This is a genomic window from Pseudomonas sp. HR1 (assembly GCF_030175875.1).
Lineage (GTDB): Bacteria > Pseudomonadota > Gammaproteobacteria > Pseudomonadales > Pseudomonadaceae > Chryseomonas > Chryseomonas oryzihabitans.
In genome coordinates this window covers 55,104-282,950 of sequence record NZ_JASNRF010000003.1, presented here as the reverse complement: position 1 = coordinate 282,950, position 227,847 = coordinate 55,104, and the positions used below count along the sequence as shown (strand labels likewise).

Below are 227,847 nucleotides of genomic sequence, written 5' to 3'. Positions count from 1 at the left end.
CGCGCTCAACTTCGCCACCCCCAGCGGCAAGGCGCAATTCTTCGCTCGCCCGCACCTGGACCCGGCGGAGCTGCCCGATGCCGACTACCCCTTCGTGCTCAACACCGGGCGTCTGCAGCACCAGTGGCATACGCTCACCAAGACCGGCAAGATCGCCGCGCTGAATCGCCTCAATCCGGCGCCCTTCGTCGAGGTACATCCCCAGGACGCCCAGACGCTGGGGCTCAGTACGGGCGATCGCCTGGAAATCACCTCGCGGCGCGGTCGCGCGGTGCTGCCGGTGACCGTCAGCGACCGGGTCCAGCCCGGCAACTGCTTCGCCCCCTTCCACTGGGCCGACGTCCAGGGCAGCGACCTGGCCATCAATGCCGTCACCAGCGACGCCGTCGATCCGCTCTCGCTGCAACCGGAACTCAAGGTCTGCGCGGTGCGCCTGACCCGGGTCGCCACCATCCCCCACCGCCAGCTGCCGGCCGACGAGCCGGTCACCGAGAGCGTCCAGCAACCCGCCCTGGCGCGGCTGGCCGATCTCACCGGGGTCGCCACCGCGGTACGGCCCCAGCTCAGCGCGGCCGAGCGCACCTACCTGGCCGGCTTCATGGACGGCCTGCGCGACGGTGGCGCCCAGGGCGTGCCCTGCCTGCCGGCCCAGGCGCCGCTGGCCGCCGACACCCGGCTCTGGCTCGACGGCCTGCTCGCCGGGCTGTTCAGCCGCCTGCCGCAAAGCCAGAGTGCCAGCCTGCCCCAGGCCGCTACCGCGCCGGCCGATCTGGTGGTGCTCTGGGCGTCCCAGACCGGCAACGCCGAAGCCCTGGCCGAGCGCTGCGTCGCCCGCCTGTGCCAGGCCGGTCTCACCGTCGAATTGCACGACATGGCCGCCTATGCCGTGGAACGCCTGAGCGGTGCCCGCCGCGTCCTGCTGGTGAGCAGCACCTTTGGCGACGGCGAGGCCCCGGACAATGGCCAGGCCTTCTGGCAGGGCCTCGGTCGCCTCGATGCCTCCCTCGCCGAGCTGGACTACGCCGTGCTGGCCCTGGGCGATTCCACCTACGAGCAATTCTGCGGCCACGGCCAGCGCCTCGACGCCCGCCTGGCCGAACTCGGCGCCCGCCGCCTCTGCCCGCGCCTTGACTGCGACGCCGATGGCCTCGACGCCGCCGACGCCTGGCTGACCGCCCTGCAAGGGCAGATGGCGCCCCAGGCCGCCCAGGTGCCCGTCGCCCCTCCGACCACGAGCGGTCGCCCGACGGCGGTGCCCGCGCGGCTGGTCATCAACCAAAGACTCAACGGTGCCGGATCGAACAAGGAGGTGCGGCTGTTCGGTTTCGAATCCGCGCAGCCCCTGACCTACCAGGCCGGCGACGCCTTGAGCGTGAAGGCGCGCAACTGCCCGGAACTGGTCGAGGAGGTGCTCGCCCTCGCCGGCCTGGACGGCGAACAAGCAGTCGCGGTGGCCAAGGTCGGCGAGCTGTCGCTGCGCCAGGCGCTGAGCGAACACTATGAGATCGCCCGTCCCAACCCCGAGACCTTGGCGCTGATCGCCGAGCGCAGTGGCGCTGCCGAGTGCCACGCCCTGCTGGGCAACCGGGATGAACTCAAGACCTGGCTCTGGGGCCGGCAACTGGCCGATGTGCTGGCGCGCTATCCCGCCCGCCACGATGCCGGCGAATTGCTCGGCAGCCTCAAGCGCCTGCAACCGCGCCTCTACTCCATCGCCTCCAGCCCCCTGGCCCATGCCGGCCAGGTGCACCTCACGGTCTCGGCGGTGCGCTACGGTCAGCGCAAGGGCGTGGCCTCCACCTTTCTCGCCGACCGTCTGCAGGACGCCACCACCGAGGTGCATGTCCAGCCTTCACGTCACTTCCGCCTACCGGACCAGGGCGACGTCCCGCTGATCATGATCGGCCCCGGCACCGGCATCGCGCCCTTCCGCGGCTTTCTCCATGAGCGCCGCGCCCGGGGCGACCAGGGCCGCAACTGGCTGTTCTTTGGCGAACAGCACGCCGCCCATGACTTCTACTACCGCGACGAACTGGAAGGCTTCCAGCGCGATGGCCTGCTGAGCGAACTGAGCCTGGCCTTCTCCCGCGACCAGACCGAGAAAATCTATGTGCAGGATCGGCTGCGCGAACGCGGCGCCGAGGTCTGGCGCTGGCTGCAGGACGGCGCCCGCGTCTATGTCTGCGGTGATGCCAGCCGCATGGCCAGGGACGTCGACCAGGCCCTGCGCCAGGTGGTGGCGACCCATGGCCACCTCAGCGACGAGGCCGCCGCCGACTATGTGCGCGAGATGAGCGAGCAGAAGCGCTATCTGAAGGACGTCTACTAGCGCCAGTCGCTACAGCACCGCGCGCACCAGGCGGGTAAAGGCCTCGATGGCCTCGCGCTCGCCCAGCGCCCCGCGCACCACGGCCGCGGCCAGGGCCTCGCCGGCGCCGACCAGGCCGATGCAGGACACCTGCAACTCCGCGGCGGACCTCTTGCTGTGCGGCGTGAGCACCGCCGCCACCATCCGGGTGCCGTGCTCCAGCAACTCCTGATACACCGCGGTCTTTTCCTCACTCCCCGCCAGGGCCGCCGCCAGCACGCCGACCTCGCCCTGCATGTCGGTCACGCAGCGGATGTAGCCCTCGGCCAGCGCCGCGGTAGCCTCTTCGGCGCTCTGCTGCCGGGCCGTCATGGCCTGGCGAAAGGCATCCATCTGCGCCAGATCGAGCCAGCGATAGAGTTCGATGAGCAGCCCCGAGCGGGTACCGAAATGCTCGTAGACGACCGGTTTGGAAACGCCTGCCTGTACGGCCAGATAGCCCAGGGTCAGGCGATCCGCGCCCTCTTCCCGGACGATGAGCCGCGCTGTTTCCAGCAATTGCTGACGCCGCGCCGCCTTAGAAAGACGCCGCCCGGCACCATCGGAGATCGGTTTTTCAGGGGTGGATCGCTCTGCCATTGGTCACGTCTTCTTGCAAACCTACTAAAGGTAGGTTAATCCTGATTTATAACCTACTCTTGGTAGGTTAACGCGGGGAGCAGCTGCTGGCCAGCTGGCGGTGCGGTCTCCGCGATCTCAGCACTGCAGCCACGAGGACAGCATCATGCCACTGCAACCCATACTCTTTGCCGGCGGTTCGGGCACGGTAGGCCGCCAGGCCGTCCACTGGTTCCGCCAGCGCCAGCCTGACTGGCCGCTGCTGGTGGGGGGCCGCAACCTCGCCACGGCCGAGGACGTCGCCCAGGCCGCCGGCCAGGCCCGAGCGGTGGGCCTGGATCTCGACCAGCCGGGGCTGGGACTGGATCCCGCCCTCACCCCGGCAGCCATCATCATGCTGGCACCGGATCAGGCCCTGCACGGCCTGAGCCTCGCCCAGCGCCTGGGCATCCCCTATCTCAATGCCAACACCGGCGTCACCGAACTGGGGCCGGAAGTCGCCCAGTTCATGCACCACCCCGGCGCCCACGCCCTGGTGCTGTCCAGTCACTGGGCTTCGGGCGCCGCCCTGGCGCTGGCGCTCGATCTCGCCCGCCGCTTCACCCGGGTCGCGGCCATTGGAGTAGAGGTCTTGCTGGATGAGGAAGACCCGGCCGGTCCCCTGGCCTGGGAGGATATGGCGCGGGTGCACAGCGCGGCGCCCGCGGCCCTGGCGTTTCGGCATGGGCGCCGCCACTGGCTGAGCGGTGCCGACCTGCAGGGCAGCGTCACGGCGCTGGACGGTCGCACGCTGGCCGCCACGGCCTTTGGCTCCATCGATCTGTTGAGCCTCTGGGCCACCACCGCCGCGCCGGAGCTCCGCTTCGACATCGCCATGGGCGAGTCCTCCAGCCGGCGGCGGGGCGCGGAAACGGCGGCCGAGATCGCGGTCAAGGTGACCGGCGAAAGGGACGGCCAGACCACCACCGCACGGTCCGTGCTGGAATTCAGCCAGGGGCAGGCCTCGCTGACTGCCCTCGGGCTGGTGCTGTCGCTGGAGCGGGCGCTGGGCCTGGTGGGCGGTAGACCGCTGCCGGCAGGTCTCTATATGCCCGAACAGCTCTGGGCGGCCGACTGGTTTCTGCAGGAGTTGCAGCGGGAGGGCGCGGTGCTGCATCACCCGGTGGACGGGTACTGAGCTCAGGAAATGGCGGAAGGCAGTGGGAGTCGAACCCACCCGGGAACGGCTGCCGTCCCCAACCGGGTTTGAAGCCCGGCCACGCCACCGGGCGTGATTGCCTTCCTCTGTTGCGCTAGCCCTCGGCGGCGCGGGCCCAGGCGCTGTCCGGGCGGACCCGGCGCTCGTCGCCGAAGCGACGGGTGAAACCGATGCGATCCAGGCATTCGAGGATCTGGATGCTGCGCTTGCGACCGATGCCGAGGGCATCGCGAAAGGCCGCGGCGCGAATGATCCCTGCTTCGCGCTCCAGGCGCAATGCCTCACTGGCCGCGGCTTCCAGACTGGCCTGGGGATAGAAGAGATCCTTGACCACCTGGGTCAGTTCCCCCAGCCGGGCCAGTTTGCGCAGCAACAGGCGCACCTCGGCCTCGGGCTGACCCAGGCTCTTGGCGAGATCGCGGGTCCAGGGCGGATCGAAGCGCTGGGCCTCCAGCAGCGGCCAGAGCCGGGCCTTGAGCCCCTCCTCCGCTTCGGTGAGGCGTACCCGGTGATCGGGCAGGTGCAGCCAGGGACCGCTGCTCTGCAAGTGTCCCTCGGCCAGGGCCGTCTCCAGCAGCGCCAGATAGACGGGCCGCTCCAGTTCCGGCGCGGCGATGCGGCGCAGGCGATCGCGATCCGGTCCCAGTTCGTCGGGTTGCTCCTGGTGAAAGGTAGCCAGCGCCACGCCCAGGCGCTCGAGTGCCGCCTGCCACAGAGCCGCCGCGAACAGCCGCGGACCGACCCGCGTGTCCACCCTCAGGGTGTCGGCGGGCAACTGCCAGTCGCCTTCGGGGCGGTTGAATTGCCGGGCCAGCAGTCGCGGATCGAGACCGCCCGCGGCCTGGGCCAGGAGTTCGGGCAGGGCTTCCTCCAGGCCGCCCTGACGCAGCGCCTGGAGTTGCGCCAGGCGCTGCGGGGTGCGGCGATGGCGGGCCGGGGCGAAGGGATCGAGCAGCCGCGCACCGCCCAGGGTGCGCTGGGCGGACTGGTCGCGCAGCACCAGGCGATCACCGTGCACCCCGTGCAAAGGCGCATTGAGCACCAGTTGCGCCAGGGCCGTGGCACCCGGGGCGAGGCTGTCCCCTTCCAGCAGGGCGACGCGCCCGGTGAGATCCTGGGCGCCGAGGTGCACGTGCACCGGCGTCCAGTGCGCCAGGTTGCGCGCCTCGCCCGGCAACAGGCGCAGCTCCACGTCGATGCGGGTGGTGGGCGCGTGCAGCGCCTCGGCCACCAGCCAGTCGCCGCGGGCGAGGCTGTCGGTGCTCAGGCGCTCGCCCGCCAGATTGAGCGATACGCGCTGACCGGCCTGGGCGGCTTCTGCCGCGCGATTCTGCGCATGCAGCCCCCGCACCCGCAGGCGCTGGCCGCGCGGGGTAAGGATGAGCTCGTCGCCAACGGCCACCTGGCCGGCGAAGGCGGTGCCGGTGACCACCACCCCGGCCCCGGCGACGCTGAACACCCGGTCCACCGCCAGGCGAAAGCCACCGCGGACGTTGCGCTGGCGCACCTGGTCCAGGGCCGCGAGCAAGGCGGCGCGCAACGCGGGGATACCGGCGCCGCTGGGGCTGGCCAACGGATACAGCGGCGCCCCGGCGAAGGGCCCGGCAGCCAGCAGCGCACTGACCTCCTGACCCACCTGCGCCAGCCGCTCGGCGTCCACCCGATCGGCCTTGGTCAGGGCCACCAGCAGCCGGGGAATGCCAAGCAATTCGAGGATCGCCAGGTGCTCGCGGGTCTGCGGCATGACGCCGTCGTCGGCCGCCACCACCAGCAGGGCCAGATCCAGGCCGCTGGCACCGGCCAGCATGTTGTGCACGAAGCGTTCGTGGCCGGGCACGTCGATGAAGCCGGTGAGGCCGCCGTCGCCCAGATCGGCATAGACATAGCCCAGGTCGATGGTGATGCCACGCGCCTGCTCTTCACGGCGGCGGTCACCGGCGACTCCGGTGAGGGCCTGGATCAGCGCGGTCTTGCCATGGTCGATGTGGCCGGCGGTGCCGATGATCATGGGGACGGTACCAGGCGGGAGAACAGGGGCGTCATGGGGGCTCCAGGCGGCGGACTGGCGCTCAGGGTAGCGGCGCCCCGCGCGCCCGCCTAGCCGTGATGCTCGCGCAGGAAGGCCACGAAGGCGCGCAGCGGGGCTGGCAGCTGGCGGCGATCCGCGTAGTAGAGCCGCGGACCGGGAAAGGACGGGGACCAGTCCGCCAGCACTTCCACCAGGCGGCCGTCGGCCAGGGGCACGGCCAGGTAGTCGGCGAAGGAATAGATGAGGCCGACGCCGTCGAGGGCGGCCTGCAGTTCCAGGTCGAGTGCCGAAGCCAGCAGGCGACTGCCCGGCGCGATGTTGATGACCTCGCTGCCGCGCTCGAAACTCCATTGCGCCACCAGGCCGCTGGCGAAGCGATGCCCGATGCAGGAATGCCGGACCAGGTCGGCGGGATGCGCCGGTACGCCATGCTGTTCCAGGTAGGCCGGGGTTCCGGCCACGGCGAATCTCTGGGTGGCCGGGCCCAGCCGCACGCTGATCATGTCGGCTTCCAGGTGCTCGTCGTAGCGCACACCGGCATCGAAACCAGCGGCGAGCACGTCGATCAGCCGGTCCTCGGCCACCACCTCCAGGCGAATGCCCGGATGCCGAGCCAGGAAGGGGCCGATCAGCGGCGGCAGCAGCACCCGGGCGACGATGGTGGGCACATTGAGTCTCAGGCTGCCCACCGGACTTTCGCCCTCGGCATTGATGGCGTCCAGCGCGCCGCGCACCTCGCACAGGGCCGGGGTAAGGCGTTCCAGCAGGCGCTGGCCGGCCGCGGTGGGCGTCACGCTGCGGGTGGTGCGGTGCAGCAGCCGCACATCCAGTTCCCGCTCCAGCCGCCGCACCGCATCGCTCAGCGAAGAGGCGGCCACGCCACGCACATAGGCGGCGCCGCGAAAGCTGCGGGCCTCGGCCACGGCGGCGAAGGCCGCCAGGTCATCCAGATTCAAGGCGCCTCCATTGTACGGCTAGGCGAACAGGTCGTTGTGTCAGGACCGGATTATCGCACGGCACCCTGGCGACTAGAGTGAAGCCTCATCCATCTGACGAGGAATCCCTTATGCAACAGCGTCGCTTGGGCCAGCAGGGCCCTCTGGTATCCACGCTCGGTCTGGGCTGCATGGGCATGTCCGATCTCTATGGCGCCGCCGACCGTGGCGAGGCCATCGCCACCGTCCAGGCCGCCCTCGAACGCGGCGTCACCCTGTTCGACACCGGTGACTTCTATGGCATGGGCCACAACGAACTGCTCCTGGGCGAAGCCCTGCGCGGTCGGCGGGAGCAGGCGCTGATCAGCGTCAAGTTCGGCGCCTTGCGTGGTCCGGGTGGCGAGTGGCTGGGCTACGACGCCCGGCCGGTGGCGATCAAGAATTTCGTCGCCTACAGCCTCAAGCGCCTGGGCGTGGACCACATCGACATCTATCGCCCGGCGCGGCTGGATCGCCAGGTGCCCATCGAGGACACCATGGGCGCCCTCGCCGAGCTGGTCCAGGCGGGCTACATCCGCCACATCGGCCTTTCGGAGGTGGGCGCCCAGACCCTGCGGCGAGCGGCCGCGGTGCACCCGGTCTGCGACCTGCAGATCGAGTATTCGCTGGTCTCGCGCGGCATCGAGGCCGAGATCCTGCCGACCTGCCGCGACCTGGGCATCGGCATCACCGCCTATGGCGTGCTCTCCCGCGGTCTGCTCAGCGGTCACTGGCGCCAACCCTCGGGCAGCGGCGACTTCCGCGCCCTCAGTCCGCGCTTCCAGCCGGGTAACGTGGAGCGCAATCTGGCGCTGGTAGAAGGCCTGAAGCAATTCGCTGAACGCCGCGGCACCACCCCGGCCCGGCTGGCGGTGGCCTGGGTCGCCGCTCAGGGCGAGGACATCGTGCCTTTAATCGGAGCCCGCCGCCGCGCTCAGCTCGACGAATCCCTCGGTGCGCTGGAGGTGACGCTGAGCGATGCGGATCGCGCCGAACTGGAACGCCTGCTGCCGCCAGGCGCGGTGGCCGGCGATCGCTACGGCGAACACCAGCTGCGCGATCTCGACAGCGAACGCTGAGCCACGCCCGTTAGCAAAAGCCCGCCTTGCGCGGGCCTTTGCGTTTCAGCGCTCGGCCGGACGCTCCTGCATCAGCACCCAGGGCGCCACCACCACCGCCCACAGCGCCACCTCGGGCGCCTCCAGCCGGCGCCGCGCGCGCTCTTCGTCGACCTTGGCCAGCTGACCCTGCTGCAGCCACTGTCCCACTCGGGCGGCATCGTCCTGGGTCACGGCGATGGCCGCCTCGATCAGATCCAGCTCGGGCGCCACTTCCAACAGCACGCCCCGCGCAAAATGCGGTTGCAATTCTTCCCAGCCGATGGCGGCGGTCTGCCCGAGCAGGGTGGCGTAGCGCGTTGCGTGATCGGTCATGGTGCGGGCCTCGCGAAAAGGGCGGATTCTACCGTCGCCCTCCCCGCTTGCCGAGCGCCCGGACGCACGGTCGACAAGTCCGACAAGTTGTCGTCGCCAGCTTTCCAAGACGAACAGACGGTGATTAAACTGCGCGGCGCGTCATAAAGAACAAAATTGGCACATTTTCGCTTCCAACTGCCTCATTAATAAAAGCATTCCGAGTGGAGCACTCATGAAAAAGGCAACTCTGCGTTTCTCCCGCTTGGTCGCGGCCCTGGCCCTGGCCGGCATGGCCAGCCACACCCTGGCAGCCGACACCCTGAAGATCGGTCTGGCCGGCCCCAAGACCGGTCCGGTCGCCCAGTACGGTGACATGGAGTTCATTGGTGCCCAGATGGCCATCGAGCAGATCAACAAGGCCGGCGGCGTCAAGGGCAAGCAGCTCGAAGGCGTGATCTACGACGACGCCTGCGATCCCAAGCAGGCCGTGGCGGTTGCCAACAAGATCGTCAACGATGGCGTCAAGTTCGTCGTCGGCCACCTCTGCTCCAGCTCCACCCAGCCGGCCTCCGACATCTATGAGGACGAAGGCATCCTGATGGTGACCCCGGCGGCCACCAGCCCCGACATCACCAACCGTGGCTACAAGCTGATCTTCCGCACCATCGGCCTGGACAACATGCAGGGCCCGACCGCCGGCAAGTTCATCGTCGAGCACGTCAAGCCGAAGATCGTCGCGGTCATCCACGACAAGCAGCAGTACGGCGAAGGCATCGCCACCGCGGTCAAGCAGACCCTGGACAAGGCCGGCGTCAAGGTCGCCGTGTTCGAGGGCATCAACTCCGGCGACAAGGACTTCTCCTCGCTGATCGCCAAGCTCAAGCAGGCCAACGTCGACTTCGTCTACTACGGCGGCTACCACCCCGAGCTGGGCCTGATCCTGCGTCAGGCGGCCGAGAAGGGCCTGACCGCCAAGTTCATGGGTCCGGAAGGCGTGGGCAACAGCTCCATCTCCGCCATCGCCGGCAAGGCCTCCGAAGGCCTGCTGGTCACCCTGCCGCGCTCCTTCGACCAGGATCCCAAGAACCAGGCCCTGGTGCAGGCGTTCAAGGACAAGAAGCAGGATCCGAGCGGTCCCTTCGTGTTCCCCTCCTACGCCGCCGTTCAGGTCATCGCCGAAGGCATCGCCAAGGCGGGCGACGAGAAGCCCGAGGATGTGGCCAAGGCGCTGCGCAGCAACACCTTCAACACCCCCACCGGCGAGCTGGCGTTCGACGAAAAAGGCGACCTGAAGAACTTCGAGTTCGTGGTCTACGAATGGCACGCCGACGGCACCAAGACTGAAGCCAAGTAAGCCCTGCCTGTAACACCGGAGCCCACCGCCCACGGCGGTGGGCTTCGTTTATCCGCCTCCATCCGAGGCCTGGGACCTGCACCAGAAGTGCACTTGGGTCCCCTGGAGACACCCATGCCCGAGTTCTACCACTACCTGCAACAGCTGGTGAACGGCCTCACGGTCGGCAGCACCTATGCCCTGATCGCCATCGGCTACACCATGGTCTACGGCATCATCGGCATGATCAACTTCGCCCATGGCGAGGTGTACATGATCGGCTCCTACGTGGCTTTCATCGCCATCGCCGGCCTCGCCATGCTGGGCATCCACAGCCTGCCCATCGTCATGCTCGCCGCCTTCGGCGCCAGCATCATCATCGCCAGTGCCTACGGCTACAGCATCGAACGCATCGCCTATCGCCCCCTGCGCGGCGGTAACCGGCTGATCCCGCTGATCTCGGCGATCGGCATGTCGATCTTCCTGCAGAACTGGGTGCTGCTGGCCCAGGACTCCAAGGACAAGTCGATCCCCAACCTGCTGCCGGGCAACTTCATCATCGGCACCGACGCCATGAACGGCGTGGTGATCTCCTATGTGCAGGTGCTGATCTTCATCGTCACCCTGCTCACCATGTTCGGCCTGACCTGGTTCATCTCCCGCTCCCGCCTGGGCCGCGCCTGCCGCGCCTGCGCCGAGGACATCAAGATGGCCAACCTGCTGGGCATCAACACCAACGGCATCATCGCCCTGACCTTCGTCATCGGCGCCACCCTGGCCGCCGTGGCCGCGGTGCTGCTGGGCATCCAGTACGGCGTGATCAACCCGAGCCTGGGTTTCCTGGCCGGCATCAAGGCCTTTACCGCCGCCGTGCTCGGCGGCATCGGCAGCATCCCCGGCGCCATGCTCGGCGGCCTGGTGCTGGGCGTGGCCGAGGCCTTTGGCGCCGATGTCTTCGGTGACCAGTACAAGGACGTGGTGGCCTTCAGCCTGCTGGTGCTGGTGCTGCTGTTCCGCCCCACCGGCATCCTCGGTCGTCCGGAGGTGGAAAAGGTATGAGTGCCCGTCTGCGAACCGCCTTCTTCAGCGCCCTGCTGGTGCTGGCCGTCGCCTATCCCATCCTCGGCCTCAAGCTGGAGACGGTGGGCGTCAACCTCGAAGTGCACGGCGCCACGCCGCGCACCCTCTGGATCGTGGCCCTGGCCGCGGTGCTGATGTTCGTCTGGCAACTGGTGCGCGACCAGGTCACCGCCGGCTGGCGCCGCAGCGGCGGCCTGCCGTTGCCGGCCACCGGCCTGGGCACCAAGCTGACCGAACCCAAGACCCAGCGCTGGGTGATCCTCGGCCTGGTGCTGGTCGCCCTGGTGTGGCCTTTCTATGGCTCGCGCGGCGCGGTGGACATCGCCACCCTGATCCTGATCTACGTGATGCTCGGCCTCGGCCTGAACATCGTGGTGGGCCTGGCCGGTCTGCTCGACCTGGGCTACGTCGGCTTCTATGCCGTCGGCGCCTACACCTACGCCATGCTCTCCCACTACTATGGCCTGGGCTTCTGGGTGTGCCTGCCGCTGGCGGGGCTGATGGCGGCGCTGTTTGGCTTCCTGCTCGGCTTCCCGGTGCTGCGCCTGCGCGGCGACTACCTGGCCATCGTCACCCTGGGCTTCGGCGAGATCATCCGCATCCTCTTGCGCAACCTCACCGAATGGACCGGCGGTCCCAACGGCATCAGCGGCATCGACAAGCCGACCCTGTTCGGCCTGACCTTCGAACGCCGCGCACCCGAGGGCATGACGCCCTTCCACGAGTACTTCGGCATCCCCTACAACTCCGAATACAAGGTGATCTTCCTCTACCTGATCGCCCTGCTGCTGGTGCTGCTGACCCTGTTCGTGATCAATCGCCTCCTGCGCATGCCCATCGGTCGCGCCTGGGAAGCCCTGCGCGAAGACGAGATCGCCTGCCGCGCCCTGGGGCTGAATCCCACGCTGATCAAGCTCTCGGCCTTTACCCTGGGCGCCTGCTTCGCCGGTTTCGCCGGCAGCTTCTTCGCCGCCCGCCAGGGCCTGGTGTCGCCGGAATCGTTCACCTTCATCGAATCGGCCATCATCCTGGCCATCGTGGTGCTGGGCGGCATGGGTTCCCAGCTCGGCGTGATCCTCGCGGCCATCGTGATGATCCTCTTGCCGGAGCTGATGCGCGAATTCAGCGAATACCGCATGTTGATGTTCGGCCTGCTGATGGTCGTGATGATGATCTGGCGTCCGCAAGGCCTGCTCCCGATGCAACGCCCGCACCTGGAGTTGCGCAAATGAGCCAAGCCCTTCTCGATGTCTCCGGCCTGTCCATGAGGTTCGGCGGCCTGCTGGCCGTCAACGGCGTCAACATCCGTGTGGAACAGGGCCAGGTGGTCTCGCTGATCGGTCCCAACGGCGCCGGCAAGACCACGGTGTTCAACTGCCTGACCGGCTTCTACCGGCCCAGTGGCGGCGAGATCCTCCTGCGCGGCGAGGCCATCCAGGGCCTGCCCGGGCACAAGATCGCCCGCAAGGGCGTGGTGCGCACCTTCCAGAACGTCCGCCTGTTCAAGGAAATGACTGCGGTGGAGAACCTGCTGGTGGCCCAGCATCGCCACCTCAATACCGGCTTCCTGGCCGGGCTGTTCAAGACCCCGGCCTTTCGCAAGAGCGAAGCCGAGGCCATGGACTACGCGCGTTTCTGGCTGGAGCAGGTCAATCTCACCGAGTTCGCCAACCGTAACGCCGGCAATCTCGCCTACGGTCAGCAGCGCCGCCTGGAAATCGCCCGCTGCATGATGACCCGCCCGCAGATCCTCATGCTCGACGAGCCGGCCGCCGGCCTCAACCCGCGCGAGACCGAGGACCTCAAGGCGCTCATCGCCCTGCTGCGCGCCGAGCACGGCGTCACCGTGCTCTTGATCGAGCACGACATGCACCTGGTAATGAGCATTTCCGACCACATCGTGGTGATCAACCAGGGTACCCCCCTGGCCGACGGGACGCCGGAGCAGATCCGCAACAACCCCGACGTGATCAAGGCCTACCTGGGCGAATCCTGATGGAGACCTCCATGCTGCAGTTCGACAACGTCTCCACCTTCTACGGCAAGATCCAGGCGCTGCATGGCGTCAGCGTGCAGGTGAACCGGGGCGAGATCGTCACCCTGATCGGCGCCAACGGCGCCGGCAAGTCCACCCTGCTGATGACCCTCTGCGGTACCCCGCGCGCCCATGGCGGCAGCATCCGCTACGAAGGCGAGGAACTGGTCGGCCAGGAAACCGCGCAGATCATGCGCAAGGGCATCGCCGTCGTACCGGAAGGCCGCCGGGTGTTCGCCCGCCTGACCGTGGAAGAGAACCTGGCCATGGGCGGCTTCTTCACCGACAAGCACGCCTATGACCGCCAGCTGGAGAAGGTCCTCGGCCTCTTCCCGCGCCTCAAGGAGCGCTATGCCCAGCGCGCCGGCACCATGTCCGGCGGCGAGCAGCAGATGCTCGCCATCGGCCGGGCGATGATGAGCGAGCCGCGCCTGCTGCTGCTCGACGAGCCCTCCCTGGGCCTGGCGCCCATCATCATCCAGCAGATCTTCGAGATCATCGAGCAACTGCGCCAGGATGGGGTGACGGTGTTCCTGGTCGAGCAGAACGCCAACCAGGCGCTCAAGCTGGCCGACCGCGGCTATGTGCTGGAGAACGGCCGCATCGTCATGCAGGACAGCGGCGCCGAACTGCTGGCCAACCCGGACGTGCGCAAGGCCTATCTGGGCGGTTGAGCATGCCGTCGCTGCCCGACACGCTTCAACCTCGGCGCGGCGAAGCCCAACGATGCCGTAGCGTGGAAAACGGCGTAGCCTTTTCCAACGGGGGTTTCGCGGTGAAGGGTGCTCTCACCCCAGCCCTCTCCCGCAGGGGGAGAGGGCTTTCAGTGCGTAGGTTGGGTTGAGACGGCTCCATCGTCGAAGCCCAATAGCACCGTAGCGTGGAAAACGGCGCAGCCTTTTCCACTGGGGTTTCGCGGCGAAGCGCGCTCTCACCCCAGCCCTCTCCCGCAGGGAGAGGGGGCGATCCAAGCAGCGCGTAGGTTGGGTTGAGACGCCTCCACCGTCGAAGCCCAACAGCACCGTAGCGTGGAAAACGGCGCAGCCTTTTCCACTGGGGTTTCGCGGCGAAGCGCGCCCTCACCCCAGTCCTCTCCCGCAGGGAGAGGGGGCTTTCAACGCGTAGGTTGGGTTGAGACGGCTCCACCGTCGAAGCCCAACGGTGCCGTAGCGTGGAAAACGACGCAGCCTTTTCCACTGGGGGCTTCACAGCGAAGCGCGCCCTCACCCCAGTCCTCTCCCGCAGGGAGAGGGGGCTTTCAATGCGTAGGTTGGGTTGAGACGGCTCCATCGTCGAAGCCCAATAGCACCGTAGCGTGGAAAACGGCGCAGCCTTTTCCAACGGGGTTTCGCGGTGAAGGGTGCCCTCACCCCAGCCCTCTCCCGCAGGGAGAGGGGCTTTCCGCGCAGGCGTTGAGCTCCATCAACCTCGCTACCCCAACGCCTCCAACCGCTGCCGACTGCGCTCGAACCAGTCGCTCAGGGCTTCCGCTACCACTCTGGTGCGCTTCGGCAACCCACCTTGGTAGGGATGCACCAGAAACAGCGGCTGGCTGGGGGTGCGCCATTCCCGGAGCAGCCAGATCAGGGCGCCACTGGCCAATTCTTCGTGCACCATGAACGAGGGCAGCCGGGCGATGCCTTGCCCGGCCAGGGCGGCCTGCTTGAGCAGGCTGTAGTGGTTGCAGGAAAGACTGGGCTCCACCTGGACACGGCTGAGCTGATGCTCGCGGTGATAGAGCCAGACGTCGCCCTCGGCATAGTGACTGTTCACCAGGCAGCGATGGCCGAGCAGATCCTCGGGCACCCGGGGAACCTCGACTCCGGCCAGATAGGCGGGTGCCGCGCAGGTCACCTCCTGCATGGCGAACAGCGGGCGGGCGACCAGGCGTTCGTCCGGCTCCAGCCGGGCGCGGATCGCCAGGTCGAAGCCCTCGGCCACCAGGTCGCGGTAGCCGTTGTCCAGCACCAGGTCCAGCTGTATGGCGGGATGGGCGGCGCGACAGGCCAGCAGCACCTCGAAAAAGGTGTAGCCCAGGGACACGGGCACGGTCAGGCGCACCGGGCCGACGGCTTGCTCCTGCAGCCGGGCCACGCTCTGCAGGGCCCGCTCGCGCTGGCGCACCAGGGCCTGGGCCTCCGGGAGCAGGGCACGACCGGCGGGGGTGGGATCGAGGCGTCGGGTGGTACGGTGCAGCAGCTGGGTCTCCAGGCGCATCTCCAGCGCCCGGATGCGCTTGGACAGCTGGCCCTTGCTGCAGCCCAGGCGCTCGGCCGCGCGGGTGAAGCTGCCGCTGTCACAGAGGATGGCGAAGGCGGCGAAATCGGCGAAGTCATCCTGCATCGTTTCCTCCTGGAAACACTGGATTGCCATTCAGGTGATTTATCCGGGCAATGGGCCATTCTAGGCTGAGGACTCCCTTCCCTTCACGGAGCCACCCCCATGAAAATCATCCTCGTCGGTGCCAGCGGGACCCTGGGCAGCGCCATCGCCGAACGCCTGGGCAGCCGCCATGACCTGATCCGCGTCGGTCGCCGATCCGGCGACCTGCAGGTCGACATCACCCAACCCGAGTCCATCCGCGCCCTCTTCGCCCAGGTGGGTCGTTTCGACGCCCTGGTCAGCGCGGTGGGTTCGGTGACCTTCGCCCCCTTCACCGAGATGACGCCCGAGGCGTACCAGAAAGGCCTGCAGGACAAGCTCATGGGCCAGGTCAATCTGGTGCTGCTCGGCCAGCAGCAGGCCGCCGAGGGCGCCTCCTTTACCCTGACCACCGGCATCCTCAGCGAACAGCCCATCGCCCAGGGTAGCTCGGCGGCTATGGTCAACGCGGCGCTGGAAGGCTTCGTGCGCGGTGCGGCCATCGAATTGCCCCACGGTCAGCGCCTCAACGCGGTCAGCCCGACGGTGCTGCAGGAGTCCCTGGGCCACTACGGTGATTTCTTCCGCGGTTTCAAGGCGGTCAGCGGCGCCGAGGCCGCCCTGGCCTACGAACGCAGTGTGGAAGGACGAGAAACCGGCAAGACGTATCGCGTCTGGTAAGTCCTTGAGCTCGCGGCGCTGTCTGAGTAACGTGTGCCCACCTCAGTCGGAGTCCTGCGATGCCAGCGCCGCGTGCCATCTTTCCCCTAGCCCTGCTCGGCCTCCTCGGCGGCTGCAGCCTGTTCCAGAGCGACGACACCCCGCGTGCACCGGGCGGCGAGCGCCTGCAGGGCGATCTGCGCTGGAGCGGTGACCAGCTGCTGTTCCGCCCCTGCCAGGAACAGCGTTTCTTCGACGTCACCGACGCCAACAACACCGCCATCCTGCGCGATGCCCATGAACTGGCCGCCGACAGCGGCGCCGCTTCGCTGTTCGCCGACCTGCGCGGCAAGCTCAAGTCCGGCGGCCGCGATGGTGCCCAGGGCGTGTTCGCCGTCACCGATGTCTACCGCGTGCAATACAGCGGACCGGGTTGCAGCGATCCCAACTTCAAGCGCACCGCCATGAACGCCGGTGGCCATGGACCGGACTGGAGCGTCCAGGTCAGCAACCAGGGCATGCTGGTCAGCACCGCCGGCCAGCAGCGCCGCGCCCTGCCCTTCGTGCAGGAAGAATTGCCGGGCGGCATGCGCGCCCTGTCCAGCGAAGCCAATGGCGAGAAGGTCGAGCTGTGGATCAATCCGCGGCGCTGCGTGGACGGTCGCACCGGCACCGTGCAGTCACTGCAGGCCGAACTGCGCATCAATGGCCAGACCTGGCAGGGCTGCGCCTTCTATGGCGGAGCCGGCAACCCCACCTAACTCGGGCGTTCGCGCGATGCTTAGCGCGATCCCCTTGGCATCTCCCGCTTTACGTTTAGCGTCGCGCGCCCCAAGGGGCTAGTCTAGCGACGGCAAGGTTTCATCCGCTTCGCTTGGTCACTTCCGGGTTCCACCAGGCGAAGGCACAGGAACGCTCATCCAGCCAGGGTCCAGGCATGCCAACATTCCCAGCGTCTCGTAGCGCGCCTCCGCGCCGACGGGGCCATACCGTTCTCCTGCGGCTGTTCCCCGCGCTCTGCGTGCTGCTCCTGGGTCTCATCGGCCTGGGTTGCTATCTGCTGGTCGACAATGCCGTGCGCCAGGATGCCACCGTCGCCCAGCATACCGAGCGCGCCGTTGGCCGCACCTTCACGCGCCTCGACGAAGAGGTCGCCCGCAACCTGATCGACTACAGCAAATGGGACGAAGCCTATCGCCGCCTGCACCAGACACTGGACAGCGACTGGGCCTTCGAACAGGGCAATCTGGGCGAATCCCTGTTCCAGGTCTATGGCTATGAGGGAGTGCTGGTGTTCGACGGTCAGGATCGGCCCCGCTATCGCCTGCTCGACGGCCAGCTCGCCGATCCCGCCGCCCCCTGGCTGCAGGGCGACATCGCCGGCCTGCTGGCCGCGGCGCGCAGCGCCGACGCCCGCGCCGGCAGCGTGTCCGGCGTGCTGACCGTGGCCGGGATGCCGGCGCTGGTGGCCGCCGCCGCCATCACCCCGGGCGACCAGGCCGGCGTTCGCCCCCAGGACGCGCCGGCCTCGGTACTGGTCTTCGTCAATGTGCTCAGTCCGGCGCGGCTGGCGGCCCTGAGCGAAGCCAACAACCTGCCGCCGCTGAGCATCAGCGCCAACGGCGCCGGCAGCCGCGCCAGCTGGCAACTGCCGGGTTCCAGCTATCAGCTGACCTGGCGCCCACCGCGTCCGGGGCTGTGGCTGATGCAACAGACCCTGCCGCTGTTCGGCGGCGGGGTGCTGATCCTGCTGCTGGGGCTGATCTGGCTGTTTCGCCAGGCGCTGATCTCGATGCGCCAGCTGGATGCCCAGTACGATGACCTGCTGGCCAGCCGCAGCGAACTGGCCATCGGCGAGCGGCGCTTCCGCGACATCGCCGAGGCCACCTCGGACTGGCTGTGGGAGGTCGACGCCACGCTGCGCCTGGTCTATGTCTCGGATCGCTTCGCCGAGGTCACCGGGGAAGCCACCGAGCGCTGGCTCGGCCGGCCGCTCGCCGAATTGCTCACCCCCCATGCCGACACCCTGGCGCACTGGCTCGCCGGCCAGGCCCACGACCGCAAGCCACGACAGCCGCTGGTCTGCCACTACCTGGACGGCAACGGGCGCGAACGCACCTGCCGGGTGGCCGCCCGGGCCATTCCCGAAGGCGGCTATCGCGGCACCGTCACCGATCTCACCGACGAGATCGAGGCCCTGGCCCAGGTCCAGCACCTGTCCTGGCACGATCCCCTGACCGGCCTGCCCAACCGCCATCGCCTGCACCAGTTTCTCGCCACCCATCTGGAAGGCCCGGAGCCCCGCCCCCTGGCGCTGATCAGCCTGGACCTGGATAGATTCAAGACGGTCAACGACGCCCTCGGCCATGCCGCCGGCGATCAGGTCCTGCAGGAAGCGGCGCAGCGCCTGCGGCAGAACGTGACCGCCACCGACCTGGTGGCGCGCCTGGGCGGCGACGAATTCTGTGTGGTGCTCAGCGGCGATCGCGACCCCGCTGCCATCGCCGACCTCTGTCGGCGCCTGGTGGAGCAGTTGCGCCAACCCTTCCGCCTCGGCGAGCAGCGGGTCTTCATCGGCAGCAGCCTGGGCGTGGCCCTGGCGCCGCGGGATACCGGCATCCCGGCGGAATTGCTGCGCCTGGCCGACATCGCCCTGTACCAGGCCAAGTCTGCTGGCCGCGGCACCTGGCGCTTCCACGAACCGGCCATGAACGAGCAGGTGCTCCTGCGCCGGCAGCTGGAACAGGATCTGCGCCAGGCCCTGCGCGATGATCGGCTCAGTCTCTACTACCAGCCACGCCGTTGCCTGGCCGATGGCAGCCTGTGCGGCTTCGAGGCGCTGGTGCGCTGGGAGCACCCGACCCAGGGCCTGCTGGAGCCGCTGGATTTCCTGGCCCTGGCCGAAGACGCCGGCCTCGGGCAGCGCCTGGGGCGCTGGGTGCTGGAGACCGCCTGTCACGACGCCCAGGGCTGGCCGGAACGCCTCTCGGTGTCGGTCAATCTGTCGCCGCAGCAATTCCACGCCAACGAAGATCCGGTGCAGACCGTGGCCGAGGCGCTCTACCAGAGCGGCCTGGCGGCCTCGCGCCTGGAGCTGGAACTCACCGAGCGCACCCTGCTGGATCCCGCCGCCGATGTGGCCAACACCCTGGGCGCGCTCAAGGGCCTGGGCGTGCGCCTGTGCCTGGACGACTTCGGTTCCGGCCTGTGCTCCCTGGCCTACCTGCGCCGCTATCCGCTGGACGGCATCCGCCTCGACCGCAGCCTCATCGCCCGGCACCGGCAAGCGCCGGAAGACAGCGCCCTGGTGCGGGCCATGATCGATCTCGGCCGCTCGCTGGGGCTGAGGGTGACCCTCAAGGGCGTGGAAGACGCCGAGCACCTGCGCCAGCTGCAGCACCTGCCGGCGGACGAGATCCAGGGCTTCCACTGCGGCGCGCCGCTACCGGCCGATCGGCTGGGCGCCTGGCTGGACGAAGGGGTGGCGGAGCCGTTGAGCTGAAGGGGTGCGCCGGGCGCCTAGCGCTCGGCCACCATGCTGCCCTCGCCCGCCGCACCACGTCGCTGGTTGCGGTCGTCGCGAGGAGTGACGCCAAAGAAGTTGCGATAGGCGCTGGAGAAGTGCGGCCCCGACGAGAAGCCGCAGGACAGGCCGATCTGGATGATCGACTTGCTGGTCTGGGTCAGCATCTTGCGCGCCCGATTCAGCCGTAGCTCCAGGTAGTACTGGCTGGGCACCCGCGCCAGGTACTGCTTGAAGATCCGCTCCAGTTGCCGGCGGGAGACGCAGACGTGCTGGGCGATCTCGTCGGTGGTGAGAGGCTCTTCGATATTGGCCTCCATCAGCATCACCGCCTGGGTCAGCTTGGGATGACTCGAGCCCAGGCGATTCTTCAGCGGAATGCGCTGCCGCTCACTGCCTTCGCGCAGCCGCTCGACGATCAGCTCCTCGGCGATGGTGCCCGCCTGCTCGGCGTCGCGGTCACGGCCGATCATGGCCAGCAGCAGATCGAGGATGGCCAGGCCGCCACAGGCGGTCAGGCGATCGCGGTCCCACTCGTAGAGGTGGTGGGTGGCGATGACCTTGGGAAACTGCTCGCTGAATTCCTCCAGCCAGCGCCAGTGCACGGCGGCGCGATGCCCGTCGAGCAGACCGAGCTGGGCGAGGATGTGCACCCCGGCGGAAAAGCCTCCCATCACCACCCCGGCCCGGGCGGTCTGGCGCAGGGCCGCGGCCAGGGGCGGCGGCAGCGCGGGCGAGGGTTCGTCGGCCAGCACGAAGAGGCGATCCAGGCGTTCCAGCTGCCCTTCCCAGTGGCCACCCGGCAGGCGCGGCTGCAACTCGCTGCCGGCCTGCAGAAAGCGCACCTCGTAGGGCGTATCGCTTGAATGGCGAGCGGCGAGTTCCAGCGCTTCCTCGACCAGGCCCACGGTCAGCGGACGAACGTCGGGCCACAGCAGAAAGGCGATGCGGATGGTCATCTAACGTCTGGCTTCCTGTCGAGAGCGGCGGGGGCGACCGATCCGGGGCCCGCGCGCCATGAAACCCTTGTGGGGTGGCACGCATGGTACGCCGGAGCGCTGCCCCTGTCCCGGCCTTTGCCCGGGGTAGCGGACCGGTGTGCCCTCCGGTCCGCCGGTTGGCGCGATTCTAGCGCCAGCGCAACGGCCAGGGCTTTTACCCTGGCGACAACTCCTTACAGGACCGCCAAAAACAAACCGCCCGCTACCGGGACGATAGCGGGCGGTTGGCGAAGCCGTCGAATCAGGCGACGGCCTGGCTCATCTGCTGGTGGGTGCCGACCAGATGCTGCACCACCCCCGGATCGGCCAGGGTGGAGATGTCGCCAAGGGCGTCGTACTCACCCACGGCGATCTTGCGCAGGATCCGCCGCATGATCTTGCCGGAGCGGGTCTTGGGCAGCCCCGGCGCCCACTGGATGACATCGGGCGTGGCGATCGGGCCGATCTCCTTGCGCACCCACTGCTTGAGCTCCTGGCGCAGGGCTTCGTTGCCCTCCTCGCCCTGGTTGAGGGTCACGTAGACATAGATGCCCTGGCCCTTGAGGTCATGGGGCATGCCCACCACCGCGGCCTCGGCCACCTTGGGATGGGCCACCAGGGCGCTCTCGATCTCGGCGGTGCCCATGCGGTGGCCGGAGACGTTGAGCACGTCGTCGACTCGCCCGGTGATCCAGTAGTAGCCGTCTTCGTCGCGGCGGGCGCCGTCACCGGTGAAGTACATGCCCTTGAAGGTCTTGAAGTAGGTGTCGACGAAGCGGTCGTGGTCGCCATAGATGGAGCGCGACTGGCCCGGCCAGGAATCGAGGATCACCAGGTTGCCTTCCACGGCGCCGTCGAGCAGGTTGCCTTCGTTGTCCACCAGCGCCGGCTGGATGCCAAAGAACGGACGGGTCGCCGAACCGGGTTTCTGGCCGATGGCGCCGGGCAGCGGGCTGATGAGGATGCCGCCGGTCTCGGTCTGCCACCAGGTGTCGACGATGGGGCAGCGCTCCTGGCCCACGGTCTTGTAGTACCAGTGCCAGGCCTCGGGGTTGATCGGCTCGCCCACCGAACCGAGCAGGCGCAGGCTGCTGCCGTCGACGCCGCGCATGGCCGCGTCGCCCTGGGCCATCATGGCGCGGATGGCGGTGGGCGCGGTGTAGAGGACGTTGACCTGGTGCTTGTCCACCACCTGGCCCATGCGGGTGACGTCCGGGTAGTTGGGCACGCCCTCGAACAGCAGGGTGGTGGCGCCATTGGCCAGGGGGCCATAGACGATGTAGCTGTGGCCGGTGATCCAGCCGACGTCGGCGGTGCACCAGTAGACCTCGCCCGGGCGATAGTCGAAGACCCGCTCGTGGGTCAGGGCGGCATAGGTCAGGTAGCCACCGGTGGTGTGCAGGATGCCCTTGGGCTTGCCGGTGGAACCGGAGGTATAGAGGATGAACAGCGGCGCCTCGGCGGACATCTCCTTGGGCTCGCAGTGTTCCGGAGCCACCGAGGTGATGTCCTCGTACCAGACGTCGCGGTGGCGGTGCCAGGCGATGTCGGCGCCGGTGCGCTTGCAGACGATCACCTTGCGCACCGAATAGGTGGCCGGGTTGGTCAGGGCCTCGTCGACGTTGGCCTTGAGCGGGATCTTGCGCCCGCCGCGCACGCCTTCGTCGGCGGTGATCACCAGCTTGGACTGGCAGTCGCTGATGCGGCCGGCCAGGGATTCGGGAGAGAAGCCGCCGAACACCACCGAGTGCACCGCGCCGATACGGGCGCAGGCCAGCATGGCCACCACGGCCTCGGGGATCATCGGCATGTAGATGGTTACCACGTCGCCGCGGTGGATGTCCTGGCCGCGCAGGGCGTTGGCCAGCTGGCAGACCTCGCGATGCAGCTCGCGGTAGGTGATGTGGCGGCTGTCGGCCGGATCGTCGCCTTCCCAGATGATGGCGGTCTGGTCGCCGCGGGTTTCCAGGTGGCGATCCAGGCAGTTGTAGGAGGCGTTCAGGGTGCCATCGGCGAACCACTGGATGTCGACGCGATGATCGTCGAAAGAGGTCTGCTTGACCCGGCTGAAGGGCTTGATCCAGTCCAGGCGCTGGGCCTGCTCGCGCCAGAAGCCATCGGGGTTGAGGATGGACTGCTGGTACAGCCGGCGATAGGTGACTTCATCGGTCAGGGTCTGGGAAGCGACTTCCGCGCGGACCGGGTAGAAAGCGGCACTCATGGGACGATCTCCTCGGCGGGAAACTGTTGTTCTTGTTGTGTTCCGTTGTACGGCGCGCACCGGTTTCGGACCATTCGACCATGGTCGGACGGGACGCCGGGAGCTGACCGGCGGGTCTGTTACCCTGCCCTTTCGTGACTTTCTTTCCCCAAGGAGCGCCCCATGGCCGATCTCGCCCACTCCCATTGCGTCCCCTGCCGCTCCAGCGAGCCTGCCCTGAGCGAGGCCGCCAGCAACGAATTACTCAAGGCCGTCCCGGGGTGGACGCTGGTCGAGCGCGAAGGAATTCCACGGCTGGAACGCCGCTATGCCTTCGGCAACTTTCTGGAAGCGCTGGACTTCACCAACCGCGTCGGCCGCGAGGCGCAGGATGAGGATCACCACCCGGCCCTGCTCACCGAATGGGGCGCGGTGACGGTGAGCTGGTGGACCCACAACATCGGCGGCCTGCACCGCAACGACTTCATCATGGCCGCCCGTACCGATGCGGTCGCCCTGGCGGCCAACGTCTGAGCGCCGGACCGCCGGCCGCACGCTAGTCGCAGGCGGCGGCGAGTCCCTCGGCATGCACGAAGCACAGCTTGTTGCCTTCCGGATCCCGGCAGTAGGCGGCGTAGAAGTCCGCGCCATAGTCCGGCCGGATGCCGGGAGCGCCCTCGTCATTGCCGCCCAGTTGCAGGGCGCGGTGCCAGGCCGCCTCGACGGCCGCCGGCGAAGGCGCGGCGAAGCTCACCTGGACGCCATTGCCCCAGGAGGCCGGCAGGCCATTGAAGGGCAGCTGTACATAGAATTGCGGCCACGCTCGCCCCGGGCGCTGCCAGCCACACCCGGGCGGGCCACCATCGTCTTCGGCCGGCATCCGCACCAGGCCGAGCTCGTGCAACACGCCGTCGTAAAAATCGATCAGGCGCTCCAGATCACGCGCGCCTACCTGTACATGGCTGAACATGGGCTCTCTCCCGCTTGCCAGGGGCCATCAGGCCACGTTAGACCAGTCTGCTGCGGCTGCCTATCGGCTCGACAAGCCCGGTCCGGGCGGTTAGCGTGGCGGCCTTTGCCTGTGACGACATAGCCATGAATCTGCGCACCCTCCCCCGCCTGACCAAGATCGGTCTGGTCTTCTTCATCCTCGGCCTGCTGGGCGTGGCCTTCGCCCTCTATGGCCTCTACCAGGGTCCGCGTCCCTCCGAACCCGGCGCCATGCGCAGCCTGCTGTTCGCGGCAGGCTTGCAGCTGACCGGCTACGTGCTGCTCAACCGCAATCGCTTCCGCATGCTGTCCGGCCGGCGCAAGGACTGACCATGACCCTCCAGTGGAGCTGCCGCGCCGCACCGGCGCTGACCACCGCCGAGCTTTATGCCGCCCTGGTGCTGCGCGCCCGGGTCTTCGTGGTGGAGCAGCAGTGCATCTATCCCGACGCCGATGGCCTGGACCTGGCGGAAGACGTCTGGCACCTGTTCGGCTGGCGCGACGACCAGTTGCACGCCTACCTGCGCCTGCTCGGCGCGGTACGCGAGGAAGTGGTGATCGGCCGGGTGATCGTCGCCCCCGAGGGCCGCGGCAGCGGCCTGGGGCATCTGCTGCTGGCGGAAGCCCTGCGCGTCTGCGCCGAGCGCTGGTCCGGGCGCCCGCTGTTCCTCTCCGCCCAGGCCCATTTGCAGGCCTACTATGGCCGCTATGGCTTCACACCCTGCTCAGCGGTCTATGACGAAGACGGCATTGCCCATATCGACATGCGTCGCCTGGCCGACTAACGGCGGCGCAGCGGATCGAGCAGCGGCTTGAGGCCGTTGTGGTCGATCTCCTGCATCAGCGCCAGCAAGCGGCCCAGCTCGCCAGGCGGAAAGCCGCTGCGGGCGAACCAGTTGAGGTAGTGGCCCGGCAGGTCGGCCAGCAGGCGGCCGGCGTACTTGCCATAGGGCATGGTCCAGGTCACCAGGGCTTCCAGATCCGCGGGTTGCATCTCTTGTCTCCTCTACACGGCCTGGCGATTATGCCATGCCCTCAGGGGCCAACCGTCGGCCGCGGGGAGCGCCAGCCGTCCGCGACGATCCCAGCTACACCAGGTCTGCAGAGGATTTCAGCATGAGCAACGTTTCCCGGCCGCTGGCCGCCGTCACCGGTGCCTCCAGCGGCATCGGCTTCGAACTGGCCAAGCAGCTGGCCCGCCACGGCCATGATCTGCTGCTGGTCTCCCGCGGCGATGGGCTGGACGCCGCCGAGCGCGAATTGCGTGCCCTGGGGGTCAAGGTCTGGAGCCATGCGGCCGACCTGCGCACCGCCGTGGGAGTGGAAGAGACCTTTAGATTCCTGCGTCGCCAGGGCCGCCCGCTGGACGTCGTGGTGCTCAACGCCGGCGTCGGCCTGGGCGGCGCCTTCGTCGGCCAGACGCGCCTGGAAGACGAGATGGCATTGATCCAGCTCAATGTGATGGCCACCGTGCACCTGGCCAAGCTGGTGTTGCCGGAGATGGTCGCCGCCGGCCGCGGCCGGGTGCTCTTCACCTCCTCCATCTCGGCCACCGCGCCGATTCCCTTCGAGGCCGTCTACGGCGCCTCCAAGGCCTTCATCAATTCCTTCGCCTTCGCCCTGCGCAACGAGCTGAAGGACAGCGGCGTGACCCTGACGGTGCTCATGCCCGGCCAGACCGACACCAACTTCTTCCACCGCGCCGGCGAAGACGACACCAGCGTCGGCGCCGGGCCCAAGCACGATCCGGTACAGGTGGCCGCCCAGGGTTATGCCGCCCTGATGCAGGGCCTCGACCATGTCTATGGCGGCGGTCCCGAGGTCCAGCACGAGGGCGAGGTGCTCAATCGGGTGGAAAGCGAGGCTCAGAAGGCCGAACGGCACCGCGCCTGGTCGGAGCCGGGATCGGCGGAAAAAAAGGACTAGCTGCGCTTACGCCAGGCGAGGTGTCAGGCCCCTGCCTGACGTCCGCCCGACAGCCTCTAGTTGACCGGCGTGGCCCCGGGCGTGCCGCACTTGGCGAACTTGCCCTTGGCATCCTTGCATTGCACCGCCTTGGTCTTGGTCGTGTCGCATTTGACGAACTTGCCGTGGGCATCCCGGCAGGGCGCCGCCTGGACGCTGGCGGATGCGAAAAGGGTCAGGGCTAGCGCGGCGAACAGTGCTTTGAGCATGACGATCACCTCCAGGGCCGGGAGTGGCCTCTCGAAGCGTAGCTTGCATGCCAGGGCGCTGCCACGGGCGCTAGCTAGCGACACAAAAGCTCGTATCCAGGCACTGGAGGGAAGACCGTGAGGCTTGCTCGATGTGTGTCGAGGCCGCTCCCCAACGCTCGTTGACGTCATCCGCAGGCTCGTATGGACGAGAAAGTCTTGCCGCCCCCAATTAATGTACATACGATAAATCCATGGACATCACCTTCGACCCGGCCAAGAACGCCCTCAACATCGCTGCTCGCGGATTGAGCTTCGAAGGGGTTGCCAACTTCGATTTCGAAACGGCGCTGATCTGGGTCGACGACCGCAGGATCTATCCGGAAGTACGGTATTCGGCCCTGGGCCTGGTTGCGGGCCGAGTGCATGCCGTGGTGTTCACCGAAACCGCTACCGGCATTCGGGTCATCAGCTTCCGCAAGGCAAACAATCGCGAGGTAAAACGCTATGAGCAAGCCACTCAACCCTGAATTGATCGACGCGGAAAACCCTGAGTGGACCGACGAGAAGGTCGAGCAATCGGTGCGTATCGGTGCGTTGCCGGTGACCTTGCAAGCCAAGCTGCGTCGCGGCCGACCCCAAGCGAGCGTCACCAAGGAGCGCATCACCATTCGGCTTTCCCCGGACGTTGTCGACGCCTTCCGCGCGACGGGTTCAGGCTGGCAAACCCGCATGGATGCCGCGCTCAAGGACTGGCTGAAAACGCATTCGCCGTCCTGATCGTGCTCCGCCTTGCCCTGACACTGGGCGTCCATCTCCAAGCTGGATAAATCAGGAGTCGCGCTATCCAGACCTGCCGCTAGAGGCCTAGGGCAGCATCCGCCGATTCCCCTCGACGTTCTTGCGGCCGACCAGGCTGCTCACTGTACCGCCCGATCTCTGCCTCACTGATCCTCGCGCACCGCGGGAACAGGCGCCAAGATGCCCATTCGCCAATCACCATGGGAACGACCATGCGCACCCTGGGCCTGCTGGGCGGCATGAGCTGGGAGAGTTCGGCTCACTACTATCGCATCCTCAACGAAGAGGTCCGGCGGCGACTGGGTGGCAGTCATTCGGCGGCCTGCCTGCTGCTGTCGGTGGACTTCGCCGAGATCGCTGCCCTGCAGCATGCCGGCGACTGGGCGACGCTGGGTCTACGTCTGCAGGCGCATGCGCGACAACTGGCGGCCGGCGGTGCCGAGGCGCTGGTGCTCTGTACCAACACCATGCATTGCCTGGCGGCGGAGATCGAGGCGGCCACGGCCCTGCCGCTGTTGCAGATCGCCGATCCCACCGGGACGGCGATCCAGGCGAAGGGCCTGCGGACCGTCGGCCTGCTGGGCACCGCCTTCACCATGGAGCAGGCCTTCTATCGCGAGCGGCTGACGGCGCGCTTCGGCCTGGAGGTGCTGGTGCCTGAAGCGACCGCGCGCCAGACCGTGCACCGCATCATCTATGAAGAGCTGGTGCGCGGCGAGGTGCGCGCCGAATCGCGGGCCGCCTATCGCGCCATCATCGCCGAACTGGTCGCCCGGGGCGCCGAGGGCATCGTGCTCGGCTGCACCGAGATCATGCTGCTGGTGGACCAGAGCGACAGTGCGGTGCCGCTGTTCGACACCACGCGACTGCACGCCCTGGCCGCCGTGGACTGGGCCTTGGACGAGCCCCGGGACTAACCCTGCAGTCGCTGCGCCACCTCGGCCAGCAGCGGACGGGCATCGAGCGCGGGCTGCTGGCACTCCGCGGCCAGGGCCGCCAGTGCCGGATCGACCGGCTCGCTGCACCGCGCCAGCCACTCCTCCAGCAGGATGCCGAAGGCGCGACTCTCGAAGCGTTGCAGGCGCGCCGCCTGAATCTCGTCCTCGGGCAGCAGCGAGGCACCGCCAAAATCCCCCAGCAGGCAGCGGGCGCCACCGTCCCAGAGGATGTTGTGGGCATAGAAATCACCGTGGACCAGGCCGTGCCCGTGCAGGTGCGCCAGGGCACTGGCCATGCCGCCAGCCATGCTGCGCACGGCGCTGGCGGTGAAGCGGGTGTCCTCGGGATAGACGTCGCGGCTGCAGGTGGTGAAGCTGGGCGGACCGGCCAGGTTGCCGAAGGCCGGCTCCACCAGCTCCAGCACCAGGCCGCTGCGCTGCTCGGGATGCTCGGCCAGATCACCGAGAGCACCGATCAGCCAGGGATGGGTGCCGGCGCTGAGGCTGGCGGCGCTTTCGCTTTCCGGGGTGCCATCGCTGGTCATGCTGCCCTTGAACAGCTTGACGGCAACCTCGCGCGACCCGGTGGGCGATTGCCAGCGCGCCTGATGGATGATGCCGGAGGCGCCCTCCCCCAGCCGCTCGCCAAGCTGCAGATCACCCCAGGCGATGCGCTGCTGGCGGGCGGCCTGAGCTCGCACCGCGCGCTCGCGCTCGGCGCCCAGGGGATTGTCGCCATAAGCCAGCCAGGTCAGCCGTGGCAACTCCAGGATGGCCGGCGGCAGCGCGGCGAAGCGATTCGCCGACAGCCGCAGCAGTTCCAGCTGGTGCAGGTCGGCCATGGACGCCGGCAGATGCTGCAAGCGGTTACCGGCCAGCATCAGCTTTTGCAGGGCGGGACGTTCGCCCAGGGCGGCGGGCACCTCGGCGATGCGGTTGTCGGTAAGGATCAGCCAGCGCAGGCGTGGCGGCAGGGCCGCGGCGCCTACCCGCTCCAGCTGGCAGGCCTTGAAGCCGATCATCTCCAGCCTGGGCAGCGTGCCCAGCACCTCGGGCAGTTCAGTGAAGGGATTGCCCGAGCAGAAGAGAATGCGCAGCTGGTGCAACCGACCCAGGTCGGCGGGCAAGCGGGTCAGCCGATTGCCCGACAGGTCGAGGATTTCCAGGCTGTCGGCCAGGTTATAGATCTCTTCGGGAAATTCGGTCAGATCGGCGCGCAGGGTCAGGCGCGTGGCCCCGGCCAGTTCGCCGGCACGCAGCCGGGCAAGGGTATCCGTCATGGGAAAGCGACTCTCACTGTCTGGAAAAACCGGCACCCGCCGGTGATGGCGCGGACGTTAGCACGCCGGGGCAACTAGCCGCGGCCCTCGTGCGCCAGAATGCGCGCCACTGCCTCTTGCAGCGTGCCGGCGGTCACCTGGGGCGGCGCCAGGGGATTGGCCACCTGGTCGGGACGCCGCTGCAGCAGGGCACCCTTGAACCCGGCGGCCTGGGCGCCGGCGATGTCCCAGGCATGGACGGCGATCAGCCACAGGTCTTCGGCGGGTTGACCCAGGCTGCTGGCGGCCTTGCGATAGGTGGCCGTAACCGGCTTGCTGGCGTCGGCGTCCTCGGCCGAGAGGATATCGGCGAAGGCGTCGCTCAGGCCGGCGTATTCCAGCTGCGCCCGGGTCGCGGCGCGCGCATTGTTGGAAAAGGCGATGCAGCGCACGCCCTGTGCCCGGGCGAAATCGAGGCCCGCGCGGACATCGGCATGGGCGGGCAGCCGTTTGAGGGCGTCCGCGACGCGCTGCCGGTCGGCGGCGGTGAGCGTTCGCCCGAACCGTGCGCCGATCATCTCCAGCGCCGCCTGACCCTGGGTCTCGAAGGGGGCGTGCCGGCCACAGAGCTCGGCGCTCATGGCGTTCTGCAAGGTCTGGGCGAACCATAGCGTGCGGCTCTGAGGGTCACCGAACAGGTCGGTGAACAGGCCATCCAGCGCGGACAGGTCCAGCACGGTCTCGTTGATGTCGAACAGGCAGGTCAGGGTCATGGTCGCTACTCGGCAGGGGATATCCCTTCGACCAGGGCTCGCGATTGACGTGCAGCCGCGCTAAGGTTCCAGACTGGCAGGCGAGACGAAACGGCTAAAGTCTTATGATTTCTCGCCGATACTTCCGCAGACCTGCCTCTCGTTTGCTGCACTCGCCTGGCTCGGGTCGCGGCAGTTCTTCCAGGATGGGCTTGTTGCTCGAGCAAGGCTCATCGATATTCCCGAGATAGCCTGATGGCCGATTCACTGAAGTACGAAGATGACCGCCTCAACGCCCTGCACGCCCTGGAGTTGCTGGATTCGGCGCCGGCGGAGGAATTCGATCGCCTCTGCGAACTGGTCGCCAGCAGCTTCAATGTGCCGACCGCGCTGATCAGCCTGGTGGATCGCGATCGCCAGTGGTTCAAGGCCCGCGTCGGCTTCGACCTGGCGCAGATGCCCATCGAGGACGCCTTCTGCGCCCACACCATCCAGGCCGAGGATGGCCGGATGGAGATCAACGATGCCTGCTGCGATACCCGCTTCAGCCATAACCCCCTGGTGGTACGCGCCCCCCATGTGCGTTTCTATGCCGGCTCGACCCTGGTCACCGAGGGCGGCTATGCCATCGGAAGTCTGTGCATCCTCGACAGCCAGCCGCGCGAACTGACGGCCGCGGAACGCAAGCGCCTGGACGATTTCGCCGCCCAGGTGATGAGCCTCATAGGCCTGCGCCAGCACCTGCGCCGCCGTGATCCGGTCAGCGGCCTGCCCAATCGCCAGCAGTTCCACGCCGATGTCGCCCAACTGGCCGAACTCCAGCCCGACGAGGGGCGCCTGCTGGTGCTGGTGGATCCCCTGGAGACCCACTGGAAGGAGCAACTGATTCTGGCCCAGGGCATGTGGCCCTTCGAGACCTTTCTGCGCAGCCTGGCCTTGCGCCTGTGCGACGCCCTGAGCGAGCGGGCCAAGGTCTATCACGTGGACACCAAGAGATTCGCCTTCCTGCTGCCGGAGGACTGCGATTATCCGCCGCTGCTCGACGCGCTCATCGCCCAGTTGCGGATGCCGGTCCAGGCCGACCGCATTCCCATCGATCCGCCGGTCAAGGCCGGTGTGGTGCCCTTCCTGCTCGACGCGGGCGAAGTCCGCGACCTGCTGCGCAAGGCCATGGTGGCGGTCGATCAGGCGGCGCTGAGCAGTCGTCACTGGGTCGTCTACGAACGCCCCCGGGACGAGGCCTTCCAGCGGATCTTCCAGCTGGTCCGGCAGATTCCCGAAGCCCTGGAGCGCGGCGACTTCAGCCTGGCCTTCCAGCCACGCCTGGCTCTGCCCGGACGTCGACTGTGCAGCGCCGAAGCCCTGTTGCGCTGGACCCATCCGCAACTCGGTCCCATCGCGCCCGGCGACTTCATTCCGGCGATCGAGAAGACCGCGCTGATCCACAGCGTCACCCGCTGGGTGATCCGTACCGCCGTCAGCCAGCTGGCGCACTGGGACAATCGCTATCAGGGGCGACTGTCGCTCAACCTGTCGCCACGGGATTTCGACGAAGGCGATCTGGTCGACCTGCTGCGCGAGACCTGCCAGCGCCAGGGTGTCGATCCGCGGCGGCTGGAAGTGGAGATCACCGAAGGCGAATGGCTGAAACGCAATCCCGAGGCCATCGCTCAGCTGCATGCCCTGCGCGAGCTGGGCCTGGAGATTGCCATCGACGACTTCGGCAGTGGCTACAGCAACTTCGCCTATCTCTACGAATTGCCGGTCACCAGCGTCAAGCTCGACCGCTCGCTGATCCATGACCTGCCCGAGGATCCACGCAAGCAGGAGGTGGTCAGGGCGCTGCTGGCGCTGATCGGCAAGCTCGGCTATCGCAGCGTCGCCGAGGGCATAGAGACGCCCGAGGTGCTGGCCTTCCTGCAGGAAGCCGGCTGCGACGAGGTCCAGGGCTATCTGCTGGCCCGGCCCATGGCCCTGCCCGCTTTCGAGGCCTGGTACGCCGAACGGGGTTAAGCCGAATGGATGAGGTCATTTGACTGACAAATTCATTCCAGGCTCTACACTGGTTCAGGTCGTAGTTTCCCGGGAGTGAGGACATGAGGGAATCAGGTACCGAGTTGTTGGAGGTGGTTGGCCTGGATACCGGCAACCTGAGCAGCCAGGGCTGCATCGACAAGGTGCTGCACGCGCTGCGCATCCACCTGGACATGGACGTGGCCTTTCTTGCCGAATTTCGCCAGCAGGATCGGGTCTTTCGCAACGTCGATGCGGCGCCCGATGCGCCGCTCAAGGCCGGCGATGCCCTGCCGCTCAGCCAGGGCTATTGTCAGCAGGTGGTGACCGGCCACCTGCCCGAACTCATCCCCGACACCCGCGCCGTCGGCGCTACCCGGCTGATCCCGGAAACCCGCAGCGTGCCCATCGGCGCTCACGTCAGCGTGCCGGTGCGGCTCAGCGATGGCGAACTCTATGGCACCTTCTGCTGCTTCAAGTACCAGCCCGATCCGACCCTGAGTCCCCGTGACCTGGAGTTGGTGCGGACCTTTGCCGAACTGGTGGCCGATCGCCTCAGCCTGGACGTCTCCAGTCGCCGCGGCCAGGTGGAGATGCGCGAGCGCATCCAGGGCGCGGTGGCCGCCCACCAGCCGAGCATCGTCTACCAGCCGATCTATCACCTGGCGGATCTGCGCATCGCTGGCTGGGAGTCGCTGTCGCGCTTCCACTGCCCGCCGCAGCGCAGCCCGGACCTGTGGTTTTCCGAAGCCAGCGCCATCGGTCTGGGGGACGAGCTCGAAGAATGCGCCATGCGCTTCGCCCTGCAGGGGCTGCAGAGTCTGCCCGACGACAGCTACCTGACCATGAACTGTTCGCCGCAGACCATCCTGGGCGGGCGCCTGCCAGCGCTGCTGGCCGGCAATCCTCCCGGACGCCTGGTGCTGGAGATCACCGAACATGCCGAGGTCGACGACTACGACGCCCTGCATGCCCAGCTGCAACCGCTGCGGGCCCAGGGCGTGCGCCTGGCCATCGACGATGCCGGCGCCGGCTATTCGAGTCTGAGGCACATCCTTCGACTGCGGCCGGACATGATCAAGCTGGACATGAGCCTGGTGCGCGACATCGATCGCGACGCCGAACGCCGGGCGCTGGCCTCGGCGATCATCGCCTTCGCCCGCGAGACCCACAAGGAGGTGATCGCCGAGGGGGTGGAAACCCTCGCCGAGCTGGAAGCGCTCAAGGCGCTGCAGGTGGACAAGGTGCAGGGCAACCTGCTGAGTCGCCCGCTGCCGCGCGACGACGCCCTGCGCCTGCCCCGGCGGCGCCAGCTGGAAGGCCAGGCGGACCGCTGAACCGGGAAGGATCGGCGGCCATTCAAGTCGTCGATCCTTTGGCCGATACGCAGAGGCGAATGATCCCTTCCTCTGACGCCAGAACTATTCTCGGCCGATCTTTGCCCTGCAGGAGTTACCGGTGCGCTCCATCCTGGTCATCGAAGACAGCCCCATGGTCCTCAAGATTCTGGCGCACCTCTTTCGTCAGCAGCGCGACTTCGAGCCGGTATTCTGCGCCACCCTGGCCGAAGCCGAGCTGATGCTGGAAACCTCGGCCAATCTGTTCTTCGCCGCCCTGGTGGACCTCAACCTGCCCGATGCGCCCAATGGCGAAAGCGTCGATCTGGTGCTGCGCTATCGTCTGCCCTGCATCGTCCTCAGCGGTTCCTACGACGAGCGCCGGCGCGACGACCTGCTCACCAAGGGCGTGGTCGACTATGTGCTCAAGGAAAGCCAGTACTCCTACGAATTCGCCTTCCGGCTGCTGCGGCGGCTGGACAGCAATACCGCGGTCAAGATCCTCATCGCCGAGGACTCCGACGCCACCCGCAACTACATCCGCCATGTGCTGACGCCCCACCGCTACCAGCTGCTGGACGCCTGCGACGGCAACGAGGCCCTGCGCCTGCTGCAGGAGCAGCCGGACATCGACCTGCTGGTGGTGGACCACAGCATGCCCGGCCTCAGCGGCTTCGAACTGGTGCAGATGTTGCGGCAGAAGCTGCGCCGCCACGACCTCAGCATCATCGGCCTGTCGGCCGACGAAAAGGGTTCGCTCAGCGCCAAGTTCATCAAGCAGGGGGCCGACGACTTCCTGCGCAAGCCCTTCTGCCCCGAGGAGCTCAATTGCCGAGTGGTCTCGACCCTGGAACGGCGGGATCTCATGCGCGCCCTCACCCACGCCGCCCAGTACGATTCCCTCACCGGGCTGCGCAACAGGCGCGCCTTCCAGGATCAGGCCCAGGAGCTGTTCCGCCAGGCCGAACGCGAGGGCCACGCCCTGAGCGTGGCCATGCTGGACCTGGATCACTTCAAGCGCATCAACGACGAACACGGCCATGCCAGCGGTGACAGTGCCTTGGTGGTCTTCGCCCAGGCCTTGGCCCGGACCCTGCCCCAGGATCTCACCGGTCGCCTGGGTGGCGAGGAATTCGCCTTGGTCAGCCGGATGCCACCGGAGCAGCTGCTGCAGGCGCTGGACCTGCTGCGCCGCTACTGCCACGCCCAGAGCTATGCCCCCGGCGCCCCGCCGCTGTCGTTCAGCGCCGGCGTCTTCAGCGGCCTCGCCGACGACCTCGAAGGCTTCCTCCACGAAGCCGACCGGCGCCTCTATCAGGCCAAACGCCAGGGCCGCGGTCGGACCTGCCTGGTGCTCGAGGCCGACTAGGCCCGTGCCCCGGTTGGCGCCATCCATCACAAGACATATGATGTCATACAATTGACCTGCCGATACAGGTTGATCCGCATTGCCTCGTCTGAACAATAACAATCAAGGACCTGCACCATGCATGACTCCCTCCCGGGCCTCGCCCGGCCATTGTCACGTCGCCAGTTGCTCCAGAGCGGCCTGGTCTGCGGCGCCGCCCTCGCCCTGCCCGGTCTCGCCCGCGCCGGGGAACCCCTGAGCCAACGCTATCCCGATCCGCTGATCGAGATCCTCGACGACCGCTTCCTCGAGTTGCGGCTGTTCAACGCCAGTGTCGAACGCCTGGCCACCGGCCTGCGCTGGGCCGAAGGCCCGGTGTGGATCGGCGATGGCAACTACCTGCTGATGAGCGACATCCCCAACAACCGCATCGTGCGCTGGGATGAGGTCAGCGGCCGGCTGGACACCTACCGTGCCCAGTCGAATTTCGCCAACGGCCTGACCCGTGATCGCCAGGGTCGGCTGATCGCCTGTGAAGGCTCCACCACTCACGGCCTCGGGCGGCGGGTCACCCGCACCGAGCACGATGGGCGTATCACGGTGCTGGCCGATAGCTTCGACGGCAAGCCGTTCAATTCGCCCAATGACGTGGTGGTCAAGCGTGACGGCTCCATCTGGTTCAGCGACCCGCCGTTCCAGGCCAACAGCGACTACGAGGGTCATAGGGTCAAGACCGAGCAACCCGATGGGGTCTATCGCATCGACGGCGAGAGCCTGGCGGTGACCCGGGTGATCGGTGATCTCAACGGCCCCAACGGCCTGGCCTTCTCGCCGGACGAAAAGCTGCTCTATGTGGTCGAGGGCCGCGCCAAGCCCAATCGCCTGGTGTGGGCCTATACGGTCAGGGACGACGGCAGCCTGGGCGAGCGCCGCAAGCACATCGAGGCGCTGGAATACGGCGCCCTGGACGGCATCAAGTGCGACGTGGCGGGCAATCTCTGGTGCGGCTGGGGCAGCAGTGGCGCGCCGGCGGCCAAGCCCGAGGCGCTCGATGGCGTGCGGGTCTTCGATCCCAGCGGCAAGGCGCTGGGGCACATCCACCTGCCGGAACGCTGCCCCAACCTCTGCTTTGGCGGCCCGGAAGGCAACCGGCTGTTCATGGCCGGTTCCCACTCGCTGTACAGCCTCTACGTCAACATCCGTGGTGCCGGCCTCTAGCCGCTAGCGGGACTCGGGCGGCGACTGCTCGGCCAGGACGGTCAGGGAGTCGAGCACGCTGTCCAGGGCGTAGGCCGCTTCGAAGCGCGCCAGATTCTGGGTGAGGTCGGCCAGGCTGGTGGTGATCCCCAGCCAGTTGCCCAGGCCGATCTGGCGCGCCGCTTCCGGCAGCGAACAACCGCCATCGCGGCGTTCCAGCCAGGCCAGCACCAGTTCCGGCGGGGTATCGGCTTCGAGGCCCAGGGTGCGCAGCAGTCGCAGGGCCTTGGCCTGTTCGCGGGGTGGCAGCCGATGGCGGGCCGTAGGGGTGGGCTGGTCGACGATCAGCGTCAACCGGGAGCCGGGGGTATCGGTCATCTGGACCTCTAGGGACTACACCAGAACCGTACGGCGCGAGGCCGCTTCATCGCCCCATGTTAGGCGAATAGTCTGGCCAATTGCCATCCCCGGGCCCGACCCTCGTCACCTGGAAAACGCCGTTCGGCCCCCTGCTCCCCTCAGCGCGCGGCGCGGCCCCGGCAGCGCTGCCAGCGTTCCTCAACCCGCTGGGCGAACCAGGCGGTGGTGAGGGTGCGGGTGATCTTGGGACTTTCCAGGGTGATGCCCGGCAGGATGGCGCGCGGCAGGCTGCGACCGGCCTTGCGCTCGGCCAGGGCATAGACCTTGGCATAGAGATCGGTCTTGGCGAAGTCCTCGGACTCCCCCGCCTCCAGGTCGTGGCGGATGGCGATGTCGCTCATGCCCAGGGCCGGCGCCAGGCGATTGACCGCCCGCTCGGTCTCGCCCTGGGTCCGCGAACCGGGCACCACCAGATCGCCGTCCAGCGCCAGCTTCATCCCCGTGGCCCGGCTTACCGCGCTCTGGAAGGCGGCATTGCGACTGGCGTACCAGCCGGCGTTGAAATCGGCGAAGCGATACAGCGGCGTGGCATAGTCCGCCGGATAGCCCAGCAGGTGCGCGGTGCCGAAATAGAGACCGCCCCGTCGGCTGAACACCTCGTGGCGGATGGAACCCTCGCGCTCATAGGGATAGCCGCGGGCATGAGCCTCGGCGAAGTCGATGCTGACCTGCATGGGGCCGCCGGTGCGCACCGGATTGAAGCGCCCGAACAACTGGCCTCCCAGGGGCACCATGGCGATGAAGTCCTCGAAGATCAGACTCAGCTCGCGCTCGGTTCGGGCACTGTCCAGGCGCTGGGCGTAGGTCTTGCCGGTGGGCGACCTGAGGTTGAGCGCGGTGCGCACCAGCAGTTGAGGCACATAGGCCCGCGCCGCACGTCTGTCGATCTCTTCCCGGGCGATCCGCCCCAGCCCCGGCACCGGCGGATCGACCTGGTAGGTGGATTCCTGCTCCGCCACCGCCAGCACGGCGCAGAGGTTGTCCGTCGAGGGCTCGAGGCCCTGGGCGCTGAAGGCGGTCTGGATATCGCTGGCCCAGCCCTGCCGATCCGCGACGCTGGCCGGCAGCAGCCGCAGGAGCTCGGCGCGCACCTCGGCCGGCGAACGGGTTGGACCCTGGGAGCTGGGCGTCAGGCTGCAACCGGCCAGCACCAGGGCAGCGGCCAGGGCGGTCCAGCCGCGCAATCGCGGCAGGGTAGGCAAGGCGGGAACAGACGGCACGGCAGCAGCGGACACGGCGACTCCAGGGGATTCCTTTGGCCGCTTTGACCACGCCCTCGGCCAAACGGCTGTCCTGAACGCTAGATAACTTCTGGCTATATCGATGTAACCCTTTCATTCAACCAGAGCTGACGGTTGGCTGGGATTCCCGGGCAAGTCCTACTAAAATAGTCGGACTTTAGTTCGAAGCTACCGGAACCATGATGCAGCAGACCTCTACGCTTTCCTCTCCTCGCCTGCCCTGGGCGGCCCTGTGGGCGACCTGCCTGCTCGCCCTGGGCATGGTCTTTCTAGGCCAGGCCGTGGGCGGCCGTCAGGCGCTCCTGCTGCTGCTCGGCGGCGCCCTCGGCCTGACCCTCTACCACGCCGCCTTCGGCTTCACCTCGGCCTGGCGGGTGTTCATCCTCGACCGCCGCGGCGCCGGCCTGCGCGCCCAGATGGTGATGCTGGCCCTGGCGGTGCTGCTGTTCTTTCCCGCCCTGGGCGCCGGCAGCCTGTTCGGCGAGGCGGTGCGCGGCAACGTCTCGCCGCTGTCCACCTCGGTGGTGGTCGGCGCCTTCCTGTTCGGCATCGGCATGCAACTGGGCGGCGGCTGCGCCTCGGGCACCCTGTTCACCGCCGGCGGCGGCAATGCGCGGATGCTGGTGACCCTGCTGTTCTTCGTCATCGGCTCGCTGATCGCCACCCAGCACCTGGGCTGGTGGTTCGCCCTGCCCAGTCTGCCGCCGACCTCCCTGGTGACCAGCCTGGGCGTGCTGCCCGGCATCCTGGTCAGCCTGGCGGCCTTCGCCCTGATCGCCGGGGTCTCGGTGGTACTGGAGCGCCGTCGCCACGGCTCGCTGGAAGTCACGGTGCCCGGTGAACACCAGGGCGCGGCGCGCCTGCTGCGCGGCAACTGGCCACTGGTCTGGGGCGCCATCGCCCTGGCCATACTGAACTTCGTCACCCTGGCCCTGGCCGGTCGCCCCTGGGGCGTCACCTCGGCCTTCGCCCTCTGGGGCGCCAAGGGCGCCGGTCTGCTCGGGCTGGACGTCTCCGGCTGGGCCTTCTGGCAGCAACCGGCCAATGCCCGGGCGCTGGCCGAGCCCTTCTGGTTTGACGTCACCAGCGTGATGAATCTCGGCATCATGCTGGGCGCCCTGGCTGCCGCCGGTCTCGCCGGCCGCTTCGCCCCCAGCCTGCGCATTCCCGCGCGGTCGCTGGTGGCGGCGGTGCTTGGCGGCCTGCTGCTGGGCTACGGCGCGCGGCTGGCCTATGGCTGCAACATCGGCGCCTACTTCAGCGGCATCGCCTCGGGCAGCCTGCACGGCTGGCTGTGGCTGGTGGCCGCCTTCTTCGGCAACAGCCTGGGCGTGCGCCTGCGCCCCTTCTTCTTTCCCGGCGAACGCCGCGTCGAACGCCTGACCGGCTGCTAGACCGGCAGGACCTGGCGACCGGGCGGCAGCGCTCCCGGTCGCTCCGGCAGGCTGATGACCCCGTACTGGGGCGCGCCGTGGTAGGTCTTCAGCGCCTGCATGACGAAGAGCAGGGCCGCGGTGCCCTGGTATTCGAACAGTCCCTGCAGCGGCCAGATGGTCATGAAGGCGAGGAATACCGCCAGGGTGAATTCCAGGTCCCGGCTCAGCTTGCGCGCCACCAGGTAGTGGACCGCCAGGCCGATGGGAATCACCAGGATCGACAGGAAACCGAAGCGGAACACGGTGCCGAAGATGCCGACGTCGGAAAGGAAGAAGTAGTCGCCGAAGATCGGCTTGAAGCCGTCGTTCCACATCAGGCTGAGGCTGCCGCTGGGCAGGCCGTTGTACAGCTGCAGGTGGTTGATGATCTGGGAAATGGTGTTTTCCCGGACGTTGTCGGTGGGGCCTTCCTGCACCGAGCGCGCATAGAAATCCAGGTTGAAGCCGAGGGTTTCCAGGAGGTGCGGATAGAGGATCAGCGGTGCGATGATGATAGCGCCGAACAGCGCCGGGCCGACCAGACGCGCGCGCAGGGCGAGGATGGTGAACACCAGGCAGACCACGATCAGCTGGCGGGTCTGCAACACCACCACGATGGTCGCCAGAAAGAACAGCGCCAGCAGGCCGTGCCTCAGCTTGGGCCGCAACTGGCCGTCGATGAAGGAACGCCCGCGACCGGCGAAGTAGATGCAGATGAAGTAGCCGAAGAAGATGGCGCCCGCCCCCGTGGAGGCCCGTCCGGGACGGCTGAGGTCCTTCACCTCCTCGCGCAGGTCCGGCAGCATCTTGAAGTAGGACAGCCAGCACAGCAGCGCCGAGAGCAGCCCGACCAGGATGATCAGATTCTCGAACTGCACGGCATTCAGCCGCTTGGCCAGGTAGAGCACCAGGAAGGCGCTGAAGCAGTAAAGCACGCGCCGCTCCTCGATGAGGCCGTAGACCAGCGGCTGGCCCCAGAACAGCTGGGCGAACACCGCCGGCAGGCCGACGAACACCGCCGTGGAAAACAGGCAGAAGCCCATCAGCAGCCGATAGTCGCGCTGCGGCCGATGCCAGGTGCTCAGGGTGAAGAGCGCGAAGAAACCCAGGCAGATCGCCAGGTACAGCTCGCCCACGTAGCGGATGCCCACCGGATTGGTCGGGCTCTGTTCGAAGACGCCGAACTGCAGGACCATCAGGCCACCCAGGGCCAGAAAACTCAGTCGATTGATCAGCGTACCCGGCATACCCGGTTTCCTCGCAGCACGTTCATGGATGGGGCGTTCATTGCAGGCGCCAGTCACCCTCGACCTTGGCGTAGGTCAGTTGGCGACCGTCCGCCAGACTCAGGCGGGCGCGGGTGTATTCGGGCAGGTCGACGCGGAAATCCCGGCCTTCCAGATAGAGTCCGCCACAGGCCCCCGGCTCGCCGTGGTAGTCCAGCGGCTGGCGCTGCAATTCGTGGATGCTGCGGTGGAACAGCAGGTTGGCGTAGCCGCGCACCGTCATGTCGGTGGAGATGAGGGTGCAGTCCAGCGCGACCTGGCCTTTCACCAGCCCGACCAGGACCTGGTTCTGCCGGTCGATGGCGCCCCAGCCGGCATAGCCGGCGAGGTCCTGGCGATAGGTCTGGCCGTTCTGCAGGGCCGCGGCCACCAGCACCACGGCGAGCACGGCGCGCCCCGGGGTCTTCAGGGCCAGAAAGGCCAGGCCGAGCAGCAGCGCGGCGGGAAAGATGAACTTGAGGCGATCAAAGGAAAACTGGGTGGCATGCTGCAGCAGCAGCAGATTTTCCAGCAGTGGCACGCTGGCGGCGACCAGCAGCAGCGTGGTGCTGCGCGGCCAGTTCAGGCTCTTGCGCTTCCAGACCAGTACCCCCAGGGCGATGGCCACCGCGGCCAAGAACAGGCCGAAGGACAGTCCGTAGCCAGCGAAGAAGTCGGTCAGGTGGGCATTGTTCGGACTGCGGGCGAGAAAGCGCCGGGCAAAGGCCTTGAGCGTCGGCAACAGGCCCGCCGCCAGGCTGTAGTGCAGCAGCACCAGCAATCCGGCCAGCGCCGTGGCGAAGGCCAGGCGCCAGGCCATGCGCTGGCCTTCCGGCAATTGCCGGCGCTGCAGCCAGAACAGCGCGACCAGCCCGCCGCCGAAGACGTAGCCGGTCCATTCGGTCAGGGCGCCGAAGCAGACCAGGCCGGCCAGCAGCCAGCCCAGCCGCTGGCGCTGGCCGGCAGGCGCCTGCAGGTAGTGGAAGAGCGTCAGCAGACTGGCCAGCAGCAGCACCTGGTAGAAACTCTGCACCCAGTAGAGCAGGCCCTGGGACAGCAGCGCCTCGCGGCTGAACACTGCGATCAGGCAGCCCAGCACCGCGCTCGTGGCGGCCAGGCCGCGGCTGGCGCCGTGACTGCGCAGCACCAGGTAGAGCAGGCGGAACAGCAGCAGCGCCGTGAGGGCGCCGAGGGCGGCGTTGAACAGCGCGAGGCTGTGCAGCGAAGGCGTCAGCCCTGCGGCCTTGAGGCCGAGATAGGGCGCGAGGAAGCCGTAGCTGCTGAAGCTGGTGTAGACGTAGTCGCCACTGTGGGTGGGGATGGTCGCACCCCAGGACACCTGCTTGTCGTGACTGCCGCCCAGGGTCACCGTGGGCAGCCACCAGTGGCGGGTCACGCCGGATTCGTCCAGGGCATTGAGACTGAGCAGGACGTGATAGCTGGCTTCGAGATTCTGCGCCCCGGTGCCGTCGCGAAAATCCGGCAGGCGCCAGAGCAGCGCCAGCAGCAACAGCAGACCGACCACCAGACCGCCCAGCCAGAACGGCCACCGTCCCACCCGGACCCCGGGATGGGTAACGTCAGATACCACGCTCATTGTCCTGTCTCCTGACAGCCATGCAGTCGAGAACGCCGTCCAGGGCAGTGAAGAACCAGGCGCCATCTTCCGCAGGCCTGGTACAACCGGTGCAAGACCGCCCACGCAGGCCAAGAGGCGCGTGGGTGGGTAACCGGGCTTCAACCGCTGACTACATTCAAGAAGCCGTCAGGAACACGCCGTTGCCGGGAGGCAGCGGCGTTTGCATCTGATACCCGGGTGCATCCGCCAGCTTCGGCAGGGCACCAGCGGCTCCGGAAAACCCGGCGCGAGCCAGGGCTTGTCGTCCGGAGACACGACAGGTCGCGAAGAAGACTGCCTTAGCACCTTGACGCTGCCAAGCGGGCATCCGTCGCGTTCTGCACGGAGTGTCACATTTTTGGCTTTTGCTTTCGCTTAGAGTCGACGCAGCACTCCAGCCGACAAGGCGCGGATCCCCGATCCAGCGCCTGGCGTTCCCAGCTGTGCCCTGCCTGGTGTGACGATTTCGACCCCCGGTTCGCCGCGCGCTGCCCTCTCGCCAGCGTGCGGCTGCGACGGCTGTCCTTTCTCGTACCTGCCCCAAAGGCCCGCTCCTGCATGGACAAGTCGCATCAGACGCTCCCCGCCGCCACCCAGGCCGCGGACATAGGTTTCGCCCGTTACTGCGCCGCGCTCTGGCGCCATCGCCGCAGCCTGCTCGTCTGCATCGTCCTCTGCACCCTGCTGGGCGTGGCCTATGCGCAACTGGCCGCGCCGCGCTATCAGGCGGTGGCGACGGTGCAGATCGAATACCAGCGCGGCATCGTGCGGCTGGACGAAGCCGACAACGGCCGACCGCTGCCGCCGCCGGAAGCCATCACCGAGATGCAGCTGCTCACCTCGCGGCGGGTGGTCGGCGAGGTGGTGGACGCCGAGGGCCTGGACCTGAGCGTCACCCCACGGCGCCTGCCGCTGCTGGGCGACTGGCTGGCGCGCCGCCACGAACGCGCGGGCACCGGGGTGGCCCCGCCGCTGTTCGGCCTCGCGCGCTTCGCCTGGGGCGGCGAACAGCTGACCATCGCCAGGCTGAGCGTGCCCGACGCCCTCTATGGCCAGCCGCTGACCCTCACCGCCGAGGCCCCGGATCGCTTCCTGCTGAGCGATGCCCAGGGCAAGCGCCTGCTGGAAGGTCGGCTGGGCCAGCCGGCCAGCGCCGGCGAGCTGCAGCTGGACATCGCCCAGCTGCACGCCTATCCGGGCACCGAATTCATCCTCGTCAAGCAACGCCGCGGTGTGGCCATCCAGGCGCTGCAGGAGCGGCTGATGGTCAGCGAGCGCGGCAAGCGCTCGGGCATCCTCTCGATCCAGCTGCAGGACACCGATCCGCAGCGGGCGCAACGCATCCTGCGCGGCATCACCGAGGCCTATGTGCGCCAGGACGTGACCCGCAACGCCGACGAATCCACCCAGCAACTGGCCTTCCTGCGCCAGGAGTTGCCGCGGGTGAATCAGCGCCTGGCCGACGGCCGCCAGGCGCTGGACCGCTATCAGCGCCGCCAGGGCTCCATCGCCATCGGCGAAGAGGGACGCAGCCTGCTGCGCCAGGCGGTGGACCTCGATGGCCAGCTGTCGGCCCTGGAGATGGAGCGTCTCGGACTGGCCCTGCGCTTCACCACCACCCACCCGCTGTACCAGACCCTGCTGGCGCGCCGCCAGGTGCTCAACGGCGAGCGCCAGGCCGTACAGCAGCGCCTGGCCAAGCTGCCCCAGACCCAGCAGGAGGTCCTGCGCCTGCAGCGCGACGTCGAGGCGGCGGACAAGCTCTATGCGCTGATGAGCAAGCGCATCCAGGAATTGTCGGTGGTGCGCGCCGGCACGGTGAGCGATGTGCGCATCATCGACAGCGCCTATACCCAGATCGCCCCGGTCTATCCCAAGAAGCCCCTGCTGATCCTCAGCGCCCTGCTCTTCGGCTGCCTGGCCGGGATGGCCTGGGTCTATCTGCGCGCCAGCCTGGAGCGCGGCATCGAAGACGCCGAGGGCCTGGAAAATCTGGGCCTGCCGGTGCTGGCGCAATTGCCACTGGCGCCGAGCCGCCAACTCGGCGGCCCGCTGCAGACCTCACTCGACAGCGGCTACCAAGAGGCCCTGCGGATCCTGCGCACCAGCCTGGCCTTCGCCCGCACCGAGGCGCGCAATGACCTGCTGCTGATCACCAGCGCCAGCCCCGGCGCCGGCAAGTCCTCGGTGGCCATGCAACTGGCGCGGGTGCTGGCCGAAGGCGGGACGCGGGTGCTGCTGGTGGATGCCGACCTGCGGCGCGGACGCCTGCACCGGCGCCTGCAACTGGCCCGCCGCCCGGGTCTGGCCGAGGTGCTGGCGGGGCTGGCGACGCCCGAGCAGGCGATCCAGCCCTCGGCGATCCCCGGCCTGGATTGCCTGGTGGGCGGCGTCCGCCCGCCCAATCCGGCCGAATTGCTGATGAGCGCGCGCTGTACCGAGTTGCTGCGCGGCCTGCAGCAGGACTACGAACTGATCATCCTCGACACCCCGCCGGTGCTGGCGGTGACCGATGCCGTGCTGCTGGCCGCCCAGGCCGGCACCTGTCTGCTGGTGTCGCGCCATGGCTGCAACACCGCCAAGGAAATCGAGGCCACCCAGCGCCAGTTCGCCTACAGCGGTCTGGTGCTCCAGGGTGCGGTGCTCAACGCCGTGCCGCCCCCGCCGTTCACCCGCGCCGCCCTGGGGGTCCTGACCGGCTGACGCCCACCTGGCCAGGCCCGGCACTATGCTGGCGCCTGGCCAGCTCCTGTCATCAAAGCTCAACACGGAGCCCCTAGGCTGCATCGACCTCCCGAGAACGGATTCGTATCGATGTCGTCCGCTCCCCTGCCCTCCGCGCGTGCCGCCTCCCGCCCCAGCCAACGCTGCGCCCTCGACCTCTGCACCCAGTGGCCCGCCGTCGAGGCCGAGCACACCAACGCCATGGTCATGGACCTGTTCAACGAACGCCGCGAGATCACCAGTCTCGCGGTAGTCGAGCACGACCGCCCGATCGGCCTGATCAACCGCGACATCTTTCTCTCGCAGATGAGCAAGCCGTATCACCGTGAAGTCTACGATCGCAAGAGCTGCATCGCTTTCATGGACAAGGAGCCGCTGGTGGTGGATGCCGGTCTGTCCATCGAGGAGCTGACCCGGCGCACCGTCGAGGTGGGCGAAAAGGCCCTGGCCGATGGCTTCATCGTCACCCGCGAAGGGCGCTTCGCCGGGCTCGGCCTGGGCGTGCAGCTGATGCGCATCGTCTCAGACCTGCAGGCCGAGAAGAATCGCCAGATCATGCACAGCATCGAATACGCCAGCGTCATCCAGCGCGCCATGCTGCGCAGCTCGCGCGAGGCCCTGGCGGTGATGGAACAGGACGCCACCCTGGTCTGGCAGCCGCGCGACGTGGTCGGTGGCGACTTCTATCACTTCGCCCAGCACGCAGACGGCTGGTTCGGTGCCATCGCCGACTGCACCGGCCACGGTGTGCCCGGCGCCTTCATGACCCTGATCGCCTCGGCGTCCCTGACCCAGGCCCTGCAACAGCTGGGACCGCGCGATCCCTCGGCGTTGCTCGCGGCGATCAACGCCAGCGTCAAGGCCATGCTGGGGCAGTCCGGCGGCATCTCCGAATCCAACGACGGCCTGGACCTGGCCTGCTTCTGGGTGGACAGAGGCAGTCACAGCCTGACCTACGCCGGCGCCCGCATGCCGCTCCACCTGCTGGCGCCCGACGCCGCGGACGTCCTGACCCTGGCGCCGCTGCGCCTGGGGATCGGCTACGCCGACAGCCCGCTCGACCAGTGCTGGCCGGCCACCACCCTGCCGTTGCCGCCGGGCAGCCTGCTGTTCGCCACCACCGATGGCCTGATCGACCAGATCGGCGGCCCGCGGCGCACCTCCTTTGGCAAGCGCCGCGCCCTGAGCCGGCTGAGCGAATCGCGTGCGCTGCCCACCGCCGCCTTCTGTGAGCAACTCAGCGCGGACCTCGCCCACTGGCAAGGCGACGAACTGCGTCGCGACGACCTCACCTTCCTTTGCATCCGCGTGGCCTGAACGACATGACCGCCTCCTTTCCCGCGAACGGCGCTTTTCTCGACATCGCCCAGCAGCAGCACGTGATCTTCTATCACCGCGGTTATTTCTCCCATGGCATCGTCGCCGCCATGGCCGAGGTGGTGAAGCTGCAACTGGAGTTCGAAGGCATCAGCGGCGCCACCCGGCGCAAGCTGTTTTCTTCCTTCATCGAATTGTCACAGAACGTCCTGCATTATTCCGCCGATGCGCTGCCGCCGGACGCCCTGGCGGACACCAAGCTGGGCCAGGGCTCGGTCTGTATCACCCGCCAGGACGGCAACTACCAGATGCTCTGCGCCAACCCCATCGCCAGCGACAAGGTCGACGCCCTGCGCGAGCGGCTCGAGCCGCTGTGCAGCATGTCGCTGGAACAGATCAAGCAGGCCTATCGCGAATCCCTGCGCGCCGAGACCCCGGCCGACAGCAAGGGCGCCGGTCTCGGCTTCCTGACCATGGCGCGCGACGCCAGCGCGCCTCTGGAATTTGCCTTCCATCCCTCGACGCAGACGCCGGGCACCACCCTGTTCTGCCTGAAAGCCATCATCTGACAGGGACCTCCACCTCGTATGGACACCATGTTCATCGCTCCCACCGCCACCTCTCCGGAGGTGGACTTCCGTTTCGCCGAGGACGAACTCTGGCTCAAGGGCGAATCCTTTCCGGAAAACGCCGCGGCCTTCTACCTGCCGGTTATCGAGTCGCTGCGGGCCTACCTCGACCAGCGCCGGGACGCCCGCATCCGGGTGCACGTGGCCCTGGCCTACTTCAACAGCTCCAGCACCAAGATGCTGTTCACCCTGTTCGACGCCCTGGACCAGGCGGCCCAGGCCGGCAACCGGGTGGAGCTGCACTGGTACTACGATGCCGAGGACGAGACCATCCAGGAATTTGGCGAAGAACTGCGACTGGACTTCCAGGCGCTGACGTTCATCGAACATCCCGAGCTGCCGGCATGACCGCCAGCGTCAGGCGCTGCAGCCCGGCCGAGGCGGGCCCCGACCTGTTCGAGCAGGAAGCCGGGGTGCTGCAGGCGGCGCGCGCCCTCTATGGGGCCGACGACGCCGATGCCGAGCGCTACCGAGCCGCCCTGGGCGACCTGACGCTGCATTTTGAACGCCTGATGCGCGAGACCCGTCGGCTGATCGCCCGCAGCGATCGCGCCGAACGCGAGATGAACGCCCTCAACCAGCAACTGCAGACCCTCAGCCAGCAGCTGGAGTATCGCGCCACCCACGACGCCCTCACCGGGATGCTCAATCGCGGCGCGGTGATCGACCAGGCCGGCCAGGCCCTGCGGCAACGGGGTGGGGCCATGATCGTGCTGGACATCGACCACTTCAAACGCATCAACGACGAGTTCGGCCATCCCGCCGGCGATCGGGTGATCCAGGCCATCGCCCGCTGCCTGCAGGAGCTGGTCCAGGCGCCGGCCATCGTCGGTCGGGTGGGTGGCGAGGAATTCACCGTGCTGCTGCCGACCCTGGCGCGGGACGAGGCCCTGGCCATGACCGAACGCCTGCGTCTGCGCATCGCCCGGGAGGCGACCGGTACAGCGCCGGTGACGGCCAGCTTCGGCCTCAGCCTCAACCTGCCGGGCACCGACTTCGAGCTCGCCTACGGCCTGGCCGACGCGGCGCTCTACCGGGCCAAGCGCGCGGGGCGCAACCAGGTGGTGCTGGCCGACTGACCACCGCGATCAGTCAGCCCCACGCCCTTCTTCCGGGCACAAAAAAGCCGCTGCGCCGGGGAGGCACAGCGGCTTTTTGCTGACCGCTTAGGACTGTTTCCAGTCCGGATAGCGGCGCTTATCGGCGGCTGGCGGGAAGTACTGGTACAGCCAAGTTTCACTCAGGGCGCGATCCTGGGTGCGGATGAAGGCACGCATCTGCACCGGATCGGCCTTGTCGCTGGTGGGGTACCAGTCGAAGATCACCCGGTAGCCGCCGATCTCGTCGATCTTGAGCACGTGGAAATCCTGCACCTTGCCGTCGGTGACGGTGACCACCGGCTCGATGCCGGTACCCTCGGGTAGGAACGACAGGCCGCCGCCGTTGAAATCGATGGCGAAGCGCCGCGCCCAGACCTTGGGCCAGTGCTCACCGGGCGCCCAGCCCTCGGGGAAGCCGCCGATGCCGGAACGGGTGGCATAGACCCGCGCCAGCGGCGTGCTCACCGGCGGCAGCGCACTCCAGTGCAGCTTGTAGCCATAGTGTAGCGACTTGCCGGCGGTGATGGTCTCGGCCGGCGCCCAGAAGGCCACGATGTTGTCCAGGGTCTCGCCGGTGGTGGGGATCTCCAGCAACTGGATGGCACCCTCGCCCCAGGCGGAGGTGGGCTCGACCCACAGACTCGGCCGGCGGTCGTAGCGGACCATGACGTCCTGGTAGCTTTCGAATTCGTGATCGGTCTGCACCAGGCCGAAGCCCTTGGGACTGTCGTCCTTGAAGGCGTTGAACTGCAGCTTGGGCGGATTGTTCAGCGGACGGCAGATCCACTCGCCGTTGCCCTTCCACATGGCCAGGCGATCGGAGTCGTGGATCTGCGGGTGGTAGGTGTTGCAGGTCTGGCGCTCGTGGGTGCCGCAGCCGAACATGCTGGTCATGGGCGCGATGCCCAGTTGCTTGATGTCGCGGCGGGCGTTGACGTTGGCGTCCACGTCCATCACCACGCGGTCGTTCAGGCAGTCGATATCGAAGCGATAGGCGCCGGTGGCGCTGGGCGAATCCAGCAGCGCATAGACCACGAAGCGGGTGCTGTTCTTGTTCGGGGTGACGAACCAGAACTTGGTGAAGTCGGGGAATTCCTCGGGGCGATCGGCATAGGTGTCGATGGCCAGACCGCGGGCCGAGAGGCCGTACTGGCGGGTCTTGTCCACGGCGCGGAAGTAGCTGGCGCCAAGGAAGGAGACGATGTCGTACTGGGCCAGGTGCGGCGCCTTGAACAGCTTGAAGCCGGCGAAGCCCAGGTCGCCCTTGAGCTGGCTCTTGTCGACGCCGCTGTCGTTGTAGTTGAACAGCTCGGGGCGGAAGTGGACTTCCTTGGCCTCGTTGGTCTTGGGGTCCACCGAAAACATCCGCACCGGGGTCTTGAAGCCCATGCCGACGTGGAAGAACTGCACGTCCAGCTGGCCCTTGAGGTCGTGCCAGAGCGAATGCTTGGCATCGTAGCCGATGGCGTTGAACTGCTGCGGCGTCATGTTCGCCAGGGTGTCGGGCAGTTTCTGGGCGGTGGGCTGGTAGGCCTGGCCGGCCAGCTCCTTGGCGTGCTGCTTGAGCCAGTCGAAATCGAAGGCCTGGCCATCGCCGTTGGCCGGATTGGCAAAGGCCTGGAGGGCAAACAGCCCGGTGGAGGGAATGCCGGTGTAGGCCGCCAGGGCCAGGGACGCTTTGAGCAGGTGTCTACGCTGCATGGATCAACCTTGGTCACTAAGGATGAAAGATTCGGCCCAGCCGAACCGCCAGAAAGGAAAAAGAATGCACGATACCCGGATAGGTTCGCCATCGCACCGGTGAACTGCAGCCTAGCGCACGCTCTGGCCTGCCAGAGGGGTTACCAAAGCTTTCCGGATCACAGTTCCGGTTGCCGGGCCTCCCGGAAAGCGCATCATCGACCTTCCCTTGCCGCTTCCCTGGAGACCCTCATGGCCGCTGCCGCCATCGCCTTCGGGCAACCCAGCCCCATCCTGCGCATCTTCGATGACGAAAAGGCACGTGAATTCTACTGCCACTTCCTGGGTTTCCGCCTGGTCTGGGAACACCGCTTCGAACCGGGGCTGCCGCTGTACGCGGAAGTCGAGCGCGCCGGCCTGCGCCTGCACCTCTCCGGCCACCACGGCGATGCCTGCCCCGGCTCGACGGTCTTCGTCCGCCTGACCGGCATCCGCGCCTTCCAGGCCGAATTGCTGGCCAGGGACTACGGCTTCGCCCGCCCGGGGATCGAGGAATTGCCCTGGGGCCTGGTGATGGAGATCGCCGACCCCTTCGGTAACAGGCTGAGGTTTTGCGAGGAGACGCCGGAGGCCTAAGCAACGGCTGGACGGTGATCGCGGCCATGGGCCGCTCCTACGGCTCGATGATGGAGATGACCGCCTGCGCGGATGGCTCCCTCTCCCCTCGGGAGAGCGTTGGGGTGAGGGCGTCCTCGCCACGAAGTCCCCAGTGGAAAAGGCTGCGCCGTTTTCCACGCTACGGCTCTACACCTGGTGCACCCCTATAACGGCTAAGACAGTGGCTCCTACAGTCCCGATGTAATCGTAGGAGCGGCCCATGGCCGCGATAGTCTTCAAGCCGGCGCTGGTTCGCCCGTGGGCACCGCGCCCTCCTCCACCTGCCACCAGGTCGGCAGCAGCGCCTTGACCTCGGGCTGGGTGAATCTGTCGTCGATGAGATAGAGGCAGCCGCGGTCCTGCACGGTGCGGATCACCCGGCCGGCGGCCTGGATGACCTTTTGCAGGCCCGGATAGAGATAGGCATAGCGATAGCCGTCGCCGAAGCGCCGCTGCAGGCGCTGGCGCAGCTGTTCGTTGACCGGATTGAGCTGGGGCAGGCCCAGGGTGGCGACGAAGGCGCCGATCAGGCGGTCGCCGGGCAGGTCGATGCCCTCGCCAAAGCTGCCGCCGAGCACGGCGAAGCCGATGCCGCGGCCGTCGGCCTGGAAACGCTCGAGAAACGCCTGGCGGGCGGCTTCGTCCATGCCGCGGGACTGGCGCCACTGGGGCACGTCGGGCGCCAGCTCGGCCAGCGCCTCGGCCACCTGGTCGAGGTAGTCGAAGCTGCTGAAGAAGGCCAGGTAGTTGCCCGGGCGCTGGAGATAGCGACTGGCGATCAGGGCGGCGATGGGCGCGCGGGAGGCGGCGCGGTCGGCGTAGCGGGTGGACAGCCGCACCAGGCGCACCTCCAGCTGCTCGGCGGCGAAGGGCGAGGCGACGTCGACCCAGGCGCTGCCGGCCGGGACCCCGAGCAGGTCGCGGTGGAAATGCTGGGGAATCAGAGTGGCGGAGAACAGGGTGCAGCTGTGCGCCGCCGCCAGCCGCGGACCGACGAAGGGCGCCGGCACCAGGTTGCGCAGGTTGAGTTGCGACTGCGTCTTGCCGCGACCCTTGAGCAGGGTGACATCGAACAGCGAGTGATCGCCGAAGGTCTCGCCCAGGCGCATGAACTGCAACAGGTCGAAGAACAGCGTCTGCAACTCCGGCGCCGGCGGCTGCCCTGATTCGCCGAAGTGCTCGGTGAGCAGACCCACCACCCGTTGCAGGGCGGTCAGGAAGGCGGCGGGCAATTCCGGCTGTACCTGGTAGTCGACCTGCTGCTCCTTGTGCAGGCGATTCCACTCGCGATTGAGCGCCTGCAGGCCTTTGGCGATGGCCGGGGGCGCCACGGCCTTGCCGGCGGCCAGGCGACGCTGGTCGAGGCTGGCGCTGTACATGCCGCGGGCGCGGTCGAGTAGGTTGTGGGCCTCGTCCACCAGCACCCCGACCCGCCACTCCTGGGTCTGGGCCAGGGCGTGGAGCATGGCGCTGCCGTCGAAGTAGTAGTTGTAGTCGCCCACCACCACGTCGCTCCAGCGCGCCAGTTCCTGGGCCAAGTAATAGGGGCAGACCTCGTGGGCCAGGGCGGTTTCCCGCACCCGCGCCCGGGTCAGCTGGGTGGGCTCGGCCAGGGCGGCGGCGCGGGCGGCCGGCAGGCGGTCGTAGAACCCCCGCGCCAGCGGGCAGGACTCGCCGTGGCAGGCCAGTTCCGGGTGCTCGCAGGCCTTGTCCCGCGCCACCAGTTCCAGCACCCGCACCGGCGCGGCCAGGGACTCCAGGCCATGCAGGGCCAGGGCGCGGCCAGGGGTCTTGGCGGCGAGGAAGAACAGTCGGTCCAGGTTCTGCCGCGGCATGGCCTTGAGCAGCGGGAACAGGGTGCCCACCGTCTTGCCGATGCCGGTAGGCGCCTGGGCCAGCAGGCAGCAGCCGACGCTGGCGGCCTTGTAGACGGCTTCCGCCAGGGGCCGCTGGCCGTGGCGAAAGTCGGGATGGGGAAAGGCCAGGGTCGCCAGCGCCGCATCCCGCGTGGCGCGATGGGCCAGCTCCTGGCGCGCCCAGGCGAGAAAGCGCGAACACTGGAGTTCGAAATGCGCGGCCAGGTCCGCCGCCGTCCACTGCTCGGTGAAGACGGTCTCGGCACCCGTGCCGATGTCGAAATAGACCAGCGCCAGGGTCAGCTCAGGCAGCTCGCGGCTCTGGCAGAGCAGATGGCCATAGACCTTGGCCTGGGCCCAGTGCAGGTGGCGGTGGTTGCCCGGCTGGCGCTCCAGACTGCCCCTGTGGGTCTTGATCTCTTCCAGGCGCTGGGCTGCGGCGTCGAAGCCGTCGGCACGGCCGCGCACCTGCAGGTCTTCGAAGTCGCCCTGCAGACTGACCTCGCGCTCATAGCCGGGGCCGCGCCGGGCGGCTACCCGCTGGTGGCCCTCGATGCCTTCCAGGGCGGTGGGCGACGGGGTGAATCTGAGATCCAGATCGCCGGCCTTGGCGGTGAATTCGCAGAGGGCGCGAACGGCGATGCGATAGCTCATGCGGAGGTCGCGGCCACCTGCCACTGCACGTGGCAGACGCTGACCGGGATGTCATGGGCAGCGAAGAAGTCCAGCCAGCGGCGCTGGTTGTCCTGCAGACGGTCGCCCGGGCCCTTGACCTCGATCATCCGGTAGCGGCCTTCCGCCGGCCAGAACTGGATCAGATCCGGCAAGCCGGTGCGGTTGTTTTCCGGATCCTCCAGCAGCCGTTCGAAGCACAGCCGCAGGTGCCGCGCCGGCAGGCAGGCAAGGGCCTGGTCCAGCAGTTCGCTGCCGAGGATGCCCCAGGCGACGAAGGGCGATGCCAGGCCGCGCTTGCTGGCGAAGCGCTCGCGGATCACCGCGGGATAGGAGCCGTCGTCCAGGCGCGCCAGGCAGGCGGCGAAGGCCTCGGCCCGCCGCTCGCGAAAGCCCGGCAGACGCAGGTCGGCCGGTTCGCGCTGATAGGGGTGGAAGAAGGCGCCGGGGATGGCGAGGAAGATGGCGTCCCAGCACAGCAGCCCGAACAGGCTGGTGAGCAGGGTGTTTTCCACGTAGTGCACCGGCGCCTCGTCGCAACCCAGGTGCTCGCGCACCAGCCACTCGACCCGGCGCAGGCCGTCGTTGACCAGTTCGAAGTCGAGGCGCTCCACCGGGCTGGCCGGACGGCGCCTGTTGGGCGGGCCGCCCTGCTTGCGCACCAGCCGCGGCAGGATGCGCGCCACCTGCTGGCGTTCGGCGTCATGGGCCGGGGCGGCGACGATGGCTTCCGCCAGCGCCTGGGCGGCGGGCCAGTCCTCCAGCCGTTCGAGCATGCGCAGGGCGCGGATGCGCGATTCGGGGTGCGCCGAGGCGGCATAGAGCGCCTGGGCCTGGGCCAGCTCGCCGAGGCGTTCGTGGTGCTGCGCCAGTTCATGCAGCAACTTGCCACGGCGCAATTCCAGCCAGGTGTTGGCGAAGCGTTCGGCGGGCAGCAGCGGCAGCAGCTCGGCGGCCGGCAGCCCATCGCGCAGCGCCTGGCGGCAGCGCTGGATGTGGAGGTAGGCGTCCACCTCGTGGCGCTGGCCGAAGGCGCGGGATTCGGCGCTGAAGGCCACCGTCTCGTACTGGAAGATACCCAGATCGGCCAGCACGAAGTCGGTCCAGTCCTGGTGCAGGTTGCCAAAGAACAGCAGACGCAGGCGATCGCAGAGGTCCATCAGCGTCAGCCGCCAGACGCCCTCCGCCACCAGCTCGGGCACGCTGCCGGTCCAGCCGCTGAAGGCCAGGGGCGTGGCCTGCTCGGCCTCCAGCCGCGCCAGCCAGTCTTCCTTGCGCCCGGCCTTGGGTAGGCGATTGCCAAAGCAGCCGAGCAGCTCTTCCTTGCGCAGCAGGGCGAAGAGTTCGATCAGGTGCAATTCCGGATCGGCCAGCAGCCAGCCGAGCTCCACCAGCGGACTCGCCGCGGCGCGGGGGCAGCCGATCTCGCCATACACCAGCTTGCTGGCACGGAACACCTCGCCCTTGCGCATCACCAGGCGCACCAGCAGAGCCCGCGAGGGCTGCGGCAGCTCGGCGAAGGCGGTGATGAAGGCCTGCTCGCGGTCGTCGAGCAGATCGGGATAGCGCAGGGCGACCCAGTCCAGTACCCGCTGGAAGTTGTGCAGATAGTAGAGGGGATCTTCGAGCGGAGCTTTCATGCGAAAGGTGCGAATAGGGTGGCGGCTGGCTATTTATCCAGCCCCGACCGGAGCGGGCAACCCCGATGCGATATGCGGTCATCCCGCCGGGGTCATGGCACTTCTTTCGGTTGAAGATCCCGATCAGTAGTCATACGATGACTGACAAAGACCACCACAACTACAAGTCCAGGAGTCTGAGCGTGAAGATCAAACGGATCACCGTCACCCCCATCGCCTTTCGCGATGCCCCGCTGCTCAACGCCAGCGGCATCCACGAACCCTATGCGCTGAGATCCATCATCGAGGTGGAAGGCGACAACGGCCACATCGGCCTCGGCGAGAGCTATGGCGACGCCCCGGTGCTGGCGGTGTTGAAGGCCATGGAAAGCAGCCTGGTCGGCCTCTCCGCCTGGGACCTCAACGGCCTGCGCGCCCGGGTGGTGGAGACCGTCGCCGGCCTCGCCGGCGGCGTGGTGGCCGGTGCCGAACTGGCGCCCGGCTCCCATCCGAGCAAGCAGGTAGCCAACGCCTATTCCGCCTTCGAGGTGGCCTTCCTCGATCTGCAGGCGCGCTCCCTGGGCATTCCCCTGGTCGAATTGCTGGGCGGTGCGGTGCGCCGCGAGGTGCCCTTCAGCGCCTATCTGTTCTTGAAGTACGCCGAGCATATCGATGCGCCCTACCCGCCCGATCGCTGGGGCGAGGCCATCAGCCCGGAGCAGGTGGTGGCCCAGGCGGCGCGGATGATCGAGGAGAACGGCTTCCAGAGCATCAAGCTCAAGGCGGGCACCCTGCTCGGTCCGGATCACGAGGCGGCCTGCATCAAGGCCCTGCGCCAGGCCTTCCCGCAGGCGCCGCTGCGCATCGACCCCAACGGCAACTGGTCGCTGGAAACGTCGCTGCGCATCGCCGAGGTGCTGAAGGACGACCTGCAGTACTACGAGGATCCGACCCCGGGCCTGGACGGCATGGCCGAACTGCATCGGCGCACCGGCATACCCCTGGCCACCAACATGGTGGTCACCGATTTCGACGAATTCCGCCGCAGCGTGGCCCAGAACAGCGTGCAGATCGTGCTCGCCGACCACCACTACTGGGGCGGCCTCCGGGACACCCAGATCCTCGCGCGGCTGTGCGACACCTTTGGCCTGGGCGTCTCCATGCACTCCAACTCGCACCTGGGCATCAGCCTCATGGCCATGACCCACGTGGCCGCCGCGGTGCCCAACCTGGCCTATGCCTGCGACACCCACTATCCCTGGCAGGAAGAGGACGAAGAGGTCATCCGGGGCGGCAAGCTGCCGATCCGCAATGGCTGCGTGGCGATCACCGATGCGCCCGGCCTGGGCGTGGAGCTGGACCAGGATCAGCTCGCCAAGCTGCACGAGCAGTTCCTCGCCATCGACATCCGCAGCCGCGACGACGTGCGCCAGATGCGCAAGTACCAGCCGGACTGGGAAACCCGCAAGCCGCGTTTCTAGATCTTCGCCCCCCTCTCCCAGGCCCCTGACGACCGGCTCGCCCGCCGGCCGTCAACGGCTCCGCTTCCCGGCGTCGCGGTTGTACAATCCCCTCGGCACAAGGGTGCCCAAGAACAACGAGAAAGTACGCACAGGGAATTGGGGGACGATGTTGAACGCACCACGCCTCACCGCACTCATGCTCGGCCTGGGACTGGCGGTCAGCGCCACCCTCGCCCCGGCGCAGGACAGGGATCCGGCACGCGCCTACGTCGACGCCCTGCTGGCGAAGATGACCCTGGAGGAAAAGATCGGCCAGCTCAATCTGGTGAGCGTCGGGCCGGACTATCCCAAGGAAGCCATCATGGCGGACATCCGCGCCGGCAAGGTGGGCGCCATGTTCAACACCGTGACCCGCCCCGATATCCGCCAGATGCAGGACCAGGTCGCCCACAGCCGGCTGAAGATCCCGCTGTTCTATGCCTATGACGTCATCCACGGCATGCGCACCATCTTCCCCATCAACCTGGGCCTGGCCAGCACCTGGAATCTCGACGCCATCGCCACCAGCGGGCGCATCTCCGCCCTGGAAGCGGCGGCCGATGGCCTCAACCTGACCTTTTCCCCCACCGTCGACGTCACCCGCGAGCCGCGCTGGGGCCGTGCCTCGGAAACCTTTGGCGAAGACACCTGGCTGACCTCGCGCATCGGCGCCACCCTGGTGCACGCCTACCAGGGCAGGGACCTGCGCGCCCCCGACAGCCTCATGGCCAGCATCAAGCACTTCGGTGGCTACGGCGCCGTGGAAGCCGGCCGTGACTACAGCAACGTCGACATGAGTCCGCAGCGACTCATGCAGGACTACCTGCCGCCCTATCGCGCCGCCGCCGAGGCCGGTGCCGGGGCGGTGATGGTGGCGCTCAACAGCATCAACGGCGTCCCGGCCACGGCCAATCGCTGGCTGCTGCAGGACCTGCTGCGCAAAGACTGGAACTACCAGGGCCTGCTGATCAGCGACCACGGCGCCATCAACGAGCTGGTGCTGCACGGGGTGGCCAAGGACACCCGCGACGCCGCCGAACAGGCGCTCAAGGCCGGCGTCGAGCTGAACATGCACGACGACGTCTACGGCAAGCAGCTGCCCGCCCTGCTGGCCGCCGGCAAGGTGACCCAGGCCGAGATCGACCAGGCCGTGCGCGACATGCTCTTGACCAAGTACCGCATGGGCCTGTTCGACGATCCCTATCGCCGCCTGCAGGGCCAGGATCCGGCCGACACCAATGCCGAATCGCGGCTGCACCGCGCCGAGGCGCGTCAGGTGGCCCGCGAGAGCCTGGTGCTGCTGAAGAACGAAAAGGCCGTGCTGCCACTGCGCAAGGGCGCCACCCTGGCGGTGGTCGGCCCGCTGGCCGACAGTCCGCGCGACGTCATGGGCAACTGGTCCGCCGCCGGCGTGGCCGCCCAGGCCGTCTCCATCCGCCGCGGCCTGGAGAACGCCGTGGCCGGTCAGGGCAAGGTGCTCTATGCCAAGGGCGCCAACCTGCTGGACGACCGCGATGTGCTGGCCTACCTCAACTCCTACGAACCGGCGGTCGCCGTGGATCCGCGCAGCGCCAGCGAACTGATCGCCGAAGCCGTGGCCACCGCGCGCCAGGCCGAGGTGGTGGTGGCCGTGGTCGGCGAGTCCCAGGGCATGGCCCACGAGGCCTCTAGCCGCGCCCGCATCAGCGTGCCCGATACCCAGCGCGAGCTGATCAAGGCACTCAAGGCCACCGGCAAGCCGCTGGTGCTGGTGCTGATGAACGGCCGCCCGCTGGCGCTGGAATGGGAGCAGGAACAGGCCAACGCCCTGCTGGAAGCCTGGTTCCCCGGCACCGAAGGCGGCAACGCCGTGGCCGATGTGCTGTTCGGCGACCACAACCCCTCCGGCAAGCTGACCATGACCTTTCCCCGGGAAGTGGGCCAGGTGCCGCTGTACTACAACCACCTGAGCAGCGGTCGCCCCTTCGATGCGGCCAAGCCGAACAAGTACACCTCGCGCTACTTCGACATCGTCAACGGTCCGCTCTACCCCTTCGGCTACGGCCTGAGCTACACCTCCTTCGAGGTCTCGGCGCCGCAGCTGTCCAGCGCCACCCTGAAGAAGGGCGACACCCTGACCGCCAGGGTCACGGTCAAGAACACCGGCAGCCGCGCCGGCGCCACCGTGGTGCAGCTCTATCTGCACGACGTGACCGCCTCCCTGGCGCGACCGGTCAAGGAGCTCAAGGGCTTCCAGAAGGTGATGCTGCAACCGGGCGAGAGTCGCGAGCTGGACTTCCCCATTACCGAGGCGGACCTGCGCTTCTACAACAACGACCTCAAGCTGGTCTCGGAGCCGGGCGAGTTCAAGGTGATGGTCGGCCTGGATTCGGAGCGGGTGCGCGAGGGGAGTTTCACGCTGCTCTAGGGTTTCAGCCCTCACCCCAGCCCTCTCCCAAAGGGAGAGGGGGTAAAAGCGCGCAGCTCGATGACGCCTTGCCTTCCTGCGGGCCCTCACCCCAACCCTCTCCCAAGGGGAGAGGGGGTAAAAATCCTGCACCTTGATGCCGCCGCATCCCTTCATGCCCCAGCCGCCCCCTCTCCCTCCGGGAGAGGGTTGGGGTGAGGGACAGGATGCGCGCCCTGAGTCCGACCCGTTGGGCTTCGCTGGCGCTCAACCCAACCTGCAGGACCCGTAGGTTGGATTGAGGCGACTCCATCGCCGAAGCCCAACGAATCGAACCACACCTCGTAGCGGCAGGCTCGCGGCCGATCAAGCCCCGGCATTTATTACAGCCTGTTATACGCGGGCAACGACTTGCTCTAGGCTAGAGCCCTCGGGATCAACCATAAGCAACCGCGGTATAACGGTCGGTCAATGAAGCAGCTCGCCAGCCTCAACGCCATCATGTCGCGCCTGCACGCCAAGCAGCTGCGCCTGCTCATCGCCCTGGCGGAAAAGGGTTCGCTGCTCAATGCCGCGGAAGGCCTGGGGCTCACCCAGCCGGGCGCCAGCAAGGCGCTCAAGGAGCTGGAGTCCGCCCTGGGAGTCGAGTTGTTCCTGCGCACCAATCGCGGCCTGCTGCCGACCCCGGCGGGCACCTGCGCTATTCGCTTCGCCCGGCTGATTCAGGCCGACCTGGACAATCTGCGCCTCGAACTCCACGCCATCGCCAGCGGCTCCGGCGGCAAGCTGGCCATAGGCACCATCATGGGCGCCGTGCCCCTGCTCACCCATGCCATCTCGCGGCTGCTGGAGTTGCAGTCACGGCTGTCCATCGAGGTGGTGGAAGACACCAGCACGACCCTGCTCGGCCTGATCGACCAGGGGCGGCTGGACGCGGCCATCTGTCGCCTGTCGGTCAGCGAGCGGCCGGAAAGCTACGACGCCCTGGTCATCAAGGACGAGTCCCTGGCGGTCATCGCCCACGCCGCCCATCCGGCCGCCCAGCGAGAGCGGGTCGAGTTGCGGGATCTCTCGGACAGTCGCTGGGTGGTCTATCGAGCCAACATGCCCATGAGACGCACCCTGGAACACGAATTCTTCGAGGCGCAGCTGCCTTTTCCGCTGCACCTGATCGAGACCACCTCGGCGCTGACCACCCTTTCGCTGTTGAGCCGCAATCCCCGGCTGGTGGCCCTGGTGTCGGTCGAGGTGGCGGACTATGTCTGCCAGCATGGCCTGGTCAGCCGCCTGCCGCTGGAGCTGAGGTCGCACAGCGAGCCCTATGAGCTGGTCTCGCGGCGCAGCGCCCAGCAGAATCCGGCGTTCGCGCTGCTGGTGGAATCGCTCTACGCCATCCAGCGGGAAGACTGAGCCGTCCCGCAGCTCAGGACGTGCGACTCGTCTCCGCGGCCTCCGCCCGGGCCGCCTTCGCCACCGCGGCGATGGCATCGCCGGCATGCGTGGCGCAGCAGTCCTCCTGCCAGCGATGGCGCCGCGTCAGCTGCCCGATGCCCGGATTGAAGGCGTTGGTCGGATCGAGCTGGCGATAGTGCCGCTCCAGTTCCGGCGCCGCGGCGTAGAGGTGACCGACATTGTGCTCGGCGGGATAACGGGCGCCGCGGGCCTCCAGCAGGGCCAGCAGGCGACGCTTGAGCGCCGCGCAGTCCCGGCCCTTCTTCACCAGGTATTCCTGGTGCAGCACGTGGCAGAAGAAGTGCCCGCAATACATGGTCACCTCGATCTGCTCCGCCAGCTCCGGCGGCAGGGTCTCGAACCAGTCCTGGATGTTGCGCGGCAGGGCGATGTCCAGGGCGAGGATGTCCTCCACGGTGTCCCGGTGCACCGCCCGGTAGCGATTCATGGCATTGCCGACCGCGAAGCGATTGAGGAAGGCGGCGTTGCCCTCCTCCGCGTCGCACTCGATGAAGTCCGCGTCGGCGCTGGGCAGCCAGGACTGCAGATAGGCGCGGGCCTCGTCGATGCCGTCTTCGCCCATCTTCAGCAGCAGATGATGCTCGAAGCGCGAGGCAAAGGCGTTGAGGCGCGCCGGCAGGTGCTCCGGCAAGGGCGCCGCCAGACGTTGCAGCAGGCGATCGCCAAGCTGGGCACCCAGGCCCAGGCGTTCGCTCAGGGCATCGAAGCGGGTCTTCCAGGCAAAGGCCTGGGGCACCCGTTGCGCACCACAGCGCTGGATGAACAGGAACAGGTCCTTGCCGTAGGTACGACTGAGTTCGTAGGCCGTGCGGTGCATGTATTCGCCGGCGATGGGCAGCTGGGCGAAGTTGACCAGGATGTGCCGGCGAATGGCTTCCAGATCGGCGGCCCGATTGGAGCCGATGTAGAACACTCGGGTGTTGCGATCGGCGGCGAAGGTGTCCAGGCGCAGGGCGAACACGGCGATCTTGCCCGCCGAACCCGAGGCTTCGTACAGCCGCCGCGGATCGGCGTTGTAGCGCGCCGGGGTGGCCGAGGCCACGTCGCGGACATGGCGGGCGTATTCGCGATCGGAGGCCATGGCCCCGGCCGGATCCTGCACGACGCTGTCGTCGAAGCGGCCCTCGTCGAGTCGGCTGAGGATCTCCTCGGGGGTGTCGCCCAAGGCCAGGCCCAGGTGGTTGACCAGTTGCAGCTGCCCGGCTTCGTCGATGCGGGCGAACAGCGACAGCTGGGTGAAGGCCGGTCCGCGGCGGATCAGCGAGCCGCCGGAGTTGTTGCAGACGCCACCGGTGACGGAGGCGCCGATGCAGGTCGAGCCGATCACCGAGTGCGGCTCGCGCCCCAGGGGTTTCAGCGTCGTCTCCAGCTGGCTCAGGGTCACACCCGGCTGGGACAGCACCTGCTCGCCCTGGCGCAGCAGGGCCAGGCGGGTCAGGCGCAGGGTGTTGATCAGCACCACCGGCCGGTCGTAGCCCTCGGCCACCGGGGTGGAGCCGCCGGTCAGGCCGGTGTTGGCCGCCTGGCAGATGATGATGGTGCCGGCGCTGTGGCAGCGCTGCAGCACGCGCCACATCTCCAGCAGGCTGCCGGGCCGCACCACGGCGAGCACCGCCCCGCCACCATAGCGGATGCCCAGGCGGAAGCGTCGGGTCGCCGCGTCGCCCTGCAGGACATGGCGCCGCCCGACGATGGTGTGCAACTCGCTGACCAGATCCATGACGTCCTCTTCACTGACAGGGATAGCGGCAGCGAAGGATAGTCGCTTCCGCTCGAAAGGCGCGGCTGGCGCGGCGTGGCTACTCGGCCAGCAGCCCGGTAGTCGACGGCGCGGGCCGGCGGGTCACCCACAGCATCAGCGCCGCGCACCCCAGCAGGCAACCCCCGAGCAGCATCAGCCCGACCTGCGCCGAGCCGAACAGCGTGGTCAGCAACCCCAGCAGATAGGGCCCGGCGAAGCCGCCGAGATTGCCGAAGGAGTTGATGATGGCGATGCCGGCCGCGGCGGCGGCGCCCTGCAGAAAGGCCCCGGGCAGCCCCCAGAACAGGGCGATGGCGCTCAGGCTGCCACCCACGGCGAAGGCGACACCGAGGATCATCAGCAGCAGGTGCTGGGGAAAGGCCGCGCAGAGGATCAGGCCGATCCCGGCCAGCACCGACATCAGGGCGCCATAGGCGCGCTGGTTACCCGTGCGCTGGGCCTGGCGGGTGACCCAGACCATGGTCGCCGCGCCGAACACATAGGGGATGGCGGTGATGAGCCCGATGTCCAGGACCGAAGCCACCCCGGCGTTCTTGATGATGGTCGGCACCCAGAAGTTGATGCCGTAGTTGCCGAGCATCAGCAGGACGTAGATGACCGTGAGCAGCCAGATGATGGGCAGGGCATACAGCCGCTTGAGGGCGATGCGCGGCTTTTCCGCGGCCTCCAGGGCCAGACGCCGGGTGAGTTCGGCCTTTTCCTGCTGGTTCAGCCACCGGGCGTCCTGGATGCCGTTGTCCAGCAGCCAGAGCACCACCACCCCGACCACCACGGCCGGCACCGCCTCGATGACGAACATCCACTGCCAGCCCGCCAGCAGGCCGTTGCTGCCCATGTAGTACATGATGGCGCCGCTGAGCGGACCGCCAAAGATGAAGGACACCGGATTGCCGAGGATGACGATGGCCATCATGCGGCTGTGCAGCGCCGCGGGAAACCAGTAGGTCAGGTAGAGGATGACTCCGGGAAAGAAGCCCGCCTCGCAGACGCCGAGCAGGAATCTCAGGCCATAGAAGGTCAGTTCGTGGCTGATGCCCAGCAACTGGGCGATGGGCCCGGTGAAGGCCATCAGCGACGAGACCAGGCCCCAGGTGATCATGATGCGGGCGATCCACAGCTTGGCGCCGACGCGATGCAGTATCAGGTTGCTGGGGACCTCGAAGAGGAAGTAGCCGATGAAGAAGATGCCGGCGCCCAGGCCATAGGCCGCGTCGGATATGCCGAGGTCGCTGAGCATGGCGAGCTTGGCGAAGCCGACGTTGACCCGATCGAGATAGGCGATGATGTAACCAAGCAGCAGCAGCGGCAACACGCGCCAGGCCACCTTGCGATAGAGCGGATCGAATTGCACCGGGGATGCGGCGGTACTGGGATGGGCCATGATGTTTCGCGTCCTTTAATTGTTGTGATTGTCGCGAGGGTCTTGCAGAACGGCTGACGGTCATCCGCAGCCCACTACCCGCCCGGAACGAGTCGAGGCGCAGGGCAGGATGGCGGATGACGCTGCAGCGGAAGGGCTTGCCGCTAGGGAAGTCGGGGCCTCAGAACGAGGCCTGGATCAGGTCGGCATAGTCCTCCGCCGAGGCTTCCCGGGGATTGGTCCGGTGGCTGTGATCGGCCAGGGCGCCGGTGACGATGCGCGGGATGAGCCCCCTGTCGACCCCCATCTGCGCCAGCCCCGTCGGCAGCCGCAGGGCTTCGGCCTTGTGCGCCAGCGCTTGCTCCACCGACAGCTGCGGCGGCAGTTCCATGGCCTGGGCGAGGCGTTCGAGTTTCTCGTCGCGGACCACCGATTCGGCGCTCCGGTTGAAGGCCACCACGGCCGGCAGCAGGACCGCGTTGAGGGTGCCATGGTGCAGCCGCGGATCGATGCCGCCCAGTGAGTGACTCAGGCTGTGCACGCAGCCCAGCCCCTTCTGGAAGGCCAGCGCCCCCTGCAGCGAGGCGCTGAGCATCTGGGTACGGGCTTCCAGGTTGGTGGGCTCGTTGAACGCCAGTTCCAGATGGCGCCAGGCCCGGCGCAGGCCGTCCAGGGCGATGCCCTCGGCCGGCGGATTGAAGCCGGGCGCGAGAAAGGTCTCGATGCAGTGGGCCACCGCGTCCATGCCCGTGGCGGCGGTCAGGTGCGGCGGCAGGCTGAGCGTCAGCAGCGGATCGCAGATGGCCACCCGCGGGATGACATGGGGCGAGAGGATGCCGACCTTGCGGCCATCGTCGAGGATGATGATGGCGCCGCGTCCCACCTCGCTGCCGGTGCCGGCCGTGGTCGGAATGGCCACGATGGGCACCGTCGCCGCGGTGATCCGCGTCAGGCCGCCCTCGATGACGGCGAACTGCTTCAGCGGTCCGGGATGGCGCGCGGACACGGCGATGGCCTTGGCCAGGTCGATGGGCGAACCCCCGCCGACGGCGATGATGCCGTCGCAGTCCGCATCCCGGAAACAGGCGACGCCCTCGCGGGTGGCGGCCTCGGTGGGATTGGCCGGGGTGGCGTCGAACACCTGGTAGGCGGCCAGGGGATTCTGCTCCACCAGTTGCTCGATGAGACCGGCGGCCACCACGCCCCGATCGGTGACGATCAGTGGCCGCTGGAAGCCCAGCCGGGCGTTGACGTCGGCCAGTTCGGCCGCACAGCCGGCGCCGAAGCGGATCTCCGTTACATAGTTGATTATCGCCATGACCCGTCCTGTTATTCTTGAAATTGATAGACGGCCCGACTATAGCGAGGCGCCTCCCGGCCAAATACTGAGAGGTAGCGATAGCGGTATAACCAGGAGGCAACCCAGCCTGACTCCCCTGCTGGACGCGTTCCCCATAGCGATGGCCGGGCCCGCTCTCCCGGGCGCTGCCGCTTTCCCCGGAGTCCCGATGCCCACCCCTACCCTGGCCGCCGCCCAATCCGTTTCGCTCGCCGGCGACCTCGCCGCCAATCTGCGCACCCATCTCGATTTCATCGCCGCGGCTGCCGACGTCGGGGTGGAGCTCCTGCTGTTTCCGGAACTGTCCCTGACCGGCTATGAGCCGACCCTGGCGGCAGGGCTGACGCTGGAAAGCAGCGATGCCCGCCTGCTGCCGCTGCGCGAAGCCTGCCGCGCGGCCGGGCTGACGGCCGTGGTCGGAGCGCCCGTGCGGGGCGTGGCGGGATTGCAGATCGGCGCGCTGATCCTGGGCGCCGATGGCCGCTGCCATGTCCATACCAAGGAGTACCTGCATCCGGGCGAGGCGCCGCCCTTCGTGTCCGGCGATGGCGGGGACTTGCTAGAGGTGCGCGGGCTGAAGGCCGCCCTGGCCATCTGCGCCGACAGCAATCACGAGGCCCATGCCGATGCTGCCCGTGCCCGCGGCGCCGATCTCTATCTGGCTTCGGCGGTGATAGGTCCGACCGGCTATCCCGCCGACAGCGCGCGCCTCGCCGGCCATGCCCGACGCCTGGGCATGCCGGTGCTCCTGGCCAATCACGGCGCGCCCACCGGCGGCTATGCCTGCGTGGGTCGCAGTGCCTTCTGGCAGGCCGATGGCGGGTGCCTGGTCGCGGCGCCAGGCGACGGCCCTTGCCTGGTGATCGTCCGCCTGCACGCGGGCGTCTGGCAGGGCGAAATCCGCACCGTGCGACCTTGATCGCCGCACGGCGCAATCCTCTGACCGGAAAGCGGCTGCCAGGTCACGGCGCGACTGGATTCGCGTCCCGATATCCCGCGCCTCCTGCGACTAAAGGTCACACGTCAGACGCCGATAAGGCTCTGACATCCTCGTTCAGAACACCGCCAAGGATGCCTTTCGCAGCGTGAACGACGCTGTAACCGCAGGAGCGACACCATGGCCTTGAACACCATTCGGACCCGCTACACCCTGATCTTCCTCGGCTTCATCGGCGCGACCCTCGCGGCCACCGTCATCGGCATTCGCCTGTGGGTGACGCCGGACCTGGTCGCCGCCGGTGAATCCGCCGTGCTCACCCGCGTCAACGAGGTGGGCACCCGCATCTATCGCGAACTCAACCAGATCCAGGCGCAGCAGCGATCCATCACCCAGACCGTGCCGCTGCTGGACAGCGCCGCCATCGACCGGGTGCTGCCCGGCCTGGTGGACCAGTACGGCGATGCCAAGGTGTTCGGCGGCGGCATCTGGCCGCTGCCCAACCAGCGCGAGCAGGGTCGCGACAAGTTCAGCACCTTCTATCACCGCGATGCCGGCGGAAAGCTGATCGTCAACACCCACTGGAACTCCCCCGAGTCGCTCAACTACTGGGAGCAACCCTGGTTCCAGGCTGGCCTCAAGGCTCCCGCCGGCCAGTGCGTCTGGGCCGCCGCCTACAAGGACGCCGCCAGCGCCGAGCCGCGCACCAACTGCGCCATGGCCATCCAGCGCGACGGCAAGGCCTTTGGCGTCTCGACCATCGACCTCACCCTGGGCTTCTTCAACCCCCTGGTGGACAGCCTGCGCAAGGAACTCGACGACACCGACATGATGATCGTCGAGGCCGACGGCAAGATCCTCAGCAACCTCAGCGAACTCGGGGATTCGCAGATCCTGAACAACGTCTCGGCCTATGCCGCCCGCTCACCCTTCGTCGCCGCCATCCAGCAGAACCTCGGCAAGCTCAAGGGCGAGGCCGTGGTGCGCGACACCTACGTCGACGAGCACGGTACGCCGCATACCTTCTTCCTGCGGCCGCTGGCCGGCACCCCCTGGCTGCTGGCCACGGCGCTGCCCACCTCGCTCATCGCGGCGACCAACACCGGCATCCTCAAGACCCTGGCGGCGATCCAGCTGCCGCTGGTCCTGCTGCTGGTAGGCATCATGGTGCTGGCGCTCGGCAAGCTGATGGGTCGCCTGGGCCTGCTGCAACGCAACATCGAATCCCTGTCCGCCGGCGACGCCGACCTGACCCGGCGCATCCCGGTGCACGGCCAGGACGAGGTGGATGCGGTGGCCGGCGCGGTCAACGGCTTCATCGGCTATCTGCAGCGGCTGATCGGCGAGGTGGGCGATGCCACCGACCGCATCGACACCGGTCTCAAGCAACTGCACGGCCAGGCCCAGCAGAACGGTGCCATCCTGGCCCGGCATGCCAGCGAGACCGACCAGGCGGTGACCGCCATCACCGAGATGAGCGCCACCTCCGACTCCGTGGCCCGCAGTGCCAGCGACACCGCCACCCTCACCCAGGCCGCCAACGGCCAGGCCGAGCGTTCCCGCGCGGTGGTCCAGCAGGCCTCGGCCAGCGTGCTGGCCCTGGTGGATCAGGTGGAAGACGCCACCCTCAAGGTGCAGGCCATGCAGAGCGATGCCCAGCGCATCAACGACGTGCTCGGGGTGATCGGCGGGATTGCCGGTCAGACCAACCTGCTGGCGCTCAACGCGGCCATCGAGGCGGCCCGGGCCGGCGAACAGGGTCGCGGCTTCGCGGTGGTGGCCGACGAGGTCCGCGCCCTGGCCGGCCGTACCCAGCAGAGCACCGCCGAGATCAACGAGATGCTCAACCGGTTGCAGCAGGGGGTGAGTTCCGCGGTCGCGGCCATGGAAATGACCAAGGCCAGTTGCCAGAGCACTGCCGAGCGCACCCGCGAGGTCACCGAAGGCCTGGACGAGATGAGCGGTTCGGTGGTGCGCATCAGCGATCTCTCGACTCAGATCGCCGCAGCGGCCGAAGAGCAGAGCGTGGTGGCCGGCGAGATCAACCAGAACATGGTTGCCGTGCGCCATATCGTCGACGACCTGGTCACCAGCGGTCAGCGCACCGCCGAGAGTACCGCGGCGGTGCAATCGTCCAACGAGCAGCTGATCGCGGTGGTCCGGCGCTTCCGGGTGAGGTGACCCGAGCGCCGCGACATGAAAAAGCCGGGCACTGCGCCCGGCTCTTTCGTTTCAGAACCTGTTCACGATCTCGCGAGCTAGAGACAAACAAGGCAAAAACGCCTGAGGAAGCGGAGTTTACAAGTGGTAAATGAGCATTCCGAAGGCGTTTTTAACGCAGTTTGGCCGACGCGCAGCAGATCGTGGATAGGTTCTCAGCCCACCAGATGCAGAAAATGCATATGGCGCTCGTACTGGTCGAGGATGTCGCCGATGACGTCTTCGCGGGACCAGCCCATGACGTCATGGTCCTGACCACCTTCACGCAGATAGACCTGGGCGCGGAAGTACTTGCGCTCCTCCCCCGGCTCGCTGCCCATGACGAAACTGGGCATGGCGTAGGCGTGGGGTCTGACCTGGTAGACGAACTCGGGCTGCTCGGCCGGACCGACATACAGCCGCACCCCGCCATCCTCGCGGTCTTCCACGCCACAGACATAGCCCTGCTTGCGCCATTCCTCGGCCACCGCCAGGCAAGCCGGCTTGGCCACCTCGCCGATGAAGCGCACCACGTGGCTGCGCCGCGGAAACATCGCCAGACCGCGCAGGCGGCGCTGCCAGCCGCCCGGCGTACGGCTGGTGGGCGGGGTGAGACTCAGCGACTGATGGCGCAGGCCGCGCTTAGTGGCGTCCAGCTTCAGGGCCTTGAGCAGGCCATGCATGCTGAACAGCAGGGCGAGGGTGAACGGCAGGGCACTGGCGATGGTGGCGGTCTGCAAGGCCTTGAGACCATCGGCCAGCAGCAGCGCGATGGCCACCAGCCCCATGCTGGCGCCCCAGAAGACGCGCTGCCAGACCGGCGTCTGGTCCTGACCGCCGGAGGCCAGCATGTCCACCACCATGGCGCCGGAATCGGCGGAGGTGACAAAGAACACCACCACCATGACGATGGCGATCAGCGAGATCACGCTGGCGAAGGGGAAGTGCTCGAGGAAGGCGAACAGCGCCAGGGAGCTGTCCTGGGATACCGCGGCGGCCAGATCGGTGATGCCCTCGGTGAGGATCATGTGGATCGCCGTGTTGCCGAACACCGTCATCCACAGCAGGGTGAAACCGGCCGGCACCAGCAGCACGCCGGAGACGAATTCGCGGATGGTCCGCCCGCGCGAGATGCGCGCGATGAACAGCCCGACGAAGGGCGACCAGGCCAGCCACCAGCCCCAGTAGAACAGCGTCCAGCCGCCGATCCAGTCGGTGGGTCGATAGGCGTTGAGGTTGAGGGTGCGGCTGACGATCTCGCTGAGATAGCCCCCGGTGTTCTCGACGAAGGTCTGCAGGATCAGCACCGTGGGGCCGAGGATGACCACGGTCAGCATCAGCAGCACCGCCAGGCCCAGATTGAGCTCCGACAGCCGCCGGACGCCCTTGTCCAGCCCCGAGACCACCGAGAGGGTGGCCAGCGCCGTGGTGACGACGATCAGGCCGATCTGCACCGGGGTGGACACCGGCACGCCGAACAGCACGTTGAGCCCGGTGTTGATCTGCGAGACGCCGAAGCCCAGGGAGGTGGCGACGCCCAGCACCGTACCGATGATGGCGAAGATGTCCACGGCATGGCCGATGGGCCCATGGATGCGCTCGCCGATCAGCGGATAGAGCGCCGATCTCAGGGTCAGCGGCAGGCCGTGGCGATAGCTGAAGTAGGCCAGGATCAGGGCGACGATGGCATAGATCGACCAGGCGTGCAGGCCCCAGTGGAAGAAGGTGATGCGCATGGCCTGGCGCGCGGCGTCCACCGTCTGGCCATCGGCATAGGGCGGGTTGAGAAAGTGCATCACCGGCTCGGCGACGCCAAAGAACATAAGACCGATGCCCATGCCGGCGGAAAACAGCATGGCGAACCAGGTGGTGTTGGCGTAGTCCGGCTCGCTGTGGTCCGGGCCGAGCTTGATGTCGCCATAGCGACTCATGCCGAGAAACACCACGGTGCCGAGGATGATGGCCACGGCGAGGATGTAGAACCAGCTGAGGTTGGTGATGATCCAGCCCTGGATGGCGGCGAACAGCCACTGGGCGTTGGCCTGGAACAGGCTGGCATAGAGCACCAGCACGAGTAGCAGCAGGGTCGAGGTCCAGAAGACCGGAGGACTGAAGGTGGGACGAGCGGCGGATTCTCCCTGGCCGGTCATAAAAGGGCTCCTGTTCATGAAGTGCGCACAGGTTGACTGCCCTCGCCCGTGATCGTTTCGCTGGCGACGCTGCGGGAAGGGCGCATGCCGCTGTGTGCTACCGCACCAATCGCTGGGGCGCTAAGGGTCGGATACGCCAGCCAGCACAGTGGCGCCGGGTGCTCCCGCCAGCCCGCGAAACCAGCGCGCCGGCGCCACGCCGAAGGTCTGGCGGAAATGTTTCGTCATATGACTCTGGTCATAGAAGCCGGCAGCAACGGCCGCCTCGGCCAGCCCCCGACCGAGGCGCACCTGCAGCCGTACCTGGTCGAGACGGCGCAAGGTCAGGTAGCGATGGGGACTGGTGCCGAAGTAGGCACGGAAATCCCGGGTCAGACTCCAGCGATCCCGACCGGCGCAACGGGCCAGGTCGTCGAGGGTGACCGCCTGGTCCAGATGATCCTCCAGGTATTCCCGCGCACGCAGCGCGGCGGCGAAGTCCACCCGTCCGCGACTGGGCCAGGCCTGGCAGACCTCGGCCAGGGTCGCGACCAGGCCATAGAGGGCGTCGTCGCGAGCTAGGACATCGGATTGCGCGTCGAGGGCGGCGAACACCGCCTCGGTGGCCTGTGCCAGGCGCGGGTCAAGGGAAACGCCCTCCCGGTGGAAGGGCAAGGGCCGTCCACCCAGGATGTCCTGCACCAGGGTCGGCGGCAGATAGACCATGCGATAGCGAAAGCCATCGGCAGCGCCGGCACGCCCGTCATGGACCTCGTCCGGATGCAGGATCATGGTCTCGCCGGGCAGGCTGTTGGTCCGGGCGCCGCGATAGGAAAAGCTCTGCACACCGGCCAGGGTACGGCCGATGGCATAGGTGGCATGGCGATGGGGGTCGAAGGCATGGCCACTGAAGAAGGCCTCGATGGACTCCAGCTCGGCATGGGCTGGGGCGTGCCTCACCCAATCCGTGGCACCGGGCAATTCGATCTGGCTGCTCATGGCGACTCCTCCGGCGCTCAGCCTAGCAGACCGCGCCAGGCGTCGTGGAACAACAGCAGGGCGCAGCCAACCAGACTCAGGCCCAGCAGCCGATTCACCGCGCGAAAGCCGCGTCCCCGCACCAGGTAGCGCCCGAGCAGCGCCCCGAGCAAGGCGTAGCTCGCCGGGGCGCCGCAGGCCGACAGCGCCAGGGGCAGCGACCAGAGGGCGATCTTGCCCCCGGTCACCTGGGCCGCCGGAAACATCACCGTGGCGATGGGCAGCACCGCCAGCCACGCCTTGGGATTGAGGCCCTGGATCAGCAGGCCGCTGGCAAAGGTCAGCCGCGTGGCGGCGCCTTCCCCCTCGGCCGTCGGCGGCGCGGCCCGGGCGATGCGATAGCCGAGGTACAGGCAATAGCCACCGCCGAGGAGCGCCAGCCATGGCAGCAGCGCCCCCGAGACCACGACCGCCCCGGCATAGCCCAGCGCCAGAAAGAGCACCAGCATGGCGCAGCCCACCCCGGCATAGAAGCCCAGCGCCCGGCGGGCCTGGCCGCGCAGACCGGCATTGAGGCCCAGGGCGTTTACCGGGCCAGGGCTGTAGATGACGCTGAAGGCATAGAGGACGATTTCCAAGGGGCACCTGCCAGGCTGCGAGAAGGAAGCCCAGGCTAGCCAGCGCGCCCGGGGTCTGGCTTGTACGTCTGTGGCTGAGATGAGCCACCCGCCCTGGCACTCGAACTCCACACGGGTGTGGCACTCTATCCAGGCCAAGGCCTGGAAGAGAAAGCCCATGTTCGGATCGCTGCGCAGTCGTCTGATTGCCCTGCTGCTGATGCTCGGCGGCATGGCCGTCGGGGTCGGCTGGCTGATGATCCTGCTCTTGCGCCAGTCGGAAAGCGCCCAGCTCGGCCAGGCCACGGTGGAAGCCGAGCAGGCCTGCCAGGCCATCGCCAGCAGCTATCGCTTCTACAGCAATGGCTGGTCCGGCCCTACCGCGGGCCTCGCCGACCCGGCGCTGCAGCGCAGTCTCGGCGGCGTGGCCAGTGTCGCCCTGCTGCGTTATCGCGGCATGGCCGGCGGCCTCTGGCAGGAACAGGCGGGACTGCTGGCCGATGCCAGTCCCTTCCCCCTGACCGCTGCCGAACGCCAGCACCTGGCCGATCTCTCCGCCGCAACCCTGGCCGAGGCACGCAGCCTGAGCGACAGCTTCAGCGCGGACGGCGCCACGGTGCTGGTGGCCGCCTGCCCGCTGTCCGGGCCCATTGCCGATCTCGCCGCCTGGACCCTGACTCGCCTGACCTTCGCCGAGGGCAGCGGGCAGCGCCAGCTGAAACTGGGCCTGGGCCTGCTGCTGCTGGCCATGCTCGCCGCCACCCTGCTGCTCGGCCGACTCACCTGGCAGTGGTCGCGCCATGTCGCGCGGGTCGAGCGCGATCTGGGCGCCAATGCCAGCCATGACCTGCCCACCCTCGCCCTGACTGGCGAACGCGAGCTGGACCGGGTGCTGGCGGCGCTCAACCAGGCCGGGCAGCGCCTGACCCAGGCCCGGGACGAGGCCCAGCGACTGACCACCCAGGTCCACGCCAGTGAACGGCTGGCCGCCCTCGGTCGGGTGGCCGCCGGGGTCGCCCACGAGATCCGCAACCCCCTGGCCGCCATGCGCCTCAAGGCCGAGAACGCCCTGGCCGGCGACAGCGGCCGGCAGCAGAAGGCGCTGGACGCCATCCTCACCCAGGTCACCCGGCTGGACCGCCTGTTGCGCCGCCTGCTCGACCTCACCCAGCCGCTGCACCTGCAACCCACTGTCATCGCGCTGCCGGCCTTTTGCCGCGAGGTGCTGGCCGGACACGAAGACCAGGCCGCCCAGCGCGGCATCCGCCTGACCGCCCGGGTGGCCGTCGATGAGGGCTGGTTCGATCGCGACGCCCTGGCCCGCGCCCTGGACAACCTGCTGCTCAACGCCCTCCAGGCCGCCCCGGCAGACAGCGAGATCCGTCTCGATGCCAGCCGGCGCGGCGACTGGCTGGTGCTGGCGGTGGAAGACGAAGGCCAGGGGCCGCCTGCCGAGTTGCGCGCCCAGCTCTTCGAGCCCTTCGTCACCGGTCGCCCGGAGGGCACCGGCCTGGGCCTGGCCCTGGTCCGCGAGACCGCCCGCGCCCACGGCGGCGAGGCGCGACTGATCGATCCCTCCCTTCCCACGCGCTTCGAGATCCTCCTGCCATGCCAACCCTGCTGATCATCGATGACGACGCCGGTCTGCGCGACGCCCTGGCGGAAACCGCCGCGGACCAGGGCTACCGGGTGCTGCAGGCCGACGGGGGTGAAGCGGGCTTGCAGCTCCTGACGCAGGAGGCGGTGGACGCCGTGCTGCTCGACCTGCGCATGCCCGGGCTGGATGGCCTGGAGGTGCTGGCGCGCATCCGCGCCCTCCCCGAGCCGCCCGCGGTCACTGTGCTGACCGCCTTCGCCAGTGCCGGCAACACCATCGAGGCCATGCGCCTGGGCGCCTTCGATCATCTCACCAAGCCCATCGGCCGTGACGAGCTGATCCGGGTACTGGCCGGCATGACCGCCCAGCGCGGTCCGGCCAGCGCGCCACCGGCGGCGGTCGAGGGCCATACCCTGGTGGGCGGCAGCGACGCCCTGCGCCAGGTGCAGAAGACCATCGGCCGCCTGGTGGACAGCGAGGCCACGGTGCTGGTCACCGGCGAGACCGGCACCGGCAAGGAACTGGTGGCCCGGGCCATCCACGAGCATGGCAAAAGACGCGGGGCGCCCTTCGTCGCGGTCAACTGTGCGGCCATCCCGCCGGATCTGCTGGAAAGCGAACTCTTCGGCCATGTGCGCGGCGCCTTCAGCGGGGCCACCGCCAATCGCCTCGGCGCCTTTCGCGAAGCCCAGGGCGGCACCCTCTTTCTCGACGAGATCGGCGACATGCCGCTGCCGATGCAGGCCAAGATCCTGCGCGCCCTGCAGGAACGCGAGGTGACGCCGGTGGGTGGCGCGCCGGTGCGCCTGGACGTGCGTCTGGTAGCGGCCACCCACCGCGACCTGGCCCAGCGGGTCGCCAGCGGCGACTTCCGCGAGGACCTCTTCTATCGCCTGCACGTGGTACCCATCCACCTGCCGGCGCTGCGCGAGCGGCGGGCCGATATCCTGCCGCTGGCCGAACACTTCCTCGCCCCCAGCGGCCGCGTCCTGGCGGACGATGCTGCCGCCCTGCTCTTGCGCCACCCCTGGCCGGGCAACGTTCGCGAATTGCGCAACGCCATCCAGCGCGCCGCGACCCTGGCCCAGGGCGAGCGCATCGTCGCCACCGACCTGGCCTTCCTGCAGAGCGAGACCCCGGATGAGGTGGCCATCGACGCCAGCTGGCCCGAGGAGACCCTGGCCGAAGCCACCGCACGCCTGGAACGCCTGCTGATCGAGCGCGCCCTGCAGCGCAGCGGCGGCAATCGCGCCGAAGCGGCCCGCCGCCTGGGCATCCATCGCCAGCTGCTCTACACCAAGCTGAGTCGGCTGGGCCTGGGTGTCGGCGCAGACGACAGTCCCGCTTAGAGCCTATTCAAAGTCTCGCGAGCTAGAGACAAACAAGGCGAAAATGACTGAGGAAGCGGAGTTTACGAGTGGTAAATGAGCATTCCGAAGCCATTTTCAACGCCGTTTGGCCGACGCGCAGCAGACTTTGGACAGGCTCTTAGGCTGTCCGCTTTGCCGACAGGCCTGTCCGCCAACCGGACGCAATGCCTGGCTCGGACGGTCCCAATAAATCGCAAAGTATTGATTTATATAGAAAATAAAAGTTGGCACAGGCCCTGCAATATCCTGATCGTCAACCACCGCAGGAGTCATCCATGCCTACCAAGACCCAAACCCTCGTGATCGGGACCTTCGCCCTGCTGTCCGTCAGCGGCCTCGTCCTGGCACAAACCGCACCCGCCGGCAGCGCCGCCTCCACCACCGCGGCCAGCGCCCAGATCCCTACCCAGCAGGGCCAGCTCAAGCAGTTCCTGCTCAATCCCCGTGGCGATATCGACGGCCTGATCCTGGCCGACGGCACCGAGGTCAACACCCCGCCGCACCTGTCCGAGCAACTGGCCGCCACCTTCAAGCCGGGTGACAGCATCAACGTCGCCGGCCTGCGCGCCGCCAGCCTGCCGCTGGTCCAGGCGGTGTCCCTGACCAACGTCCAGACCGGCAAGACGGTCACCGACGAAGGCCCCGATCGCGTGGCTGGTCGCCGTCCGCCGGCCCCCCCGGCACCGGGCACCGAGCGCGATGGCGACAGCCTCCAGGGCCAGATCGTCCAGTTGCTGCACGGTCCCCGTGGCGACGTGAACGGCGCCCTGCTGCAGGACGGTACCGCCCTGCGCCTGCCGCCCCATGAAGCCCTGCGCCTGCAAGCGCTGCTCAAGCCCGGTCAGACCGTAGCCGTCCGCGGCGAGCTGATGGCCAATGCCCAGGGCCGTGCCTTCCGGGTCAGCGCCCTCGGCGCCGATGCCAACTCGCTGCAGACCCTGGATACCCCGCCGGCACCCCGCGGTCCCGGTCGTCTGCCGCCGCCCCCGCCCCCCGGCGTCCAGCCGGTCGCCCCGGGCGCCCAACCGCCGGCACCCCCGGCACCGCCGGCCGGCTGATCAGGCCAGCAGCCGCCGGGTCGCTTCGGCGATCCGGCGGCAGGCTTCCTCCAGCACCTCGTGCGAGGTGGCGTAGGAAACCCGGAAGTAAGGCGCCAGGCCAAAGGCCGAGCCTGGCACCACCGCCACCCCGCCCTCGTCCATGAGGTAGCGGGCAAAGGCCGTATCGCTGTCGATCAGCTCCCCGCCCGGCGTCCGCCGACCCAAAACCCCCGCGCAACTGGCATAGACATAGAAGGCCCCCTCGGGCCGCCGCGCCGACAGGCCCGGCACCGCGTTCAGCGCGTCCACCACCAGATCCCGCCGCTGGCGAAACAGCTCGCAGCGCTCGCGCACGATGTCCTGCGGCCCATCCAGGGCGGCGATGGCCGCGGCCTGGCTGACCGAGCAGGGGCAGGAGGTCACCTGGCTCTGCACACTGGCCATGGCCTGGATCAGCGCCTTGGGTCCGCCGGCATAGCCCAGGCGCCAACCGGTCATGGCATAGGCCTTGGAGACGCCGTTGATGGTTAGGGTCCGCTCGCGCAGCCGTGGCTCCAGCGCGGCCGGAGTGACGAAGAGAAAGCCGTCGTAGAGGATGTGCTCGTACATGTCGTCGACCATCAGCCAGACCTGCGGATGGCGCAGCAGCACCTCCAGCAGCGGGCGATAGTGTTCCTCGCCATAGGCCGCCCCGGAGGGGTTGGAGGGCGAGTTGAGCATCACCCAGCGGGTGCGCGGGGTGATGGCCGCTTCCAGGGCCTCGGCGGTCAGGCGGAAGCCATCCTCCTCACGGCACGGCAGCACCACCGGCGTGCCGCCGAGGATGGTGACGATGTCGGCATAGGTCACCCAGAAGGGCGCGGGGATGATCACCTCGTCGCCCGGGTCCAGGGTCGCCATCATGGCGTTGAAGATCACCTGCTTGGCCCCGGCCGAGGCGGTCACCTCGTCCTGGGCGAACACCAGGTCGTTCTCCCGGGCGAACTTGCGGCGAATGGCCTCCTTGAGAGCCGGGCTGCCGTCGAGCACCGTGTATTTGGTCTGGCCGGCGCGGATGGCCTGGATCGCCGCCTCCTTGATGTGCTCCGGGGTATCGAAGTCCGGCTCGCCCGCCCCCAGCACCAGCAGATCGGCGCCCTGGCGGCGCAGGGCATTGGCGCGCTCGGTGATCTTGAGGATCTCGGAGACGCCCACGGAGGCGAGGCAGTGGGCGAGGTGCAGGGTCGAATCGGCGGCCATGACAGGGCTCCAGGCAGGACGAAAAGAGGTGCCGGAAGCGTCCGGCAGGGATCGTCTCGCACTATCGAACCGCGGCCGCTTGCCTTCAAACGCTATAAAGGACTCACGTCATTCCGCCGGGGCATGGTCTGGCGTCAACACGGAGGCTAGAGTGGCGACCATGACCACCGCACCCTCCCCCCTCGCCGCCTACCACCACGCCCTGGCCCAAGGCGATCGCCTGCCCGATGCCGCCCAGGAGGCCGCCGCCCTGCGCCTGGAGGCCTGCCACGCGGCGCTGCTGGCGGACCAACCGGCGCGCGGTCTCTATCTCTGGGGGCCGGTCGGCCGTGGCAAGACCTGGCTGCTGGATCTGTTCCACGCCAGCCTGCCGGTGCCCGCCCGCCGGCAGCACTTCCACCACTTCATGCGTTGGGTGCACCAGCGTCAGTTCCAGCTTGCCGGCACCCGCGATCCCCTGCAGCTGCTGGCCCGGGAGCTGGCCGCCGAGGTGCGGGTGCTGTGCTTCGACGAACTCTTCGTCAGCGACATCGGCGACGCCATCCTGGTGGGCGGCCTGCTGCGCGCCCTGCTGGACCAGGGTCTGGTGCTGGTGGTCACCTCCAACCAGCCGCCGGAGCAGCTCTATGCCGGCGGCTTCAATCGCGAGCGCCTGCTGCCCGCCATCGCCGCGCTGCAGGCACACCTGGACGTGCTGGAGGTGGACGGCGGCCAGGACCACCGCCTGCACCAAGGCCAAGCCGAACCGCGCTTCTGGGTGGACGATCCCACCGCCCTCGCCACGACCTTTGCCCGCCTCACCGCGGGGGAAGCCGTGACGACCGCGCCCCTGATCCTCGGCGAGCGCCCGCTGCCCGTGGTGCAGCGGGCCTCCAGCGCGATCTGGCTGGATTTCGCCGTGCTCTGCCAGGGCGCCTGGGCCACCACCGACTACATGGATCTCTGCACCCGCTTCCCCGCCCTGTTGCTGAGCGGCGTGCCCTGCCTGTCCGGCGATCCCCGTGCGGGCCGCATCGCCCGCGGCACCGAAGACGGCGCGACGCGGGTCCTGGCCGGCGACCGCGAACTGCCCCGCCTGGCGCCCCAGGACGACGCCGTGCGCCGCTTCATCGCCCTGGTCGACGAAGCCTACGATCGCCGCCGCCCGCTCTACCTGGACGCCGCCGTGCCCCTGGATCAGCTGTACACCCGCGGCTTTCTGGAATTCCCCTTCCGCCGCACCCTGAGTCGCTTGAAGGAGATGCAACAGGCCCGGTACTAGGCATCGCGCTTTGCCCCGCGCTTGAGCACATAACGCGGTCGCCGCTTGGTCTCGATATAGATGCGACCGATGTATTCACCCAGTACACCGATGCCGATCAGTTGGACGCCACCAAAGAACAGGATGGCGGTCATCAACGAGGGATAGCCGGGTACCCGGTTGCCAAAGGCCAGTTTCTCGAAGATCAGATAGCCGGCGTAGGCCAGGGACACCAGGGCGACGAAACCACCCAAGTAGGTCCAGAGTCGCAGCGGCACGGTGCTGAAGGATGTGAAGCCCTCCAGCGCCAGGTTCCACAGTTTCCAGCCGTTGAACTTGCTCGAGCCGGCACTGCGCGGCGCGCGCTCATATTCCACCACCCGGGTGTCGAAACCCACCCAGGAGAGAATGCCCTTCATGAACAGGTTGCGTTCGGGCAGTTCGCGAATGGCGTCCACCACCTCGCGACTCATCAGCCGGAAATCGCCGACGTTCTCTTCGATGGGCGTCTGCGCGATGCGATTGTGCAGGCGATAGAAGCCCTCGGCGGTCAGCCGCTTGAGCGGGCTGTCGCTGCTGCGATTGACGCGCTTGGCCAGCACCACGTCGGCGCCCTGCTGCCACTGTTCGAGCAACCGCGGGATGACGTCCAGAGGGTCCTGCAGATCCACGTCCAGCGGTATCACCACGTCACCCGTGGCGTGCTCGATGCCGGCGAACAGCGCCGCCTCCTTGCCGAAATTGCGCGACAGCTGCAGCAGCACCACGCGCGGATCTTCTCGTTGCAGGCGCTCCAGCACTCGGGCGCTGCCGTCGCGGCTGCCATCGTCGACGAACAACAGCTCCAGATCGTGCCGCGACAGCTCGGGATGGATGCAGACCGCCTGGTAAAAGAGCGCGATAGCCAGCTCTTCGTTGAAGACCGGCACCACCAGGGAAAGCTTCACGGCATCGCTCATCGGAACACCCACAGGGACGACAGCAGATAGCTGAACACCGGCACCAGGGCGGTGGCGGCAAGGAGCGCATAGAGGGCCGGCACACCGCAGGCGAGCAAGCCGGTCAGCAGCAGGTTGTTGAGGCCGAAGCCGGCCAGCGCCAGCAGCAGGAAGCGCCACGGCGAGCCGGCACGGGCGAAGGTCAGATAGCGATGACCCAGATAGGAAACGCCGAAAGCGACCAGAAAGGCGCCCAGGTTGGCGAGATAGGCTGGCCAACTCCACCTCCCCAACAGCAGGGCAGCGACGGCCATGTGTACTCCAGTGGCCGCAGCACCGACGAGGGCGAATCGCAGGGGCCGCGCCGCCGACTTGGCCAGGGATCCGGATGTAGACACGCTTGACCTCGATGCAGCGGCGATTGACCGGCGAACGTTACCTCGGAGGTATCGAAACATCCTGTTGCATCCGTTGCAATTCCGTCGCCGGGCGACGAACGGTCTGCGGTACTCCTTAGGGACTGCGGCGACGAGGCACGCCGCGGAGCGGCGGAGCCCCGTGGTAAGGTGGGACATCCCACAGCTTGACGAGGCCCGGTCATGACTCCGCGCATCGAACCCTTCTTCGACGCCACCACGTCCACCTTCACCTATGTGATCTACGAAGCCCCCGGCAGTCGCTGCGCCATCGTCGATTCGGTGCTGGACTACGATCCGCATTCGGGCCGCACTGCCACCCTGTCGGCGGATCGCGTCGCCCGCTTCGTGCGCGATCAGGGGCTGACGGTGGAGTGGCTGCTGGAGACCCATGCCCACGCCGACCACCTCTCCGCCGCGCCCTATCTGCGGCGGCAACTGGGCGGGCGCATCGCCATCGGCGAGGGCATCCGCCGGGTCCAGGGCGCCTTCAAGGACGTCTTCAACTTGGAGCCGGAATTCCGCCTCGACGGCTCCCAGTTCGATCACCTGTTCCAGCCCGACGAGGTCTTCCACATCGGCGCCCTGACCGCCCGCGCCTTGCACGTGCCCGGCCACACTCCGGCCGACATGGCCTACCAGGTGGAAGAGGAGCATGTCTTCGTCGGCGACACCCTGTTCATGCCCGATGTCGGCTCGGCGCGCTGCGACTTCCCCGGCGGCAGCGCTCGCGACCTCTATCGTTCGATCCGCCGGCTGCTGACCCTGCCCGAGGCCACGCGCCTCTATCTGTGCCACGACTATCCGCCCGCCGGCCGCGAAGCGCGCCACGAGACCACCGTGGGTGAAGAGCGCGCCCTCAACGTCCATGTCCGCGATGGCGTGGACGAGGATGCCTTCGTCGCCCTGCGCACCCGCCGTGATGCCACCCTGTCCATGCCAACGCTGATCCTGCCGGCGATCCAGGTAAACATCCGCGCCGGCACCCTGCCGCCGGCCGAGGCGAATGGCCGTCGTTACCTGAAAATTCCCATCGACGGCTTCTAGACCCGCCGCCACCCGTCGTACAAGGTAAGAGCCACAGGTATTGGACGCAGCGGCGCCGCTGCGTCCAGGCTTTTCCAGTTCGCACAGCGTCTCTGCTCCGTCCAACCCAGCGGCAAGGTTGGACAGCGCCTCGGCCGAATTTAGATACAGACCTGGTAGTGGCCCATGGCCTGCGACCACCCATCCCCTGGCCGGGAAACCTCGCCGCGTCCGCTCCTCAATACCAGGGCAGGCAATGTGTTCTGCACTACATTCCCACCAGAGGTAGAGCGACCATGACCACCAAGAATTCGAACTCCAATCCCGGCAACTTCGCCAATGATCGCGAGAAGGCTGCCGAGGCCGGGCGCAAGGGCGGCCAGAACAGCGGGGGCAACTTTGCCAACGATCGCGAGAAAGCCTCCGAAGCCGGACGCAAGGGTGGTAGCCGCTAGGCGCTTCCCTCCTTGTAGCGGAGCCACGTCCGGGTGGACCCGGCTCCTTCGTCCCACGATCAAGAGGAATTCACGATGAGCACCAACAACTCCAATCCCGGCAACTTCGCCAACGATCGCGAAAAGGCCGCCGAAGCCGGCAGCAAAGGTGGGCAGAACAGCGGGGGCAACTTCGCCAACGATCCCGAGCGCGCCGCCGAGGCGGGCAGCAAGGGCGGACAGAACAGTGGTGGCAACTTCGCCAATGACCCCGAGCGCGCCGCCGAAGCCGGCCGCAAGGGCGGCGAGAACAGTGGCGGCAACTTCGCCAATGACCGCGAGAAGGCGTCCGAGGCCGGCCGCAAGGGCGGTCAGAACAGCGGCGGTGGCGGCCAGCAGTAATCCGGCCTGATCCAGGCCATGACGAAGGGCAGGCTCATCCTGCCCTTCCTGCTTTCACGTCCGTTCACTTTTCTCCCGGCTCGGGTATCACCGAGATCTGGCCATTCTTTTCCAGCACCGCGAAGCGGATCTGCTCCAGCCGTTCCAGCCCCTGACTCTGCCGCGCCGCCTCGAGGATGTCTTCCTCGGTGAGGCGGGCCTTGCGCAGTCGCTCCGTCAGCGGCTTGCCGTACTCCACCACGATCAGCGGCACCCCGTCGAGAAAGCGCCCGACCCGGGGCGAACTTTCCTTGAACAGCGACAGCAGGATGTCGATCAGCACCAGGGTGGCGATCACCACGAAGGCATTGATCACCGAAAAATCATCCCCCAGCAGCGCCTGCTGGGTCGCCTCGCCGATCACCAGCAACAGGACGAAATCGAAGGTGGTGATCTCCGACAGCGCCCGCCGTCCGGTGATGCGAAACAGCACCAGCAGAAAGGCGTAGAGGGCGGCGGCGCGCAGGACGGATTCCATGGCAATTCCCTAGAAATAGATGAAGGCGGAGAGTGCCAGCGGTGGCTGGCCGGGTCGCAGAATGCGCCAGTCGACGGTGCCCAGGCGGTCCGGGCGCAAGGCGAGGTGCAGTCGACTCGACCCCGTTCCCGGCGCCAGATCGAGCCAGAGTACCCCGTCGCTGCTGGTCATGCGCAGCGGCTGGGGATAGAGGGCTTCCACCGTCCAGTCGGCCACCAGGCGCTCATCCAGGCCGATGCGGTCGAGCCCGGGTGCCAGTTCCAGGGTCAGGGTCGTAGGCGCACCGCGGCGCTGGAAGCGCTCGTATTCGACACTGAGCTGGCCATCCGCGCTGACCCGGGTCGCCGTGGCCCAGGGCCCGCCGCTGGCGAACAGGCCGGCCAGGGCCAGGGCGACAAACAGGCCCAGCAGCACCCAGCCCAGCCGCTCGCAGCGCCAGATCCAGCGTTGCAGGCCCGGCTCCTCGCGGATCGGCAGAGGCTTTTCCACCCGTGGCGTCATTACGGTCGCTCCGGAATTCGATAGAGCTTGGAGCCCGACCGGAGGTCGCCGGTTCGACCGCTTCGCCCACCCACTGGGGCATACTGCGCGCCCCTTTTTTCCTGGAGTCCTGTCGATGCCCGTCTGGTGGCTGCTCGTCCTGCCCTTCATCGCCGGTGCCGGCCTGCCGCTGCAGGCCGGCATCAACGGTCAACTCGCCCGGCACCTCGGCAGCGTCTTCGCCGCGGCGTCCATTTCCTTCATGGTCGGTCTCGTCGCCCTGCTGGGCCTGACCCTCTGGCAGCGTGGCGTCCCTACCCTGGGTGTCCTGCGCGACCTACACTGGTGGCACTGGTGCGGCGGCCTGCTGGGCATGTTCTTTATCGCCATGGCCGCCTTCGCCGGTCCGCGCATCGGCGCCACCCTGTTCATGGCGCTGGTGATCGCCGGACAGCTGGCCATGTCGCTGAGCCTGGATCACTTCGGCTGGGCCGGCTTTCGCCAGGATCCGGTCACCCTCGGCAAGCTGGCCGGCGTGGTGCTGATCGGCGCTGGCGTCTGGTGCATCGCCCGGGCCTAGGCCTAGTAGAGGTCGCGACGGTAGCGTTGTTCGTCGATCAGCCGCTGGACCTCGGCCTCGCCGAGCAGCGCCGCCAGGGTGGCCTGGATGCTGCGCCCCAGGCCCGGCAGGCTGCCGCAGACCATGATCACGGCATCCGCCGCCAGCCAGTCCAGCAGCAGTTCCTGTTGCGCTCGCAGGCGGTCCTGCACATAGCCATCGCCGTCCCGCGAGAACACCCGGTCCAGCCGTTCCAGTTCACCCCGCGCCTGCCAGGCATCCAGCTCCGCCCCATAGAAATCGTCGTGGGCCGCCGTGCGTTCGCCGAACAGTAGCCAGTTGCGCCGGTACCCGGCGGCGATACGGGCAGCCAACAGCGGGCGCACCCCGGCCAGTCCGGTCCCGGCAGCGATCAGGATCAGCGGGCGCTGGTCCAGCGGCGGTCTGAAGCCCGGATGGGCGCGGAGTCGCGCCTGCACCTGAGCGCCCGGCCGCAGCCCTGAGGTCAGCCAGCCGGAAGCGATGCCCAGGCGACCGTCCGCCTTACGGTGCTGGCGCACCAGCAATCGCAGCGCACCTTCGTCGGGCAGCGAGGCGATGGAGTACTGGCGCACGGCGAGCGGTAGCAGAGCGTCGAGTAGCGCCTGGGGGTCCAGGCCCGCCAGCGCGGCCTGGTCTTCCGGCAGCAGGCGGGTGTCCAGGGCCGCGGCGAGGGTCTGGCTGACGCCGTCGCCCACCACCACGCTATCCGCGGCCAGCCCCAGGGGCGACAACCAGGCCGCCACGCGCTCGGCGCCCTGGCGCGGCGCAATTTCGAGGATATCGCCGGGTGCCCAACTGCTCTCGGGCGGCGGCAACAGCTGCAGCTCGAAGACGGCTCCACCGGGGCTGCCGGCATTGAGCGGCTGCACCGCTAGCAGCGGCCAGGCCTGCAGTGGCCGCTCGACCGCTGGCTCGATGGCCACGGCGCCCAGGGCCTGGAGTCGACCCTGCCAGAGCGCGAGCGCCCGAGCGTCGCCATTGTCCACCTCCACCGGAGCGAACAGCGACCGAGCGCCCTGCCCGGTGAGCCAGGCATCCAGCCGCCCGGCGAAGGCGCAATAGGCCGGGTAGCGGCGGTCGCCCAGGGCCAGCACCCCAAAGTTCAGATTCGGCAGCGCGGTCTGGGTCAGCATCCGTCGTTCGAAGCCACGGGCGGCGTCCGGTGCCTCGCCGTCGCCGTGGGTGGCGACGACGAACAGCGCCTGGGTAGCCTGCTGCAGGCGCTCGACCGAAAGCCGTCCGAGTGCGACCACTTCGGCGCTGAGTCCCGCCGCCTGCAACTGGCCGGCGGCCTGCCAGGCCAGCGCCTCGCCCTGGCCGCTCTGGCTGGCATAGCCGATCAGCCAGTCGGCGGCGCCCGGCGTGGCCGGCAGCAGGCCGCGCCGGGCCTGGTGCGCCTGGCGACGCTTGCGGCGGCGGTCCAGATAGAGCCAGAGGCCAGTCACCATGAACAGCGGCATGGCCAGGCTGGCGAGCGCCAGGGCTACCCGTCCCGCCAGGCCGAAATACTCGCCCGAATGCAGCGCATAGACGCTGAGCAGCAGCCGAGCGCCGAGCGGCTGTTCGCTGTAGCGGCGGTGATCGAGCACCCGTCCCGCGCCATCGAAGACGATCCGATTGAGGGCACGGACATGCTCGGCCTCGTCGGGCAGGTACCAGAGGGTCGGCTGACTGACCTTGCGCGCCGGATTGGGCAGCAGCAGGCCATAGCCCTCGACCTGTCCGCCGGTTTCCTGCCGAAAGCTCTGCCAGAGCGCATCCAGGTCCACGTCCTGGCGCGCCACCACGCCGCTGATCCGGGGCTCCGGCGCCGCCCCCAGCAATCGCTCGCTGGCCTGGCGATACCAGTCATAGGACCAGTACAGACCGGTCATGGCCGCCAGCAGATAGAGCAGCAGGCACCAGGTGCCCGCCACGGCGTGCAGATCCCAGTAGAAACTCCGCCCCCGACGCGCCCAGTCGAGGGTCAGCCAGGTGCGCCAGCGCCTTATCTGGCGCGGCCAGCGCAGATAGAGGCCGGACAGGCAGAGCACCAGCAGGATCAGGGTGGCGGCGCCGGTCAGGGCCTTGCCTACCGGTCCCAGGGCCAGGGAGCGGTGCAGGTCCAGGACCAGGCGAAAGAATCCCTGGCCGCGCGGCGCCTTCAGCACCTCGCCGGTGTAGCGATCGAACAGCAGCACCTCGCCACGGCCCTGGCCGCTCGCCGGCGCCAGGCCGAGCAGGCCGTAGCCCTCCCCCGCCATGCTGGAGACGAAGCTCAGCTCCCGGTCCGGCGGCACGAGGCGCTGCCGCACTTCCGGCAGTGTCAGCGGACGCTGGTCCGGCGTCGCGGCGGTCGGCGGCGGATTGAGCAGTTCCAGCAACTCCAGCTGAAAGCTGTAGAGCGCCCCCGTCACCCCCAGCACCACCAGCACCAGCCCCGCCGCCAGCCCGAGCAGGCTGTGCAGCTGGAACAGACTCGCGCGGATCAGGGCTGGGCCCACAGCCGCAGGAGGTTGTGATAGACACCGGTCAGCTGCAGGCAGGCCTCGTGGCCCTGCCCCAGCTCGGCCGCCGCCCGCTGGATACCCTGGTCGAGTTCGAACAGCTGGCCGCGCTGGCCGGCATCGCGCACCAGGCTCTGGATCCAGAAAAAGGAACACAGCCGGGTACCGCGGGTGACCGGCAGCACCCGGTGCAGGCTGCTGGCCGGATAGAGGATCAGATCGCCCGCCGCCAGCTTGACGCTGTGGGCGCCATAGGTGTCTTCCACCACCAGCTCGCCACCGTCGTATTCGTCCGGCTCGGAGAAGAACAGCGTGGCCGACAGATCGGTGCGCAGGTAGCCGCTGCCATCCGGTAGCGGCCGCAGGGCATTGTCCACGTGCAGGCCAAAGGACTGGCCGCCCTGGTAGCGATTGAACAGCGGCGGAAACACCCGTGCCGGCAGCGCCGCGGCGACGAACAGCGGATGCCGTGCCAGCGCCTGCTGGATCAGCTCGCCCACCGCGCGCGCCGCCGGCTCGTCCGCCGGCAGCTGCAGATTGTCCTTGGCCATGGCCGACTGAAAACCGGCCGTGTGCCGGCCATCGGCCCAGGCGGCCGCCTCCAGCCGCTCCCGGCATTCCCTTACCTGCTCGGGCGTCAGCACGCCCGGAACGCTGATCATCATGGTGATTCCCCTCTAACGCCGAAAGCCCTGCGCAGGCAGGGCTTCGGTTGCTGCAGGCGACCTCAGAAGCTGTAGGTCGCGGTCAGGATGGCGGAACGGGCATCGCCGTATTCGATGGCCGACGACCGGGTGCTCACCCCCAGTTGCGAGCGCACCCGCTCCACATAGTCCTTGTCGAAGACGTTGTTGACGTTGAGTTGCAGGTCGACGTTGCGATTGACGCGATAGCCGACCATGGCGTTGTGCAGCCAGTAGTCGTCGAGCTTGGCGCCGTCGTTGCTGGAGGTGACGTTGCGCTCGCTGACGTAGCGGGCGCCATAGCCCATCCGCCAGCCGGCCGGCAGTTCATAGGTGGTCCAGAGATTGAGCGAACGCGGCGGGGTGTTGGCCAGCGCCTGGCCTTCACGATTGCGGCCGTCCAGGGTGTCGGCGGCCTTGAGCGTCTCGCTGTCGAGGAAGGTGAAGTTGGCGTAGACGTTCCACTGCGGGGTGATCCGTCCGGTGGCGCCCAGCTCGATGCCCTGCACGCGCTGCTTGCCGGCCAGGGCGGTGCTGCCGTCGGCCAGGGTTTCCCGCGCATTGCTCTTCTCGACGCGGAACAGCGCGCCGTCCAGCTCCAGGCGCTTGTCGAGGAATTCCCACTTGGTGCCCAGCTCCCAGGTCTTGTTCTTTTCCGGACCCAGATCCTGGTTGGCCGCGCTCAGCCCGGCGCCGGTGGAGGTCAGGCTTTCCGCCGAGGGATTGAAGGAGGTGCCATAGGCCACGTAGACCCGGCCGTTCGGAGCCGGCTTGAACACCAGGCCGGCGCGCCCGCTCAACTTGGCGTCATCGGAACTCAGCTTGGTCTTGGCGCCGCGCACGCCGTTGGCGACCGGGGTGGTGTCGCTGTCGCCGTCGAACCAGTCGTAGCGCAGGCCCAGGTTCAGATCCCAGTAGTCGTTGAGGGCAATGGTGTCGAAGGCATAGAGCGCCTTGTCGGTCAGCACGTTGTTGGCGATGGCCGAGGTCTGCTTGTCGGTCGCGCCGTCGTAGCGCTCCGGCGGCGCGGCCAGGGAATAGCCGGCGGCCGGGAAGGTCAGGCCATAGCTGTAGGTGTCGCGGTCGTAGTCCTCGCGGGAGAACTCGGCGCCCAGCACGAAGGAATGACCCAGGCCGAAGGTATCGACATTGCCGGTCAGGTTGGTCTGGTTGATCCACATCTCCGAGGTCACGTCGCGGCCATAGCCCTGGGGACCGGCCGGGCGATAGCGACCCGCGGCCACGCCACCCAGGTTGACGTGGGACGCCGAGATCACCACGTCGCGCTCGATGCGGCTGTAGCGGGTCAGGTTCTGCAGACTCAGGTTGTCGTTGAAGCGGTGCTCCAGCTCCACGGTGAAGACATTGTTGTTGATGTCTTCCTTGTCGATGTTCTTGAAGCCGAAATAGGCATCGCGATCCACCCCGCCCAGGCGCTTGCCGTTGAGCGCCGGCACCCCGTAGTCGGGCTGGTTGTTGTCGGTCTGATGGAAGTAGCTAAGGGTCAGGCGGGTGTCGTCCGACAGGCCCAGGGCCAGCGACGGCGCGATGCCCCAGCGCTCGCGATCGATCTGGTCGCGGCCGGGCACGTCGTTCTCGTGAGCCATCAGATTCAGGCGGAAGGCGCTGTCGGTACCCACGCCCTGCAACGGCTGGTTGGTGTCCAGGGTCAGGCGGCGATAGCTGTCGGTGCCCAGGCCCGCGCCGATGCGGGTGAACTGGCGCTCCTGGGGCTTCTTGCTGATCAGGTTGATGGAGCCACCGGTGGTGCCGGCGCCGCCGAACACCGAGTTGGGGCCCTTGATGACCTCGACCGACTCCAGGTTGAAGGTGTCGGTGCGGTTGGTCTGGGTGCTGTCGCGCAGGCCATCGATCTGGATGTTCGAGTTGGCGCTGAAGCCGCGGATATTGATGCTGTCGCCGGAGCCACCACCGCCCTCGCCGGCGTTGAAGGTGATGCCGGACACGTTGGACAGCACCGATCTCAGACTCAGGGCCTGCTGGTCCTGGATGACCTGCGCCGGCACCACGGTGACGGTCTGGGGGGTGTCCAGCAGGGGCGCGGTGTACTTGCGCGAGGCGGACTGCTCGGCCTTGAAGCCTTCCTGCTGCGCCTGACCTTCGATGGTCAGACTTTCCAATCGGGTCACCGGCTCCTTGGCGTCCTGGGCCTGAGTCCCGAGGGACAGCGAAGCGACGGCGACACTGAAGGTAGAAACCAGCAAACGGCGCTGGGACAGCGAGGACATTTCCTTGGACATGATGGCGGGCCGCCTCCTTATGTGAATGCGGCGCGATTCTATTTGCAAACGATTATCAAATCCATAGCGAATGTAAATTATTCTTAACAATCCGGAAAACCGCCTGACACAGGGCTTTTCCACAGGCATGAAAAAGCCCGCGTCCCTGATGGGACGCGGGCTCGACTACCGCGGGAAGACCTTAGAGGTAGAAGGCCTTCAGCGGCGGGAAGCCGTTGAATTCCACCGCGCTGTAGCTGGTGGTGTAGGCACCGGTGGACAGCCAGTACAGGCGGTCACCGCTGGCCAGGTTCAGCGGCAGGCCGTACTTGTAGTGTTCGTACATGATGTCGGCGCTGTCGCAGGTCGGCCCGGCGATGACGACTTCTTCCATCTCGCCCTTCTTCTCGGTCCAGATCGGGAACTTGATGGATTCGTCCATGGTTTCGATCAGGCCGGAGAACTTGCCCACGTCGGTGTAGACCCAGCGCTCGACGGCGGTACGCGACTTGCGCGCCACCAGCACCACTTCGCTGACCAGGATGCCGGCGTTGGAGATCAGCGAACGACCCGGCTCCAGGATGATTTCCGGCAGTTCGTCGCCGAAGTCTTCCTTGAGGAAGCGGATGATCTCCTCGGCATAGGTCTCCAGGCTGTTGGTGCGCTGGATGTAGTTGGCCGGGAAGCCACCGCCCATGTTGATCATCTTCAGGGTGATGCCGTCTTCTTCCTTGAGGCGCTCGAAGATCACCTTGACCTTGGCGATGGCGGCGTCCCAGACGTCGATGTCGCGCTGCTGGCTGCCGACGTGGAAGGAGATGCCGTAGGGCTCCAGGCCCAGCTGGCGGGCCAGGATCAGCAGGTCCAGGGCCATGTCGGGCTGGCAGCCGAACTTGCGCGACAGCGGCCAGTCGGCGGAGTTGGAGCCTTCGGTGAGGATCCGCACATAGATGCGCGAGCCCGGGGCGGCCTTGGCGATGTTGCGCAGGTCGGCCTCGGAGTCGGTGGCGAACATGCGCACGCCCTTCTCGTAGAAGTAGCGGATGTCCTTGGATTTCTTGATGGTGTTGCCGTAGCTGATGCGCTCCGGCTCGACCCCGGTGGACAACACCTTGTCCAGCTCGTAGATGGAGGCGATGTCGAAATTCGAGCCCTTGTCGCGCAGCAACTCGGTGATCTCGATGGCCGGGTTGGCCTTGACCGCATAATAGATCTTGGCGAACGGGAAGTTGCCAACGAGATCGTCATAGGCCCGGCCGATGGTGGCGGTGTCGATGACGACGAAGGGGGTTTCATGCTGGTCGGCGAAGGCCTTCATCTTCTGGAAGGTTTCGCGAGAATAGTAATCTTCGACCTTGATGGACATGCGTCGGACTCCCGATGGGCAGAACAAATTGAAGGAGGGGGTGTTCTGAACGCCTAATCCGTTTCCCCACTTTGGTTCGCCTACTTCCCAAGGCACATCGCCGAAAGCAAAAAGGTCAACGCGTACTGGCGTTGACCTCGCTGTCTCGTCGTCGGTACTTGAGCCGGATGGATCGTTTCCAGCATGGACGTTCGGGCGCGAACTTTAGGGCCAGACGCCTCAGAGATCAATGTTAAATCCATGATCTTTACCGAACGGTGACGCGCACGGACTCACCCCTCTCCTGCAACCGACCGGAGCGGGCGCCGAGATGTTCCTGGGGGGCGATGACAGGAGGTTTCCCCGCGGGTAATCAGGAGGCCGGATAGCGCCATCGTCGGGCTTTGACGGTGGAGCTGGGCGATCGCGGCCATGGCACCGTAGCGCGGAAAACGGCGCAGCCTTTTCCACTGAGACTTTCCGTGCCGAAGCGTGCCCTCACCCCAGCTCTCTCCCAGGGGGAGAAGGGGTCGTCCGAACGACTCTCTGGCCTGGTCAGCACCGTAGCGTGGAAAACGGCGCAGCCTTTTCCACCGAGACTTTCGGTGCCGAGGCGTGCCCTCACCCCAGCCCTCTCCCAGAGGGAGAGGGGGCCATCCGCGCGACTCTGGACCAATCGAGCTGGGTCTTATCGCCTTCGTAGGTTGGGTTGAGCGCAGCGAAGCCCAACAGGCCCAACCCCAACCCTTACCGGAACGGCGGCTCGTCGAAGCTGCGCAGCTTACGCGAGTGCAGGGAGTCGAGCTGAGTGCGCAGCTGGTCCAGGGCAGCGATGCCGATCGCCAGGTGCTGGCTCACCGCGCGGGCATAGAAGGCGTTGGCCGAGCCCGGCAGCTTGATCTCGCTGTGCAGGGGCTTGTCGGAGACGCACAGCAGGGTGCCGTAGGGCACCCGCAGGCGATAGCCCTGGGCGGCGATGGTGCCGCTCTCCATGTCCACCGCCACGGCGCGCGCCAGGTTGATCAGCGGGCGTTCCTGGGCCCAGCGCAGCTCCCAGTTGCGGTCGTCGTAGGTCAGCACGGTGCCGGTGCGCAGGCGGCGCTTGAGCGCCTCGCCGCGTTCGCCGGTGACGCTGGCGGCGGCTTCCTGCAGCGCCACCTGCACCTCGGCCAGCGCCGGGATGGGGATGTGCGGCGGCACCACGCGGTCGAGGATGCCGTCGCGTCTCATGTAGGCGTGGGCCAGCACATAGTCGCCGATGGTCTGCGACTGCCGCAGGCCGCCACAGTGGCCGATCATCAGCCAGCAGTGCGGACGCAGCACCGCCAGGTGGTCGGTGATGTTCTTGGCGTTGGACGGGCCGACGCCGATGTTGACCAGGGTGACGCCATGGCCGTCGCTGGCTATCAGGTGGTAGGCCGGCATCTGGAAGCGATGCCAGGCGATGGCGGCGATGACCGCCTGGGCCTCGGTCGGGTCCATGTCGCGTTCGATGATGACGTTGCCCGGCAGCACCAGGCGCTCGAAGCGCGGATCGCTGCGCAGCTGTTCGAGGCCGTGCTGGATGAACTGGTCGACGTAGCGATGGTAGTTGGTCAGCAGGATCCAGGGCTGCACGTGGCGCCAGTCGCTGCCGGTGTAGTGGACGATGCGACGCAGCGAGAAGTCGGTACGGGCGGCGTCGAACAGCGCCAATGGCAGCGGATCGATGCGCTCCCAGTCGTAGTGGCCGTCGGCGATGTCGTCGTGGGCGGCGGAGAGATCGGTGCTGGGAAAGACCCGCGCCAGCTCGGCGGCGGTCACGCCACTGCCGGCCAGTTCGTCGCCCTGCTCCACCACATAGGGATAGGGGATGTCCTGGCGACTGCGACCGATCTCGACCTGGACGTCATAGTCGCGCATCAGCGGTTCGAGCTGTTCCAGCAGATAGCCGCGAAAGGCGGCCGGATGGGTCACGGTGGCCACATAGGTGCCGGGCAGCTGGATCTTGGCGTAGGCGCGGGTGGTGGCCGGCGGCACGCCGGGGGCGCGATAGCGGATGCGGATCTCGGGATAGCGGAACAACTCGCGTTCGGCAGCGCTGGGCTCGACGCGATCCTTGAGATAGCGCTTGAGGGCGGCATCCAGGGCCTGGGTGGCCTCCTGATGCAGCGCCGCGAGACGGTCCACCGCCTCGCTGGCGGTGGCAACGACGGTGAAATCCTCGGGTACGGAGGTCATGCAAGTTTCCTTGTTGGGGCACTGCTATAGCTGACACCCTAACACCCCTGCATGACAACGGCTTCCCCCGCTAAAGCGTCTTTTCCCCCTGGGCGTGCTGCTCCCACAGGCGCCGATAGTGGCCGTCAGGCCGCTGCAGCAAGGCCTCGTGACTGCCCTCCTCCACCTTGCGCCCATCGCGCAGCACCAGGATGCGATCGGCATGGCGGATGGTGGAGAGCCGGTGCGCCACCACGATCAGGGTGACCTGACCGCGCAACTCGTCCAGCGCCCCCTGCAGCCGTGCCTCGGTGGCGCTGTCGATGCTGGCGGTGGCCTCGTCGAGCAAGAGCACCTTGGGTTCGCGCAAGAGCGCCCGCGCCAGCGCCAGCAGCTGCCGCTCGCCGGTGGACAGGGTGAAGCCACGCTCGCCCAGCAGGGTATCCAGGCCCTCCGGCAGACGCGCCACCAGGTCGTCCAAGTGGGCGGCGGCCAGGGCTTCGCGCAGTCGCGCGTCCGGCACCTGGCTGCCGAGCAAGAGGTTGTCCCTCAGGCTGCTGGAGCGGATGAAGGGTTCCTGGGGCACGCTGGCCAGGGCCGCGCCCAGCACCTCCGGGGTCAGGCTGCCTAGCTCGCGGCCGTCAAGGCAGAGGTGGCCGCCGGTGACCGGCTGCAGCCCGGCGAGCAGGTCGAGCAGGGTCGACTTGCCGCTGCCGGTGGGCCCGACGATACCGAGAAAGGTGCCCGGAGGGATGTCCAGATCGATGCCGTGCAGGGTGTCGTGCCCGGCGCCGGCATGGCGGAAGCGCACCCCGTCGAGGTGGAAGTGCGCGGTCGCGATGGGCCGGTCGTCTTCGCCGCTCAGCGCCGGCTTCTCTTCCAGCAGGTGCAGCAGGCGGGTACCGGCCACCGTGGCCTGCTGGAACAGGTTGAATCTCTGGGTGATGTCCATCAGCGGCTCGGTCACCCGCCCCAGGTAGGTGACGAAGGCATAGAGCACGCCAATCTCGGCGCCGCCCTGCAGATGGCCCATCCCGTAGACCAGCAGCAGCACCGCCAGCACCGCCACGCTGACCAGGTCCAGGGCCGAACGCAGCAGGAGCCCGGAGACGCGGATGGTGCGCATGCGGGCGCCGTACTGCGCCTGATTGAGCCGCTGGAAATCCTGGCGGAAGCGCTCGGTCTGGTTGAAGGCCTGCAACAGGCCCATACCGCCGATGGCCTCGCCCAGGCGGGCGCTCTGCTCGGCGCGCAGCATCCTGACCTCCATGGCCGCCGCCCCGCTGTATCGCTGATAGGCCCAGACGATCAGCATGGCCGCCGGGATCAGCAGCACGGCGATGGCCATCAGCCGTACGTCGAGCAGGGCCATGGCTACCAGGATGCCGATCAGCAGCACGATGTTGCCGACCATGTTGCCGAGAAAGGCCACATAGAGTTCACGCAGGGCGTCGGTGTCGTTGGTGACCCGCGCCACCAGTTCGCCGGTGGCGGTGCGGTCGTGGAAGCTCTGCGGCAGGCTCAGCACGTGGCGGAACAGCCGGCGCCGCTGCAGGAGCACCACGTCCATGGCGATCTCGGCGAATCTGAGCGATTGCAGGTAGCGACCGTAGGCGGCCAGGCCCTGGGAGACCACATAGGCCGCCACCAGGCCCACCAGCGGCCAGAGCCGCAGGTCGTGGGGCACCAGGTAGTTGTCCAGGTAGTGCTTGGTCAGCCAGGGTCCCAGGACATCGAACAGGGTCGCCATGACCAGGATCGCCAGGGTGCCGGCCAGCTTGCGCGGATTGGCCAGTACCGGCTTGAGCAGCAGCGAGAGCACGCGCGTCTTGGTCATTGGCTGGCCTCCTCCGCCTGCTGCAGCGTCCAGAGTCGGGCATAGAGCCCGCCCGCGGCGAGCAACTCGGCGTGCCGGCCCCGCTCCACCAGGCTGCCCTGGTCGAGCACTATGATCTCGTCGGCCTGCTGCACGGCGGAGAGCCGGTGGCTGACGATCAGGGTGGTACGCCCCTGCAGCCCGGCCAGCGTCTTCAGCAGGCGGGCTTCGGTGGCGGTATCCACCGCCGAAAGGGTGTCGTCCAGCAGCAGGATGGGCGCCGGCGAGAGCAGCGCCCGGGCCAGGGCCACCCGCTGGCGCTGGCCACCGGAAAGGGTCAGGCCGCGCTCGCCCACCGGGGTGTCCAGGCCTTGCGGCAAGGCCGCCAGGTCGGTGCCGAAGGCAGCGGCGTCCAGGGCTTCGCGGATCTCCCCGGCGGTGGCGTCGGGACGACTGAGGGCGACGTTCTCGCCCAGGGTGCGGGCGAACAGGAAGGGATCCTGGGGCACATAGGCGAACTGGGCGCGCAGATCGCCCAGGCGATACTCCTCCAGCGGCACCCCGCCCAGGCGGATGCAGCCCTGCTCCAGCGGGAATTGGCGCAAGAGCAGGCGCAGCAGGGTGCTCTTGCCGCTGCCGGTGGCGCCGACGATGCCCAGGGTATCGCCAGCGGGCAGGTCGATGACCACGTCCTGCAAGGCCGGCTGGCGCGCCTGGGGATAGGTGAAGGCCGGGATGTAGACCGACAGATCGGCCTGGTCCGGTGGCGTCTGGGTGCCCTCGTCGCGGATGCGCTCGGTGACGGCGAACACCTCTTCCAGCCTACGCGCTCCAGCCTCACCACGCTGCAAGAGGTTGAAGCACCAGCCAATGGCGAACATCGGCCAGATCAGCTGCACCAGATAGAGGCTGAAGCTGGTTAGCTGGCCGAGGGTGATATGGCCGTCGAGATAGCGCCAGCTGCCCATGACCAGGGTCAGCAGGGTGGCGAGACTCAGGGCGACGAAGATGATCGGCTCGTAGCGCGCCTCGGTGCGCTGCACCTGGTAGTCGGCCTTGGCCACGCTGCGGGCGCGGGCGTCGAAGTCGTCCAGCTCGGCTTCGATCAGGGCGTGCTGGCGCAGCATGCGCAGACCGCTCAAGGCTTCCTGGGTACGGTCGTTGAGGGCGGAAAAGCCGGCCAGCGCCAGGCCGAAGCGCTGCTGCACCCGCCGCGCCACGCGATAGAAGCCCCAGGCCATGAAGGGAAAGGGCAACAGCGCCAGGGCGGCCAGGGGCGCGTCGATGCCGATGAACATGGCCAGCAGCACCAGCAGCAGGGTCAGCATGCCGTCGAAACTGGCCAGCACCCCTTCGCCGGCGGCCGTCTCCACGGCGTCGATGTCCTGGGTGGCGCGGGCCAGCAGATCACCGGTGCGACTGGACTGGAAGAACCCGGGATCCAGCCGCGCCAGCTTGGCGAAGAAGGCGTCGCGCAATTCCACCCCGACCTGGTAGGAGGTGCCGAACAGCCGCACCCGCCACTGATAGCGGAGCACATAGAGGCCACAGCCGACCGCCACGATCAGGGCGACGCGCCAGAGCAGCCCGGTCTGATCCAGCTCGCCGGCGCGCAGGGCGTCGATGGCCTTGCCGATCCACCAGGGCAGGGTCAGGTTGAGCAGGCCGACACCCAGCAGGCAGAGGATGGCAGTCCCGTAGGCACGCCGTTGGCGCAGGAAGAAATCACGCAACAACCGCCACAACGCCATAGAACCGCCTTACCCGAGCAAAGGTGCAGTATATCGGCTACCCAACCGGCAGCGGAGTTCCTTCGTCCCGATGCGGGTCCCATGTCAACGGGTGGCGCGGGGCGCGAGGTCGTTGTAGGGTGCCACTCCCTGCGGCGCCCGGCCGCTGCGCCCCTTTTTCCTTTGCTAGGCTGACGTCCATGACCCTCGAACCCCAACGTCCCGTCGTCCTCTGCCTGTCCGGCCACGATCCGAGTGGCGGCGCCGGCCTGCAGGCCGACATCGAAGCCCTGCTCGCCCAGGGTTGCCATGCCGCCCCGGCGGTCACTGCCCTGACCGTGCAGGACACCGTCGACGTGCGCGACTTCCGGGTGCTGGATCGCGAGTGGGTGCTGGCCCAGGCCCGGGCGATCATCGCCGACCTGCCGGTGGCGGCGGTCAAGCTGGGCATGCTCGGTTCGGTGGAGATGGTCGAGACGGTGCTGGAGATCATGGAAGCCCTGCCCGGCGTACCCCTGGTCTGCGATCCGGTGCTGCGCGCCGGTGGCGGCGGCGCCCTGGGCAAGGACGAGGTCGGCTATGCCATCCGCGAACGGCTGCTGCCGCGCGCCACCATCGCCACCCCCAACCTGCCCGAGGCACGCATCCTCGCCGAGTTGCCCGAAGGCACCCCGGAGCAGTGCGCCGAGCGCCTGCTGCCCTTCTGCGCCCACCTGCTGATCACCGGCGGCCATGGCGAGGAACACGAGGTGCACAACCGCCTTTATGACCGTGCCGGTGGCTGCGAGACCCACGTCTGCCAGCGCCTGCCCGGCAGCTACCACGGCTCCGGCTGCACCCTGGCCAGTACCCTGGCCGGGCGCCTGGCTCTGGGCGAAGCCTTGCCCAGCGCGGTGCGCAGCGCCCTGGACTACACCTGGCGCACCCTGAGGGACGCCGAGCGCCCCGGTCGCGGCCAGTACGTGCCGCGCCGCCTGCCACTGGACTTCTGCTCATGAGCCCCTTGCGCGGCCTCTATGCCATCACCGACAGCGCCCTGCTCGCCGAAGGTCGCCTGCTGCCCTATGTGGAGGCAGCCTTGCAAGGCGGGGCCCGGCTGGTGCAGTACCGCGACAAGTCCGGGGACGCCAGTCGCCGCCAGGACGAAGCCGCCGCCCTGGCCGACCTCTGCCGCCAGCACGGTGCCCAGCTGATCATCAATGACGACCTCGCCCTGGCCCGCCGGCTGGGCGTCGGCCTGCACCTGGGCCAGGAAGACGGCTCCCTGGCCGCGGCCCGCGCCGACCTGGGGGCGGACGCTGTTCTTGGCGGTACCTGCCACGCCAGCCTGGAACTGGCCGAGGCCGCGGCCCAAGCCGGCGTCAGCTACCTGGCCTTTGGCCGCTTCTTCGCCTCCAGTACCAAGCCGGATGCCCCGCCGGCGCCCCTGGATTTGCTCGACCAGGCCCGCAGCCGCTTCGCCTTGCCGGTCTGCGCCATCGGCGGTGTCACCCTGGACAATGCCCCGCTTCTGCTCGACCACGGCGTCGATCTGCTCGCCGTCGTCCACAGCCTGTTTTCCGCCGCCAGCGCGGGCGAGGTGGAGCGCCGCGCGCGCGCCTTCGCCCAGCTGTTCGCGGCCTGATCTCATTCAAGGAGACCCCTATGTCCCGCTCCGCGCAACTCTTCGACCAGGCCCAGCGCCACATCCCCGGCGGCGTCAACTCGCCGGTCCGCGCCTTCAAGAGCGTCGGCGGCACGCCGCTGTTCTTCAAGCACGCCCAGGGCGCCTACATCGTCGACGAGGATGACAAGCGCTATGTCGACTACGTCGGTTCCTGGGGTCCGATGATTCTCGGCCACAGCCATCCGGACGTGCTCGACGCGGTGCGCCGCCAGCTGGAACACGGCCTCTCCTATGGCGCCCCGACCGCCCTGGAAACCACCATGGCCGACCTCATCTGCGAGCTCGTGCCGTCCATGGAAATGGTGCGCATGGTCAGCTCCGGCACCGAAGCCACCATGAGCGCCATCCGCCTGGCGCGCGGCTACACCGGGCGCGACACCATCATCAAGTTCGAGGGCTGCTACCACGGCCACTCCGACAGCCTGCTGGTCAAGGCCGGCTCCGGCGCCCTGACCCTGGGCGTGCCCAGCTCCCCCGGCGTGCCGGCGGCCTTCGCCCAGCACACCCTGACCCTGGCCTACAACGACCTGGGCGAAGTGGAAGAAACCCTGGCCAAGGTCGGCGACCAGATCGCCTGCATCATCGTCGAGCCGGTGGCCGGCAACATGAATTGCGTGCCGCCGGCGCCGGGCTTCCTGGAAGGACTGCGTAGCCTCTGCGACCAGTACGGCGTGGTGCTGATCTTCGATGAGGTCATGACCGGCTTCCGCGTCGCCCTGGGCGGCGCCCAGGCGCACTACGGCATCCGCCCCGACCTCACCACCTTCGGCAAGATCGTCGGCGGCGGCATGCCGGTGGGCTGCTTTGGCGGCAAGCGCGAGATCATGGAAAAGATCGCCCCGCTCGGCCCGGTCTACCAGGCCGGCACCCTCTCGGGCAATCCGCTGGCCATGGCCGCCGGCCTCACCACCCTGCAGCTGATCCGCCGCCCCGGCTTCCATGCCGAGCTGACCGACTACACCACGCGCATGCTGCAGGGCCTGCAGGACCGCGCCGATGCCGCCGGCGTGCCCTTCGTCACCACTCAGGCGGGCGGCATGTTCGGTCTCTACTTCAGCGGCGCCGAAGACATCGTCACCTTCAGCGATGTCATGGCCAGCGACAGCGAGAGATTCAAGCGCTTCTTCCACCTGATGCTGGACGGTGGCGTCTACCTGGCACCCAGCGCCTTCGAGGCCGGCTTCACCTCCATCGCCCATGGCGACGAGGAATTGCGCATCACCCTGGACGCCGCCGAGCGCGCCTTCGCCACCTTCAAGGACTAGGTGTCATTCGTCTCGCTTGCGGAACCTCTCTGCCCTGCCGGCCTCACACCTAGTTGAGTGGCCGGCGTCACAGGTAAAAAAGTTCCGCCGTTGCGCGTAAAGGTTTTGAAAGCGTGCGTCGGCTTGACCCATAATGAGACGTCGGCGCGTTTCGCCGACCGGGTTCTCCGAACCTGCCTCGCTTGTGGAGGCGCTTCATGCACCGCGCTGGTCGTACCCTGTGCGCAGCCCTAATCCTGATGCCCCTGGTCGCCCTGGCCGGAGGCAATTCGCTGCTCGTCCCCAGCACCAGCCGTTGCAACCTGAATCTGGCCAACGAAGCCCTGGCGCAGGCGATCGCCCGTTGTCAGCAGATCGCCCACGACGGCGATTCCCAGGCGCAGTACGAACTCGGTGACTTCTACTACGAAGGCAAGCAGACGCCCAAGGACCTGAACCAGGCGCGTCAGTGGTTCGAGCAGGCCTCGCTCAAGGGCAATGCCGATGCGCAGAATCGCCTCGGCAACATGTTCTTTCGCGGCGAGGGCGTACCGCCAAACAACATCCAGGCCTACATCGTGCTGAAGATGGCCGCCATCAATGGCAACGACGAAGCCATGGACACCGCCGACCTGGTCAGCGCCCAAATGCGCCGGGACGAGCTGGAGATGGCCACCCAGGTGCTGGGCCAGATCTTCCGCGACTATCTGCAGGACATGCAGACCGCGGGCAACCTCAATCCCTTCCAGCCGCCGCAGAACTGACCGCGAGCCCGGTCAGGGCTTGTCGGGCATGGGCATGGGGAACGGCATGACATTGGTGCCGCCCTTGGCTTCGCTGATCTTGGGCTGGCCCAGGCGCTCCACCTCGTCGATGCGGATGATCGAGTGCATGGGCACGAAGCTGCGCACCACGCCTTCGAATTGCGCCTTGAGCTTTTCCTCGCTCGGATCCACCACCACCTGGGTGCGCTCGCCGAACACCAGTTCCTCGATCTCCAGGAAGCCCCAGAGATCGCTCTGGAAGATCTGCTTGGCGTAGATCTCGAAGACCTGACCCTGGTTGACGAAGATGACCTTGTAGATGGCCGGCTTGCTGGGGGATGAGCTCATGGTGGACGCGGGGTTCGCCGAGAAAAAAGGGGGCAGCGAGCATAGCATGTCGCCCCCGGCTGCCGTCAGGGCTCGCCCGGGGTTTCCAGCCAGGCCCGCTCGGCCACCAGGGCCGTCACCCAGTCGATGAAGACCCGCAACTTGGCGCTGACGTGACGGTTGGGCGCGAAGGCCAGATACAGCGGCATGGGGGCCACCCGCCAGTCCGCGAACAGCCTGACCAGTTCGCCGCGGGCGACAGACTCCGCCGCCAGATAGTGCGGCAGGCAGACCACGCCGAGCCCGGCCTGCCCCGCGGCCAGGCAGGCATTGCCGTCGTCCACTTCCAGACGGTGCCGGCTCTGCAATTCCAGGCGCTCGTCCCCGCGCCGCAGGGCATAGGGAAAGCCCTTGCCCGCCCCCCAGAGGAACCGCACCACCCGGTGCGGCGCCTCGGCCAGTTCGGCGGGATGAAGCGGCACACCCTGGGCGGCGAGATAGGCCGGCGCGGCATAGCACCCCAGTTGCAGCGCCCCGAGCGGTCGGGCCACCAGATACTGCTCGCGGATGCGCCCGCCGCGGATCACGCAATCGACGTTGTCGCCGATCAGATCCACCTGGCGATCGCTGACGCCCAGTTCGAGCTGGATGTCCGGATAGCGCTGGAAGAAGTCCGGCAGGGCCGGGATCAGGATCAGCCGCGCCAACGGACTGGGCACGTCTACCCGCAGGCGGCCACGGGGCGTGCGGGTGGCCACCGAAAGCCCCGTCTCGGCATCGTCCACCGCCGCCAGCACGCCCAGGCAGCGGTCGTAGTAGGCGGCGCCGTCGGCGGTGACCTGCACCTGCCGGGTGGTGCGATTGAGCAGGCGCACCTGCAGGTGCGCTTCCAGCTGCTGCACCTGCTGGGTGACGCGGGTGCGGCTGCTGCCGAGGGTCTCGGCCGCGCGGGTGAAGCTGCCGGCTTCCACCACCCGCACGAAGGTCTGCATCGCGGCGAACAGATCCATGCCGATTCCTCACCAGGAGATTGTTTGGATTGTACAAACAATGCTGACCGCCGGGCCGGGTTTATCCCCTGGCGGACGACGCCTAAGGTGGCCCCACCCATCCCCACCGGAGCCCCACCATGACCCGCGACGTCGTCTTTCCCGCCCAGCGCCACGCCCTCTACGAACAGCACCGCTATTCGCCGGCCATCCGTTCCAACGGCTTTCTCTTCGTGTCCGGGCAGGTCGGCAGCCGCGCCGATGGCTCGCCCGAGCCGGAGCTGGAAGATCAGGTCCGCCTGGCCTTCGCCAATCTCGACGCCGTCCTCGCCGCGGCCGGCGCTTCCTTTGCCGACGTGGTGGACGTCACCCTGTTCATGGTCGATGCCGAAGCCAGCTTCGCACGCATCTGGCCGGTACTGCTGGAGCACTGGGGCACGGCGCCCTACCCCACGGTGACCGCGGTCGGCGCCACCTGGCTGGCCGGCTTTCGCTTCGAGATCAAGGTCATCGCCCGGTTGCCGGAGGGCGCTGCCCAGGCCTAGACCGACCGCCTTCCGGGCGGCTCTTCCCCGTCCGGAAGGCCATCATTATAATGCGCGGTCCACTCGCCACCGACTCCCTGCCGCGCATGTCCAAGAAGCTCTATATCGAAACCCATGGCTGCCAGATGAACGAATACGATTCGTCGCGCATGGTCGACCTGCTCGGCGAACGGGAGCCGCTGGAAGTCACCCAGAATCCGGCCGAGGCCGACGTCATCCTGCTCAACACCTGCTCGATCCGCGAGAAGGCGCAGGAAAAGGTGTTTTCCCAGCTCGGTCGCTGGCGCGAACTCAAGCTGGAGAATCCCGACCTGGTGATCGGCGTCGGCGGTTGCGTGGCCAGCCAGGAAGGCGCCGCCATCCGTGATCGCGCGCCCTATGTCGACGTGGTCTTCGGGCCGCAGACCCTGCATCGCCTGCCGGAAATGATCGACGCCGCACGCACCACCCGGGCGCCCCAGGTGGACATCTCCTTCCCCGAGATCGAGAAGTTCGACCGCCTGCCCGAGCCGCGCATCGACGGCCCCAGCGCCTTCGTCTCCATCATGGAAGGCTGCAGCAAGTACTGCACCTTCTGCGTGGTCCCCTATACCCGCGGTGAAGAGGTCAGCCGGCCGCTGGACGACGTCCTTGCCGAGATCATCCACCTCGCCGAACACGGCGTGCGCGAGGTGACCCTGCTGGGCCAGAACGTCAACGGCTATCGCGGCGCTACCGGCGACGGCCGCATCGCCGACTTCGCCGAGCTGCTCTATGTGGTGGCGGCGGTGGACGGCATCGACCGCATCCGCTACACCACCTCGCACCCGCTGGAATTCTCCGACGCCCTGATCCAGGCCCACGCCGAGATCCCGGAACTGGTGAAATTCGTCCACCTGCCGGTGCAGGCCGGTTCCGATCGCATCCTGGCGGCCATGAAGCGCAACCACACGGCGCTGGAGTACAAGTCGCGCATCCGCAAGCTCAAGGCGGCGGTGCCCGACATCTGCATCAGCTCGGACTTCATCGTCGGCTTCCCCGGCGAGACCGAGAAGGACTTCGAGCAGACCATGAAACTGATCGAGGACGTCGGTTTCGACTTCTCCTTCTCCTTCATCTACAGCGCCCGCCCCGGCACCCCGGCGGCGGACCTGGTCGACGACACCCCCGACGAACTCAAGAAGCAGCGCCTGCAGATCCTGCAGACGCGCATCCACCAGCAGGGCTTCGAGATCAGCCGGCGCATGGCTGGCAGCGTCCAGACCATCCTGGTGAGCGACTTCTCCAAGCGCGATCCCGGCATGCTGCAGGGCCGCACCGAGAACAACCGCATCGTCAACTTCCGCTGCAGCGACGCCAGCCTGATCGGCCAGTTCGTCCAGGTGCACATCGACGAGGCCCTGCCGCACTCCCTGCGCGGCACCCTGCTGGCCCCCGTCGCCAGCGGTGCGCGCCCGCCCGTCGCCGTCGCGCTGGCCTGATGGATGGTCGCACGCGCCCTTTGCCAAGGGCGCGACGCAGGTTACTCTCAAGCTACGTCAAGTTTTCGTAAAGCCAATCCAAAGGGTTTCCCAGCACACCTTGAATACCCCCCAGACGCTCCAGCATTTCACCCTCGAACCCTTCGATGCCGACCGTTTCGCCAACCTGTGCGGCCAGCTCGATGAAAATCTGCGCCAGATCGAAGGCCGTCTCGGCATCGAGATCCGCAATCGCGGCAACCAGTTCGAACTGGTCGGCGATCCCGAGCGCACCCGCGCGGCCCAGAACCTCCTGCAGCGCCTCTACCGCGAGACCGCCAGCGGCACCGCGGTGGCCCCGGAACTGGTGCACCTCTATCTGCAGGAATCCGGTCTGGAAGCTCTGCAGCAAGAGCACCGCGGCGGCGACACCAGCGTGGCCCTGCGCACCAAGAAGGGCATGATCCGCCCGCGCGGCGCCAACCAGCAGCGCTACGTCAAGTCGATCCTCGATCACGACATCAACTTCGGCATAGGCCCGGCCGGTACCGGCAAGACCTATCTGGCCGTGGCCTGCGCCGTGGACGCCCTGGAGCGCGAGCAGATCCGCCGCATCCTGCTGGTGCGCCCGGCGGTGGAAGCCGGCGAGAAGCTCGGCTTCCTGCCCGGCGACCTGGCGCAGAAGATCGACCCCTATCTGCGCCCGCTGTACGACGCCCTCTACGAGATGCTCGGCTTCGAGCAGGTGGCCAAGCTCATCGAGCGCCAGGTCATCGAGGTCGCGCCGCTGGCCTACATGCGTGGCCGCACCCTCAACAATAGCTTCATCATTCTCGACGAAAGTCAGAACACCACCCTCGAGCAGATGAAGATGTTCCTGACCCGGATCGGTTTCGGCTCCACCGCGGTGATCACCGGTGACGTCACCCAGGTCGACCTGCCTCGCGGCACCAAGTCGGGTCTCAAGCACGTCATCGAGGTCCTGCGCGACGTGCCCGGCATCGGCTTCACCCACTTCGAGTCCAAGGACGTGGTGCGCCACCCGCTGGTGCAGCGCATCGTCGAGGCCTACGATCGCTTCGAGGCGCTGCAGGACAAGCCGCGCGCTCATGGAGAGGATCGCCATGGCGATTGAGCTGGACGTCCAGGTCGCCAGCGAGGCGGCCGACCTCCCCGAGGAGCCGGACTTACGTCGCTGGTGTGAACTGGCCCTGCGCGCCCGCCAGGGCGATTCGGAACTCACCATCCGCCTGGTGGACGAAGACGAAGGCCGCGAGCTCAACCGCACCTGGCGGCACAAGGACTACGCCACCAACGTGCTGTCCTTTCCGGCCGACGTGCCGGACGAATTCCTCGATATCCCCCTGCTCGGCGATCTGGTGATCTGCGCCCCCGTGGTGGCGCGCGAAGCCGCCGAGCAAGGCAAGCCCGCCAAGGCGCACTGGGCGCATCTGGTCATCCATGGCTGCCTGCACCTGCTCGGCTACGATCATCTGGAAGATGACGAAGCCGAGGAGATGGAAGAACTGGAACGCCAATTGCTCGCTGAACTGGGCTACCCCGATCCCTACGGTGAATGACACACACATGAACGAAGATCGATCAGGCACTGGGCATCGTTCCTGGCTGGAACGCATCGTCCAGGCCTTTGCCCATGAACCCAAGAGTCGCCAGGAACTGCTGGAACTGCTGCGCGAGGCGCATGAGAACAAGGTGCTCGACAGCGAAGCCCTGTCCATCGTCGAGGGCGCCATCTCGGTGGCCGACCTGCAGGTACGCGACATCATGGTGCCGCGCTCGCAGATCATCAGCATCCGCGCCCACCAGACCCCGGCGGAATTCCTGCCGGCGGTGATCGAGGCCGCCCACTCCCGCTATCCGGTGATCGGCGACGGCCCCGACGACGTCCTCGGCCTGCTGCTGGCCAAGGACCTGCTGCCGCTGCTGCTCGACCACGAGCGCACCTTCGACCTCAAGGCGGTGCTGCGCCCGGCCACCTTCGTGCCCGAGTCCAAGCGGCTCAACGTGCTGCTGCGGGAATTCCGTTCGACCCACAGCCACATGGCCATCGTGGTGGACGAATACGGCGGCGTCGCCGGCCTGGTCACCATCGAGGACGTGCTCGAGCAGATCGTCGGCGAGATCGAGGACGAGCACGACGTGGAGGAAGAGAGCTTCATCAAGTCGCTGCCCAATGGCGACTTCGTGGTCAAGGCGCTCACCCCCATCGAGACCCTCAACGAAACCCTGGAAACCCGTTTCGCCGATGCCGAGGCCGACACCGCCGGTGGCCTGGTGATGAATCGCCTGGGTCACCTGCCCAAGCGCAACGAGGAAACGGTGATCGACGACTTCCGCTTCCGCGTGCTCAACGCCGACGGCCGCCGCATCCACCTGCTGCGCGTCACCCCGGTCAACCGGTAGCGCCTTTACCCCCTCTCCCTCTGGGAGAGGGCTGGGGTGAGGGCCAAGCGCTCTATCCATTCAATCGCGGCCATGGCGGTCCGCCGATGCGGACGCTCCTACCATCCCGTAGGAGCGGCCCATGGCCGCGATAGCCCAAGTCAGGGCGGCCGTAGCAATGGACTGCCATGGCCGCGATAGCTTCTCCCCTCTCCCGACTGCGACCTGCCTCGCTCTCCCCCGCACACGCCTTTGGCACTCCCCCGCGGCGGCGAGTAAGCTTGCGCAGCCTCGATCGGACCAAGGATTTTCGATGCGCTGGATCTCTCAACCCGGCTGGAAGGGCAACCTTCTGGCGCTCTTCGCTGGTGCCCTCACGCCCCTGGCGCTGGCCCCCTTCAACATCTGGCCGCTGGCGCTGCTGTCCGCCGCCCTCTTCTACCTGGGCCTCAAGGGTCTCGGTGTCTGGCGCGCCCTGCTGCGTGGCTGGTGCTACGGCTTCGGCGCCTTTCTCGCCGGCACCAGCTGGATCTACGTCAGCATCCACACCTATGGCGCCGCGCCGGTACCCCTGGCGCTGTTTCTCACCGTGGGCTTCTGCGCCGGTATCGCGCTGTTCTTCGCCCTGCCGGCCGCGCTCTGGGCGCTGTGCCTGAGACGCAACCAGGCGCCCCTGGGCGACGCCCTCACCTTTGCCGGCCTCTGGTTCGCCCTGGAACTGTTCCGCAGCTGGGCGCTGACCGGCTTTCCCTGGCTGCTGCTCGGCTACAGCCAGCTCAACGGCCCCCTGCAGGGCCTGGCGCCGCTGGGTGGCGTCTGGCTGATCTCCGCCGCGCTGGCCTTTACCGCGGCGCTGCTGGTCAACGCCCCGCGCCTGATCATGCGGCCGCTCGCCCTGGTCGCGGGCCTGGTGCTGGTGGCCCTGCCCTGGGCGGCCGGCGACGTCTTCAAGGGCCAGGTCTGGACGCAACCCGCCGGCGCGCCGCTCAAGGTCGCCGGGGTCCAGGGCAACATCGCCCAGGAACTCAAGTGGAATCCCGACCACGCCCGCGCCACCCTGGCGCTCTATCGTGACCGCACCGCCGAGCAGACCGATGCCGACCTCGTGGTCTGGCCAGAAAACGCCATTCCCGTGCTGCGCGAATACGTCAGTGACTTCCTCGCCGCCGAAGGCGCCCAGGTGGCGGCCCATGGCGGCGCCCTGGTGACCGGCCTGCCGGCGCGGGAACGCGACGCCGACGGCGATTCGCGCTATTTCAACAGCATCACCGCGGTCGGCAACGGCTCGGGCACCTACTACAAGCAGAAGCTGGTGCCCTTTGGCGAATACGTGCCGCTGCAGGACTACCTGCGCGGCCTGATCGGCTTCTTCGACCTGCCCATGTCCGACTTCGTCCGTGGTCCCGAGCAGCAGGAACCGCTGCTGGTGAAGGGCTATCGCGTGGCGCCCTACATCTGCTACGAGGTGGTCTATCCGGAATTCGTCGCCAGCATGGCGGCCCAGAGTCAGCTGCTGCTCACCATCAGCAACGACACCTGGTTCGGCAAGTCCATCGGACCGCAACAGCACCTGCAGATGGCGCAGATGCGCGCCCTGGAAAGCGGGCGCTGGCTGGTACGGGTCACCAACGACGGCATTACCGCCCTGGTCGATCCCTTCGGTCGCATCAGCCGGCAGATCCCGGCCTTCGAGGTCGGCGTGCTGCAGGGCACCGTGGTGCCCATGGACGGCCTGACGCCCTATCTGCACTACCGCCTCTGGCCGCTGGGGATCTTTTCCGCCCTGGTGCTGCTCTGGGGTCTGCTAATGCGTCGGCAGGATCGCCCAGAAGAGACGCCGCTGGTGGTCACCCAGAGCTAGGCGCGCGTCAGCGATAGGCGAGCGGATAGAGAAGTAGTCCGGCAGCCTCGTTGAGCAACTGGGCGGTCTGCTCGACCGCCTTGGCTTCTGGCAGCCAGCCACCGAAGGGCCGGGCATTGGCGACACCGATGAAGCCCATGGGCGCGGCCACCACGGCGAAGCCCTGCCGTTCGAAACACCAGCGCGAACGGGCCATGTGATAGGCCTGGGTCACCAGCACCACCCGCTTGACCCCGGCCTCGCGCAGCAGCGGCGCACTCAGGGTGGCGTTTTCCCAGGTGGTGCGACTGCCCCCTTCCTGCCAGCGCACCGGCACCCCCAGGTCGCGTTCCATCACCTCGGTCATCAGCGCCGCCTCGCTCAGTGGACGGTCATGGGGCGAGCCCCCGGTGATCAGCACCGGCAGGCCGCTGGCCTTGGCCAGCCGCGCCGCATAGCGCAGCCGCTCCACCGCCAGGTGGCTGGCGGCATCGCCCGCCCAGCCCGGATCCTCCACTTCGCGACCGGCGCCCAGCACCACGATGGCATCGGCCTGCTGCGCAAGCGTCGCCCAGCGCGCCTCGGGCAGGGCGGCATCGCGCTCCAGCAGGCGCCCGCCGGTCTCCACCACGACCGGCAGGGTACTGGCCCAGAGGCCCAGCAGACCGCCCAGGAAGCAGACCAGCCCCAGGCGCGGATAGCGACGACGCAACCACCAGCCCAGCAACAGGAGCAGCAGCAGGCCGCCCGGTGGCAGCAGCAGTTGCTTGAAGAAATAGCGCAGACCCATGGTCCCTCCGGTCGGGGGCGACCTCCGGGTCGCGGCGGCGCCTAGTGTAGGGGAGCGCCGACCGGGGCAGAAGGACTCTCGACCAGCAGTCGTCGACCCTGACACCGCGGGCAGAAGGCACCCGCCGGCTGGACCCGGCCACAGCCCAGGCAGCAGGCCATGGCGGCGTCGGCCGCCTGATGGCGCGCCAGCCAGCGCTTGACCAGGGCGTATTCGGCCGGACTCAGGCCCTGCACCTCGACTTCCTCATCGGCTTTGTCATAGAGGCGCTCCTGGGTAGCCGCCTCATCCAGCGCCAGCGCCAGGCGCCGTTGCAGGCGCACGTCGACGGGCAGCTTTTCGGACTCGCGTCGAAACTTTCCCATGATGGCGATCATCCTCCCGAATAATTGAACGGACGTTTGAACAGCCTAGTACGGCCCTTCCAACCCTGCCTCCTCCGGAGTGCGAAACAAGCGGCGGACCGGGACATTTCCCCGCGCTCGGGGGGTCATGTATGCTTGGCGGCTCGATCAAACGCCTCTGCAGCCCTCGACACGCCCATGCACGAACACTATCAGCCCCGCGAAATAGAAGCCGCCGCCCAGTCCTTCTGGGACCAGAATCTGTCCTTCAAGGCCACCATGCGCCCGGGCCAGGAGAAGTTCTACTGCCTGTCGATGTTCCCCTACCCCAGCGGCAAGCTGCACATGGGGCACGTGCGCAACTACACCATCGGCGACGTCATCGCCCGCTACCAGCGGATGCTGGGCAAGAACGTCCTGCAGCCCATGGGCTGGGACGCCTTCGGCATGCCCGCGGAAAACGCCGCCATGAAGAACGGCGTGGCCCCCGCCAAGTGGACCTACGAGAACATCGCCTACATGAAGTCCCAGCTGCAGAGCCTGGGCCTGGCGATCGACTGGTCCCGCGAGGTCACTACCTGCAAGCCCGACTACTATCGCTGGGAGCAGTGGCTGTTCACCCAGTTGTTCGAGAAGGGCATCATCTACCGCAAGAACGGCACGGTGAACTGGGACCCGGTGGACCAGACCGTCCTGGCCAACGAGCAGGTCATCGACGGCCGCGGCTGGCGCAGCGGTGCGCTGATCGAGAAGCGCGAGATCCCCATGTACTACTTCCGCATCACCGACTATGCGGAAGAGCTGCTGACCTCCCTCGACGGCCTGCCCGGCTGGCCCGAGCAGGTCAAGACCATGCAGCGCAACTGGATCGGCAAGTCCCGCGGCATGGAGGTGCAATTCCCCTATGACCAGGACAGCATCGGCGCCGAAGGCACCCTGAAGGTCTTCACCACCCGCCCCGACACCCTGCTCGGTGCCACCTATGTCGCCGTGGCCGCCGAACACCCGCTGGCCACCCAGGCCGCCCAGGGCAATGCCGAGCTGCAGGCCTTCATCGACGAGTGCAAGCGCGGCGGCGTCGCCGAAGCCGACATCGCCACCCAGGAGAAGAAGGGCCTGGACACCGGCCTGTTCGTCCGTCATCCGCTGACCGACGCCCGCCTGCCGGTATGGGTCGCCAACTATGTGCTGATGCACTACGGCGACGGCGCGGTCATGGCCGTGCCCGGTCACGACGAGCGTGACTTCGAATTCGCCAACAAGTACCAGTTGCCCATCGTCCAGGTGGTGGATACCGCCGAGGCCACCCAGGTGCTGGCCAATCCGGACGACTACAGCCCCGAGGAATACGAGCGCTACCAGTTCGACCCGGTGCAGTGGAAGGACTGGTACGGCAGCAAGGAAGGCTTCCTGATCAATTCCGGTGCCTACAACAACCTCGCCTACGACGCCGCCTTCGACGCCATCGGCGCCGATCTGCAGGCCAAGGGCCTGGGCCAGCCGCGCACCCAGTTCCGCCTGCGCGACTGGGGCATCAGCCGCCAGCGCTACTGGGGCTGCCCGATCCCCATCATCCACGGCGACGATGGCGTCGATATTCCGGTGCCGGCCGACCTGCTGCCGGTGGTGCTGCCCGAGGACGTGGTGCCGGACGGCGCCGGCTCGCCCCTGGCGCGCATGCCGGAATTCTACGAGACCGTCGATCCGCGCAACGGCCAGCCGGCCCGTCGCGAAACCGACACCATGGACACCTTCGTCGAAAGCTCCTGGTACTTCGCCCGCTATGCCTCGCCGAATTTCACCGGCGGCATGCTGGACAAGGAAGAAGCCAACTACTGGCTGCCCGTCGACCAGTACATCGGCGGCATCGAGCACGCCATCCTGCACCTGCTCTACTCGCGCTTCTTCCACAAGCTGATGCGCGACCAGGGCCTGATCGATTCCGACGAGCCCTTCGAGAATCTGCTGACCCAGGGCATGGTGGTGGCCGAGACCTACTACCGCACCAATCCCAACGGCAGCAAGGACTGGTTCAACCCGGCCGATGTCGAGGTGGAACGCGACGCCAAGGCCAAGGTGATCGGGGCGCGCCTGAAGAGCGACGGCCAGCCGGTGGAAATCGGTGGCGTCGAGAAGATGTCCAAGTCGAAGAACAACGGCGTCGATCCCCAGGCGATGATCGACCAGTACGGCGCCGACACCTGCCGCCTGTTCATGATGTTCGCCTCGCCGCCGGACATGAGCCTGGAGTGGTCCGATTCCGGCGTCGAGGGTGCGAGCCGCTTCCTGCGCCGCGTCTGGCGTCTGGCCCAGGCCCACGTGAGCCAGGGCCTGCCGACTGCCGGCGCCCTCGGCGAGCTGTCGCCCGCCCAGAAGGACGTCCGCCGTGCCATCCACCTGGCCATCCGCCAGGCCAGCCAGGATATCGGTCAGCATCACAAGTTCAACACCGCCATCGCCGCGGTCATGACCCTGATGAACGTGCTGGAAAAGGCCGCCCAGGACAGCGACACCGATCGCCGTCTGCTGCAGGAAGGCCTGGAGGCCGTCACCCTGCTGCTGGCGCCCATCACCCCGCACATCGCCCACGGTCTCTGGCAGCAACTGGGCCACAGCGACGCGGTCATCGACGCCCGCTGGCCGCAGGTGGACGAGAGCGCCCTGGTGCAGGACAGCCTGCAGATCGTCATCCAGGTGAACGGCAAGCTGCGCGGCCAGATCGAAGTACCGGCCGATGCCAGCCGCGAGGCCATCGAGGCCGCCGCCCGCGCCAACGAGAACGTGGCACGCTTCACCGAGGGTCTGACCATCCGCAAGGTCGTCGTGGTCCCGGGTAAACTGGTCAACATCGTCGCCAACTAAGACACGCGAACGGAGCAGACAACAGATGAAGAAACGGATTCTCCCCGGCCTTGCGGTAGTCGGCCTGGCGACCCTGCTGACCGCCTGCGGCTTCCAGCTGCGTGGCACCGGCGAAACCCGCCTGAGCCTCACCGAGCTGAACCTGACGGCGCGCGACGCCTATGGTCAGACCGTCAAGGACGTCCGCGACATGCTGGACGACGCCCATGTGCGGGTCACCTCGGGCGCGCCCTACACCCTGGATCTGGGCGGCGAAGCCCAGAGCGAGCGCACCGCCAGCTATACCAGCGGCGCCCGCAGTGCCGAGGTGGAGCTGACCACCCGTCAGCCCTACAGCATCATTGGCAAGAACCAGGCGGTGCTGGTCAGCGACTACCTGGAAACCCAGCGCTACTACGTGACCGACCAGAACAACATCGTCGGCTCCGAACAGCAGAAGGACCAGTTGCGCCGCGAGATGCGTCGCGAACTGGTGCAACAGCTGGCCGCCCGCCTGCAGGCCGTGACGCCGGAGCGCCTGGAGAAGCTGCAGCGCGACGCCGATGCCCGTGCCGCCGCCAAGGCCGAAGCCGACCGCCGCGCCCGCGAGTCCGCCCCGCCGCAGCAGTCGCCGATCGACATCCCCACCCCCGCGCGCTAAGCGCCGCATCCGGAGCCGCAAGGCTCCGGTTTGCCCTTCCGGTTCAGCATGAAACTCAACGCCAACCAGCTCGGCAAGCAGCTCCAGGGCTCGCTGGCCGCCGTCTATGCCGTCAGCGGCGACGAGCCCCTGCTCTGTCAGGAAGCCAGCGACGCCATTCGCGGCGCGGCCCGCGCCCAGGGCTTCGACGAGCGCGAGGTCTTCGACGTCGATGCCGGTTTCGACTGGGGTCGTCTCTATGAGGCCGGCGCCAGCCTCTCGCTGTTCGCCCAGAAGCGCATCCTCGAATTGCGCCTGCCCACCGGCAAGCCGGGCGACAAGGGCTCCGCCGCCCTGCTCGACTACCTGGCCCGCCCCGCCGAAGACACCCTGCTGCTGATCAGCCTGCCGCGCCTGGATGCCGCCGCCCAGAAGACCAAGTGGGCCAAGGCCCTGCTGGAGCACCCGCAGGCGCAATTCGTGCAGATCTGGCCGGTGGAGCTGGCGCAACTGCCGCAGTGGATCAACCAGCGCCTGTCGCGCCTCGGGCTGGCCGCCACCCCCGAGGCGGTCGACCTGATCGCCGAACGGGTGGAAGGCAATCTGCTGGCCGCGGCCCAGGAGATCGAAAAGCTCCGCCTGCTCATCGAAGGCTCCCAGGTGGATGCCGAGACCGTGCGCGCCTCGGTGGCCGACAGTGCCCGCTACGACGTCTTCGGCCTGCTGGACGCCGCCCTGGCCGGCGATGCGGAACATGCCCTGCGCATCCTCGAAGGCCTGCGCGGCGAAGGCGTGGAAGCCGCCGTGGTGCTCTGGGCCCTGGCCCGGGAACTGCGCCTGCTGGCCAACCTCGCCCATCTGCAGGAAAGCGGCACGCCGCTGGAGCGCGCCTTCACCCAGGTCAAACCGCCGGTGTGGGACAAGCGGCGTCCGCTGGTCAGTCGGGCCCTGCAGCGCCAGGGTGCGCGCCGCCTGGAAGCCCTGCTGCGCGAAGCCCAGGTCGCCGACGAACAGATCAAGGGCCAGGCACCCGGCGAGGTCTGGCTGACCCTGGCCAGCCTGGCGCTGACGCTCGCCGGCAAGCGGCTGGCCCTGCCCAGGTCCTGACGCTGGCCGCGCCTTGCAATCCACGGCCCTTGCAATAGACTGGCGCGCCCCCATCAAGGGGGAGTCCCCAACCCCCGGAGCACGCACCATGGCCAAGAAATACAGCCGCGGCCCCAACAAGGCCAAGGTCCTCGTCAGCGATCCCCGATATCGCGCCCGCCAGGAAAAGCCTGCCAAGGGCAAAGGCAGCTACCGCCGCGAAGCCTTCTCGTTGCAAGACGAGAAGGCTTCGGTCTTTCTGGCCGCCTGAAAGCCGCGTCCAGACGCCAGCACCCGGGCCGTGCTAAGGTGAGTCTTCCTGCCTAGACGTCCGGTGGAGACAGATGCAATTCGGGAAAACCCGCGGATTCAAGACCGGCGGCCTCCTCGCCGGAACCCTGGTCACCCTGCTGACCGCCGCCCTGGCCGCCTGCGCCCAGACTCAGACGACGCCCTCCGCGGCGCCCTCTTCACCCTCCTCGTCCAAACCCGCGCCCGCGGCCAATGCCCCCGCCTCGGCGGCCGAGGCCATGCCGCAGCCGGATGAAAGCTTCGAGCAATGGCGCAGTCGCTTTCGTACCCTGGCCCTGGGCCGGGGCATCTCGGCCGCCACCTTCGACCAGGCCTTTGCCGGCGTGCAACCCGATCCGGCAGTGATCGCCGCCGACCGCAGCCAGCCGGAATTCACCAAGCCGGTCTGGGAATACCTGGAATCCGCCGTGTCGCCGCTGCGGGTGCGCAACGGCAAGAGCCTGCTGATCCAGCAGGCCGGGCTGCTGGCCTCGCTGGAGGCCCGCTATGGCATCGAGCCGGCGCGCCTGGTGGCCTTCTGGGGCATGGAGAGCAACTACGGCAACAACATGGGCAACAAGGGCGTCATCCGCTCCCTGGCCACCCTCGCCTACGAAGGTCGCCGCCCGGACTTCGCCCAGGACCAGCTCATCGCCGCCCTCGGCATCCTGCAGCACGGCGACGTCACCGCCGACCGCATGATCGGCTCCTGGGCCGGCGCCATGGGCCAGACCCAGTTCATCCCCACCACCTACGACCAGTACGCGGTGGACTTCGACGGCGACGGTCGCCGCGACATCTGGGGCTCCACCGCCGATGCCCTGGCCTCCACCGCCAACTATCTCAAGGCCTCCGGCTGGCAGGACGGCAAGCCCTGGGGCTACGAGGTGCGGGTACCGGCTAATTTCGACTACAGCCTGGCCGACATGGGCGTGCGCAAGAGCCTGGCCGAGTGGAACGCCCTGGGCATCCAGGGCCTCGGCCTGCCGCAACCGGCCGCCCAGCCGAGCGACAGCGCCTCGCTGCTGCTGCCCGCCGGGCATCGCGGTCCGGCCTTCCTGGTGTTCAACAACTTCCGCACCATCCTCAAGTACAACAACTCCAGCTCCTATGCCCTGGGCGTGGCGTTGCTCTCGGAGCGCTATCGCGACGCCGGCCAGATCGCCGGCAGCTGGCCCACCGACGACCTGCCGCTGAGCCGCAGCGAGCGTGTGGAGCTGCAACAGCGCCTGGCCGCCCTGGGGCTCGACCCGGGCAGCGCCGACGGCATCATCGGCGCCAACACCCGCAAGGCCATCCGCGCCTACCAGCAGTCCCAGGGCTGGCCTGCCGACGGCTATCCCAACCATCAGCTGCTGGACAAGCTGCGCGGTTGATATCCCGTTCCGATCGGCGGTCTCAGCGTGCACGGATCGGCATTCTGAGGATCGCCCCTCGGGCGAACTGAGCAAACTGCGATCGCCAAGGTCGAACGCGAGTCGCGTCGCCCGGGGTACTCGAAACGCCCGGGCTCCATTCAAGCCAAGGAACCCGAGATGAGTATTGCCGCCAATGCAGGACGCCTTCCCGACGAGAACACCCTGACCCACCTGCCGCGCCTGGTGGCGCGCTACTACAGCGATCGCCCCGACCCCAGCGATCCAGGTCAGCAGGTCGCCTTTGGCACCTCCGGGCACCGCGGTTCCTCGCTCAAGGGCAGCTTCAACGAGTGGCACATCCTCGCCATCACCCAGGCCATCTGCGAATACCGCAAGGCCCAGGGCGTCGACGGCCCGCTGTTCATGGGCATGGACACCCACGCGCTGTCCGAACCGGCCTTCATCTCCGCCCTGGAAGTGCTCGCCGCCAACGGCGTGGAGGTCCGTATCGACGCCGGCTGCGCCGAGACCCACGGCGAACCGGGCTATACCCCTACCCCGGCACTGTCCAACGCCATCCTCGAATACAACGCCGGCCGCAGCTCGGGCCTGGCCGACGGCATCGTCATCACCCCGTCGCACAATCCGCCGGCCGATGGCGGCTTCAAGTACAACCCCACCAATGGCGGCCCGGCCGACACCAACGTCACCAAGAGTATCCAGGACCGCGCCAATGCCCTGTTGGTGGCCGGTCTCGACGGCGTCAAGCGGATGGACTACCGCCAGGCGCTCAAGGCCGCCACCACCCACAAATTCGATTTCCTCGACAGCTACGTGAGCGGCCTGGGCCAGGTCATCGACCTGGACGCCATCCGCGGCTCCGGCCTGACCTTTGGCGTCGATCCCCTGGGCGGCGCCGGGGTGCACTACTGGCCGCGCATCGCCGAGCGCTATGGCCTGCCGCTGGAGGTGCTGTCGACCCGCGTCGACCAGACCTTCCGCTTCATGCGTCTGGACTGGGACGGCAAGATCCGCATGGACTGCAGCTCGCCCCACGCCATGGCCGGCCTGATCGAGAACAAGGACAGATTCGACGTCTCCTTCGCCTGCGACACCGACCATGACCGCCACGGCATCGTCGCCCGCTCGGTGGGGCTGCTCAATCCCAACCACTACCTGGCGGTGGCCATCGAATACCTCTTCACCCATCGTCCGCAGTGGAGCCAGCAGGCCGGCATCGGCAAGACCCTGGTGTCCTCCTCGATGATCGACCGCGTGGCCCAGGGCATCGGCCGCCAGGTGGTGGAAGTGCCGGTAGGCTTCAAGTGGTTCGTCGACGGCCTGCTGGACGGCAGCCTGGGCTTCGGCGGCGAGGAGTCCGCCGGGGCCTCCTTCCTGCGCAAGGCCGGTGGCGCCTGGTCCACCGACAAGGACGGCATCATCCTCGGCCTGCTGGCCGCGGAAATCACCGCCGTGACCGGCAAGGATCCGGGCGAGCGCTACCAGGCCCTGACCGAGCGCTTCGGCGCTCCGGTCTACCAGCGCATCGACGCCGCCGCCGACCGCGAGCAGAAGGCCCGGCTGAGCAAGCTCTCCGCCGCCCAGGTCACCGCCAAGGAGCTGGCCGGCCAGCCGATCACCGCCATCCTCACCGAGGCCCCCGGCAACGGCGCCGCCATCGGTGGCCTCAAGGTAGTCACCGAGAACGGCTGGTTCGCCGCCCGTCCTTCCGGTACCGAGGACGTCTACAAGATCTACGCCGAGAGCTTCGAGGGCGAAGCCCACCTGGGGCGTATCCAGGAAGAAGCCAAGGCGCTGGTGGACGGCGTGCTGCGCGGGTAACGGGACTCTCCCCTCACCCCAACCCTCTCCCGAAGGGAGAGGGGCTAGACGCGGATCGGAGTGGGGCTAGAGATTCCGCCTCCAACATGAAAAAGGGCAGCCACTGGGCTGCCCTTTTTCATGACGACGCCAGGATCAGTTGATCTTGGTGCCGTGCGCCTGCTGGTCGGCGTGGTAGGACGAACGTACCAGGGGACCGGAGGCGACGTTCTTGAAGCCCATCTTGGCGCCTTCCTCGGCGTACCAGGCGAAGGTATCCGGGTGGACGAAGCGCTGCACCGGCAGGTGGTTGCGCGAGGGCTGCAGGTACTGGCCGAGGGTCAGCATGTCGATCTCGTGCTCGCGCATGCGCTGCATGACCTCGATGACTTCCTCGTCGGTCTCGCCCAGGCCCAGCATCAGACCGGACTTGGTCGGCACATGGGGCACGCGCTTCTTGAAGTTCTGCAGCAGGTCCAGCGACCACTCGAAGTCCGAACCCGGGCGCGCGGCCTTGTACAGGCGCGGGACGGTCTCCAGGTTGTGGTTGAAGACATCCGGCGGCTCCTGCTCGGTGATGGCCAGGGCGACGTCCATGCGACCGCGATAGTCCGGCACCAGGGTCTCCAGCTGGATGCCGGGGGTCAGCTTGCGGATCTCGCGCAGGCAGTCGACGAAGTGCTGGGCACCGCCGTCACGCAGGTCGTCGCGGTCCACCGAGGTGATCACCACGTACTTCAGACCCAGGTCGGCGATGGCCACCGCCAGGTTCTTCGGCTCGTCCACGTCCAGCGGCTTCGGCCGGCCATGGCCGACGTCGCAGAAGGGGCAGCGACGGGTGCAGATGTCACCCATGATCATGAAGGTGGCGGTGCCACCGGAGAAGCACTCGCCCAGATTGGGGCAGGACGCCTCTTCGCAGACACTGTGCAGCTTGTGCTTGCGCAGCAGCTGCTTGATGCGCTCGACCTCGGGGGTGACCGGGATGCGCACGCGGATCCAGTCCGGCTTGCGCGGCAGCTCTTCGGTGGGAATGATCTTTACCGGGATGCGCGCGACCTTTTCGGCGCCGCGCAACTTGACGCCGGCTTCCACCTTGTTGGGGCGGGCGGGCGGGGTAAGGGTCTGGACGCTGTCTTGTACTGTAGTGGTCATGTCAATCCGATTCCAGGGTGATCGGTTCGGGGTAGCCCAGGCGCAGACTCAGGTGACGCACCAGAGACTCGCGGACCTCGTCGAAAGCTAGTGGCCCGGTCACCAGATCGCGGAGCTGGGTCATGGCCAGGCCGGCATAACCGCAGGGGTTGATCCGGCGGAAGGGTGCCAGATCCATGTCAACGTTGAGCGCCAGGCCGTGGAAGGACCGGCCATTGCGGATGCGCAGCCCGAGGGAGGCGATCTTGGCGCCGTCCACGTAGACACCCGGCGCATCGGCTCGGGCCGCGGCCTGCACGCCCCAGTCGGCGAGCAGCGCGATCAGGCTGTCTTCCATGGCGCTGACCAATTCTCGCACGCCCAGGCCCTTGCGGCGAACATCCAGCAGCACATAGGCGATGAGCTGACCGGGACCATGGTACGTGACCTGGCCGCCGCGATCGACCTGCACCACCGGAATGTCGCCCACGGCGAGCAGGTGCTCGGGCTTGCCGGCCTGGCCCTGGGTGAAGACCGCGGGGTGCTGCAGCAGCCAGAGTTCGTCGGGGGTGGCCGGGCCGCGCTCATCGGTGAAGCGGCGCATGGCCTCCAGGGTCGCCTCGTAGGGCCTCAGGCCCCAGCGGCGCACGCCCAGGCTGGCCGGGGCGGGAGTGGTCATCAGATCACCATGTGCACGCGGCCGGTGGCGCGCAGGTCCTGGTGGATGGCCTGCAGCTGGTCCACGCCGGTGGCGGTGATGAGCACCTGCACGGAGAGGAAGCGGCCGTTGCGACTGTCGCGGGTCACCAGGGTGCCGCGATCCAGATCCGGGGCGTGGCGCTGGACGGTGTCGAGCACCAGCTCGGCGAAATCGGCACCGGCATCGCCGATCACCTTGATCGGATAGCGCGGGCAGGGAAATTCGATCTTGGGGGGTTTAACGTCTTCGGTCATGCGGACTTCCAGGCCGATCTCTGTCGGCAGGGGGTGAAAGGCCCGCAGATGCGGGCCTTTCCAGGGTGACGGATCAGTTGAACAATCCGTAGAAGAACAGGCGAATGCTATCCCACAGGCGACGGAAGAGGCCACCCTCCTCGACCGGCTGCAGCGCGACCAGGTCGGCGGTGTGCACCACCTTGTCATCCAGCTTCACCTCGACCTTGCCGATCACCTGGCCCTGGGCGATGGGCGCGATCAGCTGCGGGTTGAGCACCATCTCGGCGTGCAGCTTCTTGGCCTGACCGCGCGGCAGGGTCATGGTCAGGTCGTTGGCCAGACCGGCCTGGACTTCGCGGCTGTCACCCTTCCATACCGGCGCCTTGGCCAGCTCGGTGCCCTTCTTGTAGAAGGACTGGGTCTCGAAGAAGCGGAAACCGTAGGTCAGCAGCTTCTGGGTCTCGGCGGCGCGGGCCTGCTCGCTGTTGGTGCCGAACACCACGGCGACCAGACGCATGCCGTCGCGCACGGCCGAGGCCACCAGGCAGTAGCCGGCTTCGTCGGTGTGACCGGTCTTCAGGCCGTCGACGGTCTTGTCGCGCCACAGCAAGAGGTTGCGGTTGGGCTGCTTGATGTTGTTCCAGAAGAATTCCTTCTGGGAGTAGATGGCGTAGTGCTGGGCATCGGCGTTGATGATGGCGCGCGCCAGGATCGCCATGTCGTGGGCCGAGGAATAGTGATTCGGATCCGGCAGGCCGGTGGCGTCCATGAAGTGGGTGTTCTGCATGCCCAGCTTCTGCGCGGTGGTGTTCATCATGTCGGCGAAGGCGTCTTCGCTGCCGGCAATGTGCTCGGCCAGGGCGACGCTGGCGTCGTTGCCGGACTGGATGATGATGCCGTGCAGCAGGTCACCGACCGACACCTGGGTGCCGACCTTGATGAACATCCGCGAACCGCCGGTACGCCAGGCGTGCTCGCTAACGGTGACCATGTCCGATTCCTTGATGCGACCCCGGTTGATTTCCAGGGTGGCGATGTAGGCGGTCATCAGCTTGGTCAGGCTGGCCGGCGGCAGGCGCTGGTCGGAGTTGGATTCGGTGAGCACGGCGCCGCTGTTGGCATCCATGAGAATCCAGGCCTTGGCGGCCAGCTGGGGCGCCGCCGGAACCATTGTCTCGGCCGCCCAGACGGCCGGGACACAGGCGATCGTTACTAGGAGGAGCAGGCGTCGAGCGAGTTTTGCGATTGTCATCCGAATCTCTGAAAGGTTGGGGTATGGCAGGAGCAGCGGACCCAGACCGCACGGTCCACGGCGATCCGCGCGAGGCGGATCACGACGGCTGGGGCCGGCGACTGGGCGTCATGAAGCATCCCTGCTTCAATCCGGTTGCACGAGAGACGCCTGACCCAGGCGGGCCACGCGTACGCTGTTCTGGAGCTGGGAGACCTCAGCCGGCTGGACCGGTCCGAGGCGGACCCGATGCAAGGTCTGCTGGTTGCGCACCGTCGAACTGATGAACACCGGGGCACCGGTCAGGTCGCTGAGCTTGTCCTTGAGCAATTCCGCAGCGTCCGGATTGGCGAAGGCCGCCACCTGCAGATAGAGCCCAGCGGCTGGGACAGAAACGTTTTTTTTTGCGTCGACGGCCGCGGGCGTCACCGGCTCGGCGTGCTGGTTGACCGGTGGCGTATAGGTCTCGATGGCGCCGAAGGTCTGGGTCTCGGTGGTCTTCTGGGCCACCGGCGCCTGGCGCGGCTGGGCCAGCACCATGGGCACCGCCTGGCCGCGCTGGGCCCAGTACTGCTGCGGATCTATGCCTTCGACGCTGACCCGGGCGGTGCCGATCTCGGCGTAGCCGAGCTTCTTGGCCGCGGCAAAGGACAGGTCGATGACCCGATCGGAATAGAAGGGCCCGCGGTCGTTGACGCGCAGGATCACGCTGCGGCCGTTGTCCAGGTTGGTGACCCGCACGTAGCTGGGCAGCGGCAGGGTCTTGTGCGCCGCGGTCATGCCATAGAGGTCGTAGGTCTCGCCGTTGGCGGTGGCCTGACCATGGAACTTGGTGCCGTACCAGGACGCGGTGCCGGTCACGCGGTAGTTGCGCGAATCGGTCAGCGGAAAATAGGTCTTGCCCAGCACGGTGTAGGGATTGTTCTTCAGCGGCCCGTTGTAGGGCATGGGCACGGCGTCGGGAATGCGGCTGACATCCACGTCCCACCAGGGCGCGCCGTCACGGTGCGGACGCAGGTAGCCGCCTGGTCCGGCCACGCCCTTGCTGGTCGGCTTGGGCGCCTGGCTGGAACAGCTCACCAGCAGCAGGCCGAGGCCCAGGCAACCGGCCAGGCGCGCCAGGGCAGTCAGGCGCATCACGGCTTGGCACCCTCGGCGGCATGGCGCTCGGCGATGGCATTGGCCAGATCGGTCACCGCCATGGCGTACATGACGCTGCGGTTGTATCGGGTAATGGCGTAGAAATTGGGCAGGCCCATCCAGTACTCCGGTCCCTTGTCTCCGTCGAGGCGGAACGAGGTTACACGCAAATCGTCACGCAGGGCAGGGTCTTGGGCGTTCCAGCCCAGGGCGCGCAACTCGGCGACGCTCTTGACCGGCTCGATGCCGGCCACCACGCCCTCCTCCACCCGCTCGCCGCTGACCTGGGCGCGAATGGCGGTGGGACCGCGCCCGGACCAGCCGTGGCGCTTGAAGTAGTTGGCCACGCTGCCGATGGCGTCGGTGGGATCGGACCAGATGTTGATGTGGCCGTCGCCGTCGAAGTCCACCGCATAGGCGCGGAAGCTGCCCGGCATGAATTGCGGCAGGCCCATGGCGCCGGCATAGGAACCGGTCAGGCTGAGCGGATCGACCTGCTGCTCGCGGGCCAGCAGCAGGAATTCGCGCAGCTGGCTACGGAAGAAGGGCGCGCGCGGCGGATAGTCGAAGGCCAGGGTCGATAGCGCATCCAGCACCCGGTAGTTGCCGGTGTTGCGGCCGTAGAAGGTTTCCACGCCGATGATGGCGACGATGAACTGGGCCGGCACGTCGTATTCACGCTCGGCGCGGGCCAGCGCCTCTTCGTGGGCCTTCCAGAAGTCGACGCCCTGGGCGATGCGCCGATCGGTGATGAAGATGGGGCGGTATTCGCTCCAGGGCTTGACCCGCTCGGCCGGTCGCGAGATGGCGTCGAGGATGGCCTGCTTGCGCTCGACCTCGCCGAACAGCGCCTGCAGCTGTTCCGGGGCGAAGCCATAGCTCTGACTCATCTCGGCGATGAAGTCGCGCGTCAGCGGTGCCGCGTCGTAGTCACCCGCGACGACGCCGGTCGTCACGCCCATCGCACCCGCGAGCCCCAGGCTCAGCAGGCAGCGACGCATCCATCCCATTGTCGGCATCTAACCCTTCTTTGTTGCGTGTTAAACCTGGGCGATCCACTTGCGGTGCGTGTGGATCGACATCAAAACTCCGAACCCGGTGAACAAGGTGACCACCGAGGTGCCGCCATAGCTGATGAATGGCAGCGGTACGCCCACCACGGGGAGCAGGCCGCTGACCATGCCGATGTTGACGAAGACATAGACGAAGAAGGTCATGGTCACGCCGCCGGCGAGCAACTTGCCGAACAACGTCTGGGCCTGCACCGTGATGGTCAGGCCGCGACCGATGAGCAGCAGATAGAGCACCAGCAGCAGGCAGACGCCGACCATGCCGAACTCTTCGCCGAGGACGGCAATGATAAAGTCCGTGTGACTTTCCGGCAAAAAATCCAGATGAGACTGGGTACCCAGCAGCCAGCCCTTGCCGAACACCCCGCCCGAGCCGATGGCGGCCTTGGACTGGATGATGTTCCAGCCGGCGCCCAGGGGGTCCATCTCCGGGTCGAGGAAGGTCAGGATCCGGCGCTTCTGGTAGTCGTGCAGGACAAAGAACCACATGGCCACCGCCAGGGGCACCGCGGCGCTCACCGCGCCGATCAGCCAGCGCCACTGCAGGCCGCCGACGAACAGCACGAAGCCGCCCGAGGCCAGTACCAGCATGGCGGTGCCGAGATCGGGCTGGTCGAGGATCAGCACGAAGGGCACCACCACCAGCGACAGGCTGATGACGCTGTGCTTGAAGTTGGGCGGCAGGCTGCGCTTGGACAGGTACCAGGCCATCATCATGGGCATCAGGAGCTTCATGAATTCCGACGGCTGGAAGCGGATGACCCCGGGAATGTTGATCCAGCGGGTGGCGCCCATGGCGTTGTGGCCCATGACGTCCACCACCACCAGCAGGGCCACGCCGATCACGTAGCCCAGGGGCACCCAGCGCGCCATGAAGCGCGGTTCGAGCTGGGCGACGACGGCCATGGCCACCAGGCCGAGGCCGAAGGAGCTGGCCTGCTTGAACAGCAGGTCGAGATTGCGGCCACCCGCGGAATAGAGGACGAACAGGCCGGTCGCCCCCAGCATCAGCAGCAGGATCAGCAAGGGTCCGTCGATGTGCAGGCGCTGCAGCAGGGTGGCGCGCCGCTTCATCACGTCCCCTTCGGGGATGGTGCGATCGAAGTTGGGAGCAAGACTCATGGCTGCACCTTGGTCGCGGCGGCGGTCGCCCCGGCGGTAGTCGGCTTGGCGTACTCGGCCTTGAGATGGCCCTGGTCATCGAGCAGCCAGGCGTCGAGCACCTGACGCGCGACCGGTCCGGCCACGGCGCCACCCGACTCACCGTTCTCGACCATCACCGCCACGGCGATCTGCGGATTGTCCACTGGGGCGAAGGCGACGAACAGGGCGTGGTCGCGGTGGCGCTCCTTGAGCGCGGCCGAGTTGTACTTCTCGTTCTGGCGAATGGCGACCACCTGGGCGGTACCGCTCTTGCCGGCGATGCGGTATTGGGCACCGACGTTGAGCTTGTGGGCGGTGCCGCGCGGATTCTGCACCACCATTTCCATGCCGTGGATGGCCCTGTCCCAGTAGCTCGGATCCTTGAGGTCGATGTCGGGCATGGGGTTGGGATCCGCCGGCGGCTGGCCGTCGAGGGTCTTGGCCAGGTGCGGCCGGATCCACTGGCCATGGCTGGCGATCAGCGAGGTGACCTGAGCCAGTTGCAGCGGAGTCACCTGCATGTAGCCCTGGCCGATCCCGAGGATCAGCGTCTCGCCGGGGAACCAGGCCTGGCGGCGGGTGGCGCGCTTCCACTGGCGCGACGGCATCAGCCCCGGCGCTTCCTCGAACATGTCCAGGGCAACCTTCTGGCCGAGGCCGAACTTGCCCATGTACTCGGAGAGGCGATCGATGCCGATCTTGTGGGCGAGGTCATAGAAGTAGGTGTCGTTGGACCTCATCAGCGCCGTATCCATGTCCACGTAGCCGTCGCCGCCGTGGTTCCAGTTGCGGTACTTGTGATCGTAGTTGGGCAACTCGTAGTAGCCTGGATCGAAGACCCTGGCCTGGGGCGTGGTGGCGCCGGTGTCGAGACCGGCGATGGCCACCGCCGGCTTGATGGTCGAACCGGGCGGATAGAGGCCGCGCAGCACCCGGTTGTAGAGCGGGCGATCGATGGAATCGCGCAGCTCGGAATATTCCTTGAAGCTGATCCCGGTGACGAAGGGATTGGGGTCGTAGCTCGGCTGGCTGACCATGGCCAGCACCTCGCCGGTCTTGGGCTGGATGGCGACGATGGCCCCGCGACGTCCGCCCAGGGCGGCTTCGGCGGCGGCCTGCAGCCGCGAGTCGATGGTCAGGACGATGTCCTTGCCCGGCTTGGGGTCGGTGCGATTGAGCACCCGCAGGACCCGGCCCCGGGCGTTGGTCTCGACCTCTTCGTAGCCCACCTCGCCGTGCAGTTCGGGCTCGTAGAAGCGCTCCACGCCGGTCTTGCCGATGTGGTGGGTGCCGCTGTAGTTGACCGGATCCAGGCGCTTGAGCTCCTGTTCGTTGATCCGCCCGACATAGCCCACCGAATGGGCGAAGTGCTCGCCCATGGGATAGTGCCGCACCAGCTGCGCCGTCACCTCGACCCCGGGCAGGCGGAACTGGTTGACGGCGATCTTGGCGATCTGCTCCTCGGTCAGCTCGAACAGCACCGGCACCGGCTCGAACGGCCGCCGCCCCTGCTTCATGCGCTTCTCGAAGAGTTCGCGGTCTTCCTCGGTCAGCCCCAGCACCTGCACCAGGGTATCGAGGGTCTGCCGCCAGTTGTCGGCCCGCTCCCGGGTGATGGTCAGGCTGAAGCTGGGGCGGTTGTCGGCGACGATGATGCCGTTGCGGTCGTAGATCAGGCCGCGGGTGGGCGGGATCGGCTGGACATGGACCCGGTTGTTTTCCGACAGGGTCGAGTGGTAGTCGTGCTGGATGACCTGCAGGTAGTACATGCGCGCCACCAGTACGCAGGCGAGCACGAGAAAGAGCACCGCCCCGACGGTCACGCGGGCGCGGACGAGCTGGGCGTCTTTCTCGTGGTCCTTGAGGCGTATGGGTTGCGACATCGCAGGTACGGACTACTTGTGATACGGATGGCCGGCCAGTACGGTCCAGGCGCGATAGAGCTGCTCACCGACGAGGATGCGCACCAGCGGATGCGGCAGGGTCAGCGGCGAGAGCGACCAGCGCTGTTCGCTGCGCGCCTGCACCTCGGGAGCGAGACCCTCGGGACCGCCGACCATGAGGTTGACGGTCCGGGCTTCCAGGCGCCACTGCTGGAGTGTTTCAGCCAGTTGCTCGGTGCTCCAGGGCTTGCCGGTGACCTCCAGGGTCACCACGCGCTCGCCCGGCTGCACCTTGGCCAGCATGGCCTCACCCTCCTGGCGGATCAGCCGGGCGACATCGGCGTTCTTGCCCCGGGTCTGCAGCGGGATCTCGACGAGTTCCAGCGGCAGTTCCGGCGGCAGACGCTTGACGTACTCGTGCCAGCCCTCTTCGACCCAGCGCGGCATGCGCGAGCCGACGGCGATGAGACGCAGGCGCACCGGGCTTATTCGCCGTGGGCGGCGCGGCTCTGCTCGGCACCGCGCCAGAGGCGCTCGAGGTCATAGAACTCGCGGGTGGTCGGCAGCATCACGTGGACGACCACGTCGCCCAGGTCCAGCAACGCCCATTCGCCGCCTTCCAGGCCTTCGCTGCCCAGCGGGCGCACGCCCTGCTGCTTGACCTTTTCCAGCACGTTGTCGGCCAGCGACTTGACGTGGCGGCTGGAGGTGCCGCTGGCGATGACCATGATGTCGGTCACGCTGGTCTTTTCCCGCACGTCCAGGGAGATGATGTCCTGGGCCTTCATGTCTTCCAGGGCGGCGATGGCCACCTGGACGAGTTGTTCGCTTTGCATGGTGTAGCTCTTACCTCGGTTCGGAGGACGCCGGATAGAGGCCGTGCGTCCGGATGTAGTCAAGCACGGCATCGGGCACCAGGAAGCGGATGGACTTCCCGGTGGCCAAGAGGCCGCGGATCTGGGTGGCGGACACCGCGAGCGGGTTCTGCCAGATAAAGGTGATCTGCCCGCCCGGCCCCTTGAGGGCCTGGGGATCGGGCTGACTGCGCGCCGCCAGGAAATCGCGCAATTCCTGGCAGGGCTCGCTGTCGGCGTCGGGTCGTTGCAGGACCAGGATGTGGCACAGTTCCAGCAACTCGCGCCAGCGGTGCCAACTCGGCAGGCCGCAGAAGGCGTCCCAGCCCAGCATGAGCAACAGCTGCACCTCATCGCCGAGTTCGGCGCGCAGGCTTTCCAGGGTCTCTATGGTATAGGAGTGGCGCGTCCGGCGCAGTTCCCGGTCATCGACCACCAGGGTCGCGACGTCGGCCACCGCCAGGCGCACCATCGCCAGGCGATCCTCGGCGGAGACGCTGGGCGCCTCGCGATGGGGCGGCCGGGCGCTGGGGATCAGCCGCAATTCGTCCAGCGCCAGGGCCTCGGCCACCTCCAGCGCCGCGCGCAGGTGACCGATGTGCACGGGATCGAAGGTACCGCCGAACAAGCCGATGCGGGTGGGCAGGCTGCTCATCAGCTGCGGACGTGACCGTCGCCGAAGACCACGTATTTCTCGCTGGTCAATCCTTCCAGGCCCACCGGCCCGCGGGCGTGCAGCTTGTCAGTGGAGATGCCGATCTCGGCGCCCAGGCCGTATTCGAAGCCGTCGGCGAAGCAGGTCGGGGCGTTGACCATGACCGAACTGGAATCCACTTCGGCCAGGAAGCGGCGCGAGCGACCGAGGCTCTCCGTCACGATCGCATCGGTGTGATGGGAACCGTAGTGGTTGATGTGCTCGATGGCCTGGTCCAGACCCTCGACGATGCGAATCGACAGAATGGGCGCGAGATACTCGGTAGACCAGTCGGCCGCGGTGGCGGGCACGGCCTGGATCAGATCGCGCGTACGCTCGCAGCCCCTAAGTTCCACGCCCTTTTCCTCGAAGCGGCGCGCCATAGCCGGCAGGAAGGCCTCGGCCACCTGGGCATCGACCAGCAGCGTTTCCATGGCACCACAGATGCCATAGCGGTAGCACTTGGCGTTGAAGGCGATGGACTCAGCCTTGGCGAGATCCGCAGCCGCGTCGACATAGACATGGCAGATACCGTCGAGGTGCTTGATCACCGGGACGCGGGCATCGCTGCTGATGCGTTCGATCAGATTCTTGCCACCGCGCGGCACGATGACGTCGACGAACTCGGGCATGGTGATCAGGGCGCCGACGGCAGCCCGGTCGGTGGTTTCCACCACCTGGACCGCAGCGGCGGGCAAGCCGACCTTGGCCAAGCCTTGCTGAATGCAGGCGGCGATGGCGCGATTGGAGCGAATGGCTTCTGAACCACCGCGCAGAATGGTGGCATTGCCCGACTTCAGGCAGAGACTGGCCGCGTCGATCGTCACGTTGGGCCGGGATTCATAGATGATGCCGATGACCCCGAGCGGCACGCGCATCTTGCCGATCTGGATCCCGGACGGCCGGGCACTCAGGTCTCGAACGGCACCCACCGGATCGGGCAAGGCGGCGACCTGCTTGAGGCCGTTGATCATCGCGTCAATACGCGCCGGCGTCAGCGTCAGTCGATCCAGCAACGCCGATTCGAGCCCCGCAGCCGTGGCGGCCGCGACATCCTCGGCGTTGGCCGCGATCAACCCTTCACGATCGGCGCCCAAGGCGTCGGCAATGGCGGTCAGCGCCAGGTTCTTCTGGCCAGTGGACGTACGCGCGAGGACCCGCGACGCGGCACGGGCAGCCTGGCCAAGACGGGTCATGTAGGCGGAGACGGACTCGGTCATGGTCGGCGGCCTGCGAAAGACGGTGGGAAAGCCGCAGAGTATAGCGTCGCCGGGCCCTGCGCGGCCAGCGCCGAGGGGCCTGGCGATGGCATTCGCCTGCTCGATTTGGTTGACTCGCCACGGCCTGTCGGGAATCATCCGCGGCTGTATTTGCCGTTCAGCTTGCGTTCAGCTATTCCCTTATAGCCGAAATCGTCCCCAGCTCTGCGCCAGGTGCTGCAGCGACGCCTACCAGTCTTCACGGAAAGAACCATGCCCAAGCACCTCACCTTGTCCCTTGGTCTGCTCGCCCTGCTGATTCATGCCGACGCGACCTGGGCCGCCGCTGCCGACGCCGCGCCGAGCGCCGCCGCCGTCCAGGCCCTGGAAGCCCAGCTGAAGAAGACGCCCCAGGATCCGGATGCTCTGGGCAAGCTGGGCAGTGCCCGCCTGGCGCAGCAGCGCTGGACCGATGCCGAGCAGTTGCTGACCCAGGCCGTGCAGAAAGGCGGCAAGACCTGGCAGCCGGCGCTGGACGAGGCGCGCTACCACCACCTGCTGGAACGCGCCCATGCCGCGGAGAACAAGCGCGAGCTGGACCAGGCGCGGGATCTCAGCGTGGAAGCCATCCGCCTGAAGCCCGAAGCGGTCGAGGCGCAGCTGTTCCTCGCCGGCATCCAGAGCCAGAAGCGCCAATGGGAATTGGCCGAGGCCACCTACCGCCAGGTGCTGATGCGCGAGCCGGCCAACGTCGATGCCTACTACGGACGCATCGCCGCGCTCAACGAGCTGGGCCGCACCGAGGAAGCCCTGCAACTCACCAAGAATCTGCAGCCGAGCGCCAAGAATCAGGTCAAGGGCCTGGATCGCCTGCGCGCCGGCCAGGCCATGCAGGAAGCCGAAGCCGCCGAGGCGCGGGGCGATCTGCAGGGTGCCTCGCGCCTGCTGGAACAGGCACGCCAGGAGTCCCCGGAGGATCCCTGGCTGCGCCTGGCCCAGGCTCGCCTGGAGGTCCGCCAGGGCCGGCCGCGCGCCGCCCGCGACCTGGTGGACAGCCTGGTCAAGGATGGCGCCCAGCGCCCCGAGGTGCTCTATGCCAGCGCCCTGCTGTCCAACGAGCTGGGCGAATACCCGCGCGCCATGCAGACCCTGATGCGCATTCCCCAGGCGCAGCGTTCGCCGGATATGAACGCCCTCGCCGCGCGCATCACCTTCAACGAACAACTGGCCGAGACCGTGGCCCTGGCCAAGCAGGGTCGCCGCGAGGAAGCGCGCAGCCTGATGCAGCGCCTGGAAGCCCGCGCCGGTCGCAATCCGGATCTGATCGGCGACCTGGCCGAGGCCTTCGCCACCGCCGGCGACCCCGAGCACGGCCTGGCCCTGCTCAAGCCGATGATCACCGGCGATACCCGCCCGGCGCCCGCCATGCAGCTGCACTACGCCAGCATCCAGCTGCAGCTGAACCAGGACCAGACCGTGGGCAACGTCCTGCGCGACCTGCAGGGCGTGGTGCTCGACAGCGGCGAGAAGCAGCAGTACGACGACCTCCTCGCCCGCTATCGCATCCGTCAGGCCGATCGCCTCACCGACCAGGGCAAGCTCGCCGCCGCCTACGACACCCTGGCCCCGGCGCTCAAGGCCCGTCCCGACGACAAGGCCGCCCAGGCCGCCCTGGCGCGCATGTACCTGGCCAGCGGCGACACCCAGAAGGCGCGCCAGCTCTATCGCGACGTGCTCAGCGACCAGCCGAAGGACGCCGAACTCTATCTGGGCGCCGCCGAGATCGCCGCCAAGTCCCAGGACAGCGTCACCGCCCGCCAGTACCTGGACCAGGCGGTCAAGCTGGGCCAGAGCGATCCCCTGGTGCTGCGCCGCGCCGCCCTGCTCTACCGCGATATCGGCATGGCCGGTACCGCCACCGGCCTGCTGGAGCAGGTGGTCCAGGTGGAGCGCAAGGATCGCGAATCCGCGGCCCGCGCCGCCGGCGCCAGCGACAACCCCTTCGCCGCCCTGCCCGGCCAGACCCGCAGCGCTGACGCCCTGGCCGCCGTTCCGGCCGCCGCGGATGGCAACGCCGGCAGCGCCGACTACGCCTGGAGCGATCCGCTGCAGGCGCAGAAGGCTGCCAACAACCCCTTCAGCGACCTGTCCGTGGTGCCCACCAGCAGCCTGTCGAGCAGCCTGGCCACCGAGCAGATCCTCGGCCAGCTGCAGCGCGAGCGCAGCATCCGCATCACCCAGGGCCTCAGCGTACGCAGCTACGACCCCAGCGGCAGTTCGCGCCAGACCACCGTCAGCGCGCCGCTGGAGATCTCCTTCCCCGCCGGCGACCAGCGCCTGGCCGTGCGCGTCACCCCGACGCGCATCAACGACAGCAGCAGCGACGGCAGCCAGAAGGAAAACGGCGTGGCGGCGTCCATCGCCGTGGAAGACGCGGGCCGCGGCCTCAAGGGCGACATCGGCGTCTCGCCGGTGGGCCTGAGATACAGCACCGTGGTTGGCGGCGCGACCCTGGAGCGCCCGCTGAGCAGCCTCAGCGAGAACCTGCTCTATGCCCTGAGCGTATCGCGCCGTTCGGTGACCGACTCCCTGGCGTCCTATGGCGGCATCCGCGATCCGCGCACCGGTCAGGAGTGGGGCGGCGTCACCGCCAACGGCGGCCTGGCGCGGCTGAGATACGACGACGGCCGTTACGGCTCCTACATCTATGGCGCGGCCCATCGCCTGACCGGCCACGACGTCAAGGACAACGACCGCTTCGAGATCGGCACCGGCGTCTACTACTACCTGCGCAATGGCCCGGACAGCCTGTTCACCGTGGGCCTCTCGGCCACCGCGATCGGCTACGACAACAACCAGAACCACCTGACCTACGGCCATGGCGGCTACTTCAGCCCGCAGCGCTACTTCGCCATCGGCGTACCCCTGGTGTGGGCGCAGCGCGGCGATCTCTGGGCCTACCAGGTGCAGGGCGTGCTGGGCGTGCAGACCATTCGCCAGGACGCCGCGGATCGCTATCCGGACGACGCCGCCCTGCAGGCCGCTGCGGAAGCCGCAGGCCAAGGCCAGTACGGCAGCAAGAGCAAGACCGGCGTGGCCTACAGCCTCTCCGCCAATGGCGAATACCGCCTCAGCGGGCAATTCGCCCTGGGCGGTCGCCTGGGCCTGGACAATGCCCAGGACGAGCGCGACGTCAACGGCAACCTCTATCTGCGCTACTTCTTCGAAGAGCAGGAAGGCCGACCGCAACTCTCGCGGCCGCAGCCCTACCGCTCGCGCAACGAGGAATAAGCAAAAGGCCCGCACCCGCGGGCTTTTTTCTAGCCGCCGCAACCCGCCCAGCGCCGCCGAAACGACCGCTCGTCCCCGCGTTCGTCGCCACCGCGACCGCCCCGTCCCCGCGTCATGCCTTTCGTCCGCACGGCGCCAGGCGTGACGTTGACGGGTGCCCGAGGTGATCTAAACATTGAAGCGAGCCGGCGCTGAAAAGCGAGACGATCCGTTCGCTCCGCTTCGATGCCCGCATACGCATTTTCAATTGGTGCGTCACGAACTCCGCGTGACAGTATCCACAAAAAATGACACCTGATGGCTTTTAGCCATAATTTTGACGTCAAGCATTCACGCAGACCCTTCACCTTTTCGGAAGTCGCCATGGTCCGTTCGCTGGATATTGCCAATCTGTTCCGCTCCTTCGGCGGTGATCCCCAGCGCTACCATGAGTTCGAAGCCCCCGAGCCGGTGCCCCACGAAGCCCTCTTGCCAGCCGCAGCTCAGCCGCAGCCTGCGCCGAGCGCCCAGGTCGAAGCGGTCGTCGCGGTGGCCGAGGCGGCCGCTCAGGCTGAACCGGACGCCCTGCCCCCGCTGTCGCGGCAGCTGGCGCAGCTGCACAGCAGCCGCCAGGCCAACCAGGCGGTCGCCGCCCTGGACCAGGCGCTGAGTCGCACGCTGCCGCGGTTGGCCGGTCCGGTGCTGGCACTGATGTCGGCCCGGGGCGGCACCGGCAAGACGGTCATCGCCGCGGGCCTGGCCCAGGCGTTGAGCCGCAGCGGCCAGCCGGTGCTGCTGGTGGAGCTGGACAGTCAGAACGTGCTGTCTTCGCTGTTACTGCAGGAAGCGTCGTCCACCACCGGCTCGGTCAGGGCGCCGCTTTCCGTCTGCCTGGCGGTAGACGAGCGCTTGCGCCTGGTGCCCTTTGGCGCCCCCGACGAGCTGGATCTGCAGGCTCTGGAGCAGGCCCTGGCCACCGACACCCAGTGGCTGACCCGCCGCCTGCAGGCGCTGGACGTCCCGGCCGATACCCTGGTGATCCTCGACTGCCCCACGGGCTCGACGCCACTGAGTCGTCAGGCCCTGGCCCTGGCCACCCGGATTCTGGGGGTGACAACCGCGGATGCGACCGGTTACGCCAGTCTGCCGCGCCTCGAACGCCAGTGGCAGCGCTGCAGCGGCCAGGTCACTCCGCTGCACCTGCTCAACCGGGTCGATCCCGCCCGCCCCCTGAGCCAGGACATCGCCGCCATCGTGGCGCAATCCTGGGGCGAACGCCTGCTGGGCGTACTGCCGGAAAGCCCCGATCTGGAGCAGGCCCTAGCCCTGGGCCAGGGTCTGGCCAGCGTCCAGGACGCCTGGGCGCGTGGCCTGGCCGAGCTGGGCGAGGCCTTGCTCGGCGATCTTCGCTCGCCCGTGCAGCACGCCGCGCGCGCCTAGCCATGAGCTTTCTCGACCGCCTGGAACAGGTTCGCCAGCGCCGCGCGGCGCGCGCTGCCGACGCCCCGCCGGTGCCGCCCGCGGCGCCGCTGTGGCTGCAGCTGTTCGCCTGGACGGCCGCCGCGTTGCTGGGCGCCCTGCTGGTGAGCGTGCCCCTGGCGCTGGAAGAACAGGCGGCGTTCGCCGTCGGCTGCTTCGGCGCGGCCCTGCTGCTACGTCGGCTGCCCGGACGGCTGCCGGTGATCGCGCTGATCCTGCTGTCGCTGCTGGCGTCGCTGCGCTATCTCTACTGGCGCCTGACCAGCACCCTGGGCTTCGAGACGCCGCTGGAAATGGTGCTCGGCTACGGGCTGGTGGCCGCCGAACTCTATGCCCTGGCGGTGCTGGTGTTCGGCTACCTGCAGACCATCTGGCCGCTACGCCGCACGCCGGTCCCGCTGCCCGCCGACCCGGCCGCCTGGCCCACCGTGGACGTCTTCATCCCCACCTACAACGAAGCCCTGAGCATCGTGAAGCTGTCGATCCTGGCGGCCCAGGCCATCGACTGGCCACGCGACAAGCTGCGGGTGCACGTACTCGATGACGGTCGTCGCGAGGACTTCCGCCACTTCTGCGCGACCGCCGGCGTCTCCTACCTGGTGCGCGAGAACAACGAGCACGCCAAGGCCGGCAATCTCAATGCGGCGCTCAAGGTGACCGACGGCGAGTACATCGCCATCTTCGATGCCGACCACGTGCCGACCCGCTCCTTCCTGCAGGTCTGCCTGGGCTGGTTCCTCAAGGACCCGCAGCTGGCCATGCTGCAGACCCCTCACTTCTTCTTTTCCCCGGATCCCTTCGAGAAGAACCTCAAGACCTTTCGCACCGTGCCCAACGAGGGCGAGCTGTTCTACGGCCTGGTGCAGGATGGCAACGACCTGTGGAACGCCACCTTCTTCTGCGGCTCCTGCGCGGTGATCCGGCGCACCATGCTGGAAGAGGTCGGCGGCGTGGCCACCGAGACGGTGACCGAGGACGCCCACACCGCGCTCAAGCTCAACCGGCTCGGCTACAACACCGCCTACCTGGGCATTCCCCAGGCCGCCGGCCTGGCCACCGAGAGCCTGTCGCGCCATATCGCCCAGCGCATCCGCTGGGCCCGCGGCATGGCGCAGATCTTTCGCATGGACAATCCGCTGCTGGGCAAGGGCCTCGCCCTCGGCCAGCGGCTCTGCTACCTCAACGCCATGCTGCACTTCTTCTATGGCCTGCCGCGGCTGGTGTTCCTTACCGCACCGCTGGCCTATCTGCTGTTCAGCGCGCAGATCTTCCATGCCTCGGCGCTGCTGATCACCTGCTATGTGCTGCCCCATGTGCTGCACTCGAACCTGACCAACTCGCGCATCCAGGGCGAATTCCGCCACTCCTTCTGGAACGAGGTCTACGAGACGGTACTGGCCTGGTACATCCTCAGGCCCACGCTGCTGGCGCTGATCAACCCGCGGCTGGGCAAGTTCAACGTCACCGACAAGGGCGGCATCATCGCCAGCGACTACTTCGACTGGGAGCTGGCGCGTCCCTACATCGTGCTGCTGGCGCTCAATCTGCTCGGCCTGGGCGTGGGTATCGGTCGGCTGTTCCTAGGCGATCCCGAGGCGGTGACCACGGTCGCCATCAACCTGGTCTGGACCCTCTACAACCTGGTGATCGCCAGTGCCGCGGTGGCCGTGGCCAGCGAGACGCGCCAGGTGCGCGCCGAACCCCGGGTGGCCGCCACGCTGCCGGCCGGACTCGTGCTCGCCGATGGCAGCCGCCTGGAATGCAGCACCCTGGACTTTTCCCAGAGCGGCATCGGCCTGAAGTTGCCCGCGGGCCTGCATCTGCCCGAGGGCAGCGCGGTAGAGGTCGAACTCAGCCGCAACGGTCGCAGCCGTCGCTTTCCGGCCACCGTGGCCTTCAGCCGCGCCGGCGCCGTGGGCACCCGCTTCGCCGAACTCAGCGTGACCGAACAGCGCGAGCTGGTGCGCATGACCTTTTCCCGCGCCGATCTCTGGGCCGAGGCCTGGGGCAATCACCGTCCGGATTCCCTGCTGGGCTCGCTGCGCGAGGTCAGTCAGATCGGCCTGCGCGGCATCGCCGATCTCAATCGCAACGTCTGGCGCCTGAGCCGACCTTCCCGGCGCACGGCGCCCTCCTCCTCCGCCTCCCTGGACCGCCCATGACCGTGTCGCTACGTCTCGCCCCCCTGCTGCTCGCCACCCTGGGTGCCGCGCCCGCCTTCGCCCTGGCCCAGAATGCGCCGCCGGTGGCGGTGGCCGGCAGCGGCTACGACAACAGCTTCAAGCAGCTCGGCGCGGTCTATCCCTTCAATCTGCGCGGCATCGACAGCCGGGACGGAGTCGGCTTCGACATTCGCGCCGACGAGATCGTCAGCGCCGCCAAGGTGACGCTGAACTACACCTATTCCCCGGCGCTGCTGCCGGAGTTGTCCCAGCTCAATGTGCTGGTCAACGACGAGGTCGCCGCCAGCATTCCGCTGCCCAAGGAAGGCGCCGGCACGCCCCAGACCCGGGTGGTGGACATCCCGCCGCGGCTGATCACCGAATTCAACCGGCTGAGCATCCAGCTGATCGGCCACTACACCATGCAGTGCGAAGACCCGCTGCACTCCAGCCTCTGGGCCAAGGTGAGCAATGGCAGCCGCCTGGACGTCCAGGTCAGTCGCCTGGACCTGGCCCCGGACCTGGCGCGCCTGCCGCAGCCGTTCTTCGATCGCCGCGATGCCCGGCAGCTGGAGCTGCCCTTCGTCATCGCCGGTGCGGCCGACAACGGCACCCTGGAGGCCGCCGGCACCCTGTCGTCCTGGTTCAGCGCCCTGGCCAGCTATCGCGGCGCCCGCTTTCCCAGCAGCCAGAACGCCCTGCCGGCCAAGGGCAATGCGGTGGTGCTGGTCACCAGCGAAGAGCGCGCCAAGACCCTTGGCCTGAGTCTGCCGGCACCGGCGACGGCGCGGGTCGACATCCTGGCCAACCCCTTCGATCCCCAGGGTCAGCTGCTGGTGATCTCCGGCCGCGATGCCAACGAACTCAAGCGCGCCGCGAGCGCCGTGGCCCTGGGTCACCAGACCCTCTCCGGCCAGAGCATGACCTTCGACACCCTGCAGGCGCTGCAACCGCGCAAGCCCTACGATGCGCCCAACTGGCTGCCCAGCGACCGACCGGTACGCCTGGGCGAACTGGCCACGCCCAAGCAACTGGCGGTCTCCGGCTATGACTCGGGTACCATGAGCGTGCCGCTACGGCTGCCGCCGGATCTGTTCCTCTGGCGCAACCAGGGGCTGCCGCTGCACCTCAGGTACCGCTACACCCCACAGCCGGTGGCGACCAATTCCTCGCTGCTGGTGAGTTTCAACGACCGCTTCGTGCAGTCCATCGCCCTGCCGTCCCAGGAACACCTGGACCAGGGCCTGCTGGGGCTGATCAAGGACGAGGAACTGCCGCGCGAAGCCGAGGTGCGGCTGCCGCTGGAGGGCGAGGCGCTGCAGGCCCGCCTGCAATTCCGCTTCATGTACGACTACCTCAAGCAGGGCGAATGCCGCGACGTCATCATCGACAACATGCGCGGCACCCTGGAACCGGATTCGACCCTGGATCTCTCCGGCTATCGGCACTTCATCGCCCTGCCCAACCTGGGCGTGTTCAAGGACAGCGGCTTTCCCTTCACTCGCCTGGCGGACCTGAGCGAAACCGCGGTGATCCTGCCCGATGCGCCCAGCGCGGCGGAGATCGACACCTACCTCAACGTGCTCGGCCGCTTCGGCAGCTCCACCGGCTATCCCGCCACCGCGGTCACCGTGGCCCGTGCCGGCGAGGTCGACGGCCTGGCCGACAAGGATCTACTGCTGATCGCCAGCGGCGCCGACCAGCCGCTGTTGCAACGCTGGGCCGCCCAGTTGCCCGCCGGCTTCACCGGCAACGGCCAGCGCTTCGAGGTATCCGACCTGGCGTTCAAGGTGCGCCAGTGGTTCGGCAGCGACAACGCGGCCAGCCTGGAGCGCAGTCGCGCGGCCCTGAGTGCCAGTGGCGGTGCCGGTACGGCCTTCGTCACCGGCTTCGAATCGCCGCTCAGGAGCGGTCGCAGCGTGGTGGCCCTGGTCGCCGCCCGCCCGGAGGGCCTGGCCGACATCAGCCGCGCCCTGACCACCCGGGAAGACTATGCCCAGGCATTGCAGGGCAGCCTGGCGACGGTGCGTGGCCAGCAGGTGGAAAGCCTGGTGGCCGACGAGACCTATCACGTCGGCAGCCTCGGGCCGCTGCTCTATGTTCGCTGGCAACTGGCTCGCCATCCGCTGCTGATGCTGGGCCTGAGCGCCCTGGGCGTGGCCCTGCTGGCCGGCCTGCTCCATGCGGCGCTGCGCGCCCGCGCCCGTCAGCGGCTGGAGCGCTAGACCATGACCCGTGCACCGCTGCTGGCTACCCTGCTGACCGGTCTGCTGCTGCCGCCGCTGGCCCAGGCGGCCGGTACCCCCGAAGCGCTGCTCCTCGAGCAGGGTCACTTCTGGCAGGCGCGCAAGAATGCGCCCCGCGCCCAGGAGACCTGGAACAAGTTGCTCGAACTGGATGCGCAGCAGCCCGAGGCGCTGTACGGCCTGGGACTGATCGAGGTGCAGGCCAACCGGCTGCCGGCCGCCCAGGCCTATCTGCGCCGCCTGCAGGCGCTCAAGCCCGTGCCCCAGCAGGCCCTGCAGCTGGAGCAGGACATCGCCCTGGCCAGTGGCGACAATCCGCAGCGCCTGGTGGATGCCCGCCAGCTGGTCAGCGAAGAAAAGCCGGTGCAGGCACTGGCGCTCTATCGTCAGCTGTTTGGTGGCCGCCTGCCCCAGGGTGATCTGGCGCGGGAGTACTACGACATCCTCGCCTACACCCCCAATGGCTGGCAGGAAGCCGGTCCGGGCATCGAGCGTCTGCGCAAGCTGCAGCCCAGCGACCCGGCGCTGATGCTGATCCAGGCCAAGCACCTGGCGCGCTTTCCGGCCAGTCGCAGCCGCGGTATCCAGGCCCTGGCGGAGCTGAGCACGCGCAAGGACATCGGTGGCGAAGCCGCCGAATATTGGCGCCAGGCCCTGGTCTGGAGCGGTCCGCCCGGTCCGGCCGAGGCACCGCTGTTCGAGGCCTATCTGCGCCAGCACCCGGATGACGCCGAGTTGCGCGCCCAGCTGGAAAAGGGCCGTACCCTGAGTCGCAGCGGCGGTCTGGATCCGCAATTGGCCCGCGGTATCGAAGCCTTGCGCCGCAATGAGCTGGGCGCTGCCGAAAGCGCCTTCCAGGCGCGCCTCAAGGTGGCGCCGGAGGATGCCAACGCCCTGGGCGGCCTGGGCATCGTCCGTCAGCGCCAGGAACGCTTCGACGAAGCCGAAGCGCTGCTGAACCGCGCCACCCGTCAGCCGGGCGGGGCGCGCTGGCAGGCGCCGCTGGCCGAGGTACGCTACTGGGCGCTGCTCGCCCAGGCCCGCAAGGCCCAGCAGGCCAACGACTTCAGCACCGCCCGTGCCCGCGTGGAACAGGCGTTGCGGCTGGACGCCAAGCGCCCGGAAGCACCGCTGGCCCTGGCCGGACTGCAGGCCCAGACCGGTCAGCTGGACGCCGCCGAGGCTGCTTATCGACGGATCCTGCAGCAGGATCCGCGCAATCTCGAAGCCCGTCGGGGCCTGATCGATCTGCTCGCCGAGAGCGAGCGTCCGGCCGAGGCCCTGCGCCTGCTCGACACCCTGACCCCGGCCGAACGTGCCAGGCTCGGCAACCTGGATCGGCTCAAGGCCACCCAGGCCTTGCAGGAAGCCAAGCTGGCCGAGGGCCGTGGCGATCTCCAGGGGGCCCGTCGCGCCCTGGAAGACGCCCGACGCGCCGATCCGGACGATGTCTGGACACTGCTGGCCCTGGCCCGCCTGCAGCTGCGCCAGGGTCAGGAGGCGGCCGCCCGCCAGACCCTGGACAGCGGTCTGGCCAAGGACTCCCAGCGCCCGGAAGCGCTCTATGTCCGCGCCCTGTTCGCCCTGGAGCAGCGGGATCCCGCCGCGGCGCGCGCGCTGCTCTGGCGCATCCCGCCGGCCCAGCGCACCCCGGCCATGACGGGGCTGGCCGCTGATCTCGACTTCGATGCCCGGGTAAGCGCCGCCCGTGACCTGGCCCGCCGCGGCCAGCAGCAGGCCGCGCGGCGCCAGCTGGCGGCCCTGGAGCCGCAAGCCGGCGAGCGCCCCGCCGCCCTGGGTGGCCTGGCGGCGGCCTATGCCGAGGCCGGTGACCCGGAACGCGGGCTGCGCCTGCTGCGCGATGTCCTGGCCCGCGAACGCACGCCCGATCCCGCCCTGCGCCTGCAATACGGCGAGGTGCTGCTGCGCAGTGGCGCCGACGACGAGGTCAATGCCCTGCTGCACGATCTGCAGGGACAGCGCCTGACCGCCGCGCAGCGCCAGGGTTATGACGACCTGCTCTATCGCTACCGGGTGCGTCAGGCCGACCAGTTGCGCGAGCGCGGCGATCTGGTCACCGCCTACGACACCCTGTCGCCGGCCCTGGCCCAGCGTCCGGACGATGACCTGGCCAACGCCGCCCTGGCGCGGCTGTACCTGGCCAATGGCGAGGCCGACAAGGCGCTGCGCCTCTATGAACCCCTGCTACGCCGCGCCCCCGACAACCCCCGGCTGCAACTGGGTGCGGCCGATGCCGCCGTGCGTGCCCGGGACAACGCCTATGCCGAGCGCGCCCTCGAACGCGCCGTAACCCTGGGCGCCGACGACGTCGGGGTGTTGACCGAGGCCGCGCGCCTCTATCGCGCCCTGGGTCGCGACGGTCGGGCTACCGAGCTGCTGCGCCAGGTGGTGGCGGTGGAGCGCCGCGACGCCGAGACCGCGCGGCCCCTGGCCAGCGCCCCGGCCAATCCCTTCGGCCCGCGCCGCGGCAGCGCCACCCTGGCCAGCCAGGCCATTCCGCCGACCGCCGACCAGTTGCTGGCGGCGGCCAAGGCCGCCCCGCTGGCGGATGCGCCAGTCGCTCCGCAGGACAGCGCCGCCGAGCGCGCCCTCGACGACCTGCTGCAGACCCGCAGCGCGCGGATCACCCAGGGCCTGACGGTGCGCAGCAACGACAACGAACGCGGCCTCGGCAAGCTCACCGACGTGGAAGCGCCGCTGGAGATCGACTTCCCGCTGGGCGATGTGCGCCTGGCCGTGCGGGTCACCCCGGTCAGCCTGACTGCCGGCAGTGTCGGCAGCGACGCCCGCAGTCGCTTCGGTGGCGGCCCGGCCGCTACCCAGGCCGCGCCGGACGCCGCGCCGGGCAGCCAGAGCGACAGCGGCGTGGGCCTGGCGGTGGCCTACAGCGATCCCCAGCTCGGCCTCAAGGCCGACGCCGGCACCACGCCCCTGGGCTTTCTCTATGCCACTCCGGTGGGCGGGGTGAGCCTGGAGCGACCGCTGACCGACCACAGCCGCTACAGCCTCTCGGCCTCGCGCCGGGCGGTGATCGACAGCCTGACCTCCTTTGCCGGCAGCGAAGACGCCCGCACCGGCCAGCAATGGGGTGGCGTGACCGCCAATGGCGTGCGCGGCCAGCTCGGCTACGACGACAGCCAGTTCGGTGCCTATGCCTATGCCTCCTGGTACCGACTGCTGGGCAACCATGTCGCCGACAACAGCCGTACCGAGCTGGGCACCGGGCTGTACCGCTACCTGATCAACAGCGAAGACAGTCGCCTGACCCTGGGCCTGTCGTTCACCGGCATCGCCTACGACAACAACCAGGCCTTCTTCACCTATGGCCATGGCGGCTACTTCAGTCCGCAGCGCTTCTATGCCCTGGGCGTCCCCCTGACCTGGTCGCAGCGCACCGATCGCTGGACCTGGCAGCTGCGCGGCGCGGTGGGCCTGCAACGCATCGAGCAGGACGGCGCCGACTTCTACCCGACCGACGCCCGCCTGCAGGCCGCGGCGAGCCAGGCGCTCGGCGCCCCGGCGGTCTATGGCGGCCAGAGCAAGACCAGTCTCGGCTACAGCCTCTACGGCGCCACCGAATACCAGCTCGGTCGCCAGCTGTTCGTCGGCGGCAACCTCGGCGTCGACAACGGTCGCGATTTCCAACAGCTCAATGGCGGCGTCTATCTGCGCTATGCGCTGGAACCCCAGGACCGTGCACTCGCCCTGCCGGTCAGTCCCTATCGTTCCCCCTACGACAACTGATTCACGGAGCTCCCATGGCAGCCAGCCTCCTCACCGGCCTCACCATTCTCATGATCGGCGACAGCCATCTGGCCACCCCCGACTACCTGATCGGCACCCTGCAGGACAGCCTGGTGCAACAGGGCGCCAAGGTGCACACCCTGGGTATCTGCGGGACCAACGCCGGCGACTGGCTCAAGGTCACCCCCGGCACCTGCGGTGGCGCCGAGCGGCGCAACGGCGACAAGGCCGTGGTGCTCGGCGGCAAGGCGGCGACCCAGCCGATCAACGAGCTCATCGCCGCCGACAAGCCCGATCTGGTGCTGATCGTCATGGGCGACACCATGGCCAGCTACACCAACCCCAGCTTTCCCAAGACCTGGGTCTGGCAGCAGACCACCAGCCTGACCAAGGCCATCGCCGCCACCAAGACCCACTGCGCCTGGGTCGGTCCGACCTGGGGCACCGAGGGCGGCAAGTACGGCAAGACCTTCGAGCGGGTCAAGCTGATGTCCGGCTTCCTCGCCAGCAACGTCGCGCCCTGCAGCTACATCGACTCCCTGAGCTTCGCCAAGCCCGGCCAGTGGGCCACCATCGACGGCCAGCACCTGACCGGTCCGGGCTACAAGTCCTGGAGTTCGGCCATCGTCGACGCCCTGAACAAGCTGCCTGCCGACAAGCTCAAGGGAGCCGCCCAGTGAAGGCCCTGCTGCTGCTCGGTCTGCTGGTGGGCGGGGTCGCCCAGGCCGAGGTGTCGCTCTATCCCACCGGCCCCAGCGAAGACTCGGCCTTCCTCCGCTTCGTCAACGCCGGCAGTCAGCCCCTGGCGCTGCAGGCCTCCGGCTCCGCCGCGCGGTTGCAACTGGAGGCCGCCAAGCCGGTCTCCGACTACCTGACCGTGCCGGCGACCAAGGCGATCAAGGGCGAACTGGTCCAGGGCGCGGCCAAGGCTCCGCTGGAACTGACCGTGGCCGCCGGTGAATTCGCCACCCTGGTCGTCCTGCCCGGCACCCCGCTGGTCCAGCGCCTGGTACGCGAGCAACCCGACGACTTCAATGCGCTCAAGGCCTCGCTGGCCTTCTACAGCCTGGATCCGCACTGCGCGACCCCGGGCCTGCAGGCGGCCGGGCGCAATGCCGAGATCTTCAAGGACGTGGCCGACGGCACCCTGCAGCGCCGCAGTCTCAACGCCGTGGCGCTCAAGGTGCAGCTGACCTGCGCCGGCCAGGCCACGGGCGCAGCGCTGGACCTGGGCGAACTCAAGGCCGGCGAGCGCTACAGCGTGCTGCTGCTGCCTGGCGCCAGCGGTCCGCGGCTGCTCGCCACCCAGGACGCTATCGCCCACTAAGGACAGCCGCTCGATGGTCTTCGCCTCGCTGGAATTCCTCACCCTCTTCCTGCCGCTGTTCCTGCTGGTCTACGCCCTGGCGCGGCCCGGCGGGCGCAACGGGGTGCTGCTGGTGGGCAGCTGGCTGTTCTATGGCTGGCTGAGTCCGCTGTTCCTGCTGCTGCACATGGCCCTGGCGCTGCTGGCCTGGGTCGGAGGGTTGCTGGTGGATCGCGCGCGCGAAGGCTCGAGGACCCGGCTGCAACTGCTCGCCGGGCTGATCGTGATCAACCTGGCGGTGCTCTGCTGGTACAAGTACGCCAACATCGTCGCCGCCACCTGGAGCCAGGTGCTGGTGACCGCCGGCGCCCTGCCGCTGGACTGGCAGAAGGTGGCCTTGCCGGCCGGGCTGTCCTTCATCGTGCTGCAGGCCATCTCCTACCTGGTGGACGTCCATCGCCACGTGGTGCCGGTGGAGCGCAGCTTCGTCAACTACGCCACCTACATCTCCATGTTCGGCCATTCCATCGCCGGCCCGATCATCCGCTACGACTGGGTGCGCCGCGAACTCAACCAGCGCTGGTTCAATCGCGAGAACTTCGCCCTCGGCGCGCGCCGCTTCATGATCGGCCTGTGCATGAAGGTGCTGGTAGCCGACACCCTGTCGCCGCTGGTGGACGTGGCCTTCCACCTCGACCAGCCCTCCTTCGTCGACGCCTGGATCGGTTGCCTGGCCTATTCGCTGCAACTGTTCTTCGACTTCGCCGGCTACAGCGCCATGGCCATCGGCCTGGGCCTGATGCTGGGCTTCCACTTTCCGGAAAACTTCAACCGGCCCTATCTCGCCCGCAGCATCCAGGATTTCTGGCGGCGCTGGCACCTGTCGCTGTCCAGCTGGCTGCGCGACTACCTCTACATCTCCCTGGGCGGCAATCGCGGCGGTCGCTGGCGCACCTATCGCAACCTCTTCCTGACCATGGCCATCGCCGGTCTCTGGCACGGTGGCGACAGCTGGAACTACCTGCTCTGGGGCATGCTGCACGGCCTGGCGCTGTGCCTGGACCGGCTCTGGGACGAACTCGGCGGCCGGCCGCTGCCGCGGCCCCTGGCCCATGGCCTGACGCTGCTGTTCGTGGCCCTGGCCTGGACGCTGTTCCGCGCGCCGGACTTCGCCACGGCGCTGTCGCTGTACGCCGGCCAGTTCGGTCTGCACGGCTTCGCCCTCGGCGATGCCCTGGCCGTGACCCTGAGACCCGTGCACGGCCTGGCCGCCGCCCTGGGCGTGGCCTGCATCCTGGCCCCGTTGTGGCAGGCGCGCATCGAGGCGCGCCTGCCCGACAGCGCCCTGCTGCGCATCCTCGGCGCCGCCTGGCCGGTGGCCGGCTTCCTGCTCTGCTTCGCGCTGATCGCCAGTCGCGAAGCCGTGCCCTTCCTCTACTTCCAGTTCTGAGGCCGCCGTCATGAGCGCTCCCGCCCTGCCGCCCTCACCCGCACCGCAACCGCCCAGCGCCAGCAGCGTGCGGCTGGCCCCGCTCGCCGGAGTGGTCTTCGCCCTGTTCCTGGCGATCGGCCTGCTGTCCTGCGCCTGGGCGCTGCTCACCGATCGCCTCTCGCTCTGGCCGGAAAGGGTGGATCGCCATGCCCTGCTCGAAGGCGAGATCACCCACCACATCGCCAAGGAACTGGCCAAGGCGCCATTGCCGGAAGCGGCCGCCCGCCTGGAACGCGGCGCCAGCTGGCTGCTGCTGGGCGACAGCGGACCCCGGGTGCGCCAGGGCTGCCCCGGCTGGCTGTTTCTCGCCGAAGAACTCGAGGTCTCGCGCCAGGCCGCCGCCAATGCCCGGGCCCGCGCCCAGACGGTGATCGAACTGCGCCAGCAACTGGCCGCCCGGCACATCCAGTTGCTAGTCGCCGTGGTGCCGGACAAGAGTCGCATCGCCGCCAACCAGCTGTGCGGACTGCGACGCCCGGCCGCCTTCGCCAATCGGGTCGCCGACTGGACGCGGATGCTGAGTGCCGCGCGGGTACCGGTGCTCGACCTGACCACGGCGCTCACGCCCCTGGGCAGCGCCGCCTTCCTGCGCACCGATACCCACTGGAACGAGGCCGGTGCCGAGGCCGCGGCCCGCGCCCTGGCGCTGCGCATCCAGGCGCTGCCCTTCCAGGCCAGCCCGGCACGGGCCTTCACTCGCACGCTGCTGGCGCCGGCACCGCGACCCGGTGACCTGGTGCGCCTGGCCGGCCTGGACTGGCTGCCGCCGCGCTTGCAGCCGACCCCCGAGGTGCTGCGCCTGACCCAGGTCGACAGCCGCGCCGCGGCCGGCGCCAGCGATGACCTGTTCGGCGATGGGGACCTGCCCAATGTGGCGCTCATCGGCACCTCCTTCTCGCGCAATTCCAATTTCCTGCCCTTCCTGGAACAGGCCCTGGGCGCCAGCGTCGGGCGTTTCGCCAAGGACGGCGGGCATTTCGCCGGTGCGGCACGGGACTATTTCGCCAGTCCTGCCTTCCGACAAACCCCGCCACAGTTATTGGTCTGGGAAATTCCCGAGCGCGATTTACAATCCCCCAGCCCCGAGGCGTTGCGTCTCGATCCGCGTCCTTGAGGCAACCAAGGCTTTCCCCATGGGTCTGAGGACGCAACCCCCAGCCCCCAGGAAGCCTTTCGATGACGGAACTGCTAGACGGCCTGACCCAGTGGATCAACCAGCACCACCAGTGGCTGGGCGTGGCCATCTTCATCATCTCCTTTCTCGAGTGCCTGGCCCTGGCCGGGCTGGTGGTACCGGGCACGGTGATCCTGTTCGCCGTGGCCGTCGCCGCCGGCAATGGCGCGCTCAATCTCTTCGATACCCTGCTGCTGGGCTTTCTGGGCGGCATCCTTGGCGATGCGGTGTCCTACTTCATCGGCCGCCGCTTCCACGAGGGCATCCGGCGCCTGCCCGGCCTGCGTACCCATCCGGAATGGATCGGCTCGGCCGAGGGCTTCATCCACAGATACGGCGTGGCCAGTCTGCTGGTGGGTCGCTTCATCGGTCCGCTGCGCCCGCTGCTGCCGCTGATCGCCGGCATGCTGGACATGTCCCTGGTCAAATTCGTCAGCGTCAGCCTGGTGGCCGCCGCCGGCTGGTCCATCGCCTACCTCGGCCCGGGCTGGGTGACTGGCGCGGCCTTCCGCCTACCCTTGCCGGAAGGCTTCTGGCAGCAGGCCGGCATCATCCTCGGCGGCATCGCGGCGCTGGTGGCGGTCATCGCCCATGGTGCCTGGCGCGAGCGCGCCGGCACCACGCTGATCAGCGGCGCCCTCTGCCTGGCCGGGCTGCTGGCCCTGCTGTTCGGCTGGCACCACCTGCGCGCCTTCGACGAAGGCCTGATGGCGCTGGTGCAGGAGCATCGCGAGGGCTGGCTCAACCTGGTTGCCGTGGTCATCACCCGCATGGGCGATTTTCGTACCCAGCTGATCCTGGCCGCCGTGCTGATCTTGGTGCTGGCCGCCTTCCGCCAGTGGCGCCCGCTGCTGTTCGCCCTGGGCACCACCCTGGGGACCGCTCTGGCCAACGGCCAGTTGAAGAATCTGCTGGCCCGCGCGCGCCCCGATGTGCTCGCCGAACCCTTGACCACCTACAGCCTGCCCAGCGGCCACAGCTCGGCCTCCTTCGCCTTCTTCCTGACCCTGGGCATCCTCGTCGGCCGCCGCTATGGTCCGCGCGGGCGCCTCGCCTGGCTGGTGATCGCTGCCCTGCCGGCGGTGCTCATCGCCCTCAGCCGCGTCTACCTGGGCGTGCACTGGCCCACCGACATCCTGGCCGGCGCCCTGCTCGCCGGCGGTTTCTGCGGCCTGAGCCTGGCGCTGTTGCAGAAGACCGGCGGCAATCGCCTGGAGCCGATCCCGCCGCGGACCTGGTGGGTGCTGCTGCCCCTGGTCGTACTGGTGCTGGCCTTCGCCGCCGGCTGGGCCCTGCCCGAAGCCATCGAGCGCTATGCGCCCCGGCTGTAAGGCCGCGGCCGAAAAAATCCGCGCCTGGTCCTGCAGTTCCGGTTCGATTGTGGTCTGAACGGCTGGAACTACGGCGGTGGGTGGGGAGACACGATAGATGGCAGCGCAGCTTGCCGACTGGAACGAACTGGACTTTCTCGCCGGCGGTGGCGAGATGGGCGCCCGGCTGCGCAGTCACGACTGGTCGGAATCCCCTCTGGGCCCGCCTTCTCAGTGGCCGCAATCTCTCAGGTCCGCACTGAGCATCTGCCTGAATTCCAGCTTTCCCACCGCCATCTACTGGGGCCCCGACCTGCTGCTGCTCTACAACGATGCCTGGGCGCCGATTCCCGCAGAGCGGCATCCCTGGGCCCTGGGTCGCCCGGCGCAGGAGGTCTGGCAGGACATCTGGCCGGTGGTGGGGCCGCAGTTCGGACAGGTCCTGAGCAGCGGCCAGGGCTTTTCGGTGTTCGACCAGCTGCTGCCGATGCTGCGCCAGGGGGTGGTCACCGAGACCTACTGGAACTACAGCTTCACCCCGATCCGTGGCGAAGGCGGCGAGATCGCCGGGATCTTCAACCAGGGCCACGAGACCACCCAGCGCATCCTCGACGAGCGCCGTCGCGCTGCCGATGCCGCCCGCCAGCGGCGGATGTTCGAGCAGGCGCCCGGCTTCGTCGCCATCGTGCGCGGCCCGGATCACGTCTTCGACTTCGTCAACGTCGCCTACAGCCGCCTGTTCGATGGCCGGCCCCGCGAAGGCCTGACGGTGCGCGAGGTCTTTCCCGAATTGCACAATCAGGGCTATTTCGAGTGGCTCGAACAGGTCTATCGCAGCGGTCGCCGCTTCGTCGCCGAGCACCAGCCCCTGCGCCTGGAAACCGCGGGCGAACCGGTCCGCACCCTGTACCTGGATTTCATCTACGAACCCCTGACCGACGAAACCGGCCAGGTGATCGGCATCTTCTGCCAGGGGCAGGACGTCACCGAAGCCCATCTGGCGCGCGCCGCGCTGGAGGCCAGCGAACGACGCTTCCGCACCGCCCTGGAAATCGAGACGGTGGGCGCCCTCTGCTTCGATGCCGAGGGGCGGCTGATCGATGCCAATGACGCCTTCCTGCGCATGAGCGGCCACGACCGCGAGGACCTGGCCGCCGGGCGAATCGCCTGGCCCGCACCGCTACTGCCCCACCCCGACGCTCAGGTGCCGCCCGAGGAGCGCAGCTATCGGCGCCGCGACGGCTCGACCGGCTGGGCCCTGGTGGCCGCCAAGCGCCTGCCCGATGGCAGCGCCTTCGAATTCCTGGTCGACATCAGCGACCGCAAGCAGGCCGAGGCCGAGTTGCGCGAGGAAACCCGCACCCTCGAAGCCCTCAAGCGCATCGACACGGAGTTGGCCAGCCAGCTGGATCTCGCGCACCTGGTGCAGACCGTGACCGATGCCGGGGTGGAGTTGACGGGCGCGGAATTCGGCGCCTACTTTCATCAACGCCATGAAGAAGGTGGCGGACGTCTGCAGCGCTTCACCCTGTCCGGCGTCGAGCGGGACCTTTTCGAGCAGATCGGAGAATCCGCTGCCACCACCCTGTTCGTCACCACCCTGGGCAGCGCGGGCGTGGTCCGCAGTGACGACCTGGCGAGCGACCCACAGCTCGGCCACGTCCTGGCGCCGCAAGGCCGCGCGAGTCGGCTGCCGGTGCGCAGCTATCTGGCCGTCGCGGTGGTGGCCCGCAGTGGCGCGGTGCTGGGCGGGCTGGGCTTCGGCCATCCGGAGCCGGGGCGCTTCAACGCCCGCCACGAACGCCTGATGGTCGCCCTGGCCGCTCGCGCGGCCATCGCCATCGAGCAGGCCCAGCTGTTCCAGGCGGTGCGGACCGCCAACGAGACCCTCGAACAGCGTGTCATCGAGCGCACCGCCGAACTGACCCAGGCGCAGCAGGCGCTGCACCAGGCGCAGAAGATGGAGGCCATCGGCCAGTTGACCGGCGGCATCGCCCACGACTTCAACAACCTGCTGGCCGGTATCATCGGCAGCCTGGAGCTGATCGAGCGCCGCCTGCAGCAGCACCGGACCGACCAGCTCGACCGGCTGCTCGGTGGCGCCCAGGCCTACGCCGCACGCGCGGCCTCCCTGACCCAGCGGCTGCTGGCCTTTTCCCGGCGGCAGACCCTGGAACCCAAGCCCACCGACGTCAACGAGCTGATGCTGGCCATGGAAGAGCTGATCCGCCGCAGCGTCGGCCCGGCGATCGAGGTGCAGGCCGAGCCGGCGGAGCCGCTCTGGTCGACGGTGATCGATGCCGTGCAACTGGAAAGCGCCCTGCTCAACCTGGCGATCAACGCCCGGGACGCCATGCCCCAGGGCGGCCAGCTGCGGCTGTCCACGGCCAATCTGCCGGAGGATGCGCCGGAGCGGCCGGAGGACCTGCCAGCAGGCGATTACGTGAGAGTCAAGGTGAGCGACACCGGGACCGGCATCGCGCCGGAGATCCTGGAGCGGATCTTCGATCCCTTCTTTACCACCAAGCCGCCGGGTCAGGGCACCGGACTGGGCCTGTCGATGGTGCACGGCTTCGTGCACCAGTCGGGTGGCCAGATCCAGATCGACACCACGCCGGGCGTGGGGACCTGCATCTCACTTTATCTGCCACGGGCGCCGGAGGACGACGCCCGCACGTCCTGAGCGACGCCCAGCGGCGCCGCTCGGCCGACCTCAGAGGCCGGCGCCATGGGGCGTGGTGCCGCCCTTCATCTGCGATTGCAGGTAGTTCTGCAGACCGATCTTGTCGATCAGGCCCAGCTGCTGCTCCAGCCAGTAGGCGTGGTCTTCCTCGGTGTCTTCCAGCTGCACCACCAGGATCTCGCGGGTCACGAAGTCCTTGTGCTGGTTGCACAGGGCCACGCCCTGGGCCAGGGCTTCGCGTACCTCGTACTCCAGCGCCAGGTCCGCGCGCAGCATCTCCGGTACGGTCTGGCCGACGGTGATGGCGTTGGGACGCATGTCCGGCGTGCCCTCGAGGAAGAGGATGCGGCGCAGCAGGGCATCGGCGTGCTGGGTTTCCTCTTCCATCTCGTGGCCGATCCGCTCGTACAGGCGCATCAGGCCCCAGTCCTCGTACATCCGCGAGTGGATGAAGTACTGGTCGCGCGCCGCCAGCTCGCCGCGCAGCAGCTGGTTGAGGTAGTTGATGACGTCCGGATGGCCTTGCATGAAAAGAGTCCTGTGCTGTTCAGTGCCCAGTTTAGCGCGCTGGCGCCCGGAGGACGCCGTTCATCGCCCGACCACTGGGGCCGTTCGTCTCATCGCAGCGCTAATCGTTCTACTTAACGATCAGCTTAGCCAGGGCGGCGGCGGTTCTTCGCGCACGCTGGGCTCGTCCTGCTCGCGCCGTGCGGCCTGGCGACGCTCCTCGTCGCGCCGGGCGGCCTCGATCTCGCGCATCACCGCATGGACGTCGGCCTGGCCTTCGCGTTCGACGAATTCGCCGGTCAGGCGGGTATTGGCGAACAGCTCGCCCTTCTCGAACAGCGCCCACATCTCCGGCGCATAGCGGGTCTTGCGCAATTCCGGGGCGAAGCGACCGAAATACAGCGCCATGTTCTCCACGTCCCGCGCCAGCAGGCGGAAGGCGTGGTTGTTGCCGGCGGCGTCCACCGCCTGGGGCAGGTCGATGATCACCGGGCCGTCCTCGGCCAGCAGCACGTTGAATTCGGAGAGGTCGCCGTGGACCAGGCCAGCGCAGAGCATGCGCACGATCTGGCCGATCATCAGCTCGTGGTAGCGCAGCGCTTCCTCGGCGGTGAGGGTCACGTCGTTGAGCCGCGGCGCGGCCTCGCCATTGCCGTCGGTGACCAGGTCCATCAGCAGCACGCCATCGAGGAAGTCGTGGGGCTTGGGCACCCGCACCCCGGCATCGGCCAGGCGATAGAGCGCCGTCACCTCGGCGTTCTGCCAGTTGTCCTCGCGCTCGCGGCGACCGAACTTGGAGCCCTTGGCCATGGCGCGGTTTTCCCGACTGCCACGCACCTTGCGCCCCTCCTGATACTCGGCGGCCTGGCGGAAGCTGCGCTTGTCGGCCTCCTTGTAGACCTTGGCGCAACGTACCTGGCTGCCGCAGCGCACCACGTAGACCGCCGCTTCCTTGCCACTCATCAGGGGCCGTATCACCTCATCGACCAAGCCGTCCTCGATCAGCGGCTCGATGCGTTTGGGAGTTTTCATCGCCGGTTCCAGCTCCTTCTTGTCGGTCGTCTCAGGGGGACGTGTGAGGCAAGTTTCAAGCCAGACGCCGAGAAAGGGAAGTCGGCGTCGCCCCTGAGCGTGCGACTCATCGAAGCGGACAAGATTCCTCAGCCGTGACCGGTTGCATCGTCAGCCGCCGAAGAAGGCCAGGAACCGCCGCCACTCGGCCTGGGCCTCGGCCAGTTCCACCGGGGCGAAGCGCACCTCGTGATGGGCCGGGCACTGGGCCAGGCGCGCCAGGTCCAGCGGGTGGATGAAGCCCAGCAGCGGATAGCCGCCCATGGTCTGGCGATCGGCCATGAGCACGATGGGCTGGCCATCGGGCGGCACCTGGATGGCACCGGTCACCACGCCCAGCGACCACTGGCGACGCGGGGGCGCCAGGGGCACCTCGCCGGCCAGGCGGATGCCCATGCGATCGGACTGCGGGCTGATGCGCCAGGACTGCGTGCAGAGCGCCTGCTGCTGCGCCGGGCCGAAGGCCTCGGCGTCGCCACCGAGGATCACCCGCAGGGTCGGCACCTCGCGATAGTCCGGCACGAAACGCGCGGCCGGGCCGCAGCCGTGGGCATGCAGCGCGCTCACCGCCGCGCAGCCCAGCCGCTGTCCGGCCGCCAGCGGCGCGCCCTGGCCTTCCAGTCCGCCCAGGCCTTCGCGCCGGTTGCTGGCCACGCTCCCCAGGGTCGCCGGCGCCTGGAAGCCGCCACCGGCGGCGGCCAGGTAGGCGCGCTGCCCGGACTGGGCGAAGCCCAGGCGCAAGCGCGCGCCAGCCCTTGCCGGAAAACACGACCAGGCCGGCAGGGGCTCGCCATCCAGGCGGGCATCCAGCGGCGCACCGGTCAGCGCCAGCCAGGTATTGGTCTCGATCTCGAATTCGGCGCCGCCCAGGGCGATCTCCAGCAGCGGCGCCGCGACCGGATTGCCCACCAGGCGATTGGCCCAGCGCGCGGCATGGCCGTCCATGGGCCCCGAGGGCGCTACCCCCAGGTGTTGCCAGCCCTGGCGCCCCAGATCCTGCAGCAGGGTCAGGGGACCGGGTTTGATGACCTGCAGTCCGCTCATGGCAGACCTCCCTGGGCGCGAAAGACCGCTTCGTCGACGGGTACGAAGCGCACCCGATCACCGGGTGCCAGCAGGCACGGCGGCTCGGCCCGGGCATCGAAGACCGTCCACAGGCAGCGACCGATGAGATTCCAGCCGCCCGGCGAAGCCTGGGGATAGACGGCGGTCTGGCGCTCGGCGATGGCCAGGCTGCCGGCGGGTACGTGGGTCCGCGGCGTGCTGCGCCGGGGCAGCGCCAGGCGTTCGTCCAGTTCGCCAAGAAAGGCGAAGCCCGGCATGAAGCCGATGGCGCCCACCTGATAGTCACGACCGCTGTGCAGAGTGATGACCTCGCCCTCGCTCAGGCCACAGCGCTCGGCCACCTCGGCCAGATCGGGGCCGGCATAGAGCGTCGGCACCTGGTGCAGGCGCCCGCCCTCGCCCGCCGGCGCGGCGCCCGGCCAGTCGGCCAGTAGGGGGTCGAGGCCGGCCTGCAGCTCGGCCAGGGTCAGTTGCAGGGGATCGTAGTGCACCAGCAGGCTGGTCCAGCCCGCCACCAGATCGGTCACCGCCGGGCCGAAGCGCTGGCGAATCCGCTCGCCCAGGCGGGCGATGCGCGGCGGCAGCTCGGCATCGGGATGCTCGGCCAGTTCGAGCAGCAGCGCCGCGACGCCAAAGGGCTTGCAGACGATCATAGGGCGTCCAGGGCGGCGCGCAGCCGCCGCAGTACGGCCAGGGATTCGGCGTTGTCGCCATGCACGCAGAGGCTGTCGGCCTGCAGCCGCATGGGCTGGCCATCGAAACCGGGAAAGTCTTCGCCGCGGGCGATGGCGACGGCCTGGGCGAGGATGCGTTCGGGGTCGTGATGGACAGCCCCGACCTGGCCACGCGGAGCCAGGGAGCCGTCGGCCAGATAGGCGCGATCGGCGAAGGCTTCCAGCAGCAGCGGCACCCCGGCGGCTTCGGCCAGCCGGCGCTCGCGATCATTGTCGGCCTTGGCCAGCACCATCAGCGGCAGTCCCTGGCGATAGCGGGCGCAGGCGGAGAGCGCGGCGCTCAACAGGGCATCGTCCTTGACCAGAGCGTTGTAGAGGGCGCCATGGGGCTTCACGTACTCGACGCGCACGCCTGCGGCGCGGCAGAAGGCGTCTAGGGCGCCGATCTGGTAGAGGATCATGGCTTCCACCTCAGGCGGGGTGCAGGCCATGGGTCGCCGACCGAAGCCCACCAGATCGGGATAGGCCGGATGGGCGCCGATCTGCACGCCGTTGGCCACCGCCAGGGTCACGGCTTGCTGCATGGTCAGGGGATCGGCGGCATGGAAGCCGCAGGCCAGGTTGGCCTGATCGACCAGGGGAATGGCATGGGCGTCGTCACCCATGGACCAGGCACCGTAGCTTTCACCGGAATCGCAATTGAGCAGCAGGCGAGCGGGCATGACAGGATCCTCTGAGAAGGTAGCTCGAGTGTCGGAAAGCCGGAGCGCCGCTGTCCAACAAAAGATTCCGGGCGCTGGCGATAAGAAGCTGTTGAAACATCGGGGCTAGACCAGCACCGGCAAGGCGCGCTCCGGGCCCAGGCGCGTGCACCAGTCGGCCACCACCGTCTGGCTCAGGGCCACCACCGCCTCGCTCAGCGCCAGGCCGGCGCCACCGTGCCAGCTGGCCTGGACATCGAAGGGCGGCGGGCCGGCCAGCGGCAGGGGCATGAGACTGCCACGGGCCAATTCCTCAATCACCAGGGCCGGCGGCAGGGCGCCGATGCCGAAGCCCTCGCCCATCAGCTTGATGATGGCCGCCACCGAGTTGATGCAGCAGACCCGCGGTTCGGCGATGCCCTCGCGCTGGAGCAGGCCGAGGATGTCCTGGTGCGGGCGGGAATGGCGGGAAAAGGTGATCAGCCGTTCGCCCGCCAGTTCGGCGAGATTGGCGTAGGGCCGCGCCAGGTGGCTGTCGCTGGCCACCAGCCAGCGCACCGGGTAGCTGGCCAGGTGCAGATTGCGGATGCCCTCGGCGCGCAGGAGATCGGTCTGGAAGATCAGGTCGAGCTGCCCCCGCGCCAGCTGCTCGGCCAGATTCAGCGCCGTGTCCGCGGTCAATTCCAGCTCGATGGCCGGATAGGTCTGGGTGACCGCGGCGATCAGTTGGTCCAGCCAGCTGTGGATCACCGTATCCATCACCCCGATGCGCAGGCGGCCCTCCAGGGTCTGGCCATGGCCCAGGGCCTCGTGCAGCTCGCGCTGGGTGGCCAGCATCCGTTCGGCGTAGCCCAGTACCCGATGCCCCTCGGCGGTCAGGCTCACGCCGCGGGAGTCGCGCAGGAACAGTTGCACGCCCAGTTCGCTCTCCAGCACGGCGATGCGACTGGAAATGGCCGCCTGGGTGGTGGACAGCTTTTCCGCCGTCAGGCGGAAACTGCCCAGGCGGGCGACCCAGACGAAGGTATCGAGAAAGCGCAGATTCATGGGGACCTCGACAAGGCTACCCCGCCACTTTACCCCCACCGGCGAGCTTGTCTGCCCCGCTTTTCCCTATCGGCGGCGAACAGTTTTATTTGCTGGACGCCAGCTCCGCCGGCGGCGAAAGATGCCAGCCGGCGTTATGCCAAGTGACGTCTGACAACAATAACGAGCGGTGCCGCGGGCACTGCCTGGATCAGCCGAAGCCGCCCGCGGCTTCCTACCGTCCGCCGCACCGTCTGCCCGGAGCGCGGTGGACCCGCTGGAGACATCCACCTATGCAAACCACCGTCAACCTCTGGCCGCTGCTGGGCGTGCTGGTCATCGTGGTCGGCTTCGTGCTGAGGTTCAATCCGCTGCTGGTCGTCGCCCTGGCCGCCGTGGCCACCGGGATCGCCGCCCAGTTCAGCCCCGAGGCGCTGCTCGCCGCCATCGGCACCGGCTTCATCAAGGCGCGCGCCCTGCCGCTGATCATCCTGCTGCCACTGGCGGTGATCGGCCTGCTCGAACGCCACGGCCTGCGCCTGCACGCGCAGAACTGGATCGCCCGCTTTCGCAACGCCACCGTCGGCCGCCTGCTGATCTTCTACCTCTTCGTCCGCGAGACCACCGCGGCCCTGGGGCTGACCAGCCTCGGCGGCCATCCGCAGATGGTCCGCCCGCTGCTGGCGCCCATGGCCGAAGGCACCGCCGAAAAACGCCATGGCCGTCTGCCCGAGGCCCTGCGCCAGCGGCTGCTGGCCTTTTGCGCCGCCACCGACAATGTCGGCCTGTTCTTTGGCGAGGACATCTTCGTCGCCTTTGGTGCCATCGCCCTGATGCACACCTTCCTGCTCGGCGCCGGACTCGATGTCGAACCCCTGCACATCGCCCTCTGGGGCATTCCCACGGCGCTCTGCGCCTTCTTCATCCACGCCCTGCGCCTGCACCGCTTCGATCGCCAGCTCTATCGCGAGCTGACCGCCAACCGGGAGGTGCGGCCATGATCCTGTCGATCCAGTACCTGTTCTGGCTGGCCGGCGCCATCCTGGCGCTGACCGCGGTCATGACCCTGGCCGATCGTCAGCACCCCAAGCGCTGGACCAGTGGTCTGTTCTGGGGCCTGTTCAGCCTGGTCTTCCTGATCGGCGATCGCCTGCCACCCGCCTGGGTGGGCGCCGGGGTGCTGCTGATGGCGGTGCTGGCCGGCTGCGGTGCGGTGGGCAGCGGTCATCACGCCAGTCGTCCCGAACGCGAGACCCGTGCCAGCGCCGGCCGCCTGGGCAATCGCCTGTTCATTCCGGCGCTGGCCATTCCCGTGGTGACGGTGATCGGCAGCGTCTTGCTCAAGGATGTGCAGATCGCCGGTCTGCCGCTGCTCGACCCGAAGAACGTCACCTTCGTCTCCCTCGGCCTGGGCGCCCTGGTGGCCCTGGCGCTGGCCTGCTGGCTGACCCGCGACACCCCGATCCAGGCGATGCGCGAATCGCGGCGCCTGACCGATGCCCTGGGCTGGTCGCTGGTCCTGCCCCAGGCCCTGGCCATGCTCGGCCTGGTCTTTACCGACGCCGGCGTCGGCAAGGCGGTGGCGCACCTGGCCACCGCCTACGTGGCCCTCGACCTGCGCCTGGTGGCGGTGGTGGTCTATGTGGTGGGCATGGCCGCCTTCACCGTCATCATGGGCAACGGCTTCGCCGCCTTCCCGGTGATGACCGGCGGCATCGGCGTGCCGGTGCTGGTGGGCGTCTACCACGCCGATCCGGCGGTGATGGCCGCCATCGGCATGTTCTCCGGCTACTGCGGCACCCTGATGACGCCCATGGCGGCCAACTTCAACATCGTCCCGGCGGCCCTGCTGGAGCTGGACGACAAGAATGCCGTGATCAAGGCCCAGGTCCCCACCGCCCTGGCGGTGCTGGCCTGCAACGTGGTGCTGCTCTATCTGCTGATGTGAGGTATCCCATGACCCTGTTGCTCACCGGTTTCGCGCCCTTTGGCGGCGAGACCCTCAACCCCTCCTGGGAAGCCGTGCGCCGGCTGGATGGCGAGTGCCTCGGCGATCTGCCGGTGGTCGCGGCGCAGCTGCCGACCGAATTCGGCACCGCGCTCCGGGTGCTGGATGAGCTGCTCGAGCGCCATCGCCCGACCCTGGTGGTGGCGGTCGGCCAGGCCGGCGGGCGGGCCGAGCTGTCGCTGGAGCGCATCGCCATCAACGTCGACGACGCCCGCATCCCCGACAACGCCGGACGCCAGCCCATCGACGAGCCGGTGGTGGCTGGTGGCCCGGCGGCCTATTTCAGCACCCTGCCGATCAAGGCCATGACCCGGGTCCTGCGCGACGCCGGCATTCCCGCGGCGGTGTCCCAGACCGCCGGTACCTTCGTCTGCAACCACGTCTTCTACGGCCTGCAGCATCGCCTGCAAGGCAGCGGGGTACGCGGCGGCTTCATCCATATCCCCTACCTGCCGGCCCAGGCCGCCGCTCAGCCCGGCGCGCCGTCCATGGCCCTGGAGACCCTGATCGCCGGTCTGCGCCTGGCGCTGACCTGCGCGGCGACCACCCGGGCGGACCTGCGCGAAGGCGGCGGCCAACTGGACTGATCCCCGCAGGCGCTGCGGCGGAGGACCACCCGGGCCGGCTGGCCTACAATGCCCCCTCCGCCGCCGCTGCGATTAGCCCATGTCCACCCTGCTTGCCGACTGGCGTCACCCCCTGCTGCACCGCCGCGTCTGGGCCCTGGCCGCGCCGATGATCCTGTCCAATCTCAGCGTGCCGCTGGTGACCCTGGTCGACAGCGCCATCGCCGGTCATCTGCCCGAAGCCCGTCAACTCGCCGCGGTGGCCATGGGCGGCGCCTTCTACACCGCCCTGCTGGGCATCCTCGGCTTCCTGCGCATGGGCACCACCGGCTTCGCCGCCCAGGCCAGCGGCCGCCGCGACGGCGCCGCTCTGCGCCAGATCCTCCTGCAGGCCGGCCTGCTCGGGCTGGGTCTGTCGCTGCTCCTGCTGCTGGCCGCCAGCCTGGCGCTGGAACCGCTGCTCGCCTGGCTCGGCCTGGATCCCGCCTTCGCAGACCTGGCCGCGCGCTTTCTGCACCTGCGCCTGCTCGGCCTGCCCGCGGCGCTGCTCAGCTACGCGGTGATCGGCTGGCTGCTCGGTACCCAGGATGCGCGCACGCCGCTGGTGCTGCTGCTCACCACCAATGCCCTGAACCTGCTGCTGGTGACCGGCTTCGTGCTCGGCCTCGGCGCCGGGGTACAGGGCATCGCCCTGGCCTCGGTGCTGGCGGAATGGAGCGGCATGCTGCTCGGCCTCTGGCTGGTGCTGCGCCGTCTGCGGCTGTGGCCTGGCCGGATCGACCGCCCGGCGCTGCGCCGCCTCGCCAGCTGGCGGCCGCTGCTGGCGGTCAATCGCGACATCTTCATCCGCTCCCTGGCACTGCAGGCGGTGTTCCTGCTGTTCGCCGCCCAGGGCGCCCAGCTGGGCGAGACCACGGTGGCGGTCAACGCCCTGCTGCTCAATGGCCTGCTGGTCACCGCCTTCGCCCTCGACGGCCTCGCCCATGCGGTGGAGGCCCTGGCCGGCCATGCCCTGGGCGCCCGCGAGGGCGCTACCCTGCGCCGGGTGCTGGTGATCGCCGGTGGCTGGTCACTGCTGGCCAGCCTCGGCTTCGCCCTGGCCTTCGCCCTGGGCGGCGATCTGTTCGTCGCCCTGCAGAGCGACATCGCCGCGGTACGCGAGGCGGCTCACGCCTACCTGCCCTATCTGGCCGTGCTGCCGCTGATCGCCATGGTCAGCTACCTGCTGGATGGCCTCTTCATCGGCGCCACCCGCGCCCGGGAGATGCGCAACTCGATGCTGCTGGCCCTGTTGCTGGCGCTGCCGCTCGGCTGGCTGCTGCGCGGCCTCGGCAACCACGGCCTGTGGCTGGCCTTTCTCGCCTTCATGGCGCTGCGCGGCCTGATCTCCGCCCTGCTCGCCTGGCGCCTGGCCCACCGCGAAGGCTGGCTCAGCGACGACGGCCGCCCCTGACGCTGCGGAACCGCCGGGTCGGCGCTCCCCTCAAAGTCGGACATCCCCTGCCGAGAGCGCTGCCATGAGCGAAGACACCCGCGATCAGGAACCCCTGGACACCCCCGCCGACGGCGACGACGTCCCCGAGCACCAGAAGCCGGAAAATCTAGAAAAGCTCAAGGATTACGGCAAGGACCAGATTCCGCCCGGCATCGCCTGACGCCAACCCTGAACCTCTCGACAAAAGCCGTCGACAGCGGTGGCAAAGCCCCGGCGGAGCTCTTAGCATCCGTCGGGTTGAGTGGGCCCAAGGGCCTTCGTGAAGGGAATCCGGATCACCATGACCGTCAGGTCCTACCTGTCGCCTCTGCGCGCGCCCCTGTTGGCGCTACTAGCGCTTGTCCCGGCGCTGGCTCAGGCCGTCGACGGCTACGCCGGCATTGCCTTCGGCACCGAGCAGAAAGCCTTTCTGGCGAAAAAGCTCTGCACCTTCCAGCCGCGCAAGATCGACGTCGTCGGCGTCGAGTATTTCGAGTGCACCGACCTGACCTTCGCCGGTGAAAAGGTCGAGGCCGGCGCCTTCTTCATCGATGGTCGCTTCCTGCGCCTGTCCATCGTCACGCCCCTGGCGCAGTCCTTCCTGATCGCCGAAGGCCTCACCCAGAAGTACGGCAAGCCCTCTTCCCAGTCGTCGGCCGCCGCCTTCGAGCGCCTGACCCAGGACGACGACGCCCAGGCCTATCTGGCCTTCGACCACGACACCGTCGTCTACAAGTTCAGCGCCCAGGCGGCACGCAAGAAGCAGGTCCTGCTGATCTATACCTCGCCGCGCTACGAGCCCCTGCTCAAGGAGAAGCAGCTGCAGTTCGTCAAAGATTCTCTCTAAACATCCAGTTACAGCTCGTCGGACAATTGGGCCTTTGGCCATCAAAGTGTTGCCCCGTTCACGTATGGCCGGAAACAAGCCATGAACAATGGCAGATAGCCACGGTCAGAACGCGGGCAAGGAGCCCCTTCCTGTAACCGGCTACTTACGGACGTCGTTCCTTCGGGAGTCCTACCATGACCGAACCTGTCGCAACGCGCGCCCTGGCGCCGCAGCGTTCCCGCTTTCGTTTGCCCCAGTGCTTTGGCTTCAGCTGCACAGGTTCTCTTTTGAAAAGGATCATTCAATGAACACTCGCAATCTCTGGGTCGACTATGCCAAGGCCATAGGCATCGTGCTGGTCGTCTACGGCCATGTCGTCCGCGGCCTGCTCAACGCCGGCATCCTGCAGGACGCCGAATTCCACGGCCTGGTGGACAGCGTCATCTACAGCTTCCACATGCCGCTGTTCTTCTTCCTCTCCGGCCTGTTCTTCTACAGCTCCTTCATCAAGCGCGGCACCGGCGGCCTGTTGGTGAACAAGATCGACACCATCGTCTATCCCTTCCTGGTCTGGTCGCTGCTGCAGGGTTCGGTGGAGGCGCTGATGTCGCGCTACACCAATGGCGGCGTCAGCTTCAGCGAAGTCCTGACGGTCTGGGAGCCACGCCAGCAGTTCTGGTTCCTCTATGCGCTGTTCCTGGTGTTCTGCCTGGCCATGCTCGCCTATCGTTGGGCCAAGCCGCTGGCCTTCTTCGCCGTGTTCGCCTTTGGCGCCCTGGTCTATCTGTTCCAGAACGCCGGCCCGGAAGACTTCTTCTTCACCTTTACCGCGCAGAACTTCGTGTTCTTCGCCTTCGGCGTCTGGTTCAACAACTTCAAGCAGGCCATCGAGGAACAGGCCGGTCGCGTGATGCTGGGTTCGGGTCTGCTGTTCGTGGTGCTCGAATACTGGTTCCACGGCCTGCTGGGCCTGGTCTACACCGATCGTGGTCTGGCCACCCTGGTGCTGGCGCTGAACGGCATCGTCTTCGTCAGCAGCCTCTGCATGGTGCTGGCGCAGCGGCCGCTGCAATGGGTGCTCACCCTGGGCGCGCTGTCCATGCCCATCTACGTGATGCACGTGCTCAGCGGTAGTGGCGCTCGCATCGTCCTGAGCAAGGGCCTGCACATCAACGACGGCCTGCTGCACATCGTCGCCGGTTGCGCCTTCGGCATCCTGGTGCCGGTGGCCATCGCCAAGCTGCTGGAAGCCCGCGGCATCAACGGTCTGTTCGAGGCGCCGGCGTGGATCTCCGCCCGGCGGTGGCTTCGGCCCAAAGCAGAAACCCCCCGCCCCGCCGTCTAAATGACGACACCGGCCAGGGCGCCCTGCGCGCCCTGGCCGGCGCGGCAGAGCTTTCGGATCACCGCGCAAGAGCCAATAAAAAACCCGCTGCCAGTCACCTGGCAGCGGGTTTTTTGTTGGCTGCAGCTCTGGGGCTTCAGCCGGTCACGCGAATCACTGGCTGGCCAGTACCTGGCCGTTCTTGACTTCCAGTTGCTTGCCCGGCTCGTGGTCCATGCGGACCTGGCCGATCTTGCCATCCAGCAGGTACTTGACGTCATAGCCGACCACCTTGTCGCTGCTGTCGTTGACCGTGCTGCAGCGCGTCTGGGTGGTGGTGTAGGTGTCGCGGTTCTGCATGTATTCCTGACCCTTGTTGCCGGCGTAACCACCGCCCACGGCACCGGCGATGGTCGCCAGGGTCTTGCCGCTGCCGTTGCCGACCTGGTTGCCCAGCAGACCGCCGACGACCGCGCCTACGGCGGTCCCGGCGATCTGGTGTTGGTCCTGAACAGGCCGCCGATGCGTCACCGCGACCTCCTTGCAGACCTCGCGCGGGGTCTTGACCGTTTCCTTGACCGGCTGGACGGCGACGACCTCGGCGTACTGAGGCCCGCGGTCGACGAAACTGTACGCCACGGCGCCACCAGCGGTGGCGACGATGGCTCCCAGAACCGTACCTACGAGCATCGACTTGTTCACTACAACCTCCTGACTACTCTGTCATAGCGGGCACCTGGCCCTTTGCCATGCCTGGGACATCAGGGACGGTCGTCGAGTTCCTTGGCTTGCGGGGGAATCAGGTCCTCGCTCTTCAGGTCCAGCCAGATCAGCACCACGTTGGCGATATAGATCGACGAGTAGGTACCGGCCAGCACGCCGATGAACAGCGCCAGGGAGAAGCCGAACAGGTTGTCGCCGCCAAAGAACAGCAGCGCCGCCACGGCCAGCAGGGTCGAGATCGAGGTGGCCAGGGTGCGCAGCAGGGTCTGGGTGGTCGAGACGTTGATGTTCTCGATCAGACTGGCCTTGCGCAGTACCCGGAAGTTCTCCCGCACCCGGTCGAACACCACGATGGTGTCGTTGAGCGAGTAGCCGATGATGGCCAGGACCGCCGCCAGCACCGTCAGGTCGAAGGTGATCTGGAAGAACGACAGCAGGCCCAGGGTCACCACCACGTCGTGCACCAGCGAAATGATCGCGCCCACGGCGAACTTCCACTGGAAGCGGAAGGCCACGTAGACCAGCACGCTACCCAGGGCCAGCAGCATGCCCAGGCCGCCCTGGTCACGCAGCTCCTCGCCCACCTGCGGACCGACGAACTCGGTACGGGTCAGGGAGAAGCGCTCGGTGCTCGCCTTCTGCAACGCGCTGGTCACCTGCTGGCCCAGCTGCGGGTTGTCACCCGGCATCCGGACCAGGACATCGGTGGTGGCGCCGAAGCTCTGCACCACCGCCTCCTCGAAGCCGGCGCCCTGCAGCTCCTGACGGATCTTGCCGAGGTCGGCGGGTTGCTCGTAGCGCAGCTCGATCAGGGTACCGCCGGTGAAGTCCAGGCCGAAGTTCAGCCCCTTGTAGAACCAGCTGAACAGCGCCAGAACGGTCAGGAGCGCGGTGATGGCGAACGCGATGTTGCGTACGCCCATGAAGTTGATGGTCTTTTTCATCGCCGCGTCCTCAAATCCACAGCTTCTTGACGTTCCGGCCGCCATAAATCAGGTTGACCATGGCACGGGTCACGAAGATGGCGGTGAACAGGGAGGTGAAGATACCCAGCGACATGGTCACGGCGAAGCCCTTGACCGGCCCGGTGCCCATGGCGAATAGGATGGCGCCCACCAGCAGGGTCGTCAGGTTGGAGTCCAGGATCGCCGTGAAGGCGCGACTGAAGCCCTCATGGATGGCGCGCTGGATCGGCATGCCGTTGGCGATCTCTTCGCGGATCCGCGAGAAGATCAGCACGTTGGCGTCCACCGCCTGACCCATGGTCAGGACGATACCGGCGATGCCCGGCAGGGTCAGGGTGGCATGCAGGATGGACATCAAGGCCATCAGCAGCACCATGTTGAAGCCCAAGGCGATGGTCGCCAGCAGGCCGAAGAAGCGGTAGATGGCGATCAGGAACAGCGAGACGAAGACCATGCCCCACAGCGAGGCATCGATACCCTTCTCGATGTTGTCGGCACCCAGGCTCGGGCCGAGGGTACGCTCCTCGGCGAAGTACATGGGTGCGGCCAGGCCACCGGCACGCAGCAGCAGCGCCAGTTCCGAGGCCTCGCCCGAGCCGTTCAGGCCGGTGATGCGGAAGCTGTTGCCCAGGGCCGACTGAATGGTCGCCAGGCTGATGATGCGCCGCTCTTCCTCGAAGCCGGGCACCGCCACTTCCTTCTGCACGCCGTCCACGGTCTGGGTGGTGTAGCGGGTGACCGGACGCTGCTCGATGAACACCACGGCCATGCTGCGGCCGACGTTGCTGCGGGTAGCGCGATTGATCAGGTCGCCGCCATGGCCATCTAGGCGGATGTTGACCTGGGGCCGGCCGTTCTCGTCGAAGCTGGCCGAGGCGTCGGTGACCTGGTCACCGGTGATGATGACGTTACGCTCCAGCGGTACCGCCGGACGACCGGGCTCGCGGAATTCGAAGCTCTCGGTGGAGGCGCGCGGGGTGTCCGCGGTGGCGGCCAGGCGGAATTCCAGGTTGGCGGTCTTGCCGAGGATGCGTTTGGCTTCGGCGGTGTCCTGCACGCCCGGCAGCTCGACCACGATGCGGTCGGCGCCCTGGCGCTGCACCAGCGGCTCGGCCACGCCCAGTTCGTTGACCCGGTTGCGCACCGTGGTCAGGTTCTGGGTGACGGCATAGTTGCGGATCTCGCGCAGCTTGGCCTCGGTCAGCTGCAGACGCAGCACCTGCAGGTCACCACGGGTGTCGGTGGTCAGCTCGAAATCGGTGTAGTTCTTGCGGATCAGGCTCTGCGCCTGCTGCAGATCGGCGGCATCGGTGAAGCCCAGCTGCAGGGCGCCGTTCTGGTCGGGCATGCTGCGATAGCGCACCTTCTCGCGACGCAGCAGGGTCTTGACCTCGTTGTCATAGACCTTCAGGCGCGCGTCCACGGCCTTGTCCATGTCCACCGCCAGCAGGAAGTGCACACCACCGGACAGGTCCAGACCCAGCTTCATGGGGCTGGCACCGAGCTTGCGCAGCCACTGCGGGGTGGTGGGCGCCAGGTTCAGGGCGACCACGAAGTCGTCGCCGAGGGTGCGGCGGACCACTTCCTGGGCCGGCAGCTGATCGTCGGCGCGCATCAGGCGGATCAGCACCCGGCTGCCGCTCTCGTTGACGTCGCTGGATTTCACGGCGAGTTGCGCCTGCGCCAGAGCCGCGTTCACCCGCTGCACATCGGCAGGGGTCACCGTGCGTTCGGTGCTGGAAGCGCTGATCTGCAGGGCCGGATCGTCGGGGTACAGATTAGGAACCGAATAGATGACGCCCACGACCAGTACGGCCAGGATCAGCAGGTACTTCCAGAGGGGATATTTGTTGAGCATGACACCGCCCGAGATAAAGGCGGGGCGCCTTGCGCGCCCCGATATTAGCTAGATTGAGGAAGACTCAGAGGGCCTTCAGGGTGCCCTTCGGCAGGGTCGCGGCAATGGCGCCCTTCTGGAACTTGAGCTCGACGTTGTCGGACACTTCCAGCACCACGAACTCGTCGGTGACCTTGTTGATGCGACCGGCGATGCCACCGGTGGTCACCACTTCGTCACCCTTCTGCAGGCCGCCGATCAGGTTCTTGTGATCCTTGGTGCGCTTGGCCTGGGGACGCCAGATCAGGAAATAGAAGATCACCACGAAGCCGATCAGGAAGATGAACTGAATGTATTCACCCCCCGGTGCAGCGTTGGCGGCCGGCGCGGCAGCTTCCTGGGCCTGGGCCGTGGAAATCAGAAAACTCATTGCACTACTCCTTGCAGAGTTGGATAACGGAAAAAGAAGAGATGCTGGGGGTCGCTCGCCGCCGTTCCGACCGCCTCGAGACCCTGCTCACGCCCCTGACGAAGGACGCGCGAGCGCCGTTTCGCCAGGGCGATCGGACAGGGGCTTTCAGCTGTCGAGCGGCGGCGTAGGCAGGCCGCGCCGAGCATAGAAGGCGTCCACAAAGTCGGCCAATTTACCCTCTTGGATAGCCTGGCGCAAACCGGCCATCACGCGCTGGTAATACCGCAGGTTGTGGATCGTATTCAGCATACTCCCCAGCATTTCCCCGCATTTATCCAGATGGTGCAGATAGGCCCGGGAGAAATGTTTGCAGGTGTAACAGTCACAGGTAGGATCCAGCGGCGTCTCGTCGTGACGGTGCACGGCATTGCGCAGCTTGAGGACACCGGTGTCGATGAACAGATGGCCGTTGCGCGCGTTGCGGGTGGGCATCACGCAGTCGAACATGTCGACGCCACGGCGCACGCCCTCCACCAGGTCTTCCGGCTTGCCTACGCCCATCAGGTAGCGCGGCTTGTCGGCCGGCAGGTGCGGCGGCAGGAAGTCCAGCACCCTGATCATCTCTTCCTTGGGCTCGCCCACCGACAGGCCGCCGATGGCGTAGCCGTCGAAGCCGATGCCTTCCAGGCCCTCCAGGGACCTCAGGCGCAGCTCTTCGTGCATGCCGCCCTGGACGATGCCGAACAGCGCCGAGGGGTTGTCGCCATGGGCTTCGCGGGAGCGCTTGGCCCAGCGCAGCGACAGCTCCATGGAGCGGCGCGCGGTGTCGAAGTCCGCTGGATAAGGGGTGCACTCGTCGAAGATCATCACGATGTCCGAGCCCAGGGCGCGTTGCACCGCCATGGATTCCTCGGGCCCCATGAAGACCTTGGCGCCGTCCACCGGCGAGGCGAAGTAGACGCCCTCCTCCTTGATCTTGCGCAGCGCGCCCAGGCTGAACACCTGGAAGCCGCCGGAATCGGTGAGGATCGGCCCCTGCCACTGCATGAAGTCGTGCAGGTCGCCGTGGCGCTGGATCACCTCGGTCCCCGGGCGCAGCCAGAGGTGGAAGGTGTTGCCGAGGATGATCTGGGCGCCGATGTCGGCGACGCTGTCGGGCAGCATGCCCTTGACCGTGCCGTAGGTACCGACCGGCATGAAGGCCGGGGTCTCGACCACGCCGCGGGGAAAGGTCAGGCGACCGCGACGGGCCTTGCCCTCGGTGGCCAGCAATTCGAAATTCATGAAACTCATATCAGCTCTCCGGGCCCTGGGCCCCGGGATTGCGGGTGATGAACATGGCGTCGCCATAACTGAAGAAGCGATAGCCCTCGGCCACGGCCGTGGCATAGGCGGCCATGGTCTCGCGGTAACCGGCAAAGGCCGACACCAGCATCAGCAGGGTCGACTCGGGCAGGTGGAAGTTGGTCACCAGCGCATCGACCACGTGGAAGGGCCGACCGGGATAGAGAAAGATGTCCGTCTCGCCGGCGAAGGCCTTGAGCTCGCCGTCACGGGCGGCGCTTTCCAGCGAACGCACGCTGGTGGTGCCGACGGCGATCACCCGTCCACCCTGGGCGCGGCAGGCGGCCACGGCGTCCACCACGGCCTGGTCGACCTGCAGCCACTCGCGGTGCATGTGGTGGTCTTCGATCCTATCCACCCGCACCGGCTGGAAGGTACCGGCACCGACGTGCAGGGTGACGAAGGCGGTCGCCACGCCCTTGGCGCGGATGGCCTCCAGCAGCGGCTCGTCGAAGTGCAGCCCGGCGGTGGGCGCGGCCACGGCGCCGGCATTGCGCGCATAGACGGTCTGGTAGCGCTCGCGATCCTCGGCTTCGTCAGGCCGGTCGATATAGGGCGGCAGCGGCATGTGGCCGACCCGCTCCAGCAGCGGCAGCACCGGCTCGGCGAATTTCAGCTCGAACAGCGCCTCGTGGCGCGCCACCATCTCGGCTTCGGCGCCGCCGTCGATGAGGATGCGGCTGCCCGGCTTGGGCGACTTGCTGGACCGCACATGGGCCAGCACCCGCTCCTCGTCCAGCACCCGCTCCACCAGGATCTCCAGCTTGCCGCCACTGGCCTTCTGGCCGAACAGCCGCGCGGGTATCACCCGGGTGTCGTTGAACACCATCAGGTCGCCGGGCCGCAGATAGCCCAGCAGATCGGCGAAATGGCGATGACTGAGCTCACCGCTGGGGCCGTCGAGCACCAGCAATCGACTGCCGCGGCGCTCGGCCAGCGGATGACGGGCGATGAGGGATTCGGGGAGGTCGAAATGGAAGTCGGCGACGTGCATGGCAGGTAGATCTCGAAAGGCCGCACAGCTTACCGGAAGCGGCCTTTTTCACCAACGCACTTTGGATTGACCGGGCCTGCCCGCGTCCCTATACTCCGCCGCCATTGCCCCGGTGGCGGAACCGGTAGACGCGGCGGATTCAAAATCCGTTTCCGAAAGGAGTGGGAGTTCGAGTCTCCCCCGGGGCACCAAGCTGTACCTTCCAGGCCTTCTCCGTGTTGGCTGGAGGCCGAAGAAACCGCCCCTTGAGGCGGTTTTTTTGTGCCTGGGGCGCCCGGGTTGCGGCCTCGAGACGAGCCTTAGTCCACGATGAATAATCTGGCGCCAATCGCGGTAGAGGATCTGTGGGCCTCGGCATTGTCGGCCACCTGGTAGCTCATGCCAGCGGTCAAGGTGAAGACGCGACCATCGACCAGCTCGGTATCCAATCGACCGTCCAGGCACAGCAGGATGTGCCCCTTGCTGCACCAGTGATCGGCAAGGTAACTCTCACTGTACTCGACCATGCGGACTCGTATTGCCCCAAACTGGCAGGTACGCCAAACAGCCGAGCCGGTCGTTCCCGCATGGACTACAGGTTCGATTGTCGACCAATCAGTGATTCCGAATGGAATGTCGCTCAGTTGCATGACGGCCTCTATCAGGACAGGAGGGGTATGGTACCCGGGCAGCAAGACGGTCAATTCATACAGATTGGCCGAATTTGCGAGATACGCAGCCTTGGAGGGTCTCCACTCGCTGCGCCTTCTGTACCTTTACGAATGCGCCGCCCCGTTGATCAGGTACGCTCTTGATCACCCCACTCCCGCTTTCATCATGAGGAAGGATGCCTGTTGAAATGGATATTGCTTGGCCTCGCACTGCTACTGTCCGGCTGCAGTCACTACAGCGATGCCGGCCCGATCTGCGAGCCGAGTCCGCTGAGCGGTGAGGACTGCCAGAAGCGGCAGCCGGTCGGGAATTACCTGATGGACAAGTATCACGAATGGGAACGCTACCAGTAGGCTCGCATTCTCGATCTGTTTAGCGAGGGCTAGGTATGAGGCGAACCGCACCACTGCTGATCGTCCTGTTGCTTGGACTGCAAGGCTGCGCCGTACAGCAACCGGCCCAGCCAGCCGGTGCAGCTGTCGACCTGGATCGCTCGCCTAGTTGGACCCTGCAGGCCCGGTTGCACAGTGCGCTCTATGGATGCGAATTGCTGGTGCTGCACGGCAACAACGCCCGCCTGGCGGGCGAGCAGGGGCGCTTGGCGGACTTTCGCCAGCGGCTGAACAGCTGCCAGACCCAGGCCGCTGCCGAAGAAAAGCAGGCTACGGGCCAGTTACCCACCGGCCAAGATCGCCTGCTGCGCAATGCGCAGAAGGCCTACCTGATCGCCTGGCAGCGCTATCTGGCCGGACTCACCATCGATCATCCGGCCGATCTGCAGCAGAAGCAGTCTTATCTTGAGGCGCGATCAGCGCTGCTCGAGGTGGCGTCAAAACGCCCGGACATCCGCGCCGAGCCCGGCAAACGACCGGATAGCCAGCTGACAACCGGCAGCTGAAACCCGAGGGCAAAGCATGCAATAGTAAGACATCGATACGGACGCGAGATCTTGCGCATGGAAACGCTCTCCCCTCTCTCCCAGGTGGCGGTCAAGGACCTGGAAACGGCCCAGACCCCCGCTCGCTTCTCCACCGCCTTCATCGAGCGCCTGCTCTCGCGTTGCGAGACGCGCATGGACGAGATGGAAGCCTGCCCCGACATGAGCGCGGATCTGCGCCTGATCCACATGCAGAACGTCGATCTGTTGGTGCGTACCGTGGTGGGCGAATGCCGCCATCGGGATCAGATCCGCCGCGTGCAGCGAATCCTGAGCTTCTGCGAAGCCCACGCCGGCTGGCTGCAGCCGCAACCGGTCGTGAGCAAGGGCGCCGCCTAGCGGACGGCGCCGCCGGGCCCTAGCCGGCCCGGCGCAGCAACAGCACCCCGGCCACGGCGCAGAGCAGCGCCGGTGCCAGCACGGCCAGTAGCGGCGAGAAGCCGAACACCAGGCTGGACGGCCCCAGCAGATCCTGGAAGATTCGCAGGGCGAAGCCGATGATCACCCCGGTGAAGATCCGCTGTCCCAGGGTCACCGAGCGCAGCGGGCCGAAGATGAAGGAGATCGCCATCAGCACCAGGGCGGCGGTCACCAGCGGCTGGAAGATCTTCGACCAGAACGCCAGCCAGTAGCTTTTGTTGCTCAGCCCCTGATCGGCCAGGTAGTGGATGTACCACCACAGCCCGGAGATCGACAGCGCATCCGGCTCCATGATCACGGTGTCGAGCACCTGCGGGGTCAGCTCGACGTTCCAGGTGACCTTGGGCTCCTGGCGCACGCTGGTCTGGCGATTGCCGAAGTCGGTGATGCTGACGTTTTCCAGCTCCCAGTGATCGCCGCGATAGATGCCGCGCTGGGCGAAGCTGGATTGCAGCAGGTGGCGATTGTCGTCGAATTCGTAGCGCGTCACGCCCAGGAGCAGGCCATTGGGCTGCACCGCGTTGACGTGAGTGTATTCGTGTCCCTGACGATGCCAGAGACCGTGGCGCGAACTCTGTGCCTTGCCGGCGCTCTGGGCCAGGGCCCGCCCGCTCTGCGCCAGGTTTTCCGACCAGGGCGCCACGTACTCGCCGATCAGGATGCCGGCGATGAGCAGCACGAACATCGGCTTCATCACCGCCCAGACGATGCGCCCCAGGGAGACGCCAGCGGCACGCATCACGATCAGTTCGCTGCTGCTGGCCAGGGTGCCCAGGCCGATCAGGCAGCCGATCAGCGCGGCCATGGGCAGCATCTCGTAGGCCCGGCGCGGCGTGGTGAGCAGGACGAACTTGAGCGCCTCGGCGACGCCGTAGTTGTCGTCGAAGTCGCCGAGCTGGTCGATGAAGGCGAACAGCAGGGCCAGACCGACGATCACCCCCAGTACCGCGAGGATGCTGACGAAGACGGTGCGACCTATGTACCAGTCGAGCTTGTTCATGCCGCCACCTCCGGCTTGTGACCGCGCAGACGCGCCTTGAGCGGTTCCCAGAAGGCCAGCAGCAGGCCGAGTACCAGGAACAGCAAGTGCACGCCCCACAGCCCGATGGCCGGCGGCAAGCGGCCCTTGTCCAGGGCGCCACGGGCGGCGATCAGCAGCGACAGATAGGCCATGTACAGCAGGATCGCTGGAAGCAGCTTGAGGAAGCGGCCCTGGCGCGGATTGACCTTGGCCAGGGGCACGGCGATGAGGGTGACGATGAAGACCAGGATCGGCAGCGACAGCCGCCACTGCAGCTCGCCGCGGTACTGCAGGTCGTTGCTGCGCATCAGCTCGCCGGTGGTCACGGCATCACGCTCGCTGATGTCCTCGCTGACCGCGGGCTTGGGCAGGAGCACACCGTAGGTGTCGTACTGCACCGCGCGGTAGTCGGCCTGGCCCGGCACGCCGTCGTAGCGGAAGCCGTTCTGCAGGATCAGGTAGCGACTGCCGTCCGGGTGGATTTCCTGCCGGCCGGTGTCGGCCACCAGCACGCCCACGCCACGGTCCTTGCCGCCGGCGGAGGAGGTGTTGCGCTCGGAGATGAAGACCCCGCCCAGCTGGCTGCGATCCGCCGACAGGCGCTCGGTGTAGGTGACGCGAGAGTTGTCCCTCAGGGACTGGAAGCGACCCGGTTCGAGGGTGTCGAACTCGGTCATGGCATCCTGCTGGTTGAGGATGGTGGTGACCTTCTGCACGCCCAGCGGCGCCAGCGACAGACTCAGCCAGGCGACGATCAGGGCGACCACCGCGGCCGGGGCCATGCTGTAGGCCAGCAGGCGGCGCGGACTCATGCCGGTGGCGGTGAGCACGGTCATCTCGCTGTCCAGGTACAGCCGGCCATAGGCCAGCAGGAAGCCGAGAAACAGGCCCAGGGGCAGGATCAGCTGCAGGAAGCCGGGGATGCGATAGGCCATGATGAGCAGGAGCACGCCCGGATCCAGCAGGCCCTGGGCCGCCTGGGCCAGGTACTTGATGAAGCGGCCGCTCATGATGATCACCAGCAGCACGGCACTGACCGCACCGAGGGTGGTGAGAACTTCTCGAGACAGATAGCGGAAGACGATCAAACAGGATTCTCCAGGGTTGTCAGGCTCTGGCGCGAACGCTCACACTAGCTCGGCTGCATGGCTTGCGTTGCAAGGCCCACCCGTTGAAGGCCGATCGCCGGGAAAGGCCCTGGCGAAAGCCCCGCATTATATCCTGCGAACTCATGTGTTTGTCTTGGGGAGCTTCTCCTAATGGAATTCGTCGTCAAAAACGCTCGTCCGGAAACCCTGAAAACCGCCACGCTGGTCGTGGCCGTCGGTGAAGGCGGTGCGCTCGACGCAGCGGCCAGCGCCGTGGACGCCGCCACCTCCGGCGCCCTGAGCGCGGCGGTCAAGCGCGGCGACATCGCCGGCAAGGCCGGCCAGACCCTGCTGCTGACCAATCTGCCCGGCATCAAGGCCGAGCGCGTGCTGCTGGTGGGTAGCGGCGCCAGTGAAGGACTTTCCGACCGCCAGTACCGCAAGCTGGCCAGCGGCGCCCTGGGCGTGCTCAAGAGCCTGGGCGGCAGCGACGCCGCCATCGCCCTGGGCGATGTGCCGGTCAAGAATCGCGACGGCTATGCCCGTCTGCGCCTGCTGGCCGAGACCCTGGCCGATGGCGACTACGTCTTCGATCGCTTCAAGAGCAAGAAGGCCGAGCCGCGGCCGCTGAAGAAGCTGACCCTGGTCACCACCAAGGCCTCCCAGCCGGAAGCCGAGCGCGCCCTGGCCCATGCCCTGGCGATCACCCACGGCACCGCCTACGCCAAGGACTTCGGCAACCTGCCGCCGAACGTCTGCAACCCGGTATATGTGGCCGATCAGGCCAAGGCCCTGGGCAAGCAGTTCAAGGACGCCGGGCTCTCCGTCGAGGTGCTCGACGAGAAGAAGATGCGCGAACTGGGCATGGGCTCCTTCCTCGCCGTGGCCCAGGGCAGCGCCCAGCCGCCGCGCCTGGTAGTGCTGCAGTACAAGGGCGGCGCCAAGAATGCCCAGCCCTACACCCTGGTCGGCAAGGGCATCACCTTCGACACCGGCGGCATCAGCATCAAGCCCAGCGCCGGCATGGACGAGATGAAGTACGACATGTGCGGCGCCGCCAGCGTCCTGGGCACCTTCCGCGCCCTCATGGAACTCAAGCCGGCGATCAACGTGGTCGGCCTCCTGGCCCTGGCCGAGAACATGCCCAGCGGCACCGCCACCCGTCCGGGTGACATCGTCACCAGCATGAGCGGCCAGACCATCGAGATCCTCAACACCGACGCCGAAGGCCGGCTGGTGCTGTGCGACACCCTCACATACGCCGAGCGCTTCCAGCCCAAGGCGGTGATCGACATCGCCACCCTGACCGGCGCCTGCATCACCGCCCTGGGTTCGCTGGTCTCGGGCCTGATGGGCAATAACGACGCCCTGATCGACCAGGTCAAGCAGGCCGGCGATCGCGCCGACGACCGCGTCTGGCAACTGCCGCTGCACGACGAGTACCAGGAGCAGCTGGACAGCCCCTTCGCCGACATGGCCAACATCGGCGGCCCCAAGGCCGGCACCATCACCGCCGGCTGCTTCCTGGCGCGCTATGCCAAGGCCTATCCCTGGGTCCACCTGGACGTGGCCGGCACCGCCTGGATCAGCGGCGGCAAGGACAAGGCCGCCACCGGTCGCCCGGTCCCGCTGCTGGTGCAGTATCTGCTCGACCGCACCGCCGAGGCCTAAGCACCTGTTCAAAGTCTGCTGCGCGTCGGCCAAACGGCGTTGAAAAGACCTTCGGAATGCTCATTTACGTTTTGTAAACTCCGCTTCCTCAGGTCTTTTCGCCTTGTTTGGCTCTAGCTCGCGAGACTTTGAACACGTGCTAACGCCTATAGAGGCCGCGACGCCCCTGCGTCGCGGCCTTGCCGCTTCCCTCCCCTTCTTCGTGATCCGCCATGACCCGTGTCGACTTCTATGTTCTGCCTTCCACCGATCCCGCGGCGCGGCTGGCCTTTGCCTGCCGGCTGGTGGACAAGGCCTGGAAACAGGGCATGCCGGTCTATGTGCACTGCGCCGACGTCGAGCAGCGCCAGCGCCTGGACGAGCAGCTGTGGGCGTTCCGTCCCGACAGCTTCGTTCCCCACGATCTGGCGGAGAACGCCAGCGACAGCCCCGTGGTGCTGGGTCTGACCACGCCCACCGAGCAGCAAGGCGAGCTGCTGATCAACCTCAGCCTCGCCCCGCCGCCCTGCCATGCGGGTTTCGCCCGCATCGCCGAGGTGGTCGTCGAAGCCCCCGAAGTGCGCCAGGCGATGCGCGAAGGTTTTCGCTTCTACCGCAAGCTTGGCTATGCTCTACAGGACCATCAGCTGTCACGTGTCTGATTTCATGACCAGCACCAAGCCTCCCGCGCACGTCCTGCAAGACCTCGAAGCCATCCGCCAGGTGCTCGACAAGAGCCGCAGCGCGGTCCATCCGAGCAGCGTCGATGGCATCCCCATCCTCTCCGACGTCATCGCCCCCAGCGCCGAGCGGCTCAAGGCCATCCCACCGCTGCTCGACCAGATCGTGCCGGACGTCATCGAGGACGCGACGCCCAGCGCGCCCCACGAAGACCTGGCCCAGGTGCGTCTGCGCCAGGAGGCGCCGGCCATCCTCCAGGAGCTGCTCGACGAACAGTTGCCGCGCCTGGAAGCCGAACTGCAGCGCCGCCTGCAGCAGCGCCTGGAAGAATTGCTGCAGCGTCCCTGAGCCCGGGGCGCCAAGGCGCCCTGCCGTCGGCGGGCCGGAGTCGCTATACTCGGAGGCTTTCCTCTTCCAGCGACAAAAGCCCCCTCCATGGACAAGACCTACCAGCCGCACGCCATCGAAACCTCCTGGTACCAGACCTGGGAACGCCAGGGCTATTTCGCGCCCCAGGGGTCGGGCGAGCCCTACACCATCATGATCCCGCCGCCGAACGTGACCGGCAGCCTGCACATGGGCCATGGCTTCAACAACGCCATCATGGACGCCCTGATCCGCTTCCGCCGCATGCAGGGTCGCAACACCCTCTGGCAGCCGGGCACCGACCACGCCGGCATCGCCACCCAGATGCTGGTGGAGCGCCGCATCGGCGCCGAGGGCCTGTCGCGCCACGACCTGGGCCGGGAGAAATTCCTGGAGAAGGTCTGGGAATGGAAGAACGAATCCGGCGGCAACATCAGCCGGCAGATCCGCCGCCTGGGTTCCTCGGTGGACTGGTCGCGCGAGCGCTTCACCATGGACGACGGCCTCTCCGAGGCGGTCAAGGAAGCCTTCGTACGCCTGCACGAGGACGGCCTGATCTACCGCGGCAAACGCCTGGTCAACTGGGACACCAAGCTGCACACCGCCATTTCCGACCTGGAAGTGGAAAGCCATGACGAGAAGGGTCACCTCTGGCACCTGCGCTATCCGCTGGCCGATGGCGCCCGTACCGCCGAGGGCATGGACCATCTGGTGGTCGCCACCACCCGTCCCGAGACCCTGCTGGGTGACGCCGCCGTGGCCGTGCACCCGGAAGACCCACGCTACAAGGACCTGATCGGCCAGTATGTCGAGCTGCCCCTGGTCGGCCGGCGCATCCCCATCGTCGGCGACGACTACTGCGACCCCGAATTCGGCACCGGCTGCGTCAAGATCACCCCGGCCCACGACTTCAACGACTATGAAGTCGGCAAGCGACACAACCTACCACTGATCAACGTCTTCGACGCCGACGCCGCGGTGCTGCCCGGCGCCCAGGTGTTCAATCTGGACGGCAGCGTCAACGGCATGTTCGATGCCACCCTCCCCGCCGCCTACGCCGGTCTGGACCGCTTCGAGGCGCGCAAGCGCATCGTCGCCGACCTGGACGCCGCCGGTCGCCTGGAAAAGATCGAGGACCACGCGCTCAAGGTGCCCAAGGGCGACCGTTCCGGCACCGTGATCGAGCCCTGGCTGACCGACCAGTGGTACGTCTCCACCAAGCCCCTGGCCGACAAGGCCATCGCCGTGGTCGAGAGCGGCGAGGTGCAATTCGTGCCCAAGCAGTACGAGAACATGTACTTCAGCTGGATGCGCGACATCCAGGACTGGTGCATCAGCCGCCAGCTCTGGTGGGGCCACCGCATTCCCGCCTGGTACGACCAGGCCGGCAACGTCTACGTCGGTCGCGACGAGGCCGAGGTGCGTGCCAAGCACGACCTGGGTGACATCGCCCTGCGCCAGGACGACGACGTCCTGGACACCTGGTTCAGTTCCGGCCTGTGGACCTTCTCCACCCTCGGCTGGCCCGAGCACACCGAGGCGCTCAAGACCTTCCACCCCACCGACGTGCTGGTCACCGGCTTCGACATCATCTTCTTCTGGGTCGCCCGGATGATCATGCTGTCCACCCACCTGACCGGGCAGATCCCGTTCAAGACCGTCTACGTCCACGGCCTGGTGCGCGACGGCCAGGGCCAGAAGATGTCCAAGTCCAAGGGCAACGTGCTCGATCCGCTGGACATCGTCGACGGCATCGACCTGGACACTCTGCTGCAGAAGCGCACCAGCGGCCTGATGCAGCCCAAGCTGGCCGAAAAGATCGCCAAGCAGACCCGCGCCGAATTCCCGGACGGCATCGCCAGCTACGGCACCGACGCCCTGAGATTCACCTTCTGCTCCCTGGCCACCACCGGCCGCGACATCAAGTTCGACATGGGTCGCGTCGAGGGCTATCGCAACTTCTGCAACAAGCTGTGGAACGCGGCGAACTTCGTCATGGAGAACGTCGAGGGCCAGGACACCGGCGTCAACGACGAACCCGTCGAGCTGTCCTCGGTGGACCGCTGGATCATCTCCCAGCTGCAGCGCACCGAGGCCGAGGTGACCCGTCAGCTCGACGCCTTCCGCTTCGACCTGGCCACCCAGGCGCTCTACGAATTCGTCTGGGACGAGTACTGCGCCTGGTACCTGGAGCTGGTCAAGCCGGTGCTGTGGGACGAGAACGCCTCCCTCGAACGCCAGCGCGGCACCCGCCGCACCCTGGCGCGGGTGCTGGAAGTGGTGCTGCGCCTGGCGCACCCCTTCATGCCCTTCATCACCGAGGAAATCTGGCGGCGCCTCAAGGCGCCGGCCGGCGTCCAGGGCGAGACCCTGATGCTGCAACCCTGGCCGGTGGCCAACGAGGCGCGCATCGATGCCGCCGCCGAAGGCGACATCGAGTGGGTCAAGGCGCTGATGCTGGGCGTGCGGCAGATCCGCGGCGAGATGAAGATCTCCATGGCCAAGCGCATCGACATCATCGTCGCCAACGCCAGTGCCGAGGACCAGCGCCGCCTGGCCGATTTCGAGCCGCTGCTGAACAAGCTGGCCAAGCTGGAATCGGTCCGCGTGCTGGCCGCCGGTGAGGAAGCGCCGATGTCCGCCACCACCCTGGTCGGCGAGATGGAAGTGCTGGTGCCCATGGCCGGCCTGATCGACAAGGACGCGGAACTGACGCGCCTGGACAAGGAGATCGGCCGCCTGGAAGGCGAGGTCAAGCGCGTCGGCGGCAAGCTGGGCAACGAAGGCTTCGTCGCCAAGGCGCCCGCCGAGGTCCTGGAAAAGGAACGCGCCAAACTGGCCGAGGCCGAACAGGCCTTGGCCAAGCTGGTGGACCAGCGGCAGCGCATCGCCACCCTCTGATGCCCCTGAAGCCCACCCTCGCGGTGGGCTTTTTATTGCCAGGACGATTCTCATGGACGTGAGCAAGACCAAGACCAGCTTCTATCGCCGGCTCTATGTGGCCTGGCTGGTGGCCAGTGGCACCGCCACCAGCGTACCAGCCCTGATGGCCGCCACCGGCATGCCGCGGCGCACGGCCCAGGACACCCTGCTGGCCCTGGCCGATCTGGATATCGACTGCCAGTTCGTGCAGGGCGAAGGCGCCCGCAACAACGCAGGTGGCTACGAGATTCGCGACTGGGGCGCGGTGGATCCGCGCTGGATCGAGCGTGAGCTGGCGCGGATCAAGACGGTCCTGGGCTATCCCTGAGCCCTAGAAATCCAGCACCAGCACCACGTCATAGGCCGGCGTCTCATAGGGATGCGCCGCCTTGAGCGCCGCCACGGCCTGGCGGGCGAGCTGCTCGTCGGCCAGCACCAGCTCCACCCGCCATTCCTCCAGCTGTTCGAGACTGCCCTGCTCGCCCAGATGCGGCTGGCTGCCCGCTAGCGGACGGAATTGGCCGAGGCCCTGGACCTGCCAGCAGCAGCTGTCATAGCGGCCGATGCGACCGCCGCCCACGGCGAAGATCGCCTGCTTGACGGTTTCCAGGTGGCAGTCGGGGACGTAGAAGCAGAGTTTGAGCATGGAAGTCGCTCTCGGGCTGGGCGGCCCTCACCCCAGCCCTCTCCCTGAGGGAGAGGGGGTAAGAGCGCAGCGGCGGACGCCTGGTGGCTCGCCGTCGGTTTGGAAGAAGAGCGTATGAGCCAGGCTCACCCGACCGCAGGTCGAGCAAGCCTGGCCAGGCGCCGAACCCTCAATCCACCCAGACCCGCGCGTTGCGGAACAGGCGCATCCAGCCACCGTCCTCGCCCTGCCAGTCGGCCGGGATCCAGGAGTTCTGCACGGCGCGGAAGCAGCGCTCGGGGTGCGGCATCATCAGCAGCACGCGACCGTCCTGGCTGGACAGACCGGTGATGCCCAGCGGCGAGCCGTTGGGGTTGGCCGGATAGGTCTCGGTGACCTTGCTGTGACCATCGACATAGCGCAGCGCCACGGTACCGGAGACGTCGGCGGCGACCAGCGCCTGCTGATTGGGGTACTCGGCGAAGCCTTCGCCGTGGGCAATGGCGATGGGCAGCCGCGACCCGGCCATGCCGGCGAGGAACAGCGACGGCGAATCCTGCACCTGGACCATGGCCACCCGCGCCTCGAACTGCTCGGAGCGGTTGCGCACGAAGCGCGGCCAGAATTCGCTGCCGGGCACCAGCTCGCGCAGGTTGGCGACCATCTGGCAGCCGTTGCACACGCCCAGGGTGAAGGTATCGGTGCGCTCGAAGAACTGCTGGAAGCCGTCGCGGGCACGGGCGTTGAACAGGATGGACTTGGCCCAGCCGCCGCCGGCGCCGAGGACGTCGCCATAGGAGAAGCCGCCACAGGCCACCACACCCTTGAAGTCCGCCAGGTCGATGCGCCCGGAGAGGATGTCGCTCATGTGCACGTCGATGGCGGCGAAACCGGCGCGATCGAAGGCCGCACCCATCTCCACCTGACCGTTGACGCCCTGCTCGCGCAGGATGGCGACCTGCGGCCGCACGCCCTTCTTGATGTAGGGGGCGCAGATGTCTTCGTTGGGGTCATAGGCCAGCTTGGCCGACAGCCCCGGATGATCCTCTTCCAGCAGGGCATCGAATTCCTGCTGGGCGCACTCGGCGTTGTCGCGCAGGCGCTGGATCTGGAAGCTGGTCTCGCTCCAGACGCGCTGCAGCATGCGCCGCTCGGCCCGGTAGAGGTGCTCGTCGTGGTAGTGGATGTTGATCTCGTAGCCGTTGACCGGGTTGCCGATCACCGCCACGCAGTCTTCCAGACCGGCCGCGCTGAACTGGGCCAGCACTTCATGGGTGAAGTCCTGGGGCACCTGGATGACGGCGCCCAGTTCTTCGGCGAACAGCGCCCGGGTCAGCTCGTCACGGTCGGCGGCCAGGGCATCCAGGCGCAGGGCCAGGCCGCAGTGACCGGCGAAGGCCATTTCCACCAGGGTGGTGATGAGGCCGCCGTCGGAACGGTCGTGGTAGGCCAGCAGCAGGCCGTCCTGGTTGAGGCCCTGGATCACGGCGAAGAAGGCCTTGAGGTCTTCGGCTTCGTCGACGTCGGGAGCCTGCTGGCCGAGCTTGCCGTGGGTCTGGGCGAGGATGGAGCCGCCCAGGCGATTCTGGCCGCGACCCAGGTCGATGAGGATCAGATCGGTCTGGCCCTTGTCCAGGCGCAGCTGGGGGGTCAGGGTGCGGCGGATGTCCTGCACCGGGGCGAAGCCGGTGATCACCAGCGACAGCGGCGCGGTGACGCTCTTGTCTTCGCCGCCGTCCTGCCAGCGGGTCTTCATGGACATGGAGTCCTTGCCGACCGGGATGGTGATGCCCAGCTGCGGGCACAGCTCCATGCCCACCGCCTTGACGGTTTCATATAGGCGCGCGTCTTCGCCCGGGTGGCCGGCAGCGGCCATCCAGTTGGCGGAGAGCTTGATGTCGCCGAGCTTCTCGATCCGCGCGGCGGCCAGGTTGGTGATGGTCTCGCCGATGGCCATGCGGCCGGAAGCGGGCGCGTCGAGCAGCGCCAGCGGGGTGCGCTCGCCCATGGCCATGGCTTCGCCGGTGTGGACGTCGAAGCTGGTGGCGGTCACGGCGCAGTCGGCCACCGGCACCTGCCAGGGGCCGACCATCTGGTCGCGGGCGACCAGGCCGGTGATGGTGCGATCGCCGATGGTGATCAGGAAGCTCTTGCTGGCCACGGCCGGGTGACGCAGGACGCGCTCCACCGACTCGGTCAGGTCCAGGCCGGCGCCATCGAAGGCGTCGCCCAGTTCGGCTTCACGGGTCGCGCTGCGGTGCATGCGCGGCGGCTTGCCGAGCAGGACGTCCAGCGGCATGTCCACGGCGTTGTTGCCGAAGTGGCTGTCGGCCACGGTCAGCTGGCGCTCCTCGGTGGCCTCGCCGACCACGGCGAAGGGGCAGCGCTCGCGTTCGCAGATGGCCTTGAAGGTCTCGAAGTTCTCGGCGTCCACGGAGAGCACGTAGCGCTCCTGGGACTCGTTGCACCAGATCTCCAGCGGACTCATGCCCGGCTCGTCGTTGGGCACGTTGCGCAATTCGAAACGACCGCCGCGACCGGCATCGTTGACCAGCTCGGGGAAGGCGTTGGACAGACCGCCCGCACCCACGTCGTGGATAAAGGTGATGGGGTTGTTTTCACCCAGCTGCCAGCAGCGGTCGATGACCTCCTGGCAGCGGCGCTCCATTTCCGGGTTCTCGCGCTGCACCGAGGCGAAATCCAGATCGGCGGAGCTGGCGCCGGTGGACATGGACGAGGCCGCGCCACCGCCCAGGCCGATCAGCATGGCCGGGCCGCCCAGCACGATGAGCTTGCCGCCCACCGAGATGTCGCCCTTCTGCACGTGGTCGGCGCGGATGTTGCCCAGGCCGCCGGCGAGCATGATCGGCTTGTGATAGCCACGCACCTCGGGACCGCGGGGGGTCTCGACCTGCTGTTCGAAGGTACGGAAGTAGCCGGCCAGGGCCGGACGCCCGAATTCGTTGTTGAAGGCGGCGCCGCCGAGCGGGCCTTCGATCATGATGTCCAGCGGGGTGACGATGCGCTCGGGCTTGCCGTAGGGCTGTTCCCAGGGCTGCTCGAAACCGGGGATGTTCAGGTTGGAGACGGTGAAGCCGGTCAGGCCCGCCTTGGGCTTGGAGCCGCGACCGGTGGCGCCTTCGTCGCGGATCTCGCCGCCGGAGCCGGTCGAGGCGCCGGGGAAGGGAGCGATGGCGGTCGGGTGGTTGTGGGTCTCCACCTTCATCAGGATGTGTACGGGCTGGCTGTGCGCGCCGTATTCGCGGGACTCGGCGTCGGGGTAGAAGCGCCCGGCGGTGAAGCCTTCCATGACCGCGGCGTTGTCCTTGTAGGCGGACAGCACGCCGGTGCGGTTCATCTCGTAGGTGTTCTTGATCATGCCGAACAGGGACTTCTCCTGGCTCTCGCCGTCGATGTCCCAGCTGGCGTTGAAGATCTTGTGCCGGCAGTGCTCGGAGTTGGCCTGGGCGAACATCATGAGTTCGACGTCGTGGGGGTTGCGCCCCAGGGTGGTGAAGCTCTTCACCAGGTAGTCGATCTCGTCTTCGGCCAGGGCCAGGCCCAGCTCCAGGTTGGCCTGTTCCAGGGCCGCGCGACCGCCGCCGAGCACGTCCACCGCGGTGAGCGGCTTGGGCGTGGCATGGCTGAAGATGTCGGCGGCGGCGTCCAGGGTCGGCAGCACGCGCTGGGTCATGCGGTCATGCAGGGCCGCGGCCAGTTGCGCATGGGCGGCGGCGTCCAGCTCGCCGGCAACGTAGTAGGCCACGCCGCGCTCCAGGCGCTCGATCTGCGCCAGGCCACAGTTGTGGGCGATGTCGGTGGCCTTGCTTGACCAGGGCGAGATGGTGCCCAGGCGGGGCACGATGAGGAACAGCGCGCCGCTGGGTTCCTGCTGGGGGACGCTGGGGCCGTATTGCAGCAGTCGGCCGAGGATGCCCTCTTCCTCCGCGCTCAGGGTGCCGGCGACTTCGGCGAAATGAACGAACTCGGCATAGAGCCCGGAGACACCGGGAACCAGGCGAGTCAGCTGGTCGAGAAGTTTGCCGTGACGGAAGGAAGAAAGAGCGGGAGCGCCGCGCAGGATCAGCATCGGGGACAGCCTCGGGGCCAAGTCACTTTGGGGCCGTGCATTCTAGCCTAAAGGCGCGCCGGGGACACCTTCCGGCGACGAGGGTTCATCCAGCCTTACCACCACCCTTGTATGTATAAAATGGGCGCTTTGCCACTTCTCGCGTATACTGCCCGCCGATACGGCCTGCCGCGCCCCATGGACGCGGCTCCACATTGGGCTCAGGATAGAGCCTTTGGCCGGACCGGTGGCGCGGAGCGTCCCGACTATAACGAGTGCCCGGAGGGGCCGACCGATGAGGCGCGTCAGCAAGGCGCCAGTGCCGTTTTGATGCCGTATGGCCGAGCTAGCCCATTTGAATAAAGCCTTCAAGCGATTCGCCTGGCTTACCCTGCCCTTTCTCGCCTTGCTCATGAGCTGCGGGGAAGCGGACGTGCCTGCGCCGCCCAAGCCGACCGCCCTGGAGCAGGTGCAGCAGGCCGGCGTCCTGCGCGTGGTGACGCGCAACAGTCCGGCGACCTATTTCCAGGACCGTAACGGCGAGACCGGCTTCGAATACGAACTGGTCAAGGGCTTTGCCGAATCGCTCAAGGTGCGCCTGGAAATCAGCACCGCCGACAACCTCGACGACCTCTTCAATCGCCTGACCGCGCCGGACGGCCCGGTGATCGCCGCCGCCGGCCTCACGCCCTCGGTCAATCGCCAGAATCTGAAATTCTCCCGCAGCTATCTGGATGTGGTGCCCCAGGTCATCTACCGCAACGGCACCGTCCGCCCCAGCACCCCCAAGGACATGGTCGGCAAGCGCATCCTGGTGCTCAAGGGCAGCAGCCAGGCCCAACAACTCAGGGCGCTGCAGGCCCAGGTGCCGGAGCTCACCTTCGACGAGTCCGATCAGGTGGAGGTCAGCGACCTCTTGCGCATGGTCGACGAAGGCCAGATCGACCTGACCCTGGTGGATTCCAACGAACTGGCCATGAACCAGGTCTATTTCCCCAACGTGCGGGTGGCCTTCGACCTCGGCGACAACCAGGGCCAGGCCTGGGCGCTACAACCCGGCGAGGACAATAGCCTGCTCGACGCGGTCAACGCCTACCTCGACAAGGTCCGCCGCGACGGCACCCTGCAGCAGCTCAAGGAGCGCTACTACGGCCACGTCGACGTGCTCGGCTACGTGGGCGCCTACACCTTCGCCCAGCACCTGCAGGAACGCCTGCCCAAGTACGAGAAGCACTTTCGCAAGGTGGCGCAGAAGCATCAGCTGGACTGGCGCCTGCTCGCTGCCATGGGCTACCAGGAATCGCTATGGACGCCGGACGCCACCTCCAAGACCGGAGTGCGCGGCCTGATGATGCTGACCAACAACACCGCCCAGGCCATGGGCGTGTCCAATCGCCTGGATCCCGAGCAGAGCATCACCGGCGGTGCCAAGTACTTCGACCAGATCCGCGACGAGTTGCCCGACAGCATCAACGAACCGGATCGCACCTGGTTCGCCCTGGCCACCTACAACATCGGCATCGCCCACATCCTCGACGCCCGCCGCCTGGCCGAATCCCAGGGCCTGGATCCGGATCGCTGGCTGGACGTGAAGAAGATGCTGCCGCGCCTGGCGCAGAAGCAGTGGTATAGCAAGACCCGCTACGGCTACGCCCGCGGCGGCGAAACGGTGGAATTCGTGCAGAACGTGCGCCGTTACTACGACATCCTCACCTGGACCACCCAGCCGCAGATGGAAGGCCAGCAACTGGCCAAGACCGGCCTCCACGTCCCCGCCATCGCCGACGACCGCCCCGCCCGGGAAACGCCGCAGGATATGTAAAGAGAGACGTACCGTCGTCCGTCCGATGCGCCATTACCGCCCCCTCTCCCTCGGGGAGAGGGCTGGGGTGAGGGCTGACTCGCTCGAAACCTCGTAGCGTGGAAAACCGCTCAGCGTTTTCCACTGGCACCCCGGCACCTCCCGCGTGGACAAGGCTGCGCCGTTGTCCACCCTACGCACCCGCGGGCGCCTTCACGCCCAACATGGCCGGATCGATCGGGGCACCGTTGGGCTTCGCTGCGCTCAACCCAACCGACGAAAAGCGCTATTTCTTCGGCTTCTGGATCAGCTTGTCCACGGCGCGGGCGGCGGCGACCATGCCGAAGGTGGCGGTCACCATCATCACCGCGCCGAAGCCGCCGGCGCAGTCCAGGCGGACGCCTTCGCCGACGAAACTCTTCTGCTGGCAGACGCTGCCGTCCGGCTTGGGATAGCGCAGTTGCTCGGTGGAAAAGACGCAGGGCACGCTGTAGTGGCGACTGGGATTGCGCGAGAAGCCGTAGTCGCGGCGCAGCAGCGAGCGGACCCGCGAGGCCAGGGGGTCGTTGTAGGTGCGATTGAGGTCGACCACCTGGATCTGGGTGGGGTCGATCTGGCCGCCGGCGCCGCCGGTGGTGACGATGGCGATCTTGCGCCTCTTGCACCAGGCGATCAGCGCCGCCTTGGAGGCCACGCTGTCGATGCAGTCCAGCACCAGGTCGAGCTCTTCAGTGATGTAGTCGGCCATGGTCTCGCGGGTGACGAAGTCCGCCACCGCCTTGACCTGGCAGGCCGGATTGATGGCCTGGATGCGTTCGGCCATCACCGTGACCTTGGGCCGCCCCACCTGGCCTTCCAGCGCATGCACCTGGCGATTGGTGTTGCTGACGCAGACGTCGTCCAGATCGAACAGGCTTATGCGGCCGACGCCGCTGCGGGCCAGGGCCTCGGCGGCCCAGGAGCCCACCCCGCCGATGCCGACCACGGCGACATGACTGGCGGCCAGGCGCTCGACGGCCTCCTGCCCATAGAGCCGGGCGATCCCGCCGAAGCGTTGTTCATCGAACGTCATGAAGGCTTTCCACAAAAGCCACAGTATAGGTTTTCCTTTACCATACCGCTCCCCCTGAACCCTAGCCGCCTCCCGGGACCCGCCATGACCACCGCCCTCACCCCCACCCTGGAACTCGCCTGCGACCTCATCGGCCGGGCCTCGGTCACGCCGCTGGACGAAGGCTGCCAGGCCCTGATGATGCAGCGCCTGGAGCGCCTGGGCTTCGCCCTCGAACCCCTGCGCATCGAAGAGGTGGACAACTTCTGGGCGCGGCGTGGCGGCGCGGGTCCGGTGCTGTGCTTCGCCGGGCACACCGACGTGGTGCCCACCGGCCCCCTGGAGGCCTGGCAGCAGGCGCCATTCAATGCCCACGTGGATGCCGACGGCATGCTGCGCGGCCGCGGCGCCGCCGACATGAAGGGCAGCCTGGCGAGCATGATCATCGCCGTGGAGCGCTTCGTCGCCGACCACCCGGACCATCGCGGCGCCATCGCCTTCCTCATCACCAGTGACGAGGAAGGCCCCGCCCTGCACGGCACCCGTGCCGTAGTCGAGCGCCTGCGCGAGCGCGGCGAACGACTGGACTGGTGCATCGTCGGCGAACCCTCCAGCACCCGGCTGCTGGGCGACGTGGTCAAGAACGGGCGTCGCGGCTCGCTCAACGGTCGCCTGACGGTGCGCGGCAAGCAGGGCCATGTGGCCTATCCGCACCTGGCGCGCAACCCCATTCATCTGGCGGCCCAGGCGCTGGCGGATCTGGCCGCCGAACAGTGGGACGCCGGCAACGCCTTCTTCCCGCCCACCAGCTTCCAGATCTCCAACGTCAATTCCGGCACCGGCGCCGGCAACGTGGTGCCGGGCGAGTTGCAGGCGCTGTTCAACTTCCGCTTCTCCACCGAATCCACCGTGGAGGGCCTGCAGGCCCGGGTCGAGGCCATCCTCGATCGCCACGGCCTGGACTGGCACATCGACTGGTCGCTGTCCGGCCTGCCCTTCCTCACCGAGCCGGGCGACCTGCTCGACGCCGTCTCGGCCAGCGTGGAAGCCGTCACCGGCTACCGCCCCGAAGCCTCCACCAGCGGCGGCACCTCGGACGGTCGCTTCATCGCCACCCTGGGCGCCCAGGTGGTGGAACTGGGTCCGGTCAACGCCACCATCCACCAGGTGGACGAGCACGTGCTGGCCAGCGACCTGGATCTACTGACCGAGGTGTACTACGGCACCCTGGTGCGGTTGCTGGCATGAAGCTGATCTGTCCGCTCTGCCAAGCCCCGCTGGCCGAACTCGAGGGTGGCGTCGGGTGCGCCGCCGGTCATAGATTCGACCGTGCCCGCCAGGGCTATCTGAACCTCCTGCCGGTGCAGCACAAGAAGAGTCTGGACCCGGGCGACAACGCCGCCATGGTCGAGGCCCGCCGACGCTTTCTCGATGCCGGTCACTATGTGCCCCTGGCCGAGCGCCTGGCGCACCTGGCCACCGAACGCGCACCCCAGCGCTGGATCGACGTGGGCTGCGGCGAAGGCTTCTATACCGCGCGCCTGGCCCAGGCGCTGCCCGCGGCCGACGGCTATGCCCTGGACATCTCCCGCGAGGCGGTGCGCCGCGCCTGCCGGCGTACCCCGGCGCTGACCTGGCTGGTGGCGAGCATGGCGCGCCTGCCGCTGCCGGACGCCAGTTGCCAGCTGCTGGCCAGTGTCTTCAGCCCCATCGACTGGGCTGAAGCCCAGCGCGTGCTGGCACCCGGCGGCGGCATCCTGCGCCTGGGTCCGGCCAGCGCCCACCTGCTGGAGCTGCGCCAGCGGCTCTATGACGAGGTGCGCGACTATGCCGAAGACAAGCACCTGCAGGATCTGCCGAAGGGCCTGGAACTGGCCCACAGCGAGGGGCTCGAATTCGTGCTGCCGCTGGCCGAACGCCAGACCCGTGAAGACCTGCTGGCCATGACCCCCCACGGTTGGCGCGTCAACGCCGAACGCCGGGAGCGGGTCCTCGCCGAGCCCTTCGAGGTGCGGGTGGCAGTACGTTACGATTGGATCGTCAAATCCGGAGCCTAAGCCCCATGCGCCAGCCCGATATCGAAATCTATCTCAAGGACGTCGACCAGGACGCCGTCTCGGCCTGGCTCGAACAGGTGTTCGCCATGCCCTGCGCCTGGCAGGCGCGCGGGCAGACCTTCAAGTGCACCCTGCGCTATGGCGGCGAGTCCATTCCGGTCACCTGGCTGCCGAAGGCGGTGGGCAAATGGCACAGCCTGCTGCTGGAAAGCGATGTATCGCCCTGGGTGGATGACCTGGCCTGTGCCCGCGATGCCCAGGCGGCCCTGCAGGTGCAGGTGCGCTGCGCGCCAAGTGGCTGGAGCGAGGAAGAAGAGGAAGAAGCCGCCGATCGCTGGCTGAAGGTGACGGAGGCGGGCGTCGAAGAGATCGTCTGGCGCACCGAGTGAACTGAAGGTGCGAGGAGCCTTGCGCTCCTCGCACAGCGGGCCTAGACCCGGGCCACGTCTTCGGCTTGCAGGCCCTTCTGGCCCTCGATCACCGAGAACTCCACCTGCTGGCCTTCGGTCAGGGAGCGGTGGCCCTCACCACGGATGGCGCGGTAGTGAACGAACACGTCGGCACCGCCCTCGCGTTGAATGAATCCATATCCCTTGGCGTCATTGAACCACTTGACGGTCCCGGTTTCGCGTTGCTCACCCATCACATCTCTCCGAAGCTTTCTGGATTTCCTATCCCCGCTCGCCACAGCCTGGGCGACCGGGTTGCCTTTTGGTATCGGTACGGATCGCGCATCGGATCGGTCGCCAGGCTGACAGCCCGGGTCCGACCACTGGCAACAACTTGCCGACACCTTATAAAGCATGGCTTTCCCGGCAAAAGCAACGTTCTTTACGCAAAGTGCCATCACGGCTGAAAGCCGCGTCAGCGCCGGGTTTTCGACGATTTAAGCGGCATTTTTTCGACAGCGGGGACAAGGCGCCGACTGCCGGGTCGAAGTCAGAACAACACGGGCGGTTTTACGCCCGCCAGGCCATCCGGCACACTGCCGCCCCGTCATTCCGGTAGCCCTCCATGACCCGTTCGCCGCTGCGCCTTCTGGCCTTCTCGCTGCTCAAGCGCCTGCTCTATCTCTGGGTTCGCTCCGAGACCACCCAGGCGGCCAGTCTGCTCAGCCGCATCGATCCCGCCAAGCCGGTGCTCTATGTCCTCCCCGAAGCCTCGCTGAGCGATCTGGCGGTGCTCGACCGGGAGTGCCGTAAGGCCGGGCTGCCGCGACCACTGCGCCCGCTGGTGCTGGGCAGCAAGACCGAGCCACTGGCCTACTTCAACGCCACCGGCAAGGCCAACTGGCGCGGGCGCCCGGCGCGGCGCTCTGTGCCCCCCACCCTGCGCCGGGTGGTCACCGCGGTAACCGAGCAGCAGCTGGAAGACGTCCAGCTGGTGCCGGTCAGCGTCTTCTGGGGTCAGTCGCCGGATCGCGAGACCAGTCCCTGGAAACTGCTCTGGGCGGACAACTGGGTGGTGACCGGCCGGCTGCGCAAGCTGGCGCGCATCCTGGTGCTGGGCCGGCTGACCCGAGTGCAATTCTCCAAGCCGCTGTCCCTGGGCGAACTGGCCAGCCAGCGCCCCGATCCGCAACGCCTGGAGCGTCTGGTGATGCGCCGGCTGCGCATCCACTTCCGCAACGTGCGCCAGGCGGTGATCGGTCCGGACCTGTCGCACCGGCGCACCCTGCTGCGCGGCCTGCTGCGGGCACCCCAGGTGCGGGCGACCATCGCCCACGAGATCGCCCAGCGCAAGGCCACTCCCGGGCGCATCGAAGACGAGGCGGCGCACTATGCCCGGGAGATCGCCTCGGACTTCTCCTATCCGGTGGTGCGCTGCCTGGACGTCGGTCTGCGCTGGTTCTGGAACAGCATCTACGATGGCGTCACGGTCAGCCATATCGAGCGGATCCAGGAGATGGCGCCCGGTCATACCGTGGTCTATGTCCCCTGCCACCGCAGCCACATCGACTACCTGCTGCTCTCCTACCTGCTGTTCCAGAACGGCCTGACCCCGCCGCACATCGCCGCCGGCATCAACCTGGACATGCCGGTGGTAGGCAACATCCTGAGACGCGGCGGCGCCTTCTTCATGAGGCGCAGTTTCAAGGGCAACGCCCTCTATGCCGCGGTGTTCAACGAATACCTGCACAGCCTGTTCAGCCGCGGCTTCTCCACCGAGTACTTCGTCGAGGGCGGGCGCTCGCGGACCGGCCGTACCCTGCAGCCACGCACCGGCATGCTGGCCATGACCCTGCGCAGCTTCCTGCGCGATTCCCGGCGGCCCATCGTCTTCGTACCGGTGTACATCGGCTACGAAAAGGTGTTCGAGGGTCGCACCTACCTCGGTGAATTGCGCGGCGCGGCCAAGAAGAAGGAATCCATCTTCGACCTGGTCAAGGTCTTCGGCGCCCTGCGCCAGCGCTTCGGTCGGGTCTGGGTCAACTTCGGCGAGCCCATCCCGCTGCAGAGCTTTCTCGATGCCCGCCGTCCAGGCTGGCGCGACGAACCCCTGGGCGAAGACCTGAAGCCCGCCTGGTTCAATTCGGTCACCCACGAACTGGGCGAGCGGGTGGTGCGCCGCATCAATGCCGCGGCGGCCGTCACCCCGGTCAACCTGGTGGCCCTGGCACTGCTCTCGACCCATCGCCAGGCCCTCGACGAAGGCGCCCTGGTGCGCGCCATCGACCTCTATCTGGATCTGCTGAAACGGGTCCCCTACTCCACCAGCGTCACCCTGCCCGAGGGCGACGGCCAGGCGATCATCGAAGAGGTGCGCGCCCTCGGCTTCCTCTCCGAGCAGCAGGACGCCCTGGGGCGCATCCTCTACCTGGACGAGCAGAACGCGGTGCTGATGACCTACTACCGCAACAACGTCCTGCACCTCTTCGCCATCCCGGCGCTGATCGCCAGCTTCTTCCAGAACACCGGGCGCATGACCCGCGAGCTGATCCATAGATTCGCCCTGGCGCTCTATCCCTATCTGCAGGCCGAACTGTTCATCCACTGGGAGCGCGAGGAGCTGCCGCTGGTGCTGGACGGCTGGCTGGAAGCCATGGTGGAGCGCGGCCTGCTGCGTATCGAGGACGACGTCTTCGTGCGCGCGGCGCCCAGCTCGCGGCAATTCGTCCGCCTCACCCTGCTGGCGCGGGCCATCCTGCAGACCCTGCAGCGCTACTACATGACCACTGCGCTGATCCTCAACCACGGGCAGAACAGCCTGACCGCGCCGCAACTGGAGGAACTCTGCACGGTGATGGCCCAGCGGCTGTCGGTGCTGCATGGCCTCAATGCGCCGGAATTCTTCGACAAGTCGCTGTTCCGCCACTTCATCCAGACGCTGCTGGCCGAAGGGGTGCTGCGCAAGGCCGACGACGGCACCCTGGGTCACCATGAACTGCTCGGAGAACTGGCCGAGGGTGCGGGCAAGCGGGTGCTGCCGGCGGAGATTCGCCTGTCGATCCGCCAGGTTGCCCTGGATCGGCCCGAGGCCCCGGACCTGCCGGAAGCCGAATCCCCTGTGCCCGCCGGCAACTAAGCCGGCATCCATGGGTCACAGCAGTCGATTTCAGTCCAGGATCTACCCATGAAAAGAATCGCCACCCTGCTCGCCACCTCGCTGCTGCTCAGCGCCTGTAGCGGGCTGCGCCCCGGTCCCGCGACGCCACCGCCGCCGGCCGGCCAGCCGCTGCCGCCCACCGAGCAGCCGCAGACCACCACCCCTGGCGTGCCGGCCCAGCCGAGCATGACCAGCCTCAGCGGCCAGGCCACCTTTACCGCCAACGAGCCGGTACCGCCCACCGCCAAGCTCACCGTCAGCCTCTACAGCGCCAGCGCCGGCGATACCCCTGCCGGTCGTCTGGCCCAGCGCACCCTGTTCGTCAAGCAACCCGGCCAGGTGCCCTTCCGCCTCGACTACGCCCCGGCCAAGGTCAAGAGCGGCGAGCGCTATCTGCTCAGCGGCCGCATCCTGCTCGGCGGTCGTCCGCTGTACCTGACCCAGGAGCCGGTGACCGTGGATCTGAACAGCGGTGGCGAGGTGGAATTGCCGCTGCAGCCGGTGCGCTGAACTCCAAGAGACTCGGCGGGGCATGCTAGGATCAAGGCTCTCGACCTCCCGCTTCTCCACCGAGGTGCGCCTTGACTCCTCGCCTCGCCATCAAGCGCTATCAGGGCGACCACCAGCCCCATGCCCATGCCTTCGCGCAGCTGGTGCTGCCCATCCAGGGCGGCATGGAGCTGGAACTCGCCGGGCGTAGCGGGACGCGGCTGCATACCGGGCTCGCGGCCCTGGTGGCGCCCGACTGCGGTCATGCCCAGCAATCGGAGCCAGGCAGCCGCTTTCTGGTGATCGATTGCGCCGCCGACTGGTTGCCTGCCCCCATTCTGGATCGCGCGCTGCGGCAGCCGGGGCTGGCGATCCAGCCCGCGACGCGGCAGCTGATCACCTTCGCCGAGCTGACTTCGCCTGATACCCTCGATCAACACGCGCCCGAACTCACCCGCCTGCTGCTCGCCTCGCTCGACGCCACTGCCGCCGGCTCGGCCTTCGACCGTTTGCTGGCCGAGGTGGAGGCCCAGCCCGCGGGTGACTGGAACAATGCGGCCATGGCCCGCCTGGCGGGTCTGGGGCTGACGCGGTTGCACCTGCTGTTCCACCAGCGTTTCGGCCAGACGCCCCAGGCCTGGCTGACCGATCTACGCCTGCGCCAGGCGCAGCGCTGGCTGGGCGACAGCCGCCTACCGATTGCCGACATCGCCCTGCGCGTCGGCTTTTCCGATCAGGCCGCCCTGACCCGCGCCATGACCCGCCGCCAGGGCATCAGCCCGGCCGCCTGGCGGCGCGGCCAGCGACTGCCCGGGTAATGCAGTCCAGCTAAGCAGTCCAGGTAAAAAGCCGCGCAGTCTCGCGCAAGACCGGCTTCCCTCGCCGTCGCCACACTGGTGGCGAATGGGTGGAGACGGTGCTATGCAGGAACGAGAACTATCGGCAGTGGGTATCGGCTATGGGCTGGCGGCAGGCCTGTGCTGGGGCGTGATCTTTCTGGCGCCGGCGCTGGTCCCCGACCTGAGCGGCGCCCAGTTCGCCGTGCTGCGCTTTCTCTGCTACGGCCTGGTGTCTCTCGGGCTGCTGCTGCCCTGCTGGCGCCGACTGCGCTCGCAACTGAGCTGGGCCGACGGCAGACGCCTGTTCTGGCTCAGCCTGATCGGCAACCTGGGCTACTACACCCTGGTCGGCGTGGGCGTGAAGCAGGCCGGCATCGCGGCGACCACCCTGATCGTCGGCCTGATCCCGCTGCTGGTGGCCCTGGCCGGGCAGCGCGACGCGGGCGCCGTGAGTTTCGGGCGCCTCTGGCCGTCGCTCTGCTGCGCGCTGCTCGGCGTGGCCCTGATCAGCTACGAGACGCTGACCACCACCGCCGTCGGCGAGCAGCCCGCCCTGGGCCTGCTGTGCGCCTGTGGCGCCCTGCTGGCCTGGAGCTGGTTCGCGGTGGTCAACACGCGCTTCCTGGCCAGGACGCCGATCGGCGCCCACGATTGGGGCCTGCTGCTGGGCGGGATGACCGGCGCCCAGGCCCTGCTGGCCGCGCCCTGGTTGCTCGGCGAGGCGCTGGCGTGGCGAGCACCGGCGGACTGGCTGCAGCCGCTGCTGGTGGCTGCCGGCGTGGCATTGCTCGCCTCGGTGATCGGTGGCGCCTGCTGGAACCAGGCCAGCCGCCGGCTACCCCTGACCCTGAGTGGCCAGGCCATCGTCATCGAGACCCTGGCCTCGCTGACCTATGGCTTTCTCTGGAACGGGCGCTGGCCGACTCGCCTGGAAGCCCTGGCGATCCTCCTGCTCCTGCTCGGGACGAGCTGGTGCCTGCAGTGCCACCGGCGCCCGGCCCGGACGGTAGCGGCGGCGACATGACCCTGAGAATCCGGCTGCGCCCCTCCTACGCCAGCGGCGGCAAGGCCCAGTCGATGGGGGTGAGCCCGGCGTTGCGCAGGAATTCGTTGGTGCGACCGAAGTGGCCGTTGCCGATGAAGCCGCGATGGGCCGACAGTGGCGAGGGATGCGCCGACTTGAGGATCAGGTGCTTCTGGGGATCGATGAGCGCCTGCTTGCTCTGGGCATGGCTGCCCCAGAGCAGGAACACCAGATTCTCGCGCTCGGCGCTGACCACCTCGATGACGCGATCGGTGAATCGCTGCCAGCCGGCCTTCGCATGGGAGCCGGCGTTGGCCTGCTCCACGGTCAGCGAGGTGTTGAGCAGCAGTACGCCCTGCTCCGCCCAGTGCTGCAGATAGCCGTGGTTGGGAATGGGCAGGTTCAGGTCGCGCTTGAGTTCCTTGAAGATGTTCTGCAGCGACGGCGGCGCCGGCACCCCGGGTTGCACCGAGAAGCTGAGGCCATGGGCCTGGCCCGGACCGTGGTAGGGATCCTGACCGAGAATGACCACCCTGACCTGATCCAGAGGGGTGGTATTGAGAGCATTGAAGATCAGCGGACCGGGCGGATAGATGACCTTGCCCGCCGCCTTCTCGCGCCTCAAGAACTCGCTCAGCTGACGCATGTAGGGCTGCTCGAATTCGTCGCGCAGCGCGGCTTTCCATTGGGGGTCGAGCTTGATGCGATCGTCGTCCACGATTCGAGGCTTCCTGGTCAAGACAAGGGCAGCACCCTAGAAAAGCCGGCTGCCCCTGTCAAACCCGCTACCAGCGCGGACCGTAGCGCGGGCCCCAGCCGGGCGGACCATAACCCGGACGCGGCCCCCAGCCCGGCGGTCCCCAACCGGGACCCGGCCCCCAGTGGGGCGGTGGTGGCGGGGCCGGTCGATAGTAGTAGCCGTAGCCATAGGGCCGCACGATGACCGCGGGCGGCGGATAGGCTGGCGTGCCGTAAAAGACCGCCGCGGGGGGTGCCGGACGGCTGTAATAGCGCGGGGACGTGTCGTAGACGGTGCAGCCGGTGAAGGTCAGGGCACAGAGCGACGCCAAGAGGAAATGGCGCATGGGGGAGATCTCCAGAACGGCCCGGATGGGCCTGGAGAAAGCTTAAGCTGCGCCCGCCGCTCGCGCTCGATTATCGCGCGTTCATTCAGCCGGGATTAAGAGACGCCGGTCCGCTTTCCTTCCGCTCGCCCAGGTAGTCCCGCAGCCGCGCCTGCAGATGGGGCACGCCCTGGGGATGGGCGAGAAAGTCGACGATACTCATCAACTGCCAGTGCTGGCCTTCGTCACCGAAGCGGATGGCGGCGATCTCGGCGGGATGCAACTGCCCGGCGAACAGCCAGCTGGGCAGATAGCCCGGCTGACGCGGTGGATAGCAACGTCCCCAGGTCAGCCGCGCCTCATCCAGCACCAGGCCGAATTCCTCTTCCAGCTCGCGCAGGGCGCAGCGCTCGGGCGTTTCGTCGTCTTCGCGCCCGCCGCCCGGCAGGTCCCAGAGAGCCGGCCAGGGGATGTCGGGCTTGTCATCGCGCTGATAGACCAGGATCTGCTCGGCGCAGAGCAGCGCCAGCTTGGCGCCGTTGAAGGCATGGCGGGACATGCGGAGGCCTCCGGTGGCGATGGGGGAGACCGCCAGGCCTCCCCGTCTGGACTCAGTAACCCAGCTGCTTGAGCAGGGCCGCGGGTGCCTGCTTGGCCGGACGCTCATAGAACTTCAGCAATTCGGCGGCGCGATTGCTGAAGAAGCCATCCACCCCACGCGGCGCGAGACGGGCGTAGTCCACCGCCGAGTCCACCGTATAGGCATGCACCAGCAGACCCCGCTCGTGGGCGACGTCGTTCATCCAGGGCTTCACCAGGTCCGCATAGCTCTGGTCGCCGCCCTCCTCAAGGGCCGCCGAGGGGCCGATGCCGATGGCGCCATGGGCCTTGGCCCACTCGATCCAGGCGGTGAAATCGCCCTCGGAGCGCACCTGCTGCTTGGCATAGTAGGCCGCCTTGCTGGCCTCGCCCGATTCGGCGTAGGTGGGCCCGGGCTTGGCCGGGATGTAGTCGTCACCCAGCCACAGCAGCAGGATCTTCGGCGTGTCGGGCATCTCCTTCTGCAGGAGCTCCAGGCTGCCTTTCTCGAAGGTCTGCAGGATCACCCGCCCGGGCATGGCGGCGACGCCGGTGGCGCCGGCCTTGGGCTTGCCGAGCCAACCGCGCTGGGTCAGCTTGGCCTTGAGGTCGCGCTCGATGCCGGGAAACAGCTTGGGCTGCTTGGTCTCGATGTACAGCCCGGGCTTGTTGCGACCGCCTTCGGCGATGTCGATGACCTCGTCGAGGGTGAGGATCCTGAGTCCGGCGAACTTTGGCCGGGCACGGTCGGGATGGGCCTGATTGAACCAGCTGCCGGCGTCCAGCGACTTGAGTTCGGCCAGGGTGAACTGGCTGACCGGCGCCTTGGCGCGCTCGGGGAAACGCTTGGCGACGTCGGTGGTGCGCTCCAGGGTGTCGTCGTGCAGGGCGATGAGCTGGCCGTCCTTGGTGCGCTGCAGGTCGAGTTCCAGGTAGTCGGCGCCCAGCTCCCGCGCCACCAGGTAGGCCGGGGCGGTGGATTCGGGGGCGTCGAAGGAGGCGCCGCGATGGGCGATCACCGCCGGCCAGGGAATGCCGGCCTGCCGGGCCAGGGTCTGGCCGACATCGGCTTCGGTGGCCAGCGCCAGCTGGCTGACCAGCAGGGTGCCGGGAATGAGGGTACGGATCAGGGTGCGCAGAGCAGTTATTGTCATGGGTTCCTCGGGTGGTCCGACGATCGGAGCTAGGATGCAGCTTGCACCCCGGATGCGACAGTACGCAGACCCCCAGCGTAGCGGACGTTATCCAGGTCGCAATTTCCGGTACTCTGCCGCCCGCTTCGCCCGACGAGATCACCATGGCCGCATCGCCCACGCCCTTCGATCCCACCCGCTGCCCGCTGTGCGGCCAGGCCAACAGCTGCGTCCTGGCGGCCGGTGGCGAGCTCCGCGACTGCTGGTGCCTGCAGACACCGATGGATCGCGCCGCCCTGGAACGCCTGCCCGCGGAAGAGCGCGATCGACGCTGCCTCTGCCCAGCCTGCGCGGCCGGCGTCGCCGGCGAGTCTCGCTGATGCGCCTGGACCGCTGGCTGGGCAACCGACCCGAGCTGGGACGGCAGCTCGCCCGGCGCCTGCTCGCGGAAGGCCGGGTAAGGGTCAACGGCGCCACCACCCTGCAGGCCGCGCAGGAGGTGTTCGCCTTCGATCGCATCGAGGCCGACGAGCGCCTGCTGCAGGACGGTCCCGGCGGCCGCTACCTGATGCTGCACAAGCCGCGCGGCTGCGTGAGCGCTACCGTCGACGCCCGCCATGCCACGGTGCTGGACTGTCTCGCCCCGGACCAGCGTGCCGATCTGCACCTGGCCGGACGGCTGGACTTCAACACCACCGGCCTGCTGCTGCTCACCAACGACGGCCAGTGGTCGCGCGGCCTGAGTCATCCGCGCCACAAGCAGACCAAGCGCTACCAGGTCACCACCGCCGAGGTCATCCCCCAGCACCTGGTCGCGGCCTTTGCCGAGGGCCTCTACTTCGCCTACGAAGACCTCACCACCCAACCGGCGCGGCTGGAGCTGCTGGACGAGCACACCGCCTACCTGACCCTGGTCGAAGGTCGCTATCACCAGGTCAAGCGCATGTTCGGCCGCTTCGGCATCGAGGTCATCGCCCTGCACCGCGATCGCATCGGCAGCCTGGAACTGGATCCGGCGCTGGCCGAGGGCGCCTGTCGTCCACTCACGCCCGCAGAGGTGGCGCTGCTACGTCCGGCGGATTAGGGGAACAGGAGCGGCGGGGCACCGGTCGGGATGCAGACACGTACCCCTGGAGACCTCTCATGCGTATCGATATCCCCTCCCTCGGATTCGGCGGTGCCCCGCTGGGCAACATGTTCCGCGAGGTAGGCGACGCCGAGGCCCGGGCGACCCTCGAAGCCGCCTGGGACGCGGGCATCCGCCTCTATGACACCTCGCCCCACTATGGCGCCGGGCTGTCGGAGCGACGTTTCGCCGAGGTGCTGGCCGACAAGCCGCGCGACGATTTCGTCCTCTGCAGCAAGGTCGGCCGCCTGCTGGAACCGGCCGATCAGCCGGAAAACGCGCCGCCGTTCGTCAATGAATTGCCCTTCAAGCGGGTGCTCGACTATTCCGCCGACGGCGCCCGCCGCTCCATCGAGGCCAGCCTGGAACGCCTAAAGACCGACCGCCTCGACCTGGTCTGGATCCACGACCTGTCCGAGGACCAGCACGGCCCGGCCTGGCGCGACTACTTCGCCCAGGCCATGCAAGGTGCGGCCAAGGCCCTTACCGAGATGCGCGAAGAGGGCCTGATCATGGGCTGGGGCCTGGGCGTCAACCTGGTGGAGCCCTGCCGCCTGGCACTGGAGCAGAGCGATCCCGACGCCTTCCTGCTGGCCGGTCGCTATTCCCTGCTGGACCACCGCGAAGCCCTGGACACCCTCTTTCCCGAATGCGAACGCCGCGGCGTGGGCATCGTGGTGGGTGGGCCCTACAACTCCGGTCTGCTGGCGGGCGGCAAGCACTACAACTATGCCGAAGCCGAGCCGGCACTGCTCCGCAAGGTCGAGTTGATCGAGGGCGTCTGCCAGGATCACGGGGTGGACATCCGCGCCGCGGCCCTGCAGTTCTGCCTGGCCCATCCCACGGTGGCCGCCACCATTCCCGGCAGCAGCACCCCGGAGCGGGCCCGACAGAACGCCGAGCTGCTGCGGGCGCCCATCCCCGCCGCCTTCTGGCGCAACCTGCGCGAGATCGGCGTGCTGCCGGAGGACGCCCCGACACCCGCGTGAGTGAAAAGGGCGGCTGTGCTAGGCTCGCCGCCCCTTTTCCACCCTGCCTGCCCTCATGACCTCGCCCCGCCGCCCCTTGCCTGGCCGCCCCGCGCCCCTGCATCCCCGCAATCGCCACCAGGGCAGCTACGACTTTCCCGCCCTGATGCGCGCGAACCCAGCGCTCAGGCCCTTCGTGGCGCCGACGCCGCGGGGCAACCTGTCCATCGATTTCACCGATCCCCAGGCGGTCCGGGCGCTCAACCGGGCCCTGCTGGCGCTGCATCACGACGTGCGCGACTGGGACATTCCCGCCGATTTTCTCTGCCCACCGATTCCCGGCCGGGCGGATTACCTGCACCACCTGGCCGACCTGCTGGCCGAGGGCAATGGCGGCCGGACTCCCCGGGGCGCGACGACCCGCTTGCTGGACGTGGGTACGGGCGCCAATGGCGTCTATCCGCTGATCGGCTTCAAGGAGTATGGCTGGCACTTCGTTGGTAGCGACATCGCCCCGGCGGCGCTGGATGCCTTCGGACGCACCCTGGCGGCCAATCCGGATTGCGCCGCCGCCATCGAGTTGCGTCTGCAGCCGGAGCCTCAGGCGATCTTTGCCGGCATCCTGCAACCCGGCGAGCGCTATGCCGCCACCCTGTGCAATCCGCCCTTCCACGCCAGCCCCGACGATGCCGTCCGCGGCAGCCAGCGCAAGTGGAAGAATCTGGGCAAGACCACCGGCAAGCAGGTACCCCTGCTTAATTTCGGCGGCCAGGCGGCCGAACTCTGGTGTCCCGGCGGCGAGGCGGCCTTCATCGACCGGATGATCCGCGAGAGCCGTGCCTGCGCACGCCAAGTCGGCTGGTTCACCTGCCTGGTATCCAAGGCCAGCAACCTGCCGCCGTTGCAGGTGGCGTTGCGCCGCGAGCAGGCTGGCGAGGTCCGCGTCGTCGCCATGGCCCAGGGCCAGAAGCAGAGCCGCTTTCTTGCCTGGCGCTTCGCCTGACCGACCGCCCCGCACTTGAACAACGACCCTTCGGCGGCTTTCTGACCGGTTTCGTCGGTGCTGCCGGCTGCCTGCGCGGCCGCGCCTGGAGCCGCTCCGGTGCGCTCGACGACCCATCTGGCGGGACTTTGACCGGGGTCACACGAGATTAGACCAAAGGCTAATAGGCAAAGCCAATGAATTGAAGGCTAGGCAGCCCTACCCCTTCCCATTAAAATGTCCGGCAACAAAAACGCCACGCGCATGCAGCCGCGCCCGAGACCTCGTCTCCGGCCAGCCGCTGCCAAGGCCGTGCATCGCGTTTTTGCTCCGACTCCTCCGGTGACTCATGAGAGAGGGGCGGTGGAGGGACAAGAACCTGCCCTTGCGTGTTTCCGGCTGCATTCTGCCTCGCCCACTGCACATCCACCCATGTGCCATGGTGCCGCACCGCACCGAAACTCGATAAGCAGACCCAGCTTCTATCGAACGAGAGACCACATGCTGAAGAAAATGACTGGCGCGCTGCTCGGCGTCGCCATCGCCTCCGCCCTGGGCACCGCACAGGCCGAAGACACCAAGAAGGTCGACGTCCTGCTGATCGGCGGCGGCATCATGAGCTCCACCCTGGGCATCTGGCTGAACGAGCTGGAGCCGAACTGGACCATGGAAATGGTCGAGCGCCTGGACAAGGTCGCCGACGAGAGCTCCAACGGCTGGAACAACGCCGGTACCGGCCACTCCGCCCTGGCCGAGCTGAACTACACCCCGGAAGACAAGGACGGCAAGGTCACCATTTCCAAGGCCATCGAGATCAACGAAGCCTTCCAGATCTCCCGTCAATTCTGGTCCTGGCAGGTCAAGAACGGCGTCCTCAAGGATCCGAAGAGCTTCATCAACAGCACCCCGCACATGAGCTTCGTCTGGGGTGACGAGAACATCGCCTTCCTGAAGAAGCGCTACGAGGCGCTCAAGGCCAGCCCGCTGTTCTCCGGCATGCAGTACTCCGAGGATCCCGTGCAGATCAAGCAGTGGGTTCCGCTGATGATGGAAGGCCGCGATCCCAAGCAGAAGATCGCCGCCACCTGGAGTCCGCTGGGCACCGACGTCAACTTCGGCGAGATCACCCGCCAGTTCGCCGCCAACCTGCAGTCCAAGCCGAACTTCAAGCTGAATCTGTCCAGCGAAGTCGAGAACATCACCCGCAATGCCGATGGCAGCTGGCGCGTGGAGTACAAGAATCTCAAGGACGGCAAGAAGACCGAGACCGACGCCAAGTTCGTCTTCATCGGTGCCGGCGGCGGTGCCCTGCACCTGCTGCAGAAGTCGGGCATCCCCGAAGCCAACGACTACGCCGGCTTCCCGGTGGGCGGCTCCTTCCTGGTCACCGACAATCCCGAGATCGCCCAGCAGCACCTGGCCAAGGCCTACGGCAAGGCTTCGGTGGGCGCACCGCCGATGTCGGTTCCGCACCTGGACACCCGCATGCTCGATGGCAAGCGCGTGATCCTGTTCGGGCCCTTCGCCACCTTCTCCACCAAGTTCCTCAAGCAGGGTTCCTACCTGGACCTGCTGACCAGCACCAACACCCACAACGCCTGGCCGATGGTCCGCGTGGGCGTGGCCGAGTACCCGCTGGTGGAATACCTCGCCGGTCAGCTGATGCTGTCGGATGACGACCGCATGGCCGCCCTGCGCGAGTACTTCCCCAACGCCAAGAAGGAAGACTGGCGCCTGTGGCAGGCCGGTCAGCGCGTGCAGATCATCAAGCGCGACGCCGACAAGGGTGGCGTGCTGAAGCTGGGCACCGAGATCGTCGCCGCCAAGGACGGCAGCATCGCCGGCCTGCTGGGCGCCTCCCCGGGTGCCTCGACCGCCGCCCCCATCATGCTGAGCGTGCTGGAGAAGGTGTTCAAGGACAAGGTCGCGACCCCGGAGTGGCAAGCCAAGCTGCACCAGATCGTGCCCAGCTACGGCACCAAGCTGAACAGCGACCCCGCGCGCGTGCAGCAGGAGTGGAACTACACCGCCGAAGTCCTGCAACTGGCCACCCCGCCGGTCGCTACCGGCACCGAGAACGCCAAGGCCACCGCCAGCGCTCCGCGTGTCGAAAAGGCCGCCAACGACATGGCACTGTAAGTCGCTGCCAGGCCCGCTGCGTACGCAGCGGGCTTACCGCGAAGACCAAAGGCCCCACCCGGATCCGGCGTGGGGCTTTTTTTCGCCCGCGTCCGGCCCGGGCTAGAGCCCCTGCCGCGGCCGGAGCCCTGTGACGAAAACCGCAACGGCGTGAATTTTTTCCCGCCAGACAGGCACTAAAACTGCAGCGATACGCCGAGGCCGCTCTTTGCACGCCACAATGGTGATCTATCCTCGAGCCTTAACCGTTACCTGAATCTGGAGACACGATGACGGCACATCCCGCCCCGGGCATCCTGCATACCCGAGAAGGCCAGCGCCTGGCTGATACCGACGCCGCCGCCTGGCGACAGTGGGGACCCTACCTGAGCGAGCGCCAGTGGGCCACGGTCCGTGAAGACTACAGCGCCGACGGCGACGCCTGGCGCTACTTTCCCCACGACCATGCGCGCAGCCGCGCCTATCGCTGGGGCGAAGATGGCCTGGCCGGTTTCTGCGACAAGGCCCAGCAATGGTGCCTGGGCATCGCCCTCTGGAACGAGCGCGACCCCTTCCTCAAGGAACGGCTGTTCGGCCTGACCAACGCCGAGGGCAACCATGGCGAGGACGTCAAGGAGCTGTACTTCTACCTGGACGGGGTGCCGAGCCACGCCTACCAGAAGATGCTCTACAAGTACCCCCACGCCGCCTTTCCCTATGCCCAGCTCACCGAGGAAAACGCCCGGCGCGGGCTGAACGATCGCGAATTCGAGATCCTCGACACCGGCGTCTTCGCCGAGGACCGCTATTTCGACGTCACCGTCGAATATGCCAAGCACACCCCCGACGACATCCTCATGCGGGTCACCGTGGAAAATCGCGGGACCGAGCGCGCCAGCCTGCGGGTGCTGCCGCAGATCTGGTCACGCAACACCTGGGCCTGGACCGGTACCCCGCCGCGCTCCATGCTCAGCCTGGAAGGCGACCAGGTCCGCGCCAGCTATTTCGACCGGCCCGACCTGGTGGTCAGCGCCTGGGGCCCGCGCGAGGCCGAGTGGCTGTTCTGCAACAACGAAACCAACCTGCCCCGCCTGACCGGTGAAGCTGCCGAGGGCCCCTTCAAGGACGGCATCAACGACTACGTGGTGCGCGGCGCCCGCGAGGCGATCCGCCGCGACTTCGGCAGCAAGGCGGCCGCCCATTTCGCCGTGGAGCTGGAGGGTGGCGCCAAGACCGTGGTCTACCTGCGCCTGGCGCCCACCAATGCGCTGTCGGTGGATGCCGATGCGATCTTTGCCGAGCGCATCGCCGAAGCCGACGCCTTCTATGCCGCCCTGCAGGAAAAGATCGCCGATCCCGATGCCCGCCTGGTACAGCGCCAGGCCCTGGCCGGCCTGCTCTGGTCCAAGCAGCTCTACTATTTCGAGGTCAATCGCTGGCTCGATGGCGATCCGGCCCAGCCGACGCCGCCGGCGCAGCGCCAGCGCATCCGCAACGGCCACTGGCGGCACCTGCTCAATTTCGACATCGTCTCCATGCCGGACAAATGGGAGTACCCCTGGTATGCCTCCTGGGACCTGGCCTTCCAGGCGGTGGCCTATGCCCTGATCGATCCCGGCTTCGCCAAGCAGCAGTTGCTGCTGCTGGTGAAGGACAGATTCATGCACCCCAATGGCCAGCTGCCGGCCTACGAGTGGAATTTCGAGGACGCCAATCCGCCGGTGCATGCCTGGGCCACCTGGCACGTCTACCTGCAGGAAAAGTCCCTGACCGGGGTGGGCGACCGGGTCTTTCTCGAGCGCGTCTTCCACAAGCTCCTGCTGAATTTCTCCTGGTGGATCAACCGCAAGGACACCGAGGGTCGCAACATCTTCCAGGGCGGCTTCCTCGGCCTGGACAACATCGCCCTCTTCGATCGCTCGGCACCCCTGCCGGAGGGCTATCACCTGGACCAGGCCGACGGCACCGCCTGGATGGCCGCCTATGCCCTGGACCTGATGCGCATCGCCCTGGAGCTGGCCAAGGAAAATCCGGTGTACGTCGATCTGGGGGTCAAGTTCTTCGAGCACTTCCTGCACATCGCCGGCGCCATCAACCACAGCGACGACCGCGAAGACGGCCTCTGGGACGAACAGGACGAATTCTTCTATGACGTCCTGCACAAGGCGGATGGCAGCGCCGAGCCGCTGCGCCTGAGGTCCATCGTCGGCCTCATCCCGCTGTTCGCGGTGCAGGTGCTGGAACAGCGCGAGCACGAGGGCCTTCCCGGCCTCGGCGGACGGCTGCGCGGCTTCCTGCGCCAGCGTCCGGATCTCGCCCGGCTGGTCTCGCGCTGGACCGAGCCCGGCCAGGGCAACAGATTCCTGCTCTCGCTGCTGCGCGGCCATCGCACCAAGCTGCTGCTCAAGCGCATGCTGGATGACAACGAATTCCTTTCCGAATACGGCATCCGCTCGCTGTCCAAGGCCCACGAACAGCAACCCTTCGAGATGCGCCAGGCCGACGGCAATCTGCTCAGCGCCCGCTACCAGCCGGCGGAATCGGATTCGCGCCTGTACGGCGGCAATTCCAACTGGCGCGGACCGCTGTGGATGCCGATCAACTACATGCTCATCGAGTCGCTGCACGAATTCCACCGCTACTACGCCGACAGCTTCTCGGTGGAATATCCCAGCGGTTCGGGCTACCTGGCCAATCTGGAAGAGGTCGCCGACGGCCTCAGCCAGCGCCTGACCCGGCTGTTCCTCAAGGACGCCGATGGCAAGCGCCCGAGCATGGTCGACTATCCGCAATTGCAGAACGATCCGCGCAGTCGCGACCTGGTGCTGTTCCACGAGTATTTCCACGGTGAAAACGGCCGCGGACTCGGGGCTTCCCACCAGACCGGCTGGAGCGCCCTGGTGGCACTGCTGCTGCAACCCCGGCGCTAGCCGAGCACGCCGGGGTGCCGGTCCCGACCGGCACCACGGCGGACTGTGGCAAGGCTGCAGTTTTCCTCGGCCACCCCGGGTACTATGCTCTAGCCAGACATCCCGCCTTCGCGAGCCCGCATGACTGCCCCCGATGACGCCCAGCGTCTCCACGCCCTGAGCGAGTTGCAGATTCTCGATAGCGGCGTCGAAGCCGCCTACCAGGACATCGTCGTCCTGGCCTGCCAGCTGACCCGGGCGCCGGTGGCCTTCATCACCCTCGCCGATCGACACCGTCTCTGGTTCAAGGCCTGTCAGGGCCTGACGCTAGCCGAGGTGCCGGTCGACGCCTCCCTCTGCCACCTGGCGATCCGTACCCCGCGTGAGCCCTTCCTGGTGGAAGACCTGCAAGGCGACCCACGCGTCGCCCATCTCCGGTCCGCTCCCGGGCTGGAAGGGATGCGCGCCTACCTGGGCATCCCCCTGCTCGACCGGCACGGGGTCGCCCTGGGCACCCTCTGCGTGATGGACGACCGGGTTCGGCGTTTCGAGACGGCTCAGGTCGACAACCTGCAACGGCTGGCCCGACAGGTCATCATCCTGCTGCAACAGCGCGATACCCTGCGCCAGCTGGAAGAGCTGGACATCAACTTTTCCGCCTTCATGAACAACGGGCCCTTCATCGCCTACATCAAGGACCGCGACTGGCGCTACCGCTATGTCAACGAGCCGTTCCTGCAGCAGCTTGAATTGACCCGCGACGAGGTCATCGGCCAGGACGACTTCACCATCTGGCCAGAGGCGGCGCCCCGTTTTCGCCAGGTCGACGAGCAGGTGATGAACGAACTCAAGCCGAGCCGCCTCGTCGAGCGCATGACCGCCCTCGATGGCCGCCGCCTCTTCTGGCAGTCCTACAAGTTTCCCCTGGTCACCCGCCAGGGCATCGCCCTGGCGGGCCTGTCGGTGGACGTCACCGAGCACATCGAGCAACAGCACATGCTGGAGGCCTCGCAGCGCCAGTTGCTGGGCATGATGCAGGCCGCCGAGCAGCGCAGCGTCACCGATGCCCTGACCGGCCTGTTCAATCGACGCGCCTTCGACCTGCGCCTGGCGGAGCACCTGCTGCGCGCCGAGGAGCAGCGCACGCCGCTGTCCATGCTGTTGATCGACGTGGATCACTTCAAGGCCTACAACGACGCCTATGGTCACCAGGCGGGTGATAGCGCCTTGCAGGCCGTCGGCCAGCTGCTGCTGCAGAGCTGTCGCGACAACGACGCCTGCTTCCGCTACGGCGGCGAGGAATTCGCCATCCTGCTGCCGGGTGCCGATCTCACCGCGGCCCACCTGGTGGCCGAGCGCTGCCGCGCCGCCGTCGCCAACCACGCCTGGTCACGACGTCCCATCACCCTGAGCGTCGGCCTGGCCACCCACAGGGCCGGGATGGATGCCTACACCCTCACCGAAGGCGCCGACCGGGCGCTCTATGCAGCCAAGGGCGCCGGCCGCAACCGCATCGCCGCGGAACCCGGACCCGAAGCCCCTGCCAATCCGGAATGACGCCCAAAACAAAAAACCCGCCGAAGCGGGTTCTTTGTTGCGACCATCCCAACATCCTGTCAGGCGCCATCCTGGCCTGGTCTTCGTCCGTGACCTCAGGGCTGCGCATCCTGCGCGGCTGATGGGTGTAGATTACGCAGCCCCCGCAGGTGGCAACATGGCCAGGTGACACCACTGCGTGTAAGCCTTTTGCCATACCCCGCCCGGTCCGCCCGCCAACCCTGAATCGCGCCCAACAAAAAACCCGCCGAAGCGGGTTCTTTGTTGCGACCATCCCAACATCCTGTCAGGCGCCATCCTGGCCTGGTCTTCGTCCGTGACCTCAGAGCTGCGCATCCTGCGCGGCTGATGGGTGTAGATTACGCAGCCCCCGCAGGTGGCAACATGGCCAGGTGACACCAGTCGGTGTAAGCCTTTTGCCATAGCCTGGGGAACATGGCGACCGCCGCCTCGACTAATGCTGACCCCCGCCGAAGATCCGCCATGGCCCTCTCGACCTCCTTCGCTATCGTGCAACAGCAGATGCGCCGCGCTGCCGGCCTGGTCTGGAGTACCTCTCCCGCGCTGATGATCGGCCTGATCCTGGCGACCCTCGTCGCCGGCCTGCTGCCGGCGCTGGCCGCCTGGCTGGGGCAGCGCATCGTCGATGCCGTGGTGGCGGCCATGCGGCTGCATGCCGACCAGGGCCAGGCACCGCTGTGGCCGGTACTGAAGTTCGTGCTGGCCGAAGCCGGGGTACTGGCGGCCCTGGCGGGCGCCCAGCGGCTGCTGTCGGTGCAGCAATCGCTGCTGCGGGTACGTCTGGGGCAGACGGTGAATCTGCTGATCCTGGAAAAGGCCCAGACCCTGTCGCTGGCGCAATTCGAGGACGCCGACTTCTACGACAAGCTGGTGCGGGCCCGGCGCGAGGCCTCCATCCGGCCCCTGGCGCTGGTGACCAAGTCCCTGACCCTGTTGCAGAACCTCATTTCCCTGATCAGCTTCGCCGTGTTGCTGGTGCATTTCTCGCCTTGGGCGCTGCTGTTGCTGGTGGTGGGCGCCCTACCGGTGTTCCTGGCCGAGGCGCGCTTTTCCGGCGATGCCTTTCGCCTGTTCAGCCGGCGTGCGCCCGAGACCCGCCGCCAGACCTATCTGGAGACGCTGCTTTCCCACGAGGCCTACATCAAGGAGGTCAAGCTGTTCGGCCTGGCGCCGCTGCTGCTGGAGCGCTATCGCACCACCTTCGCCAAGCTCTACGCCGAGGACCGCCGCCTGACGCTGAGACGTGACGGCTGGGGTTTCGTCTTTGGCCTGCTGGGCACCCTCGCCTTCTATGCCGCCTATGCCTGGGTGGTGCTCGATACCGTGCGCGGCCGCCTGAGCCTGGGCCAGATGACCCTCTACCTCACCCTGTTCCGCCAGGGCCAGGGCGCGGTCAGCGCCAGCCTGACCGCCCTGGGCGGCCTCTACGAGGACAGCCTCTACCTGAGCAATCTCTATGACTACCTGGGCCAGCCGACCAGCGCCGAAGGCGGCAGCCTCACGGCGGGCAGCCAGCCTGGCGACGGCCTGAGATTCGAAGGGGTTGGCTTCACCTATCCGGGCGCGCCCGCGCCAACGCTCAAGGACATCGGCTTTCACCTGGCGCCGGGCCAGAGCCTGGCGCTGGTGGGGGCCAACGGTTCGGGCAAGACCACCCTGATCAAGTTGCTGACCCGCCTGCACAACCCGACCCAGGGCCGTATCCTGCTCGATGGCAGCGATCTGCAGGAGTGGCAGCCGGCGGCCCTGCACAGGCGCATCGGCGTCATCTTCCAGGACTTCATCCGCTACCAGCTCACCGCCGGTGAAAACCTGGGCGTCGGCGACACCCAGGCCTTCAATGACGAGGCGCGCTGGCGCAAGGCGGCCGAGCAGGGGCTGGCCGACGAGGTCATCGCCGGTCTGCGCGAGGGCTACGAGACCCAGCTCGGACGCTGGTTCATGGGCGGCCAGGAACTGTCTGGCGGGCAGTGGCAGAAGATCGCCCTGTCGCGCGCCTACATGCGCGAGGACGCCGACATCCTGGTGCTGGACGAACCCACCGCCGCGCTGGACGCCGCGGCCGAGGCGGTGATCTTCGAGCGCTTTCGCGCCCAGGCGCAGCAACGCATGACCCTGCTGATCTCCCATCGCTTCTCCAGCGTGCGCAACGCCGACCAGATCCTGGTGCTGGAAGATGGGGAGATCCGCGAGCGGGGCGATCACGAGGGGTTGCTGGCCAGCGGTGGTCGCTATGCCCAGCTGTTCGATCTGCAGGCCAGAGGCTATCGCTGATCGCCGGTGGCGAACTTCGCGCCAGGGGGTCTGCCCAACGTTTGACAACCACTCGCGGAGGCCGCATGAACGATCAGATCAAGGAAAACCCCGACGACCTGGACATCGATCCGGACATCGCGCCCGATCCCGAGGAGCCCGTGGGCGAAGATCCGGATGACAAGCCGGTCGAGGAGCGCCTGCCGCAGAAGAATCCGCGCAATCCGGAGTACAGCTGATGAACGCCATCCTGCCGCTGCCCGAGGATGAAGACCCGGAAGGGCTGCATCCGGCGGAGTTGCCGGCCGACGAGGACGATGCGCCGCCGGTGGATCCGCTGTGAAATCTGGCGTCAGTATTCGGATGGATCTGGCGTAGGGTTTGCCCTCACCCCGGCCCTCTCCCGGAGGGAGAGGGGAAAGAGCCGACCGTAGGTTGGGTTGAGCGCAGCGAAGCCCAACGGGTGAGTCATCACGTCCAGATTGTTGGGCTTCGACGATGGAGTTGTCTCAGCCCAATCTACGGATTTCACGCCATGAAAAAGGTCCGCCGTAGCGGACCTTTTCTTTTGCCCTATTTCGCGCCGGGTTGCGGTTTGTAGAGTTCGAGCAGCTTGAGCGTGACGCCATTGGTCCAGCCGAAGCCGTCCTGCAACTCGTATTCACCGCCGCCACCGCCCTGGCCGCCGGTGAGATCGTATTTCTCCACCAGCTTCTGCTCCCGGGCGTAGAGGTTCTGCACCTGGGTCAGGAAGCGGGTGCCAATGTCGGCAGCCAGCTTGTCCTGCTGGTAGCGGCGCAGGCCGTCCACGGCCACCCACTGCAGCGGTGCCCAGCCATTGGGTTCGTCCCACTGCTGGCCGGTCTTGACCGTGGTGGTGGCGATGCCGCCCGGACGCAGCAGCTGGTTGGCCACGGTCGCCGCGGTCTGGTCGGCACTGCTCTGGCTGGCGGCGCCCACGAACAGCGGGAACAGGGTGGCGGCGGAGAGCTTGTCGGTGCGGCGCTTGGCCTGCCAGTCGAAGTCGGTGTAGTAACCGGCGGGATTCCACAGGTAGCGGTCGATGGCCTGCTGACGGGTCTTGGCCTTCTGGCTGTAGGCCTGGACGCAACTGGCCTCGCCGGTCTTCTCGCAGGCCTTGGCGATGGTCTGCTCCAGGTGATAGAGCAGGCTGTTGAGGTCAACCGGCGCGATGGCGGTGGTGCGGATGGTCGCCAGGGTCTTGCCGTCGCCCAGCCAGCGCGAGGAGAAGTCCCAACCGCTCTCGGCGCCGGCGCGCAGGTCGCGATAGACCTCGCCGGCCGGTCGGCCCTTGGCCTGGGCGGCGGTGGCCAGGTCTTCCATGTAGGACTCCTGACGCGGGGTGTCGCGGGCATCCCAGTAGCGATTGAGCAGGGTGCCATCGGCCAGTCTGACCACATGGGCATTGGCCTGGCCCGGTTGCAGGCCTTCGGCGCCGGCCATCCAGTAGGCGTATTCCTTCTGCAGCTGCGGTAGGTAGCGACGATAGGCGGAGTCGCCTTCCAGGCTGGCCTGCAGGTCGACCATGTAGGCGAAGAACGGCGGTTGCGAGCGACTCAGGTAGTAGCTGCGGTTGCCGTTGGGGATGTGACCGTAGACGTCGATCTCATGGGCGAAGTTGTCCACCATGTCGCGGACCAGGTCGGTGCGCCCGTCCTTGGCCAGCCCCAGCATGGTGAAGTAGGAATCCCAGTAGTAGACCTCACGGAAGCGGCCACCCGGCACCACATAGGGCTTGGGCAGCGGCAGCAGGCTGCTGTAGGCCGGCACCTCTTCGTAATGGCGGGTCAGCACCGGCCAGAGGTCCTTGACGTGGGTGGGCAGGTCGGCCCCCGCCTTGGGCGGGGCGGCCTTGATCGGATCGGATTCTTCGAAGTTGGCGCTGACGAAGGCCTTGAGGTCGAAGCCCGGCTTGTCGCGCTGGGCCAGGTAGTCCTGGCGGATGTCGGCTGGATTGCGCTTGGGCAGGGCATCGACGAATTGCTTCTGGTCGCTGAACAGCTTGCCCTGCTGCACCGCGGCGAACAGCTCGGGATAGGCCTGGTCCGGCGGCACGGCGCGGGCGTTGCTGGCGTCGCGCCAACTCCAGGTCGGGGTTTCCGGCTTGCTGCCCTCATGGGCGCAGGCGGCGAGAAAGGCGATGGACAGGGACAGGACGAGCATCCGCGCGGGTGGCGCAGGTGGCAGGCGTTTCATGAAGCGCTCCTTTTCTTGTCGACACGACAGCAGCCGCAACGGAGGTTGCGACTCGAAAGGATCGACCCTGGCGCGCCGCGACAGTTCGCCGCGACCGGCTCAGCCGCCCGGACGCAGACGCCTCACGCAGCGCGCCAGCTCTTCCAGGCCGAAGGGTTTGCCGATAAGTTCGACGCCCTCTTCCGCCAGCTCCGGCAGGGACGCCGGATCCGCCTGGCCGGACAGATAGAGCACCGGCAGTCCGGGCGTGGTGGCTCGCGCCTGCTCGGCCAGTTGCCGGCCGTCCAGCCCGGCGAGACCGAGACTGGTCACCAGCAGGTCGATGCGCAGGGTGCCGGAGGCGATGAGCGCGACAGCGGTGGCGCTGTCGGCCACCGCCAACGGCGTGTAGCCCAGTTCCGCCAACACCTCGCCGATGATGACGCGGACTTCGCGCTCTTCTTCGACGATCAGCGCGCAGTCGCCGGAGACTTCCGGCAGCACCGGGCCCTCGGCGTCGTTGGGCGCGCTTTCCGGCGCCGGCCGGGCCAGCAGCCGCGGCAGATAGAGGCTGATGCAGGTGCCCTCGCCCACCACCGAGTGGATCTCCACCTGGCCACCGGACTGGCGGACGAAACCGTAGATCATCGACAGCCCGAGTCCGGTGCCGCGCCCGCTGGGTTTGGTGGTGAAGAAGGGTTCGCAGGCGCGCTTGAGGGTATCGGCGTCCATGCCGGTGCCGGTATCGCAGACCTGGATGCGGACGAAATCGCCGTCCACCGTCTCGATCGGCAGACCGATGCTCAGGGGTCCGCTGACATTGTCCACCCGGATGCTCAGGTTGCCGCCCTCGGGCATGGCGTCGCGGGCGTTGATGGCCAGGTTGAGGATGGCGTTTTCCAGCTGGTGCGGATCGCAGTGCAGCAGCCAGAGGTCGGTGTCGAGCTGGACGTCCTTGCGGATCTTCTTGCCCAGGCTGTGGCGCAGCAATTCGTGCATGCCCTGCACCAGCTGGCCGGCATCCACCGGGCGGGGTTCGAGCACCTGGCGGCGGGCGAAGGCCAGCAGCCGCTGGGTCAGGGCCGCGGCGTTCTCCGCCGAGCGGGTGGCGGTGTCCAGGTAGCGTTCCAGCTCCTGGATACGGCCCTGTTGCACCCGGCGGCGCATCAGGTCGAGGGAGCCGACGATGCCGGTCAGCAGGTTGTTGAAGTCGTGGGCGATGCCGCCGGTGAGTTGGCCGATGGCTTCCATCTTCTGCGCCTGGCGCAACTCTTCTTCCAGGGCCACCAGTTCCTGGCTGCGCACCTCGATGCGCTCTTCGAGGTTGCGATTGAGTTCGTCCAGCGCCTCGCGGGTGTGGACGGCTTCGCTGACGTCGCGGGAAATGGAGAGGAATTTCAGCGGGCTGCCGTCATCGCCGAGGATCGGCGTGACCACCACGTCCCACCAGCGCCGGGTGCCCTTGGCGGTGGGCGCGAGTCCGGTGAAGCGGCCGATGCCACCCTGCCGCGCCGCCTCGATGGCGGCGGTCACCTCATGGCGCTGCTCCTCGGGCCAGAGTTCGGCCCAGAGGCGGCCCTGGAAGGGAATGAAGTCGTCGATCTCCATGACCATGAGACCGCCCGGATTCATGTACTCCAGGCGCCCTTCCAGATCGATCAGCTTGATGCAGTCGACGCTGCAGACCATCACGCTGCGCTTGAAGGCCTCGCCCTGCCAGAGTTCGGCTTCATGGCGACGCTGCGCGGTGACGTCCAGCAGTACGCCGCCGGCCTCGCGCCGCTGGAACTGCAGGCAGCGCAGCTGGCCATCGGCGCCCTGGCGCCAGGCCTCCCAGACCTGCCCCGGGGCGGGCAGCAGGCCCTCGGGTGGCGCGCTGCGGCTCTGCAGATCGCTCAGCAACTCGGCGGGCGCGAGCCCCCGGGCCAGTACCTCGGCGTCCCGTTCCAGCATGGCCGCGCAGGCAGCATCCGCGCGCCATCTGGCGCGGCTGGGATCGTATTCGAACAGGCCGACGGCAAGGAACTGGGACATGGTGGTTAGTGGCCGGTAGGAGAAGGAGATGTCATAACGCCAGCAGACGAGGCGAACCCGTCTACGTTAACAGTTTCGACGTTTCGCTTCGCGCTGGGCTTCGACCACTGCACCGGAAAAATTACTCACTCGGTAGCGTTTTTCTCCACCGCATAGCGCCGCTCCAGGCCGCTATGGCCAAGGCCGACGCCCTTGCGCACCTTGAGCTGCACCGGGATGCGCTCCTTGAGGGCCTCCACGTGGCTGATGATGCCGATGGTCTTGCCACTTGCATTGAGCTGGTCGAGGGCATCCAGGGCGACCTCCAGGGTCTCGCCATCCAGGGTGCCGAAGCCTTCGTCGAGAAACAGCGAATCGATGCCGGTGCGCTGGCTGACCAGATCCGACAGGGCCAGCGCCAGGGCCAGGCTCACCAGGAAGCTCTCGCCGCCGGAAAGGGTGCGGATGTCGCGCAGGGCATCGGCCTGCCAGGTGTCGAGGATCTGCAACTCCAGTTCGGCGGCCTGGCGCCGGAAGAGTCGATAGCGACCGTGCAGGCGCATCAGCTGACCATTGGCCAGGTGCACCAGGTGATCCAGAGTCAAGCCCTGGGCGAACTTGCGGAACTTGGCGCCATCCGCCGAGCCGATCAGGCCGTTGAGATGCTGCCAGAGATCATGATCGCGCTCCTGGGCGGCGATCTCGCCGAGCAGCGCCTGCAGGCCGTCCCGCCGCCGTTCGTCTTCGCGCAGGGCGGCATTGACCTCGCCCTGGCGCTGACCCAGGGCGCGCAATTCGGCGCCGGCGGCGGCCAGTTCGGCATCCAGCTCGGCGGCGCTGCGCTCGGTGAGCGGCTCGGCAGCCAGGGCGGCGTGCCGCTCCCGCGCGGCCCCTGCCAGGGCGCGGGCTTCGGTCAGGGCGGTCTCGAGGCGGGTGCGCTCCGCGGTCAGGGCGCTGTGCTGGTGGTCGTCCAGTTGCGCGGCGCGCCAGGCTTCGGCGTCGGCGAAGGCACTGGCGGCCAGGGCGGCCTGCCAGCGCTCGCCGGCTTCGCGGGCCAGTTGCACCTCACCCGCCAGCCGCTCGTGCAGCGCCTGGTGCGTGCCCTGCAGCGCCGCACCCTGCTCGCGGCAGTCTTCCCAGGTCGCGGTCGCCTCGGCGAGCACGGCCGTAGCGGCCTCCGGCGCTACCGGGGCGGGGGTGACCTCGCCGGCGCGCTGGCGCCAGGTCGCGACCAGCGGGGCCAGGATGGCCAGGCGCTGGGCGAGCTCCTTGTGCAGCTGCTGCAAGGCCTGAGCGCGCTGGCTGTCGGCCTGCCAGAGCCGCCACTCCTGGTCGCGCTGGGCCAGCCATTCGCCGGCACGACCGGGGACCTCATGGCCCCAGCCAGCCAGTTCCTCGCCCAGCTGCCGCTCGGCCCTGGCCTGTTGTACCTGGGCCTGACGCAGCTCTTCGGCACCTTCGGCCAGCGCCTGGCGCGCCCGCTCCCAGGCGGCCTCGGCCAGCGCCAGGCGCTGTTCGGCATCGGCCTGCTGACGCGCCAGGCGCTGGGCTTCGTTGCGCCCCTCCTCGCCCTGCTGACGCAGGCCATCGAGGGTGGCGAGCACCTGCTGGATGCGCGCCAGTTCCTGATCCTGCCGGCGGCGCAATTCGGCGATGGCACCGGGCGCCTCGGGATCGGCGCCCAGGGCCGTGCAACGCTGGCGCCAGAGTTCGCCCAACTGGTCCAGCTGCTGACTGGCCTCGGCCTGCTGCTCGTAGGCCTGATCGAGTTGCGCCTTGAGCGCCGCCAGGGCTTCGCTGAGGTCCTTGCCTTCCTGGGTCAGGCGCTCCAGCTCGGCCTTGGCGTCCTGAAGGGCGGTCTGGGTGGCGGAGACGTCCAGGGCGGCATAGTCGGCCACCGCGGGGTGTTCGCGGGAGCCGCACAGCGGACAGGGTTCGTCGGGCTGCAACTCGGCGCGCTGGGCTTCCAGGCTGCGGATGACCCTTTCCTGTTCGAGCAGCTTTTCGCGCTCGCGCACCTGCTGGGCGACTTCACGATAGCGTCCACGCAGGGCCTCCAGGCGCACCTGATGCTCGCCATGCTGGCGCTGGCGTTCACCCTGGCTGCGCGCCAGGCGCTCCAGCTGGGCCTGCAGCTGACGCCGACGCTCGACCAGTTGGTCCAGCTGGTCCACCTCGTTGACCCGTCCCAGCGCCGCCTGCCAGAGGGCGCGCCAGGCCTTTTCGTCGCGGCCGTCCAGTGCGGCCTGCCAGCGTTCGTTCTGGGCCTGCTCCGCCGTCTGGGCCTGGGCGGCCTGCGCCTGCGCACGGGTCAGCGCCCCCTGCTGGGCCTCGCGTTCCTCGGCCAGCAGCTGCAGCTGACGGGTCTGTTCTTCCTGGCGGCGCGTCAGGCGCGCCAGGGCCTCGGCTCTTTCGTCGCGCAGGGCCAGCTGGCTGCGCCAGTCGCCCAGGCGCTCGCCGAGTTCGGCATGGCGGGTCCGCTCGGCCAGACTCTGCTCCAGGCGCTGTTGTTCATCCAGCGCCTGCGCCTGCTCCGCCTCGGCCTGGCGCAGCTGTTCGCCACTGGCGCCCAGGGCCTGGGCCAGGGCGGCGTCGCGGCGGCTGGCCAGGGTCTGGATCCGCTGGTCGAGCTGGGCCAGTTCGTCCCGGCTGCGCTGTTCACGCGCCGCGGCCTCACGCCAGGCCTGTTCGATGGGCAGCAGCCGCGCCGCCGGCTCGGCCGCGGCCAGCCGTTGGCGCTGCGGCTCGGCGGCGTCCCAGGCCTGCTGCGCCGCAGCCAGCCGGGTGGCGGCCTGCTGCTCGCCCGCCGTCGCCTGCTCCAGGGCGCTCAGCCACTGGCGCTGGACCTGCAAGGTCTTGAGGTCCGCGCCCAGGCGTTCTTCGCGCTGCGCCAGGCCGGTGCCTTCGGCGGCCAGTGCCTGGCGGCTTTCGTCATCCAGCACCTCGACCCCGGCGACGCGTTGGCGCAGGCCCTCCAGCACGCCCTTGGCCTCGCGCGCGCGTTCGAACACCCGTTGGGAGATCTGCCCGTACACCGCGGTCCCGGTCAGCTCTTCCAGCAATTCGGCGCGCTGGCTGGCGCTGGCTTCCAGGAAGGCGGCGAAGCCCCCCTGGGCCAAGAGCATGGAACGGGTGAAGCGCTCGAAGTCGAGGCCGGTGAGTTCTTCGGTGAGTCTGAGCTTGTCGCCGGTCTTTTCGGCGAGGATGCTGCCGTCGAGCCTGGCCAGTTCCACCTTGGGCGGCTGCAGGGCGCCATCGGCGCGGTCGCGGGCGCGTCTCTGGCTCCAGAAGGCCCGATAGCGCTCGCCACGCACGGCGAATTCCACCTCGGCGAGGCAGTCGCCGGTGTGACGGGTCATGAGTTCGTTGCTCTCTCCGCCCACCTTGCTCATGCGCGGCGTGCGGTGATAGAGCGCCAGGCAGATGGCGTCCAGCAAGGTGGTCTTGCCCGCCCCGGTCGGCCCGGTGATGGCGAACAGGCCGCTACTGGCGAAGGGTTCGGCGGTGAAGTCGATCTTCCACTCACCCTTGAGGGAATTGAGGTTCTTCAGGCGCAGGGTGAGGATCTTCATCGGGCTTTTCCAGGACGACTCGGCGAACCGCCGATTCTGGCATTGTTGGGCGCGCTCGCCCATGCCAACCGACCACTCGACCTGTGGTCGTGCCCACCGCTGAACTTGCTCCGGCCTCTGCTCTCAACTGCAAGGTATCGCTCTGCAACCACGTATCCCAGGAGGATTCGTCGTGCGCTCGCCCCTGTCTCCCTTAGATTTTCTCGGCATGCCCCTGCTGGTCGGCCTGGGCACCCTGGCGCTGGTCAGCTGCAGTGGCGGCCACAAGGTCGCGGCGCTGTGGCAGCCGCTGGCGACCTGGCTGGTCTAGGTGCTGAAAGCCCGGTGAGCCCTTAGATCACCGGGCGACCCCTCACGGCATGAATACCGCCCTCATGCAGTTCTTGTCCTTGGACTTGAACAGCTCGTAGCCATAGGGCGACTCTTCCAGGCTCATCGGATGGGTGAGCAGATAGGACGGATCCAGTTCACCCTTCTGGATGTGTTCGAACAGCCGCTCCACATAGCGCTGGCCCGGTTGCTGGCCCGATCTCAGGGTCAGGGCCTTGTTGACGATGGCGCCCATGGGGAATTTGTCGATCACCCCGCCATAGACCCCGATCACCGAGACCGTGCCACCCTTGCGACAGGCGCGGATGGCCTGGCGCAACGCCGAGCCGCGCTCGGTGTGCAGGCGCAGCAGCTGCTTGGTCTTGTCGTAGGCGTAGTCGACCTGGGTGCCATGGGCCTCCATGCCGACGCAGTCGATGCAGCGATCCGGACCGCGGCCACCGGTCAGCTCCAGCAGCGCCTCATGGATGTTGGTGGTCTCGTAGTCGAGGACGATGGCGCCGGCTTTCTCGGCCGCCAGTTGCAGGCGATCGCTGAAGCGGTCGATGGCGATGACCCGTTCGGCGCCCAGCAGGTAGGCGCTGCGAATGGCCATCTGCCCAACCCCGCCGCAGCCCCAGACCGCCACGGTGTCGCCGGGCTGGATGTCGGCGATGTCGGCGGCGTAGTAGCCGGTGGGCACGGCGTCGGAGACGAACACCGCCTGGGCGTCGCTGACCCCGTCGGGCACCTTGAACAGATTGACGTCGGCATAGGGCACCCGCACATAGGTGGCATGGCTGCCGGCATAGCCACCGAAGGCGTGGCTGTAGCCGAAGATGCCGGTGCAGGGCTGCCCATAGGCCAGTTCGGTCAACTCGGGCTTGGGATTGCTGTTGTCGCAGCAGTTGTAGTCTTCGCGCTGGCAGTGCTCGCAGTCACCGCAGCCGAGGATGGAGACCGTCACCACCCGGTCGCCGATGGCCAGGCCCTGATTGCGCAGGCCGCTGCCCAGTTCGACGATCTCGGCGAGGAATTCGTGGCCGATGATGTCGCCCGGCTTCATCGCCGGGACGTAGCCGCCCAGCAGATGCAGGTCCGAGCCGCATACCGAGGACATGATGACGCGCACGATGGCGTCACGCGGGTTGAGGATCTCCGGATCCGGGACGGTTTCCACCTGCAGACGGTTGGGGGCTTGCCAGGTCAGGGCGCGCATCATTCGGTCCTCGCTTGGGTGCCCAGGCCGGCGTCGAGGTCGGCCTGGGGTTCGTCGGCCGGACGGCTCACCGGCGGATGGGGGGGTGCCAGGGGTCGACCGCTGCGGGTGACCTCGGGGGTGGCGATCTCGCCGGTCTCCAGTTGCTGCTTGAGGCGCCGCAGACCCAGGTTGACCGCCTTGCCGGTGAAGCGGCTGATGCCTTCGGTGACCGCATGGCCGAGCAGGCCGGCCGGGGCTTCGCAGGCCAGTACCGCCTGGACCAGGGTGCCGCGGCCCTGGGGCGCGTCGCTGAAGGTCAGGCTGGCCTTGTGCGCCATGACCGTGCCGGGCACGGTGCTCCACAGCAGGAATTCGTTTTCGCGACGCTCGCTCTGCTCCAGGGTCCAGCTCAGGGTGCGCCCCAGGGGACCGGAGGCATGCCAGTGGCTGTCGCCATCGGCGCCTAGTTCGATGCGGTCGACAAAGGGCAGCAGCTCGCGCAGGTGCTGCAGGTCAGAGCAGTAGGCGAACACCTCTTCACGCGGCTTGGCGATGGTGACGCTGCGCTGGATGGCGGTGGGATTGCGCCAGCCCCAGCGCTCGGCCAAGGCCTGCTCGAAGGGCGAAGGCTGCAAGGCGGCCTTGAGTTCGCACCGCTGTCGGACCCCGCGGCTGAGCGCCATGGCCCCCAGGGCCAGCTTCACGCAGCCGGTCAGACCACCGCGGCGCAGACCGCCAAGGATCAGCAGGCCGCCGCCCAGCAGGGACACCAGGCGTTCGGTGCCCTGGACATTGGGTACCTGGTTGTCGGTGCGCTCATGGCGCGTGGCAGCGAGGGGTTGCGATAGGTCGTGCATGGGGTCTCCTCCGGTATGGGCTACATAGAGAGGGTGACCCCGGGCAAACGGGCCTTGTTCCGGACGAAAAAGCTGGTCCGATGGAAGCGTTTCGCTGCGATCAGGCCGGCAACTCGCCGAGAACCTCGCGGTAAAGGCCTTCCAGACGACTGCGCAGCTCGTCATCCAGGGTCTCGGCGGCCAGGCGCTGGCTGAAGACGTCCAGCGGACTGAGCTCCTCCAAGGTCTCGCGCGGATTGCCCTGCAAGGTAGGCGCTACCAGGCTGCGCGCACGCCTTACCCGCAGCACCTCCAGCGGCAGGTCGGCCACCAGTGCCGAGATACGCGGCTGCAGATCGGCCAGGTAGTCGTCACCGACCACCACCACCTCGGCCCACACCGGGCACGCGGGACTGCCATCGGCCGCTGCCTCGATCAGAGCCGCGCCCAGGGTGTCGAGGCTGCCCTGCACCACGGCCAGGGGCTGGAAACAGGGCACCGCCAGGGGCGTGACCCGCTCCAGGGCACTGCCGAACTCCACCAGCAGGACTTCCTTGTCCCGCTGCTCGTCGAAACTCAGGCACAGCGGCGAGCCGCTGTAGCGCACCTGCTCCAGGCCGCCAACCCGCTGGGGTCGGTGGATATGGCCGAGGGCGATGTAGTCCGCCGGCGGAAAGGCGCTGGTGGGAAAGGCGTCGAGACTGCCGACATAGATCTCCCGCACCGACTCGCTGGCGCTGGCACCCACGGTGGTCAGGTGGCCGGTGGCGATGATCGGCAGCGTCGCGCCCAGTTCCGCGCGGCGCGCCTCGGCCAGGGCGTAGAGCTCGGCGTAGTGGCCCTGGATGGCCTGCTGCAGCGCCTGGCGCTTGTCATCGGCGCTCTGCCCGGCCTGGCTCTGCAGCACGTCACGCGGCCGCACGAAGGGAATGCCGCAGAGCAGCGCGCCGAGCTCGCCGTCGCGACGACGCAATTCCAGCAGCTGATCGGCCGGCGTCGCGCTGACGCAGGGGATCACCCGGGTGTCCAGGCAGGCGAGCAATTCGCGGGACTCGGCCAGCACCGCGGCGGAATCATGGTTGCCGCCGAGCACCACCAGGCTGGCGCCGGTAGCACGCAGGGCGACGATGAAGCCGTTGTACAGCTCGCGGGCGTAGCTCGGCGGCGTGGCGGTGTCGAAGATGTCTCCCGCCACCAGCACCACGTCCACCTCCTGCTCCGCCACCTGGTCGACCAGCCAGGCGAGAAAGGCGCGATGCTCGGCCTCGCGGGTGCGCCCGAGGAAATGCTGCCCCAGGTGCCAGTCGGAGGTGTGCAGCAGGCGCAGGCCGCTGGCGGGCGAAGCCTTGCGGGCGCGCCTGGGCTTGGGTTTTTCCTCGGGGGCGGCGGGCAGATCGAACAGCGGGAGGTTTTCCATGGGTATCGGCGGTCAGCGCGGCAAAGGGCGCAGTATCCTCTCCGGGGCGCCGGAGGGAAACCGTCCCGCGCCCCGACCGGACCGGCGTGCCCAGTGCCTGAAGCCTAGTACCGCGGCTCTAGACGCTGACCGGAGGCGGCATCGAACAGGTGCAGGTGCTCCTGCGGCACGCGCAGCTGCAGGACGTGGCCCGGCGCCGGCCGCTGCTGATGCGGCAGGCGCACCACCAGCCCCTGCTCGCCCCAGCGCCCATGGGCCAGGTTGTCGGCGCCGAGGATCTCCAGGGTGCGGACCACCAGCGGCAGCCCCTGCTCGGGGTCGCTGCAGGGTTGCAGGTGCTCGGGCCGGATGCCGAGGCAGACCGGGCGTCCGGCCAGGTGGCGATAGCCCGGCCCGAGGGGCAGCCGCAGACCGCCCGGCATGTCGCAGTGACTGCCCGCGGCGTCGACCTGGCCGTCCAGCAGATTCATTGCCGGACTGCCGATGAAGCTGGCGACGAAGCGCGTCGCCGGGCGTTCGTAGACCTCCACCGGAGTGCCGAGCTGTTCGACCACCCCTGCCTGCATCACCACCACCCGCTGGGCCAGGGTCATGGCCTCCACCTGGTCGTGGGTGACATAGAGGCTGGTGGTCGCGAGTCGCTGGTGCAGCTGCTGCAACTCCAGGCGCATCTGCACCCGCAGCTTGGCGTCCAGGTTGGACAGCGGCTCGTCGAACAAAAACACCGCCGGATCGCGCACCAGGGCGCGGCCCATGGCCACCCGTTGGCGCTGGCCGCCGGACAGCTCTCGCGGCCGCCGTTCGAGCAGGCCATCCAGTTCCAGGATGCGCGCCGCCTCCTTGACCCGGGTGGCGATCTCGGCGCGGCCGAGACCGGCGATCTTGAGGCCCCAGGCCAGATTCTCGGCCACGCTCATGTGCGGATAGAGCGCATAGTTCTGGAACACCATGGCGATGCCGCGCGCCTTGGGTTCCAGCGCGGTGACGTCCCGCCCGCCGATGTGGATGCTGCCGGCGCTGACCCGCTCCAGCCCGGCCACCAGCCGCAGCAGGGTGGACTTGCCACAGCCCGAAGGGCCCACCAGCACGATGAATTCGCCATCCGCCACCTGAAGATCAAGCGGCTGGATGACCTGGGTCTTGCCGTTCCAGCGCTTGGAGACGGCTCTGAGTTCGAGGTTTGCCATGATTACTTTTCGCTATCCACCAGACCGCGCACGAAGGCACGTTGCATGACCAGCACCACCGCCACCGGCGGGATCAGGGTGAGCAGCATGGCCGCCATCACCTGGTTCCACTGCGGCGCCCGCTCGCCGAGCGAGAGCATGCCGCGAATGCCGGCCACGGCGGTGCCGAGATCGGGGTTGCTGACGATCAGCAGCGGCCAGAGGTACTGATTCCAGCCGTAGATGAAGGTGATGACGAACAGCGCCGCCAGGTTGGTCCGCGACAGCGGCAGGACGATGTCGCGAAAGAAGCGCAACGGCGAGGCGCCATCGATGCGCGCCGCTTCCAGCAACTCGTCGGGCAGCGTCAGGAAGAACTGGCGGAACAGGAAGGTGGCGGTCGCCGAGGCCATCAGCGGCAGGGTCAGGCCGGCGTAGCTGTCCATCATTCCCAAATGGCCGATGGTGTCCACGGTGGGAAAGATGCGCACCTCCACCGGCAGCATCAGGGTGATGAAGATCAGCCAGAAGGCCAGGGTGCGCAGTGGAAAGCGAAACCAGACGATGGCGAAGGCCGAGAGGATGGACACCGACAGCTTGCCCAGGGTGATGCCCAGCGCCATCAGGAAGCTGTTGAGCAGCAACCGCCAGAACGGCGCGGTGCTGTTGCCCACGCCCTGGGTCCAGATCAGGCTGAGGTTGTCCCAGAGATGGCGCCCCGGGATCAGGCTGATGGGCGTGGCGAACACCGCCCGGTCATCGAGGGTGGCGGCCACGAAGGCCACATAGAGCGGAAAGAGGATGACGCCGATGCCCAGCACCAGCATCAGGTGGCACAGCAGCGTCAGTCCGCGGCGATTCTCGATCATTGATAGCGTACCCGGCGTTCGACGTAGCGGAACTGCACCACGGTGAGCACGATGACCAGCAGCATCAGCACCACCGACTGGGCGGCGGAGGCGGAGAGGTCGAGCCCGGTGTAGCCCTCGCGGTAGATCTTGTAGATCAGGGTGGTGGTGGCCTGCACCGGGCCGCCGCCGGTGGCGGCGTCGATCACCGGAAAGGTGTCGAAGAAGGCGTAGACCAGGTTGACCACCAGCAGGAAGAAGCTGACCGGCGCGATCAGCGGCAGCGACAGCTGCAGGAAGCGGCGCAGCGGCCCGGCGCCGTCGATGGCGGCAGCCTCCAGCAGCGAGCGCGGGATGGCTTGCAGCGCGGCGAAGAAGAACAGGAAGTTGTAGCTGATCTGCTTCCACACCGAGGCGAGCACCACCAGGAACATCGCCTGGCCGGCGTTCTGGGCGTGGTTCCAGTGATAGCCGTAGCGCTCCAGCAGCAGGGTGAGCAGACCGAGACCGGGGTTGAACAGAAAGATCCACAGCACCGCGGCGATGGCCGGCGCCACCGCATAGGGCAGCAGCAGCAGGGTCTGGTAGACCCGGCTGCCGCGCACCACCAGGTCGACCAGCGCCGCCAGCACCAGGGACACCAGCAGGCCGCAGCCGGTCACCAGGGCGCTGAAGGTCAGGGTGGTCCAGAAGGAGGCCAGATACAGCGGGTCCTGGAATAGCTGACGGAAGTTGTCGAGGCCGACGAACTGGCTGGACAGGCCGAAGGGATCGACGCTCTGCAGCGAATACCAGAGCGTCTTGCCGGCGGGCCAGAGAAAGAACACGGCGGTGATCGCCAGTTGGGGCGCCAGCAGCGCATAGGGCAGCCAGCCGGTGGGAAAGACCTGACGGGATGTGGACATGGGCGCACGCATCGTCGCGAAAAGAGGAGCGGCGCCGACAGTCGTCGGCCGGCGCCGCCAGGGCGGATCCCAGGCTTACTGGGTGGATTTCTCGAAGCGGCGCAACAGCACGTTGCCGCGCTGCACGGCGGCATCCAGCGCCTGCTGCGGAGCCTGCTTGCCGGTCCAGACGCTTTCCAGCTCTTCGTCGATCACCGCGCGGATCTGCGGCATGTTGCCCAGGCGCAGGCCCTTGGTGAAGGCCAGCGGCGGCTTGTTCAGCATCTGCCGGGTGGCGATGTCGGCCCCCGGATTCTTGGTATAGAAGCCCTGCTCGCGGGTCAGGTCGTAGGCCGCCTTGGTGATCGGCAGGTAGCCGGTCAGCTGATGCCATTCGGCGGCGATCGCCGGCTGCGCCAGGAAGGCGAGGAATTCGGCCACGCCGCGCTTCACCGCCGCATCCTGGCCCTTGAACACCCAGAGGCTGGCGCCGCCGATGATGGCGTTCTGGGGAGCGCTCTTGAGGTCGCCGTCATAGGGCATCATGGCCACACCGAAGTCGAATTTGGCGTAGTGGCGGATGTTGGCCAGCGAGCCGGACGAGGTGGTCAGCATGGCGCAGTCGCCGTTGTAGAACTTCTCCGTGGGTTCGTCCTTGCGGCCGACGTAGGTGAAATCGCCGCGCTTGCCCATCGCCTGCAACAGGGCGATGTGCCTGACCTGCGGCGCCTGGTTGAACTCCAGCACCGCGTCGCTGCCCAGGTAGCCGTTGTCCTGGCTGGCGAAGGGCAGGCCGTTCCAGGCGCTGAAGTTTTCCAGCTGGACCCAGCTCTGCCAGCCGCTGGTATAGCCACACTTCAGGCCGGCGGCGCGCAGCTTGGCGCTGTCGTCGGCGAGCTCCTGCCAGGTCTTGGGCGGCGCTTCCGGATCGAGGCCGGCCTGCTTGAAGGCCGCCTTGTTGTAGTAGAGCACCGGGGTGGAACTGTTGAACGGCATGGACAGCAGCTGACCGGTCTTGGCGTCGCTGTAGTAGCTGGCGACGGTGGGTACGAAGCCCGCTTCATCCAGCTTCACGCCCGCGTCCTTGAACACCTGGTAGACCGGCTCGATGGCGTTGGACGCCATCATGGTCGCGGTGCCCACTTCGTAGACCTGCAGGATGGCCGGCGGCTTGCCGGTCCGGAAGGCGGCGATGCCAGCCGCGAGATTCTGCTCGTAGTTGCCCTTGTACACCGGCTGCACCTGGAATTCCGGGTGCGCCTGGTTGAAGCGCTGGGCCAGGGAGTCGACCTCCTTGCCAAGCTCCGCATCCATCGAATGCCAGAAGGGAATGGGCGTGGCCGCCCAAACCGGGCCGCCGCTCAGCAGCCCGAGCACCACACCCAACGTCATACCGCGAAGCGAAGCCTGCATGTCCGTACCGCCCTTGTCGAAGGTCCAGGAATCGAAAGCGCGAAAACGCGCCTCCCGTGTTCGGAAGGCAACATGCCAGGGAAAGATGACAGTCAGGCTACAGTGAAGGCGGCACACGCAATCCCTCTGAAAGGTGCGCCGTAGAGCCATTCAGCGACGAAACCCGGGCGCGCGCGGCGGCAGCCCGACGCGACCAGGTCGCCCCAGCTGCCAGGTACTAGCAACGACCCGCTGGCGATGACGCCAGCGCCAGTCGCTGCACCAGGCTGGGCACCAGGCTCAGCACGCCCAGCAGCGCCATGCCCAGACCGACCCACAGGGGTGCGCGCAGGCCCTGGCCGGCATCGATGGCCGCGCCGCCGGCCCAGGCGCCCACCGCCAGGCCCGCGGTGATCACCGAGGTGTGCAGGGTGTTGACCAGCGGGCCCGGCGTGGCCGCGGCCATGACCCGGGCGACCATGGCCGGGTTGAGGGCCACCCCGGTCAGGCCGATCAGCACCAGGGCCAGCAGGCTGGCCGCGGCGCTGTCGGCGCAGCTGACGAAGAGGGCGAAGCCCAGCGCCAGCACCGCCAGACCGACACCCTGCACCTTGAGGGTGTAGCGATCGGCCAGGCGCCCCACCAGCAGATTGCCCAGCACGTTGGCGAGGCCATACCCCATCAGCAACCAGGGAATGGTGGTGGCCGCGAAACCCGTCACCTGGATGAGGATGGGCGAGAAGTAGCTGAAGCCGGCAAAGGTCGCGCCGATGATCAGGCCGCTGGTGAGGTAGGCCGCCCAGAGTCTGCCACTGACCAGGGTCCGCAGCTCCCCGCCCAACTGCCCGGCCGCGCGCGCTGGCGCCCGCGGCACGCAGAGGCCGACCAGCAGGGTGCAGCAGGCCGCCAGCAGGGCGACCGCCCAGAAGCTGGCGCGCCAGCCGGCCAGTTGCTCGATCAGTACCGTACCCGGCACCCCGAACACCGGCGCCAGCATGAGTCCGGACAGGATCAGCGAGGCCGCCCGGCCGCGGCGATCCGGCGTGACCAGGTTGGCGCCCAGGGTCAGACAGAGGCCGATGCTGGCGGAGCTGGCGATGCCCATGAGCACCCTCCCCGCCGCCATCACCGGATAGCTGACCGCCAGCGCGGCCACCACGGCGCCGACCAGATAGAGCGCCAGCAGCCACAGCAGCGCCGACTTTTCCGCCAGGCGCAGGGCCAGCAGCAACAGGGTCAGCGGCGGGCCGCCCAGGGCCATGCCCAGGGCATACCAGGAGATCAGATAGCCGATCTGGCCGAGGGAGACACCGAGATCGGCGGCCAGCGCCGGCATCATGCCGGCCACCATGAATTCGGCGGTGGTCAGCGCGAAGATGGTCAGGGCCAGCAGATAGATGAGACGGGGGATGGCGGGTGAGGCAGTCATGACAGGCGAAACATTCCAGAACAGCGGACAGGAGCGGCGGTAGCGGACCGGACGTGCGGACAGGGGGCGCGCATGCCGGAGGTGGGAGCGCAGGCCCAGGGGTCGAGCGGCAAGGCGGCCACCTTAGTGGCTGGGCCAGGGCCCGGTCAAACGCCGGGCCGCCGGGCTAGATGCGGAAATCCTCGGCGATCAGCCCGGCCAGAGAGGCGCAGGCGGGGCTGCGCTCGCCCGGTGGCGAGGCCAGTCGCAACTCGTGCACCGGCAACGCGGGAAAGCCTTCTTCCGGCGTCAGTTCGCGCATCGGCGGGGTCATGCGTGCCCGGTCGGTGATGGCCACCGCCTGCCCCAGTTCGACCGCCGCTTCCAGCGCCGAAGAGGCGGCGCTGGTCACCACCGCATGCCAGCGCCGGCCCTGGCGGATCAGCAGGTCGATGCCCAGTTCGCGATAGCTGCAGCCCTCGCCGTGCAGCGCCAGGGGCACGCTGGCCTCCGCGCTCAGTTGCAGCCCGGGACCGGCGACCCACACCGGCTGGGTATGGCCGAATCTCTGGCCGTCCGCCCGGTCGGTGCGGGGCGGTCCCACCAGCAGCGCCAGGTCCAGCAGGCCCTGGCCAAGCCAGCGCCGCAATTGGCTGCTGTTGCCGGTGAGCACCTCCAGGACGATTCCGGGATGCTCGCCCTGCAAGCGCGGCAAGACGGCCTTGAGCAGGCGCGCGGCATAGTCCTCGGCCACGCCCAGGCGCACCTCCCCCACCACCGGCTGGCCGGTGAGACCGGCGAGGATACGGTCATGGGTCTGCAACAGGTCGGCGGTCTCGAGCAGCACGCGACGCCCGAGCGGGGTCAGGGTCACGGCCTGGTTGTCGCGCTCGAACAGCCGGCCGCCGGTCTGCTCTTCCAGCCGGCGGATCTGGCTGCTCACCGCCGAGGGGCTGCGATTGAGCTGCAGCGAGGCGGCGCGAAACTGTCCCAGCCGCACGATGGTGTGGAAGGTACGCAGGACGTCGATATCGAAGGGCGCTGACATGATGCGTTTTTATCGAACCATAGATACCGATAATGTCGTTTGAGTGTATTACCACCCTGGGCCAGGCTCAAGGCATCCCGTCAGCTGGAGTCCGCTCATGCCTGCCATCCTGTCTTCCCCCCTGCTGCGCCAACTCGCCCTGGTGCTCTGCTGGAGCGCCGGTTTCGTCGGCTATCGCTATGCCGCGGACCAGGCCCCTACCCTGCTGGTGACCTGCTGGCGCCTGCTGCTGGCCGCCCTCCTGCTGCTGCCCTTCGCCTGGGCCGAGGTGCGGCGCTTGCCGCTGAAGATCATCGGTCAGCAGGCGGGCATCGGCGTGCTGGCCTTTGCCGGCGCGGTAGGACCGGCGGCCAAGGCCATCGAACTGGGCGTCTCACCCGGGCTGGCGGCGCTGCTGTCGGATCTGTCGCCGCTGCTGGTGGCGCTGGGCTGCTGCCTGCTGCCGGGCCAGCGCACCAACGGCCGCCAGTGGCTCGGCCTGGGCCTGGGCCTGACGGGCGTCCTGCTGGCCACCGGCGCGGGACTGGGACTGGGCGTGGCCCCCGCCTGGGCCTATGCCCTGCCCCTGGGCAGTGCCCTGGCCCTGGCGCTGGCGACCCTGGTGCAGAGTCGCCTGCCGCCGAGTCGACTGGCGCTGCGGACGCAGCTCTTCATCCAGCTCGCGGCCAGCAGTCTGGTGATGCTGGGGGTGGCCGGGGTGGAAGGCCCGCTGACGCCACCGCTGACCCTCGGCTTCGCCCTGGCGGTGCTCTGGCTGCTGATCCCGACCCTGCTCGGCTTCGGCCTCTACTGGCTGTGCCTGCGTCAGGGCAGCCCGCAGGCGGTGAGTGGCGCGCTCTACCTGAGTCCGCCGGTGGCACTGCTCTGGGCCTGGGCCTGCTTCGACGAACCCCTGGCGCCGGGCATGCTGCTCGGCCTGCTGTTCGCCCTGGCGGGATTGCTGTGCCTGAATGCGGCGGAGCGGACCCGGCAACCGGAGCCGGCGCTGGGCGGGTGACTCTCTGGGGTGCGATGCCGACGGCCGTCAGCATCGGCGAAGGCCTCGCGTGGCGAGGCCGGCGGGCGGTCAGGCCTTGTCGTCGGCCTGCTCGTCGTGGTCCTTGAGCGCGGGTTTCTTGCCCGGTTGCGGCGCGTGCTCGGCATCGGGTGCGATGTCCTCGCCCTGATGCTTCTTTTCCTGCTGCACTTTCTTGTCGTGGGCGACGTTACGTGGATCGGTCATGGCATTTCCTCGCTCGTTAGGACAGTCAGCCCCCTTCGCCGCAGCACGCAGGCCGAGATGCCCGGGGTGAAGTTTCGAGCGAGACGGCGCGGAGCCGTTCCGGTACGCCGACGAAACGCTCTGAGGCGGGCCCTTCCGGCCGCTCCGCGCGCGTGATGCGGGCCTGCTGCAGCCTAGTATTTGAGCCGCCGCTCCTTGGACGGCGGATAGCCGAAGTAGGCCGAATACCTCTTGCTGAAGTGGGTGACCGAGGTGAAGCCGCAGGCCACCGCTACCTCCAGCACCGACAGGGTGGAATGCTGCAGCAGCCGGCGCCCCTCGGTGATGCGCAGCTCCAGGTAGTAGCGCATGGGCGCGGTATCGAGCTGCTCGCGAAACAGTCGCTCGACCTGGCGCCGCGAGCGGCCGGCATAGTCGCACAGCTGCTCGATGGTGAGGGGCTCCTCGATGTTGGCCTCCATCAGGGTCACCACCTCGCGCAGCGGCGGGGTCATCTGCACCTTGAGCGTCGGATTGACCTGGCGAAAGCGCGATTCCTCGAAGGCCAGGATGTTGACCAGGCCATCGGCCAGGGCGCTCCCGCACTGGGCGCCGATCCATTCGAGAAAGAGGTGGAAGGCACCGCTGGGACTGGCCGCGGTGAGCCGATCGCGATCCAGCACATGGCTTTCCGCAGAGGTCTTGCACCCGCGCACCCGTTCGCTGAAGGCGCTGCGCTGTTCGGGATGGATGGCGCAGCGATAGCCGTCCAGCAGCCCGGCCTGGCCCAGTTGCCAGGCGCCGTTCCACAGGCCGCAGAGGGTTACCTGCTGCCGGGCCACGCGCAGCAGCAGCGCCTTGAGCCGTGGATCCAGTTCCAGCGGCGTCCGCAGGCCGCCGCAGACCACCAGCAGGTCGAAGCGGGCGCCCTCCGCCGCACGGTAGTCGCCGTCCGGGCGGATGACGATGCCGAGGTCACTGAGTACCTCGGCGCCGGTCGGGCTGTAGGTGCGGGTGGCGAAGGTGCCGGCGGCCAGCAGGTTGGCGGTGACCAGGGTATCCAGCGCCTGGGTAAAGGACGGCAGGGAAAAGTGATCGAGCAGGATGAAGCCGACCAGCCGGGAAAATTCCGGCCGCGGTCGCATCGACTGCAACTGCAGGTAGTTCTTGCCCTGGATACCGCTGCCAAAGGTTCTGGAATCGATCACGCTGCGCTGCCTGCTGGGACCCTGGGTCATGCTAGCCGAAGCGCGGCCCGGCGATGATCGGACTGCGACAGCGGCGCACCGACGACCGCCATCCCACCTGACGCCCTTAGCCTGCTAAGCTTCGCCGCTTTTTTGCCACCTGCCCGTGCAGGTCGCCGCAGCCGGTGGGTGCACCGCCCTGCGCCCCATGACCGTGAATGGCCGCCAGAGCCAACGTCCGGCCCCTTCAACTGCCAGCTGGAAACCCCATGTCCACCGCCTCTCCGAGTCTGCAGCGCCGGCTCAAGCCCCGTCACCTCAACATGATCGCCATCGGCGGCTCCATCGGCACCGGCCTGTTCGTCGCCTCCGGCGCCACCGTGGCCACCGCCGGTCCGGGCGGCGCCCTGGCGGCCTATGCGCTGATCGGCCTGATGGTCTATTTCCTCATGACCAGTCTCGGCGAGATGGCCGCCTACCAGCCGGTGTCGGGTTCCTTCTCCATCTATGGCAGTCGTTTCGTCGAAGACGGCTTCGGCTTCGCCCTTGGCTGGAACTACTGGTACAACTGGGCGGTGACCATCGCCGCCGAGCTGGTGGCGGCGCAGCTGGTGATGGGCTTCTGGTTTCCCGAGGTGCCGGGGCTGCTCTGGAGCGCGCTGTTTCTCGGCCTGATGTTCCTGCTCAATGCGGTATCGGTGCGCGGCTTCGGCGAGAGCGAATTCTGGTTCGCGCTGATCAAGGTGACCACCGTGGTGGTCTTCATCGGCCTGGGCCTGGCCGCCATCCTCGGCATCTTCAGCGGCATCGAGCCGCCGGGGCTGACCATCTTCACCCAAGGCGAGGCGCCCTTCGTCGGCGGTCTGCAGGCCATGGTCGGGGTAGCCATGATCGCCGGCTTCTCCTTCCAGGGCACCGAGCTGATCGGCATCGCCGCCGGTGAATCGGAAAATCCGCGCAAGAACGTGCCCATCGCCATTCGCCAGGTGTTCTGGCGCATCCTGATGTTCTATGTGCTGGCGATCTTCGTCATCGGCATGCTGATCCCCTACACCGATCCGCGACTCCTGCAGAACGACGCCACCGACGTCTCCGTCTCGCCGTTCACCCTGCTGTTCGAGCGCGCCGGCCTGGCCTTCGCCGCCAGCCTGATGAACGCGGTGATCCTTTCGGCGGTGCTCTCCGCCGGCACCTCGGGCATGTATGCCTCGACGCGGATGCTGCACAGCCTGGCCGAGCAGGGCAAGGCGCCGCGCCTGTTCGCCCGCGTCGCGCGCAATGGCGTGCCGCGCAACGCTCTGCTCGCCACCACCGCGGTGGGCGCCCTGTGCTTCTTCACCTCCCTGGTGGGCGACAAGGCGCTCTATGGCTGGCTGCTCAACACCTCGGGCATGTGCGGCTTCATCGCCTGGCTGGGCATCGCCGTGTCCCACTATCGCTTCCGCCAGGGCTACCTGGCCCAGGGTCGCCGCCTGGAAGACCTGCCCTATCGCGCCAAGCTGTTTCCCTTCGGACCGCTGCTGGCCTTCGCCCTCTGCCTGGTGATCACCCTGGGGCAGAACTATGCCGCCCTGTTCGGACCGAACGGCGTGGACTGGCTGGGTCTGGCCGCCACCTATATCAGCCTGCCGCTGTTTCTCGCCGTCTGGCTCGGCTATCGCCTCAAGCACCGCAGCCGCCTGGTGAAGCTCAGGGACATGGACGTCAGCCCGAGCGGCGACTGAACGACCCTCCGCGAAACCCGCCGCGCCGGCTGCGCCCGGCGGGTCCCGTGCTAGCATCCTGGCCTTTACGGTCGATTCGCCAGCGCTGCCATGGGCACCCTCGCCTCCCAACTGATTCCCGACATCCTCACCTACATCGCCTCGCACCAGCTGGCGGTGGGCACCCGGCTGCCCGAGCGCGCCCTGGCCGAACGCCTGCGGGTGTCGCGCTCGCCGGTGCGCAGCGCCCTGCAGCAGATGGCCGACCGGAGCCTGCTGGCGCGGCATCCCGAGGGCGGCTTCGCCGTGGCCGCCGCGGCCCTGGACACCACGCCCCAGGCGCGCGAGGAGGTCTCCGCCAGCGAGCGGCTGTACCTGACCATCGCCCGCGATCGCATCGAGGGCGAGTTGCCGCTCAAGGTCACGGAAAACGAGCTGATCCGCCGCTACCAGGTCACCCGCGGGCAACTGGCCGACATCCTGAGGCGCATCGTCCAGGAAGGCTGGGCCGAGCGCCTGCCGGGCTACGGCTGGAGTTTCGTCGAAGGCCTCACCTCGCCCGATGCCTATGCCCAGAGCTACCGCTTTCGCCTGCTGCTGGAACCGGCCGGCATCCGTGAAGCCGACTTCACTCTGGATGCCGAGGCCTTGCGGCGCTGCCGCGACGAGCAGCAGCTGCTGGCCGCGGGCCGGGTGTTCGAGGCTTCGCCGGCGGAGATCTTCGACGCCAACACCCGCCTGCACGAGACCATCGCCCGCTGCTCGGGCAATGCCTTCATCCTCGATGCGCTGCGCCGGCTCAATCGCCTGCGCCGGCTGATCGAATACCAGAAGTCGGTGGATCGCGAGCAGGCCCAGCGCCGCTGCCAGGAGCACTTGCAGCTGATCGATCTGCTGCTGGTGGACCGCCGTGAAGAGGCCGCGGTCTTCATGACCCGACACCTGAGCAATGCGCTGCAGGAAAAGCAGACGGCGCCGGCGCGCTGAGCCTGCGGCGCCAGGGGCCTGCCCGCGAGGGCGCGGGAGCGTTAGACTGGCCGACTTTCCCAGAGCCTATCCAACGTCTACTGCGCGTCGGCCAAACGGCGTTGAAAATGGCTTCGGAATGCTCATTTACTACCTGTAAACTCCGCTTCCTCAGCCATTTTCGCCTTGTTTGTCTCTAGCTCGTGAGACGTTGAACAGGCTCTCAGCTAACCGAGTCCGCCATGCCGATCCGTCACGCCATCGTCCATCTGATCGAC

195 protein-coding genes, 2 tRNA genes and 2 pseudogenes (2 of these 199 running past the window's edge) are annotated in these 227,847 nt (G+C 67.7%); 108 read left to right on the top strand and 91 right to left on the bottom strand.

The genetic code is table 11. The features are described 5' to 3' along the window. Positions 1-2,329 carry the 3' portion of a bifunctional nitrate reductase/sulfite reductase flavoprotein subunit alpha gene (locus tag QKY98_RS12715; RefSeq protein ID WP_284671013.1) on the top strand. 1,703 nt of this gene lie to the left of the window's left edge, so only the last 2,329 of its 4,032 coding nucleotides appear in the window; the start codon falls outside the window, past its left edge; the stop codon is at positions 2,327-2,329. Between the two features lie 9 nt (positions 2,330-2,338). Here the strand turns inward: QKY98_RS12715 and QKY98_RS12710 are convergent, their stop codons facing one another. Beyond that, a complete protein-coding gene (locus tag QKY98_RS12710) occupies positions 2,339-2,947 on the bottom strand; it encodes a TetR/AcrR family transcriptional regulator (RefSeq protein ID WP_258196386.1) in 609 nt (202 codons plus the stop codon). Between the two features lie 145 nt (positions 2,948-3,092). Between QKY98_RS12710 and QKY98_RS12705 the strand changes: the two genes are divergently transcribed. Then, entirely contained in the window at positions 3,093-4,103 is a 1,011-nt protein-coding gene (locus QKY98_RS12705) for a hypothetical protein (RefSeq protein ID WP_284671012.1), read from the top strand. 10 nt (positions 4,104-4,113) lie between these two features. Here QKY98_RS12705 and QKY98_RS12700 read toward each other — a convergent pair. The 3 genes from QKY98_RS12700 to QKY98_RS12690 form a co-directional block, all read right to left on the bottom strand. Beyond that, a tRNA-Sec gene (locus tag QKY98_RS12700) sits at positions 4,114-4,209 on the bottom strand. Positions 4,210-4,218: 9 nt separating this feature from the next. After that, positions 4,219-6,132, bottom strand: a complete 1,914-nt coding sequence (gene selB, locus QKY98_RS12695; RefSeq protein WP_284671011.1) for a selenocysteine-specific translation elongation factor — start codon at positions 6,130-6,132, stop codon at positions 4,219-4,221. An 89-nt stretch (positions 6,133-6,221) separates the two neighbouring features. After that, on the bottom strand, positions 6,222-7,109 hold the full coding sequence (locus QKY98_RS12690; protein ID WP_027602541.1) for a LysR family transcriptional regulator: 888 nt from the start codon (positions 7,107-7,109) through the stop codon (positions 6,222-6,224). Between the two features lie 110 nt (positions 7,110-7,219). Here QKY98_RS12690 and QKY98_RS12685 point away from each other — a divergent pair, with 110 nt between their 5' ends. Continuing rightward, positions 7,220-8,206 carry an aldo/keto reductase gene (locus tag QKY98_RS12685; RefSeq protein ID WP_181109996.1) on the top strand — a complete coding sequence of 329 codons (987 nt, stop codon included), beginning with the start codon at positions 7,220-7,222 and terminating at the stop codon, positions 8,204-8,206. Positions 8,207-8,251: 45 nt separating this feature from the next. On the opposite strand, the gene QKY98_RS12680 is transcribed toward QKY98_RS12685, so the two are convergent. Further along, positions 8,252-8,560 carry a DUF2288 domain-containing protein gene (locus tag QKY98_RS12680; RefSeq protein WP_284671010.1) on the bottom strand — a complete coding sequence of 103 codons (309 nt, stop codon included), beginning with the start codon at positions 8,558-8,560 and terminating at the stop codon, positions 8,252-8,254. Between the two features lie 214 nt (positions 8,561-8,774). On the opposite strand from QKY98_RS12680, the gene QKY98_RS12675 reads away from it, so the two are divergent. From QKY98_RS12675 to QKY98_RS12655, 5 genes are all read left to right on the top strand, one after another. Next, a complete protein-coding gene (locus QKY98_RS12675; protein WP_007159570.1) occupies positions 8,775-9,896 on the top strand; it encodes a branched-chain amino acid ABC transporter substrate-binding protein in 1,122 nt (373 codons plus the stop codon). Positions 9,897-10,010: 114 nt separating this feature from the next. Next, positions 10,011-10,934: a high-affinity branched-chain amino acid ABC transporter permease LivH gene (livH, locus tag QKY98_RS12670; RefSeq protein ID WP_007159571.1), complete on the top strand. Its 924-nt coding sequence runs from the start codon at positions 10,011-10,013 to the stop codon at positions 10,932-10,934. Continuing rightward, the gene (locus tag QKY98_RS12665; RefSeq protein ID WP_007159572.1) at positions 10,931-12,187 is read left to right on the top strand and encodes a high-affinity branched-chain amino acid ABC transporter permease LivM; all 1,257 of its coding nucleotides are present in this window, start codon (positions 10,931-10,933) and stop codon (positions 12,185-12,187) included. The genes livH and QKY98_RS12665 overlap by 4 nt, the downstream gene beginning before the upstream one ends. Further along, entirely contained in the window at positions 12,184-12,951 is a 768-nt protein-coding gene (gene livG, locus QKY98_RS12660) for a high-affinity branched-chain amino acid ABC transporter ATP-binding protein LivG (protein ID WP_007159573.1), read from the top strand. Before QKY98_RS12665 ends, livG begins: the two co-directional genes overlap by 4 nt. A gap of 11 nt (positions 12,952-12,962) precedes the next feature. Continuing rightward, positions 12,963-13,664, top strand: coding sequence for an ABC transporter ATP-binding protein (locus QKY98_RS12655; protein WP_007159574.1), 702 nt, complete (start codon positions 12,963-12,965; stop codon positions 13,662-13,664). Between the two features lie 757 nt (positions 13,665-14,421). Here the strand turns inward: QKY98_RS12655 and QKY98_RS12650 are convergent. Beyond that, positions 14,422-15,333, bottom strand: coding sequence for a LysR family transcriptional regulator (locus QKY98_RS12650; protein ID WP_284671009.1), 912 nt, complete (start codon positions 15,331-15,333; stop codon positions 14,422-14,424). A 99-nt stretch (positions 15,334-15,432) separates the two neighbouring features. Between QKY98_RS12650 and QKY98_RS12645 the strand changes: the two genes are divergently transcribed. The 3 genes from QKY98_RS12645 to QKY98_RS12635 all read left to right on the top strand — a co-directional run bounded on the left by QKY98_RS12645 (position 15,433) and on the right by QKY98_RS12635 (position 19,513). Then, positions 15,433-16,032 (top strand): short chain dehydrogenase, encoded by a 600-nt coding sequence (locus QKY98_RS12645; RefSeq protein WP_027597128.1) that lies wholly within the window; start codon positions 15,433-15,435, stop codon positions 16,030-16,032. 59 nt (positions 16,033-16,091) lie between these two features. Then, a complete protein-coding gene (locus QKY98_RS12640) occupies positions 16,092-16,772 on the top strand; it encodes a membrane protein (RefSeq protein WP_027602537.1) in 681 nt (226 codons plus the stop codon). A 260-nt stretch (positions 16,773-17,032) separates the two neighbouring features. Further along, positions 17,033-19,513: a bifunctional diguanylate cyclase/phosphodiesterase gene (locus QKY98_RS12635; protein WP_081398816.1), complete on the top strand. Its 2,481-nt coding sequence runs from the start codon at positions 17,033-17,035 to the stop codon at positions 19,511-19,513. A gap of 17 nt (positions 19,514-19,530) precedes the next feature. On the opposite strand, the gene QKY98_RS12630 is transcribed toward QKY98_RS12635, so the two are convergent. Then, positions 19,531-20,493, bottom strand: a complete 963-nt coding sequence (locus QKY98_RS12630; protein ID WP_007159579.1) for a GlxA family transcriptional regulator — start codon at positions 20,491-20,493, stop codon at positions 19,531-19,533. A 283-nt stretch (positions 20,494-20,776) separates the two neighbouring features. Beyond that, complete coding sequence (acs, locus tag QKY98_RS12625; RefSeq protein WP_027602536.1) at positions 20,777-22,735, bottom strand: acetate--CoA ligase; 1,959 nt, start codon at positions 22,733-22,735, stop codon at positions 20,777-20,779. Between the two features lie 162 nt (positions 22,736-22,897). Between acs and QKY98_RS12620 the strand changes: the two genes are divergently transcribed. After that, a complete protein-coding gene (locus tag QKY98_RS12620) occupies positions 22,898-23,248 on the top strand; it encodes a 4a-hydroxytetrahydrobiopterin dehydratase (protein WP_007159581.1) in 351 nt (116 codons plus the stop codon). Between the two features lie 22 nt (positions 23,249-23,270). On the opposite strand, the gene QKY98_RS12615 is transcribed toward QKY98_RS12620, so the two are convergent. Beyond that, positions 23,271-23,684 (bottom strand): VOC family protein, encoded by a 414-nt coding sequence (locus QKY98_RS12615; RefSeq protein ID WP_027597131.1) that lies wholly within the window; start codon positions 23,682-23,684, stop codon positions 23,271-23,273. Positions 23,685-23,809: 125 nt separating this feature from the next. Here QKY98_RS12615 and QKY98_RS12610 point away from each other — a divergent pair, with 125 nt between their 5' ends. Together QKY98_RS12610 and QKY98_RS12605 are read left to right on the top strand one after the other, a co-directional pair. Beyond that, on the top strand, positions 23,810-24,034 hold the full coding sequence (locus tag QKY98_RS12610) for a hypothetical protein (RefSeq protein ID WP_007159583.1): 225 nt from the start codon (positions 23,810-23,812) through the stop codon (positions 24,032-24,034). A 2-nt stretch (positions 24,035-24,036) separates the two neighbouring features. Next, a complete protein-coding gene (locus QKY98_RS12605; RefSeq protein ID WP_267398189.1) occupies positions 24,037-24,489 on the top strand; it encodes a GNAT family N-acetyltransferase in 453 nt (150 codons plus the stop codon). Here QKY98_RS12605 and QKY98_RS12600 read toward each other — a convergent pair. Beyond that, positions 24,486-24,698 carry a DUF3820 family protein gene (locus tag QKY98_RS12600; RefSeq protein WP_042136137.1) on the bottom strand — a complete coding sequence of 71 codons (213 nt, stop codon included), beginning with the start codon at positions 24,696-24,698 and terminating at the stop codon, positions 24,486-24,488. The two genes, QKY98_RS12605 and QKY98_RS12600, sit on opposite strands and share 4 nt — an antisense overlap. A 122-nt stretch (positions 24,699-24,820) precedes the next feature. Between QKY98_RS12600 and QKY98_RS12595 the strand changes: the two genes are divergently transcribed. Next, positions 24,821-25,630: an SDR family NAD(P)-dependent oxidoreductase gene (locus QKY98_RS12595; protein ID WP_007159586.1), complete on the top strand. Its 810-nt coding sequence runs from the start codon at positions 24,821-24,823 to the stop codon at positions 25,628-25,630. 56 nt (positions 25,631-25,686) lie between these two features. Here the strand turns inward: QKY98_RS12595 and QKY98_RS12590 are convergent, their stop codons facing one another. Continuing rightward, entirely contained in the window at positions 25,687-25,878 is a 192-nt protein-coding gene (locus QKY98_RS12590; protein ID WP_007159587.1) for a hypothetical protein, read from the bottom strand. A gap of 233 nt (positions 25,879-26,111) precedes the next feature. Between QKY98_RS12590 and QKY98_RS12585 the strand changes: the two genes are divergently transcribed. The 3 genes from QKY98_RS12585 to QKY98_RS12575 all read left to right on the top strand — a co-directional run bounded on the left by QKY98_RS12585 (position 26,112) and on the right by QKY98_RS12575 (position 27,575). After that, entirely contained in the window at positions 26,112-26,387 is a 276-nt protein-coding gene (locus QKY98_RS12585; protein WP_074583818.1) for a BrnT family toxin, read from the top strand. Then, a complete protein-coding gene (locus QKY98_RS12580) occupies positions 26,365-26,637 on the top strand; it encodes a BrnA antitoxin family protein (protein ID WP_027597134.1) in 273 nt (90 codons plus the stop codon). Before QKY98_RS12585 ends, QKY98_RS12580 begins: the two co-directional genes overlap by 23 nt. A 233-nt stretch (positions 26,638-26,870) precedes the next feature. Continuing rightward, positions 26,871-27,575, top strand: a complete 705-nt coding sequence (locus QKY98_RS12575) for an aspartate/glutamate racemase family protein (RefSeq protein ID WP_284671008.1) — start codon at positions 26,871-26,873, stop codon at positions 27,573-27,575. On the opposite strand, the gene QKY98_RS12570 is transcribed toward QKY98_RS12575, so the two are convergent. Next, a complete protein-coding gene (locus tag QKY98_RS12570) occupies positions 27,572-28,876 on the bottom strand; it encodes a leucine-rich repeat-containing protein kinase family protein (RefSeq protein ID WP_284671007.1) in 1,305 nt (434 codons plus the stop codon). The genes QKY98_RS12575 and QKY98_RS12570 overlap by 4 nt on opposite strands. Positions 28,877-28,950: 74 nt before the next feature. Further along, on the bottom strand, positions 28,951-29,628 hold the full coding sequence (locus QKY98_RS12565) for a haloacid dehalogenase type II (protein WP_144960047.1): 678 nt from the start codon (positions 29,626-29,628) through the stop codon (positions 28,951-28,953). Positions 29,629-29,862: 234 nt separating this feature from the next. Here QKY98_RS12565 and QKY98_RS12560 point away from each other — a divergent pair, with 234 nt between their 5' ends. From QKY98_RS12560 to QKY98_RS12545, 4 genes are all read left to right on the top strand, one after another. Beyond that, positions 29,863-31,620, top strand: a complete 1,758-nt coding sequence (locus QKY98_RS12560; RefSeq protein WP_260982892.1) for a putative bifunctional diguanylate cyclase/phosphodiesterase — start codon at positions 29,863-29,865, stop codon at positions 31,618-31,620. Positions 31,621-31,703: 83 nt separating this feature from the next. Next, positions 31,704-32,957, top strand: coding sequence for a sensor domain-containing phosphodiesterase (locus tag QKY98_RS12555; protein WP_044341448.1), 1,254 nt, complete (start codon positions 31,704-31,706; stop codon positions 32,955-32,957). A 121-nt stretch (positions 32,958-33,078) separates the two neighbouring features. Continuing rightward, complete coding sequence (locus QKY98_RS12550; RefSeq protein ID WP_027602525.1) at positions 33,079-34,326, top strand: GGDEF domain-containing response regulator; 1,248 nt, start codon at positions 33,079-33,081, stop codon at positions 34,324-34,326. 117 nt (positions 34,327-34,443) lie between these two features. After that, positions 34,444-35,523, top strand: coding sequence for an SMP-30/gluconolactonase/LRE family protein (locus QKY98_RS12545; protein WP_169854025.1), 1,080 nt, complete (start codon positions 34,444-34,446; stop codon positions 35,521-35,523). 3 nt (positions 35,524-35,526) lie between these two features. Here the strand turns inward: QKY98_RS12545 and QKY98_RS12540 are convergent, their stop codons facing one another. Together QKY98_RS12540 and QKY98_RS12535 are read right to left on the bottom strand one after the other, a co-directional pair. Next, the gene (locus tag QKY98_RS12540; RefSeq protein WP_007159597.1) at positions 35,527-35,880 is read right to left on the bottom strand and encodes a hypothetical protein; all 354 of its coding nucleotides are present in this window, start codon (positions 35,878-35,880) and stop codon (positions 35,527-35,529) included. 140 nt (positions 35,881-36,020) lie between these two features. Next, positions 36,021-37,142: a DUF1615 domain-containing protein gene (locus tag QKY98_RS12535; RefSeq protein ID WP_502694695.1), complete on the bottom strand. Its 1,122-nt coding sequence runs from the start codon at positions 37,140-37,142 to the stop codon at positions 36,021-36,023. A 203-nt stretch (positions 37,143-37,345) separates the two neighbouring features. On the opposite strand from QKY98_RS12535, the gene QKY98_RS12530 reads away from it, so the two are divergent. Continuing rightward, entirely contained in the window at positions 37,346-38,557 is a 1,212-nt protein-coding gene (locus QKY98_RS12530; RefSeq protein ID WP_502945087.1) for a YeeE/YedE family protein, read from the top strand. Here QKY98_RS12530 and QKY98_RS12525 read toward each other — a convergent pair. After that, positions 38,554-39,825: a hypothetical protein gene (locus tag QKY98_RS12525; protein ID WP_027597144.1), complete on the bottom strand. Its 1,272-nt coding sequence runs from the start codon at positions 39,823-39,825 to the stop codon at positions 38,554-38,556. The two genes, QKY98_RS12530 and QKY98_RS12525, sit on opposite strands and share 4 nt — an antisense overlap. 37 nt (positions 39,826-39,862) lie before the next feature. Continuing rightward, on the bottom strand, positions 39,863-41,440 hold the full coding sequence (locus QKY98_RS12520; protein ID WP_044341445.1) for a hypothetical protein: 1,578 nt from the start codon (positions 41,438-41,440) through the stop codon (positions 39,863-39,865). Between the two features lie 579 nt (positions 41,441-42,019). Between QKY98_RS12520 and QKY98_RS12515 the strand changes: the two genes are divergently transcribed. From QKY98_RS12515 to QKY98_RS12495, 5 genes are all read left to right on the top strand, one after another. Continuing rightward, the gene (locus QKY98_RS12515) at positions 42,020-44,164 is read left to right on the top strand and encodes a polysaccharide biosynthesis tyrosine autokinase (RefSeq protein ID WP_284671006.1); all 2,145 of its coding nucleotides are present in this window, start codon (positions 42,020-42,022) and stop codon (positions 44,162-44,164) included. Between the two features lie 111 nt (positions 44,165-44,275). Beyond that, positions 44,276-45,502 (top strand): SpoIIE family protein phosphatase, encoded by a 1,227-nt coding sequence (locus QKY98_RS12510; protein WP_284671005.1) that lies wholly within the window; start codon positions 44,276-44,278, stop codon positions 45,500-45,502. A gap of 5 nt (positions 45,503-45,507) precedes the next feature. Next, positions 45,508-46,071, top strand: coding sequence for a SiaB family protein kinase (locus QKY98_RS12505; protein WP_007159604.1), 564 nt, complete (start codon positions 45,508-45,510; stop codon positions 46,069-46,071). A gap of 18 nt (positions 46,072-46,089) precedes the next feature. Beyond that, a complete protein-coding gene (locus QKY98_RS12500) occupies positions 46,090-46,479 on the top strand; it encodes a DUF1987 domain-containing protein (protein ID WP_007159605.1) in 390 nt (129 codons plus the stop codon). After that, complete coding sequence (locus QKY98_RS12495; protein WP_027597149.1) at positions 46,476-47,210, top strand: GGDEF domain-containing protein; 735 nt, start codon at positions 46,476-46,478, stop codon at positions 47,208-47,210. Before QKY98_RS12500 ends, QKY98_RS12495 begins: the two co-directional genes overlap by 4 nt. 87 nt (positions 47,211-47,297) lie before the next feature. On the opposite strand, the gene QKY98_RS12490 is transcribed toward QKY98_RS12495, so the two are convergent. Further along, positions 47,298-48,932: a glucan biosynthesis protein D gene (locus QKY98_RS12490; protein ID WP_027602518.1), complete on the bottom strand. Its 1,635-nt coding sequence runs from the start codon at positions 48,930-48,932 to the stop codon at positions 47,298-47,300. Positions 48,933-49,163: 231 nt separating this feature from the next. On the opposite strand from QKY98_RS12490, the gene QKY98_RS12485 reads away from it, so the two are divergent. Continuing rightward, complete coding sequence (locus QKY98_RS12485; RefSeq protein WP_145249604.1) at positions 49,164-49,547, top strand: glyoxalase superfamily protein; 384 nt, start codon at positions 49,164-49,166, stop codon at positions 49,545-49,547. 257 nt (positions 49,548-49,804) lie between these two features. Here QKY98_RS12485 and QKY98_RS12480 read toward each other — a convergent pair whose 3' ends face one another. Together QKY98_RS12480 and QKY98_RS12475 are read right to left on the bottom strand one after the other, a co-directional pair. Continuing rightward, positions 49,805-52,078, bottom strand: coding sequence for an ATP-dependent DNA helicase (locus tag QKY98_RS12480; protein WP_284671004.1), 2,274 nt, complete (start codon positions 52,076-52,078; stop codon positions 49,805-49,807). After that, on the bottom strand, positions 52,075-53,736 hold the full coding sequence (locus QKY98_RS12475; protein ID WP_169854018.1) for a VRR-NUC domain-containing protein: 1,662 nt from the start codon (positions 53,734-53,736) through the stop codon (positions 52,075-52,077). Before QKY98_RS12475 ends, QKY98_RS12480 begins: the two co-directional genes overlap by 4 nt. A 182-nt stretch (positions 53,737-53,918) precedes the next feature. On the opposite strand from QKY98_RS12475, the gene QKY98_RS12470 reads away from it, so the two are divergent. The 3 genes from QKY98_RS12470 to QKY98_RS12460 all read left to right on the top strand — a co-directional run bounded on the left by QKY98_RS12470 (position 53,919) and on the right by QKY98_RS12460 (position 59,013). Further along, positions 53,919-55,196, top strand: a complete 1,278-nt coding sequence (locus QKY98_RS12470; protein ID WP_027597154.1) for a glucarate dehydratase family protein — start codon at positions 53,919-53,921, stop codon at positions 55,194-55,196. Positions 55,197-55,344: 148 nt separating this feature from the next. Beyond that, positions 55,345-57,624, top strand: coding sequence for a beta-glucosidase BglX (bglX, locus tag QKY98_RS12465; RefSeq protein WP_027602513.1), 2,280 nt, complete (start codon positions 55,345-55,347; stop codon positions 57,622-57,624). A 450-nt stretch (positions 57,625-58,074) separates the two neighbouring features. Next, positions 58,075-59,013 carry a LysR family transcriptional regulator gene (locus tag QKY98_RS12460; protein WP_284671003.1) on the top strand — a complete coding sequence of 313 codons (939 nt, stop codon included), beginning with the start codon at positions 58,075-58,077 and terminating at the stop codon, positions 59,011-59,013. A 13-nt stretch (positions 59,014-59,026) separates the two neighbouring features. Here QKY98_RS12460 and dld read toward each other — a convergent pair whose 3' ends face one another. The 3 genes from dld to gbd form a co-directional block, all read right to left on the bottom strand. After that, entirely contained in the window at positions 59,027-60,796 is a 1,770-nt protein-coding gene (gene dld / locus QKY98_RS12455) for a D-lactate dehydrogenase (RefSeq protein ID WP_284671002.1), read from the bottom strand. 79 nt (positions 60,797-60,875) lie between these two features. Continuing rightward, on the bottom strand, positions 60,876-62,219 hold the full coding sequence (locus QKY98_RS12450; RefSeq protein ID WP_284671001.1) for an MFS transporter: 1,344 nt from the start codon (positions 62,217-62,219) through the stop codon (positions 60,876-60,878). 160 nt (positions 62,220-62,379) lie between these two features. Next, positions 62,380-63,516 carry a 4-hydroxybutyrate dehydrogenase gene (gbd, locus tag QKY98_RS12445; RefSeq protein ID WP_284671000.1) on the bottom strand — a complete coding sequence of 379 codons (1,137 nt, stop codon included), beginning with the start codon at positions 63,514-63,516 and terminating at the stop codon, positions 62,380-62,382. A gap of 190 nt (positions 63,517-63,706) precedes the next feature. On the opposite strand from gbd, the gene QKY98_RS12440 reads away from it, so the two are divergent. The 3 genes and pseudogenes from QKY98_RS12440 (at position 63,707) to QKY98_RS23985 (ending at position 66,655) form a co-directional block, all read left to right on the top strand. Further along, the gene (locus QKY98_RS12440; RefSeq protein WP_284670999.1) at positions 63,707-64,456 is read left to right on the top strand and encodes a carbon-nitrogen hydrolase family protein; all 750 of its coding nucleotides are present in this window, start codon (positions 63,707-63,709) and stop codon (positions 64,454-64,456) included. Between the two features lie 198 nt (positions 64,457-64,654). Next, positions 64,655-65,794, top strand: a pseudogene (locus QKY98_RS23990) (cache domain-containing protein); the annotation flags it as partial. Positions 65,795-65,947: 153 nt separating this feature from the next. Next, positions 65,948-66,655 (top strand): methyl-accepting chemotaxis protein, encoded by a 708-nt coding sequence (locus QKY98_RS23985; RefSeq protein ID WP_371099745.1) that lies wholly within the window; start codon positions 65,948-65,950, stop codon positions 66,653-66,655. Between the two features lie 194 nt (positions 66,656-66,849). On the opposite strand, the gene QKY98_RS12430 is transcribed toward QKY98_RS23985, so the two are convergent. From QKY98_RS12430 to QKY98_RS12420, 3 genes are all read right to left on the bottom strand, one after another. After that, positions 66,850-68,823: a BCCT family transporter gene (locus tag QKY98_RS12430; protein WP_027602507.1), complete on the bottom strand. Its 1,974-nt coding sequence runs from the start codon at positions 68,821-68,823 to the stop codon at positions 66,850-66,852. A gap of 120 nt (positions 68,824-68,943) precedes the next feature. Continuing rightward, a complete protein-coding gene (locus tag QKY98_RS12425) occupies positions 68,944-69,801 on the bottom strand; it encodes an AraC family transcriptional regulator (RefSeq protein WP_150338242.1) in 858 nt (285 codons plus the stop codon). A gap of 17 nt (positions 69,802-69,818) precedes the next feature. Next, complete coding sequence (locus QKY98_RS12420; protein ID WP_044341430.1) at positions 69,819-70,418, bottom strand: LysE family translocator; 600 nt, start codon at positions 70,416-70,418, stop codon at positions 69,819-69,821. A 157-nt stretch (positions 70,419-70,575) separates the two neighbouring features. On the opposite strand from QKY98_RS12420, the gene QKY98_RS12415 reads away from it, so the two are divergent. The 3 genes from QKY98_RS12415 (at position 70,576) to QKY98_RS12405 (ending at position 74,422) form a co-directional block, all read left to right on the top strand. Beyond that, entirely contained in the window at positions 70,576-72,021 is a 1,446-nt protein-coding gene (locus QKY98_RS12415) for a sensor histidine kinase (RefSeq protein ID WP_144947031.1), read from the top strand. Next, on the top strand, positions 72,006-73,343 hold the full coding sequence (locus tag QKY98_RS12410; protein ID WP_284670998.1) for a sigma-54-dependent transcriptional regulator: 1,338 nt from the start codon (positions 72,006-72,008) through the stop codon (positions 73,341-73,343). The genes QKY98_RS12415 and QKY98_RS12410 overlap by 16 nt, the downstream gene beginning before the upstream one ends. A gap of 296 nt (positions 73,344-73,639) precedes the next feature. Further along, entirely contained in the window at positions 73,640-74,422 is a 783-nt protein-coding gene (locus QKY98_RS12405; protein WP_284670997.1) for a hypothetical protein, read from the top strand. Here the strand turns inward: QKY98_RS12405 and QKY98_RS12400 are convergent, their stop codons facing one another. Beyond that, complete coding sequence (locus QKY98_RS12400) at positions 74,423-75,643, bottom strand: pyridoxal phosphate-dependent aminotransferase (RefSeq protein ID WP_284670996.1); 1,221 nt, start codon at positions 75,641-75,643, stop codon at positions 74,423-74,425. It lies immediately after the preceding gene. A gap of 160 nt (positions 75,644-75,803) precedes the next feature. Here QKY98_RS12400 and zapE point away from each other — a divergent pair, with 160 nt between their 5' ends. After that, entirely contained in the window at positions 75,804-76,904 is a 1,101-nt protein-coding gene (gene zapE / locus QKY98_RS12395) for a cell division protein ZapE (protein ID WP_284670995.1), read from the top strand. Here zapE and QKY98_RS12390 read toward each other — a convergent pair. Both QKY98_RS12390 and QKY98_RS12385 read right to left on the bottom strand, forming a co-directional pair. Then, positions 76,901-77,830, bottom strand: coding sequence for a glycosyltransferase family 2 protein (locus QKY98_RS12390; protein WP_284671182.1), 930 nt, complete (start codon positions 77,828-77,830; stop codon positions 76,901-76,903). The two genes, zapE and QKY98_RS12390, sit on opposite strands and share 4 nt — an antisense overlap. Positions 77,831-77,838: 8 nt before the next feature. Next, the gene (locus QKY98_RS12385) at positions 77,839-78,279 is read right to left on the bottom strand and encodes a GtrA family protein (RefSeq protein ID WP_284670994.1); all 441 of its coding nucleotides are present in this window, start codon (positions 78,277-78,279) and stop codon (positions 77,839-77,841) included. Positions 78,280-78,420: 141 nt separating this feature from the next. Here QKY98_RS12385 and QKY98_RS12380 point away from each other — a divergent pair, with 141 nt between their 5' ends. The 3 genes and pseudogenes from QKY98_RS12380 to QKY98_RS12370 all read left to right on the top strand — a co-directional run bounded on the left by QKY98_RS12380 (position 78,421) and on the right by QKY98_RS12370 (position 80,099). Next, positions 78,421-79,284, top strand: a complete 864-nt coding sequence (locus QKY98_RS12380; protein ID WP_027602500.1) for an MBL fold metallo-hydrolase — start codon at positions 78,421-78,423, stop codon at positions 79,282-79,284. 302 nt (positions 79,285-79,586) lie between these two features. Then, positions 79,587-79,718, top strand: a pseudogene (locus QKY98_RS12375) (con-10 family general stress protein); the annotation flags it as partial. A gap of 75 nt (positions 79,719-79,793) precedes the next feature. Next, positions 79,794-80,099: a con-10 family general stress protein gene (locus tag QKY98_RS12370; protein WP_007159629.1), complete on the top strand. Its 306-nt coding sequence runs from the start codon at positions 79,794-79,796 to the stop codon at positions 80,097-80,099. A gap of 64 nt (positions 80,100-80,163) precedes the next feature. Here QKY98_RS12370 and QKY98_RS12365 read toward each other — a convergent pair whose 3' ends face one another. Both QKY98_RS12365 and QKY98_RS12360 read right to left on the bottom strand, forming a co-directional pair. Then, positions 80,164-80,616 (bottom strand): DUF421 domain-containing protein, encoded by a 453-nt coding sequence (locus QKY98_RS12365; RefSeq protein WP_284670993.1) that lies wholly within the window; start codon positions 80,614-80,616, stop codon positions 80,164-80,166. A gap of 9 nt (positions 80,617-80,625) precedes the next feature. Beyond that, entirely contained in the window at positions 80,626-81,117 is a 492-nt protein-coding gene (locus QKY98_RS12360; RefSeq protein WP_284671191.1) for a hypothetical protein, read from the bottom strand. Between the two features lie 109 nt (positions 81,118-81,226). On the opposite strand from QKY98_RS12360, the gene QKY98_RS12355 reads away from it, so the two are divergent. Next, the gene (locus tag QKY98_RS12355) at positions 81,227-81,676 is read left to right on the top strand and encodes a DMT family transporter (RefSeq protein ID WP_284671181.1); all 450 of its coding nucleotides are present in this window, start codon (positions 81,227-81,229) and stop codon (positions 81,674-81,676) included. Between the two features lie 2 nt (positions 81,677-81,678). Here QKY98_RS12355 and QKY98_RS12350 read toward each other — a convergent pair whose 3' ends face one another. The 7 genes from QKY98_RS12350 to QKY98_RS12320 form a co-directional block, all read right to left on the bottom strand. Further along, positions 81,679-84,165: a PepSY domain-containing protein gene (locus QKY98_RS12350; protein ID WP_284671180.1), complete on the bottom strand. Its 2,487-nt coding sequence runs from the start codon at positions 84,163-84,165 to the stop codon at positions 81,679-81,681. Further along, positions 84,165-84,848 (bottom strand): Fe2+-dependent dioxygenase, encoded by a 684-nt coding sequence (locus QKY98_RS12345; RefSeq protein WP_044343107.1) that lies wholly within the window; start codon positions 84,846-84,848, stop codon positions 84,165-84,167. Before QKY98_RS12345 ends, QKY98_RS12350 begins: the two co-directional genes overlap by 1 nt. A gap of 62 nt (positions 84,849-84,910) precedes the next feature. Continuing rightward, the gene (locus tag QKY98_RS12340) at positions 84,911-87,127 is read right to left on the bottom strand and encodes a TonB-dependent receptor (RefSeq protein WP_150338232.1); all 2,217 of its coding nucleotides are present in this window, start codon (positions 87,125-87,127) and stop codon (positions 84,911-84,913) included. 181 nt (positions 87,128-87,308) lie between these two features. Further along, positions 87,309-88,472, bottom strand: coding sequence for a type III PLP-dependent enzyme (locus QKY98_RS12335; RefSeq protein ID WP_027597179.1), 1,164 nt, complete (start codon positions 88,470-88,472; stop codon positions 87,309-87,311). 726 nt (positions 88,473-89,198) lie between these two features. Next, positions 89,199-90,671: an AMP nucleosidase gene (gene amn, locus QKY98_RS12330; protein WP_042136257.1), complete on the bottom strand. Its 1,473-nt coding sequence runs from the start codon at positions 90,669-90,671 to the stop codon at positions 89,199-89,201. A gap of 70 nt (positions 90,672-90,741) precedes the next feature. Next, a complete protein-coding gene (locus QKY98_RS12325) occupies positions 90,742-92,487 on the bottom strand; it encodes an ABC transporter ATP-binding protein (RefSeq protein ID WP_181084203.1) in 1,746 nt (581 codons plus the stop codon). Next, positions 92,484-94,217 (bottom strand): ABC transporter ATP-binding protein, encoded by a 1,734-nt coding sequence (locus QKY98_RS12320; protein ID WP_027597182.1) that lies wholly within the window; start codon positions 94,215-94,217, stop codon positions 92,484-92,486. The genes QKY98_RS12325 and QKY98_RS12320 overlap by 4 nt, the downstream gene beginning before the upstream one ends. Before the next feature lie 179 nt (positions 94,218-94,396). Between QKY98_RS12320 and QKY98_RS12315 the strand changes: the two genes are divergently transcribed. From QKY98_RS12315 to QKY98_RS12300, 4 genes are all read left to right on the top strand, one after another. Continuing rightward, positions 94,397-95,194: a hydroxymethylpyrimidine/phosphomethylpyrimidine kinase gene (locus tag QKY98_RS12315; protein WP_042136259.1), complete on the top strand. Its 798-nt coding sequence runs from the start codon at positions 94,397-94,399 to the stop codon at positions 95,192-95,194. Then, positions 95,191-95,820, top strand: a complete 630-nt coding sequence (gene thiE, locus QKY98_RS12310; RefSeq protein ID WP_115945859.1) for a thiamine phosphate synthase — start codon at positions 95,191-95,193, stop codon at positions 95,818-95,820. The genes QKY98_RS12315 and thiE overlap by 4 nt, the downstream gene beginning before the upstream one ends. A gap of 20 nt (positions 95,821-95,840) precedes the next feature. Further along, positions 95,841-97,127 (top strand): glutamate-1-semialdehyde 2,1-aminomutase, encoded by a 1,287-nt coding sequence (hemL, locus tag QKY98_RS12305; protein WP_027597184.1) that lies wholly within the window; start codon positions 95,841-95,843, stop codon positions 97,125-97,127. A gap of 197 nt (positions 97,128-97,324) precedes the next feature. Next, the gene (locus tag QKY98_RS12300; RefSeq protein ID WP_027597185.1) at positions 97,325-97,870 is read left to right on the top strand and encodes a tetratricopeptide repeat protein; all 546 of its coding nucleotides are present in this window, start codon (positions 97,325-97,327) and stop codon (positions 97,868-97,870) included. 12 nt (positions 97,871-97,882) lie between these two features. Here the strand turns inward: QKY98_RS12300 and QKY98_RS12295 are convergent, their stop codons facing one another. Both QKY98_RS12295 and QKY98_RS12290 read right to left on the bottom strand, forming a co-directional pair. Next, entirely contained in the window at positions 97,883-98,218 is a 336-nt protein-coding gene (locus tag QKY98_RS12295) for a DUF1820 family protein (protein ID WP_007159644.1), read from the bottom strand. A 65-nt stretch (positions 98,219-98,283) separates the two neighbouring features. Continuing rightward, a complete protein-coding gene (locus QKY98_RS12290; RefSeq protein ID WP_267401499.1) occupies positions 98,284-99,207 on the bottom strand; it encodes a LysR family transcriptional regulator in 924 nt (307 codons plus the stop codon). Positions 99,208-99,326: 119 nt separating this feature from the next. Between QKY98_RS12290 and QKY98_RS12285 the strand changes: the two genes are divergently transcribed. From QKY98_RS12285 to lnt, 6 genes are all read left to right on the top strand, one after another. Continuing rightward, a complete protein-coding gene (locus QKY98_RS12285) occupies positions 99,327-99,731 on the top strand; it encodes a RidA family protein (RefSeq protein WP_267401498.1) in 405 nt (134 codons plus the stop codon). Positions 99,732-99,817: 86 nt separating this feature from the next. After that, positions 99,818-101,191, top strand: a complete 1,374-nt coding sequence (miaB, locus tag QKY98_RS12280; RefSeq protein WP_144955955.1) for a tRNA (N6-isopentenyl adenosine(37)-C2)-methylthiotransferase MiaB — start codon at positions 99,818-99,820, stop codon at positions 101,189-101,191. A gap of 100 nt (positions 101,192-101,291) precedes the next feature. After that, positions 101,292-102,305 (top strand): PhoH family protein, encoded by a 1,014-nt coding sequence (locus tag QKY98_RS12275; RefSeq protein WP_284670992.1) that lies wholly within the window; start codon positions 101,292-101,294, stop codon positions 102,303-102,305. After that, positions 102,295-102,750 (top strand): rRNA maturation RNase YbeY, encoded by a 456-nt coding sequence (gene ybeY, locus QKY98_RS12270; RefSeq protein ID WP_027602488.1) that lies wholly within the window; start codon positions 102,295-102,297, stop codon positions 102,748-102,750. The genes QKY98_RS12275 and ybeY overlap by 11 nt, the downstream gene beginning before the upstream one ends. Before the next feature lie 7 nt (positions 102,751-102,757). After that, on the top strand, positions 102,758-103,594 hold the full coding sequence (locus QKY98_RS12265) for a CorC family transporter (protein WP_007159650.1): 837 nt from the start codon (positions 102,758-102,760) through the stop codon (positions 103,592-103,594). 292 nt (positions 103,595-103,886) lie between these two features. After that, positions 103,887-105,434 carry an apolipoprotein N-acyltransferase gene (lnt, locus tag QKY98_RS12260; RefSeq protein ID WP_284670991.1) on the top strand — a complete coding sequence of 516 codons (1,548 nt, stop codon included), beginning with the start codon at positions 103,887-103,889 and terminating at the stop codon, positions 105,432-105,434. Between the two features lie 7 nt (positions 105,435-105,441). Here the strand turns inward: lnt and QKY98_RS12255 are convergent, their stop codons facing one another. Together QKY98_RS12255 and QKY98_RS12250 are read right to left on the bottom strand one after the other, a co-directional pair. Next, on the bottom strand, positions 105,442-106,203 hold the full coding sequence (locus tag QKY98_RS12255; protein WP_115945854.1) for a YdcF family protein: 762 nt from the start codon (positions 106,201-106,203) through the stop codon (positions 105,442-105,444). Positions 106,204-106,244: 41 nt separating this feature from the next. Further along, positions 106,245-106,568 (bottom strand): hypothetical protein, encoded by a 324-nt coding sequence (locus QKY98_RS12250; protein ID WP_231501056.1) that lies wholly within the window; start codon positions 106,566-106,568, stop codon positions 106,245-106,247. A 177-nt stretch (positions 106,569-106,745) separates the two neighbouring features. Between QKY98_RS12250 and leuS the strand changes: the two genes are divergently transcribed. From leuS to pgm, 6 genes are all read left to right on the top strand, one after another. Then, on the top strand, positions 106,746-109,409 hold the full coding sequence (gene leuS, locus QKY98_RS12245; protein ID WP_284670990.1) for a leucine--tRNA ligase: 2,664 nt from the start codon (positions 106,746-106,748) through the stop codon (positions 109,407-109,409). Between the two features lie 25 nt (positions 109,410-109,434). Then, positions 109,435-110,049 (top strand): LPS-assembly lipoprotein LptE, encoded by a 615-nt coding sequence (locus tag QKY98_RS12240; protein ID WP_027597194.1) that lies wholly within the window; start codon positions 109,435-109,437, stop codon positions 110,047-110,049. 48 nt (positions 110,050-110,097) lie between these two features. Then, entirely contained in the window at positions 110,098-111,135 is a 1,038-nt protein-coding gene (gene holA, locus QKY98_RS12235; protein WP_115945853.1) for a DNA polymerase III subunit delta, read from the top strand. Positions 111,136-111,223: 88 nt separating this feature from the next. Further along, complete coding sequence (arfA, locus tag QKY98_RS12230; RefSeq protein ID WP_007159657.1) at positions 111,224-111,385, top strand: alternative ribosome rescue factor ArfA; 162 nt, start codon at positions 111,224-111,226, stop codon at positions 111,383-111,385. A 73-nt stretch (positions 111,386-111,458) separates the two neighbouring features. Then, positions 111,459-112,781 (top strand): lytic murein transglycosylase, encoded by a 1,323-nt coding sequence (locus QKY98_RS12225; RefSeq protein WP_042136280.1) that lies wholly within the window; start codon positions 111,459-111,461, stop codon positions 112,779-112,781. Between the two features lie 159 nt (positions 112,782-112,940). Then, positions 112,941-114,605: a phosphoglucomutase (alpha-D-glucose-1,6-bisphosphate-dependent) gene (pgm, locus tag QKY98_RS12220; protein WP_027597197.1), complete on the top strand. Its 1,665-nt coding sequence runs from the start codon at positions 112,941-112,943 to the stop codon at positions 114,603-114,605. A gap of 135 nt (positions 114,606-114,740) precedes the next feature. Here the strand turns inward: pgm and lipA are convergent, their stop codons facing one another. From lipA to QKY98_RS12160, 12 genes are all read right to left on the bottom strand, one after another. Continuing rightward, positions 114,741-115,739 carry a lipoyl synthase gene (gene lipA / locus QKY98_RS12215; protein ID WP_017642509.1) on the bottom strand — a complete coding sequence of 333 codons (999 nt, stop codon included), beginning with the start codon at positions 115,737-115,739 and terminating at the stop codon, positions 114,741-114,743. A 1-nt stretch (position 115,740) separates the two neighbouring features. Further along, positions 115,741-116,397 (bottom strand): lipoyl(octanoyl) transferase LipB, encoded by a 657-nt coding sequence (gene lipB, locus QKY98_RS12210; RefSeq protein WP_007159661.1) that lies wholly within the window; start codon positions 116,395-116,397, stop codon positions 115,741-115,743. Next, the gene (locus QKY98_RS12205; protein ID WP_007159662.1) at positions 116,397-116,672 is read right to left on the bottom strand and encodes a DUF493 domain-containing protein; all 276 of its coding nucleotides are present in this window, start codon (positions 116,670-116,672) and stop codon (positions 116,397-116,399) included. The genes lipB and QKY98_RS12205 overlap by 1 nt, the downstream gene beginning before the upstream one ends. 73 nt (positions 116,673-116,745) lie before the next feature. Then, a complete protein-coding gene (locus tag QKY98_RS12200; RefSeq protein WP_007159663.1) occupies positions 116,746-117,906 on the bottom strand; it encodes a D-alanyl-D-alanine carboxypeptidase family protein in 1,161 nt (386 codons plus the stop codon). A 126-nt stretch (positions 117,907-118,032) separates the two neighbouring features. Beyond that, complete coding sequence (locus QKY98_RS12195; RefSeq protein WP_037007194.1) at positions 118,033-119,022, bottom strand: septal ring lytic transglycosylase RlpA family protein; 990 nt, start codon at positions 119,020-119,022, stop codon at positions 118,033-118,035. Further along, positions 119,022-120,026, bottom strand: coding sequence for a lytic murein transglycosylase B (gene mltB / locus QKY98_RS12190; protein WP_371099744.1), 1,005 nt, complete (start codon positions 120,024-120,026; stop codon positions 119,022-119,024). Before mltB ends, QKY98_RS12195 begins: the two co-directional genes overlap by 1 nt. A 39-nt stretch (positions 120,027-120,065) precedes the next feature. Beyond that, positions 120,066-121,169 (bottom strand): rod shape-determining protein RodA, encoded by a 1,104-nt coding sequence (gene rodA, locus QKY98_RS12185; RefSeq protein WP_085982634.1) that lies wholly within the window; start codon positions 121,167-121,169, stop codon positions 120,066-120,068. Positions 121,170-121,213: 44 nt separating this feature from the next. Continuing rightward, the gene (gene mrdA, locus QKY98_RS12180; protein WP_027602475.1) at positions 121,214-123,121 is read right to left on the bottom strand and encodes a penicillin-binding protein 2; all 1,908 of its coding nucleotides are present in this window, start codon (positions 123,119-123,121) and stop codon (positions 121,214-121,216) included. A 12-nt stretch (positions 123,122-123,133) separates the two neighbouring features. Next, positions 123,134-123,601 carry a 23S rRNA (pseudouridine(1915)-N(3))-methyltransferase RlmH gene (gene rlmH / locus QKY98_RS12175; protein ID WP_007159668.1) on the bottom strand — a complete coding sequence of 156 codons (468 nt, stop codon included), beginning with the start codon at positions 123,599-123,601 and terminating at the stop codon, positions 123,134-123,136. A gap of 5 nt (positions 123,602-123,606) precedes the next feature. After that, positions 123,607-123,957 carry a ribosome silencing factor gene (gene rsfS / locus QKY98_RS12170; RefSeq protein ID WP_007159669.1) on the bottom strand — a complete coding sequence of 117 codons (351 nt, stop codon included), beginning with the start codon at positions 123,955-123,957 and terminating at the stop codon, positions 123,607-123,609. Between the two features lie 10 nt (positions 123,958-123,967). After that, positions 123,968-124,630, bottom strand: a complete 663-nt coding sequence (gene nadD / locus QKY98_RS12165) for a nicotinate-nucleotide adenylyltransferase (protein WP_027597202.1) — start codon at positions 124,628-124,630, stop codon at positions 123,968-123,970. Next, on the bottom strand, positions 124,630-125,889 hold the full coding sequence (locus QKY98_RS12160) for a glutamate-5-semialdehyde dehydrogenase (RefSeq protein ID WP_284670989.1): 1,260 nt from the start codon (positions 125,887-125,889) through the stop codon (positions 124,630-124,632). The genes nadD and QKY98_RS12160 overlap by 1 nt, the downstream gene beginning before the upstream one ends. 252 nt (positions 125,890-126,141) lie before the next feature. Between QKY98_RS12160 and QKY98_RS12155 the strand changes: the two genes are divergently transcribed. The 11 genes from QKY98_RS12155 to QKY98_RS12105 all read left to right on the top strand — a co-directional run bounded on the left by QKY98_RS12155 (position 126,142) and on the right by QKY98_RS12105 (position 146,755). Beyond that, positions 126,142-129,159 (top strand): cellulose biosynthesis protein BcsC, encoded by a 3,018-nt coding sequence (locus QKY98_RS12155; protein WP_284670988.1) that lies wholly within the window; start codon positions 126,142-126,144, stop codon positions 129,157-129,159. A gap of 363 nt (positions 129,160-129,522) precedes the next feature. Further along, a complete protein-coding gene (locus QKY98_RS12150; protein ID WP_158541741.1) occupies positions 129,523-130,578 on the top strand; it encodes a cellulose synthase operon protein YhjQ/BcsQ in 1,056 nt (351 codons plus the stop codon). A gap of 2 nt (positions 130,579-130,580) precedes the next feature. Then, positions 130,581-132,779 (top strand): UDP-forming cellulose synthase catalytic subunit, encoded by a 2,199-nt coding sequence (bcsA, locus tag QKY98_RS12145; RefSeq protein WP_044342768.1) that lies wholly within the window; start codon positions 130,581-130,583, stop codon positions 132,777-132,779. After that, positions 132,776-135,004, top strand: a complete 2,229-nt coding sequence (gene bcsB / locus QKY98_RS12140; protein WP_077171793.1) for a cellulose biosynthesis cyclic di-GMP-binding regulatory protein BcsB — start codon at positions 132,776-132,778, stop codon at positions 135,002-135,004. The genes bcsA and bcsB overlap by 4 nt, the downstream gene beginning before the upstream one ends. A 3-nt stretch (positions 135,005-135,007) precedes the next feature. Beyond that, positions 135,008-138,790, top strand: coding sequence for a cellulose biosynthesis protein BcsC (locus QKY98_RS12135; RefSeq protein WP_284670987.1), 3,783 nt, complete (start codon positions 135,008-135,010; stop codon positions 138,788-138,790). A gap of 14 nt (positions 138,791-138,804) precedes the next feature. Then, positions 138,805-139,470: an SGNH/GDSL hydrolase family protein gene (locus QKY98_RS12130; protein ID WP_027597207.1), complete on the top strand. Its 666-nt coding sequence runs from the start codon at positions 138,805-138,807 to the stop codon at positions 139,468-139,470. Then, positions 139,467-140,117 (top strand): alginate O-acetyltransferase AlgF, encoded by a 651-nt coding sequence (locus QKY98_RS12125; RefSeq protein WP_284670986.1) that lies wholly within the window; start codon positions 139,467-139,469, stop codon positions 140,115-140,117. Before QKY98_RS12130 ends, QKY98_RS12125 begins: the two co-directional genes overlap by 4 nt. A 13-nt stretch (positions 140,118-140,130) precedes the next feature. Beyond that, positions 140,131-141,546, top strand: a complete 1,416-nt coding sequence (locus QKY98_RS12120) for an MBOAT family O-acyltransferase (RefSeq protein ID WP_284670985.1) — start codon at positions 140,131-140,133, stop codon at positions 141,544-141,546. Between the two features lie 10 nt (positions 141,547-141,556). Then, positions 141,557-142,702 carry an alginate O-acetyltransferase AlgX-related protein gene (locus QKY98_RS12115; protein WP_144955792.1) on the top strand — a complete coding sequence of 382 codons (1,146 nt, stop codon included), beginning with the start codon at positions 141,557-141,559 and terminating at the stop codon, positions 142,700-142,702. Positions 142,703-142,764: 62 nt separating this feature from the next. After that, a complete protein-coding gene (locus QKY98_RS12110; RefSeq protein ID WP_284670984.1) occupies positions 142,765-144,093 on the top strand; it encodes a bifunctional DedA family/phosphatase PAP2 family protein in 1,329 nt (442 codons plus the stop codon). 97 nt (positions 144,094-144,190) lie between these two features. Then, positions 144,191-146,755 (top strand): ATP-binding protein, encoded by a 2,565-nt coding sequence (locus QKY98_RS12105; protein ID WP_284670983.1) that lies wholly within the window; start codon positions 144,191-144,193, stop codon positions 146,753-146,755. A 30-nt stretch (positions 146,756-146,785) separates the two neighbouring features. On the opposite strand, the gene bfr is transcribed toward QKY98_RS12105, so the two are convergent. The 6 genes from bfr to QKY98_RS12075 form a co-directional block, all read right to left on the bottom strand. Next, positions 146,786-147,283, bottom strand: coding sequence for a bacterioferritin (gene bfr / locus QKY98_RS12100; RefSeq protein ID WP_007159675.1), 498 nt, complete (start codon positions 147,281-147,283; stop codon positions 146,786-146,788). 120 nt (positions 147,284-147,403) lie between these two features. Next, complete coding sequence (locus QKY98_RS12095) at positions 147,404-148,294, bottom strand: PA4780 family RIO1-like protein kinase (RefSeq protein WP_027597213.1); 891 nt, start codon at positions 148,292-148,294, stop codon at positions 147,404-147,406. A 150-nt stretch (positions 148,295-148,444) separates the two neighbouring features. Beyond that, complete coding sequence (locus QKY98_RS12090) at positions 148,445-149,377, bottom strand: 5-oxoprolinase subunit C family protein (RefSeq protein WP_284670982.1); 933 nt, start codon at positions 149,375-149,377, stop codon at positions 148,445-148,447. Further along, positions 149,374-150,051: a 5-oxoprolinase subunit PxpB gene (gene pxpB / locus QKY98_RS12085; RefSeq protein ID WP_284670981.1), complete on the bottom strand. Its 678-nt coding sequence runs from the start codon at positions 150,049-150,051 to the stop codon at positions 149,374-149,376. Before pxpB ends, QKY98_RS12090 begins: the two co-directional genes overlap by 4 nt. Then, a complete protein-coding gene (locus QKY98_RS12080) occupies positions 150,048-150,794 on the bottom strand; it encodes a 5-oxoprolinase subunit PxpA (protein ID WP_042136311.1) in 747 nt (248 codons plus the stop codon). Before QKY98_RS12080 ends, pxpB begins: the two co-directional genes overlap by 4 nt. A gap of 105 nt (positions 150,795-150,899) precedes the next feature. After that, the gene (locus QKY98_RS12075) at positions 150,900-151,820 is read right to left on the bottom strand and encodes a LysR family transcriptional regulator (protein WP_027597217.1); all 921 of its coding nucleotides are present in this window, start codon (positions 151,818-151,820) and stop codon (positions 150,900-150,902) included. 272 nt (positions 151,821-152,092) lie between these two features. Between QKY98_RS12075 and QKY98_RS12070 the strand changes: the two genes are divergently transcribed. The 7 genes from QKY98_RS12070 to QKY98_RS12040 all read left to right on the top strand — a co-directional run bounded on the left by QKY98_RS12070 (position 152,093) and on the right by QKY98_RS12040 (position 158,021). Beyond that, positions 152,093-152,800, top strand: coding sequence for a DUF969 domain-containing protein (locus QKY98_RS12070; RefSeq protein ID WP_183631311.1), 708 nt, complete (start codon positions 152,093-152,095; stop codon positions 152,798-152,800). Next, positions 152,797-153,747 (top strand): DUF979 domain-containing protein, encoded by a 951-nt coding sequence (locus tag QKY98_RS12065; RefSeq protein WP_027597219.1) that lies wholly within the window; start codon positions 152,797-152,799, stop codon positions 153,745-153,747. Before QKY98_RS12070 ends, QKY98_RS12065 begins: the two co-directional genes overlap by 4 nt. Before the next feature lie 8 nt (positions 153,748-153,755). Further along, complete coding sequence (gene pcp, locus QKY98_RS12060) at positions 153,756-154,394, top strand: pyroglutamyl-peptidase I (protein ID WP_027602465.1); 639 nt, start codon at positions 153,756-153,758, stop codon at positions 154,392-154,394. A gap of 79 nt (positions 154,395-154,473) precedes the next feature. Beyond that, a complete protein-coding gene (locus QKY98_RS12055) occupies positions 154,474-155,826 on the top strand; it encodes an MATE family efflux transporter (RefSeq protein WP_284670980.1) in 1,353 nt (450 codons plus the stop codon). 64 nt (positions 155,827-155,890) lie between these two features. After that, entirely contained in the window at positions 155,891-156,028 is a 138-nt protein-coding gene (locus QKY98_RS12050) for a hypothetical protein (RefSeq protein WP_007159685.1), read from the top strand. Between the two features lie 120 nt (positions 156,029-156,148). Then, complete coding sequence (locus tag QKY98_RS12045; protein WP_044342753.1) at positions 156,149-156,694, top strand: HI_1492 family protein; 546 nt, start codon at positions 156,149-156,151, stop codon at positions 156,692-156,694. 286 nt (positions 156,695-156,980) lie between these two features. Then, positions 156,981-158,021, top strand: a complete 1,041-nt coding sequence (locus tag QKY98_RS12040) for an acyltransferase family protein (protein ID WP_027597223.1) — start codon at positions 156,981-156,983, stop codon at positions 158,019-158,021. Positions 158,022-158,174: 153 nt separating this feature from the next. On the opposite strand, the gene QKY98_RS12035 is transcribed toward QKY98_RS12040, so the two are convergent. From QKY98_RS12035 to queA, 6 genes are all read right to left on the bottom strand, one after another. Then, positions 158,175-158,702 carry a glycine zipper 2TM domain-containing protein gene (locus QKY98_RS12035; protein WP_007162948.1) on the bottom strand — a complete coding sequence of 176 codons (528 nt, stop codon included), beginning with the start codon at positions 158,700-158,702 and terminating at the stop codon, positions 158,175-158,177. Positions 158,703-158,761: 59 nt separating this feature from the next. Next, on the bottom strand, positions 158,762-159,667 hold the full coding sequence (gene secF, locus QKY98_RS12030) for a protein translocase subunit SecF (protein WP_027597224.1): 906 nt from the start codon (positions 159,665-159,667) through the stop codon (positions 158,762-158,764). Positions 159,668-159,677: 10 nt separating this feature from the next. Further along, positions 159,678-161,546, bottom strand: coding sequence for a protein translocase subunit SecD (gene secD / locus QKY98_RS12025; RefSeq protein ID WP_027597225.1), 1,869 nt, complete (start codon positions 161,544-161,546; stop codon positions 159,678-159,680). A gap of 64 nt (positions 161,547-161,610) precedes the next feature. Further along, positions 161,611-161,955 carry a preprotein translocase subunit YajC gene (gene yajC / locus QKY98_RS12020; protein ID WP_007162951.1) on the bottom strand — a complete coding sequence of 115 codons (345 nt, stop codon included), beginning with the start codon at positions 161,953-161,955 and terminating at the stop codon, positions 161,611-161,613. A gap of 147 nt (positions 161,956-162,102) precedes the next feature. Beyond that, positions 162,103-163,221 (bottom strand): tRNA guanosine(34) transglycosylase Tgt, encoded by a 1,119-nt coding sequence (gene tgt / locus QKY98_RS12015; RefSeq protein ID WP_007162952.1) that lies wholly within the window; start codon positions 163,219-163,221, stop codon positions 162,103-162,105. A 10-nt stretch (positions 163,222-163,231) separates the two neighbouring features. Then, on the bottom strand, positions 163,232-164,275 hold the full coding sequence (gene queA, locus QKY98_RS12010) for a tRNA preQ1(34) S-adenosylmethionine ribosyltransferase-isomerase QueA (RefSeq protein ID WP_284670979.1): 1,044 nt from the start codon (positions 164,273-164,275) through the stop codon (positions 163,232-163,234). A gap of 106 nt (positions 164,276-164,381) precedes the next feature. On the opposite strand from queA, the gene QKY98_RS12005 reads away from it, so the two are divergent. Then, a tRNA-Leu gene (locus QKY98_RS12005) sits at positions 164,382-164,466 on the top strand. A gap of 108 nt (positions 164,467-164,574) precedes the next feature. Here QKY98_RS12005 and QKY98_RS12000 read toward each other — a convergent pair. Then, the gene (locus QKY98_RS12000) at positions 164,575-164,904 is read right to left on the bottom strand and encodes a DHCW motif cupin fold protein (RefSeq protein ID WP_027602459.1); all 330 of its coding nucleotides are present in this window, start codon (positions 164,902-164,904) and stop codon (positions 164,575-164,577) included. 204 nt (positions 164,905-165,108) lie between these two features. Between QKY98_RS12000 and QKY98_RS11995 the strand changes: the two genes are divergently transcribed. The 3 genes from QKY98_RS11995 to QKY98_RS11985 are packed head-to-tail and all read left to right on the top strand — an operon-like array spanning position 165,109 to position 166,202. Then, on the top strand, positions 165,109-165,279 hold the full coding sequence (locus QKY98_RS11995; protein WP_156930116.1) for a hypothetical protein: 171 nt from the start codon (positions 165,109-165,111) through the stop codon (positions 165,277-165,279). A gap of 35 nt (positions 165,280-165,314) precedes the next feature. Continuing rightward, the gene (locus QKY98_RS11990; protein ID WP_267401482.1) at positions 165,315-165,824 is read left to right on the top strand and encodes a hypothetical protein; all 510 of its coding nucleotides are present in this window, start codon (positions 165,315-165,317) and stop codon (positions 165,822-165,824) included. A gap of 57 nt (positions 165,825-165,881) precedes the next feature. Next, positions 165,882-166,202 (top strand): hypothetical protein, encoded by a 321-nt coding sequence (locus tag QKY98_RS11985; RefSeq protein WP_007162970.1) that lies wholly within the window; start codon positions 165,882-165,884, stop codon positions 166,200-166,202. Positions 166,203-166,221: 19 nt separating this feature from the next. Here QKY98_RS11985 and lptG read toward each other — a convergent pair whose 3' ends face one another. Both lptG and lptF read right to left on the bottom strand, forming a co-directional pair. Continuing rightward, a complete protein-coding gene (lptG, locus tag QKY98_RS11980) occupies positions 166,222-167,283 on the bottom strand; it encodes an LPS export ABC transporter permease LptG (RefSeq protein WP_007162971.1) in 1,062 nt (353 codons plus the stop codon). Beyond that, positions 167,280-168,392 carry an LPS export ABC transporter permease LptF gene (gene lptF, locus QKY98_RS11975; RefSeq protein WP_284670978.1) on the bottom strand — a complete coding sequence of 371 codons (1,113 nt, stop codon included), beginning with the start codon at positions 168,390-168,392 and terminating at the stop codon, positions 167,280-167,282. Before lptF ends, lptG begins: the two co-directional genes overlap by 4 nt. A gap of 171 nt (positions 168,393-168,563) precedes the next feature. Here lptF and QKY98_RS11970 point away from each other — a divergent pair, with 171 nt between their 5' ends. From QKY98_RS11970 to QKY98_RS11950, 5 genes are all read left to right on the top strand, one after another. Beyond that, complete coding sequence (locus QKY98_RS11970; protein WP_077171780.1) at positions 168,564-170,063, top strand: leucyl aminopeptidase; 1,500 nt, start codon at positions 168,564-168,566, stop codon at positions 170,061-170,063. Between the two features lie 212 nt (positions 170,064-170,275). Then, entirely contained in the window at positions 170,276-170,704 is a 429-nt protein-coding gene (locus tag QKY98_RS11965) for a DNA polymerase III subunit chi (RefSeq protein WP_284670977.1), read from the top strand. 4 nt (positions 170,705-170,708) lie between these two features. Further along, complete coding sequence (locus QKY98_RS11960) at positions 170,709-171,071, top strand: hypothetical protein (RefSeq protein ID WP_042136331.1); 363 nt, start codon at positions 170,709-170,711, stop codon at positions 171,069-171,071. Between the two features lie 87 nt (positions 171,072-171,158). Continuing rightward, a complete protein-coding gene (locus QKY98_RS11955) occupies positions 171,159-173,990 on the top strand; it encodes a valine--tRNA ligase (protein WP_284670976.1) in 2,832 nt (943 codons plus the stop codon). Positions 173,991-174,042: 52 nt separating this feature from the next. Beyond that, entirely contained in the window at positions 174,043-174,339 is a 297-nt protein-coding gene (locus QKY98_RS11950; protein ID WP_027602453.1) for a winged helix-turn-helix domain-containing protein, read from the top strand. Positions 174,340-174,342: 3 nt separating this feature from the next. Here the strand turns inward: QKY98_RS11950 and QKY98_RS11945 are convergent, their stop codons facing one another. Next, positions 174,343-174,657, bottom strand: coding sequence for a YqfO family protein (locus QKY98_RS11945; RefSeq protein WP_284670975.1), 315 nt, complete (start codon positions 174,655-174,657; stop codon positions 174,343-174,345). A 169-nt stretch (positions 174,658-174,826) separates the two neighbouring features. Next, positions 174,827-178,726 carry a phosphoribosylformylglycinamidine synthase gene (gene purL / locus QKY98_RS11940; protein WP_284670974.1) on the bottom strand — a complete coding sequence of 1,300 codons (3,900 nt, stop codon included), beginning with the start codon at positions 178,724-178,726 and terminating at the stop codon, positions 174,827-174,829. A 316-nt stretch (positions 178,727-179,042) separates the two neighbouring features. Between purL and mltF the strand changes: the two genes are divergently transcribed. Continuing rightward, on the top strand, positions 179,043-180,527 hold the full coding sequence (mltF, locus tag QKY98_RS11935) for a membrane-bound lytic murein transglycosylase MltF (RefSeq protein ID WP_027597238.1): 1,485 nt from the start codon (positions 179,043-179,045) through the stop codon (positions 180,525-180,527). Between the two features lie 265 nt (positions 180,528-180,792). Here the strand turns inward: mltF and tcdA are convergent, their stop codons facing one another. Next, complete coding sequence (gene tcdA, locus QKY98_RS11930; RefSeq protein WP_007163033.1) at positions 180,793-181,578, bottom strand: tRNA cyclic N6-threonylcarbamoyladenosine(37) synthase TcdA; 786 nt, start codon at positions 181,576-181,578, stop codon at positions 180,793-180,795. A gap of 84 nt (positions 181,579-181,662) precedes the next feature. On the opposite strand from tcdA, the gene dapE reads away from it, so the two are divergent. From dapE to QKY98_RS11915, 3 genes are read left to right on the top strand one after another with little or no spacing between them, the layout of a single operon-like run. Further along, positions 181,663-182,805: a succinyl-diaminopimelate desuccinylase gene (gene dapE, locus QKY98_RS11925; protein ID WP_007163034.1), complete on the top strand. Its 1,143-nt coding sequence runs from the start codon at positions 181,663-181,665 to the stop codon at positions 182,803-182,805. Continuing rightward, complete coding sequence (locus QKY98_RS11920; protein WP_044342928.1) at positions 182,802-183,614, top strand: putative RNA methyltransferase; 813 nt, start codon at positions 182,802-182,804, stop codon at positions 183,612-183,614. Before dapE ends, QKY98_RS11920 begins: the two co-directional genes overlap by 4 nt. Before the next feature lie 5 nt (positions 183,615-183,619). Beyond that, on the top strand, positions 183,620-184,003 hold the full coding sequence (locus tag QKY98_RS11915) for a hypothetical protein (protein WP_027602447.1): 384 nt from the start codon (positions 183,620-183,622) through the stop codon (positions 184,001-184,003). Positions 184,004-184,044: 41 nt separating this feature from the next. Here the strand turns inward: QKY98_RS11915 and QKY98_RS11910 are convergent, their stop codons facing one another. Next, positions 184,045-184,257, bottom strand: a complete 213-nt coding sequence (locus QKY98_RS11910; RefSeq protein WP_007163037.1) for a cold-shock protein — start codon at positions 184,255-184,257, stop codon at positions 184,045-184,047. 371 nt (positions 184,258-184,628) lie between these two features. Here QKY98_RS11910 and plsB point away from each other — a divergent pair, with 371 nt between their 5' ends. The 4 genes from plsB (at position 184,629) to QKY98_RS11890 (ending at position 189,512) form a co-directional block, all read left to right on the top strand. Then, complete coding sequence (plsB, locus tag QKY98_RS11905) at positions 184,629-187,139, top strand: glycerol-3-phosphate 1-O-acyltransferase PlsB (RefSeq protein WP_027597242.1); 2,511 nt, start codon at positions 184,629-184,631, stop codon at positions 187,137-187,139. 48 nt (positions 187,140-187,187) lie between these two features. Continuing rightward, positions 187,188-187,670 (top strand): YbaY family lipoprotein, encoded by a 483-nt coding sequence (locus QKY98_RS11900; protein WP_027602445.1) that lies wholly within the window; start codon positions 187,188-187,190, stop codon positions 187,668-187,670. Positions 187,671-187,741: 71 nt separating this feature from the next. Next, positions 187,742-188,467: an AraC family transcriptional regulator gene (locus QKY98_RS11895; protein WP_052382694.1), complete on the top strand. Its 726-nt coding sequence runs from the start codon at positions 187,742-187,744 to the stop codon at positions 188,465-188,467. A 103-nt stretch (positions 188,468-188,570) separates the two neighbouring features. Continuing rightward, positions 188,571-189,512 (top strand): DMT family transporter, encoded by a 942-nt coding sequence (locus QKY98_RS11890; protein ID WP_042138522.1) that lies wholly within the window; start codon positions 188,571-188,573, stop codon positions 189,510-189,512. Positions 189,513-189,537: 25 nt separating this feature from the next. Here the strand turns inward: QKY98_RS11890 and ung are convergent, their stop codons facing one another. The 4 genes from ung to QKY98_RS11870 all read right to left on the bottom strand — a co-directional run bounded on the left by ung (position 189,538) and on the right by QKY98_RS11870 (position 192,309). After that, positions 189,538-190,233: a uracil-DNA glycosylase gene (ung, locus tag QKY98_RS11885; protein WP_085982659.1), complete on the bottom strand. Its 696-nt coding sequence runs from the start codon at positions 190,231-190,233 to the stop codon at positions 189,538-189,540. A gap of 64 nt (positions 190,234-190,297) precedes the next feature. Continuing rightward, entirely contained in the window at positions 190,298-190,597 is a 300-nt protein-coding gene (locus QKY98_RS11880) for a hypothetical protein (protein ID WP_007163043.1), read from the bottom strand. An 85-nt stretch (positions 190,598-190,682) separates the two neighbouring features. Continuing rightward, positions 190,683-191,135 (bottom strand): NUDIX hydrolase, encoded by a 453-nt coding sequence (locus tag QKY98_RS11875; protein ID WP_007163044.1) that lies wholly within the window; start codon positions 191,133-191,135, stop codon positions 190,683-190,685. 52 nt (positions 191,136-191,187) lie between these two features. Further along, the gene (locus QKY98_RS11870) at positions 191,188-192,309 is read right to left on the bottom strand and encodes a glycerophosphodiester phosphodiesterase (protein WP_007163045.1); all 1,122 of its coding nucleotides are present in this window, start codon (positions 192,307-192,309) and stop codon (positions 191,188-191,190) included. A 143-nt stretch (positions 192,310-192,452) separates the two neighbouring features. On the opposite strand from QKY98_RS11870, the gene QKY98_RS11865 reads away from it, so the two are divergent. The 9 genes from QKY98_RS11865 (at position 192,453) to QKY98_RS11825 (ending at position 204,461) form a co-directional block, all read left to right on the top strand. Continuing rightward, the gene (locus tag QKY98_RS11865) at positions 192,453-192,668 is read left to right on the top strand and encodes a cysteine-rich CWC family protein (protein ID WP_144947158.1); all 216 of its coding nucleotides are present in this window, start codon (positions 192,453-192,455) and stop codon (positions 192,666-192,668) included. Continuing rightward, positions 192,668-193,372, top strand: coding sequence for a pseudouridine synthase (locus tag QKY98_RS11860; RefSeq protein ID WP_267401458.1), 705 nt, complete (start codon positions 192,668-192,670; stop codon positions 193,370-193,372). The genes QKY98_RS11865 and QKY98_RS11860 overlap by 1 nt, the downstream gene beginning before the upstream one ends. 59 nt (positions 193,373-193,431) lie before the next feature. Beyond that, positions 193,432-194,403 (top strand): aldo/keto reductase, encoded by a 972-nt coding sequence (locus QKY98_RS11855; RefSeq protein ID WP_144947165.1) that lies wholly within the window; start codon positions 193,432-193,434, stop codon positions 194,401-194,403. A 55-nt stretch (positions 194,404-194,458) separates the two neighbouring features. Next, entirely contained in the window at positions 194,459-195,385 is a 927-nt protein-coding gene (gene rlmF / locus QKY98_RS11850) for a 23S rRNA (adenine(1618)-N(6))-methyltransferase RlmF (protein WP_284670973.1), read from the top strand. Positions 195,386-195,865: 480 nt separating this feature from the next. Beyond that, positions 195,866-197,503: a malate dehydrogenase (quinone) gene (gene mqo / locus QKY98_RS11845; protein WP_284670972.1), complete on the top strand. Its 1,638-nt coding sequence runs from the start codon at positions 195,866-195,868 to the stop codon at positions 197,501-197,503. A gap of 269 nt (positions 197,504-197,772) precedes the next feature. Then, the gene (locus QKY98_RS11840; RefSeq protein ID WP_074584969.1) at positions 197,773-200,412 is read left to right on the top strand and encodes an MGH1-like glycoside hydrolase domain-containing protein; all 2,640 of its coding nucleotides are present in this window, start codon (positions 197,773-197,775) and stop codon (positions 200,410-200,412) included. A gap of 120 nt (positions 200,413-200,532) precedes the next feature. After that, positions 200,533-201,948 carry a GGDEF domain-containing protein gene (locus tag QKY98_RS11835; protein WP_284670971.1) on the top strand — a complete coding sequence of 472 codons (1,416 nt, stop codon included), beginning with the start codon at positions 200,533-200,535 and terminating at the stop codon, positions 201,946-201,948. Between the two features lie 483 nt (positions 201,949-202,431). Further along, positions 202,432-204,243 carry an ABC transporter ATP-binding protein gene (locus QKY98_RS11830; RefSeq protein WP_284670970.1) on the top strand — a complete coding sequence of 604 codons (1,812 nt, stop codon included), beginning with the start codon at positions 202,432-202,434 and terminating at the stop codon, positions 204,241-204,243. A gap of 65 nt (positions 204,244-204,308) precedes the next feature. Continuing rightward, positions 204,309-204,461, top strand: a complete 153-nt coding sequence (locus QKY98_RS11825; protein WP_007162537.1) for a hypothetical protein — start codon at positions 204,309-204,311, stop codon at positions 204,459-204,461. 334 nt (positions 204,462-204,795) lie between these two features. Here the strand turns inward: QKY98_RS11825 and treA are convergent, their stop codons facing one another. The 3 genes from treA to QKY98_RS11810 form a co-directional block, all read right to left on the bottom strand. Then, positions 204,796-206,439 carry an alpha,alpha-trehalase TreA gene (gene treA, locus QKY98_RS11820; RefSeq protein WP_284670969.1) on the bottom strand — a complete coding sequence of 548 codons (1,644 nt, stop codon included), beginning with the start codon at positions 206,437-206,439 and terminating at the stop codon, positions 204,796-204,798. A gap of 99 nt (positions 206,440-206,538) precedes the next feature. Further along, complete coding sequence (locus tag QKY98_RS11815) at positions 206,539-208,452, bottom strand: hybrid sensor histidine kinase/response regulator (RefSeq protein WP_027601314.1); 1,914 nt, start codon at positions 208,450-208,452, stop codon at positions 206,539-206,541. A 125-nt stretch (positions 208,453-208,577) separates the two neighbouring features. Continuing rightward, a complete protein-coding gene (locus QKY98_RS11810) occupies positions 208,578-212,003 on the bottom strand; it encodes an AAA family ATPase (RefSeq protein WP_144947175.1) in 3,426 nt (1,141 codons plus the stop codon). Positions 212,004-212,175: 172 nt separating this feature from the next. Between QKY98_RS11810 and QKY98_RS11805 the strand changes: the two genes are divergently transcribed. Next, entirely contained in the window at positions 212,176-212,313 is a 138-nt protein-coding gene (locus QKY98_RS11805; RefSeq protein WP_155951402.1) for a hypothetical protein, read from the top strand. A gap of 42 nt (positions 212,314-212,355) precedes the next feature. Here QKY98_RS11805 and QKY98_RS11800 read toward each other — a convergent pair whose 3' ends face one another. From QKY98_RS11800 to QKY98_RS11760, 9 genes are all read right to left on the bottom strand, one after another. Continuing rightward, a complete protein-coding gene (locus QKY98_RS11800; RefSeq protein WP_027599041.1) occupies positions 212,356-213,531 on the bottom strand; it encodes a zinc-dependent alcohol dehydrogenase in 1,176 nt (391 codons plus the stop codon). Continuing rightward, positions 213,531-214,370 carry an SRPBCC family protein gene (locus QKY98_RS11795; protein WP_284670968.1) on the bottom strand — a complete coding sequence of 280 codons (840 nt, stop codon included), beginning with the start codon at positions 214,368-214,370 and terminating at the stop codon, positions 213,531-213,533. The genes QKY98_RS11800 and QKY98_RS11795 overlap by 1 nt, the downstream gene beginning before the upstream one ends. A gap of 100 nt (positions 214,371-214,470) precedes the next feature. Next, positions 214,471-215,676 (bottom strand): exonuclease subunit SbcD, encoded by a 1,206-nt coding sequence (gene sbcD / locus QKY98_RS11790; protein ID WP_144947265.1) that lies wholly within the window; start codon positions 215,674-215,676, stop codon positions 214,471-214,473. Between the two features lie 194 nt (positions 215,677-215,870). Further along, positions 215,871-216,953 (bottom strand): sn-glycerol-3-phosphate import ATP-binding protein UgpC, encoded by a 1,083-nt coding sequence (locus QKY98_RS11785; protein ID WP_144947183.1) that lies wholly within the window; start codon positions 216,951-216,953, stop codon positions 215,871-215,873. A gap of 2 nt (positions 216,954-216,955) precedes the next feature. After that, on the bottom strand, positions 216,956-217,801 hold the full coding sequence (gene ugpE, locus QKY98_RS11780; RefSeq protein WP_144947186.1) for a sn-glycerol-3-phosphate ABC transporter permease UgpE: 846 nt from the start codon (positions 217,799-217,801) through the stop codon (positions 216,956-216,958). After that, a complete protein-coding gene (ugpA, locus tag QKY98_RS11775; protein WP_007162548.1) occupies positions 217,798-218,685 on the bottom strand; it encodes a sn-glycerol-3-phosphate ABC transporter permease UgpA in 888 nt (295 codons plus the stop codon). Before ugpA ends, ugpE begins: the two co-directional genes overlap by 4 nt. Before the next feature lie 75 nt (positions 218,686-218,760). Then, a complete protein-coding gene (gene ugpB, locus QKY98_RS11770) occupies positions 218,761-220,077 on the bottom strand; it encodes a sn-glycerol-3-phosphate ABC transporter substrate-binding protein UgpB (protein ID WP_144947189.1) in 1,317 nt (438 codons plus the stop codon). Between the two features lie 217 nt (positions 220,078-220,294). Next, on the bottom strand, positions 220,295-221,485 hold the full coding sequence (locus QKY98_RS11765; RefSeq protein WP_144947192.1) for an MFS transporter: 1,191 nt from the start codon (positions 221,483-221,485) through the stop codon (positions 220,295-220,297). A 166-nt stretch (positions 221,486-221,651) separates the two neighbouring features. Continuing rightward, complete coding sequence (locus tag QKY98_RS11760) at positions 221,652-222,512, bottom strand: LysR family transcriptional regulator (RefSeq protein WP_284670967.1); 861 nt, start codon at positions 222,510-222,512, stop codon at positions 221,652-221,654. 97 nt (positions 222,513-222,609) lie between these two features. On the opposite strand from QKY98_RS11760, the gene QKY98_RS11755 reads away from it, so the two are divergent. Then, positions 222,610-223,509: a DMT family transporter gene (locus tag QKY98_RS11755; protein ID WP_007162552.1), complete on the top strand. Its 900-nt coding sequence runs from the start codon at positions 222,610-222,612 to the stop codon at positions 223,507-223,509. A 69-nt stretch (positions 223,510-223,578) separates the two neighbouring features. Here the strand turns inward: QKY98_RS11755 and QKY98_RS11750 are convergent, their stop codons facing one another. Both QKY98_RS11750 and QKY98_RS11745 read right to left on the bottom strand, forming a co-directional pair. Beyond that, positions 223,579-223,734, bottom strand: a complete 156-nt coding sequence (locus tag QKY98_RS11750; protein WP_007162553.1) for a hypothetical protein — start codon at positions 223,732-223,734, stop codon at positions 223,579-223,581. Positions 223,735-223,907: 173 nt separating this feature from the next. Next, entirely contained in the window at positions 223,908-224,951 is a 1,044-nt protein-coding gene (locus QKY98_RS11745; RefSeq protein ID WP_007162554.1) for a GlxA family transcriptional regulator, read from the bottom strand. A gap of 218 nt (positions 224,952-225,169) precedes the next feature. On the opposite strand from QKY98_RS11745, the gene QKY98_RS11740 reads away from it, so the two are divergent. The 3 genes from QKY98_RS11740 to yejK form a co-directional block, all read left to right on the top strand. After that, on the top strand, positions 225,170-226,624 hold the full coding sequence (locus QKY98_RS11740; RefSeq protein WP_284670966.1) for an amino acid permease: 1,455 nt from the start codon (positions 225,170-225,172) through the stop codon (positions 226,622-226,624). Positions 226,625-226,714: 90 nt separating this feature from the next. Next, positions 226,715-227,590 (top strand): GntR family transcriptional regulator, encoded by an 876-nt coding sequence (locus tag QKY98_RS11735; RefSeq protein WP_284670965.1) that lies wholly within the window; start codon positions 226,715-226,717, stop codon positions 227,588-227,590. A gap of 221 nt (positions 227,591-227,811) precedes the next feature. Then, a protein-coding gene (yejK, locus tag QKY98_RS11730) for a nucleoid-associated protein YejK (RefSeq protein ID WP_007162557.1) crosses the window boundary here: on the top strand, positions 227,812-227,847 show its 5' portion. Its footprint extends 972 nt past the window's final position; only the first 36 of its 1,008 coding nucleotides appear in the window; its start codon is at positions 227,812-227,814; its stop codon lies beyond the right edge, outside the window.

Bases quoted from the DNA above. Each gene is read 5' to 3' on its own strand.
- QKY98_RS12710 (WP_258196386.1), bottom strand. From the start codon at position 2,947: ATGGCAGAGCGATCCACCCCTGAAAAACCGATCTCCGATGGTGCCGGG.
- QKY98_RS12705 (WP_284671012.1), top strand. From the start codon at position 3,093: ATGCCACTGCAACCCATACTCTTTGCCGGCGGTTCGGGCACGGTAGGC.
- selB (WP_284671011.1), bottom strand. From the start codon at position 6,132: ATGATCATCGGCACCGCCGGCCACATCGACCATGGCAAGACCGCGCTG.
- QKY98_RS12685 (WP_181109996.1), top strand. From the start codon at position 7,220: ATGCAACAGCGTCGCTTGGGCCAGCAGGGCCCTCTGGTATCCACGCTC.
- QKY98_RS12680 (WP_284671010.1), bottom strand. From the start codon at position 8,560: ATGACCGATCACGCAACGCGCTACGCCACCCTGCTCGGGCAGACCGCC.
- QKY98_RS12675 (WP_007159570.1), top strand. From the start codon at position 8,775: ATGAAAAAGGCAACTCTGCGTTTCTCCCGCTTGGTCGCGGCCCTGGCC.
- livH (WP_007159571.1), top strand. From the start codon at position 10,011: ATGCCCGAGTTCTACCACTACCTGCAACAGCTGGTGAACGGCCTCACG.
- QKY98_RS12665 (WP_007159572.1), top strand. From the start codon at position 10,931: ATGAGTGCCCGTCTGCGAACCGCCTTCTTCAGCGCCCTGCTGGTGCTG.
- livG (WP_007159573.1), top strand. From the start codon at position 12,184: ATGAGCCAAGCCCTTCTCGATGTCTCCGGCCTGTCCATGAGGTTCGGC.
- QKY98_RS12655 (WP_007159574.1), top strand. From the start codon at position 12,963: ATGCTGCAGTTCGACAACGTCTCCACCTTCTACGGCAAGATCCAGGCG.
- QKY98_RS12650 (WP_284671009.1), bottom strand. From the start codon at position 15,333: ATGCAGGATGACTTCGCCGATTTCGCCGCCTTCGCCATCCTCTGTGAC.
- QKY98_RS12645 (WP_027597128.1), top strand. From the start codon at position 15,433: ATGAAAATCATCCTCGTCGGTGCCAGCGGGACCCTGGGCAGCGCCATC.
- QKY98_RS12640 (WP_027602537.1), top strand. From the start codon at position 16,092: ATGCCAGCGCCGCGTGCCATCTTTCCCCTAGCCCTGCTCGGCCTCCTC.
- QKY98_RS12630 (WP_007159579.1), bottom strand. From the start codon at position 20,493: ATGACCATCCGCATCGCCTTTCTGCTGTGGCCCGACGTTCGTCCGCTG.
- acs (WP_027602536.1), bottom strand. From the start codon at position 22,735: ATGAGTGCCGCTTTCTACCCGGTCCGCGCGGAAGTCGCTTCCCAGACC.
- QKY98_RS12620 (WP_007159581.1), top strand. From the start codon at position 22,898: ATGGCCGATCTCGCCCACTCCCATTGCGTCCCCTGCCGCTCCAGCGAG.
- QKY98_RS12615 (WP_027597131.1), bottom strand. From the start codon at position 23,684: ATGTTCAGCCATGTACAGGTAGGCGCGCGTGATCTGGAGCGCCTGATC.
- QKY98_RS12610 (WP_007159583.1), top strand. From the start codon at position 23,810: ATGAATCTGCGCACCCTCCCCCGCCTGACCAAGATCGGTCTGGTCTTC.
- QKY98_RS12605 (WP_267398189.1), top strand. From the start codon at position 24,037: ATGACCCTCCAGTGGAGCTGCCGCGCCGCACCGGCGCTGACCACCGCC.
- QKY98_RS12600 (WP_042136137.1), bottom strand. From the start codon at position 24,698: ATGCAACCCGCGGATCTGGAAGCCCTGGTGACCTGGACCATGCCCTAT.
- QKY98_RS12595 (WP_007159586.1), top strand. From the start codon at position 24,821: ATGAGCAACGTTTCCCGGCCGCTGGCCGCCGTCACCGGTGCCTCCAGC.
- QKY98_RS12590 (WP_007159587.1), bottom strand. From the start codon at position 25,878: ATGCTCAAAGCACTGTTCGCCGCGCTAGCCCTGACCCTTTTCGCATCC.
- QKY98_RS12585 (WP_074583818.1), top strand. From the start codon at position 26,112: ATGGACATCACCTTCGACCCGGCCAAGAACGCCCTCAACATCGCTGCT.
- QKY98_RS12580 (WP_027597134.1), top strand. From the start codon at position 26,365: ATGAGCAAGCCACTCAACCCTGAATTGATCGACGCGGAAAACCCTGAG.
- QKY98_RS12575 (WP_284671008.1), top strand. From the start codon at position 26,871: ATGCGCACCCTGGGCCTGCTGGGCGGCATGAGCTGGGAGAGTTCGGCT.
- QKY98_RS12570 (WP_284671007.1), bottom strand. From the start codon at position 28,876: ATGACGGATACCCTTGCCCGGCTGCGTGCCGGCGAACTGGCCGGGGCC.
- QKY98_RS12565 (WP_144960047.1), bottom strand. From the start codon at position 29,628: ATGACCCTGACCTGCCTGTTCGACATCAACGAGACCGTGCTGGACCTG.
- QKY98_RS12560 (WP_260982892.1), top strand. From the start codon at position 29,863: ATGGCCGATTCACTGAAGTACGAAGATGACCGCCTCAACGCCCTGCAC.
- QKY98_RS12555 (WP_044341448.1), top strand. From the start codon at position 31,704: ATGAGGGAATCAGGTACCGAGTTGTTGGAGGTGGTTGGCCTGGATACC.
- QKY98_RS12545 (WP_169854025.1), top strand. From the start codon at position 34,444: ATGCATGACTCCCTCCCGGGCCTCGCCCGGCCATTGTCACGTCGCCAG.
- QKY98_RS12540 (WP_007159597.1), bottom strand. From the start codon at position 35,880: ATGACCGATACCCCCGGCTCCCGGTTGACGCTGATCGTCGACCAGCCC.
- QKY98_RS12530 (WP_502945087.1), top strand. From the start codon at position 37,346: ATGCAGCAGACCTCTACGCTTTCCTCTCCTCGCCTGCCCTGGGCGGCC.
- QKY98_RS12525 (WP_027597144.1), bottom strand. From the start codon at position 39,825: ATGCCGGGTACGCTGATCAATCGACTGAGTTTTCTGGCCCTGGGTGGC.
- QKY98_RS12520 (WP_044341445.1), bottom strand. From the start codon at position 41,440: ATGAGCGTGGTATCTGACGTTACCCATCCCGGGGTCCGGGTGGGACGG.
- QKY98_RS12515 (WP_284671006.1), top strand. From the start codon at position 42,020: ATGGACAAGTCGCATCAGACGCTCCCCGCCGCCACCCAGGCCGCGGAC.
- QKY98_RS12510 (WP_284671005.1), top strand. From the start codon at position 44,276: ATGTCGTCCGCTCCCCTGCCCTCCGCGCGTGCCGCCTCCCGCCCCAGC.
- QKY98_RS12505 (WP_007159604.1), top strand. From the start codon at position 45,508: ATGACCGCCTCCTTTCCCGCGAACGGCGCTTTTCTCGACATCGCCCAG.
- QKY98_RS12500 (WP_007159605.1), top strand. From the start codon at position 46,090: ATGGACACCATGTTCATCGCTCCCACCGCCACCTCTCCGGAGGTGGAC.
- QKY98_RS12495 (WP_027597149.1), top strand. From the start codon at position 46,476: ATGACCGCCAGCGTCAGGCGCTGCAGCCCGGCCGAGGCGGGCCCCGAC.
- QKY98_RS12490 (WP_027602518.1), bottom strand. From the start codon at position 48,932: ATGCAGCGTAGACACCTGCTCAAAGCGTCCCTGGCCCTGGCGGCCTAC.
- QKY98_RS12485 (WP_145249604.1), top strand. From the start codon at position 49,164: ATGGCCGCTGCCGCCATCGCCTTCGGGCAACCCAGCCCCATCCTGCGC.
- QKY98_RS12480 (WP_284671004.1), bottom strand. From the start codon at position 52,078: ATGAGCTATCGCATCGCCGTTCGCGCCCTCTGCGAATTCACCGCCAAG.
- QKY98_RS12475 (WP_169854018.1), bottom strand. From the start codon at position 53,736: ATGAAAGCTCCGCTCGAAGATCCCCTCTACTATCTGCACAACTTCCAG.
- bglX (WP_027602513.1), top strand. From the start codon at position 55,345: ATGTTGAACGCACCACGCCTCACCGCACTCATGCTCGGCCTGGGACTG.
- QKY98_RS12460 (WP_284671003.1), top strand. From the start codon at position 58,075: ATGAAGCAGCTCGCCAGCCTCAACGCCATCATGTCGCGCCTGCACGCC.
- dld (WP_284671002.1), bottom strand. From the start codon at position 60,796: ATGGATCTGGTCAGCGAGTTGCACACCATCGTCGGGCGGCGCCATGTC.
- QKY98_RS12450 (WP_284671001.1), bottom strand. From the start codon at position 62,219: ATGGCCCATCCCAGTACCGCCGCATCCCCGGTGCAATTCGATCCGCTC.
- gbd (WP_284671000.1), bottom strand. From the start codon at position 63,516: ATGGCGATAATCAACTATGTAACGGAGATCCGCTTCGGCGCCGGCTGT.
- QKY98_RS12440 (WP_284670999.1), top strand. From the start codon at position 63,707: ATGCCCACCCCTACCCTGGCCGCCGCCCAATCCGTTTCGCTCGCCGGC.
- QKY98_RS23985 (WP_371099745.1), top strand. From the start codon at position 65,948: ATGAGCGCCACCTCCGACTCCGTGGCCCGCAGTGCCAGCGACACCGCC.
- QKY98_RS12430 (WP_027602507.1), bottom strand. From the start codon at position 68,823: ATGACCGGCCAGGGAGAATCCGCCGCTCGTCCCACCTTCAGTCCTCCG.
- QKY98_RS12425 (WP_150338242.1), bottom strand. From the start codon at position 69,801: ATGAGCAGCCAGATCGAATTGCCCGGTGCCACGGATTGGGTGAGGCAC.
- QKY98_RS12415 (WP_144947031.1), top strand. From the start codon at position 70,576: ATGTTCGGATCGCTGCGCAGTCGTCTGATTGCCCTGCTGCTGATGCTC.
- QKY98_RS12410 (WP_284670998.1), top strand. From the start codon at position 72,006: ATGCCAACCCTGCTGATCATCGATGACGACGCCGGTCTGCGCGACGCC.
- QKY98_RS12405 (WP_284670997.1), top strand. From the start codon at position 73,640: ATGCCTACCAAGACCCAAACCCTCGTGATCGGGACCTTCGCCCTGCTG.
- QKY98_RS12400 (WP_284670996.1), bottom strand. From the start codon at position 75,643: ATGGCCGCCGATTCGACCCTGCACCTCGCCCACTGCCTCGCCTCCGTG.
- zapE (WP_284670995.1), top strand. From the start codon at position 75,804: ATGACCACCGCACCCTCCCCCCTCGCCGCCTACCACCACGCCCTGGCC.
- QKY98_RS12385 (WP_284670994.1), bottom strand. From the start codon at position 78,279: ATGTTTCGATACCTCCGAGGTAACGTTCGCCGGTCAATCGCCGCTGCA.
- QKY98_RS12380 (WP_027602500.1), top strand. From the start codon at position 78,421: ATGACTCCGCGCATCGAACCCTTCTTCGACGCCACCACGTCCACCTTC.
- QKY98_RS12370 (WP_007159629.1), top strand. From the start codon at position 79,794: ATGAGCACCAACAACTCCAATCCCGGCAACTTCGCCAACGATCGCGAA.
- QKY98_RS12365 (WP_284670993.1), bottom strand. From the start codon at position 80,616: ATGGAATCCGTCCTGCGCGCCGCCGCCCTCTACGCCTTTCTGCTGGTG.
- QKY98_RS12360 (WP_284671191.1), bottom strand. From the start codon at position 81,117: ATGACGCCACGGGTGGAAAAGCCTCTGCCGATCCGCGAGGAGCCGGGC.
- QKY98_RS12345 (WP_044343107.1), bottom strand. From the start codon at position 84,848: ATGATGATCAGCGTTCCGGGCGTGCTGACGCCCGAGCAGGTAAGGGAA.
- QKY98_RS12340 (WP_150338232.1), bottom strand. From the start codon at position 87,127: ATGTCCAAGGAAATGTCCTCGCTGTCCCAGCGCCGTTTGCTGGTTTCT.
- QKY98_RS12335 (WP_027597179.1), bottom strand. From the start codon at position 88,472: ATGTCCATCAAGGTCGAAGATTACTATTCTCGCGAAACCTTCCAGAAG.
- amn (WP_042136257.1), bottom strand. From the start codon at position 90,671: ATGACCTCCGTACCCGAGGATTTCACCGTCGTTGCCACCGCCAGCGAG.
- QKY98_RS12325 (WP_181084203.1), bottom strand. From the start codon at position 92,487: ATGACCAAGACGCGCGTGCTCTCGCTGCTGCTCAAGCCGGTACTGGCC.
- QKY98_RS12320 (WP_027597182.1), bottom strand. From the start codon at position 94,217: ATGGCGTTGTGGCGGTTGTTGCGTGATTTCTTCCTGCGCCAACGGCGT.
- QKY98_RS12315 (WP_042136259.1), top strand. From the start codon at position 94,397: ATGACCCTCGAACCCCAACGTCCCGTCGTCCTCTGCCTGTCCGGCCAC.
- thiE (WP_115945859.1), top strand. From the start codon at position 95,191: ATGAGCCCCTTGCGCGGCCTCTATGCCATCACCGACAGCGCCCTGCTC.
- hemL (WP_027597184.1), top strand. From the start codon at position 95,841: ATGTCCCGCTCCGCGCAACTCTTCGACCAGGCCCAGCGCCACATCCCC.
- QKY98_RS12300 (WP_027597185.1), top strand. From the start codon at position 97,325: ATGCACCGCGCTGGTCGTACCCTGTGCGCAGCCCTAATCCTGATGCCC.
- QKY98_RS12295 (WP_007159644.1), bottom strand. From the start codon at position 98,218: ATGAGCTCATCCCCCAGCAAGCCGGCCATCTACAAGGTCATCTTCGTC.
- QKY98_RS12290 (WP_267401499.1), bottom strand. From the start codon at position 99,207: ATGGATCTGTTCGCCGCGATGCAGACCTTCGTGCGGGTGGTGGAAGCC.
- QKY98_RS12285 (WP_267401498.1), top strand. From the start codon at position 99,327: ATGACCCGCGACGTCGTCTTTCCCGCCCAGCGCCACGCCCTCTACGAA.
- miaB (WP_144955955.1), top strand. From the start codon at position 99,818: ATGTCCAAGAAGCTCTATATCGAAACCCATGGCTGCCAGATGAACGAA.
- ybeY (WP_027602488.1), top strand. From the start codon at position 102,295: ATGGCGATTGAGCTGGACGTCCAGGTCGCCAGCGAGGCGGCCGACCTC.
- QKY98_RS12265 (WP_007159650.1), top strand. From the start codon at position 102,758: ATGAACGAAGATCGATCAGGCACTGGGCATCGTTCCTGGCTGGAACGC.
- lnt (WP_284670991.1), top strand. From the start codon at position 103,887: ATGCGCTGGATCTCTCAACCCGGCTGGAAGGGCAACCTTCTGGCGCTC.
- QKY98_RS12255 (WP_115945854.1), bottom strand. From the start codon at position 106,203: ATGGGTCTGCGCTATTTCTTCAAGCAACTGCTGCTGCCACCGGGCGGC.
- QKY98_RS12250 (WP_231501056.1), bottom strand. From the start codon at position 106,568: ATGGGAAAGTTTCGACGCGAGTCCGAAAAGCTGCCCGTCGACGTGCGC.
- leuS (WP_284670990.1), top strand. From the start codon at position 106,746: ATGCACGAACACTATCAGCCCCGCGAAATAGAAGCCGCCGCCCAGTCC.
- QKY98_RS12240 (WP_027597194.1), top strand. From the start codon at position 109,435: ATGAAGAAACGGATTCTCCCCGGCCTTGCGGTAGTCGGCCTGGCGACC.
- holA (WP_115945853.1), top strand. From the start codon at position 110,098: ATGAAACTCAACGCCAACCAGCTCGGCAAGCAGCTCCAGGGCTCGCTG.
- arfA (WP_007159657.1), top strand. From the start codon at position 111,224: ATGGCCAAGAAATACAGCCGCGGCCCCAACAAGGCCAAGGTCCTCGTC.
- QKY98_RS12225 (WP_042136280.1), top strand. From the start codon at position 111,459: ATGCAATTCGGGAAAACCCGCGGATTCAAGACCGGCGGCCTCCTCGCC.
- pgm (WP_027597197.1), top strand. From the start codon at position 112,941: ATGAGTATTGCCGCCAATGCAGGACGCCTTCCCGACGAGAACACCCTG.
- lipA (WP_017642509.1), bottom strand. From the start codon at position 115,739: ATGACCACTACAGTACAAGACAGCGTCCAGACCCTTACCCCGCCCGCC.
- lipB (WP_007159661.1), bottom strand. From the start codon at position 116,397: ATGACCACTCCCGCCCCGGCCAGCCTGGGCGTGCGCCGCTGGGGCCTG.
- QKY98_RS12205 (WP_007159662.1), bottom strand. From the start codon at position 116,672: ATGACCGAAGACGTTAAACCCCCCAAGATCGAATTTCCCTGCCCGCGC.
- QKY98_RS12200 (WP_007159663.1), bottom strand. From the start codon at position 117,906: ATGACAATCGCAAAACTCGCTCGACGCCTGCTCCTCCTAGTAACGATC.
- QKY98_RS12195 (WP_037007194.1), bottom strand. From the start codon at position 119,022: ATGCGCCTGACTGCCCTGGCGCGCCTGGCCGGTTGCCTGGGCCTCGGC.
- mltB (WP_371099744.1), bottom strand. From the start codon at position 120,026: ATGCGTCGCTGCCTGCTGAGCCTGGGGCTCGCGGGTGCGATGGGCGTG.
- rodA (WP_085982634.1), bottom strand. From the start codon at position 121,169: ATGAAGCGGCGCGCCACCCTGCTGCAGCGCCTGCACATCGACGGACCC.
- mrdA (WP_027602475.1), bottom strand. From the start codon at position 123,121: ATGTCGCAACCCATACGCCTCAAGGACCACGAGAAAGACGCCCAGCTC.
- rsfS (WP_007159669.1), bottom strand. From the start codon at position 123,957: ATGCAAAGCGAACAACTCGTCCAGGTGGCCATCGCCGCCCTGGAAGAC.
- nadD (WP_027597202.1), bottom strand. From the start codon at position 124,630: ATGAGCAGCCTGCCCACCCGCATCGGCTTGTTCGGCGGTACCTTCGAT.
- QKY98_RS12160 (WP_284670989.1), bottom strand. From the start codon at position 125,889: ATGACCGAGTCCGTCTCCGCCTACATGACCCGTCTTGGCCAGGCTGCC.
- QKY98_RS12155 (WP_284670988.1), top strand. From the start codon at position 126,142: ATGCCCAAGCACCTCACCTTGTCCCTTGGTCTGCTCGCCCTGCTGATT.
- QKY98_RS12150 (WP_158541741.1), top strand. From the start codon at position 129,523: ATGGTCCGTTCGCTGGATATTGCCAATCTGTTCCGCTCCTTCGGCGGT.
- bcsA (WP_044342768.1), top strand. From the start codon at position 130,581: ATGAGCTTTCTCGACCGCCTGGAACAGGTTCGCCAGCGCCGCGCGGCG.
- bcsB (WP_077171793.1), top strand. From the start codon at position 132,776: ATGACCGTGTCGCTACGTCTCGCCCCCCTGCTGCTCGCCACCCTGGGT.
- QKY98_RS12135 (WP_284670987.1), top strand. From the start codon at position 135,008: ATGACCCGTGCACCGCTGCTGGCTACCCTGCTGACCGGTCTGCTGCTG.
- QKY98_RS12130 (WP_027597207.1), top strand. From the start codon at position 138,805: ATGGCAGCCAGCCTCCTCACCGGCCTCACCATTCTCATGATCGGCGAC.
- QKY98_RS12120 (WP_284670985.1), top strand. From the start codon at position 140,131: ATGGTCTTCGCCTCGCTGGAATTCCTCACCCTCTTCCTGCCGCTGTTC.
- QKY98_RS12115 (WP_144955792.1), top strand. From the start codon at position 141,557: ATGAGCGCTCCCGCCCTGCCGCCCTCACCCGCACCGCAACCGCCCAGC.
- QKY98_RS12110 (WP_284670984.1), top strand. From the start codon at position 142,765: ATGACGGAACTGCTAGACGGCCTGACCCAGTGGATCAACCAGCACCAC.
- QKY98_RS12105 (WP_284670983.1), top strand. From the start codon at position 144,191: ATGGCAGCGCAGCTTGCCGACTGGAACGAACTGGACTTTCTCGCCGGC.
- bfr (WP_007159675.1), bottom strand. From the start codon at position 147,283: ATGCAAGGCCATCCGGACGTCATCAACTACCTCAACCAGCTGCTGCGC.
- QKY98_RS12095 (WP_027597213.1), bottom strand. From the start codon at position 148,294: ATGAAAACTCCCAAACGCATCGAGCCGCTGATCGAGGACGGCTTGGTC.
- QKY98_RS12090 (WP_284670982.1), bottom strand. From the start codon at position 149,377: ATGAGCGGACTGCAGGTCATCAAACCCGGTCCCCTGACCCTGCTGCAG.
- pxpB (WP_284670981.1), bottom strand. From the start codon at position 150,051: ATGATCGTCTGCAAGCCCTTTGGCGTCGCGGCGCTGCTGCTCGAACTG.
- QKY98_RS12080 (WP_042136311.1), bottom strand. From the start codon at position 150,794: ATGCCCGCTCGCCTGCTGCTCAATTGCGATTCCGGTGAAAGCTACGGT.
- QKY98_RS12075 (WP_027597217.1), bottom strand. From the start codon at position 151,820: ATGAATCTGCGCTTTCTCGATACCTTCGTCTGGGTCGCCCGCCTGGGC.
- QKY98_RS12070 (WP_183631311.1), top strand. From the start codon at position 152,093: ATGCAAACCACCGTCAACCTCTGGCCGCTGCTGGGCGTGCTGGTCATC.
- QKY98_RS12065 (WP_027597219.1), top strand. From the start codon at position 152,797: ATGATCCTGTCGATCCAGTACCTGTTCTGGCTGGCCGGCGCCATCCTG.
- pcp (WP_027602465.1), top strand. From the start codon at position 153,756: ATGACCCTGTTGCTCACCGGTTTCGCGCCCTTTGGCGGCGAGACCCTC.
- QKY98_RS12055 (WP_284670980.1), top strand. From the start codon at position 154,474: ATGTCCACCCTGCTTGCCGACTGGCGTCACCCCCTGCTGCACCGCCGC.
- QKY98_RS12050 (WP_007159685.1), top strand. From the start codon at position 155,891: ATGAGCGAAGACACCCGCGATCAGGAACCCCTGGACACCCCCGCCGAC.
- QKY98_RS12045 (WP_044342753.1), top strand. From the start codon at position 156,149: ATGACCGTCAGGTCCTACCTGTCGCCTCTGCGCGCGCCCCTGTTGGCG.
- QKY98_RS12040 (WP_027597223.1), top strand. From the start codon at position 156,981: ATGAACACTCGCAATCTCTGGGTCGACTATGCCAAGGCCATAGGCATC.
- secF (WP_027597224.1), bottom strand. From the start codon at position 159,667: ATGAAAAAGACCATCAACTTCATGGGCGTACGCAACATCGCGTTCGCC.
- secD (WP_027597225.1), bottom strand. From the start codon at position 161,546: ATGCTCAACAAATATCCCCTCTGGAAGTACCTGCTGATCCTGGCCGTA.
- yajC (WP_007162951.1), bottom strand. From the start codon at position 161,955: ATGAGTTTTCTGATTTCCACGGCCCAGGCCCAGGAAGCTGCCGCGCCG.
- tgt (WP_007162952.1), bottom strand. From the start codon at position 163,221: ATGAATTTCGAATTGCTGGCCACCGAGGGCAAGGCCCGTCGCGGTCGC.
- queA (WP_284670979.1), bottom strand. From the start codon at position 164,275: ATGCACGTCGCCGACTTCCATTTCGACCTCCCCGAATCCCTCATCGCC.
- QKY98_RS12000 (WP_027602459.1), bottom strand. From the start codon at position 164,904: ATGCAACTGAGCGACATTCCATTCGGAATCACTGATTGGTCGACAATC.
- QKY98_RS11990 (WP_267401482.1), top strand. From the start codon at position 165,315: ATGAGGCGAACCGCACCACTGCTGATCGTCCTGTTGCTTGGACTGCAA.
- QKY98_RS11985 (WP_007162970.1), top strand. From the start codon at position 165,882: ATGGAAACGCTCTCCCCTCTCTCCCAGGTGGCGGTCAAGGACCTGGAA.
- lptG (WP_007162971.1), bottom strand. From the start codon at position 167,283: ATGAACAAGCTCGACTGGTACATAGGTCGCACCGTCTTCGTCAGCATC.
- QKY98_RS11970 (WP_077171780.1), top strand. From the start codon at position 168,564: ATGGAATTCGTCGTCAAAAACGCTCGTCCGGAAACCCTGAAAACCGCC.
- QKY98_RS11965 (WP_284670977.1), top strand. From the start codon at position 170,276: ATGACCCGTGTCGACTTCTATGTTCTGCCTTCCACCGATCCCGCGGCG.
- QKY98_RS11960 (WP_042136331.1), top strand. From the start codon at position 170,709: ATGACCAGCACCAAGCCTCCCGCGCACGTCCTGCAAGACCTCGAAGCC.
- QKY98_RS11955 (WP_284670976.1), top strand. From the start codon at position 171,159: ATGGACAAGACCTACCAGCCGCACGCCATCGAAACCTCCTGGTACCAG.
- QKY98_RS11950 (WP_027602453.1), top strand. From the start codon at position 174,043: ATGGACGTGAGCAAGACCAAGACCAGCTTCTATCGCCGGCTCTATGTG.
- QKY98_RS11945 (WP_284670975.1), bottom strand. From the start codon at position 174,657: ATGCTCAAACTCTGCTTCTACGTCCCCGACTGCCACCTGGAAACCGTC.
- purL (WP_284670974.1), bottom strand. From the start codon at position 178,726: ATGCTGATCCTGCGCGGCGCTCCCGCTCTTTCTTCCTTCCGTCACGGC.
- mltF (WP_027597238.1), top strand. From the start codon at position 179,043: ATGGCCGAGCTAGCCCATTTGAATAAAGCCTTCAAGCGATTCGCCTGG.
- tcdA (WP_007163033.1), bottom strand. From the start codon at position 181,578: ATGACGTTCGATGAACAACGCTTCGGCGGGATCGCCCGGCTCTATGGG.
- dapE (WP_007163034.1), top strand. From the start codon at position 181,663: ATGACCACCGCCCTCACCCCCACCCTGGAACTCGCCTGCGACCTCATC.
- QKY98_RS11920 (WP_044342928.1), top strand. From the start codon at position 182,802: ATGAAGCTGATCTGTCCGCTCTGCCAAGCCCCGCTGGCCGAACTCGAG.
- QKY98_RS11915 (WP_027602447.1), top strand. From the start codon at position 183,620: ATGCGCCAGCCCGATATCGAAATCTATCTCAAGGACGTCGACCAGGAC.
- QKY98_RS11910 (WP_007163037.1), bottom strand. From the start codon at position 184,257: ATGGGTGAGCAACGCGAAACCGGGACCGTCAAGTGGTTCAATGACGCC.
- plsB (WP_027597242.1), top strand. From the start codon at position 184,629: ATGACCCGTTCGCCGCTGCGCCTTCTGGCCTTCTCGCTGCTCAAGCGC.
- QKY98_RS11900 (WP_027602445.1), top strand. From the start codon at position 187,188: ATGAAAAGAATCGCCACCCTGCTCGCCACCTCGCTGCTGCTCAGCGCC.
- QKY98_RS11890 (WP_042138522.1), top strand. From the start codon at position 188,571: ATGCAGGAACGAGAACTATCGGCAGTGGGTATCGGCTATGGGCTGGCG.
- QKY98_RS11880 (WP_007163043.1), bottom strand. From the start codon at position 190,597: ATGCGCCATTTCCTCTTGGCGTCGCTCTGTGCCCTGACCTTCACCGGC.
- QKY98_RS11875 (WP_007163044.1), bottom strand. From the start codon at position 191,135: ATGTCCCGCCATGCCTTCAACGGCGCCAAGCTGGCGCTGCTCTGCGCC.
- QKY98_RS11870 (WP_007163045.1), bottom strand. From the start codon at position 192,309: ATGACAATAACTGCTCTGCGCACCCTGATCCGTACCCTCATTCCCGGC.
- QKY98_RS11865 (WP_144947158.1), top strand. From the start codon at position 192,453: ATGGCCGCATCGCCCACGCCCTTCGATCCCACCCGCTGCCCGCTGTGC.
- QKY98_RS11860 (WP_267401458.1), top strand. From the start codon at position 192,668: ATGCGCCTGGACCGCTGGCTGGGCAACCGACCCGAGCTGGGACGGCAG.
- QKY98_RS11855 (WP_144947165.1), top strand. From the start codon at position 193,432: ATGCGTATCGATATCCCCTCCCTCGGATTCGGCGGTGCCCCGCTGGGC.
- rlmF (WP_284670973.1), top strand. From the start codon at position 194,459: ATGACCTCGCCCCGCCGCCCCTTGCCTGGCCGCCCCGCGCCCCTGCAT.
- mqo (WP_284670972.1), top strand. From the start codon at position 195,866: ATGCTGAAGAAAATGACTGGCGCGCTGCTCGGCGTCGCCATCGCCTCC.
- QKY98_RS11840 (WP_074584969.1), top strand. From the start codon at position 197,773: ATGACGGCACATCCCGCCCCGGGCATCCTGCATACCCGAGAAGGCCAG.
- QKY98_RS11835 (WP_284670971.1), top strand. From the start codon at position 200,533: ATGACTGCCCCCGATGACGCCCAGCGTCTCCACGCCCTGAGCGAGTTG.
- QKY98_RS11830 (WP_284670970.1), top strand. From the start codon at position 202,432: ATGGCCCTCTCGACCTCCTTCGCTATCGTGCAACAGCAGATGCGCCGC.
- QKY98_RS11825 (WP_007162537.1), top strand. From the start codon at position 204,309: ATGAACGATCAGATCAAGGAAAACCCCGACGACCTGGACATCGATCCG.
- treA (WP_284670969.1), bottom strand. From the start codon at position 206,439: ATGAAACGCCTGCCACCTGCGCCACCCGCGCGGATGCTCGTCCTGTCC.
- QKY98_RS11815 (WP_027601314.1), bottom strand. From the start codon at position 208,452: ATGTCCCAGTTCCTTGCCGTCGGCCTGTTCGAATACGATCCCAGCCGC.
- QKY98_RS11810 (WP_144947175.1), bottom strand. From the start codon at position 212,003: ATGAAGATCCTCACCCTGCGCCTGAAGAACCTCAATTCCCTCAAGGGT.
- QKY98_RS11800 (WP_027599041.1), bottom strand. From the start codon at position 213,531: ATGCGCGCCCTGACCTGGCAAGCCCCCAACCGTCTGCAGGTGGAAACC.
- QKY98_RS11795 (WP_284670968.1), bottom strand. From the start codon at position 214,370: ATGCACGACCTATCGCAACCCCTCGCTGCCACGCGCCATGAGCGCACC.
- QKY98_RS11785 (WP_144947183.1), bottom strand. From the start codon at position 216,953: ATGGCAAACCTCGAACTCAGAGCCGTCTCCAAGCGCTGGAACGGCAAG.
- ugpE (WP_144947186.1), bottom strand. From the start codon at position 217,801: ATGATCGAGAATCGCCGCGGACTGACGCTGCTGTGCCACCTGATGCTG.
- ugpA (WP_007162548.1), bottom strand. From the start codon at position 218,685: ATGTCCACATCCCGTCAGGTCTTTCCCACCGGCTGGCTGCCCTATGCG.
- ugpB (WP_144947189.1), bottom strand. From the start codon at position 220,077: ATGCAGGCTTCGCTTCGCGGTATGACGTTGGGTGTGGTGCTCGGGCTG.
- QKY98_RS11765 (WP_144947192.1), bottom strand. From the start codon at position 221,485: ATGACTGCCTCACCCGCCATCCCCCGTCTCATCTATCTGCTGGCCCTG.
- QKY98_RS11760 (WP_284670967.1), bottom strand. From the start codon at position 222,512: ATGTCAGCGCCCTTCGATATCGACGTCCTGCGTACCTTCCACACCATC.
- QKY98_RS11755 (WP_007162552.1), top strand. From the start codon at position 222,610: ATGCCTGCCATCCTGTCTTCCCCCCTGCTGCGCCAACTCGCCCTGGTG.
- QKY98_RS11750 (WP_007162553.1), bottom strand. From the start codon at position 223,734: ATGACCGATCCACGTAACGTCGCCCACGACAAGAAAGTGCAGCAGGAA.
- QKY98_RS11745 (WP_007162554.1), bottom strand. From the start codon at position 224,951: ATGACCCAGGGTCCCAGCAGGCAGCGCAGCGTGATCGATTCCAGAACC.
- QKY98_RS11740 (WP_284670966.1), top strand. From the start codon at position 225,170: ATGTCCACCGCCTCTCCGAGTCTGCAGCGCCGGCTCAAGCCCCGTCAC.
- QKY98_RS11735 (WP_284670965.1), top strand. From the start codon at position 226,715: ATGGGCACCCTCGCCTCCCAACTGATTCCCGACATCCTCACCTACATC.